The organism is Pseudomonas paraversuta, from assembly GCF_904067025.1.
Lineage (GTDB): Bacteria > Pseudomonadota > Gammaproteobacteria > Pseudomonadales > Pseudomonadaceae > Aquipseudomonas > Aquipseudomonas paraversuta.
In genome coordinates, this window is the sequence record NZ_CAJFDA010000001.1 from 3,256,929 (window position 1) to 3,485,097 (window position 228,169).

A 228,169-nucleotide genomic window follows, 5' to 3' on the forward strand; every position below is an offset into this window, starting at 1 on the left:
CCGAAGTGGCCAAGGTGATCAAGTATCAGCCCATCCCTGAAACCGCAGTCAGTGGCGCCAAACCCGCTACCGCGCCGGCGCCTGTCACTGCACCTGCTGCAGCGCCAGCACCGGTGGCCAGCGTCGATTTCGACAAGGTGCACGCTGTGATTCAGGAGCGCTGCGCGGTCTGTCATTCGGCCACACCCACCAGCCCGCTGTTCAGCGCGGCCCCCGGGGGCGTGATGCTCGACACCGCACAACAAATCCAGTTGATGGCACCGCGGATTCAGGCCCAGGCCGTCGCCAGCCAGATCATGCCGCTGGGCAACATCACCCAGATGACCCAACAGGAACGTGACCTTCTGGGCGCCTGGATCAACACCGGAGCCCGCACCAACTGACGCACACCTTCTGTGACCGCAGCCATGGCGCGGTCACAGAAACACACCACAAGCTCACAACAATAAAAATGAACGAGGTGTTGCATGTCCGAATTAACCGAACCACGCATACCCGCCATAACCGCTCCGCCTCCCCTGGCGCGGTTGCCGTTGTTGCAATTGATTCTGGTCGGCTTGCAGCATGTGCTGCTGATGTATGGCGGCGCCGTTGCCGTACCGCTGATTATCGGCCAGGCCGCGGGCCTTAGCCGCGAAGAGATCGCTTTCCTGATCAACGCCGACCTGCTGGTGGCCGGGATCGCAACCATCGTCCAGTCGATGGGCATCGGCCCCATGGGCATTCGCATGCCCGTGATGATGGGCGCCAGTTTCGCTGCAGTCGGCAGCATGGTGGCCATGGCCGGAATGCCGGGTATCGGCATGACCGGGATTTTCGGCGCAACCATTGCTGCCGGTTTTTTTGGGATGATCATCGCGCCCTTCATGTCCAGGGTGGTGCGCTTCTTCCCGCCGCTGGTGACCGGCACCGTGATCACCTCCATTGGCCTGTCACTGTTCCCCGTGGCAGTGAACTGGGCCGGTGGCGGCAGTGCCGCGGCACAGTTCGGCTCACCGATGTACCTGGCCATCGCCGCACTGGTGCTGGCCACCATCCTGCTGATCAACCGTTTCATGCGTGGCTTCTGGGTCAACATTTCGGTGCTGATCGGGATGGCCCTGGGTTATATATTGTCCGGCGCACTGGGCATGGTCGACCTCAACGGCATCGGTCTGGCGCCGTGGTTCCAGGTGGTCACCCCGCTGCACTTCGGCATGCCTGAATTCCATCTGGCACCGATCCTGTCCATGTGTCTGGTGGTGGTGATCATTTTTGTCGAGTCCACCGGGATGTTTCTGGCCCTGGGCAAAATTACCGGCCAGGAGGTAACCCCGCGCATGCTGCGCCGCGGCTTGCTGTGCGATGCCGGGGCTTCGTTCCTGGCCGGCTTCTTCAACACCTTTACCCACTCCTCCTTCGCCCAGAATATCGGTCTGGTGCAAATGACCGGCGTGCGTTGCCGCTCGGTAACCATCATGGCCGGGGTATTCCTGATTACCCTCAGCCTGCTGCCCAAGGCAGCCTATCTGGTGGCCTCGATTCCGCCAGCCGTACTGGGCGGCGCAGCCATCGCCATGTTCGGCATGGTGGCAGCCACGGGGATCAAGATCCTTCAGGAAGCGGACATTGCCGACCGACGCAATCAATTGCTGGTGGCGGTAAGTATCGGCATGGGCCTGATTCCGGTGGTACGGCCGGAGTTCTTCGCCCACCTGCCACTGTGGATGGGCCCCATCACCCACAGCGGCATTGCCATGGCCGCCGTCAGCGCGGTCAGCCTGAACCTGTTGTTCAATGTGCTGGGCGGCGCCGGTCGCGCCGCCATGAGCGGGCACGTGCATCAGCACTGATGCCCCATCTGCCTGTCTGTAGGAGCGAGCTTTTAACGCAGCAACGAAAAGCTCGCTCCTACAGTGCATCGGCGCATCGGTATTAAAAATAATAAAAAAGGGAATTACCCATGAACTGCAAACACTGGGGCATCACGCTCGCGGGTGGGTTTCTGGCTGCCGGTCAGGCCATGGCCGGTGATCTGTTTGTATGGCAAACCAACAGCCTGACGTATCTGTACGGCAAGAATTTCGCGATCAACCCTTCGATCCAGCAAACCCTCACCTTTGAACATGCCGATAAATGGAAATACGGCGACAACTTCCTGTTTGTCGACCGGATTTTCTACAACGGCAAAGCCGACCCCAACAAAGGTCCGCACACTTATTACGGCGAGTTCAGCCCGCGGCTTTCGTTCGGCAAGATATTCGAGCGGAAACTGGAGTTCGGTCCGGTCAAGGATGTATTGCTGGCCATGACTTACGAGTACGGCGAAGGCGACAGCGAGGCCTACCTGATCGGCCCGGGCTTTGACCTGGCGGTACCCGGGTTCAATTATTTCACCCTCAACTTCTATCGCCGTCACACCGAAGGGCCGCGTCCCGGCACCGGAACCTGGCAGATCACTCCGTCGTTTTCCTACACCCTGCCCTTGGGCCGCTCCAACCTGCTGATCGATGGCTACATGGACTGGGTGGTGGACAACGACCGCAACTCACGGGGCACTTACCACGCCAACCTGCACTTCAATCCGCAGATCAAGTACGACCTGGGCAAAGCCCTCAATCTGGGTGTAAAACAATTGTATGTCGGCATCGAATACAGTTACTGGAAGGACAAGTACGGCATCGATAGCAGCAGCCGTCTGGACACCAATCAGAACACTGCCAGCGCCCTGGTGAAAGTGCACTTCTAGATCAAGCCTCTGCGATGCCCTGTGATTGCCCGACATGCGCAATGACAGGGCACTTGAGTACCGGCCCCGGAGCCCGTATCCTGCGCGCCCGCTCACGGGTGAGCGTTGTTCAAAGCTGACTTCAAAGCCAACTTAATACAGTTAAACCAAGGGTTTACGGCCGCCTTAGCGCTCTATCCACTCAACTGTCAGACGACAGCCGAGGGATTTACGTTGGCCGCCAAACCGCCGTGGCCCGGCACTTGCTACAGGTATTAAAGTTGACCGAAAGGGCAAGTTTTAAACAGAGGAATCAAGGCGCCGGAACAGAGCGTTACGTTCTTATCAATGCAGAATTTTTAATTTTTGGAGCAACCGAATGAAGCGCATTCTGACCAGCCTGATGCTTGCGGGGAGCATGCTTGGCGGGGCACCGGCAGTTGCCGGCGACCTGCTGCAATGGCAAACCAACAGCCTGACTTACTTGTACGGCAAGGACTTCCAGGTCAACCCGAAAATTCAACAGACCCTGACCTTCGAGCACGCTGACAGCTGGAAGTACGGTGACAACTTTCTCTTCGTCGACCGTATTTTTTACAACGGTAAAAAAGATGGCAACGTAGGCCCGAACACTTACTACGGCGAGTTCACCCCGCGTTTGTCGATGGGCAAGATCTTCGACCAGAAGTTTGAGTTCGGTCCGATCAAAGACGTGCTGCTGGCCATGACTTACGAGTTCGGCGAAGGCGACACCGATGCCTACCTGATCGGTCCGGGTTTCGACCTGAACGTACCGGGCTTCGACTACTTCCAGCTGAACTTCTACCAGCGCTTCCCTGAAGGCAACCGTGCCGGCCGTGGCGTGTGGCAGATCACCCCGGTGTGGTCCTACACCCTGCCCCTGGGCAATTCCGATGTGCTGATCGACGGCTACATGGACTGGGTGGTCGACAACGACCAGAACTCGCGCGGCACCTACCACGCCAACCTGCACTTCAACCCGCAGATCAAATATGACCTGGGCAAGGCATTGAGCTGGGGCGCCAAGCAGCTGTACGTCGGTATTGAATACGACTACTGGAAAAACAAATACGGCATCGAAGACAGCGGCGCGTTCAAAACCAATCAGGACACTGCGAGCCTGCTGGTCAAGTACCACTTCTGATACCCGGGCCCCGGGCGCTTCACTGCGCCTGGGGCGCCAGCAGCAACCCGCGCAGCATCAGGTCCAGGCTGTCCAGAGACGCCGCCAGACGCTGTGGCGGGTTGTCGGCCCCGGCAATCCAGAACGACAGGTCCATCAAGCCACCCTGAATCAACCGTGCCAGGGCTTCGGGATCGGTGGCCTGAATCACCCGGGTGTCCATCAAGCCTTGCAGCATCGCCGCCATTGAAGCGCTGCAGTCCGACTGGCTGCTCTGCAGGTACTGCGACCCCAGCACCGACGGCGCATCGCGCAGCATGATCCGCTGCACCTCCACCTGCAGTGCCATTTCCAGAAACATCCGACAACGCCCTTTAAAACCGTCCCACGGGCTCGCCGCCCGCGCAAAGGCCTCTGCCAGCTGTACATCCAGCTCGGCATCGACTTGCTGCACCACGGCCTGCAACAACCCCTTCTTGTCGCCAAAATGGTGATACAGCGCACCCCGGGTCAGCCCCACCGAAGCAGTGAGTTCATCCATCGACGTCTGCGCATAACCGATCGAGCCAAACGCCTGACGCGCTGCATCGAGCAGCTTGCCACGGGTTTGTTCAATCATTTGTGACCGCACTTTGGGCGCCATGCCTGTCCCCCTAATTTCAGATACGTCGCGTATGTTAATTGACATACGCAGCGTATGCGTATATTTCTGCATACGCCGCGTATGTGACGCGGTCAGATGACTGCTCCGGAGCTTGTATGGCCAACCCTTATCGCGAGATTTTCAGCGCCCCCGGCACCAAGGCTTTCAGCGGTGCGGGCCTGCTCGCCCGCATGCCGATTTCCATGGTCGGGATCGGCATCATTACCATGCTGGCGCAACTGCGCGACTCCTACTGGCTGGCTGGTGCCGTGGCAGCAACCTTTGCCTTGTCCATGGCATTGCTGGCACCGCAGATCTCGCGCTGGGTCGATCAATACGGCCAGGGCCGCGTGCTGCCCGGCATTAGCGCCATCGGCGTGGGGGCGTTGCTGGCATTGCTGCTGTGCAGTCATTTCGCGGCGCCGGACTGGACTCTCTTCGTCTTCGCCGCGCTGGCCGGCTGCATTCCCAGCATGTCGGCGATGGTCCGCGCACGCTGGACCGAGTTGTTTCGCGGCTCGCCCAAACTGCATACCGCGTTCTCGTTCGAATCGGTACTCGATGAGGTGAGTTTTATTATTGGCCCGCCGATTTCCGTAGGGCTGAGCGTGGCGCTGTTTCCCCAGGCCGGCCCTCTGGCGGCCGCCATTTTCCTCGCGATCGGGGTCACTGCATTTGTACTGCAACGCAAAACCGAGCCACCCGTGCACCCGCGCAGCGCCGACAACAACGGCACCGTTCTGAGTCAGGGTGCAGTGATGATATTGCTCCTGGCATTGCTGGGGCTGGGGACGATTGTCGGCACCGTGGATGTGGTCAGTGTTGCCTTCGCCCAACAGCAAGGCCAACCCGCCGCCGCGAGTATTGTGCTGTCGGTGTACGCATTGGGATCGTGCATCGTCGGACTGGTGTTCGGCACGCTCAAGCTGAACATGCCGTTGCCCAAACTGTTCCTGCTGGGTGCGCTGGCCACCGCATTGACCATGGTGCCGCTGATGTGGGCCGACAGCATCGCCACCCTGGCCGGCGCCATGTTTGTCGCCGGGCTGTTCTTCGCCCCGACCCTGATTACCGCCATGGGCCTGGTGGAAAACATAGTGCCGCCGGCCAAGCTCACCGAAGGCCTGACCTGGATGATCACCGGCCTGGGCATGGGGGTTGCCCTGGGCGCCGTGCTTGGCGGCTGGGTCATTGATGCTTACGGTGCCCAGGCCGGGTTTGGCGTATCGCTGGCGGCGGGGAGCGTGATGCTGCTGGTTGCCGTACTGGGTTATCGCTTGTTGCAACGCAGCACCACGGTTCGTCCTAGCCTTTGATGGCGCGCCAGACCTTGCTCACGCCCGCCACCACGGCCAGCACCACCGCGCCGGCAACAATGCCGGCCACTGCATTGAGCAGGGTCGGGACTATGGCCGAGACCACACCCAGCCACTGGGCGCTGCTTGCAGCCAAGCCTTCGATCCAGTGATGGGCCGCAGGTACGCCGTGGGTGAGGATGCCGCCACCGACCATAAACATGGCCGCGGTGCCGATCACCGACAGGCTTTTCATCATGTACGGCGCGGTACTCAACAAACCGCGGCCGAAACTGCGCTGGAAACCTGACCACACACCATCACCGGTTTTCTGGCTCAGGTACAGGCCGGCGTCATCCAGTTTGACGATGCCGCCCACCAGGCCATAAACCCCCACCGTCATCACGATGGCGATACCGCTGAGCACGACGACCTGCTGCAGCAACGGCGATTCGGACACGATCCCCAGGGTGATGGCGATAATTTCGGCCGACAGAATGAAGTCGGTGCGTATGGCCCCCTTGACCTTGTCTTTCTCGAAAGCCACCAGATCGACTTCTGCATCGGCCACCGCCTGTTGCAACGCCTGGTGCTTGCCCTGATCTTCGGCCTTGCTGTGCATAAACGGATGGGCGAGTTTTTCAAAACCCTCAAAACACAGGTAAGCACCGCCCAGCATCAACAGCGGCGTCACGGCCCACGGCGCAAACGCACTGATGGCCAGCGCCGCGGGCACCAGAATCAGCTTGTTGCGAAACGAACCTTTGGCTACCGCCCACACCACCGGCAACTCCCGGTCAGCCCTTACGCCAGAGACCTGCTGCGCGTTGAGTGCAAGGTCATCCCCCAGTACCCCGGCGGTCTTTTTGGCGGCCACTTTGGTCATCAGCGCGACGTCATCAAGGACTGCGGCGATATCGTCGAGCAACACCAGTAAACTACTGCCTGCCATGGGCAAACTTCCCTTCCAGATTGAATGGTGCCAAGCATAGCGCGTGCCAGCCCTCAGGCTGCAATCTTGAGCAGCCCGCAAGCCCGGTGCTACCATGCCCGACCGCCCAACCAGGCAAGGAAATATCGGGTTTATGAGCAGTATCCGCGAGCGTAATAAAGAACTGATTTTGCGTGCCGCCAGCGAAGAGTTCGCTGACAAGGGTTTCGCCGCCAGCAAAACCAGCGACATCGCCGCCAAGGCAGGCTTGCCCAAGCCCAATGTCTACTACTACTTCAAATCCAAGGAGAACCTCTATCGCGAGGTCCTCGAAAGCATTATCGACCCTATTCTGCGCGCATCGACCCCGTTCAATGCCGACGGCGAACCCAATGCCGTACTGAGCAATTACATCCGTTCCAAAATCATGATTTCCCGCGACCTGCCCTTTGCGTCAAAAGTGTTCGCCAGCGAAATCATGCATGGCGCCCCGCACCTGAGCGAGCAGCAGGTGCAATTGTTGAACGTCCAGGCCAAACACAACATTGACTGCATCCAGACCTGGATCGACCGTGGCCAGATTGCGCCGATCGACCCCCATCACCTGATGTTCAGTATCTGGGCAGCGACCCAGACCTATGCCGACTTCGACTGGCAGATCTCGGCCATCACCGGCAAAGCCAAACTGCAAGACAGCGACTACGAAGCCGCGGCCCAGACCATCATCCGCCTGGTGCTCAAGGGATGTGCACCGGACTGACCATCCCCTGCCCCTGCCCCTGCCCCTGTAGGAGCGAGCTTGCCTCGCGAGCTTTTAAAACAGACGCGAGGCACAGGACTGCCCACCCCCTGCCCTCTGTAGGAACGAGCTGCCTCGCGAGCCTTTAAAACAGATCGCGAGACAAGCTCGCTCCTACAACAAGCGGCGAGCCAATAGCGGACTACACCGCCACCCCCGCATCCGCCCGCAAGCCCTGGGCTTCTATCGCACTGATGGCGCATTGCTCGTCAATATCCGAGGTATCGCCGCTGATACCCATGGCGCCTATCACCTGCCCCTGAGCATCGCGAATCAGTACCCCGCCCGGCGCAGGCACCACGTCACTCTGGCCCATGCCGTTCAGCGCGGCGAAAAACGCCGGGCGCTGCTGTGCATCCAGCGCCAGCAAACGCGAGCCCTTACCCAGTGCAATCGCGCCCCAAGCCTTGCCAATGGCAATGCTGGGCCGTAGCAGGCTGGCGCCATCTTCGCGCTGCAGCGCCAGCAAATGCCCGCCGCTGTCCAGCACCGCCACGGTCAATGGGGCGGCGCTTATCCGGCGCCCTGTGTTCAAGGCCTGTGCGGTCAGGTCTAAAGCGACTTTCAAGGTTAAAGCACTCATGGTTGCCGTCCTTATTTTGTTATTGGAAAGCCTTTCGCGCGCCTCTATGGGCGAACTCAATACAACCAATAGAACACAATAAATAATTTATTTGTATACAATTTTTAAATGAAAAACCCTAAATCACTAGGCCTTGTGCCCTATTACAAAGGGGATCGGCTATTACAAACTGATTCTACAAAACCCATTGACCTGCGCACCGGAGCATGAATACACTCGCCAAACAGCCACTTGTATACAATTATAAAACGTAAGAGGCACAAAACGATGAGCAAAATGAGAGCAATCGAAGCCGCCGTTCTGGTGATGCGTCGCGAAGGTGTCGATACCGCATTCGGTATCCCGGGCGCCGCGATCAACCCGCTGTACTCTGCCCTGCAAAAGGTCGGTGGCATCGATCACGTCCTTGCTCGCCACGTCGAAGGCGCCTCGCATATGGCCGAGGGTTATACCCGCACCAAAGCCGGCAACATCGGCGTGTGCATCGGCACCTCCGGCCCCGCCGGGACCGACATGGTGACCGGCCTGTACAGCGCCTCTGCCGACTCGATCCCGATTCTGTGCATCACCGGCCAGGCCCCGCGTGCGCGGATGCATAAAGAAGACTTCCAGGCCGTGGACATCACCAGCATCGTCAAGCCCGTGACCAAGTGGGCAACCACGGTCATGGAGCCGGGCCAGGTGCCTTATGCCTTCCAGAAGGCCTTTTACGAAATGCGCTCCGGGCGTCCCGGCCCGGTGCTGATCGACCTGCCGTTTGATGTGCAAATGGCAGAAATCGAATTCGATATCGACGCCTACGAACCGATGCCGCTGTCCAGGCCGACGGCGACCCGGATCCAGGCCGAGAAAGCCTTGCACCTGCTCAACCAGGCCGAGCGCCCGCTGCTGGTCAGTGGCGGTGGTGTGATCAACGCTGACGCCAGTGAACTGCTGGTGGAGTTTGCCGAGCTGACCGGGATCCCGGTCATTCCAACCCTGATGGGCTGGGGCACCATTGCCGACGATCACCCGCTGATGGTGGGCATGGTCGGCCTGCAAACCTCCCATCGCTACGGCAACGCCACCCTGCTCAAATCCGACCTGGTGCTGGGCATCGGCAACCGCTGGGCCAACCGCCACACCGGCTCGATCGATGTCTACACCGAAGGCCGCAAATTCATCCACGTCGACATTGAACCGACCCAGATTGGCCGGGTATTTACTCCCGACCTGGGCATCGTTTCCGACGCCGGCTCGGCGCTCAGGATGTTCCTTGAAGTAGCCCGGGAATGGAAAGCCGCCGGCATCCTGAAAAACCGCAGCGCCTGGCTACAAGACTGCCAGCAGCGCAAAGCCACCCTGCACCGCAAGACCCACTTCGACAACGTGCCGGTCAAACCGCAACGGGTGTACGAAGAGATGAACCAGGTGTTCGGCAAAGACACCTGCTACGTCAGCACCATCGGTTTGTCGCAGATTGCCGGTGCGCAATTCCTGCACGTGTACAAACCGCGCCACTGGATCAACTGCGGTCAGGCCGGCCCGCTGGGCTGGACCATTCCGGCAGCCCTGGGGGTGGTCAAGGCCGATCCGCAGCGCAATGTCGTGGCCCTGTCCGGCGACTACGACTTCCAGTTCATGATCGAAGAGCTGGCCGTCGGCGCACAGTTCAACTTGCCGTACATCCATGTGGTGGTGAACAACTCCTACCTGGGCTTGATTCGCCAGGCACAGCGCGGGTTTGAAATGGACTACTGCGTGCAGCTGTCTTTCGATAACCTCAATGCTCCGGAGCTCAACGGCTATGGCGTCGACCACGTAGCCGTCGCCCAGGGCCTGGGCTGCAAGGCACTGCGGGTCTTCGAACCGAACGACATCCAGCCGGCACTGCGCAAGGCTCAAGAGCTGATCAAGGAATTCCGCGTACCGGTGGTGGTGGAAATCATTCTGGAGCGTGTGACCAACATTTCGATGGGCACTGAAATCAACGCAGTCAATGAATTTGAAGACCTGGCGCTGGTAGGCAACGACGCGCCGACCGCCATTTCGATGCTTGACTGACTGACTGCGCCCCTCTCACTTCGGGGAGGGGCATCCCCTTTTCACAGGAGTTCACCATGCCGCGTTTTGCCGCCAACCTGTCCATGCTGTTCACCGAACAGGATTTCCTTGTCCGTTTTCAAGCGGCTGCCAATGCTGGTTTCCACGGCGTTGAATACCTGTTTCCTTACGACTACAGCTCCGCCGAGATCAAGGCCCAGCTCGACGCCAACAAACTGACCCAGGTGCTGTTCAACCTGCCGGCCGGTGACTGGGCCAAGGGCGAGCGCGGCATTGCCTGCCACCCGGACCGGGTTGAAGAATTTCGCGCGGGGGTCGATCTGGCCCTCGCCTATGCACAAGTCCTGGGCAACGACCAGATCAACTGCCTGGCCGGAATTCGCCCCCAGGGCGTGGCCGAGGCCGAGGTCGAAAAAACCCTGGTCAGCAACCTCAAGTACGCCGCCGACAAGCTGCAGGCGGCGGGGATCAGGCTGGTGATGGAATCGATCAACACCCTCGACATTCCGGGCTTCTACCTGAACAACACCAAGCAGGCACTGGCCATTCAGGACAAGGTCGGCAGTGCCAACCTGTTCCTGCAATACGACATCTACCACATGCAAATCATGGAAGGAGATCTGGCCCGCACGATGCAGGCGCACCTGCCGCAGATCAACCACATCCAACTGGCCGACAACCCGGGGCGCCACGAACCCGGCACCGGCGAGATCAATTATCGCTTCCTGTTCGAGCACCTTGACCGTATTGGCTATCAAGGCTGGGTCGGCTGCGAATACAAGCCGCTGACCAGCACCGAAGCCGGTCTTGCGTGGCTCAAAACCCACAACGCGGTTTAAGCGCGACTACGGGTCTTTTGTGGGAGCCGGCTTGCCAGCGACTGGATCACCCGGCGAAAACGGAAACACCGCATCGCTGGCAAGCCAGCTCCCACGGACCTGCATCAGCTGCAAATAAAAACAAGAGGATTTGTCATGGCTAAAATCGGATTTATCGGCACCGGCATCATGGGCTCACCCATGGCCAGCAACCTGCAAAAGGCCGGGCACAGCCTGTTCCTGTCCACCCACCACGGTGCAGCTCCTGCCGATCTGGTGGCCGCTGGCGCGGTCGCCCTGGCCAGCCCGCAAGAAGTCGCCCAGGAGGCCGAGTTCATCATCGTCATGGTCCCGGACACCCCCCAGGTCGAGGACGTGCTGTTCCGCGAGGACGGCATCGCTGCCGGCCTGAGCCCGAACAAAGTGGTGATCGACATGAGCTCGATCTCCCCCACTGCAACCAAAGCCTTCGCCGCAAAGATCAATGCCAAAGGCGCGCAATACCTGGACGCACCGGTCTCCGGTGGTGAAGTCGGGGCCAAGGCAGGCACCTTGAGCATCATGGTCGGCGGCGACGAAAAGACCTTCGCCCGCGCCCTGTCCCTGCTCCAGAGCATGGGCAAAAACATCACCCTGGTCGGCGGCAACGGCGACGGTCAGACCGCCAAAGTGGCGAACCAGATCATCGTCGCCCTGAACATTCAGGCGGTGGCTGAAGCCTTGGTGTTTGCCGCCAAAAACGGCGCTGACCCGGCCAAGGTTCGCGAGGCCCTGATGGGCGGTTTTGCCTCTTCGAAAATCCTCGAAGTGCATGGCGAGCGCATGATCAAAGGCACTTTCGATCCGGGCTTCCGCATCAGCCTGCACCAGAAAGACCTCAACCTGGCGCTGGCCGGTGCCCGCGAGCTGGGGATCAACCTGCCCAACACCGCCAACGCACAACAAGTGTTCAGCACCTGCGCCGCCCTGGGTGGCAGCAACTGGGATCACTCGGCACTGATCAAGGGCCTGGAGCACATGGCCAACTTCTCGATCCGCGACAAATAAACCTGACGCTGACGAGGCACGAAGACAGCGATGCGGGCCGCAGGACCGCGCTTGGCGGTTAGCAGTTAACCGCTAACCGCCAAGCGCTGACCACCAAGAGCTCGCAGCCTTCGTGCCTCGGCAGCGACTACCCCCTCCGCGTGCCACGGAACTCATCATGGGCTCAAACCAACTCAGTCCTGCATGCCCTGACTGGGCCACCGCTCTGTGCGCGGGGTTCAGTCAGATCTTCCTCCAGCGCCAGCCGCTGTGCGGGGTTTTGTGCTTGCTGGCAATTCTGGTCAGTGCCCCGGGCCTGCTCAGTGGCGCCTTGCTGGGAGGGATTGCCGGGCTCTTGACTGCGCAACGCCGTGACTATCCCAAGGCCGAACGCCAGGCAGGCCTCTATAGCTACAACGGCATTCTGTTGGGCATGTTGCTGAGCCACCAACTGCAATGGTCGGCCCTGTTGCCGCTGCTGATCATCGCCAGTGCCGGCCTGAGTACCATGCTGATTCACCAGTGGCTCAAACGCGCGGCAGACGGGCAAAGCCTTCTGGCCTATACCGCGCCCTTTGTCGGGCTGGGCTGGATCCTGCTGCACCTGCACAACCCGCCGGCCCAACCCCTGAATCACGACCTGCCACTCAATGGCCTGACCCTGGGTCTGGCCGTGCTCAAAGGCATTGGCCAGGTCATGTTGCTGCAACACCCCGTGGCCGGGTTGCTGATTGCGCTCGGGCTGTGGCTGAGCAGTTGGCGGGCCGCAGGCTGGGCATTGGCGGGATCGCTGGCAGGTCTTTTATTCAGTCTGTATCAACAGGACACCAGTGCCGCGCTCAGCGGGCTCGGCGGCTACAACCCGGTGCTGGCCGCCCTGGCCCTGAGCCAGCAGCGACGTCGACCCTGGCTGCCATTGATCGGTATCGTCGTGACCCTGATCCTGACCCCCGGATTCATTGCCCTGGGGCTGCCCCTTTTAACCGCTCCATTTATTCTCGCCTGCTGGCTGGTGCATTCCAGTGTGCGGGTACTCAGACCCGCCGCGGCGAAATCCGAAGAGCAATGCAGGTTGCGCATTGAGCGTTAATCCTTGAACCTTCTGTCATTTAAGGCTCGAGCAACCTACATGAATAACAAGGATTGGCGTCAACGCCTGTACGTCATGGTCTTTCAGGCTGACACGCCTGCCGGGCGGCGCTTTGACACCACGCTGTTACTGATCATTCTGTGCAGCCTGGTGGTGGTGGTGCTCGACAGCATCAACAGCATTCACCGCGACTACGCCGATCTGCTGGCTTACATCGAGTGGGGTTTCACCTTTGTCTTTGCCGTGGAGTACGGCCTGCGCCTGTATTGCTCACCCAGGCCCCTGCGCTATGCCTTCAGCTTTTACGGGCTGGTGGACCTGCTGGCGATCGTACCCGGCATTCTGGCGATTTATTACAGTGACGCGCAGTACCTGCTGATCATCCGCATCATCCGCATGCTGCGCATCTTTCGGGTGCTCAAGCTGGTGCCGTACCTCAGCCAGGCCAACTACCTGCTCTCGGCCCTGCGGGGCAGCAAACAGAAAATCATCGTTTTCCTGGTCGGTGTATCGACCCTGGTGACCGTGTTCGGCACCTTGATGTATGTGGTTGAAGGCCCGGAGAACGGCTTTACCAGCATTCCTGTGAGCATCTATTGGGCCATCGTGACCCTGACCACTGTGGGTTACGGTGACATCGTGCCGCAAACCGTCCTCGGGCGAGTCATCTCGGCCATGGTCATGATCACGGGCTACTCGATTATCGCCGTGCCAACCGGTATTTTTACCGCCGAACTGGCCAACGCCATGCGCGGCGAGCAACTGCAGCACGACTGCCCGGCGTGCAAGAAACAACGTCACGAACAGTCCGCCTCATTCTGTTCACGCTGCGGCAATGCTCTATATGCTAAAAATGCATAACCAAAGTGCTTTTTAATCTTTTAAGACCTATGCGGCAGCGACTATAGTCGCTGGCAATTTGCCCCTATTGCTCCCTATAACAAGGAATGCGCAGTGAAAAAACTTTTTAGTGCCTCAATCCTGGCCGCTGGCCTGGCCCTCGGCAGCATTGCCCATGCAGCCACCCCGCCGCCATTGCTAAACGTGTCCTACGATGTGATGCGCGATTTCTACAAGGACTACAATGCCGCGTTCCAGAAACACTGGGAAGCCGAGCATGGCACCAAGCTCAATGTGCAAATGTCCTTTGGCGGTTCGAGCAAACAGGCCCGATCAGTGATTGATGGCCTGCCGGCTGACGTGATCACCATGAACATGGCCACCGACATCAATGCCCTGGCTGATAATGGCCAGCTGGTTCCGCAAAATTGGGTGACCCGCCTGCCGGACAACAGCGCGCCTTTCACTTCGGCCACCGTGTTTATTGTGCGCAAAGGCAACCCCAAAGCCCTGAAAGACTGGCCGGATCTGCTCAAGGATGGCGTGCAAGTGATAGTGCCAAACCCGAAAACCTCGGGTAACGGCCGCTACACCTTCCTTTCGGCATGGGGCTATGTTCTGAAGAACGGCGGCGATGAAACCAAGGCCAAGGAGTTCGTCGGCAAACTGTTCAAGCAGGCTCCTGTACTGGACACCGGCGGCCGTGCAGCCACCACCACCTTTATGACCAACCAGATCGGCGACGTGCTGGTGACCTTCGAAAACGAAGCGGAAATGATCGCCCGCGAGTTCGGTCGCGACCAGTTCGAAGTGATCTACCCGAGCGTATCGGCCGAAGCCGAGCCGCCAGTGACCGTAGTCGACAAGGTGGTGGACAAAAAAGGCACCCGCGCAACGGCCGAAGAATATCTGAAGTACCTGTGGTCCCCTGAAGGTCAGGAAATCGCCGCCAAAAACTACCTGCGTCCACGGGACCAGGCAATCCTGGCCAAGTACAACGACCGCTTCTCGAAAGTCGATTTCCTGTCGGTTGAGAAAACCTTCGGCGACTGGCGCGACGTGCAGAAAAAGTACTTCAACGACGGTGGCGTGTTCGACCAGATCTACAACGGTCAATAACCCCCACCCACGAGCTGGTCTGTAGGAGCTAGCTTGTCTGTAGGAGCGAGCTTGTCTGTAGGAGCGAGCTTGCTCGCGAGCTTTTTCAACGCCACAACGAAGAGCTCGCTCCTGCAGGTTGGTTGGCAACCACCTCAAGGCTGTACAAAAACACAGTAAAAACAGTTGCCCTTCAGCCATTCTCTGCCATGCTGTGCACCTTCTGTGCGGCATGATGAATGAGTGGAGCTATGCGGCTGTTTCTGTGCGAAAAACCTTCCCAGGCCAAAGATATTGCGGCCGTGCTCGGTGCCAGCCGACGCGGTGATGGCTGCTGGGTGGGCCCCGCTGTCACCGTCACCTGGTGCATCGGTCACTTGCTCGAAACCGCCCCGCCCGATGCCTACGACGAGCGCTACAAGCGCTGGGTGCTGGCCGATCTGCCGATCATTCCCGAAAAGTGGAAAATGCGCGTCAAGCCCAAGACCGCCAGCCAGTTCAAGGCCGTCAAACGCCTGCTCGGCGAAGCCAGCGAACTGGTGATCGCCACCGACGCCGATCGCGAAGGTGAAATGATCGCCCGTGAACTGGTCGAGCACTGCCGCTATCGCGGGCCGATCCAGCGCCTGTGGCTGTCAGCCCTGGATGACGCGTCTATTCGCAAGGCCCTGGCCGCCCTCAAGCCGGGCAGCGAAACCTTTAACCTCTACCACTCGGCCCTGGGCCGCTCGCGGGCCGACTGGCTGATCGGGATGAACATGAGCCGCCTGTTCACCCTCCTCGGGCGCCAGTCCGGCTATCAGGGCGTACTGCCGGTGGGCCGGGTACAAACCCCCACCCTGCGACTGGTGGTCGACCGCGATCGCAGCATCAGCGACTTCGTACCCGTGGCTTACTGGGCCATCGACGTGCAGCTCAAACACGACGGGCAGTTGTTCACCGCTCAGTGGCGGGCCGATCCCGACACCTGCGACGAACAGGATCGCTGCCTCAATCAGGCCCATGCCCAGCAGGCGGCCGACGCCATCAACAGCGCCAGCAGTGCCCGGGTGAGCAAATTGCGCACCGAACGCATGCGGGAAGTCGCGCCACTGCCATTCGACCTCGGCACCCTGCAAGAAGTGTGTTCGAAAAAGCTCGGCCTCGGCGCCCAGGAAACCCTCGACATCGCCCAGGCGCTGTACGAAACCTACAAGGTGGTCACCTACCCACGCAGTGACTGCGGTTACCTGCCGCAAAGCCAGCACAGCGAAGCAGCATCGATTCTGGCCGCCCTGCAGCAAGCCGACCCGAGCCTGGCACCGCTGGCCGGACACCTCGACCCGCAACGCCGCTCCCGGGCCTGGAACGACGCCAAAGTCAGTGCTCACCACGGCATCATTCCTACGGCAGCGGCGAAAAACCTGGAACGCCTGACGGGCAAACACCGTGCGGTGTATACCCTGATTCGCGCACGCTATCTGGCGCAATTCCTGCCCAACCACGAATACGATCGCACCCAGGCCGACTTCGATTGCGCCGGCCAGGCCCTGCGCGCCGTGGGCAAACAAATTGTCGAAGCCGGCTGGAAACGCGCCCTGCCCGAGGCCCTGGCTCCGGCCAGGGGTCGCGAAGCTGCGGCCCCGCAACCATTGCCGATTTTGCGCGAGGGTCTGGACTGCGCCATTGCCAACGTCCACCTCAAAGACCTGTGGACCCAGCCACCCAAGCCTTTCACCGAAGGCGACCTGATCAAGGCAATGAAAAACGTCGCCAAACTGGTGCAGGACCCGCTGTTAAAACAAAAGCTCAAGGACACCACCGGCATCGGCACCGAGGCCACCCGCGCCGGGATCATTCAGGGGCTGCTGGATCGTGGCTACCTGATCAAAAACGGCAAGGCCCTGGCCGCCACTGCGCCGGCCTTCAGCCTGATCGATGCGGTGCCCCGCGCCATCGCCGACCCCGGCACCACTGCCATCTGGGAACAAGCGCTGGACATGGTGCAAAGCGGTGAAATGACCCTGGAGACCTTCGTCGCCAAACAGGCGGCGTGGATGAGCAAACACATCGCCCGCTGCAGTGGCATGACCATGACCATCAGCGGCCCGGCCAGCCCGGCCAGCCCGGCGGGCATGGCGCCGGCGTGGAAGAAAAAACGTAAGGCAGCGCCCGCCAGGGCAAAGCCAAAGCGGGCGGTGAAAGCTAAAAGCACTTGAGCCGGCGGCTGCCGGTCAAAGCGTCAGCGAGCCGTTGATGCAGGTCACTGCGGCACCGCCGACCCAGATATCGGCGCCGACTTTCTCAATCGATACCCGCCCTTCCCGGCCCATGGCCGTGCCCTGGCTGGCCACATAGCGCGACGGAGCAATACCCGCGCCAATCAACCATTGCGCCAGCCCGGCATTCAGGCTGCCGGTCACCGGATCTTCCGACATGCCGTCACCGGCAACGAAGGCACGGACTTCAAATTGCGCTTCAGTGCCGTCGCGCTCGGGGTTCCACGGGGCGACTACGCCGACCACCCGATTATGCAACTGTGAAAAGTCCGGCTTCAGCGCCAGCACCTGTTCGCGATCGCGCAGCAGCAACCCCAGCCAGCCGGGACCATTGTCGATCCAGCGGGCCTGCACCACCGCCCGGGTGTCGATCCCCAGGCCACGGCAGATGCGCTGCAGCAGGTCGTCATCCAGGGCTTCGTCGCGCAGCAGAGGCGGTGCAGTGAAAGCCAGCTGTCCATTCTGGCGACGAACCCGGATCAGGCCCACGGCGCATTCCTGGATGATTTCTTCACCCCGCGGCTTGCCACCTGCTTCCAGCCAGGCATGGCAACTGCCCAACGTCGGGTGCCCGGCAAAGGGCAGCTCCCTGAGGGTGGTGAAAATCCGCAGGCGGTAATCTGCTTCCGGGTTTTGCGGTTTGAGGACGAAAGTGGTTTCACTGAGGTTGGTCCAGCGCGCAAAGTCGGCCATTTGCTGATCGGTCAGACTGTCCGCGTTCAACACCACCGCCACCGGGTTGCCTTTGAGGGCAACCGTGCTGAAAACATCCACTTGTTTGAATTCAAATTGGCTCACTGCGACCTCCTGTTTTCGAATAAATCGCAGCCTACCATGGCCCCCCGCACTGTAGGAGCGGGCTTGCCCGCGAGCTTTTTGTTGCTGCGTTGAAAAAGCTCGCGAGCAAGCTCGCTCCTACAGGGTCAATGGCAAACCGGTATCATCGCTGCAGATTTAACTCAGGAGCACAGCATGACTGCACGTACCTTCCTCATCACTGGTGCCAGCAAAGGTATCGGTCGCGCCCTGGCAACCTGGCTGGCGCAAGCCGGGCATACCGTGGTGGGCATCGCCCGCAATGCCGATGACCCGAGCTTTCCCGGCACGCTGGTGGCGCTGGATCTGGCCGACCGCGAACGTAGCGCCCAGGTGCTAGGGGAACTCAGCGAACGCTTTGCGTTTGACGGGCTGGTGAATAACGTAGGGCTGGTTCGCCCTCAAGCACTGGGTGAAATCGATCTGGATGCGTTTGATGACGTAATGCGGGTCAACCTGCACTCGGCGCTGCAAGCCACCCAGGCTTTGCTGCCGGGGATGCAGTCACGGGGCTGGGGCCGGATTGTCAATATTTCCAGCCTGACGGTGCTGGGCATCGCTCAACGCACCGCCTATGCCGCGGCCAAAGCCGCACTGGTCAGCTTCACCCGTTCGTGGGCACTGGAGCTGGCGCAAAGCGGGATCACCGTGAACGCCGTGGCCCCGGGCCCTACCGAAACCGAACTGTTCCGTGCCAATAACCCGCCGGGTTCGGCAGGCGAAGCCCGCTATCTGGCCGGAGTGCCGATGGCACGTCTGGGACAACCCGAGGAAATTGCCTCGGCAATTGCCTTCCTGCTCTCGGAGAACAGCGGCTTCATCACCGGCCAGACCCTGTTTGTCGACGGCGGTGCCTCGGTAGGCAAGGCCGCGTTTTAATGCGCATGCGGGCAAGCGCACGGCACTTGCCCGCACCACGGAACGATTTACACCAGGTCGGTGCCGTCACGTCTGGCCTTGCGCATATCGCGGTACACGCTGACGCACAGGGTGATCATCACGCCCGCCGCTATCACCGGCCAGATCATTACATAAAGGGTTAACGCGTAGCTGGACATGGGGAATCTCCTTGTTCAATTGCAGGTTTATCCGAGGTTTCGGGCACAGGGTTGTAGTGGAAGGCCACCACACGCTCATTGATGCAGTCGAAATCAAAGTTTTCGTTGGACAGCAAACTCACCAGTACACAGACCACGGTACTGATGCCGTAGGCAGTGAGTGAACTGAGCAAAACCGGGTAGTCGCGCAAGAAGCCAAAGGCAAAGGGTGCAAGCACCAGAAACGCCAAGCCGCCCAAGGTGAATCCGACCTTGCGTCCGAAGAAACCAAAGGCCATCAAACCTATGACTACCCCGCCACCGACCGATGCAAAGAGTTCGAAGAACAGGGCCACCACTCCCTGCAGTTCCAGCAGTTCGAAGCGCGCCACCAGAAACATGACAAAACCGGCAATGGCCGCACTGGTGAAGGCGGCATTGGTGATGCGCCCCCAGTACAGGCTGGCGATTACCGGGAACACGATGGCTCCCCACAGTGCGCCGACAAAAATCAGCATGGTCAGGATGTCCAGCTTGAGACTGGCGAAAACCACCGCGAGCATCGTCGCCACCACCATGGTCATGCGCCCGACGAACAACATGGTTTTAGGATTGGGTTTGCCCTTGGCCATATTTTTGCCATAGACGTCGGTCATCACCAGTGCCGACAACGCCGACAGATCCGAATCGGCAGTGGACGACAGCGAGCCAATCACCATGATGAAAAACAGCCCGACCGCAAAAGGTGGCAAGTAGGTCGAGGCCATCTGCGGGATCAGGTTGTTAAGGTCGCCGTCCACCGGTTGCACACCGGCCAGCAATGCCAGAAAACCCAGCATGCCAAGGCCGATCACGATCGAGGCATAGCCGATGGTAGCCGTGACAAAGGTCGATTTCATCAGGTCTTCACGCACCGCGAACAGCCGCTGGGCGATGGTCTGATTACCAATGGCATACGCCAGCACCGCGACAAAATAGGGGGCGCCCTGTTCCAGAATCGCGGTTTTCGAGTAAAAACTCGCTTGTTCGGCAGAAATATTCGGCATGCCCCGGGCAAATAATTCCGGGCCGCCGAGCTGGAAGAAAATAATCGGAATAATCACCACGGCCGCGAAGATCATGGCGATCAACTGACCGAAATCCGTCAGCACCGAAGAGCGAAAACCCGACCAGATGGTGTAGCCCAGAATCCCGAAGCCTGCGATCAAGACCCCGTGGATAAAGCTCAAGGGCGAGAGTACCGCCACCAGCGCCCCGGCGGCGGTGAAGTTGACCATCAGGCTGATCATGCTCCCGACAATATTGGAGCCCGCCAGAATCATCTGGCTGGAGCGCCCGTGCCGGGCATGCATGATTTCCGCCAGGGTATGGGCCTTGGGTGCCAGCTCGCGAAAACGCCGGCCGAAGGGGTAGATAAACAGAATCATCAGCGCGCCCCAGAAGCCGTAATGCAGCGCCCCCGAAAGACCGAACTTGTAGCCTGAGCTGGCAGCGGCATAGAACGAGGCCGCCCAGATCCAGGTGGCGGTCATGCTGGCAGCCGCCATGCCGAAACCAATGGAATTATTGGAGACCATATAACCGTCGACGTTTTCGTCCTTGCGCCCGACGCGCAACGACACCAGAAAGGTCAGGCCATAGAAACAGAACAGAAGCAGCAACACGGTGGGGGTGGAAAGTTGAAACATTCCTTTCTCCTTTTTATGTGCGCCACAGTCGTCACAGTCGCAACGAAAGGCCGATAAAGGCAGGCGCAAAACAACCCGGGTTTCCTGACAGGCAGGCAGCGACGGACAGTGGTCCGCTGGGTTGTTTTCATGAAGGCTGACAAGGGACGGGACGCAAAGGGCGACCCAGGTCCAAAGGTAAAGCGTGCGCCAGCACGTTGAACCCTGTGCTTGCAGCAATGGCCGGCAAGAGCCGGAAGATGAGTCGGTATCCAAGGCACAAGGCCTGACACCGACAGCCGGGAATTATAACAGGCTTGGGGCGGGGATTGCCGGTTGCAGTCCCATAAACAAAAACGGCGACCCGAGGGCCGCCGTTACTACATCACTTGAACTGCCGGCTCAACCCCGGCGGAACACCGCTGGTGTCGGTCTCTTCCCACGGGCCATTGGGGCTGACTGCCCGGCTCCAGCCATTGTCCCAACGGTAGTAGGCACGCTGGCGATAGAAGATGTTGGTCTGGTCATCCAGCACATAGACCCCCATGCGCGCATCCCAATGGCTCGGGCCACCGGGTGGCGGCGCGAAGGTGGCCGAAGTCCGCGGCAGCGGCTTGGGCGGCTTGGGGATGGGCATGTCCGGCAACGGCTGACCCGAAGGCTGCGGCGCGGGTTGCGGAGCGGGCGTCGATGGCGCCGAGGGTTCATAGGGCTGATGAACCGCACAGGCACTGAGGCCTAAAACCAGACTGAGCACAGTGATGCGTACAAGGACGGCCATGGATAATTCTCTTGTCATTGATTGCCCTGCAGGAGCGAGCTTTTCGTTGCCGCTTTGAAAAAGCTCGCTCCTGGGGGTTCCCGGTTATTTGTCCGGACTGTCGATGGTCAGCTGTTGCAGCTGCGTGGTGCTGCTGGACAGCGGTTTGCCCCGCCCTATCCACTCGCCGGCTGTTGGCTGGCCGGCGCGGGAGATGCGTGCCATGAGTTGGACTTCAGGAAAGTTGGACAGTTTCAATTGCGGCATCATTGCGTCGACATCACCCAGTTCAACGGTGATCGGCAGGTCGGCCACGGTCACGCGCTTGACCGCCAGGGGTGCCGGCGGGCCTGAGACTGCACGGGCGAAGATGAAGACGCTGTCACCCGGCAGGACCTGGGCCTTGACTGCATCAGCCAGATCGACACTGACCTTGATCGAAGCCCGGGCCTTGGCCGCAGGGGCCTCTTCGACTTTGCCACCACTGGCCAGCAACTGCTGACGAGCACGTTCGATGCCGCCTTCCAGCGCTTCACGGGACTTGTCACCCTGGGGCAGTTCGTTGAGCAGACGCTGCCAATAGGTGATGGCTTCCTGATAACGCTTGCCTTCAAAGGCGGCGATACCCAGCAGACCGAGGCTGGTGACTTCTTTCGGATCGGCCTTCAGGGCTTCATCGGTCAGCGCCTGGGTCTTGTCGCTCCACTGTTTGTCATCGGCAAAGTACTGCGCCTGGGCCCACTGACCCAACAACTCCGGCTGACGGCCGGCCAGGGCCACGGTGCGCTCAAACACTTTGGCGGCGTCGGCCGGGCGGTTTTGCGCCATATAGGCACGCCCCAGGAAATACAGGCCTTCGGCCGAGTCCGGCTGCGCTGCCGCAGCACGCTCCAGGCGCGCGACCATCTCTTCAAGGGATTGCGGCGGTTGCGAGAATTCGCGGGTCAGCTCGACTTTATCGCTGGAGCCATAGTGCAGGTACAGGCCCAGACCCAATACCGGAACCATGATCGCTGCCAGCAGTGGCAAGGCTTTGCCCAGGCTGGAAACCCGCGCCGGGGCCACGCCTTCAGTGTCTGCCAGCAATTCCCGGGCGGCTTCGGCACGCCCGGCTTCCAGCTGCCCGGCGTTCAATACGCCCTCTTCAAGCTGCTGCTGCAATTCAGCCAGACGCTCCTGATACAACGCCACGTTGAGCGCGGTACGGTCTTCTTCACGCTGGGCACGACGCCCGCGCAGTACCGGAATCAATAAAAAACTGAGGGCAATGAGTAGCAGCAAGCCTGCTGCGAGCCAGAAATCAATCATCTTTGGTTTTATCCAGCAAAGTGTCGAGGCGCTGACGCTCTTCGACAGAAAGTGTGTCCGAGCCTGCAGCCTGCGGGGCTCGACGACGGCGACCGACAATCACCCCGATCAGCACCAGGCCACCGAGCAGCAAGGCGAACGGGCCAAACCAGAGCACTGCGGTCTTGCTGGTCAGGGCCGGCTTGTAGAGCACGAAATCGCCGTAGCGCGCGACCATGAAGTCGAGGATTTGCTGGTTGTCCTTGCCCTCGCCCAGCATGCGGTAGATCTCGCGCCGCAGGTCGGTGGCGATCGGTGCATTGGAGTCGGCAATGTCCTGATTCTGACACTTGGGGCAACGCAGTTCCTGGGTCAGCTCACGAAAACGCGCGCGTTCGGCATCATTGGCAAACTCATAGGTGTCGATGGCCCCCTGGGCCACGCCGCTCAGGGCCAGGCCCAGGGCTGCTGCCGCTAACCAGCGCTTCATGGCTTGGCCTCGTCAACCAGCGCCTGATAGCGGCTGGCCAGTTGTTCGCGCCAAACGGTTTCATCGATCACACCGACAAACTTGTGGCGAATGATGCCCTTGCTGTCGATCAGGAAGGTCTCGGGCGCACCGTACACCCCGAGGTTCAGGCCCAGGGAGCCGTCTGCATCGTTGATGTCCAGCTGGTAGGGATTGTGAAAGTCCTTGAGCCATTTTTTGGCGTCGGCATTCACGTCCTTATAGTTGACGCCGTAAATCACCACACCCTGCTCGGCCAGTTTGGTCAGCACCGGGTGCTCGACCCGGCACGAAATGCACCAGGTGGCCCACACGTTGACCAGCGCCGGCTTGCCCTTGAGGTCGGCCTCGGTCAGGGTCTTGTCACCCTCGACCGCTGGCAGGCTGAAGGCCGGGAACGGTTTGTCGATCATTGCCGAGGGCAATTCGGTGGGGTCCAGGTACAGGCCTCTGTAGAGAAACCACGCCATGCCCAGAAATACGGCCAGCGGAACCAGCATCAACCAGCGCTTCATACGGTGGCTCCTGTCATGCCCAATGCTTCACGCACGCGGCTTTTAACCTTGACCCGATAACGCCGGTCCATCGCTGCCAGCAAACCGCCAAAGCCTGTGAGCAGGCCGCCGAACCAGATCCAGCGCACGAACGGTTTGACATGCACCCGTACGGCCCAGGCACCGTTATCCAGCGGTTCACCCAGTGCTACATAGAGGTCACGGGTAAAGCCGGCATCGATCCCGGCTTCGGTCATCATCGAGTTCTGCACCGTGTACAAACGTTTTTCCGGGTGCAGCACGCTGACTTCCTTGCCGTTACGGATCACCCGTACCGTGCCTTTGTCCGATGTGAAGTTGGGGCCCTGGTAATGCTTGGCACCTTCAAAAATGAAGTGATAACCACCCAGTTCCATGGACTCGCCCGGCGCCAGACGCAAGTCGCGCTCGGCACTGTTCTGGCTCGACAACACCACGCCCAGCGCGCAGACCGCAATCCCCAGGTGGGCGATCTGCATGCCCCAGTAGCTGCGGGTCAGGCTGCGCATGCCTTTGATCAGGCCTTTGTGACGGGTTTTGTCGCCAATGTCGCGCACCCCGGCCAGCAACACCCAGGCCGCCAGCATAAAGGTGGTGATCACCGCCCAGTTGAAGTCGCCATAGGCTACGCCGGCAATCGCCGCCAGCGCCGCACTGCCCAGCAGCACCGGGGTCAGCATGCTCAGCAGCCATTTGACCGGAGTGTCTTTCCAGCGCACCAGCATGCCGACGGCCATTACCACCATCAGCAAGCCCATCAGTGGAATGAACATGGCGTTGAAATACGGCGGGCCGACCGACATCTTGGCGCCACTGATGGCATCCAGAATCAGCGGATACAAGGTGCCCAGCAGAATCATCGAAGCGGCCACCACCAGCACCAGGTTATTGCCCAGCAGCAAGGTTTCGCGGGACCACAGCTTGAAGCTGACGTGGCTCTTGACCACCGGTGCACGCAACGCAAACAGGGTCAGCGAACCGCCTACGACAAACAGCAGGAAAATCAGGATGAACACCCCGCGCTCGGGGTCGGAGGCAAAAGCGTGGACCGACGTCAGCACGCCGGAACGCACCAGGAAGGTCCCCAGCAGGCTCAACGAAAAGGCGGCAATCGCCAGCAACACGGTCCAGCTTTTGAACACTCCGCGTTTTTCGGTCACGGCCAGCGAGTGAATCAGCGCAGTGCCCACCAGCCATGGCATGAACGAGGCATTTTCTACCGGGTCCCAGAACCACCAGCCGCCCCAGCCAAGCTCGTAATACGCCCACCACGAACCCAGGGTGATACCGATACCGAGAAAGGCCCAGGCAACGATGGTCCACGGACGCGACCAGCGGGCCCAGGCAGCATCCAGCCGACCGCCGAGCAAGGCGGCAATGGCGAAGGCAAAGGCCACCGAGAAACCGACATAGCCCATGTACAGCATCGGCGGGTGAACGATAAGACCGATGTCCTGCAGCAGCGGGTTAAGGTCATTGCCGTTTGCAGGAATTTGCGGAAGCAGACGTACGAACGGATTCGAAGTCATGATCAGAAACAGCAGGAAGCCGATACTGATCATGCCCATGATCGCCAGCACCCGGGCCAGCATCACTTGCGGCAACTGGCGCGAGAAGATCGACACGGCGAAGGTCCAGCCCCCCAGAATCATCGCCCACAACAGCAGCGAACCTTCGTGGGCGCCCCACACGGCGCTGAACTTGTAGTACCAGGGCAGCGCGCTGTTGGAGTTGCTCGCCACGTACGCCACCGAGAAATCATCACTCATAAAGGCGTAGGTCAGGCAACCGAACGAAAACAGCAGGAAGGCAAACTGGCCCCAGGCGGCAGGTTGCGCCAGGCTCATCCACAACTTGTCGCCGCGCCAGGCACCCAGCAGCGGCACGATGGCCTGCACGATGGCAAAGCACAGGGCCAGAATCATGGCCAGCTGGCCCAATTCAGGAACAAACAGTCCAAACGTCATTACTTAACCCTCTTTAGCCGGTACAGGCGCGGACTGGCCACTTTCATTCAACGCTTTGGTCACTTCGGGCGGCATGTATTTTTCGTCGTGCTTGGCCAGCACTTCATCAGCCACCACCACACCCTGGGCGTTGAGCTTGCCCAGGGCGACGATGCCCTGCCCCTCACGGAACAGATCCGGGAGGATGCCGCGATAAGCGATGGTTACGGACTTGTTGAAATCGGTGACCACGAACTGCACGTCCAGCGAGTCGCCAGAGCGTTTCAGCGAACCGGCTTGCACCATGCCGCCGGCACGAATGCGGGTGTCCAGCGGGGCTTCGCCATTGGCGATCTGGGTCGGGGTGTAGAACAGGTTGATGTTCTGCTGCAGGGCACTCAAGGCCAGGGCAACGGCAATGCCTACCCCCACCAGAATTGCCAGGATGATGATCAAACGTTTTTTGCGCAGCGGATTCACTTCGAGTTCTCCCGGCGCAAACGACGCGCCTCTTGTTGCAGATAACGCCGGCGCGCCACAATCGGCAGCGCTACGTTCAACCCCAGCACTGCCAGGCAAATGCCATAGGCCGACCAGACATATACCGCGTGATGGCCCATGGCGATAAAGTCGCCGAAAGACGCAAAGCTCATCGTCCACCCTCCAGCGCTTTCAATACCAGGGCCTTGACCCAGCTACTGCGGGCCTCGCGTTTGAGTACTTCGAGGCGCATGCGCAACAACAGCACGGCGCCAAAGAAGCAATAAAAACCCAGCACCGTCAGCAGCAATGGCAACCACATTTCCATCGGCATGGCCGGTTTTTCGGTCAGGGTGAAGGTCGCGCCCTGGTGCAGGGTGTTCCACCACTCGACCGAGTATTTGATGATCGGGATATTGATCACGCCGACAATCGCCAATACCGCGCAGGCCTTGGCCGCGCTGTCGCGATTGGTGATGGCATTGCCCAGGGCAATGAGGCCGAAGTACAGAAACAGCAGGATCAGCATCGAGGTCAGGCGAGCATCCCACACCCACCACGAGCCCCACGTCGGCTTGCCCCAGATCGCACCGGTGAGCAGCGCCACGGCGGTCATCCAGGCACCGATGGGCGCTGCGCACTGCAAGGCCACGTCGGCGATTTTCATCTTCCAGACCAGGCCAACCACGCCGCACACCGCCAGCATCACATAACAGGACTGGGCCAGCATCGCCGCCGGCACATGGATATAAATGATCCGGAAGCTATTGCCCTGCTGGTAGTCGGGCGGCGCAAATGCCAGGCCCCAGACTACCCCGCAGGTAATCAGCAACGCTGCCGCAATGCTTAACCAGGGCAGCAGACGCCCGCTGATGGCATAGAACCATTTGGGCGAGCCGAGTTTGTGAAACCAAGTCCAGTTCATCACGCTGTTTCCATCACGGTGCTTTGCCACGCCCGAGGGTCGTTGACAAAGCCAGGGTCTTTACTGGCCCCATGGGGCCAGACCTCATTATTCGCCGACGCTGATTTTCAGGCCGGCGGCTATAGCAAAAGGTGTCAGGGTTACTGCCAGGGCGGTCAGGCTTGCAAGCCAAAGCAGATAACCCGTTGCAGGCATGCCTTGCAAGGCCGCCTGCAACGCGCCGCTGCCAAGAATCAGCACCGGGATATATAAAGGCAGAATCAGCAGGGCCAGCAGCAGGCCACCCCGTTTGAGGCCCACGGTCAGCGCCGCGCCAACAGCGCCGAGCAGGCTCAAGACCGGCGTACCCAGCAACAACGACAGCAGCAAGACCGGCAGGCAGGCCACCGGCAACCCCAGCATCAAGGCCAGCAGCGGCGACAGGATGACCAGGGCCAGACCGGAAAACGCCCAGTGTGCCAGCACTTTGGCCAATACCAGTAGAGGCAGGGGGTGCGACGAAAGGACCCACTGCTCCAGTGATCCGTCCTCGAAATCACTGCGGAAAAGCCCGTCCAGCGAGAGCAAAACCGATAACAGGGCAGCTACCCAGAGCAGCCCCGGAGACAAGGTTTGTAACAACTGAGTCTCGGGTCCGACAGCCAACGGGAACATGGCGATCACAATTGCGAAGAACACCAGAGGGTTGGCCAGTTCCGCCGGACGGCGAAACAGCAAACGCGCTTCACGTGCCACCAAGGTTGCGAACACACTCATACAGCCCAATGCCCCAGGTCGATATCGCGGTAACCGGCCGGCATCCGGGTCAGGTTGTGGTGAGTGGTCAGTACCACCATGCCACCGCGTTCGCAGTGACTCGCCAGGTGCTCTTCGAGCTGGGCCACACCCTGTTTATCAAGCGCGGTAAACGGCTCATCGAGAATCCACAACGGCGGGCTGTCCAGATGCAGCCGCGCCAGAGCCACACGCCGCTGCTGACCTGCGGACAAGGTGTGGCACGGTACATCTTCAAAACCCTTGAGCCCCACTGCAGCCAGCGCTGCCCAGATAGCGTCACGGGAGGCCGGGCGATGCAGGGCGCAGAGCCAGGCCAGGTTCTCTTCCGCGGTGAGCAAATCCTTGATACCGGCAGCATGGCCGATCCAGAGCAGATTACCGGCCAATTGCGTTCGCTGACTGCTCAACGGCAGGCCATTGAGCCGGACTTCACCCGCCGTCGGCTGCATCAGGCCCGCCAACAAACGCAACAGGCTGGTCTTGCCGCTGCCGTTGGGCCCGCTGATTTGTAACATGTCGCCGCTGGCGAGTCGCAATTCGAGATTCTCGAACAGCATCCGCCAGTCGCGCTCACAGGCGAGTGCTACGGCTTCTAAAAGAGGGCTGGTCACGTAATTGAGGCCTTCACGGTTCAAGTCGGCTGAGGCGCGGCCGTTAAAATGATGCAGGATAAATGCTTTGGCGACCTGTTTCAGAGAGCTGGGTCAAACAATAGCGATGTTTTCACCCGCTCTGAACGACGGGGCAGCATTATACATGCCATGCCCTACTCTAAATGAGCCAATTTCGACAGGCTGTTACGATGAAAGGCGACATGACAATTCCACCCGTCCTGCCCGCTGCGCCGACCGCCGTACGTCCTGGCATTACGGGCGGTGAAACGCTCAAATTGCTGCAGCCTCTCCCGGGCCTGATCGGCCCCGGCCAAAGTGCACAGGCACAAGTGTTATCACTTAAACAGGGGGATGCGGCCTTCCAGCTGCTGCTCCGATTGACCCTCGATAGCGGGCGCCAGACCAATGTGCAAGTCAGCAGCCTCCAACCCCTGCCCCTGGGCACCCTGCTCGCCGTGAGCCAGCCCGGCCCCGGCAGTCTGGCCATCAGCCTGCAGCAAGCCCTGAGCTTCGGCGTGGCCAGCCTCACCCGGCTTGACCCGCAACAATTGCCGGCGGGCAGCCTGCTGCAGGGCAAAGTGCTGACCACCCAGCTGCTGGCCCAGAGCGCTGGTCAGCCTGCGGTCTATCGCTCAATGGTCACACTGCTCAACAGCGCCCTGAACGGCAGCACCCTGACTGTGGACAGCCCCCAACCCTTGCGCGTGGGCAGCTTGCTGAGTGCACAGGTGCAGGATGCACAGACCCTGAATTTTGTCCCGCTGAGCGGTCGTCAGGATCAACTGGCGGTGGCGCAACAACTGGCCATGCAGCAAGGTCGCCAGGCTTCACTGGAAGGCCTGCTCAGCGCCCTGCAAAAACTCCCGGCCAGCAACAACATGCCCGACGCGTTGCGCGCCTCCATCGACAAGCTGTTGGCAGGCTTGCCTACGCCAGCAGAGTTGAGTAACCCCAAAACATTAGGAGCAGCCCTACTCAATAGCGGCGCTTTTCTGGAGGCCAGACTGCTGAACGGCCAAACCCAGGCCCTGGCTCCAGACATGAAAGCCACATTGCTGCGCCTGATTGCGCAGATCTTGCCGGGCGTACCTGCAAACTCCGCTTTCACCCCCGCCATGGCCGCCAGCAGCCAGGCCCAGGCCATGCCGACCTTTGTCCGCAATGCCCTGGGGATGCTCGGCCAGGTCAGCGCCAAACCCCAGCCTGGCGGCTTTCCGCTGCCCAAGCGTGGACTGCCCGGTGGCGAAGACGAAGACAGCCTGGAACATTTGCTGAAACTCGCAGCGGCGGCCATTTCGCGCCTGCAAAGCCATCAACTGTCCAGCCTGGAGCAAAGCGGACGAACCGCTGATGGCAACCTGCTGACCACCTGGCAACTGGAAATACCGATGCGCAACGCCCACGACGTAGTTGCGCTGCAGATCAAGTTTCAGCGTGAAGATCCGGGTGAGAAACAAGCCCAAGACACGGCCGAAAGCCGTGAAGTCAAAGATCAGCTGTGGCGGGTGGAACTGGCCTTCGACCTGAGCCCGCTGGGCCCCTTGCATGTACAGGCGCAATTGCTTCGCGGCAACCTGTCGGGCCAGCTCTGGGCGCAACGGGCCAGTACCGCAGAACTGATCGCCAGCCAGCTGGGCACGTTACGCCAGCGTCTCAACGATGCCGGGCTGAGCGTGACCGATCTCGATTGCCACCAGGGCATCCCGCCGCAAGGTGGCCACACCCCACTGGAACAACGCTGGGTCGACGAAACCGCATGAGCACAGAGCCCGAAACGCGTCAGGCGATTGCCCTCAAATACGACGGCAAACAAGCGCCCACCCTCACCGCCAAGGGTGACGATGAACTGGCCGAAGCCATTCTCAAACTGGCCCGCGAGTACGAAGTGCCAATTTATGAAAATGCCGAGCTGGTGAAATTACTGGCGCGCATGGAACTGGGGGACAGCATCCCGCAGGAGTTGTACCGCACCCTGGCGGAGATCATTGCCTTTGCCTGGCAGCTTAAAGGCAAATTCCCGGAGGGATTCGATCCCGATGCCGGGCCGGTGGAACGGGATATAACCCCGCCGAAATAAGCCAGATCACAAGGCACCTGTAGGAGCGAGCTTGTCTCGCGAGCTTTTCAACCAAACCCCAAGAGCTCGCGAGCAAGCTCGCTCCTACAGGGGTTGTGCTGTGCTGAAATGCGGCAGACAAGGCAGGTCGCAGACTTCACCGTCCAGGCCGGAAGGCACCCCATGCAGGAGGCTGCAATTGCACCTGTAGGAGCGAGCTTGTAGTGGTCCAGTTTTTTTGGACCATTGCGTAGGAGTATTAAGCCGCCATTTCCTCAAAAGTAACTGGCGGCAGGTTATTCGAGGCGGAGTGACAACGCCGGTGGTTGTAATGGGCAATAAAATCCATCACGTCCCGCTCTGCCTCGAAATGATTCTGGTAGCCGTTTTCCGGTGACCAATCGTGCTTCTGTGATCTGAAGTAGCGCTCAACGACGGCATTATCCCAGCAATTACCGCGTCGGCTCATACTCTGCACAATGTTCTTTTCAGCCAAATATTTTACGAAACGCTCAGCGGTGTACTGGCAGCCCTGGTCCGAGTGGAAAACCAGCTCAGAAGTAGGACGGCGTATGCCCACAGCCAGCTGCAACGCCTTAAGTGAAAGCTCCGTATCCGCCGTTCTCGAAAACGCCCAGCCTACAATCCTGCGCGAGAAAAGATCCATGACAACCGCCAAATACAGCCAGCTCCCACCGACCCTGATGTAAGTAATATCTCCTGCCCAAAAAGTGTTCGGGGCCGCGGGATTAAAGCGACGGGCCAGGATATTAGGTGCGATGTTGGAGGGCTTGGTCATTCGCCGATAGTGGGCGTAACGTGCGCGCCGCCTGACCAGCCCGAGGGTTTTCATCAGGCCACGCATTCGATGACGCCCCACTTTCATCCCCTGTTTCTTCAGCGCTTTGCTAAAACCCCTACTACCCAAAGCACCACGATGCTCTTTATGCAGTTGGCGAATTTTCTTCTCCAACTGACGCTCAACTCCGCGCGGTCGCTTGGGATGACGTTGCGCGTAATAGCTGCTGCGAGGGACACCGAAAAGACAGCACAGGTGTCGTACCGACATCGCGCCTTTGGTGCCCTCGATCATTTTATTCGGCTGAAAAGCACCTTTAGATGAGAGGGCAACTGCTTTTTTAAGACGTCATTCTCTGCCTCCAGCAGCGCTAATCTGGCCTGAAGCGAATCAATCAGATCTTGATCCTGCGGGCGGGTGGTTTGCGAGGCTCCTACATGCTCCTTGTGCCATCGGGAAACCCACCGCCGCAAAGCCGTCGGTCCCACGCCGGTTTGTTCGCACGCCTTTGGCACGGAGTAATTCATTTCCACGACCAAGCGAATGGCCTCGGCTTTTTCTTCGGCAGTTACGACCCGAAATCCCATGATGAATCCTTAAGTTGATACTCCTACATGATGGTCCATAAATATTGAGCCACAACAGCTTGCTCGCGAGCTTTTCAGCCAAACCGCAAAGAGCTCGCGAGACAAGCTCGCTCCTACAGGGGTTGTGCTGTGCAGAAATGCGGCAGATCGCAGACTTCACCGTCCAGGCCGGCAGGCACCCCATGCAGGAAGCTGCTACCGCATCTGTAGGAGCGAGCTTGCTCGCGAGCTTTTCAACCAAGCCGCAAAGAGCTCGCGAGACAAGCTCGCTCCTACAGGTTTGGCGGTTCAGCCTTTATGCATCTTGCTCATCAACTCGGCCTCGGCCTGGGTCAGGCCGCAGGACTGGGTCAGTTCGTCAACGCTGGCACCCATGCCCACCAGACGCGCTGCCTGGTTGAACGACAGGCTGGTGGGGTCGCGCTGTTCCAGCTGGGTCAGCTTCTCGGGCAGCGGCGCTACCACGGCGCGCAGTTCGTGCAGGTCTTCGCCCATCTGCACGCTGCCGTTCTGGTAGGTGTCCAGCCGCCGGGTCAGTTCCTTGAGGCGCCGGTCACGCAGTTCGTCCGCCCCCGCCTGCTGTGCGGCACTCACGCGCTGGCGGCGGATATAGGTCACCAGCACCCACAGTGTCGCCACCCAGAGCAGGCCCAGGACGATTACCGCCGCCTCAAGGATCAATCAGATGTTCTCCAGGTCCGACCACTCTTCTTCGGTCATCATCTTGTCCAGCTCAACCAGAATCAGCAGTTCGCCGTTCTTGTTGCACACACCCTGGATAAATTTTGCCGACTCGTCATTGCCCACATTGGGCGCCGTTTCGATTTCAGACTGACGCAGGTAAACCACTTCCGCCACGCTGTCGACCAGAATCCCCACCACTTGCTTGTCGGCTTCGATGATGACGATCCGCGAGTTGTCAGTAATCTCGGTACCCTGCAAGCCAAAACGCTGACGCGTGTCTATCACGGTCACCACATTGCCGCGCAGGTTAATGATGCCCAGCACGTAAGACGGCGCACCAGGAACCGGGGCGATTTCGGTATAACGCAGTACTTCCTGCACTTGCATGACGTTGATGCCGTAGGTCTCGTTGTCCAGCTTGAAGGTGACCCACTGCAGGATCGGATCTTCGCTGCTCTGTTGTGCCGCTGCCTTGCTCATACCCAAACCCCTGAAGAAATACCGTCGATGCGGTGTGTACTGTCTGACCGCGGCCAAAGGCCCGGTGGTTTATTTGTCGGTTGCCCCGGCGGCGGCACTGGCCATGTGCTTGACCGCGCCACTGCTGATCAACTCTGCCAGCTGCGCCACGTCCAGCAGCGCACACATGTGTTCAATCACAGTGCCCGCCAGCCACGGTCGCTGCCCGCGCCGGGTCCGCCATTTGATCTGTTCGGGGTCCAGGCGCAGTGAGCGGCTGACTTGATGCACGGCCAGCCCCCAGTCATAACCCTGGACCGAAATAACGTATTGCAGGCCCTCGCGAAAATCATCGCGATAGCGGTCGGGCATCACCCAGCGCGCGGTGTCCAGCACATTGAGGTTGCCACTGTGGCTCGGCAGAATGCCCAGGAACCACTCCGGCTGACCGAACAGGGGAGTCAATTCCCGCCCCTGCAGTGAATAAATCGAGCCCAGGCACACCAGCGGCACCGCCAGCGTCAGCCCGGCCACGTCAAACAGCAGACATTCGAAAGGCTCGTCGGCCCAGGCCGGGCGGCCGTCGGTCTGCGCCGGCAATGGAGCCGCCGCGGCGCGCGGCCGGTGCACCTGCACCAGAGGGTGGGCGAACGCTTCGGTGGCCACCCCCACGTCTGCCAGCTCCAGCGGCATGGCAACCGCCGGTTCTTCAGCCTGCACCTGCCCGTCAAGGGCAACTGCGGACAGCTCGTCCGGCTGTGGTTCAACCTGCTGCAACCCTTCTGTCGCATCGAACAGCAAGTCGTCGAGATAGGACTGCAAAGCCAATTGCGGGCCGTGGGAAAGCGCTGTCGCCTGTTTCATAAAGTGCCCCACTCAACTGCCTCGCGACTGAGGCCTTGAGACGTTATCGGCCGCACCCGGCGGCTACTTGAATGCACGCGCACCTCAGACCGCCTGCGGCGCGAGCTGGCGGGTCAATACATGCTTGAGCAAGGCGCGATAGGCGATCACCCCACGGCTTTTTTCATCGAACTGCGAGGGCGTCTGCCCTGCCCGGCTGGCATCACGCAAACGCGTGTCTACCGGGACAAAGCCCTGCCACAGGGTGTCGGGGTACACATCGCGCAAAACCCGCAAGGTGCTCATCGAGGCCTGGGTACGGCGGTCGAACAAGGTCGGCACGATGCAGAACGGCAGTTCCTGCTGGCGCGAGCGGTTGATCATGCGCAGGGTGTGAACCATGCGTTCCAGGCCCTTGAGGGCCAGATGCTCGGTTTGCACCGGGATGATCAACTGCTGGCTGGCCGCCAATGCATTGACCATCAGCACCCCCAGGATCGGCGGGCTGTCGATGATGGCGTAGTCATAATCCTGCCACAGCTGCGCCAGACTGCGGGCGATGACCAGACCCAGGCCGCTCTGCCCCGGCGCCTGACGCTCCAGGGTTGCCAGCGCAGTGGTGGCTGGCAACAAGGCAATGTTCGGATGGCTGGTGGACAGCAGTAATTGCGCAGCCAGGCCTTGCGGCACCTGGCCCTGGTGCAAAAACAAGTCGTAAACGCTGTGCTCGAGGGCGTCCGGGTCGTAACCGAAATAGCTGGTCATGGAACCGTGCGGGTCGAGGTCGACCACCACCACGCGCTTGCCCGCCTCAGCCAGCAAACCGGCCAGAGCGATGGATGTGGTGGTCTTACCGACTCCACCTTTTTGATTGGCTACTGCCCAGACTCTCATTTTGTTGTTCCTCCCGGCTGCGGACGTGCCGGCCGAGAATTGACATGCACTTATAGGAGCGGTGACGGGGAATTGACGGCATTCCCACGAACCGGCGGCTTTGTTGGAGGCGGTGCAGTTTGTGTGCCAGCCCGCTTCAGGGCGGCATCCGGTGTTGCGTGAGCGGTGCCCACGCCGGTCAGGCTGCGCCTTACTTCCAGATTGCGCGACACCACCAGTACCACCCGGCGATTGAGGGCGCGCCCCTCAGGCGTGGCGTTATTGGCCACCGGTTGAAACTCGCCGTAGCCCACCGACGCCATGCGCCCGGGGTTGACCCCCTGCATCGCCAGCATGCGCACGATGCTGGCCGAGCGTGCCGACGACAGCTCCCAGTTGGTCGGGTACTGCGCGGTACGTATCGGCAAATCGTCGGTAAAGCCCTCGACGTGAATCGGGTTGTCGAAGGGTTTGAGGATCGCCGCCACCTTGTCGATGATACTGAACGCCATATTGCTGGGCATGGCGTCGCCGCTGCCGAACAACAGGCTGGAATTGAGTTCGATTTCGACCCATAACTCGTTACCGCGCACCGTCAACTGTCTGGACGCGATCAAGTCACCGAAGGCGGTGGTGATGTCATCGGCAATGGTTTTAAGCGGATCATCAGGAGACTGCCCCAGACCGGCGTCGGTGTATTCGCTGTCTTTGATCAACGGCTCTGCCGGGGTAGTCGTCAGCGGGCGCTCATCGCCGACGGGGATTGGCTTGACGCTGCGCTCGCTGTCATTGAAAACCCCGACCAGGGCCTGGGAAATCACCTTGTACTTGCCTTCGTTGATCGACGAAATCGAGTACATGACCACAAAAAAGGCAAACAGCAGCGTAATGAAATCCGCGTAGGACACCAGCCAGCGTTCATGATTGACGTGCTCATCGGCGGAGCGGCGACGGCGACTCATAGTTAACCCACAAAGCCCTGGAGCTTGAGTTCGATGGAGCGCGGGTTTTCGCCTTCGGCAATCGACAGGATGCCTTCGAGCATCATCTCGCGGTACAGCGACTGGCGCAGGGCAATCGCCTTGAGTTTGCTGGCAATGGGCAACAGCAACAGGTTGGCACTGGCCACCCCGTAAATGGTCGCCACAAACGCCACGGCAATGCCGCTGCCCAGTTGCGCCGGGTCGGCCAGATTGCCCATCACGTGGATCAGGCCCATCACTGCACCGATGATGCCGATGGTCGGCGCATAGCCGCCCATGCTTTCAAAGACTTTGGCGGCCTCGATATCGCGACTTTCCCGGGTCATGTAATCGACCTCCAGCACACTGCGGATGGCTTCGGGCTCAGCGCCGTCCACCAGCAATTGCAGGCCTTTGCGCGAATAGCTGTCGGGCTCGGCATCGGCCACGCTTTCAAGGCCCAGCAGGCCCTCCTTGCGCGCGGTAAGGCTCCAGTTGACGACCTGGTCGATGCCGGCAGCCATATCGATGCGCGGCGGAAAGATAATCCAGACCAGGGTTTGCATCGCCCGCTTGAACGCACTCACGGGCGACTGCAGCAACGCCGCGCCCACTGTACCGCCCACCACAATCAAGGCCGCCGGGCCATTGACCAGGGCGCCCAGATGGCCCCCTTCCAGGTAGTTGCCGCCGATAATCGCGACAAAGGCCATGATGATGCCGATCAGACTGAGCACATCCATCAGTGACAGGCCTCCACCAGGTACCGGCCGACATCATCGAGGCTGTACACCGCATCCGCCAGGTTGGCTTTGACGATGGCCATGGGCATGCCGTAAATCACACAGCTGGCCTCGTCCTGGGCCCACACCGTACTGCCGCTCTGCTTGAGCAAACGTGCACCTTCACGGCCATCCGCGCCCATGCCGGTCAATACCACCGCCAAAACTTTGTCGCCGTAGGACTTGGCAGCTGAACCGAAGGTGATATCCACGCACGGTTTGTAGTTCAGACGTTCATCGCCTGGCAGGATTCTTACCGCGCCACGCCCGTCAATCATCATCTGCTTGCCGCCCGGAGCCAGCAACGCCAGGCCGGGGCGCAAGATATCGCCGTCTTCGGCTTCCTTGACGCTGATCCGGCACAGCTTGTCCAGACGCTCGGCAAAGGCTTTGGTAAAAGCCGCTGGCATATGCTGGACCAGTACGATCGGCGCCGGGAAATTACCCGGCAACTGGGTCAGGACCCGTTGCAAGGCCACCGGGCCGCCAGTTGAGGTGCCGATGGCCACCAGTTTGTAGGCTTTGCGCTTTGGCCCGGGGGACGTCGCTGGCGCGGCCGTACGACTGGCAATCGGCGTGGTGCGTGCCGGAGCCGGGATGGCTGCAGGCGGCGCAAAACCGCCCGCTGCCGGCCGGCTGACAACAGGCGCCGGTATGCCGGGGGCTGGTGCGCTGTAGCCGGACAAGCGACGGTTGCTGCGAGAGATGCTGTGCACCTTTTCGCACAGCAATTGTTTGACCTTGTCCGGATTACGCGAGATGTCTTCAAAGTTTTTCGGCAGGAAATCCACCGCCCCGGCGTCCAGCGCATCCAGGGTGACCCGGGCGCCTTCGTGGGTCAGCGAAGAGAACATCAGTACCGGAGTCGGACAGCGCTGCATGATATGGCGCACCGCCGTAATGCCATCCATCAACGGCATCTCGTAGTCCATGGTGATCACATCGGGCTTGAGCGCCAGCGTCTGATCAATCGCCTCCTTGCCGTTGGTGGCGGTACCGATCACTTGAATTGTTGGATCAGCCGACAGAATTTCCGAGACGCGGCGGCGGAAAAAACCGGAATCATCCACCACCAGGACCTTGACTACCATAAACACTCCGTTAGGCGGTATGAGGTGCAACCGCCGGTGCCACCAGAATCAAATACGCCGCGAAGCGTAGTGCTTGAGCATGCTCGGAACATCCAGGATCAGGGCAATACGGCCGTCACCGGTGATGGTGGCGCCCGACATGCCTGGCGTGCCCTGGAGCATTTTGCCCAACGGCTTGATCACCACTTCTTCCTGGCCCACCAGTTGATCGACCACAAAGCCGATGCGCTGGGTGCCCACCGAAAGAATCACCACATGCCCTTCGCGCTGCTCTTCATGGGCCGCCGAGGCCACCAGCCAGCGCTTGAGGTAGAACAATGGCAACGCCTTGTCCCGCACGATCACCACTTCCTGGCCGTCGACCACATTGGTGCGCGACAGGTCGAGGTGGAAAATTTCGTTGACGTTGACCAGCGGGAACGCAAACGCCTGATTGCCCAGCATCACCATCAGGGTCGGCATGATGGCCAGGGTCAGCGGCACCTTGATCACGATTTTCGAACCGCGACCCAGGGTCGACTCAATGCTCAGCGAGCCATTGAGCTGGGCGATCTTGGTTTTCACCACATCCATGCCCACGCCACGCCCGGACACATCGGAAATCTCGGTTTTGGTGGAGAAGCCCGGGGCAAAAATCAGGTTGTAGCAATCGTTTTCGCTCAGGCGATCGGCTGCATCCTTGTCCATCAGCCCTTTTTTCACTGCAATGGCGCGCAGCACATTGGCGTCCATGCCTTTGCCGTCATCGGAGATCGACAGCAGGATATGGTCGCCTTCCTGCTCGGCCGACAGAATTACCCTGCCGCAGCGCGGTTTACCGGCTGCTTCGCGCTCTTCGGGGGTTTCACACCCGTGGTCAACCGCGTTGCGCACCAAGTGCACCAGCGGATCGGCCAGTGCCTCGACCAGATTCTTGTCGAGGTCGGTTTCTTCGCCCACCAGCTCCAGGCTGATTTCTTTTTTCAACTGGCGCGCCAGATCGCGCACCAGACGCGGAAAACGGCCGAAGACTTTTTTGATCGGCTGCATCCGGGTCTTCATGACCGCGGTCTGCAGGTCGGCGGTCACCACGTCGAGGTTGGACAATGCCTTGGCCATCGCTTCGTCGTGGCTGTTGAGGCCCAGGCGCACCAGACGGTTACGCACCAGCACCAACTCGCCGACCATGTTCATGATGTCGTCCAGCCGCGCAGTATCAACCCGCACCGTGGTCTCGGCTTCAGAAGCCTGGGGCTTGTCGGCGCTGGCAGCCGGGGCCCGGGGGGCCACTGCACGGGCGGCCTCGGGCGCACTGGCTACCGGAGCTGGAGCCGGGGCCGCAACAACGGCTGCAACCGCAGGGCTCTGGACAGAAAACTGGCCCTTGCCGTGCAGCTCATCAAGCAGTGCTTCAAATTCGTGATCGCTGATGTGATCCGGGCTGACAGGCTCGCCAGCCTGGTCTGCCGGCACAACCGGGGCTGTGCCCAGCGCATCGGTATTGAATGAACCTTTGCCATGCAACTGATCAAGCAAGGCTTCGAATTCGTCGTCGGTGATTTCATTGCTCACCGCCTCTGTCATCACAGGTGCCGACTCTGGCGCCACGCTGGAGGCCGTGTCGGGGCGAAACTGCCCCTTGCCGTGCAACTGGTCGAGCAGCGACTCGAATTCGGCATCGCTGATTTCATCACTGCCTGCAGGCGCTGCAACTGCCTGCACGGGCTCGGCAGCAGCAGCCTTGACTGCATTCAGGGAGTCCAGCAGCAGTTCAAATTCGTCATCGGTGATATCGCTGCTGTCGCCGGCCACAGGTTCGGCGACCGCCACCGCAGCGGCGACTGTCGGCACCGAAGCTGGCTCGGCCAGACGTGCCAGCGCCGCCAGCAGCTGCGGGGTTGCCGGCGTAACCGGGCGGCGCTCGCGCACCTGGGTAAACATGGCGTTGACCGCGTCCAGGGCCTCAAGAACCACGTCCATCAATTCCGAGTCGACGCCACGCTCACCCTTGCGCAGGATGTCGAAAACGTTCTCGGCGATGTGGCAGCACTCCACCAGCTCGTGGAGCTGGAGGAAGCCGGCGCCCCCTTTTACAGTGTGAAAACCGCGAAAAATTGCATTGAGCAAGTCCGCATCATCCGGTCGGCTTTCAAGCTCGACCAGCTGTTCGGACAGCAGCTCTAGAATCTCGCCGGCTTCAACCAGGAAATCCTGAAGGATTTCTTCATCGGCGCCGAAGCTCATGTACGTGCTCCTTGAAGTAGGACCTTTCGACGCCGGGACGGGTAACCCTTACCGCGCGCCTACTCAGTACCTAGAAACCTAAACTGGAAAGCAAATCGTCTACATCATCCTGGCCGGACACGACATCATCACGTTTATCGGCATGAATCTGCGGACCTTCACCCTTAGTCAGGTTTTTTTGCGAATTATTTTCTGCGAGCAGTGCCGCACGGTCGTGTTCGATCCCGGCAAAGCGATCGACCTGACTGGCCATCAGCACCAGCTTGAGCAAATTGCTTTCCACATCGGTCACCAACTGGGTGACACGCTTGATCACCTGACCGGTGAGGTCCTGGTAATCCTGGGCGAGCAATATGTCAGTGAGGTTGGCGGACACCACATGGTTGTCGGCTTCGCTGCGCGTCAAAAAACTGTCAACCCGCCGCGCCAGTTCGCGAAACTCCTCGGCGCCTACTTCGCGCCGCATAAAGCGGCCCCAGTCTGCGCTCAGGGCTTTAGCCTCGCTGCCCAGGCCATTGACCAGCGGCGTGCTGTTTTCTACCAGATCCATGGTTCGATTCGCCGCAGCTTCCGTGAGCTTCACAACATAAGCCAAACGCTCGGCTGCATCGGTGATCTGCGACACTTCTTCAGCGCGCGGCATGTTCGGATCGATGTGAAAGTTGACAATCGAGCTGTGCAACTCACGGGTCAGCTTGCCGACTTCCTGGTACAGGCCGCGATCGCGAGTCTGGTTCAGTTCATGAATCAGTTGCACGGCGTCGCCAAACTTGCCTTTCTCAAGGCTGTCGACCAATTCGCGGGCATGTTTTTTCAGGGTCGACTCAAACTCGCCCTGTGTCGCTTCTTGATGCTCCATAGCGCCCCCCGGGAAACCGTTCAACCGATGCGATCAAAGATTTTTTCGATCTTGTCTTTGAGTGCAAGGGCCGTGAACGGCTTGACCACATAGCCGTTGACCCCGGCCTGGGCCGCCTCGATGATTTGTTCGCGCTTGGCTTCAGCGGTCACCATCAGCACGGGCAGGTGCTTGAGTTTTTCGTCGGCACGCACATGGCGCAACAACTCGATACCGGTCATGCCCGGCATGTTCCAGTCCGTCACCAGAAAGTCGATGTGCCCCTGGTTGAGGATCGGCAACGCCGTGGTGCCGTCGTCCGCCTCCACCGTGTTGGTGAACCCGAGGTCACGCAACAGATTTTTAATGATCCGTCGCATCGTTGAGAAATCATCAACGATGAGGATCTTCATGTTCTTGTCCAATTCGACCTCCAAGCAGTCTTAAACGCGTTCAGTCTCTGGACGCGCCATTCAATCAATTCGATTTCGCACACGCCATAAATCAACTGTGGGAGCGGGCCTGACGCGATGCAGGCAACGCCGGTTAACTGATCCACCGCGTCGCGCCCATCGCGGGCAAGCCCGCTCCCACAATGAATCAGCGATTGCCCGCTGTTTTCAGTTCGCCCGCCACTGCCCCAGGCGTGCCCGCAGTCGGGCGGCGCACTGGCTGTGCAGCTGGCTGACACGGGATTCGCTGACCCCCAGCACCTCGCCGATTTCCTTGAGGTTCAGTTCTTCGTCGTAATACAGCGCCAGGACCAGTCGCTCACGCTCCGGCAACAGGCTGATCGCGTCGGCCAGTGCTGTCTGGAAGCGTTCATCTTCCAGGTCCCGCGAGGGTTCCGGGTGAGCACTGGCACCATCCTCATGCAACCCTTCGTGCTCGCCGTCCTGCAACAGGTCGTCGAAACTGAACAGGCGGCTGCCCAGGGTGTCATTCAAAATGGCGTAATAATCATCAAGGCTTAACTGGAGTTCGGCCGCAACCTCGTGATCTTTAGCGTCACAACCGGTTTTTGCTTCAATTACCCGAATTGCGTCACTGACCATGCGGGTATTGCGGTGCACCGAGCGCGGTGCCCAGTCGCCCTTGCGCACTTCATCGAGCATCGCACCACGAATGCGGATACCGGCGTAGGTCTCGAAACTCGCGCCCTTGGTCGCGTCGTATTTGGTCGACACTTCGAGCAGGCCGATCATCCCGGCCTGGATCAGGTCGTCCACCTGCACGCTGGCGGGCAAACGCGCCAACAGGTGATAGGCGATACGCTTGACCAACGGTGCGTAGCGTTCGATCAGCTCATACTGGCTGTCACGCGACGCTTTGCTGTACATGCGATAGCCGCTGGCGGTCATCAGGGGCGCCCTCCGCCTGCCTGTTGCACCAGGCGCTCGACAAAGAACTCCAGATGCCCCCGGGGATTGGCCGGCAGCGGCCAGGTGTCAACTTTCTGGGCGATGGCCTTGAACGCCAGGGAGCACTTGGAACGCGGAAATGCCTCGTACACGGCGCGCTGTTTTTGCACCGCCTTGCGCACACTCTCGTCGTAGGGCACGGCGCCCACGTATTGCAGGGCGACATCCAGAAAACGGTCGGTAACCTTGGTCAGTTTGGCGAACAGATTGCGCCCTTCCTGCGGGCTCTGGGCCATGTTGGCCAGCACCCGGAACCGGTTCATCCCGAAATCGCGGTTCAGCAGCTTGATCAGCGCGTAGGCATCGGTGATCGAAGTCGGTTCGTCACACACCACCAGCAGGACTTCCTGGGCGGCGCGCACAAAACTCACCACTGAGTCGCCGATCCCGGCTGCGGTATCGATCACCAGCACGTCGAGGTTATCGCCCAGGTCACTGAAGGCCTGGATCAGACCGGCATGCTGGGCCGGGCTCAGGTTGACCATGCTCTGGGTGCCCGACGCCGCCGGTACGATCCTGATCCCGCCAGGGCCCTGGAGCAGTACGTCGCGCAGCTCGCAACGACCCTCGACCACATCGGCCAGGGTGTACTTGGGGGTCAGCCCGAGCAGCACATCGACGTTTGCCAGGCCCAGGTCGGCATCCATCAACATGACGCGTCTGCCCATTTCGGCAAGCGCGATAGACAAGTTGACTGACACGTTAGTTTTACCGACGCCACCCTTGCCGCCGGTCACTGCGATCACCTGTACGGGATGCATGCTGCCCATGATCATTTTTTACCTTGTCTTTCTTAGACGCGGCTACAAAGGTTGGCTGCACGTGCCCCACTGGCACAACACCTTGCAGACCATCGATGTAGGTACATTGCTACGTAACCTTGAGTACCTCAGCCGACCTGTTTGGGAGGGCTTTGATAGATATCAGCGAACATGTCGGCCATGGCCTCTTCACTGGGTTCTTCCTGCATTTGCACACTCACGGCCCGGCTCACCAACTGGTGACGACGGGGCAAGTGAAGATCATCGGGGATCCGCGGACCATCCGTGAGGTAAGCCACCGGCAGCCCGTGCTGGATCGCCAGGCTCAGCACCTCCCCCAGACTCGCGGTTTCATCCAGCTTGGTCAGAATGCAACCGGCCAGCCCGCATCGTTTGTAACTGAGGTAAGCCGCCGTCAACACCTGTTTCTGACTGGTGGTCGCCAGTACCAGATAGTTGCGAGCCTTGATCCCGCGCCCCGCAAGACTTTCAAGCTGCAGGCGCAGTGCCGGATCGCTGGCCTGCAGGCCGGCGGTATCAACCAGCACCACGCGCTTGCGTACCAGCGGCTCAAGGGTCTGGCCCAACGACTGGCCAGGCGCAACGTGGGTCACGGGTACATTGAGAATTCGGCCCAGGGTCTTCAGTTGTTCCTGGGCGCCGATACGAAAGCTGTCCATGCTCACCAGGGCAATATTTTGCGCGCCGTACTTGAGGACGTAACGCGCTGCCAGCTTGGCCAGGGTAGTGGTTTTGCCCATGCCCGCAGGCCCCACCATGGCAATCACACCGCCCTCTTCCAGCGGTTCAAGCTCCGGGGTCGCGATCATTCGCGCCAGGTGGGCCAGCAACATCCGCCACGCCTGACGCGGTTCTTCAATTCCAGCCACTTGCGCCAGCAGATCCCGCGACAGCGGCCCGGACAAGCCAATGCGCTGTAAACGGCGCCACAAATTGGCTTGTGCAGGCTTGGCAGCCTGCAACTGGTTCCAGGCCAGCGAGCCCAACTGCACTTCGAGCAGTTCGCGCAGCACATTGAGTTCCGAGCGCATGTTGTCAAAGGCGCGCTGGTCCATCGAGGGCGCGGCCACAGGAGCAGGACGCGCCGGTTCCTGCGGCGCCGGCTCGGTCAACGGCTCGGCGGCGGTCAGCGGCAGACCGGCAAACAACTGGCGGCTGACATCGGCATCGCCATCCCCGCGCAAACTCAGTTCGGCCCGGGCCGAAACAATGCTGGACTGGGTTTTGCGCAGCTCTTCTTCCAGTTCCATATTCGGTACCCGCGGTGCCAGCGCCGACAGTTTGTAGTCCAGGGCGGCAGTCAACTCCACCCCACCGGCGATCCGGCGGTTACCGATAATGGCGGCGTCGGCCCCCAATTCATCACGAATCAGCTTCATGGCCTGACGCATGTCGGCGGCGAAAAATCGCTTCACTTGCATAAATCAAACCCTCAGCCGTTAGGGCCTACTGTCGCAACAATCGTGACTTGCTTGTTATCAGGAATTTCCTGGTACGAGAGCACATGCAGGTTAGGCACCGCCAGGCGTCCAAACCGCGAAAGCATTGCACGTACCGGGCCTGCCACCAGCAAGATCACCGGGTTGCCTTGCATCTCCTGACGCTGGGCGGCGTCGATCAGCGAGCGCTGGAGTTTTTCCGCCATGCTTGGCTCCAGCAACACGCCCTCTTCCTGGCCTTGTCCGGCCTTTTGCAAACTATTGAGCAATATTTGTTCCAACCTTGGTTCCAAGGTGATCACAGGCAGCTCGGAGTCAACGCCTACAATGCTTTGCACGATTGCGCGGGACAGTCCGACCCGGACCGCAGCAACCAGCGCGGCAGTATCTTGACTCTTATGGGCATTGTTCGCGACGGCTTCGGCAATGCTTCGAATGTCGCGTACCGGTACCTGTTCTGCCAACAAGGCCTGCAACACCTTGAGCAACTGCGACAGGCTCAACACCCCCGGCACCAGCTCTTCGGCCAATTTTGGCGAGGCCTTGGCCAGCAGCTGCATCAACTGCTGCACTTCTTCATGACCGATCAGTTCATGGGAGTGCTTGTACAGAATCTGGTTCAAGTGGGTCGCAACTACAGTGCTGGCATCCACTACGGTATAGCCCAGCGATTGCGCCTGACTGCGCTGACTGATCTCGATCCACACGGCTTCCAGACCGAAGGCCGGATCTTTGGTGGTAATACCGTTAAGTGTGCCGAACACCTGCCCCGGGTTGATCGCCAGTTCGCGATCGGGGTAGATCTCGGCCTCGGCCAGAATCACCCCCATCAAGGTCAGGCGATAGGCGCTGGGGGCCAGATCGAGGTTGTCGCGGATATGCACGGTGGGCATCAGAAAGCCCAGGTCCTGGGACAGTTTTTTGCGCACGCCCTTGATCCGTGCCAGCAGCTGGCCGCCCTGATTGCGGTCCACCAGCGGGATCAGGCGATAGCCGACTTCCAGCCCGATCATGTCGATGGGCGTTACGTCATCCCAGCCCAGCTCTTTGCTCTCCTGGGCCCGGGCCGGCGATGGCAGCAACTCTTGCTGACGCTGCACCTCTTGCAGGGCCTGGACCTTGACCACATTCTGCTTTTTCCACATCAGATAGGCCACGCCACCCGCAACGGCGGCCAGACTCAGGAAGGAGAAGTGCGGCATGCCCGGCACGATCCCCATGACCGCCATCAAACCGGCCGACACCGCCAGCGCCTTGGGCGAGGCAAACATCTGGCGATTGATCTGCTTGCCCATGTCTTCGGAGCCGGACGCGCGGGTCACCATGATCGCGGCAGCGGTGGACAGCAACAGCGATGGCAGCTGCGCCACCAAACCGTCACCAATGGTGAGCAAGGCGTAGACCTTGCCGGCCTCGCCGAACGTCATGCCGTGCTGGAAAATACCGACGGCCATGCCACCGATCAGGTTGATGAACAGAATCAGCAAGCCGGCGATGGCGTCACCGCGCACGAACTTGCTGGCGCCGTCCATCGAGCCGTAGAACTCTGCCTCCTGGGCAACTTCCTGACGGCGCTGCTTGGCCTGGGGCTGATCGATAAGACCGGCATTGAGATCGGCGTCAATTGCCATTTGCTTGCCGGGCATGGCGTCGAGGGTGAAACGGGCGCTCACTTCGGAAATACGTCCGGCACCCTTGGTCACCACCACGAAGTTGATGATCATCAAAATCGCGAACACCACGATACCGACTACGTAGTTACCGCCGATCACCACTTCACCGAAGGCCTGAATCACCTTGCCGGCGGCCCCGTGGCCTTCCTGGCCGTGAAGCATGACCACCCGGGTCGAAGCCACGTTGAGCGCCAGACGCATTAACGTGGCGACCAGCAAAATGGTGGGGAACACGGCAAAATCCAGCGGCCGCAGGGCATAGACACAGACCAGCAACACCACAATCGACAGCGCGATATTGAAGGTGAAAAACACGTCCAGCAGAAAGGCCGGGATTGGCAGCATCATCATTGCCAGCATCACCAGCAATAACAACGGCACGCCCAACTGTCCATGCCCCAAACCGGCCAGACCGTTGCGTGCGGTGTTGATTAACTGAGAGCGATCCAATGACATTGCGACAAACCTTTAGCAAACTTTTGACGCCATATGCGCCGTAAAGCCTGCCTGTGCAAGAAGCCTTCCAACTTTGGCAAATGGCCATGTCTATATTTCAGAGCTGCCGGGCGGCAGCCATATATACATAACCCTGCAGGAGCGAGCTTGCCCGCGAGCTGTTTGTCTGCAGATTGAAAAGCTCGCTCCTACGGTCAAACGGGGCGCCGGTACTCAGTTCCAGCGCCACTCCCCAAGGTCGATCACCAGACACGCGCTGCTGCTGGAGCGGAACACCACATCCAGCTTGCGATTGGGCTCGTAGCGCTCAGATCCGCGACCACCGATCAAAATCGCACCACAGCGCCCATCGCCGATGTGCGGGCGCTCTTCCCACACCGGCACGCTGTCCAGCTGCAACTGGCGTATCAGCTTGTAGAGGATGAAACTGCGCACGCAGCGGCCATTGATGCCTTCGAAACTCAACGACTTGCGCAGAAAAGACATGATGGAGTCCCGCTCTTTGTAGCAGCGCTCCATGATCCCGGCGTAGTACTGCTCCCGGCCCAGGCCGTGGGGCACGGTGGGCAACGAGATCACCGCCAGCAAGTTCGAGCCCTCGGTACTGAAGCCGACAATATGCCGCCCCTGCAATTGTTCCAGCCAGAAAATGGCAAAGGTGCCGTCCAGAGCAGGGAATTTCGGAAACAACCCTTCGAGATCGACGTGAGCAATGTCACTCGAATCACTTAGCGCATAGGTTCTGATCGAACCTTCAGGAATAAGGGTTAACTCAATCGGCATAGCACTCTCCATTGCCTGCGCGCGAACTAAAAAGACATCGCATTCCAAGTTAAGCAGGTTTGGGGCAAGCCTCTACTGATCACGCCGTAAATCCGCCGGAATCGGCAAATCCTTGAGCGGATCCGGGCGCTTGCCCCGGCCCGCCTGATACTGGCGTATCTGGTACACATAGGCCAGAACCTGGGCCACGGCCAGATACAACCCGGCAGGAATCTCCTGATCCAGCTCCGTGGAGTGGTAGATCGAGCGCGCCAGGGCCGGAGACTCCAGCAGCAAAATATTATGCCTGGCACCAATCTCGCGAATCTTGAGTGCCAGAAAATCGCTGCCCTTGGCCAGCAGCATGGGCGCCGCGCCCTTCTCCGGATCGTATTTCAACGCCACGGCGTAGTGCGTCGGGTTGGTGATAATCACGTCGGCGTCGGGAATGGCACTCATCATGCGCCGCTGGCTCATTTCCCGTTGCAGTTGGCGAATCCGCTGTTTGACCTCGGGCCGACCTTCCTGATCCTTGTGCTCATCACGCACTTCCTGCTTGGTCATGAGCAGTTTTTTGTGGCTTTCCCACAGCTGCACCGGAACGTCCACCGCCGCAATCAGGATCAACCCGCAGGCCATCCACAGCGCACTCCAGGCAACCACTTGCACACTGTGGATTACCGCCAGTTCCAAAGGCTCATGGGCGATTCGCAGCAGGTCGTCGATGTCGGACTGCAACACCAGCAAGGCCACGATCAGGATGATGAAGAATTTGGCCAGCGCCTTCAGCAGTTCCACCAGCGCCTTGGCCGAGAACATGCGCTTGATCCCGGCAGCGGGGTTCATGCGGCTGAACTTGGGCGCCAGGCTGCCGGCAGCGAACAGCCAGCCCCCCAGGGCAATGGGCCCGACCAGGGCAGCAATCAGCAAGGTCACCAGAACCGGCTGCACGGCAATCAGCGCAACCTTGCCCGAGTGCAGCAAAAAAAGGCCCATGGAATCGGGATTGAGCAGGGTTTCGCGACTGATGCTGAAGTTGTAGCGCATCAGATCCATCATGTCCCGCGCCAGCGCGCCGCCAAAAATCAGCAGTCCGATAGAACCCGCCAGCATGATGGCCAGGGTATTCAGCTCTTTGGAGCGTGCGATCTCGCCCTTTTCCCTGGAGTCCTTTTTTCGCTTCTCCGTGGGGTCTTCTGTTTTATCGGCACCGCTCTCGCTTTCTGCCATGGCTATCGCGCCTGTGCCAGCTCACGTAAAAACTGCAAGGCCTCGGAGGCCAGCGGTTGATACTGATTGAGAATATCCGCCAGGCCGATCCACAGGATCACCATGCCCAGCACCAGAGTCAGCGGAAAACCGATCGAAAAGATATTGAGTTGCGGCGCCGCCCGGGTCATCACACCAAAGGCGATGTTGACCACCAGCAATGCAGTAATGGCCGGCAGCACCAGCAACAATGCGGCACCCAGCACCCAGCCCAGCTTGTTGGCGATTTCCCAGTAGTGATTGGTCAACAAGCCACCGCCCACCGGCAAGGTAGTGAAGCTCTCGGTGAGCACCTCGAAGACCACCAGATGGCCGTTCATGGACAGAAACAACAAAGTCACGAGCATGGTGAAGAACTGCCCGATGACCGCCACGTTGACCCCGTTGGCCGGGTCGACCATGGACGCGAAGCCCATGCCCATCTGGATCGCGACAATTTGCCCGGCCACCACGAACGCCTGGAAAAACAGTTGCAGCGAGAAGCCCAGCAATGCGCCGATGATGATTTGCTCGGCAATCAGCATCAGGCCACTGAGGTCCAGCGGGTTGACGGCCGGCAGCGGCGGCAGGCTGGGCAGGATTGCCAGGGTGATGGCCAGCGACAGAAACAGCTTGATGCGCTTGGGCACCAGGGTCGTGCCGATGATCGGCATGGTGGTCAGCAACGCGCCCACCCGGAACAGCGGCAGCATGAAGCTGGCGACCCAGGTGCTGATCTGCGCGTCCGTCAAAGCGAGCAGCGACATTTAGCCGATCAACTGCGGAATGCTGCCGTACAACTGCAGGATGTATTCCATAAAGGTCTGCACCAGCCAGGGCCCGGCAACGATCAGGGTGACCAGCATCACCAGCAACCGCGGAAGGAAGCTCAGGGTCTGCTCGTTGATCTGGGTAGCCGCCTGAAACATGGCCACCAACAGCCCGACCAGCAAACTGGGCACGACCAGCACCGCGACCATCACCGTGGTCAGCCACAGCGCGCTGCGAAACAGGTCAACCGCGACTTCTGGGGTCATTGCGCATTACTCCCGCTCATGGGGTCAAACTCCGCCGAAACTGCTGGCCAGGGTGCCGATAATCAACGCCCAGCCATCCACCAGCACGAACAGCATGATTTTGAACGGCAACGAAATGATCAGCGGTGAGAGCATCATCATGCCCATGGCCATCAGCACACTGGCCACCACCAGGTCGATGATCAAAAACGGGATGAAGATCATGAAGCCGATCTGGAATGCGGTTTTCAGCTCCGAGGTGACGAAGGCCGGCACCAGAATGGTCAGGGGCGCGGCATCCGGAGTGGCGATGTCGGTGCGCTTGGACAGGCGCATGAACAGTTCAAGGTCGCTGGTGCGGGTTTGCGCCAGCATGAAGTCCTTGAGCGGCACTTGCGCCTTGAGAATGGCGTCCTGGGCCGAGAGTTTTTCTGCCAGGTAAGGCTGCAAGGCGTCCTGGTTCACCTTGTCGAATACCGGCGCCATGATGAACATGGTGAGGAACAGCGCCATGCCGGTGAGAATCTGGTTCGACGGCGTTTGCTGCAGCCCCAGGGCCTGGCGCAGGATCGAAAACACAATGATGATCCGCGTGAAGCTGGTCATCAGCATGACGAACGCCGGAATAAAGCTCAGCGCGGTCATGATCAGCAAAATTTGCAGGCTGACCGAGTACTCTTGCTGGCCGTTGGCCCCGGTGCCCAGGGTGATCGCCGGAATCGACAGCGGATCGGCCCCGAACGCTACTGGTGCGAGCAACGTCAACAACAGCGCGACGACTAAACGCATTACGGCTTGTCCTTTTGCTGACCCAATACTTCCATCAATCGTTTGGCAAACTCGGGGGTCGCCGACTGCGTGGTACCCGGCACCTGCACCGGCTCCTTGAGCACGTGCAAGGGGGTGATACGCCCGGGCGTCAGGCCAAGCAGAATCTGCTCCTCGCCCACTTGCACCAGCACCAGCCGGTCGCGGGCACCCAGGGCACGTGAACTGATCAACTCAATCACCTGCCCCTGTCGCGACCCGGTTTGCTGTACCCGGCGCAGCAGCCAGGCCAGGGCAAAGATCAGCCCCAGCACCAGCAACAAACCCAGCACCAGCTGTGTCAGCTGCCCGCCGATGCCACTGCCGATCACAGGTGCAGCAACAGGGGTGGCGCTGGCCAGCGGCTCGGCCGCCAGCACGCTCAGGGGTAAAGCCAGTAAACCGCCGAGAAGCCGCTTCACTTAACGCAGCTTCTTGATGCGTTCGCTTGGACTGATCACGTCAGTCAGGCGGATGCCGAACTTTTCGTTGACCACCACCACTTCACCATGGGCAATCAGGGTGCCGTTGACCAGCACGTCCAGCGGCTCGCCGGCCAGACGATCAAGCTCGATGACCGAACCCTGATTGAGTTGCAACAGGTTGCGGATGTTGATGTCGGTGCTGCCCACTTCCATGGAGATGGAAACCGGAATATCCAGAATCACATCCAGGTTGGGGCCATCCAGGGTGACCGGTTCGTTATTGCGCGGCACGCTGCCGAACTCTTCCATTGGCAAGCGGCTGGAGGCCGGCTTGGTGGCTGCATCGGCCGCCAGCAAGGCGTCGATATCCGCCTGCCCGACGTCGCCGGTTTCTTCCAGGGCCGCAGCCCATTCATCAGCCAGGGCCTGGTCTGCAGCACTTGTATCGTGTTCGGTAGCCATCGGGGAGTCCTCGGCGAGCAGTCAATCATTAACACAGCAATTTGGGGTGGACCGACGCCTAGCGCCGTCCGATGGGCTCGATCACTTGCAAGGCCAGATTGCCTTTGTGCGAACCCAGTTTGACCTTGAACGCAGGCACGCCGTTGGCGCGCATCACCAGTTCGTCTTGTAGTTCGACGGGAATCACATCACCCGGCTGCATGTGCAAAATGTCACGCAGACGCAATTGCCGGCGGGCCACGGTGGCGCTCAGTGGCACGCTGACATCCAGCACGTCCTCGCGCAAAGCCTTGCTCCAGCGTTCGTCCTGATCGTCGAGGTCGGACTGAAAACCGGCATCGAGCATCTCGCGTACCGGCTCGATCATCGAGTACGGCATGGTGACGTGCAGGTCTCCGCCACCGCCATCGAGCTCGATGTGAAAGGTTGACACCACGATCGCTTCGCTGGGGCCGACGATATTGGCCATTGCCGGGTTCACTTCCGAGTTGATGTACTCGAAATTGACTTCCATGATCGCCTGCCAGGCCTCCTTCAAATCGATGAAGGCCTGCTCCAGCACCATGCGCACCACCCGCAGTTCGGTGGGGGTGAATTCACGGCCTTCGATCTTGGCGTGACGGCCGTCACCGCCGAAGAAGTTGTCCACCAGCTTGAACACCAGCTTGGCATCGAGGATAAACAGCGCAGTGCCGCGCAACGGCTTGATCTTGACCAGGTTGAGACTGGTGGGCACGTACAGCGAGTGCACGTATTCACCGAATTTCATGACCTGTACCCCGCCCACTGCGACGTCCGCAGAGCGGCGCAGCATGTTGAACATGCTGATGCGGGTGTAACGGGCGAAACGCTCGTTGATCATTTCCAGGGTCGGCATGCGGCCCCGGACAATCCGGTCCTGACTGGTCAGGTCGTAACTTTTGACACTGCCGGGTTCGGCAGCTGCTTCGGCCTGTACCAGGCCATCATCGACACCATGCAACAGCGCGTCGATTTCATCCTGGGACAGCAGGTCTTGCACGGCCATGTCGTGATCCTACTGCAATACAAAGTTAGTAAAGAGCACCTGATCGACAACCACTTTTCCGAGTTCTTTTTGCGCCACTTCCTGAACGCTGGCAGTAGCTTTCTGACGAAGTATTTCCTGCCCCACCGGCGTCGCCAGGTCATCGAAGGTTTGCCCGGAGAACAGCATCACCAGATTGTTGCGGATCACTGGCATATGCACCTTGAGGGCGTTGAGGTCATTCTGGTCGCGCGCCTGCAAGGTCATGCTCACTTGCATATAGCGCTGGCGGCCATTGGCGTTGAAATTGACCACGAAGGCCGGCGCCATGGGTTCATAAATCGCCGGGAGCTTGATGTTTGCGTCAACCACAGGTGCGGACTCGCTCCTGGGGCCGCTCAGGAAATACCAGGTGGCACCCACAGACAGGCCGATCGCCAGCAACACTGCCACTGCGACCAGGATGATCAGCTTCAATTTGCCTTTCTCGGCAGGGTCCTTCACTACGTCGCTCGTCGCCATGCCAATAATCCGTCGCTTTTCGGTTTTCACAGATGCTTGGGTAGGCAGAGCAAGTGTTATGCCAGAAGTGTCGGGATGTGGCAGAACACTGTAAGAGCACACCTGTGCAGGCGTGAGCCTGCTCGCCTGCACATTGAAAAAACCCGCGAGCAAGCTCGCGCCTAGAGGGGGGGCGAGGCTGTGGCTCAGGCGTAGTAATCCACCGCGCTGGAGCCGATAACCACGCTTGGCGCTACGCTGCCGGTGGTCGCGATTGCCGGCTCATCTTCGCCGGCACCTTCAAGCCGGTGACCACCAGAGGGGTTCTGCGCCTGCTGCTCCTGGCCCTGCCCCTGCCAGTTGCGCGACTGGTCCGAGACGTTGACGTCGACCTGCCCCATGCCCTGCTGGGCGAACATTTCACGCAAGCGGTGCATCTGGTTGTCCAGCGCCTCGCGCACCCCGGCGTGGGCACTGACGAAGTTGACCTGCGCGCTCTGGTCGGGGGCGATGTTGACCCGGATATCCAGCCGCCCCAACTCCGCCGGCTGCAACTGGATATCTGCCGATTTCAGGTTGGCGCTGGACAGGTACATCACACGATTGACCACCTCTTCGGTCCAGCCGCTCTGATGCATGGCCAAAGGCTGGTTGACCGGCAATGCATTGGCGGTTTTGGGTACCGCCGCCTGGGTGAGTGCAGCCAAGCGACTGGCGAAGTCATCCACCCGGGTATCGCTGGATGCGCTCTTCAGGTCTTTGAGACCATCATCGAGCAGCCCCTTGAATGCCTCCTCCCCCCCCTCGCCGGACGCTGAACCGTCGGCTTTCGGGTCGATCAGCATGGCAACCGCAGCGGTTTGCCCCTGAACAGTGGCCGGGGAATTCTCCAGTGCCGCATTTTTCCCCGGCGTCTGGCTACCGGCCGAGACATGCCCGCCCTGCTCCATGGCCAGGCGCACCGCAGGCATATCGTCCAGGGGATCGGCCTCAGGATCGAAACTGTCATCCTCCACCGGTAGCGGCTGCAGCTGTGCTTGCGCCGCAGCGGCCAGTTGCGCGGCTTGCACCTCGGGCTGCGCCGGCTCTACCGGCACTGCAGCTTCAGCCGCAGGCGGCGCTACCACTGCCTGCACCGGCACAGTCGCCTCGCCGCGTACCCCGTCAGCGGCATCTTGCTGACTTGCGCTGCCGGTGTCTTTGGTCTTGCCAGCAGGCAAGGTCTTGCCGCTATCGGCAACCGCCGGCGGTCTTTCAGACGCCTGGTCGCTGCCCTGATTACGCTTGGCGAGCGCTCCCGCAGAGGGTTCCCGCACATGACTCAAGGGCTTGGTTTCAGACGCTTTCGCATACACCCTGGAAAAGGGTTCAGCTCCGGATTTAGCGGGCTCGGTGCCAGACAGGGGAGTTTTGACCGCAGGCGTTTTGGACGCAGCAGTACCGGAGGTCTGAAGAAAGGGATTGGCGGCAAGGGGCATTAACAGGTCTCCACTGTACGGCTGGCATAGGTACAGGTGGATGAGTCAGAGCAAGGTTCGGGCCAGCTTTGGCCGAATCAGCCGGAGGCAAAGTTCGACGGATTGAAACGCTGGCGCTCGGCACGATAAAGACGACGCACCATCTGGTATTCATCGTCGATTTTGACGACCAGCTCCTTGATGCCGGCCAGCGGCTTCTTTTGCGCCCGTTCTTCAAGCAGGCCGCACAGATGCGCCAAACGAATGGCACCCATGTTGCTGCTACTGCCTTTGAAGCTGTGGGCGACCAGACTCAGGTCGTGGGCTTCGTGTGTGCTGCGCAGTTGATCCAGGCGCTCTTCGGAATCAGAAAGAAAGGTGTCGAGCAAATCCTCAAACCCGCCTTCCATTACGTCCCGCAACGCACTGACTACCTTTGGATCCATATGAATGTCGGACACTTGTTCACTCCTTGATCAAGAATGATCGGATTATGCCAGAGCCTCCCATGAAAACTCTACGGTCGCACTGCGACCATCGGCGGACCATTGCGCTGCAGGGCACAGTTGGCGTACCAAACTCACCCCACGCCCCGACAGACGGTTCAGGTCCAGCGGTCTGGACAGCACTGTTGCAACATCAAAACCCTCACCACTGTCGTCTACCTGCAGCAATAAGCGCCCGCCCCGTGGCACAGGTTCGACCTGCACCCGCACCCGCACAAACCCGCTTCGCAGCGCTGCCAGACGTTCATTACGCAACTGGTAATAGCGGGCAAACCCCCGGGCATCTCGCTTGAGCCGTGAATCAAGACCCAGAACGCCGTGCTCCAGAGCATTGCTGTAAAGCTCGGACAGTACCGCATGAATCACTGCACCCCGGGCCCGCAAGCCGTGAACCTCCATCAGCAGTTGCAACAGATAGGGCAGCGGATTGAACCGTTGCAGCGTGGCCCCGCGGAATTCAAAGCTGGCCGACCAGTCCAGCGGGCTGCACTGGTCACTGTCGGAATAAGGCATGACCGGCACATCCAGAGGCTGCGGCAACTGTGACGTGATCTGCACCATGCTCACATCATCACGGGAATGGCCCTGGAAATCGTGCAGGGCCTGTTCGACCTCGGCAATCAGCATGTGCGGCTGGCGATTGGCATCCAGTACCTGCTGCAAGCGCTCAACTCCGAACAGCTGCTCATCCGGGCCGCTGGTGTCGATCACACCATCGGTCAGTAAAAACAGTTGGTCACCGGGCAGCATTGGCCATACACGGGTGGAGTGATCGAAGGCTTCGGCACGCAATATGCCCAACGGCAGGTGCTGCGAGGTCAATGCCCTGCGCTGCCCCGTGGCCCGGGCTTGCAGATAGCCATCGGGCATGCCGCCGTTCCAGACTTCGACACTGCGCCGCTGGGCACTGACGCACAGCACCGTGGCGCAGCAAAACATGTCGACGGGCAGGATTCCCTGGAGCTTGGCGTTCATTTCCCGGAGCATTTCGGCCAGCCCGTAGCCTTTGGCCGTCATGCTGTAAAACACTTCTGCCAAAGGCATGGCACCAATCGCAGCCGGCAGGCCGTGCCCGGTAAAGTCGGCCAAAAGAAGATGGGTATCTCCGGTCGGGGTGTAGGCCGCCAGCAATAAATCACCATTGAACAAGGCATAGGGCGATTGCAGGTAACTGATATTCGGCGCACTCAGACAGCCCGCGTGTGCCACCCGGTCAAACACGGCCTTGGCCACCCGCTGCTCGTTGAGCAAGTAATCGTTATGCCGGGCGATCTGGTCGCGCTGTTGCAGCACGGTTTCCTGCAGACGCCGCATCCGGTCCATCACGGTGATTTTCGCCGCCAGCAGCATGGGGTTGTAAGGCTTGCTCAGCACGTCGTCGCCGCCAACCTCCAGACTGCGGGCCAGGGCATCGGCCTGATTCAGGGACGTGAGAAAAATGATCGGCACCAGCACCTCGCCCGCCAATGCTTTGATCTGGCGCGCGGCCTCGAATCCGTCCATCACTGGCATTACAGCATCCATCAGCACCAGCTGTGGACGCTCCCGGGCAAACAGCGCTATGGCTTCAGCACCATTGGCTGCCAGCAGCACGTTATGCCCCTGAAGCTGCACAATGCTCGACAACAGCAGGCGGTCAGTGCTGCTGTCCTCGGCAATCAACACGGTCAGGGTGGTGTTCACGTGATATCGAACAGTTTGTCGAAGTTGGAAATATTGAAAATCTTGAGCACATCCGGGTTGCTGTTGATCACCCTGATTTCTGCGTTGTCGCCGCCGGCATGGTCGCGCAGCAACAACAGCATGCCCAGTGCCGAACTGTCGACGTAGGTCGCTTCCTTCAGATCCACCACGCATTCGGTATCAGAGTCGAGCTTTTCGTAAGCCTCACGAAATTGCTGATGCTTGGCAAAGTCGAACCGGCCTTTGATCGCGATCGTCAGCTTGCGGCCATCTGCGGAGATTTCAGACGTCACTGCCATGGGGGAGCTCCCGTGTCGGGTTTCGGGTTGACCCGCAAACTATAGACGCTCTGAAACCCAGGGAGTGACGCCGCACAAACTCTGTAGGAGCGAGCCTGCTCGCTCCTACAGGAGAGGGGGGACTTCAGTAAGGATTGTTACGCGGTAAACGCTGGGACAGCTCGTCCATCAGTTTTTGCTCGCGCTTGTCTTCCAGCTGGCGGGCTTCTTCGGCGTAACGCTGGACCAGTTTGCGCAGCCCTTCCACCCGGGCATAGGCCTGTTGCCAGGTTTCGCGGGCCTTGTTGAGGTTGTTCTCATGCCAGACCAGGCTTTGGCGCTGCTGCCCGACGGCGGTTTCAAGCTGGTTGAGGAAGTATTGATAGTTGCGCAACCATTGCCCGGTGACGCCCTGGCTGCCGCGCTCAATCCATTGCGACTGGTATTCCCCGCGGAAGTTTTCCAGGTCGCCGAGTTTGCTGTTGGCCAGATTGACCTGGCCCTGGAAATGCCCCAGCCGCTGCGCTGCGGCCTTCTCGGTTTTTTCGGCCATGTCCACCACCGGCGCCAGACGCGCTGCCCTTCCATCACTGGCCATGGTCGATTAACCGCCCGCGGCCGGAGCGAAGATTGTCCCCAGATGACCAGCACTTTCACCCAGGCCGATATTGTCGTTCAGCCCCTGGCGCAGGTACGCCACCATCGCTGGCTGCAAGGCAATCGCGGTATCGGTTTCGCGATCGCCGCCGGGCACGTATGCCCCCACGCTGATCAAGTCCCGGGCCTGCTGGAAGCGCGACCACAACTGCTTGAACTGCTGGGCACGACGCATGTGTTCCGGGGTAACCACTGACGGCATCACCCGGCTGATGGACGCTTCAATGTCGATCGCCGGGTAATGACCCTCTTCGGCCAGACGCCGGGACAGCACAATGTGCCCGTCAAGCACGCCCCGCGCCGAGTCAGCGATGGGGTCCTGCTGGTCATCGCCTTCGGACAGCACGGTGTAAAACGCAGTGATCGAGCCGCCCCCGGCTTCGGCGTTACCGGCCCGCTCCACCAGCTTGGGCAATTTGGCAAATACCGACGGCGGATAGCCCTTGGTGGCCGGAGGCTCGCCAATGGCCAGGGCAATTTCACGCTGGGCCTGGGCAAATCGGGTGAGCGAGTCCATCAACAGCAACACGTTCTTGCCCTTGTCACGAAAGTATTCGGCAATACGCGTGCAGTACATGGCCGCGCGCAGACGCATCAGCGGCGCATCGTCAGCCGGGGATGCCACCACCACTGAACGCTTGAGGCCCTCCTCGCCGAGGATGTGCTCGATGAATTCCTTCACCTCGCGACCCCGTTCGCCGATCAGCCCGACCACGATGATGTCGGCCTCGGTAAAGCGGGTCATCATGCCCAGCAACACACTCTTGCCCACGCCGGTACCGGCAAACAGGCCCAGACGCTGTCCACGGCCGACCGTCAATAAACCGTTGATGCTGCGAATGCCCACGTCCAGCGGCACGCTGATGGGATCACGCTTGAGCGGGTTGATGGCCGGGCCATCCATCGGCACCCAGTCTTCGGCCTTCATCCCGCCCTTGCCGTCCAGCGGCCGCCCCGCACCATCGAGTACACGACCGAGCATGCTCATGCCCATTGGCAAGCGACCGTTATCGGCCAGGGGCACCACCCGGGCACCCGGGGCGATTCCGGCGACACTGCCAACGGGCATCAAAAAAATCTTGCTGCCCGAAAACCCCATCACCTCGGCTTCGACTTGCACCGGGTGAAAACTGTCATCGTTGATCACCAGACAGCGACTGCCCATGGCCGCGCGCAGGCCTTCGGCTTCCAGGGTCAGGCCGACCATGCGCAACAGGCGGCCTTCGACTACCGGCTGCGCGGGCAATGCGACCACCGGGGCATAGGCGCCCAGGCGCCTGGCGAAGCTGGTGCGCTTAAGGTGCATCGGGCTGGTCCAGATCGACGTCGATGTCCGGCGCGGCCGGGTGCAATGCCTGCTCGTGAAGCTGATCGAACAGCTGACTCATTGCCTGTTTGATCCGGGTTTCGATACTGGCATCGATACGGCTGTGTTCGGTTTCGATACGGCAGCCGCCCGCTTGCAGGCTGTCGTCTTCGACGATTTTCCAGCGTTCGTCGTGACGCTCGCGCAAGGCCTTGATCTGATCGAAGTCTTGGGGATTGATAAACAGGCGAATGTTATCGGCACCCATGGGCAACAGCTTCAGGCCCTCGCGCAATACCTGTTCGATCTGCCTGGAATCGGTTTTAAGTTCGCGCTGGATCACTTGGCGGGTCATGTGCTCGACCAGACCGACCATGGCTTTTTCCAGCTGCTGGTCCTGCTCGGCCAGCGGCGCCATCAGGCTGCTCATCAAGCGTTCAAGGCTGGCCACCCTGGCCGCCAGAGCGACCTCGGCTTCCTGGCGCACCTTGAGCTGAGTGCTGTGAAAGCCTTCCTTTTCACCCGTGGCAAAGCCTTCGTTGTAGGCTTCCTGGCGGATGCTTTCGAGCTCCTCAAGGGTCAGCGGCTGGACTTCATCCAGCGGCACCTCCTGCATCTCGACCGGCGGCTCCTCGACCACCTCGGGCTCAACCTCGAGCGGCTCGCGCCACGGGTCAAAGCTGGGCAGGCCCCATACGTCGAAGGCCCCCACATCCTTGGCGCGAATCACATCTCCGGGCGACTCACCATTGCTCACTTAGATCATCTCTTCGCCGCCCTTCCCGCCGAGAACGATTTCTCCGGCTTCGGCCATTCGGCGGGCGATGGTGAGGATTTCTTTCTGTGCGGTTTCGACATCGCTGACCCGTACCGGGCCTTTGGCTTCCAGGTCGTCGCGCAGCAATTCGGCGGCCCGCTTGGACATGTTCTTGAAGATTTTTTCCTGCACGTTCTCGTCGGAGCCCTTGAGAGCCAGTACCAGCACGTCCGAGGACACTTCGCGCAGCAGCGCCTGAATGCCACGGTCGTCGACATCCGCCAGGTTGTTGAAGACAAACATGAGGTCTTCGATCTGCCCGGAGAGGTCTTCGTCGATGTCGCGAATCGAGTCCATCAGTTGAGATTCCATCGAGCTGTCGAGGAAGTTCATGATGTCGGCCGCCCGCTTGATGCCACCCAAAGAGGTGCGCGCAGCGTTGGAGTTGCCGGAGAACTGCTTTTCGAGGATCTGGTTCAGCTCTTTAAGTGCCGCCGGCTGCACGGTGTTGAGCGAGGAAACGCGCAGGATGATGTCCAGCCGCGCCTTTTGATCAAAGTGGCCGAGCACTTCGCCCGCCTGATCGGGGTCGAGATAGGCCACCACAATAGCCTGAATCTGCGGGTGTTCGAAACGGATCACGTCCGCCACGGCACGGGGTTCCATCCACTTCAGGCTGTCGAGGCCGCTGGTGTTGCCACCCAGCAGGATGCGATCGATCAGGCCGTTGGCTTTGTCTTCGCCCAGGGCCGAGGTGAGCATTTTGCGAATGTAACTGTCGGAGCCGACCCCCAGGCTGGTCTGGTCACCGACGATCTCGACGAACTCGCTCATCACCTGTTCAACCTGCTCGCGGTGCACGTTGCGCATTTGCGCCATCGCCACACCCACCCGCTGGACTTCTTTGGGCCCCATATGGCGCAGTACCTGGGCCGCATCAGACTCGCCGAGGGACAGCAGTAAAATGGCTGCCTTGTCGACCCGGGTCAGCTTGGCGTTGGCAGCAGCTCGGTTATCACTCATCAGCGTTGATCCACTCTTTTACCACCTGAGCCACACGGCCCGGGTCTTCAGCCACCAGACTCTTGATGGCGTTCAACTGCGCGTCATAGCCTTCGCTCGGGCTCGGCAGCATGATGCTCTGCGGGCCCCCAAGGCTGACGCGATCGTTGGCCAGTTCGCCATCCAGGCTGCCCATCTCGGCATCACTGCCAATACCCGCCACCTGCTTGTTGCGGCCATGGCCGGTGATGTTGTTCAGCACCGGACGCAACACCCCGAACACCAGCACCAGAATGAACAGCACACCCAGCACTTGCTTGAGCACATCCCAGAACCAGGGCTGGGAATAGAACGGAATATCGGCAACCACTTCCGCGCGTTCGGTGGAGAACGGCACGTTGATCACGCTGACACTGTCGCCACGACTGGCATCAAAACCCACCGCGTCCTGCACCAGCCGGGTAAAACGTGCCAGTTGATCGCTGGTCCATGGCACCTGGGTAACTTCACCGTTGGCCGGGTTGATGTTGACCTTGTCGTCGATCACCACCGCCACGGACAGGCGATTGACCCGACCCTGCTGCTGCTTGGTGTGGCTGATGGAGCGGTCCAGTTCAAAGTTGCGGGTCGATTGCGAGCGCTTGTCTGCCGGGTACGGGGCCAACATCGGCTGGCCGGTCGCCGGGTCCATGATTTGTTGACCATTGGCATCCAGCAGCGGTTGGCCGGGCTGAATCATGCCCGCGCCTGCTGCACCGCCCTGGGCGGTTTGTTGCGGCGCCGACGCCGGGCTCGGGGGCTGATTGCTCAGTGCCCCGGGAACGCCCTGGGGGCCATTGCTGGCGGTGCGCTGCTCGCTGGTGGATTGCTCGCTGCGCAGGGCCGGCTGATCCGGGTTGAACTGCTCGGAGGTGGACTCGACTGCGCTGAAATCAACATCGGCAGACACTTCCGCCTTGTAGCGGTCATTGCCCAGCACCGGCTGCAGGATGTTGTGCACCCGCTGGGTCAGCATGCTTTCCATGCGTCGGCTGTAGTCGAACTGCTTGCCGGCCATGGTCAGCTCGGAGTTTTGCGCCTGATCGGACAACAGGTTGCCTTTCTGGTCGACAACCGTGATCTGCGACTTGTTCAGCTCCGGAACGCTGGTGGCCACCAGATTGATGATCGCCTGCACCTGGCCCGGCTCCAGCGAACGGCCGCCGTACAGCTCGACCAGCACCGAGGCGCTGGGCTTGCGCTCATCGCGCACGAACACCGAGCTCTTGGGGATCGCCAGGTGCACCCGGGCGCCCTTGACGTTGTTGAGGCTGGAAATGGTGCGCGCCAGTTCGCCTTCCAGGCCACGGCGATAGCGGGTGGCTTCCATGAACTGGCTAGTGCCCAGGCCCTGGTCTTTATCCAGGATTTCAAAGCCGATATTGCTGTCGGTAGGCGTGACGCCGGCGGCGGCAAGTTTTAGCCGGGCACGGGAGACGTCATCGGCCTTGACCAGCAAGGCGCCAGAGTTGGGCTCAACGGTGTAGGCAATGTCGGCGGCGGCCAGGGTTTCCATGACCTGCTTGGCATCCATACCGGCCAGGCTGCCGTACAGCGGCCGGTAATCGGGTTGTTGCGACCACAGCACCACGGCAAAGCCAATCGCCACGCTCGCAGCCAGACCGACCATAAGGCCGACCTGACGCAACATGGTCATTTCGGCCAAGTTGTCCAGAAAAGACAACCCGAACAGCGGCGCTTTGCCGCCGGCCGGGCCTGGATTGGCCGGAACGTTATCCGGGAGTGCATCAGCCATGACTTAATATCGTCCTTAAACCGGCATCTGCATGATGTCTTGGTACGCCTGAACCAGCTTGTTACGCACTTGGGTCAATGCCTGAAAGGAGACGCTGGCTTTTTGCGACGCAATCATCACGTCAGTCAGATCAACGCCGGTTTTGCCGATTTCGAACGCGTTCGACAACTGACTCGACGCCTGCTGCGTCTCACTGACCTTGTTGATCGCATTGCCGAGCATGTCGGAGAAGCTGCTGGCACCCGCTTCGGGAACGGCCTGCACAGCCGATTTCGGTTGGGCCATGGCGTCCATTTGCATGGCCCGCATGTCCAACATCAATCGATTAAATTCAATACCTTGGCTCATGGACGACTGCCTCCGACGACCCGCAATTTTTTGACACTTTCACAACGCATCCTGGGGTGTAGCAACAAGGGTGCCAGCTCTTTGTCGTTTTCGAAGAATTAACGTTACCAATCGTCGCAGGCAGAAACCCCGTTGTCGCTGAAGAGGTACGAGGCTGCGACAGGATGCGCAGCGGCCGCGAAGCCAGCACAACGCCATCGCAGCCTCGTCAGCGCCTACAGCCACGGCCCCGGTTACGTCGCGGCAAACAGGCAGGCCTCGACATCCATCCCGGCATCGCGCATTTGCGCCAGCTTGTAGCGCAATGTGCGCGGGCTGATGCCCAGGCGCTCGGCGGCCTCTTTGCGACGGCCGCGCTCGGCGCGCAAGGTCTCGATGATCATCTCGAACTCGCGGCGACGCAGATCATCACCCAGCGCTCCCGACGACTCGGCCGTATCAAGCGGCAAGGATTCGACCAAAACCGGCAATGGCGCGCACGCCACCGGACCTGCCAGGCAGAAGTCCGGCGCTTCAATCAAACCGCCCTGCTGCAGGATCAGCGCCCGCTGAATCGCGTTGTCCAGCTCCCGTACATTGCCCGGCCACGCATAGGTGGTCAGACAGGCTCTGGCCTGGGGCGAAAAGCGCACCGCGGTGTGCTTCATTTTGCTGATGTACTTGGCCAACAAGCGCTCGGCCAACGGCAGGATGTCCGCGGTGCGCTCGCGTAACGGGCGCCAGGCCAGAGGAAAGACCGAAAGCCGGTAGTACAGGTCCTCGCGAAAACGCCCCGCTGCCACCTCCCCCGCCAGATCACGGTTGGTGGTGGCGACTACGCGGATATCCAGCGCAATCGGCTTGCGCCCGCCGACCCGCTCGACTTCGCGCTCTTGCAGCACCCGCAACAATTTGGCCTGCAACCCCAAGGGCATTTCGCTGATTTCGTCGAGCAGCAAGGTGCCGCCGTCCGCCTGTTCGAACTTGCCCGCCTGCGCCGCAATGGCCCCGGTAAACGAGCCTTTTTCATGGCCGAACAAGGTGGCTTCGAGCATGTTGTCGGGGATTGCCGCGCAGTTGATTGCCACAAACGGCTGACTGCTGCGGTGCGAATGCTGGTGGATGTAGCGCGCGAGCACTTCTTTGCCGGTGCCCGACTCGCCCGAGATCAGCACCGTGGAGTCGCTGCGGGCCACTCGCGCCGCCAGATCGAGCAATTGCAGGCTGGCCGGCTCAACCGCCACCGGTCCCTGGCTATCTGCCGCCCCAAGGCTACCCAGCGCATGCCGGGCGACCAGATCCAGCAGCGCCCGGGGCTCAAACGGCTTCACCAGATAGTCCGCCGCACCCTGGCGCATGGCATCCACGGCGCGCTCGACGGCGCCATGGGCGGTCATCAGCAACACCGGCAATTGCGGCTGGCTGACACGCAACCGGCCAAGCAATTGGTGCCCGTCCATACCAGGCATATTGACGTCGCTGATCACCAGGCTGAATGACTCGCCAGCAACTGCCTCCAGCGCTTCTTCGGCCGATGCCACCGCGCGAAAACCGTGCCCGGCCAGCAACAGGGTGTCCGCTAGGGCTTCACGCAGAGCGCGATCGTCTTCGACCAGTAAAACCTTGATTGCCATCGCCATCAGTTTTCCTGCGCCTCGCCTGGAATCAGCGGCAAGCTGAGCAAGGCACAAGTGCCGCGCCCCGGCCGCGAGTGTAAAAGCAGCTGACCCTGATGGGCCCGGGCCACTGCATTGACCACCGCCAGGCCCAGCCCGGTACCGGTGGCCCTGGTGGTGAAAAACGGCTCGCCCAGACGCTCCAGCACCTTGGGCTCGATGCCGCTGCCGCTGTCACTGACGCACAGGCGCAAGGTGTTGTCACGGGCGTACAGATGAACCTTGAGCCGCACCTGAGGTGTACCGGCTTGCAGGGCATTTTCGATCAGGTTGAGCAATGCACCGACCAGGGTGTCGCGGTTACACAACACAAGACCGCCATAAGCGTCGCACTGCCAGCGCATCGACACGCCCTGAACATGGGTCTGGGCTGCGGCTTGCAGGGCCTGCATCAAGGCCTTGGGAGCAACTTTATCGGTCAGCGGCAGCTCGCCACGGGCAAACACCAGCATGTCGCGCACCTGGTGCTCCAGCTCATGCAGACGTTCCTTGAGACGCCCGGCAAAACGCTGCTGGGTTTCGACGGGAAGCACCTGTTCAGTCAGATGGCTGGCGTAGATCAGTGCCGCCGACAGCGGCGTGCGGATCTGATGGGCGAGCGAAGCGACCATGCGCCCCAACGAAGACAAACGCTCATGGCGGGCGAGTTGATCTTGCAGGCGCCGGGTTTCTGTCAGGTCGTTGAGCAATACCAGTTGCCCGGGCTCAGCATCCAGCGATCGGGTGGCAATCGACAGGCGCCGCCCGTCTTTGAGCGATACCTCGTGCCCGTCATCTTCACGGGGGGCAAAGCAGCGGGCGATCACGTGGCGCCACAGCTCGCCCTCCAGGGGCAAGCCAAGCAGCTCGCTGGCCGCAGGATTGGCCTCGCGCACAAGGCCGCGGTCATCAATCACGATGACCCCGCCCGGTAATAGATCGAGGAGGTTTTGCAGGCGGTTGGCCAGCCGTTCTTTCTCCGCAAGTTCCGCCATGCGTTGGGCGCTGACAAATGCCAGTTCGCCTTTAAGCTCGGTGACCCGGGCTTCGAGCAGACTGTAGGAATCGGTCAACTGGGTCGACATTTGATTGAACAGCGAGAACGCGTGCTCCAGTTGCGCCGGAGTAGACGGCGTAGCCCCCAGCGACATGGCTTGCCCTGCGAGATCAGGGCCAGAGGACTGTTGGGCTATGTGCGGCATGGGGCGTTCTCGCTTGGCTGACCGTCATAAAACGGTTCGTTGACCCAAGCGGTGCAATACCCGTGCCTAAAGAAGCGGCTTGAAACTGTACCGGCGCAAGCCCGCGGGTGATGGCGGCTTCCGGGCATCCTGGAGCAACAGGCTCGCGAGCTGGCTCGCTGCTACAGAGTCAAAAGCAGTAGCAGGCGTCAATCCTCCGCCGGCTCTTCCCCGTCGCGACGGCTCATGCCGTATTTGCGCATTTTCTCGACCAGGGTGGTACGGCGAATGCGCAGGCGCTCGGCGGCGCGGGCGACAATGCCATTGGCGTCATCCAGCGCTTGCTGGATCAACCCTTGCTCCAGACCACCGAGGTAGTCCTTGAGGTCCAGGCCTTCAGGGGGCAGCATCGCCGTGGCGCTGAAGTCCTGGGTGCTGTTGTTGATCGCCACCCGCTCTTCCATGTCGCTGAACAGGGTGTCGACCAGGTTCTCGTCTTCGTCGTCCACGTAGCGAAATTTCTTCGGCAGTTCGGCGACGCCAATCACCCCGTACGGATGCATGATCGCCATGCGCTCAACCATATTGGCCAGCTCGCGGACATTGCCCGGCCATGCATGACGGCAGAGCGACATGATGGCGCCGGAGTTGAAGCGGATGGAGCCGCGTTTTTCGTGCTCCATGCGCGAAATCAGCTCGTTCATCAGCAACGGGATATCTTCGACCCGCTCGCGCAGGGGCGCCATTTCGATCGGGAAGACGTTGAGGCGGTAGTACAGGTCTTCGCGAAAAGCGCCGACTTCAATCATGCTTTCGAGGTTTTTATGGGTGGCGGCGATGATCCGCACATCAGCGCTTTGGGTCTTGTTGCTGCCCACACGCTCAAAGGTTCTTTCCTGCAGGACGCGTAGCAGTTTGACCTGCATCGGCAACGGCATATCGCCGATTTCATCGAGGAAGAGCGTGCCGCCATTGGCCAGCTCAAAACGCCCGGCGCGGCTGGTGATTGCGCCGGTGAAGGCGCCCTTCTCATGGCCGAACAACTCGCTTTCAAGCAACTCTGCGGGAATCGCCCCGCAGTTAACCGGCACAAATGGCGCGTCGCGGCGTTTGGAGTGGTAATGCAGATTGCGTGCGACCACTTCCTTGCCGGTTCCGGACTCGCCGAGGATCAACACGCTGGCGTCGGTATCGGCCACTTGCTGCATCATTTGCCGCACATGCTGAATCGCCCGGCTGGTGCCCACCAGGCTGCGGAACAAGTTGGGTTCGCGATGACGGCCGCGCTCGCGGGCCTGGTCATACATCTCGCGATAGACCTGGGCACGGTGCAGGGAATCGAGGAGTTTGCTGTAGCTGGGGGGCATTTCGAGGCTGGATAAAACGCGGCGGCGCTGGTCTTCCGGCAGGTCGACCGCAGAAATTTCACCTAAAAGCATGATCGGCAGGAACTCATCCCACCCGGCCAGTGTCTTAAGCAAGCTGGAAACACCGCCAGCGATGCTGACAGTACCTACCAGCACGCAGAGCACTTCGCGACTGGACGACAAACAGCTGACAGCCTGCTCCCACTCAAGGCTGGAGCTGGCCAAATTTTCTTCACCCAGAAAATTCAGAATCACCGCTAAATCGCGGCGGCGGACGCTATCGTCATCGATCAGCAGAATTTTGGTTTCACGCCACATGCAATAGCAACTTCCCTAGTCAACTCAATGCCCCGAAACGCAGGGCATATTTAGTCGCCCCAACCTGTTGGATATCTAAGACGACTGAAAAAGAATACAGCACTAGTTAAGTCAAAAGACATACATAGTCAAATTTATGGCGCGCATGTGTCAATTAACCACATATTCCTTATGCCTTAACGGAACAGATGGTAAACCTTTGATGCGCTTTTTGCTTGATTGATCTGTGACATTTGCTCGACCAGCAGTTGGCGCTCGTCGGTGGCCGCCTCCAGCAGCATGCGATAGACCACCAGCAACCCTTCCAGATTCTCGCGCAACACCGCCTCATCCACAGGCGCCTCATCCAGCACACTCTCGACACACACCCGGCAGGCTGAATCCAGCTGGCCGATGGCATCCCAGTTGCGTTCAGCCAGGGCATCGATCAGTGCTTCACGGGTTTCTTGAATTCGTTGCAGTTGGCTCATGACGCACTCCTCGGGCCTTCAATTTTATTGTGGTGCAATCTCGTCCCAACCACTTTTGACCGTGATCAGCAGGCGGGCCACTTCGTCGATGATTTCGGGATCGTTCTGCGCATTGGCCTGGGTCAAACGGATGGTCATGTACTCGTACAGGCTGTCCTGGCGCTGGAAGGCGACCTTGTCTTCAGCCTTTGATTCATCCATGCCCTGGCGCAAACCAGTGATGATGTCGATAGCCTTGGTGATCAACACCACCTTCTGCGGGATATCACCACGGCTCATCGCGCCCTTGGCCTGGGCCATGCGATCCAGACCGCCTTCCATCAGCATTTGAATCAGGCGATGGGGGCTGGCCTCAGAGATCTGGGCGTGGGAATTGACCTTCTGATACTGACGAAGGGCGCGCATCGGGTTCATGTTGCTACCTCATTACGGTGACAGGCAAAAATGGCCAGGACTTGATCTTTATGTCGACTGTCACGGCTAAAACTTTAGTGATCCGGCTGCGGGAAATCAGCTGGATTTAGGATTATTCAGCGAGTTCAGAGTGGTCATGATGCTGGAGCTGCTGGCGTTGATCTGGGCGATAAGGGTGTCCATCGCGGTGTACTTGGACGTCAGGGAAGTCTTCATGCTCTCCATCCGTCGATCCAGATCCGCCTGCTGCGTTGTCAGATCCGTCAGCTTGGTATTCAAGTCAGTGACTCGACTCGCCAGCAGCCCGGTGGTACCGACATAGCTGTCTGTGGCCTTGGTCATACGCGCAACCAGACCGGTGTCACCGGTAAACACCTTGCTGATTTCCAGCGCACCATTGGGGGTTGCCACTGCGGCATCCCACTTCTTGTCATCCAGGGTCAGAAGCCCGGTTTTCTGATCGGTACTGATACCCATCTGGGACAGACTGCCCATGCTCGACGAACTGCTGTTCTGCAGCAGCTCGTTACGAATACCGTTAACCAGTTGCCGCATCGAGGCATCACCGGTAAGGGCGCCCGAGGTGGTGGTTGCGGCATCACCGGTGGCGGTGACTTTGGTTTGCGTGTTGATACTGGTCAGCAGCGCGTTGTAAGCACTGACAAAGGACTGGACCGAGGTTTTCAGGGTTGCCGTATTGGAGGCCACGGTAATGGTCGACGCCTTGGTATCAATCAACTCCAGCGTCACGCCGCTGATGGCCGAAGTGATCTTGTTGCTCGACGACTCCATGGCGATGCCATCAATGGTGTAAATGGCATTCTCTGGAGCTTTACCGGCGTCATAGCCGGTCGACAACTCTGAGTCACCACTGATGGTGATGTCAGTACCCTTGCCCGTGGTTTGCGAACCGATGACCAGGCGCGACCCGTTGGCATCGGTCAAAACGTTGGCACTGATGCCCTTGGATTGCAGCTGGGTGTTAATCGCTTCACGGGTTTGCTGCAGGGTAGCGCCAGCCGGGACCGATACATTGTAATCATTGCCGGACTGCGAAATGGTAAGGGTCGTGGGCTCGGTACCCGAGTTGACCACTGACGAGGTCCCCCCCTCAAATACCTTGCTGGTAACTTTCGAGGCGGTCGCCAGCTTGGTCACATCCAGCGCGTAGGTACCGCTGGAGGCCTTGTCATCAATGGTGACCTTGGAAATTTTTTCGTCTGACGAGGTAGCCGCCAGGCCGTTGAAGCTGGAGACACTATTGAGTTTGGCAATGGCTGCGCGATAGGTTTCAAGCGCGCCTTTTACCGTGCCCACAGCGGACAACTGAATCGTGGTGTCTTTTTGTTGCGCAGTAATCTGGGTTTGCTTGGGCGCTTTTTCAGCATCCACCAACGCTTTAACAATACCGATGGTATCGAAACCCGAACCAACACCCGTAATCGTAGAACTTGCCATCTGTATTCTCCTTATCCGGGCTGCCGCTTTATGGGCTTACGCTTTTTTGACGAGCAAGGCCGAGGAAGCAGACAGCATCACAATTCATGCCACCTTCAGGCTTTGCCCTGAAAAAGCAGGCTGTGGGGATCAGCCAGGTTTTGCGCCAGCTTGAGGGCCATCTCTGAAGGTAACTGGCGAATCACCTCTCCGCTGTCGGAGGCAATCACCTTGACCACCATCACGCCGGTGGTGTCATCAATCGAAAAGTCCAGCTTGCGCTGGTTCGACTGTGCGAATGCTTGTATGTCACTAACAGCCTTTTCCAGCTCTGCACGCTCAGGCGGCTTGCCTGTCACCGGGGTAGAAACCGCTCCTGCCTGAGTGGTTGCGACCGGTGCCGGCGCGGGGTTCGGCACCGCTGCAGGGCTCGGGTAAGCGGTGTTCAGCTTGATGCTCATGTCCATGCCATCACCTCAAAACTGAAAAAAACGAAAGGGCACGTAAACGCGCCCTTCCGTTGTCAACCGAGGGCTGAAATTACTGAAGCAGTTTCATCACAGCGGACGGCAGCTGGTTCGCCTGGGACAGGATCGCGGTAGCGGCCTGTTGCAGGGTTTGTTGCTTGGTCAGCTCTGCGGCTTCGGATGCGAAGTCGGTGTCCTGAACGCGACCACGGGCAGCAGTCGAGTTCTCGGAGATGCTTTGCAGGTTGGACACAGTGCTGTCGAAACGGTTTTGCACGGCACCCAGCTCGGAACGCTGAGTATCGATCTGCTGGATTGCGCCAGTCAGGGCCTGGATCGATTGTTGAGCGCCTTCGGCGGACAAAATGCTCAGGCTGGCTACGCTGGTTTCAACAGTGTTGGAACTTGTGGTTTTCGCAGTCAGACCCAGGGAGTCCAAGCCAGTACCGGCGCTACCGTCACCAACAGTGATGTCCTTGGTGGAGAACAGCTTCAGCGTGTTATCAGCATTTTTGCTGGCGGTTACGCCAGTGCTTGCACTGTTGATCGAAGAAACGATGGAGTCCATCGAGTCGCCTTTTTTGAACTTCACTTCAACGCCGTTCATGGTGACTGAAGTATCAGCTGTCAGCTTAGCCTCGGTCTTGCCTGCGGCCAGACCCAACTGCGCCAAAGCACCTTTACCTTCAGGCGTATCTGCCTGGTCGGTCAGGCTCACAGCCTTGCCGTCCTGGGAGGTCAACACCAAACGACCATCCTGAGCGCTTGCCGTAACACCCGTTTTACCGGCGGCAGTCGTCTGCGCGTTGATTGCCTCAATGACTCCGCCAGCGCCCTCAAGCTTCATGCCGGCAGTCAGAGAAATTTTCGTACCGTTAACGTTGATATCAGCGTCTTTGGCCAACCCGGTAACAGGTGTACCAGCAGTCGAAGTAGCAGCAGCAGTTTTGAAGTTACCGCCATCCGCAGCAACGCTACTGGCAACTGTGAAGGATGCAGTGGAGCTCAGTTCCAGCTTGCCCGCATTATCTTTTGCAGTAACGCCCGTGGTACCTGACGACAGGTTGATTTTATCGGCAGCCTTCGCTGCGGAATCTTCAGCAGCAGTAAGGGTTACGGTGCCAGTACCAGCGCCGCCAAAGGTAAGAACTTCGGTGGCAGCAGGCGCAGCATAGGCCGCAGCAGTGGCAAGTGTATTCGGGGTTGTTGTAGCGCTCAGATCAATCGCGCCACCAGTAACTTTGGCAGCCAGTTGCGTGATCCCACCAGTAGCATTCGCCTCACCGAAAGAACCTTTCAAACCGGTAGCACTGATATCGGTCATGCCGAACGAGATGGTCTGGTTGGCATCGGCACCGACCTGGAAGGACTGGTTCTGGAACGAACCGTCCAGCAGGTTGCGGCCACCGAAGGTGGTGGTCGACGAAATACGGGTCAGCTCACCGACTTTGGCGGTGAATTCTTGCTGCAGGGATGCACGGTCATCAGCGCTTTTATCACCGTTCGCGGACTGCAGGGCCAGTTCACGCAGACGTTGCAGAATGTTGGTCGATTCTTGCATCGCGCCTTCAGCTGTCTGGGCAATCGACGAGCCGTTGTTGGCGTTGGCGATGGCGACAGTCATGCCTTTAACCTGGGAGGTCAGACGGTTGGCGATCTGCATGCCGGCAGCGTCATCTTTGGCGCTGTTGATTTTCAGGCCGGAAGACAGACGGGTCATCGAGGTGCTCAACGAGTCGCCGGCTTTGTTCAGGTTCTTCTGAACGGTCTGGGACGTGACGTTAGTGTTTACTGATAAAGCCATGACGAAATCCTCATTGGATGAATACTGCGGCTTCCGGCCCTGGCAACCGCCGGGTGTGGCCTAGAGAACCTTCGTAATAGTTATCGTCGTGAATGCAGGTTGCTTGAGGGGTTTTTTAATTTTTTTTACTGGCAGGGGGCCAGCCCTTGTGTTTCAAGGGGTTACACAGACCCGGAGCTGATCTGTTTGCCGCTGGGAGCTGGCTTGCCAGCTCCTGCAGTGGGGACGCCACAACGCAAAACGCCCATGGCTTCTGGCCATGGGCGTTTTGTGGTTCAAGCCTCAGCTCAAGGGCGATAGATGATCGCCGAGCCCCATGACAGGCCTACGCCGAAGCCGCTCAGGGCCACGCGCTTCCAGTCAGGGGTGTCCATCACGTGCTTTTCCAGCAGCAACGGAATGCTCGAGGACACGGTGTTGCCGGTCTCGACCATGTCCTTGATGAACTTCTCCGGCTCGCCTTCGAAGCGCCGAGCGACCGCATCAACGATCGCCGCGCTGCCCTGGTGGATGCAGAAGGCGTCGATGTCCTGGGAGGTCAGTTGCGACTCGTCCATCAACTCGTGCAAGTGTGCAGGCACTTTAAGCAACGCGAAGTTGAATACCTGGCGGCCATTCATAAAGAACACGCCGTCGCTGACTTTCAAGTGCGGGGCACCCGAACCGTCGGTGCCGAACTTGGCCTTGCCCAGCTGCCAGGGTGCGTCTTCGCCCATCCAGGTGGCGGTAGCGGCGTCGCCGAAGAGCATGGTGGTGTTGCGGTCTTCGGGGTCGACGATTTTCGAATACGGGTCGGCGGTGATCAGCAGGCCGTTTTTCAGGCCCGTGGCTTCCATGAAGCCTTTCATCGCGTAGATGCCGTAGACATAGCCCGAGCACCCCAGGGAAATATCAAAGGCGGCCACGTGGGTCGGCAGGCCCAGTTTGTCCTGGACGATGGCAGCGGTGTGGGGCAAACCTTCTGCGTCACCGTTTTGGGTCACGACGATCAGCGCGTCGATGGATTCGCGCTTGAGCTGCGGATTGTTGGCAAACAGTGCGTTGACGGCCTCGACACACAGGTCCGAGGTTTCCTGGTCAGCATCTTTGCGCGGCAGAAACGCCGAGCCAATCTTGCCCAGAATGAAGTCTTCGTCCTTGGAGAACTTCGCGCCCTGGGCATAGTTGTCTACACCGTTTGCAGGCACGTAACTGGCGATGCTTTTAATGCCAATCATTGTGGCTTCCCAATACTAATAGCTGGAGATCACCCGCTCGAACAATCAAGGGGCGCTGACAATAAAAGGGCTTAGTCGCGCAAAAAGCGGCGAATATGGGTGCATGAAAATAGACAAAACAGCCTGGAAAAGGCCCGGCACCCGCCCGTACGTTTCACACGATACAGTGAAGATGCGCGTTATGACTCATAGGTCACTCGATTTGGTGCGGTTTTTTACAAAACGTTTCGGGTAAACCGAGGATCAAGTGGGAGTCGTCTTGCCGGCGATAGCATCACCCTGCCCCTTCAGACAGGCCGGTTTTGCCGGTATCGCTGGCACGCCAGCTCCCACAGGTGTGCTGCAAATTCTGCATTACAGCTGATTGAACAGGCTCAGCTGGGAGATCTTGACGAAGGCCAGTTGCGAGGCTTCAAGCATGGCTTTCTGGAATGCCAGGTCGATCGAAGCACCGGCCATGTCTGTGTTGCCAATGGCGGCAGTGGTGGAATCGTTGGCCAGGCCCATGCTGATGTTTTCGTCGGTCTGGATATCCACCGCCTTCAAGCGCGCACCAATCGAACCCCGGGCACTGTCGACCCCGGCACTGGCGTTTTTCAGATTGCCTATGGCCGAGTTGATGGCGTCTTTCTGGATCTGCTGGGCCGCCGGATCTTTGTCGCTGGGGATCACCAGCGCTTTACGCAGCTGGCTGATGGTGTCCAGCGCACTTTGACTCTGGTGGTTGTTGCTGTTGACCACAAACTGGTCGCCAGCCGCGCGCGCGCCGGTGAAATCGAAGGTAACCCCCATGGCGCTGAGCGTGTCGCCGGTCATGCTGCCGGTGGCAATCGACTTGCTGCTGGCAGTCACTGGCTGGGCGTAGATTTCGTATTCGGTGTCACTGGTGAATTTGATCACCGCACCATTGCCCGGAAAGCTGTCGCTGTAGGCCTTGGCATCCGCCACGCCAGTCCCGGTGATCTGTGCCGTCGAGGTATTGCTCGGGGTACGGGAGGTATTGAAGGTGTCGGGTTTGGCCTCGAGGGTGAAAGAGTGCCCCGCCACCGCCGCATCCTGATCGGCTGCCGGGATGTCCTTGAGATTCAGGTTAATGTCGAACGATACGCCGCGCAGGCTGATGCTGTGAGCACCCTCCTTGGTGGAATCGAAGACACCATTGCCTGGCACTTCAGAGGTCACGTCCTTGCCCTGGGCGTCAGTCAGCTTGTACTGAGTGCTGCTGGTGAATTCCAGGGTGTAGGGCTGACCCTCGGCAAAGCCTTTATTGAACACCGGGCTTGAGGTGATCAAACCGGCGGACAGCGAAACCTTGCCATTGTCCGGGATAACCGCACCGGTTGCGTCTACCACCGGCAGTGCAGTGACCTGTGTACGCCCGGTATTGACCGAGTTTTCCATAAAGCTTTTGGCCGTGTCGCTGCCGGCCAGGCTCAGGGTGTCCGAGACCTTGAGATTGAGCTGGGTATCGTCGCCCTGATAGCTGTAAGTGCCATCGTTGTTGCGGGTATAGGGCGGCGTATCGGTCTTGGAGCCCGAGAACATATAGTTGCCCGCGGCATCCTTGCTGTTGAGCAGGCTGAACACCTGGTCTTCGATACTCCCCAGTTCGCTGGCAATCGTCGCGCGATCGGCATCGCTTTTCCCGCTGCCAGCCCCCAGAGCCAGCTCACTGGCCTTTTGCAGGGCGGTGTTGATGCTGTCGAGGATGGTTTCCTGACTGCCCAGCGACGCCTTGATACCGTTCATGTTGGTGGTGTACTGACCCAACATGTCTTTTTGCTGCTGCAATTGCAGCAGGCGCGCGGCACCCACCGGATCATCGCCAGCGGTCTGAATGCGCACGCCGGAGTCGATCTGGCTCTGGGTCTTGATCACCGACGAGAAGTTGTTCTGGTAGGTGGCACTGGTCGACTCAAAAAACTGGGAAGTAGAGATACGCATCGTCGAGGACTCCTTTAAAGACTGTTGATCAGCGTGCTGAAGGTTTCTTGCGCCGCTTTAATGATCTGCGACGATGCGGTGTAGTACTGCTGAAACTTGACCAGGTTGGAGGCCTCTTCATCCAGGTTGACCTGGGACACCGAGCTGCGGGTCTGCGTGGCATACGCCAGCGCGGCGGTGTTGGCCGTGCCGTCGACGGCGGCCTGACTGGCCTGGCCACCGACTTTCGCCACCAACTGGCTGTAGGAAGAACCCATGCTGACGCCGCCGGTGCCGTCCTTGCCGACGCCGACCGTGGCTTTGGTTTGCAGGCCCAGCAACAGGTTGGCGTTGGTGTTGTCCGCCTTGCCGTCCTTGTTGAACTTGATGTCGAAGCTGTCGCCCTTGGCCGGCGACCCGCTGATGGTGGTGTCAAAGCCAATGGTTTTCGGCGTGCCGTCGGCGTTTGTGACCGGCAAGCCCGCAGCGTCCAGCACCGGCAGGTTGATCGTGACCTTGTTGTCCTGGCCCGGCACTAGGGTGCCTTTACCGATTTCCTCGCCTTTTTCGTTCAGCACGCGGTAGCCCTGGGCGCCGTTTGCAGCTTCGTCAAAAGCAATCCGTACCGGCATTGCGCCTTCAATCTGCGACTGCGCCAGGCCGAGGTCCGCACCCGCGTAAATATCCAGCGCCGAGGACAGGCTCGGCGTGCTCAAGGCCCCCGTACCGCTGTTGGAGCCGCCCTTGCCTGCCACCAAAGGGCCGGCGAACGCCAATTTACTGGCATCGCTCATCTGTACGCCGATGTTGCTGGCGCCGTTGCGGGTCGGGCTGACCTGGAATTGATCACCTTTGCTCAACGCACCACCGTTAAGGTCCATGGTGAAGCCGTCGATGACCGCAGCAGGCTTTTGATCCAGATTGAAGGCCCCCATGCTGGTGCCGTCCGAGCGTCTGACCGTGTAGTCCTTGTCGCTGGTGAACGTCACCTGATAGTCGTAGGCAGTCAATGCACCACTGTCGGTGATGCTGACGTTCAGGTTGCCCGAACCCGGGCTGTTACCGGTCGCGGCAAGGCTGCGCTGGCTGTTGGCCTGCGCGCTGTTGATGCTGTTGAACATCGACGAGCCAAACTCGCCATTGGCATCCAGGCCCTGCCCCAACTGCTTGTTGATCGCGTCGGCGACCACAATCGCAGTGCGCCCCAGATCGTTCATGGCTGGTGCCAGCACGTCATCGCGATAGCGCAACAGGCCGCCGATCTTGCCGCCGGAGATGACCGAGGTCACGTCGGAGCTGGACTGCGGGTAGTTGATCTGAATGCTGAACTGGCTTTTATCGACCTTGCCCGGCACCGCCGACAGGGTATTGGAGGTATTGCCCTGCACCAGCGCCTGCCCCGTCCCCAGGGTCACGTCATAGACGTTGTCGTGTTCCTGGACCGTTACTCCGACCAGTTCATTCAGGGTACGCACGGCCTCGTTGCGGGCATCCAGCAAGTTGTTCGGCGTATTGCCGGCGGTGGTGGCCTGGGCGATCTGCTTGTTCAGCGAGGCAATGGTGGCCGTGTGCTGGTTGACCATCGAGGTCAGGGTGTCCAGCTGGCTGTTGATGCCTTCGTTTTGCTGGTTGAGCTGGGTCGAGATCGAGTTGAAGCGGTTGCTCAAGGCTTGTGCATTGGTCAGCAGCAACTGGCGGGCGGACGCGTCGCCGGGGGCGCCGGCCGCCGTTTGCAAGGACGAGAAGAAGCTGTTGAGTACGGCCGAGACACCGGTACTTTTATCTGACAGCAGCTTGTCCACCGAACCTATCTGGTCGAGGTAAGCCTGGGCATCGCCGTTCAATGAAGTGGTGGTTTGCAACTGCGCATCGAGGTAGGAGTTGTACACCCGGCGTACGTCAGCCAGGGTGGTGCCGGTGCCGATAAACACCCCGCCCACTTGCTGCGAGCCGGCACTGCCCTGCACGATCTGCTGGCGCGAGTAGCCCGAGGTGTTGGCGTTGGCAATGTTATTGCCGACCGTGGCCAAAGCCCCCTGGCTGGCGTTCAGCCCCGACATCCCGATGTTGATCAAACTCGCCATGGTTCAAACCTTATAAATGCGTGAAAGAACCCGTCGAGACGTAGCTCTGGTAGGTCTTCATTTGCTTGGCAATCTGCGAAATCTTGCTCGCGTACTCAGGGTCGGTTGCATAACCGGCCTTCTGCAACTCGCGAACAAACTGCTCTGGTTTATCGGCTGCGTTCAGCACTTCTTTATAACGATTGTTGCTCTGCAACAGCGTGACCAAATCGTGGAAGCTGTCCTGATAGGAGTCATAGGAACGGAAGTCCGCCGTCTCCTTGACCATCTGCCCGCCCTTGAACTCGCTGGTAATTGCCCGAGCCTGCGGCCCCTGCCAACTGCCAGTGGCCTTGATGCCGAACAGGTTGTGACTGCTGCTGCCGTCCTGCTGGCGCATCACCGACTTGCCCCAGCCGGTTTCCAGTGCCGCTTGCGCCACCAGATACAGCGGATCGACACCGATACGGTCGGCGGCCTGCTGCGCCATCGGCAACATGGTGGCCACAAAAGCGTCCGGCGACTCGAATGCCTGTTTGGCCGGAGCCAATGGCGGTTGCGCCACGGCACGCCCGTAAATCTGCATCCGCCCTTGCACACCGCCGGCGCTGAGCATGGGGTGACGGCTGCCTTTGATCACCGCATCCAGCGACGGGCTGGTGCGCCCGGGCACCGTACCGGTATTGAGGGTTGAGCGGGCCGCATCGGCCGAAGGCACGATCCCGGCCAGCAAGCGATCGGTCAGCTTGCTCGGCAAGGCCAGACGGCGCTGATTGAGCATCGCCACATCGTTTTTATGGCCGCTTTCCACGGCGCTGGTGGCCACCCGCGAAGCCCACAGCGGACGCTGGCCGCTGGAGCGCACAAACGGGCTGTCGATCGCAGGGGCGACCGGGGCAGGTGTTTTCACCTCAGGGTTCAAGGCAACCGTTGCGGCCTCCCCCGGCACTGCGGACTTGTTCTTCGACATCTGGCGCATCAGCACATCGGCCAGACCGATACCGCCGCCCTGACGGGACAAGGTCACCGACAGTTGCTGGTCGTACATCTCCTGATACTGCTTGGCCGCCGGGGTGTTGAGCGGGTTGTCCTTGCCCAGCACTTCGTTCGCCGAGCGCATGGACTTGAGCATCTCGTTGAGGAACAGCGACTCGAATTCCTGCGCCACCTTGCGCATGTTGCTGTCGCTTTCGCGGTCGCCGACCTTCAGCTTGTTCAGACGATTGAGGTCGGTAAAGGCGCCCGAATCGCTGCCACTGACCGCACCGCTCTTACGCATATCCATGATGACGGCCTCAGATCACTATCAGATCGGCTTGCAGGGCGCCGGCCTGTTTCAACGCTTCGAGAATCGCCATCAAGTCCCCAGGCGCCGCGCCAACCTGATTCACCGCCCGGACAATTTCGTCCAGCGTGGTGCCCGGGCCAAATTTGAACATCGGCTTGGCTTCCTGCTGTGCATTGAGCCGCGAACGCGGCACGACAGCGGTCTGGCCGTTGGACAACGGGCCCGGCTGGCTGACGATCGGGTCTTCGGTGATGGTGACGGTCAGGCTGCCGTGGGTCACGGCCGCAGGCGAAACCTTGACGTTCTGGCCGATCACTATGGTGCCGGTGCGCGAGTTGATGATGACTTTGGCCACTGCCTGCCCCGGGTCGACTTCGAGGTTTTCCAGGATCGACAGGTAATCGACCCGCTGGCTCGGGTCCAGTGGCGCAGTGACACGCACCGAGCCGCCATCAATCGCCTGGGCGACACCGGGGCCGAGCAAGTCGTTGATCTTGTCGACCACGCGCTTGGCCGTGGTGAAGTCCGAACGATTGAGGTTCAGGGTCAGGCTGTTGCCCTGGTTGAAACCGCTCGGCACCGCACGCTCTACCGAAGCTCCGCCGGGAATGCGCCCGGCCGAAGGCACGTTGACGGTGATTTTCGAACCGTCGCGACCTTCGGCATCAAAACCGCCCACCACCAGATTGCCCTGGGCGACCGCATAGACATTGCCATCGATACCCTTGAGCGGTGTGAGCAACAGCGTGCCGCCGCGCAGGCTTTTGGAGTTGCCGATGGAGGAAACGGTGATATCGATCACCTGCCCCGGCTTGGCGAACGCCGGTAAATCGGCACTGATGGACACCGCGGCGACGTTTTTCAGCTGCACGTTACCCGAGCCAGGCGGCACCTTGATCCCGAACTGCGAGAGCATATTGTTGAACGTCTGCAGGGTGAACGGGGTTTGTGTGGTCTGGTCGCCCGTACCGTTAAGTCCGACCACCAGGCCATAACCAATCAATTGGTTGGAGCGCACGCCAGAAATGCTGGCGATGTCCTTCAACCGCTCGGCGTGAACGCCCAGGGCGGTCGACATCAGCAGTACGGCTGCCAGCAAGTGCTTGAGATGGGCGGTCATCACTAAATGGACTCTTTATTAGAAAGGAAACAGCGGGCTAAGGAAGAAGCGGTCAAACCAGCCCGGCTGACTGGCATCGGCAAACGAGCCGGTGCCCGAGTAGGTAATGCGCGCATCAGCCACCCGGGTCGAGGACACGGTGTTATCGGTGCTGATGTCATCGGCGCGGACCAGGCCGGCAATCCGTACCAGTTCGTCACCGGTGTTCAGCGTCATCCACTTCTCGCCACGTACCGCGATGATGCCGTTGGGCAATACATCGGCCACGGTCACGGTGATCGAACCGGTGAGGCTGTTGCCCTGCCCGGCCTTGCTGTCACCCTTGGTCGCGCGGCTGCCGCTGTAGCCGGCATCTAGGCTCAGATCGCCACCGCCCAGCGGGTTGTTGGTGGTCAGGCCGCCGCCAAACAACGAGGTCAGGCCGATGCTGGTATTGCTGTTTTTACCGATCGCCGAGTTGGCGTTTTTGCTCGCCTGAGTTTTCTCGTTCAGGGTGATGGTGATGATGTCACCAATGCGAAACGCCTTGCGGTCGCTGTACAGGTTCTGTTCAAAGCCAGCCTGGTAAATCGAGCCGTTATTGGCCGCTGCCGGCAGCGGTGTACGCGGCAGGACAGGTGCGTAATAGGGGTCGTTGGGCCGTGGTGGCGGGCTGACGCACCCCGCCAGAAAGGTGACGCCGGCCAAGGCCAGAACAGAACAAAAAGGTTTCATGACGGCTCCTGCGTACTTACAGATTTTGCGTGACAAACGACAGCATCTGGTCGGCGGTGGAAATCACTTTGGAGTTCATCTCGTAAGCGCGCTGGGTGGTGATCATGTTGACCATTTCTTCCACGGTGCTGACGTTCGAGGTTTCCAGGGTGCTTTGCATCGTGGTGCCAAAACCGTTGAGGCCCGGGGTACCGATCTGCGGTGCGCCGCTGGACGCGGTTTCCAGGAACAGGTTACCGCCCTGGGACTGCAAACCGGCCGGGTTGATGAAGTCGGCGGTCTGCACGTTACCTATCACTTGTGCGGCCGGGTTGCCGGCAATCGTTACTGACACGGTGCCATCCTGCCCGACCGTAAAAGTCTGGGCATCGGCCGGCACCACAATTGCCGGTTCCAGGGCAAAACCGCTGGCGGTGACGATCTGGCCGTTGGAATCCAGGTGAAAGGTACCGTCGCGGCTGTAGGCCGTGGTGCCGTCCGGCTGCATGATCTGGAAAAAGCCGCGGCCATTGATCGCCATGTCCAGCGGCTGGTCGGTGGTTTGCAAGCTGCCGGCCGAGAAGTTCTTTTGCGTGCCGACAATGCGCACCCCGGTGCCGACCTGCAGGCCCGACGGCAGTTCGCTGTCCTGGGTCGACTGGGCGCCGGGCTGGCGTTTGATCTGGTACAGCAAGTCCTGAAACTCGGCACGATCACGCTTGAAACCGGTGGTCGAGACGTTGGCCAGGTTGTTGGAAATGGTGGTCAGGTTGGTGTCTTGTGCAGCCAAACCTGTTTTTGCAACCCACAGTGCCGGAAGCATGGTGCTCTCCTCGCGCGCCGGTCAGGGCGACACGTTTAAGTAATAGGCCGAGTTAGCTCATCGCCAGGACGCGAGTCATGGCCTGGTCGTCTTCTTTGGCGGTGTTCATCATTTTGATATGCAGTTCGAACTGCTTGGACAGCGCCAGCACCGAGGTCATCTCGTCGACGGCATTGACGTTGCTCGCCTCCAGAAACCCCGAGACCACGCGCACGTTGGCGTCGGCCTGGGCCGGCTGGCCGTCGTTGGTGTGGATCATGCCGTCCAGCCCCTTGCTCATGGTTTTCAGGTCCGGCTGAACCAGCTTGATACGGTCCACTTGCGCCATCACCCGCGGGCCTTCGCCCATGGCGCGGATGGAGATGGTGCCGTCTTCACCGACTTCGATTTTTTGCTCGGGCGGCACGGCAATCGGCCCGCCGTTGCCCATCACCGGCATACCATTGCCAGCACGCAGAATGCCCAGGGCATCCACATTCATGCTCGCGGTACGCACATAGGCTTCACTGCCGTCGGGAGACTGCACGGCCATCCAGCCATCACCGGCCACGGCCACATCCAGATCGCGCCCGGTTTCAATCATGGCCCCGGGGGTGAAGTCAGTGGCCGGGCGCTCGGTCAAGGCAAAGGCACGTGCTGGAAAGCTGTCACCGAACACCGGCATCGAGCGGGCCTGTTCCAGGTCTCGCTGAAAGCCGTTGGTCGAGATGTTCGCCAGATTGTTGGCATGAGCCTTTTGCGCCAGTGCGTTCTGGCTGGCGCCGGTCATTGCCACATAAAGGTACTTGTCCACAGTCTTTCCTCTGTCTGACGGACGCTTGCCGCCCACCGCTGTACTGCAGAGCATCTAGCAATTTGCGCACCAACTTTTTTTTGACGGTGCCAATGGCCGCGCTGCGGGGCCTGAAGACGGGTCGGGGGAGGTGCAAGCACAGGTTGAAGACGTAAAAACGGCGCTATTGTGCCGGTAGCGGCAAGGCATGGCCTGTGCCGTCGGACGCGGCAATCAAGAGCTCGCGCCTGCAGGGAGAGTGAAATACACACTCACCCTGCGGCAGCCGGCTTGCCGGCGATTGGGCCTAGGCCGGCTTGATAATGTCGTGCTCACGCAGCTTGTTGGCGATGGTGGTGTGGGAAACCCCCAGGCGCTTGCCCAGCAACCTGCTGCTTGGATACTCGGAATACAGCTGCTCCAGCACGGACTTCTCGAAACGTCCGACAATCTGTTCCAGCCCGCCTTCCAGGGAAAACTCCCCCAACGGCTGGCGCACGCCGTAGTCCGGCAGGCGGATATGCTCGGCCTTGACCATGCCGCCATCGCACAACGAAACCGCCTGAAACAGCACGTTTTCCAGCTGCCGGACGTTACCCGGCCAGTGGTAGTGGCTCAACCGCGCCATGGCCGCAGGTGCCAGGCGCGGCAACGGGCAACCGATTTGCCGGCTGGCCTGATCCAGGAAATGCTCGACCAAAGGCTCCAGACCGTCCAGACAATCACGCAACGGGGGGATATGCAGCGACAACACATTGAGCCGGTGATAAAGGTCCTGGCGGAACTCGCCCCGGGCACACAGCTCGGACAAGTCGACCTGGGTGGCGCACATCACCCGCACATCGAGGTACACCTCTTCATCACTGCCGACACGCCGAAAGCAGCCATCCTGCAAGAAACGCAGTAATTTGACCTGCAGACGCGGGCTCATTTCCCCTACGCCATCGAGAAACAACGTACCGCCCGAGGTCAGTTCCAGCAGACCGAGCTTGCCTTCCGCCCGCGCGCCTTCAAAGGCCCCGGGGCCGTAACCGAACAATTCGGTTTCGGCCATCGATTCGGGCAGACCGGCACAGTTGAGTGCCATCAGCGGCGACTGTCCCCGCGGGCTGGCCAGGTGACAGGCACGGGCCAGCAGCTCCTTGCCGGTGCCGGTTTCACCTTCTATTAATAGAGGAGCGTCGAGGGGTGCCATGCGCCGGGCCTCGCGGACTACCGCAGCCATGACTTTCGAGCTTTGGAAGATGCTGTCGAAGCCACGCAGCTCCTGTTTGCGCACGTTGTAGATCTGCTCGCCCACCCGGTCCGCGCGATGCAGGGTCAGAACCGCCCCGGCCATGGCCTCGCTTTCATCATGCTCCAGTTGCAACGGGGCGATGTCGGCCAGAAACACGTCGCCCTTGATCTTGACCCGCAGGCCGTTGATCCGCGACTTGTTGGCGCGTACCAGTTCGGGCAAGTCAAAGTCTTCGGCATAGCGCGACAGGGCAATCCCCGGGACTTCATCCACCCGAACCCCGAGCAACTGCGCGGCGGCACGGTTGGCCGCCACAATGCAGCCCCCCATGTCGATGGACAGCACCGGAAACTCCAGGGCCCCGAGCAAGGCGTTGAGTTCCATGTGCCGGCGCTCGCTGGGCATCAAACCCACCCGCTTGACCCCAAAGACCCCGGCAATGGTCTCAAACTTCGGACGCAGGGCCTGGAACTGCAGATTGATCAAGTTCGGACAGTACAAATAGATCGCGTTGCCCTGATCGCCACCGACCTCCCCGCGCTTGACGTTAATGCCGTAGGCAACCAGCAGGTTAAGAATGTCGCGAAGGATGCCAATCCGGTTTTGGCAGTGGACTTTGATACGCATGGGGCAGGCTCGGGAAAAATAGCGTGGCTGGGACAATAAACAAGGGGGGGAGCCGATAACCCGGCTGCCACAGGTGCAGAAATTTGAAAATCGGGCATTTCAGCGTCACGATTATTTGACAGTTTAGCCGTCACACACTCAAGAGTGACGGCCCAACCATACAAGCGTAACGAAAACTTTACGAATAAGCCGCATCATCCCAGTAATACTGGCTCAAGGCTAGGGGCATGACGCACTCAATTGGGGTATCACTAAGGCATCGCAACAACCCGAATAATAAAAACGATTTCATTGCGGAGAGCCCCATGAAGCAAACGAAATACGTCGCCCGCGAGCCGGATGCCAACGGCTTTATCGACTACACACCCGAAGAACACGGGGTGTGGAATACCTTGATTACCCGCCAGCTGAAACTGCTGGAAGGCCGCGCCTGCCCCGAATACATGGAAGGCATCGAAAAACTCGGCCTGCCCCACGATCGCATCCCGCAATTAAGCGAAATCAATCAGGTATTGGGCGCCACCACTGGCTGGCAAGTTGCCCGCGTTCCCGCGCTGATTCCGTTCCAGACCTTCTTTGAATTGCTCGCCAACAAGCAATTCCCGGTAGCGACCTTTATTCGCACCCCGGAAGAGCTGGATTACCTGCAAGAACCCGATATTTTCCACGAGATTTTTGGTCACTGCCCGCTGCTGACCAACCCCTGGTTCGCCGAATTCACCCACACCTACGGCAAACTCGGCCTGCAGGCATCCAAGGAGCAGCGCGTGTATCTGGCCCGCCTGTACTGGATGACCATCGAGTTCGGGCTGGTCGACACCCCACAAGGCAAGCGCATTTACGGCGGCGGGATTCTCTCGTCACCCAAAGAAACGGTTTACAGCCTGTCGGCAGAGCCTGAACATCAGGCCTTCGACCCGCTGGAAGCCATGCGCACGCCGTATCGCATCGACATTCTGCAGCCGCTGTATTTTGTCCTGCCGGACTTGAAGCGGCTGTTTGATCTGGCCCACGAGGACATCATGGGCATGGTCGAAAAAGGCATGACCATGGGCCTGCACGCGCCCAAGTTCGCGCCCAAGCCGAAAGCGGCTTGACCGGTCTTTTTGAACATTTTTTTCCACAAGAAGAACAACTGACTTCAGGAATACACCATGAACACACTGAACCAAGCCCACTGCGAAGCCTGCCGCGCCGATGCTCCACAGGTCAGCGATGAAGAGTTGCCGATCCTGATCAAACAGATCCCGGACTGGAACATCGAAGTTCGCGACGGCGTCATGCAACTGGAAAAGGTTTTCCTGTTCAAAAACTTCAAGTTCGCCCTGGCCTTTACCAATGCCGTCGGCGAAATCTCCGAAGCTGAAGGCCATCACCCGGGCCTGCTCACCGAGTGGGGCAAAGTGACCGTGACCTGGTGGAGCCACTCGATCAAAGGCCTGCACCGCAACGACTTCATCATGGCCGCACGCACCGACGAAGTGGCGAAAACCGCTGAGGGTCGCAAGTAATGCACTTCGCAGCCATTGGACGGGTCCCTGGCGACCCGATTCTCGGGTTGATGGACGCTTACAACCAGGACCCCAACCCGAACAAGTTCGACCTGGGTGTGGGGGTCTATAAAGACGCCAATGGCCTGACGCCGATCTTGCAGTCGGTGAAGAAGGCGGAACAGCGCCTGGTGGATCAGCAGCAGACCAAAACCTATATCGGCGGCCACGGTGACAGCCGTTTTGGCCAATTGATCAGTGAGCTGGTGCTGGGTGCCGACTCCTCCTTGCTGGCAGCCAGCCGTGCCGGTGCAACCCAGACCCCGGGTGGCACCGGTGCCCTGCGCCTGAGCGCAGACTTTATCGCGCAGTGCCTGCCGGGCCGCGGAATCTGGCTGAGCGATCCGACCTGGCCGATTCACGAAACCATCTTCGCCGCCGCGGGCCTGAAAATCAGCCACTACCCCTATGTGGGCAGTGACAACACACTCGATGTTGGCGCCATGCTTGCCGCTCTTGAGCAGGCGCCCAAGGGCGACGTGGTGCTGCTGCACGCCTGCTGCCACAACCCGACCGGTTTTGACCTGTCCCGGGCTGACTGGCTGCAAGTGCTGGAGGTCGTGCGCCGCCGCGAACTGCTGCCACTGATCGACTTTGCCTATCAGGGCTTCGGCGACGGACTGGAAGAGGATGCATGGTCCACCCGCCTGTTCGCCCGGGAGCTGCCGGAAGTGCTGATCACCAGCTCCTGCTCGAAGAACTTCGGCCTGTATCGCGAACGGGTAGGTGCCTTGATCGTATGCGCCAACGACGCCGAAAAGCTGACTGACATCCGCAGCCAGCTGGCTTACCTGGCGCGTAATCTTTGGTCCAACCCGCCGGATCATGGCGCGGCCGTAGTCGCGACCATTCTCGGTGATTCCCAGCTCAAACAAGAGTGGGCCGGGGAAGTTGAGGCCATGCGCAGCCGTATCGCGCAGTTGCGCAGCGGGCTGGTTGAGGCGTTGACACCGTTCGGGCTGGCCGAGCACTTTGCCCATATCAACCAGCAACGCGGGATGTTCTCTTACACCGGCCTGACTGCCGGGCAAGTGCAGTTGCTGCGTGAAAAGCACAGCGTGTACATGGTCGGCTCCGGGCGGGCCAATATGGCCGGGGTCGATGGCACACGCCTGAGCCTGCTGGCCAAGGCCATCGCGCAGGTGTGTACCCGCTAGTCCCACCACAACCTGCAGGAGCAAGCTCGCTCCTGCAGGCTCTGGTTACGACAACGAAAACATGAAAAGTTCGACATAATCCCCGCCAGACCCAAGAAAAAGACAAATTGTCACACTCCCTCCTGTATCCTTAGCAAGCTACTTAAAACACACCTTGCGAGGAGCGCGACGATGCACGAAATCCCAAACCTCCCCTTCCCAAGCCTGCAAGAAGCTCAGCAGCCAATCCCGGAACACACCAGTGGCGAAAACCCCGCACTGGAAGAGGCCCCTGAAAGCCTCATGGCCGACAGCGAAGACTGACGGCTTCATCAGGCGGTGTGAAAAAGCATTGGTTTTTTCACAGCGCCTGACACAATCGCTTCACCCCCCTCCCAGGATTACAGCGTGACCGATACCTTCAGCGAAACCCAAGCCAGCGTTTTGATCGGCACCGCCGAGAAAATGATCGTCCTTTGGGAGCGCCTCACACCAGAGAAGCAAGCCACCTTGCTCAAACGTTTTGGCACCAAGGAAAACGCCCTGGCCGCCCTGATCGCGACACAACTGGTTGCGCCGCTATAATCAATCTGCACCCAACCGCACCCCGCAGGACCCCTACCCCATGCCTGAAACACAGCGTCCAATGGCGATCACGCTACAAGTGGTTTCCATCGTTCTGTTTACCTTTATCGGCTATATGAATATCGGCATTCCGCTGGCTGTATTGCCCGGATACGTACACAACCACCTGGGCTACGGCACAGTCATCGCCGGACTGGTGATCAGCGTGCAATATCTGGCCACGCTGCTGAGCCGTCCTTATGCCAGCCGCATCATCGATAATCGCGGCAGTAAACGCGCCGTCATGTATGGCCTGGCCGGCTGCGGCCTGAGCGGTGTATTGATGCTGGCGTCCACGTGGACGGCGGCCATGCCGGCCCTGAGCCTGACCTGCCTGCTGATCGGCCGGCTGGTGCTGGGCAGTGCTGAAAGCCTGGTCGGCTCAGGGGCCATCGGCTGGGGCATTGGCCGGGTCGGCGCACAAAACACGGCCAAGGTGATTTCCTGGAATGGCATCGCCAGTTATGGCGCCATTGCCATAGGTGCACCGCTGGGCGTGCTGATGGTCAGCCATTGGGGTATGTGGAGCATGGGCGCGAGCATTATTGCCCTGGCCATGGTTGGCCTGCTGCTGGCCTGGCCGAAACGCGCCGCGCCCATTGTCAGCGGCGTGCGCCTGCCGTTCCTGCATGTCCTGGGCCGGGTACTGCCCCACGGCGCAGGCCTGGCGCTGGGTTCGATAGGATTCGGCACCATCGCCACCTTTATCACCCTGTACTACGCCACCAACCAGTGGGACAACGCCGTACTGTGCCTGAGTCTGTTCGGGGCCAGCTTTATCGGCGCCCGACTGCTGTTCGGCAACCTGATCAACCGTATCGGCGGCTTTCGGGTGGCAATTGCCTGCTTGAGCGTCGAAACCCTGGGCCTATTGCTGCTGTGGCTGGCACCCAGCCCCGAGCTGGCACTGGCCGGCGCGGCACTCAGCGGTTTCGGCTTCTCGCTGGTATTCCCGGCACTGGGGGTTGAAGCCGTGAATCTGGTGCCAGCCTCCAGCCGCGGGGCGGCGGTGGGTGCTTACTCACTGTTTATTGACCTGTCACTGGGCATTACCGGGCCACTGGTCGGCGCTGTAGCCGCAGGCTTTGGCTTTGCCTCGATCTTTCTGTTCGCGGCAATGGCGGCGTTTGGCGGGCTGTTACTGAGTGTTTACTTGTACCGTCAGGCCAAGCGCTTAAGGCCTGCGTAAAAGTTGCAGCAGCTCACGAGATAGAAGTGACGGGGTCAGAAATCCACCTTGCCCCGCCCGGCCTTGATGCTGCCACGCTTGGTCTTGGACTCCAGCCGCCGCTTTTTCGAGCCTAAGGTCGGCTTGGTCGGGCGGCGTTTTTTCTCGACCTTGGTGGCGCTGATGATCAATTCTGCCAAGCGCTCCAGGGCATCCGCCCGGTTCTGTTCCTGAGTGCGATATTGCTGTGCCTTGAGGATCAGCACGCCATCGCTGGTAATGCGGCTGTCACGCAGCGCCAGCAGCCGTTCTTTATAAAACGGCGGCAAGGACGAGTTGGCTATGTCGAAGCGCAAGTGCATCGCGCTTGAGACTTTATTGACGTTCTGCCCGCCTGCGCCTTGAGCACGAATGGCTGTCAGCTCGATCTCGTTATCGGGAATATGAACGTTGTTGGAAATCACCAGCATCAAAAATGGGTCCGTCTTCAGGGCTTGCAGGATACCCCACAAACCAAAAACCCGGCGCAATGGCCGGGTTTGGGTTTATCGCTCAGCTTACTTGGCAGCCGGGCTGCAAGCTGCTGCCGATGCCTGCAGCGCGCGCTTGTTCTTGATCAGGTAACACAGCCACATGAAGGCTACCCACACCGGAATCGCATACACCGACACGCGAATGCCAGGGATCAGCAACATGATCACCAGAATGAACGCCACGAATGCCAGGCAGATGTAGTTGCCGTATGGATACCACAGCGCCTTGAACAGCGGCGTTTGCGCGGTATTGTCCATGTGCTGGCGGAACTTGAAGTGCGAGAAGCTGATCATCGCCCAGTTGATCACCAGCGTGGCCACTACCAGCGACATCAGCAGTTCCAGCGCATCGTGGGGCATCAGGTAGTTGAGCAGAACCGCAATTACCGTCACCGCTGCCGAAGCCAGAATCGAGTTGACCGGCACGCCGCGCTTGTCGATTTTTGACAGCACTTTAGGTGCATCACCCTGCTGCGCCATACCCAGCAACATCCGGCTGTTGCAGTAGGTGCCGCTGTTGTACACCGACAATGCAGCGGTCAGGACCACGAAGTTGAGGATGTGTGCAGCGGTGTTGCTGCCCAGCATCGAGAACACCTGCACGAACGGGCTGCTGCTGTAGCTGTCGCCACCGGCATTCAGGGTTTCCAGCAACGAATCCCACGGGGTCAGGGACAACAGAACCACCAGAGCACCGATGTAGAAAATCAGGATGCGGTAGATCACCTGATTGATCGCCTTGGGGATTACGGTACGCGGCTTGTCGGCTTCTGCTGCGGTAAAGCCGAGCATTTCCAGGCCGCCGAAGGAGAACATGATAAAGGCCATGGCCATTACCAGACCGGTGATGCCATGGGGGAAGAACCCGCCGTGCTCCCACAGGTTGTTCACCGATGCCTGGGGGCCACCGCTGCCGCTGACCAGCAAATAGCTGCCCAGGGCGATCATGCCGACAATGGCCACCACCTTGATGATTGCGAACCAGAACTCGGCCTCGCCAAATACTTTGACGTTGGTCAGGTTGATCGCGTTGATCAGGACAAAGAAGGCTGCTGCCGAAGCCCAGGTCGGGATCTCGGGCCACCAGTAGTGCACGTATTTACCGACAGCTGTCAGCTCCGACATGCCCACCAGGATATACAGCACCCAGCAGTTCCAGCCCGACATGAAGCCGGCAAAGCCGCCCCAGTATTTATGGGCAAAGTGGCTGAAAGAGCCGGCTACCGGTTCTTCGACGATCATTTCGCCCAGCTGGCGCATGATCATAAAGGCAATAAAGCCGCAGATCGCATAACCCAGAATCATTGACGGGCCGGCCGATTTCAGTACCCCGGCAGAACCGAGAAACAGGCCGGTACCAATCGCGCCACCAAGGGCAATCAGCTGGATATGACGATTTTTCAGGCCGCGTTTAAGCTCGCCCGAATGCGAGGTTTGTCCACTCATTGAAAGGGTCCCACACAAGGTTTGATGTGATTCAGTGCGTTGTAACTTGAGCACCAGAGGCAGTGATCGAAAGGTCTACAACACAAATCAAACCCCAGCGCAGACGCCAGGAATCCAAGGTTGTTTCACGAGTCATGCGTCACCTGTTTGTTTTTATCTGTGACGGAATCGAACCCGCAACGCTTGTGGCATTGCGGAGTTAACAAGGCGGGTTAGCCTCGAAGTTTTGGCCCATCGGCATATCGTCGATGTGGCGCAAAATGCGCGGGTACGCAATTGGGTCACAGTTAAAACGCGGCGCATTGTACACCCGCACGTAGGCAAGATCCCATCACACCGCTGTTGGCAACACTAAACAAGCCGGTTTTTTGCCGAAAATGCGGCGAACGGTGCTTTTTACGGAAAATTTTCGTTACACCAAGCCATTTTCAGAAGTAATTCGCCCATAAGCCATTGATTTCGTAGCATTCACTTTACGACCCGTAACGAAATCTTTCCATTTTAAAACCATTATCTGCAGGAGCATCCTGCCTCGCGATTGCAAAAATCAAAAGATTGCGAGACAAGCTCGCTGCTGCTGCATCCACGGTTAATTGCAGGCATAAAAAAACGCCAACCCCGAAGGATTGGCGTTTTTTGTACCGCGTTACAGGTTAACGCTTATTGCGGCTTGCGGCGACCGAAGCCCGGGCGCTGACCCGAACCTGCCGGTGCGCCACGGCGCTTGCCCGACGGTGCATCGTCGACCAGCTTGGGGCCCGAACGGGTTGGCTTGGGCGAACGCTTGTTCACTTCGCTCGGACGCTCTGCAACCGGCGCGCCGCGACCCGCAGGTACACGATCGGTACGACCGGCCGGCTTACGGGCCGGACGGGCTGCTTCATCACGGGCCGGACGCGCCGGGCGCTCGCCTTCGATGTGCGGCTGGCGTGCTGGACGCGGAGCCAGTGGCGCACCTTCGGCCGGACGCAGGGTACGGGCAACGCGATCGGTACGGGCCACAGGGCGCGACGATTTACGCTGCATACGCTCAAGCTTGTCTTTGCTCTTGGCGTTCATCTGCGGCATGGCAACCGGCGTGAGGCCGACTTCAGCACTGAGGATATCAACCTCGAACTGGCTCATTTCGCGCCAGCGACCCATCGGCAGGTCGGAGTTGAGGAACACCGGACCGAAACGCACGCGCTTCAGGCGGCTGACCACCAGCCCCTGGGATTCCCACAGACGACGCACTTCACGGTTACGACCTTCCATCACTACGCAGTGGTACCAATGGTTGAAGCCTTCGCCGCCCGGAGCCTGCTTGATGTCGGTGAAACGCGCCGGGCCGTCTTCCAGCACAACGCCGGCCTTGAGGCGCTCGATCATCTCGTCATCCACTTCGCCACGTACACGTACCGCGTATTCACGGTCCATCTCGTAGGAAGGGTGCATCAGGCGGTTAGCCAGCTCACCGTCGGTGGTGAACATCAGCAAGCCGGTGGTGTTGATGTCCAGTCGACCGATGTTGATCCAGCGGCCTTCTTTTGGACGCGGCAGTTTGTCAAACACGGTCGGACGGCCTTCAGGGTCGTCACGGGTGCAGATTTCGCCGTCGGGTTTGTTGTACATGATCACGCGGCGAACCGATTCGGCTGCCTCTTCACGCTTGATCACTTTGCCATCAATGGAAATGGCGTCATGCAGGTCTACGCGCAGACCCAGGGTTGCATCCTTGCCATTGACCTTGATCCGGCCCTGGCTGATCCAACTCTCTACGTCGCGACGCGAACCCACGCCAATACGGGCGAGAACTTTTTGCAGTTTTTCGCCTGCTGGGCCAATTTCCTGGCTGTCTTTAGGGTCTAGATCACTCATCTGGGCACCTCCCGGTGTGTCAACTCAGGCAATAGCTGAGGTGTTGAAAATGGGGCCTCTCAGCTCGAGCGAGCGTTTGAGGGTCGCGAATCATACGCTGATGTGGCGCATAACGCATCAAAGCCTAGTCATGAACTGCAAGACTTACTTCTTTTTCCGCCGACCGGTGGCGTCCAGGGCCAGCAATCGCAAGGCCGACTCGGCCAGCACGATGCGCTTGTCTTCCTTGTCGAGCTTCTTCCAGGCCCGGATTTCACGCTTGGTGCGACCGCAGCCGATACAGATATCGTCGTTGAACTTACAAATATCGATGCAGGGGTCTTTGGTTGAACTCATGCAAAGTCCTCGTGATTGGCCCTGCAAGAGCGAGCTTGCCTCGCGATCTTTTAAAAGCTCGAAAGATCGCGAGGCAAGTTCGCTCCTGCAGCGGGGGCGTCAGTCTTCCTGTTCGCGGCGTTCTTGTTCGATGGCTTCGGCCAAGGCCCGGGCCTCGAGCTCTTCCTCGCTCAGGGTTGACCGCGCTTCCAGTGCCGCCACGGCAGCGCGCAACCGTTCACGCGCCAACTCGGCGGCGCTAAGTCTTGGCTCTGGCTCTGGCTCTGGCTCTGGCTCTGGCTCTGGCTCTGGCTCCGGACTTGATTCAAGCACTTCAACTGCAACCAGAGCTTCTTCGACAGGAGCGCCATCGCGAAGCAGGTCATCAAAGTCGGTTTTAAGACCCTCCTCCATGGTGTCCAGTTCCACCAGCAAGGTACGGAAGCTGGTCTCATCCTTGGGCTCTTCGGGCTCGGCACTTTCATCGGCCAGGGCCTGCAGGTGGGCCGGCACCGGGGCGTCATCGAAGTCGAGGATCGGGTCCGGTTCCAGCTCGCGCAACTCGGCCAGGGGCGGCAAGTCGTCGAGGTTGCGCAGGTTAAAGTGATCGAGAAAGCCTTTGGTGGTGGCGAACATGGCAGGTTTACCCGGCACGTCCCGGTAGCCCACTACACGGATCCATTCACGCTCAAGCAAGGTTTTGACGATATGGCTGTTAACCGCCACGCCACGCACATCTTCGATTTCGCCGCGGGTGATCGGCTGACGATAGGCAATCAGCGCCATGGTTTCGAGCATGGCCCGCGAATAGCGCTGCGGACGCTCTTCCCACAGGCGCCCGACCCAGGGTGAAAACTTCTCGCGTATCTGCAGGCGGTAGCCCGACGCTACTTCCTTGAGTTCAAAAGCCCGTCCGTCGCAGGACTTGCGCAACAATTCCAGGGCTTTTTTGAACACGGGCGGCTCGGGACGCTCACCCTCTTCAAACAGTTCAAACAACCGCTCAAGGCTTTGCGGTTTTCCCGAGGCCAACAAAAAGGCCTCGAGCAAGGGCGCCAGCTCGCGGGGTTCAGTCAAATTCATGGTTTCAGCTCTTTATTCGGCTCTCGCCCGCACATGGATTGCCGCAAAGGGTTCATTCTGTACCAACTCGACCAGCGACTCTTTGACCAGTTCAAGAATGGCCATAAAGGTTACAACCACACCCAGACGGCCCTCTTCGGCGGTGAAGAGTTCGACAAACGGTACAAAGCCGCCGCCCTTGAGGCGTTCCAACACATCGCTCATCCGCTCCCGGGTCGACAGGGCTTCGCGGCTGACCTGGTGATTTTCAAACATGTCAGTACGGCGCAAGACTTCGGCCATCGACATCAGCAACTCTTCAAGCGCTACATCGGGCACCAGCTTGCGCGCCCGGGCTTCGGGCGCATCGAGCCTGGGCACAATCACATCGCGCCCTACCCGACTCAAGCCATCCAGCCCCTCAGCCGCCGCCTTGAACCGCTCGTACTGCTGCAAACGACGGATCAATTCGGCCCGGGGATCGCCCTCGTCCTCCTCGATCTCGGCCGAGCGCGGCAGGAGCATGCGCGACTTGATCTCGGCCAGCATGGCAGCCATGACCAGGTATTCGGCAGCCAGCTCCAGGCGCACGGCTTTCATCAGCTCGACATAGCCCATGTACTGACGGGTAATTTCCGCCACAGGGATATCGAGAATGTTGATGTTCTGCTTGCGGATCAGGTACAGCAGCAAGTCGAGAGGGCCTTCAAAGGCGTCGAGAAACACCTCCAGGGCATCCGGCGGAATGTACAGGTCCAGCGGCATTTCGATGACGGCCTGGCCATATACCATGGCAAACGGCAATTCCTGCTGGGCACCGGCCTGGGCATCAACGCCTTCTATGGTTTCGACGTCAGACATCAGGCCTCGACCATAAACGGCGTCGGATCGCCGCAACCCACGCGTACCACTTCAGGTTCGAGGTCGATCAGGCTGATCACGGTCGAGGCTTTATTGCCGCCGAATCCGCCATCGATGATCAGGTCGACCTGTTTCTCCAGGGCATCGCGAATTTCGTACGGATCTTCCATCGGCTCTTTTTCACCCGGCAGGATCAGGGTCACGCTCATTAGCGGCTCCCGCAGCTCCTCAAGCAGCGCCAGGGCAATCGGATGACTGGGCACCCGCACGCCAATAGTCCGGCGCTTGGGGTGCAGCAGCAGCCGCGGAACGTCACGGGTCGCGTTCAGAATAAAGGTGTAGGGCCCCGGTGTATGGGCCTTGAGCAGCCGAAACACACCGGTTTCAACCTTGGCAAACAAACCCAGTTGCGACAGATCGCAGCACATCAGGGTGAAGTTGTGTTTGTCGTCCAGATTACGCAGGCGCTTGATGCGCTCGATGGCGTGCTTGTCGCCCATCTGACAGCCCAGGGCATAGGATGAATCGGTGGGATAAATCACCACCCCGCCCTTTTTGATAATCTCGACGGCCTGTTTGATCAGCCGCGGTTGCGGGTTTTCCGGATGAATCTGGAAAAATTGGCTCACAGAGTTTCCCTGTTCAGACGTTGGCAGCGGGCTGGTCATATTTGAATCGACGCCAAAGTGGCGGCAAATCTTCGGGGATCGGGCGATATTCGCCGATCTCGGACCAACCTCCAGGGCCATGAAAATCACTGCCGGCACTGACCAGCAGACCGAACTCACGCGCCAGGATCGCCAGGCTGCCGACCTGCTCGGCCGGCTGATGCCCGTTGACCACTTCAATCGCGTGACCCCCGGCTTGAATATAGTCGCCAATCAGCCGGCGGCGCTTGCTGCGGGTGAAATCGTAATGCGAAGGATGCGCCAGGCTGACCCAGGCCCCGGCGGCGCGCAAGGTGGCGACCGTGTCTTCAAGGGTCGGCCAGTGCAGTTTGACGTCACCCAGCTTGCCGGCCCCCAGCCATTTGCGAAACGCCTCGGCGCGATCCTTGACGAAGCCGGCCTGAACCAGGAAATCGGCAAAGTGCGGGCGGGCCGGAGCATTGCCGCTGTCGCCCAGGGTCTGCTGTATAGCTCGCGCACCTTCAAGCGCTCCGGGCATGCCTTTGAGCTCAAGCTTGCGGCTGATCTCCTGCGCCCGAAGCCAGCGCCCATCGTGGAGCCTGGCTATGGCCTCAACCAGCGCCGGAGCATTGACATCGAAGCCGTAGCCCAGCACATGAATCGTCGCTCCACCCCAGGTGCACGACAATTCAACGCCATTGATCAACGTCATGTTCAACGCCAGCGCCGCTTCGCGGGCTTCGTCGAGGCCTTCAAGTGTATCGTGATCGGTCAGGGCCAGGACTCGCACACCTTTCTCGAACGCACGCGCAACCAGTACCGCCGGCGCCAGGGCGCCATCAGAAGCTGTGCTATGGCAATGCAAGTCAATTTCCACGGGAATTTAATAACCTCTAGCTGACGCTTTCGCTGTCATTGATGTTTGTTATTATGCCGCCACATCCTGCTTCTGGCTGCCACTGTGAAACAATTCATCGACTTCATCCCGCTGTTACTGTTTTTCATCGTCTATAAAATCGAACCTCGCATCGTCGAAATCGCCGGGCACAGCTTGTCTGTGGGCGGTATCTACAGCGCTACGGCAATGCTGATCATCAGTTCACTGGTGGTTTACGGCATTTTGTTCATCAAGCAGCGCAAGCTCGAAAAGAGCCAATGGCTGACCCTGATTGCCTGCCTGGTGTTCGGTAGCCTGACCCTGGCTTTCCACAGCGAAACCTTCCTCAAGTGGAAAGCGCCAGTCGTAAACTGGCTGTTTGCACTGGCATTTGCCGGTAGCCACTTTATCGGCGACAAACTGTTGATCAAACGCATCATGGGCCATGCACTGACCCTTCCCGATGCGGTGTGGACCCGCCTGAACCTGGCCTGGATCGTATTCTTCCTGTTCTGTGGCGCTGCCAACCTGTTCGTTGCCTTCACCTATCAAAGCATCTGGGTCGACTTCAAGGTGTTCGGCAGCCTGGGCATGACCGTGCTGTTCCTGATAGCCCAGGGTGTTTATCTGTCGCGTCACCTGCATGACACCGAACCTGCACCGACCAACTCAAAAACCGAGGACTGACATGCTCTACGCAATTATTGCTACCGACGTCGCCAACTCGCTCGATGCCCGCCTGGCTGCACGCCCGGCCCACCTTGAACGCCTGAATCAACTCAAGGATGCAGGCCGCATCGTGCTGGCAGGTCCGCACCCGGCCATCGACAACAATGACCCTGGCGCAGCCGGCTTCAGCGGCAGCCTGGTCGTGGCCCAGTTCGACTCCCTGAGCGCTGCCCAGGCCTGGGCCGACGCGGATCCTTACGTCGCAGCCGGCGTATATGCCAATGTGATCGTCAAGCCGTTCAAGCAAGTACTGCCGTAACCCCTACGGCACAGTGTGATTGCAGTATCTTTGCCAGTGACCGACCTGTACCCCGTAGGCACTGGCTAAATCGAGTAAGCCATGAGCGACCTGTTACTGATAGATGATGACCAGGAGCTGTGCGAGCTTCTGAGCAGCTGGTTGAGCCAGGAAGGCTTTCAGGTACGCGCTTGCCACGACGGTCAGAGTGCCCGCAAGGCGTTGAGCGAATCCAGCCCCGATGCCGTGGTGCTGGATGTGATGCTGCCTGACGGCAGCGGTCTGGAACTGCTCAAGCAACTACGCCAGGATCACCCCGAATTGCCGGTGCTGATGCTGTCAGCCCGCGGTGAACCCCTGGACCGTATTCTCGGGCTCGAACTAGGCGCCGATGACTATCTGGCCAAACCCTGCGACCCCCGCGAACTGACCGCCCGTCTGCGGGCTGTATTGCGCCGCAGCCACCCGACCGCGGTATCCAGCCAGATAGAACTGGGAGACCTGTGCTTCAGTCCGATGCGCGGCGTGGCCACTATCGACCAGCACGACATCACCCTGACCGTTTCCGAAAGCCGTCTGCTCGAGGCCTTGCTGCGCCAGCCGGGAGAGCCGCTGGACAAGCAGGAGCTGGCACAGATCGCCCTGGGCCGCAAATTGACCCTGTACGACCGCAGCCTGGACATGCATGTCAGTAACCTGCGCAGAAAGATTGGCCCCCACCCCGATGGCCGCCCGCGCATCGTCGCATTGCGCAGCCGGGGTTACTTCTATAGCGCCTGAAGCACCACGTTTCTCTGTGGGAGCCAGCTCCCACATAAGCCTGTTATGTAAATCCGCAGCAATACCCTCTTTACCCAAGCTTTACCCTCGCCTGACAGCGGTTGACCTTGATCTCCCTACACTGAGCACATCCGGATTCACCGGAACTGTCATGAAGGAGACACACCATGCGTAAGACTCTAATTGCTTTGATGTTTGCTGCTGCCCTGCCAACCGTCGCAATGGCCATGCCTGGTGGCGACGGCCCGATGGGTCCACGACACGGCGGTGAGCACGGTCGCGGCGACGCCCCTTACAGCCAACTGGACCTGAGCCGCGAACAGCGCCAGCAAATCGGCAAATTGATGGGCCAGCAAATGCATGATCGCAAGCAACTGGTCGAAAAATATCTGGAAAAACTGCCGGCTGCCGACCAGCAAGCCTTGAAAGACGAGATCAAGGCCAAGCAGGACAAGACCCAAAGCGAGATCCGGGCCGTGCTCAAGCCTGATCAGCAGAAGACCTTCGACGAGATGCAAAAGAAACGTGCCGAGCGTCAGGCAGAGTGGAAACAGTTCAAAGAGTGGAAAGCACAACAGGCTCCAAAAGCGCAATAATTCGCGCAACCCTCAAGCCCAACGACCCCTGGCCGTTGGGCTTTACGCGTTCTGATCAATTAACTGCGAGGAAATACCGTGCGATCACTGTTTTGGCGCATTCTCGCCAGCTTCTGGCTGGCGATTGCCCTGGTCGCAGGGCTGTCGCTCCTGCTGGGGCACATGCTCAATCAGGACGCCTGGATCCTCAGCCGGCATCCCGGTATCGCCAATCTGGCGCAGCAGTGGACTGAACGCTACGAAACCCAGGGCGCCGATGCCGCGCAAGAATTCCTCGAGAAGCGTAAACGCCGTTATCACATTGACGTACAGGTCCTTAACGAAAGTGGCGACCCTGTGGTACGCGGTACGTTTCCACGTCGGGCTGCCGCATGGGAGGCACGCCAGCATCCCGGTGAAGAGCAACTGCCGTGGCGCCGCCTGACCGTCGAGTACACCAGCCCGAAAACCGCTGAAACCTATTTGCTGATTTATCGCATCCCGCACCCGGAACTGGATGCCTGGCATCGCCAAAGCCTGATCTGGCCGCTCAGCGCGCTGGGAATTGCACTGGTGGTGCTGACCCTGTTCAGCTTGCTGGTCACCCTGTCGATCACCCGCCCGCTGAGTCGCCTGCGCGTAGCTGTACATGACCTGGGCCAAACCACCTACCAGCAAAACAGCCTGGCGCGACTGGCTTCACGGCGCGATGAGTTCGGGGTGCTGGCCACCGACTTCAACCGCATGGGCGCACGCCTGCAAAGCCTGATTGGCAGCCAGCGCCAATTGCTGCGTGATGTGTCCCATGAACTGCGCTCGCCACTGGCCCGGCTGCGTATCGCCCTGGCACTGGCAGAACGCGCCGGGCCCGAAGAGCGCGAGAAACTCTGGCCGCGCCTGACCCGCGAGTGCGACCGCCTGGAGTCATTGATCAGCGAAATTCTGGCCCTGGCACGGGTTGATGCCGACCAGGCCAGTGCCGAGCCCATTGAGCTCAACGGGCTGCTCCAGGCGGTACAAAAAGATGCCTCGCTGGCGGCTCCCGAGCAATCGGTACAACTCACGGCAGAACCTGGCTTGAGCCTTGGCGGGTGGCCGACAATGATCGAGCGCGCGGTGGATAATCTGCTGCGCAATGCGCAACGTTTCAGCCCGCCCGGACGCCCGATTGAATTAAAGGCCTGCCGTGAAGGCGAGCGCATCAGCATCAGCGTGCGGGATTACGGGCCCGGAGTGCCCGGGGAATATCTGGCGCAATTGGGCGAGCCGTTCTTCCGTGCGCCCGGCCAGACGGCGGCCGGACATGGCCTGGGACTGGCCATAGCCCGTCGCGCGGCAGAACGCCATGGCGGCAGACTGGTGCTGAACAATCATCCGGACGGAGGATTTGTTGCCACGCTGGAGTTGCCACTGGAGCCGAACGGCACTCTTTAGACCCGCGAATCAATAAACCCTTGAAGCGTGCTTGCTCGCGATTGCATCACCTTGGTGTCTCAGAAAAACCGAAGTGCCTGCAGCGCGAGACAAGCTCACTCCTGCAAGGAATTCACGCCGACCACTGCTGCACAAACTCAGCCGTATCCACCTTCGGCGCGGCACGCAGTTCATTCTGCGCAGTTCCCAGGTACAGAAACGCAACCACCTGCTCGCCCTCTGTCAGCCCCAGCCCTTTGGCCACTTGCGGTGCATATGACAGCTCACCCGTGCGCCATACCGCACCAATGCCCTGGGCGTAGGCCGCCAGTTCAATGGCGTGAGCCGCGCAACCTGCGGTGATCAACTGCTCGGCCCTGGGCACTTTGAAGTGGTCCTGCAGGCGGGCCACCACCACAACCACCAATGGCGCGCGCAACGGCATGGCCCGGGCTTTGTCCAATGCTGCCGGGGTCACCTCACCGCCCTGGGCCTGTACGGCTCCGGCGAGGATTTCACCCAGCCGATGACGCGCATCGCCTTCCACCGTCAAAAACCGGTAAGGGCGCAACTGGCCGTGGTCCGGCGCACGCAAAGCAGCCGCAAACAGTACTTCACGTTGCTCAGCCGTTGGCGCCGGATCGAGCAGGCGCGGGGCAGAAACACGGTTGAGCAAAGCGTCGAGAGCCTCCATTGGCCACCTCCTGAAGAAAATGTGCGGCTATTCTAACGGTATCTAGCCAAGGGCTGGCGGTTTACATACCCCGCCCCACAGGTAGAATGGCGCCCCTCTTTCATCCCGAGCTGACTTCATGGCGTTGCCGACCTTACGCATCATCGGTTTCATTATCGGCATCTTCCTGATTACGCTCGCGATCAGCATGGCCGTACCTATGCTGACACTGGTGATTTTTGACCACATGGGCGATCTGCCGTCCTTTCTGTGGGCCAGCCTGATCACCTTTCTGGCCGGATTGGCACTGGTCATTCCCGGACGCCCCGAGCAAGTACACCTGCGCCCCCGGGACATGTATCTGCTGACCGTCTCCAGCTGGGTAGTGGTGTGTGTATTTGCCGCCCTGCCGTTTTTGCTGACACAGCACATCAGCTACACCGACTCGTTTTTCGAAAGCATGTCCGGCATCACCGCTACCGGCTCAACGGTACTCAGCGGTCTGGACACCATGTCGCCCGGCATCTTGATGTGGCGCTCGATGCTGCACTGGCTCGGCGGTATCGGCTTTATCGGCATGGCGGTAGCGATTTTGCCGCTGTTGCGAATCGGCGGCATGCGCCTGTTCCAGACCGAGTCGTCAGACCGTTCCGAAAAAGTCATGCCGCGCTCGCATATGGTGGCCCGCCTGATTGTGGCCACTTATGTCGGCATCACCATTCTTGGCAGCCTGGCCTTCTGGTGGGCCGGAATGAGCGTGTTTGATGCGATCAACCATGCCATGTCGGCAATTTCCACCGGCGGCTTTTCAACCTCGGACAAGTCCCTGGCCAAGTGGTCACAGCCTGCGGTGCACTGGGTCGCTATCGTAGTCATGATCATGGGCAGCCTGCCCTTTACCCTGTACGTCGCCACCCTGCGCGGCCATCGCAAGGCGCTGATCAAGGATCAGCAGGTACAAGGCTTGCTCGGCCTGTTGCTGGTCACCTGGCTAGTGCTCAGCGCCTGGCTCTGGTGGACCACCAACATGCCGTGGGGGGACGCCTTTCGCCATGTGGCGCTGAACGTAACTTCGGTGGTGACGACGACAGGCTTTGCACTGGGCGACTACAGCTTGTGGGGCAATTTCTCGCTGATGCTGTTTTTCTACCTCGGTTTTATTGGTGGCTGCTCGGGCTCCACCGCAGGCGGGATCAAGATTTTCCGCTTTCAGGTTGCCTACATTCTGCTCAAGGCCAACCTCAACCAACTGATTCACCCGCGGGCAGTGATCAAGCAGAAGTACAATGGCCACCGCCTCGACGAAGAAATCGTGCGCTCGATCCTGACCTTTTCGTTCTTCTTTGCCATCACCATTTGCGTGATTGCCCTGGCCCTGTCGTTGTTGGGGCTGGACTGGATGACCGCCCTCACCGGCGCTGCCAGCACGGTGTCCGGTGTAGGCCCCGGGCTGGGCGAAACCATCGGGCCTTCCGGCAACTTCGCCAGCCTGCCGGACGCGGCCAAGTGGATCCTGTCACTGGGCATGTTGCTCGGGCGCCTGGAGATCATTACCGTGTTTGTACTGTGCATCCCGGCGTTCTGGCGGCACTAAAAGCTGAATCGGCATACCCTGCAGGAGCGAGCTGTTCTGATAAAGGCTCGCTCCTGCAGACCACTTACAGAGACCAGATCACCATGGGCCAGATCCTGTCACTGCGTAATTACCGCCAAGAGGTGATCGCCCATAGCCATGAGCACCCGCAGGTGGTGATCAGCCTCTCAGGCAAGCTCGATTTCGAGGTGGATGGCCGCGCCAGCAGACTGCATCGGCAACATCTGATGGTGGTTCCGGCAGGCGCCCATCACACCTGCGAAAGCGAACAAGGCAGCCAATGCCTGGTACTCGATGTACCCGGCGAAGAAGACTGGCTAGGCCAATCGCTGGGCCAGCACGCCGACGCCAGCCGCCGGTTGCTCGACAGCGCCGCACAGCTGTCTCTGGACCCCATGCAGCATCAATTGGTCAACTGGCTGGCCAGCAGTGCGGTCAGCGACCCGCTGATCTCCCGTCAGGGGGCAATCCTGTTGCTGGCCAGTTTAAACACGCTCGCCCCTGCCGCGCCGCCCCCCAAACGCCTGCCCCTGGCAGCTCTGGATGCCTACATCGACCAAAACGCCGCCTACCCGCTGCAGGTGGCTGATCTGGCACGTATCGCAGGGTTATCCAGCACGCGCCTGCACAGCCGCTTTATCAGTGAATGCGGGCAAACGCCGATGGATTACATTCGCCAACGCCGCCTGCACAGTGCCCTAAGCCTGCTGCGCCGTAGCATGCTGCCCATAGGGGAAGTCGCCTGCCGCGTCGGCTATACCTCGCAAAGCGCCTTTGCTGCCGCCATGCTCCGCGAGTTCGGGGCCTCGCCTTCGGCACTGCGGCGCGAGTCTGGCGACAACTGACGCGAGTCTGGCGACAGACGGGCCTGCCCCCCGCACCTTAGACTGCAGGCCTTGCCCGTATTGATTCAAGGACTGCAATGACTCCGCGTACTGCCCTGGGCGCCCTGCATATTGGCGCATTGATGTTCGGCCTGACCGGCGTGTTCGGCAAACTGGCCGCCGCATCGGCCTCGATTATCGTGTTCGGCCGGGCAGGTTTTGCAGTGCTTGCCCTCGCCTGCTTTGCCGGGCTGGCCAGACACACGGTGTGGTGCAAGCCGACATTGCGCGACGTGCGCGGTCTGCTGCTCAGCGGCTTGCTGCTGGCCGGGCACTGGGTGAGTTTTTTCATCTCGGTAAAGATTGCCGGGGTGGCCATTGCAACCCTGGGCTTTGCCAGCTTTCCGGCGTTTACCGTGATCCTTGAAGGGCTGATTTTTCGCGAACGGATCCGGCTCAACGAAATCATCCTGGTGATACTGGTCAGCGTCGGGCTGATCCTGGTCACCCCGACCTTTGATCTGGCCAGCCAGGCCACCGAAGGCTTGCTCTGGGCGATTGCCTCGGGCCTGCTGTTTTCGTTGCTGTCCCTCAATAACCGGGCCTGCTCGGGACGGCTGCCTGCGGTGCAGGCGGCGATGTGGCAGAACGCCGTGGTTGCCCTGTGCCTGCTACCCTTCGCCGCGCCTGGCCTGGGTCAAGTGCGGCCATTGGACTGGCTGTGGATCGGCCTGTTGGGGGTGTTCTGCACGGGCGTGGCCCATAGTTTGTTTGTCGCCAGCCTGGCGGTGATCAAAGCCCGCACCGCCGCCGTAGTCTTCGCCCTGGAGCCGGTGTACGGCATCACCCTGGCCTGGCTGTTGTTTCACGAGACGCCGACCTTGCCCATGCTGCTGGGCGGGGTGCTGATCATCGTCGCGATTGTCGTGTCGAGCCGCATGACCAGCGGACCTGCACCGGGCAAGCCCGTATTGGCGACCAACCCTCACTGAACCCGGTCGTTGTGCCCCAGATCACGTTGCGGATCAATTTGGTCGCGCACCCGTTGCTTGAGCACTTTAGCTTCGGGAAAGCCGCCATCCGCCTTGCGCTCCCAGATCTGCGCGCCATCGCAGGTAATACGAAACACCCCGCCGGTGCCCGGCTGCAACGCCACCTGCGCCAGGTCATCGGAAAATGTGCTGAGCAACTCCTGGGCCAGCCATGCCGCACGGAGTAACCACTGACACTGCGTGCAATAGGTGATAACAATTTCCGGTTTGCTGACTGCCATGTTTCTCGGGCTCCTGAAGTGAAAGGCGCCGCTATAATAGCCACCTTTGTCGCTTGCCCAGAGATTCATGATGCGCCGCCTGCTGATTTGCCTGCTTTTGTGTTTATCCCCGCTGGTACTGTTTGCCGCCGAAAATCCACATCCCAAGATCGGCCTGGTGCTTTCCGGTGGCGCGGCCCGTGGCCTGGCCCACGTCGGCGTGCTCAAGGCACTTGAAGAACAGGGCATTCACGTCGATGCCATCGCTGGCACCAGCATGGGCGCAGTGATCGGCGGCCTGTATGCCTCGGGCTACAAGATCGACGAACTGGAAAAGCTCGCACTGGGGATCGACTGGCAAGAAGCCCTGTCCGATGCTCCGGCCCGGGCAGACATCCCGTTCAGGCGCAAGCAGGATGACCGCGACTTCCTGGTCAAACAGAAACTCAGCTTTCGCGACGATGGCAGCCTTGGGCTGCCATTGGGAGTGATTCAGGGGCAAAACCTGTCGCTGCTGCTCGAAAGCCTGCTGGCCCACAGCAGCGACATCCGTGATTTCGACAAACTGCCGATCCCCTTCCGGGCTGTGGCTACCGACATCGTCAATGGCGAGAAAGTGGTATTTCGTAAAGGCCACTTGCCTCAGGTGATCCGCGCCAGCATGTCGATTCCGGCGGTGTTTGCCCCCGTAGAAATCAACGGTCAACTGCTGGTCGACGGCGGCATGGTCGACAACATCCCGGTGGACGTAGCCCGCGAAATGGGGGTGGACCTGGTCATTGTGGTGGATATCGGCACACCGTTGCGCGGGCGCAAACAGCTCAACACCGTGTTCGACATCCTCAACCAGTCCATCACATTGATGACCCGCAGCAACTCCGAGGTGCAGCTTGCGTCCCTGAAGCCGGAAGACATACTGATCCAGCCTGCGCTGGCCAGTTTTGGGGTCACCGATTTTGGTCGTTCGCAAGACATTATCAACGCTGGCTATCGCGCCACCCAGGCCCTCGAAAAACGCCTGATCAGCCTGCGCCAGCCCGGGGACAAGCAACTCGATGCCGCCCGCTCACCTGAGGAGCGCACCCCGGTAATCACCGCGGTCAAGATCGAGAATGATTCGAAAATAGACGACTCGGTGATCCGCTATTACATTCGCCAGCCGGTGGGTGAACCGCTGGACCTGGGCCGTCTGCATCGGGATATGGGCACGCTGTACGGGCTGGACTATTTCGAACAGGTGCAATACCGCGTGGTGCACAAAGGTCAGGACCGCACCCTGGTGATCAGCGCCCGGGGCAAGCGCAGCGGCACTGACTACCTGCGGCTGGGGCTCAACCTTTCAGACGATATGCGCGGCGACAGCGCGCTCAACATCGGTGCCAGCTATCGGGTCAACGGCATCAACCGGCTGGGTGCCGAGTGGCTGACGCGGGTACAAATCGGCGATCAGCAAGAGTTGTACAGCGAGTTCTATCAGCCACTGGATGCCGGCTCGCGGTATTTTGTTGCGCCCTATATCAACGCCCATTCGCAGAACGTGGAGTCGATCCTCGATAACGATCCAATCGCCGAATACCGCCTGGAACGCTATGGTTTTGGCTTGAATTTTGGGCGTCAGATCGGCAACAGCGGTGAAATCCGCCTTGGGGTTGGCGAGGCCTGGGGCGAAGCCAATGTGCGAATTGGCGAACGCGACTTGCCGAGCACCAGCTTCAATGAAGGCTTTTATGACCTGAAATACTCGTTCGATTCGCTGGATAACGTGTACTTCCCCCATGAGGGTGAGGACATCAGCCTGAGCGTGCGCCAATTTGAGCCGGGGATTGGCTCTGATGAGCGTTATCGCCAGTGGGAGTTTCATCTGGACAAGGCGTTGAGTTACGGGCCGAACACCTGGATTCTGGGCGGGCGCTACGGGCGCACGCTGGACAAGGCCAACGTGGTGACATCGAGCTTCTTGCTGGGTGGTGCACGACAATTGTCGGGCTTCAGGGAAGATGCGATTTCCGGGCAAAACGTCAGTTTGATGCGCGCGGTTTACTACCGCCGCCTCACTCCACGCTCGTACTTGCCGTTTGATTTCCCGCTGTATGCCGGCGCGTCACTGGAGCGCGGGCGGGCCTGGAACAACGACAATGAATTCGACAGCGGCTACATCAATGCCGCGAGCATTTTCATCGGCTTCGACACACCCCTGGGCCCGCTCAACTTCAGCTATGGCTTTAACGATGATGATCAAACAGCGCTGTACCTGAATCTGGGCCAGACGTTCTAAGGAGTACTAACCCTGCAGGAGCGAACTTGCTCGCGAGCCTCTAGAGCTCGCGAGCAAGCTCGCTCCTGCAGGGTTGTGATCAGTGTTTTTCGAGGTTATCCAGGATGCGCTGGTGAACGCGCATGCAGATGCGCTGCTCTTCTTCGTCTACGCCCACAAACAGTTCCTGGCGCAACGCAGTGGCAATGGCTTCGATCTGGGCGATCAATGGCCGGGCGGTATCGCTCAATACAATTTTCTTGGCGCGCCGGTCTTCGGCCACAGCATGACGCTGCACCAGCCCCTGGGCTTCAAGACTGTCAAGCAAGCGGGCCAGGGTCGGCCCTTCAACCCCGACACTCTGGGCCAGTTCGCGCTGGGTAGGCACATTTTCAAAACGTGCCAGGTGCAACAGCACCAGCCAACGTGCTTGCGACAAACCAAGGCCAGCAAGACGACGATCCAGCTCGGCACGCCAGCCACGGGACATTTGGGCCAACTGCATGCCAAAGCGGTGTTGATCGGTTAAAGGCATAAAAAACTCAATGGTTAGACTGAAAAAGAGTGAACCTAATTGTTAGCCAGCTAAGCATGGAGCTTGCACATAGGCAAGACCTATAAGTCAATCAATTCGTTACATATCAATAACCAGCACTACATTTCGAACTCGGCCTGCAGTGCCGCACGCACGCAATACAGCACGCCTTCAGGTACCCGGCCTTTGAACTGCTCGGCAATGCTGGCCACACTTGGCAGCTCGCCCTCACCATCCAGGAACGCGTCCTGCACTTCGCCCATCAGCTCCTCGGGCAAGTCCAAAGCCTGCTCAAGGGACAATTCCTGACGGCCGATTGCTTCAGCCAGCATCGTATAAACGTTCTTTTCAGAACATTGCAGCTGCCCGGAAATCTGCAATGGCGTCATGCCGGCGCGGGCCAGGCTGATCAGCTCGTGACGGATGTCGGCCACCACTTTCGGGGTTTCGGCCTGCCCGCCCAGAACCTCGAGGAAGGCCTCGCCGTAGCGCTCCAGCTTGCGTGCACCTACGCCGCTGACTGCTGCCATCTCGGACAACGAGGTGGGCTGGCTGCGCAACATTTCCAGCAGGGTCGAGTCGGGGAAGATGACGTAAGGCGGCACCCCGTGCTCTTCGGCCAGTTTGCGCCGCAAGGCCCGCAGGGCCTCCCACTGCTCGCGCTCTTCGCCACGCACCAGTTGGCTGGCCGGGCTGGCGGAACTACTCTTGACCGTGGTTTGCGGCTTGAGCTCGCGGCGCAGTTCCAAAGTCACTTCGCCACGCAACAACGGCCGGCAGCTGTCGCTTAATCGCAAACCGCCGTAGCCTTCGATATCAATATCGGCCAGACCACGGGCCACCAATTGCCGGAACAGTGTGCGCCACTCGCCTTCAGCACGGGCTTTGCCGACACCGAATACCGACAAATGCTGATGACCCATGCTGCGGATTTTTTCGTTTTCGCGGCCCAGCAACACATCGATCAAATGACCTGTGCCATAGCGCTGACCCGTGCGATAAATCGCCGACAGCGCCTGGCGCGCAGGCTCGGTGGCATCCCAGGTTTGCACGCCATCCACACAGTTGTCGCAGTGCCCACAGGGTTGCGGCATGTCTTCGTCGAAATAGGCGAGCAAGGTCTGCCGGCGGCAGCGGGTTTCTTCACACAAAGACAGCATGGCATCGAGCTTGTGATGCTCCAGACGCTTGTGCCGCTCATCTCCCTCGGAGTTTTGCAGCATTTGCTTGAGCATCACCACGTCTTGCAGGCCGTAGGCCATCCAGGCGTCGGCAGGCAAGCCATCGCGCCCGGCCCGGCCGGTTTCCTGGTAATACGCCTCAAGGGACTTGGGCAAATCCAGATGCGCGACAAAGCGCACGTTGGATTTGTCGATCCCCATACCGAACGCAATGGTCGCCACCATGATCAGCCCCTCCTCATTGAGAAAGCGCTTCTGGTTGGCCGCACGCGTCTCGCTGGGCAGGCCGGCGTGATACGGCAGTGCCGGGAAACCCTGATCACACAGGAACTGCGCCACTTCATCGACTTTTTTGCGCGACAGGCAATAGACGATGCCCGCATCGCTGCGGCGTTCGGAAAGGAAGGCCAGCAACTGCTTGCGCGGCTGCTCTTTAGGCACGATGCGGTAAAAAATGTTGGGGCGGTCGAAACTCGACAAAAACCGCTCGGCGTTCTGCAAGTGCAGACGGGTAACGATTTCTTCGCGGGTGCGCTTGTCCGCCGTGGCAGTCAGGGCAATCCGCGGCACATTGGGAAACACTTCGGCCAGTTGGCCCAGCTGCAGGTATTCGGGACGGAAGTCGTGGCCCCACTGGGACACGCAATGCGCTTCGTCGATGGCAAACAGGGCGATGTCCAGGCTCTGCAAAAACGCCATCATGCGCGGCTGTACCAGGCGTTCAGGTGCCAGGTAGAGCATTTTTATTTCACCGCGCTTGATCCGGTTCGCCAGGTCACGCTGTTGCTCGGCATTCAGCGTCGAGTTCAAGGCCGCTGCCGCCACCCCGAGCTCTTCAAGGGTTGCCACCTGATCGTCCATCAATGCGATCAATGGCGACACCACCACCGCCAGGCCATCGCGCAGGAGCGCCGGAACCTGGAAACACAAGGATTTGCCGCCGCCGGTAGGCATCAGCACCAAAGCGTCGCCACCACTGGCCACGCGCTCAATAATGTCACCCTGACGGCCACGGAAACTGTCGTAGCCGAAGATGTCCTTGAGTACGCGTTGAGCCTGTTCGAGCATAAAAACTCCAGAAATCGCCGAAACACCCCTGCACAAGCGGCATCCGGCGCGGCCTCAAGCTGATTCGACAGCTCGGGCGCAGGGCGCGGGATCCGCTGCATTCACTGCAGGGCATCACAAAACGCGGCAGTATACCCGAGCACTCCCCCCCGCAGGGCGCTGTGATTGCACTACCGATCACCGGGAAGTGAGGCCAAATGTGCCCTGCGACTGGCCTGTACGCTCAAGAAAGCCTAGAATTCGTTATTGTTTATTTTCTAGGTAGTCCTTCAATGTCCTTCGCTGAGCAACTAACCCGCCTGCAAGTCTTCCTCGACGCCGACGAGCTGCATGACGAGGCGCTGGACTACGTGGCCACCCACGGTTTTCTGACAGCCCTTTCCATCTGCTCCGAAGCAGTACCTGAGCGCGAATGGATTGACGCCATCTTCTCTGAAGAAGCGCCGCACTACAAAGACGACGCCCAGCGTGCCGAGATCGAAGCCACCCTGATTCAACTCAAGGCCCACATCGCGCGCCAGCTGGCTTCCGACGAAGAATTCGAACTGCCTTGCGATCTGGATCTGGGCGACGAGCCTGATGATTCCGACCTGCGCGGCTGGTGCATCGGCTTTATGGAAGGCGTGTTTACCCGTGAAGCGGCCTGGTTCGAAACCGCCGAAGAAGAAGTCAGCGAAATGCTGCTGCCAATCATGGTGGGTTCCGGCCTGTTCGATGATCAGCCGGAGTTTGCAGACATCGCCCAGGATGCCAACCTGATGGACGACATGATCGTGCAGATTCCCGAAGCGCTGACTGCTTTGTACCTGCTGTGCAATGCACCAGACGAAAAACCGGCGATCCTCAAGCCTCGCCACCACTGATTCAGTGATTCAGCCCCCTGTCGGCAACCGTTCGCGGTTGCTGCGCTACGCACTGTTTGCCATCGGCTGGCTGAGCGTAGCGCTGGGGGTTATCGGTATCTTCCTGCCGGTATTACCCACCACCCCCTTCCTGCTGTTGGCTGCTGCCTGTTTCGCCCGCAGTTCGCCGCGCTTTTATCAATGGCTGGTCGAGCACCCACGGCTCGGGCCATGGATCCGCGACTATCTTGATGGCAACGGCATCCCACTCAAGGGCAAGGTCTACGCCATTGGCCTGATGTGGCTGAGTATTGGCTTGTCCTGCTATCTGGTGCCTTTACCCTGGGCCCGGGGCTTTATGCTGACCAGTGCCGTGCTGGTGAGCATTTACATCCTGCGCCAGAAAACCCTCGAAAAACCCTGATGCACATCCAACACCTGTAGGAGCGAGCTATTGCCGTTTTGACAGAACAGATCGCGCCTACGGTTTTTATACGGTTTTATCGCCATGGTTACGCTGATAGGTGTCCGCGCCCATCGCCTCGATCTGGCCCTCAATCAGCGCTTCAAACGGGCGCAATAAAGGCGCAAACGAGGTCGGCGCCTCCAGGATCTCCAGCGCCTGCACTATCGCTTCCAGGGTCGACAACGCCCCCGGCCCGGGAGCCTTGCGCAATCGGTAGCGCGATACCGCGCCTTCAGGCAGCGTGACCCTGGGCAGTTGCGCCAGCAACGGGTTCAGATGCAGCAGCTTGCGCGCCTTGCGCCACGTACCGTCCGGAACCACCAGCAGCCATGGCAGGCTTGCATCAGACGGCCTGGCAGTGCCGATCAGTTGCGCATCTTCTCCCGGGAACAACAACCGCGCCTGATATCCCGGAGGATTGAGCAAAGTGGCCAGATCCTCAAAGACCTCCCCTACCCGCAGCTCAGCGTTAAGCAGACCAAGATCCGCCAAGCGCGCCGTATTGAGCGCATGGCCGACCTCGCTCGGATGCTGTAACAGCAGCACCCGGGTACGGCTGTCCAGCTGCGGGATCAAGGCGCACAGGCAATGGGTTTGCGGGCGCAAGCAGCGAGGGCATTGGGCTCGGGACATGACAATAAAATCTCGTTCAGGGTTGATTAAGCTGCGCTTTGAGCAGGTCGCGGAATGTTTGAATCAACGGCTCGCGGCTGCGACCACGGCGCACGATCATCGAAAACGGAGCCTGATAACCAAAGGTCGCCGGCAACAACACACGCAAATCCCCCTTCTCCACCCAGGGCTCGGCGTAGTGTTCCGGCAAATAGCCGATATAGGCGCCCGACAACACCAGAATCAGCTGCGCTTCCATGCTGTCGACTGTCGCCGCGCTGTGCTTGAAGCCGTGGCGCGCCAACTCGGCCTGACTCCAGTAACCGCGACCGACCATGCGTTGCTGAGTAATGACCGGCTCAGGAATACGTCGCTCAGCGAACAAAGGATGCCGCGTGCTGCAATACAGCCAGTGCTGCTCGCGATACAACGGCTGATAGACCAGACCGCTCATGCGCGTCGAGAACGCCCCGATGGCCAGATCCAGGCGGTTGTCCTGTACCCCGAGCTGTAATTCATACGGGCTCATCACTGACAGGTGCAGGTGCACCGCCGGGTGCTCCTGGCTGTAGTCGCCAATGGCCTGGGCAAAAGGCAGCGCTTTATCGCTGACCGTGGAGTCGATCACCCCCAGATTCAGGGTGCCGCGCAACTCACCCTTGAGCGCTGCGGCATATTGCTCAAACCCCTCCAGCTCGCCCAGCAGGCGCAATGTTTCCTGATGGAACAACTCGCCCTTGCTGGTGAGGCTGAACCCGCCGCGGCCGCGATGACACAGCACCAGCCCCAGATTGGATTCGAGCTGGCTCATGTAGGTACTGATGGCCGAGGTAGACAGGTTGAGTGCCTGCTGGGCATTGGCAAACCCCTGGTGTCTGACCACGCTGGTAAAGATTCGCAATAGTTTTAGATCAGGTAAAGCGTTGGCCATGAAAAACTCACATGATTAGGCGGAACAAAAATCGCACTCAACCTGCAACAACCGGCTTGCCGGCGACAGCATTACCTCACACCTCTAAAAACCGGTTGTCTGCATCGCCGGCAAGCCGGCTCCCACATCAGTCCCCCATGTTTGACGAAGCAAATTCTACCCCGAGCCCCGGCATTAGTTTAGAAAAACATGAACTAAGTATTTGCCCATAGGGATTCTTCCCGCCTGCCTCCTTTCGCAGAATCCCTCGCCATACCCATAACAAACAACGAGGCCTCTGCCGTGGACAAAATTCTTCATCAACCATTGGGCGGCAACGACATGCCGCGCTTTGGCGGCATAGCCACCATGTTGCGCCTGCCCCACCTGCAATCGGCCAAAGGCCTGGACGTCGCATTTATCGGCGTCCCCCTGGACATCGGTACCTCGCTGCGCCCCGGCACCCGTTTCGGACCTCGCGAAATCCGTGCCGAATCGGTGATGATCCGCCCTTACAACATGGCCACCGGCGCCGCACCGTTCGACTCGCTATCGGTGGCCGATATCGGTGACGTGGCAATCAACACCTTCAATCTGCTGGATTCGGTGCGCATCATCGAAGAAGCCTACGACGAGATTCTTGAACACGACGTCATCCCGCTGACCATGGGCGGAGATCACACCATCACCCTGCCCATTCTGCGGGCGATTCATAAAAAGCACGGCAAGGTCGGACTGGTCCACATCGATGCCCACGCCGATGTTAACGACCACATGTTCGGCGAGAAAATCGCCCACGGCACCACCTTCCGCCGCGCCGTGGAAGAAGGCCTGCTGGACTGTGACCGTGTGGTGCAGATCGGTCTGCGCGCCCAGGGTTACACCGCAGAAGACTTCAACTGGTGCCGCACCCAGGGCTTTCGTGTGGTACAGGCCGAAGAGTGCTGGCACAAATCCCTGGCACCACTGATGGCCGAAGTCCGCGAAAAAGTCGGCAACGGTCCGGTGTACCTGAGCTTTGACATCGACGGTATCGATCCTGCCTGGGCACCCGGCACCGGCACCCCGGAAATCGGCGGCCTGACCACCATTCAGGCGATGGAGATCATTCGTGGTTGCCAGGGTCTCGACCTGGTGGGCGGAGATCTGGTAGAAGTCTCGCCGCCTTACGATACAACCGGTAACACCTCATTGCTGGGGGCTAACCTGCTCTACGAAATGCTCTGCGTAATGCCCGGCGTCGTGCACCGCTGAGGGTTGACCATGAGCCAACGCGATGAGGTTTTGCGTGCCGCAGCCGACCTGGTTTCGGCTTTTGCGCGCAATGATCGCGAAGCCTATTTCGGCGCGTTCAGCGCCGATGCCAGCTTCGTTTTTTATACCCTGGCCCAACCACTTCTGAGTCGCGATGCCTATCAGGCGTTGTGGGACAGCTGGCGCCTGGAGGAAGGATTCGAGGTGCTTTCATGCATCTCGAGCAATGCCTTTGTCAGCCTGCAAGGTGACGTGGCGGTCTTTGTGCATGACGTGGCCACCGAGCTGCGCATGCAAGGGGAGCAATTTTTTAGCCAGGAACGCGAGACCATTGTCTTCAAGAGGCAAGGATCCCGCACACAAGAACAACAAGGCCTGTGGCTGGCCTGTCACGAACATTTATCCGCTATGCCGGAAGGGCTGCCGCCCCCTTAGCCAATGTGACCGGAGCTGATCATGAATAATAAAAACAAGCAAAATAATGTGCGTCAAATAGAAACCCACGGCGTCGAGCAGATTCCGGACCATGAACGCAGCGCCAGACCCGGCGATTTGTTTCGCCTGATCTTCGGCGGCGCCAACACCTTTGCCACCGCCGTACTGGGCAGTTTTCCCGTACTGTTCGGCTTGTCGTTTCAGGCCGGGGCCTGGGCGATTGTGCTCGGCGTGTTGCTGGGCTCGCTGATTCTGGCCCCCATGGGCTTGTTCGGCCCGCTCAATGGCACCAGCAACGCCGTGTCTTCCGGTGCGCATTTCGGTGTGCACGGGCGGATTGTCGGCTCGTTCCTGTCGCTGCTGACCGCCATCGCCTTCTTCTCATTGTCAGTCTGGAGCTCCGGCGATGCGTTGATCGGCGGCGCCAAGCGCATGATCGGGGTTCCGGAAACCGACCTCAGCCTGGGCCTGGCCTACGGCGTGTTCGCGATTCTGGTGCTGACGGTTTGCATCTACGGCTTCCGCTTCATGTTGTGGGTCAACCGCATTGCAGTGTGGGCCGCCAGCCTGTTGTTCCTGCTGGGGATCTTCGCTTTTGCCCCGGCATTCGACAGCCAGTTCGCCGGCAGCGTCGCACTCGGTCAGACCGGGTTCTGGGCGGCCTTTATCGGCGCTGCGCTGGTGGCAATGAGCAATCCGATTTCCTTTGGCGCATTCCTCGGCGACTGGTCGCGCTACATCCCCCGCGCCACCCCCAAACGCCGGATCATGCTGGCGGTGATTGCCGCTCAGATTGCAACCCTGATCCCGTTTCTGTTCGGCCTGGCCACTGCAACCATAGTGGCGAGCAAAGCACCGGACTATATCGCGGCCAACAACTATGTCGGCGGCCTGCTGGCCGTTTCCCCGAGCTGGTTTTTCCTGCCGGTGTGCCTGATTGCGCTGATCGGCGGCATGTCCACCGGGACTACTTCGCTGTATGGCACCGGCCTGGACCTGTCCAGCGTGTTCCCACGCGTGTTGTCACGGGTAAAGGCGACATTGCTGATAGGGGTCATGTCGATCGCCTTCATCTTTATCGGACGTTTCGCGGCAAATCTGGTGCAAAGCGTCTCGACCTTCGCCGTCCTCATCATCACCTGTACCACCCCGTGGATGGTGATCATGATCATTGGCCTGATCAAACGTCGCGGTTTCTATTGCCCGGATGACTTGCAAGTGTTCACCCGTGGCGAAAGCGGCGGCCGCTACTGGTTCACCCGCGGCTGGAACTGGCGCGGTCTGGGTGCCTGGATTCCCAGTGCGCTGGTGGGCTTGTGCTTCGTCAACCTGCCGGGCCAGTTCGTGGGGCCGCTGGGCAATCTTGCCGAAGGCATTGATATCAGCCTGCCGGTCACCCTGGGACTTGCGTCGCTGGTGTATCTGGCCCTGCTCAGCCTGTTCCCGGAGCCGGCTTCAGTGTTCGGCCCCCTCGACCCACGCAGCAAGCCCAAGACCGCAGCCGTTAACACCGCATTACCTCAAACCGCCTGACCGCCCCATAAAAAAAATAATTGGAGACTCGCCATCATGGCTTTAGATCTACTGGTCGTCCTGATCTACGCAGCAGCAATGCTGGTGCTGGGTTACTACGGCATGCGCAAGGCAAAAACCCACGAAGATTACCTGGTGGCCGGCCGTAACCTGGGCCCGACCCTGTATATGGGCACCATGGCTGCAACCGTACTCGGCGGTGCCTCCACCGTCGGCACCGTGCGCCTGGGCTATGTACACGGCATTTCCGGTTTCTGGCTGTGCGCCGCACTGGGCTGCGGGATCATCGCGCTCAACCTGTTCCTGGCCAAGCCGCTGCTCAAGCTGAAAATCTTCACCGTGACCCAGGTGCTGGAAAAGCGTTACAACCCCATGGCCCGCCAGGCCAGCGCAGTGATCATGCTGGCCTACGCGCTCATGATTGGTGTGACCTCGATTCTGGCCATAGGCACCGTTCTTGAAGTGCTGTTCGACCTGCCGTTCTGGATTTCAGTGCTGCTGGGCGGTGGCGTGGTGGTGGTGTACTCCACCATTGGCGGCATGTGGTCGTTGACCCTGACCGATATCGTGCAATTTGTGATCAAGACCGTCGGCCTGATGTTCGTCCTGCTACCGATCTGCCTGTACCGTGTCGGCGGCTGGGATGAACTGGTGAGCAAATTGCCTGCCTCGAACTTCAGCTTTACCAGCATCGGCTGGGACACGATCATCACTTACTTCATGATTTACTTTTTCGGCATCCTGATCGGCCAGGACATCTGGCAACGGGTTTTTACCGCCAAAACCGCCAAGGTGGCCAAGTATGCCGGTACGTTCGCGGGCTTCTATTGCATCCTTTACGGCCTGACTTGCGCCCTGATCGGCATGGCCGCCCATGTACTGATCCCGGACCTGGACAACGTCAACAACGCTTTCGCGGCCATCGTTAAGGTTTCGCTGCCGGACGGCATTCGCGGACTGGTGATTGCAGCGGCACTGGCGGCCATGATGTCGACCGCCAGCGCGGGCCTGCTGGCCGCCTCGACCGTACTGACCGAGGACCTGCTGCCCAAGCTGCGCGGTGGCAAGCAATCGAGCCTCAACATCAATCGTCTGTTCACTCTGTTGACCGGGTTTGCGGTGCTGGCCATCGCCCTGGTGGTAAACGATGTGATCAGCGCCCTGACCCTTGCCTACAACCTGCTGGTTGGCGGCATGCTGGTGCCATTGATCGGGGCAATTTTCTGGAAACGCGCCACCACTGCCGGGGCAATCTCCAGCATGAGCCTGGGTTTTGTCACCGCACTGGTGTTTATGTTCAAGGATGGTCTGGAAGCCAACACGCCAATTTACTACAGTCTGGCTGTAGCCCTGGTCAGCTTTGTGCTGGTAAGCCTGCTGGATAGACGCCCTGCCACATTGGCCAGCGCTATCTGATTGAGGTTTTATTGAAGGGGGTACGCGGGTCGTACCCCTTTTTTCGCAACAGCACCCTGGCCGCCTTGCAGCCAAGGATCAGTACAACGCATGAACGCCTGCGCAAACGCGTAATCGCAGCCTTAGCGACGACGCTGTGGCCGGCGACGCGGATCCTCGACAGGGATCGGTACGGGTTGCAGTGGCGGCTCGATCAGACCCAGCGCAACACCGACGTCATGAAGCCATGTTTGCAGTTTGTCTTTCATATATCCCCCTTGGGGTCACTCTGGCGACTGGAATTCTGTTGTCGCTTCATACAGATAATAGTCCTAACTCCTACAAGATGCTTGCTTAAGACCCATGAACTTTAGGCTAATCGAGCACATTTCTGATTTAAGCCGACCCCTTTAACTTCGTCGAAATAACATCGTTCGGCGGCCTCTGTGCCTGTTGCAGCGCGATCCACGCATTCAGGTTGGCGCCGGTCATGCCTTTTCGCCACATCAACCATGTTGTGGTACTGGCAAAAGGTTGTTTCAAGGGGTGTACGCCGACATTTTCATGCCCCGGCAAGCTGGCCAGCATCGATGCCGGCATCAAGGCCACTCCCGAGCCCGCCACTACGCACGCCAACATCCCCTGATAGGATTCGATTTCCATCACTCGCCCCATGGCCGCACGGTCGCTTGCGTACCAGGCCTCAAGCCGGGCCCGATAAGAACAACCCTGGCGAAAGGTAAAGACTTCGCGCCCCTGTACATCCCGGGCCCGGGTAACAGGCGGATGATCCAGATCGCTGATCAACACCAGACTCTCATCGCAAAATTCGATACCGTCCAGCCCGGCCAGCTCCAGCGGGCCGTCCACCAGCGCTGCATCCAGGCGCCCGGTCAATAACCCTTCCAGCAATTCGCCACTGGGAGCCGACTGCACGTGCAGGTTCACTGCCGGGTAGGTACGGTGATAATGCGCCAGCATGCGCGGCAAATGAGTTGCCGCCGTGCTGTACATCGTCCCCAGGGTAAATTTGCCGCAGGGCACCCCGCCCTGTACCGCACTCAAGGCTTCATCGTGCAAGGCAAACAGGCGCGCAGCGTAATCGAGCAGCACCTTGCCCGCCGGGGACAACTGCAGGCGCTGGCGCTCGCGCATAAACAATTCGACCCCCATCTGCTCTTCCAGTTGCTTGAGTCGCGTCGACAGATTGGAGGGCACACGGTGCAGACGCTCAGCCGCACGGGTGATGGAACCTTCTTCGGCCACGGCCTGAAAAATCCGTAATTGACTGAACTCCACGCCATTCTCCAAAACAGAACAAGTAGGTCACTATTATTCATTTTTAAGGAAAGTCAATCTCCTCTAGCCTGACGGTCAATGCCTTCTCTTGAGGAAACAGCTGCATGTCGCCCTTCATTCGCCTGCTCGCCAGCTTTATCGCGCTCATCATGGCCATGGGTATTGGCCGCTTTTCTCTGACCCCACAACTGCCGCACCTGATCAGCGAGGGCCAGATTGACCTGACCGGCGCCGGCCTGATCGCGGCCGCCAACTATCTGGGGTATTTGCTCGGGGCACTGGACGCCATCCGCGCCAAACGTCCGGACCAGGTGCAAGGCCGCCTGCATGCCGGGCTATGGCTGTGCGTAGTGCTGACCCTGATTTCAGTCCTGGCCCAGGGCTTCTGGCCGCATCTGCTGTTGCGCTTCGGCACAGGGATTGCCAGCGCCTGGGTCATGGTGATGATCACATCCCTCAGCCAGCACCTGGCCGTGACCGCCATTCGCCCACGCCTGGGGGCACTGGTCTTTGCTGGCCCCGGGGTGGGCGTCCTGCTCACAGGCTTGCTGGCTCTGGTTGCAAATCTTTGGGGACAAAATTCGGCCACGCTCTGGCTGATTTACGCCGCTGCGGCACTGATCATGGTGCTGGCGATCCTGCCGATACTGCCGCAACCGGCCACCCTGCCGGCTGCAACGCACATCTCGCAGCCAGACACCCGCCAGCCCGGGATTGGCCGCCTGGGAGCGATTTATGGGCTGTATGGCCTGGGCTATATCATCCCGGCGACATTCCTGTCACAGATGGCCAGTGCCCAATTTCACGGGCAATGGCAAGCAGACTTGTTCTGGCCCGCCTTCGGATTGTGCGCAGCCATTGGTGTCGTGCTGATCAGTTTGCGCCGCCCCACACCCGGTACCACGGGCTACTGGTTGATGGGCGGGCTATGGATACAAGCACTGGGGGTGCTGGCGTGCCTGCTGCCGAGCAGTACCGGCCTGGCGCTGGGGGTAATCCTGTGCGGGACGCCGTTTTTAGCCTGCATGCCGCTGGTCATGCAACGCTCCAGGGAGCTCGCCCCTCACGCAACGCAGCGTAATGCAGCCTTGCTGACGGCCTGCTTTGCCGTGGGACAACTAGCCGGGCCATTGCTGGCCGCGCTCAGCAGCCATTTCAGTGGAACCCTGCACCCGGCGCTACTCATCGCTGCCAGCGGACTGATGCTGGCCGCAATGCTGGCCTGGCGCTCGGTCAGTGTCCCAGCAGTGCCCGCAGCCTGCGACGCATCCACTGCTCCGCGCTGACAAAGGTGATGCCGAGCAGCACCAGCACTGCGCCCACCACGAAATTGAAGCTCAAGGGCTCGCCCAGAATCAGCACCCCGAACGTGACTCCGAACAAGGGCGTCATAAACGAGAACACAGCCAGATTGGAGGCCATGTAGCGCTTGAGCAGCCAGAACCACACCAGGTAGCTGAAGAACGACACCACCAGCCCCTGGAACAGAACGCTGGCCACCGCCACGCCGGTAAGGCTGACATGGCTGATCTGTCCGCTGGCGGCGGCAATCACCAGCAGCCCCACAAAGCCGACAATCAGCTGGTAGAACAGGGTCAGCGTGACCGGCGCCTCGGATAACCGGGAGCCACGCACCACTACCGTGGTCGCGCCCCAGGCCATGCCCGCCAAAATGCCGTAGGCGTCGCCCAGCAACATGTTGCGATCCATGTCGGCAAATGAAATCCCGCCGGCAAAGGAAAAAGCGATGCCCAGAAACGCGAGGAAAATACCCAGCCACTGCAGCGGCCGCAAACGCTCGCTTGGCAATAACCAGTTAATTCCCAGCGCAGTGAAGATGGGCGCGGTATAGAGAAACACCGACATATGTGCGGCGCTGGTCAGTTGCAGGCCTTCGGCAATAAAGAAGAACTCGAGCCCGAACAGGCTGCCTGCCAGTAATCCGCCGCGCCAGGTGGATGGAACCTGGTCCCACCCGCCCTTCCAGCAGATCAGCAGGCCCACCAGCAGCGCCGCAATGCCGGAACGTGCCGCGGCCTGCATCACGGGCGCGATGTCAGGTGCTGCCGTTTTGATCACGACCTGTTGTACACCCCAGATTAGGCACAGGCCCAACATGACTTGCAGTGCGAAAGCATCCGTTGCTCGCCGCGTAACACTCATAGCACCACCTGAAAAAACCACGCCCGGGAAAGATCAAAAAACTCATTGTTCAGGTTTTACCGACCAGGCTCAGGTCGCCAGCTTGCGGGCCACCCAATAACCCGACAGCGAAGCAAGACAGGTCAGTAACCCGCCCCATGCCATGTCCATCAAGGCCAGTTGCGCAGACCAGCCCTGCAGGGTCGCCCAGTTGCTCATGTCATAGGTGCCATAAGCCACCAGGCCGAAGAAGGCACCGCTCAGCGCGGCCCTGAGCGCACTGCCCCGGCCCAGGGCCGGCAGCACGACAAAGAACACCAGGCCCGCCACGTACAGCAGGTAGAACGCAACAGCAGGCCCCCACTTCGGCTGCGCCAGCATCAGCGGGCCCAAAAGCTCCTTATAGGTAGAGCTCATGAGCACGCCCAGCCAAAGGCCGTCGAGCACCAGAAAAGCCAATAACGCACCGGCATACGCCCATACAACTCTCCTCATGTCGCGGCCCCTTGTGCTGGATCAGATCAGTTCGATGCGGTCCGGGTGAATCGCAATTTTGCCTTCCTTGTACAACGCGCCAATGGCTTTTTTGAAGTTGCCCTTGCTGACGCCAAACAGGTTGCTGATCGCTTCCGGTGCACTCTTGTCGCTGACCGGCAACACACCGTTGTTATCGCGCAACTTGCTGAGGATCTTCGAGTTAAGGCTGCTGGCAGCTTCTTGCCCGACCGGCTGCAGGCTCAGGCTGATCTTGCCGTCAGCCCGAATTTCCTTGATGTAGCCTTTTTCTTGCTTGCCGGCCCGCATGAACTTGAAGATTTCGTTCTTGTGGATCAAGCCCCAGTGCTTGTTGTTGATCACGGCTTTGAAGCCCATGTCCGTGGCTTCGGCCACCAACAGATCAACTTCCTGCCCCACCTGATAGTTCGGCGGGGTTTTGTCCAGGTAGCGGTCCAGACGCGCAGTGGCAGTGATACGGCGCGTGTGCTTGTCGAGGTAGACGTGTACCACGACGTATTCGCCAGCGGTCATCTGGCGTTTTTCTTCGGAATACGGCAACAGCAAATCTTTCGGCAGACCCCAATCGAGGAAAACACCGATGCTGTTAACTTCAACCACTTTAAGACTGGCAAACTCGCCAACCTGAACTTTTGGTTTTTCCGTGGTGGCAATTAACTTGTCAGCACTGTCCAAATAAACAAAGACGTTGAGCCAGTCTTCGTCTTCACTTGGAATATCTTTGGGAATATAACGGTTGGGCAACAGGATTTCGCCGTCCGCCCCGCCGTCCAGATACAAACCAAAGTTGGTGTGTTTAACCACTTGCAAACTGTTGTAGCGACCGATTAAAGCCATGTTCAATACCCTCATTACGTGGGCGGCATTCTACCCGAGTTTAGGTGTGCGAATTGGAGCGCCGCGGCCCGGCAGGCAAAAAATCTGTGACAGGCATGATTTATCAGGTTTTTTTTCCTCTGCGGGGGTGCCACTCGTCAGCCTGTAGGCGGCTGCCCCGCGCGCGCCCTGCGCCCCGCTCAGTTTCTAAAACCCTGATGTAGTGAATTAAAACAGCGAGTTAGGGAACTATTAGAGCTTCAATCAGATTGATCAATACCACCGCTTATTATTTTAGGAAGATATTTAACAAGCAATTGTCAAGCATTTCAGGTACTATCGCTGGCCAAGTTATTTTCTACAGGTCAATAGCCGCCATGCGTGTAAAAGCATCCGCCAGCAAAGCAAAGCCAGCTCCCGCTGTTGAAACCAGTGATTCAATCAATGCGCAAATTGAAGCATTCTTGAAATCCGGCGGCGAGATTCAGCAAATCAACAAAGGCGTCAGCGGCCAGACTTTTGGCCCGTCCAAGCAAATCACGCTCGGCAAAAAGTAATACCCCTCGCGTCATCTGGTCCTCAGGCGCTTTGCCTTCCAAAGCGCTAGGACTATCGAAACAACCCCCGCTGCAGCCGCCTGATCCAGAACCCCCAGCAAAAATAGACGAACGGCAATCAATCGCCGGCATTCATCCGTATCCTCTAAAGCCTCTAGATCAAGCCTTCCAGCCATCAGGGAGTGAACCATGCTGACACAGGCGTTACTGCTGGCCGGCACATTACTGGTCAGCACCATGGCCAATGCACAGGTATTTTCCCGGGAGCTGGGCGACTTTGACCTCAAGCTGGCCACCCAGCCAAGTCGCACCATGGCCCAGGGCCTGGTCAAGCCCACCAGCTCCGGCTCGACCTTCCATGGCGGCCTGGACCTGAGCCATGACAGCGGCTGGTATGCAGGGCAATGGGCACCGACCATGGGCATCAAGCCTGGCAGCAACCTCGAAGTTGATTCCTACCTGGGCTACAAACATCCTTTCGACCAGACCCTGAGCTACGAGCTGGGGATGATTCACTACAGCTACCCCAAACTCAACGAGCTCGACAGCCAGCAGATTTTTGCCGGCCTCACGATTCTGGGCACCCGTTTTGGCGCAGCGTTCAGTAACGATCCGGACCGCAAGGACAGCACCCTGTTTGCCGACCTCGGCGTCAACCAGCCTTTTGGCATCGGCATCAGCTTGAAATACACCACCCACCAACTGGGCACACCGGTATCCATTGCCGATGGCAGCAGTATCCACGCCTTCAATGACTGGTCAGTGAAGTTCTCGCGCCCCTGGATGGGCATCGACCTGAACCTGATCTATAGCGACTCTAGTCTCGATGGCGGCGAATGCTCGGCATACTCCGGGCAAAACAGCCAGTGCGACGGGTTGCTGACGTTCAAGGCCGAACGGACATTTTACTGATACTGGCTGGCACAACGCCGAATCAAGCAATTTGAACCTTGGCTGCCACGCCATCAAAGGTGTCCGGATCCAGCGCATCTTCTTGCTCGTCCAGTACCTGCAGCGGATGGCTGTTGCCCGGGATACTGCTGTCGATCAGGCTTAGCAGGCTGGCGCCTCGCGGGGTCAGGATGAAGTTCTCGCCATTGCCACCCTCATCTTCCGGACGCGTTTCGATAAAGCCGCGCTTTAGCAGCAAGGCTTCATAATCGGCAGCTTGCATCTTCAGATCATCCAGATTGCCAATCGGTTGCCCGGCGGCAGCTTGAGCAGCCGCGAGTTGTTCGGCATAGGCACGCGGCGCAAAATTTTCACCGGCGCTATTTTGCACTTCATGCAGCAGACGTTCGATCAGTGGCCAGTTGTAGGTAGTCATCAGCTTTTCGCTCCGTACGGTTCGATGAAATGAGCCCTCATCTGTAGTGACCGGCGCAGCGAGTGGACGTTCAGCTTTATGGCCGACCGGTGACCGGGCACTGACGAAACAGCATAAAGATGCCATCGCGAGCAAACCTTGCACCTGCCAGCACAAAAAAACCCGGCCTGGGCCGGGTTTTTTTGAGGTTACGCCTGGGCTTTATTCAGCGGCCGGGGCTTCTGGCTTGCGACGCTTGAGCGGTGCCATACCGTCCTTGCTGACCAGCGACAGGGCGTCGGTCTTGGGGCGGTTAGCGATTTTACGCTTGGTCGGCGCCTTGGCTCCGGTCTTCTTCTTGACGCCTTTGGCGTCGGTCTTTTTCTTCTTCACGCCAACGGCTTTGCCCGAGGCCTTGACGTTTTTCGGTCCGCCGTAGGTGCCTTTGACTTCCTTGATGGTGCGGCGCTCGAAGCTTTGCTTCAGGTAACGCTCAACGCTGGACATCAGGTTCCAGTCGCCGTGGCAGATCAGCGAGATCGCCAGACCATCATTGCCCGCACGGCCGGTACGGCCAATACGGTGGACGTATTCGTCGCCGCTGCGTGGCATGTCGAAGTTGATCACCATGTCCAGGCCGTCAACGTCCAGACCACGGGCCGCCACATCGGTGGCCACCAGAATCTTGACCCCGCCCTGCTTCAGGCGATCGATCGCCAGCTTGCGATCCTTCTGGTCTTTCTCACCGTGCAAGACGAACGCCTTGTAATCCTGAGCCACCAGGCGACCGTAGATACGGTCAGCCATGGCACGGGTATTGGTGAAGATAATGGCTTTTTGGTAAGTCTCGTTGGCCAGCAGCCAGTTAACGATTTGTTCTTTGTGCTGGTTGTGATCAGCGGTAATGACTTGCTGACGCGTAGTGGCGTTCAGCTGGCTGACCTGGTTGAGCTGCAAATGCTCGGCATTGTTCAGAACCTTGCCAATCATCTCGCGCAGACCGGAACCACCGGTGGTGGCCGAGAACAGCATGGTTTGCTGACGGTTCGGGCACTCATCCACCAGACGCTGAACGTCTTCGGAGAAGCCCATGTCGAGCATGCGGTCGGCTTCGTCGAGTACCAGCACTTCAACTTCTTTCAAGTCGAGGTTGCCGGCATTCAATTGCTCGAGCAGGCGACCCGGAGTACCGATCAGGATGTCCGGCACCTTGCGCAGCATGGCAGCCTGCACCTTGAAGTCTTCACCACCGGTTATCAGACCGGACTTGATGAACGTGAACTGGGAAAAGCGCTCAACTTCTTTCAGCGTTTGCTGTGCCAGCTCGCGGGTCGGCAGCAAAATCAGCGCTTTGATGCTCACGCGGATTTTCGCTGGACCAATCAGGCGATTAAGGATCGGCAGAACGAAAGCAGCGGTTTTGCCACTCCCGGTTTGAGCTGTAACCCGCAGGTCACGCCCTTCGAGCGCGAGCGGGATAGCCGCTGCTTGCACAGGCGTAGGCTCGACAAATTTAAGCTCGGCCACAGCTTTAAGCAGGCGTTCGTGCAGGGCGAAATCGGAAAACACGGGTGCTACCTCGAAGAAATACAAAAAATCAGCGGCATAGATTAACCGTTTCGAGCGCCAAGGCCGAGTTTCTTTGTACAAACGGCATGAAACAAATGATTTTTTAGGGTCTTTAGTCCAACGAGAGCCCTTAAATCGCTCTGAAGTGCTCTAATCCCAGGGATATTTCTTCTTGGGGTAACGCTTTAACTTATGGAAACTCAAACACTCTGGACCCAAATTCAGGATCTTTACGCCAACCTGGACCAACATCCCTGGGTATCGACCATCCTCGGCCTGATCGTGCTGGTTAGTATCGCCCTGCTGGCCGGGCACGTTGCACGCATCATTATTCTGCGCATCACCAAGATCCTTGGCCGCCAGCCTGCCCTGCACTGGATCAGCGACCTGCGCCAGCACAAGGTGTTCCACCGCGTGGCGCAACTGACGCCCTCGCTGATGGTGCAGTTCGGCCGCAACCTGATACCGGAGATGAGCGAAACCGGTCGCCACTTCCTCGGCAACCTGGCGCTGGCCATCACCATCTTTGTGCTGACCCGTGTCATCAGCGCGCTGCTGGATGCCCTGCTCGATATCTATTCGCGTACCAACTACGCCAAGACCCGCCCGATCAAGGGCTACATCCAGCTGACTAAAATGCTGCTGTATGTGTTTTCCGCCATCATCATTGTCGCAACCCTGATCGACCGTTCGCCGATGCTGCTGCTTTCGGGCCTGGGCGCGATGTCTGCGGTCATCTTGCTGGTCTACAAGGACACCCTGTTGTCTTTCGTGGCCAGTGTGCAATTGACCAGCAACGACTTGCTGCGGGTCGGTGACTGGATCGAAATGCCCCAGGTCGGCGCCGATGGCGACGTGATCGACATCACCCTGCACACCGTCAAAGTGCAGAACTTCGACAAGACTATCGTCTCGATTCCAACCTGGCGCCTGATGTCCGAGTCGTTCAAGAACTGGCGCGGCATGCAGCAGTCCGGCGGACGCCGAATCAAGCGAAGTCTGTTTATCGATGCCGGCAATATCGGTTTTCTGACTGACGAACAGGAACAACGTCTGGAGCAGGTACGCCTGCTGAGCGACTACCTGCATCGCAAGCAGGCCGAACTCAAAAGCTGGAACGAAGCACAGGGCAATGTGGCCGCTCTGTCAGCCAACCGTCGACGCATGACCAATATCGGGACCTTCCGCGCCTATGCGCTGGCTTATCTCAAAAGCCATCCCGAAATCCAGCCAAACATGACCTGCATGGTGCGTCAGTTGCAGCCCACGGCCCAGGGCGTACCGCTGGAGGTGTACTGCTTTACCCGCACGACGGTGTGGAGCGACTATGAACAAATCCAGGGCGATATCTTTGACTATCTGCTGTCAGTCATGCCCGAATTCGGCCTGAGCATCTATCAGCAACCGAGCGGCAATGATCTGCGCAACGGGCTGATGCCCGCCCTGACCAAAGAAGCCTGATCAACCGGCGCGACTCCAGGAGTCGCGCTTCCCTGAAAAAGAATGAATAGTGTCTCGGTCATTAACACTGACGTCTTCAAGTGCACAACGCTAAACCGGCATAATCCAGGTGCACGCGGCCAGGCTTAAGTGACACAAGGAACAAAACAGGTGAAACAAACAGACGCTGAATCAGCGCAACGCGGGATGGAGCCTGCTTGCTTGTATGATCCAGAGTTGATGCAACTCACCAGGGACGAAAAAACCGTACAGTTAGGCAGTAACGAAAGCGACTTTTTGCTCGCACTGATAGATGGCATATCAGATAAGGAATTACTTATCAGCCGGGTGTGGGGCGAGCGCGGTCTCGTGGTCTCGGATGGCAGTTATTACAAGACCCTGCATACATTACGGACGCACTTCTCGGCCATCGGATTGCCCCGCCACGCCATAAAAACCCTGCCCAGAAGAGGGGTGCTTCTGCTGTGCTCTGTCACCCTGAGCAGTCAACGCGAACCCCATGACGACAGTGTGCAGATCGAACCCGTTACTGAAAACACCCCCGTTCAACACCCCGCGCAATCAAGCGCACCGACTTTACTGAAGGCGCCCGAGCCCTCAAACGCTCAGACTCTTGTGATCCCGGCACCCGTTCCACAACCCCGTAACTTCTTCAGAATCATTGCGGGCTATGCCGTCGTGCTTGGCGGGCTGTTGATGCCAGTGGTTTATGCCTGGCTAGTGCTCAGCGGCCCTCCGGAACTTGAAGGCTGGAAAGCCATCTGGAGCGAGAACGGCCATACGCTGTATGTCGAGTCCAGCGAGACAATATCCAGAGATGACATTGCAGAACACATGAAACCTTTTGACCCCGGCCTGCTGTTTTCAGGCACCAGTTATTACATCAGAAAGCCATTGTCACAGTTGGTGATCAGTTGCGAAAAGCCTGAAAGTAAAGGAGAGGCCATATGCACCAATTACCAGAACGTTGGCAAAAAACCCTAGTCGGTGCAGGCCTGTTATCCCTGCTGGGTTTTGGCTGCCTGAGTGCGCGCCATGCCTGGATTATTTACAAGGACATTCCCAGAGCGCCGTGTTACGCCTCTGTTTATTTCAACAACGTGGAGTACAGCACTGGCAGATGGTCCGGCGCAGGCGATATCACCATTTCGCCCAAGGAAGATGCCATCTATGTGTACTACAAAATCAAAAGCCCGGATGACATCACCTACATTTACAACCGGAAATTTGAAGTTTCGACTAAAAAACTCGACACCTCGAGATTCCTCTTTGAAACCACCAATGTGGTGACTTTCGATAACGACACGGCTGGCAAGAACACACCCTTCATGTCCAGGGGAATGCATGGCGGCCTGATGACGTTCAATTATTTTTCCGATAACGAGTACTACTACAACATTAACAATTTTCTGACCGGCGTATGCCATGTACCCCGGTAGGTGCCATGCAAGTGTCGGCCGCAAAACACCCGGGCCAGGTCTGCGGGTGTTTTGCCAGTCCTTTGAGGTAGAGCGGTTACCCGCCAAGGTGGGATGAACAAGATAGAGACAAACGCACAACCGGGTACACACCGACGACCACACTATTGTTAATTGCAAAAAACCCGGCATTTCCCGCGCTCAAAGCGGCCGCACCAAACCCGTCAAACTTCAGTCGCCCTCGATTGAACCATTGTGTTTTCTGACTGGAAATCGACCCGCATTATGGTTGCGTAAGGTTAATTAAGACTGCGCACAAGCCCCCCCTTCCCCCCTGCGCTACCGTGCTTCCCTTAAGTCAGCCCCATGAGCTTATCGAATGACACGCCCGCACTTACACCGGTTGCTCCGGCACTGCCAGAGCCTGTGCCTGTTTTGCACAGCCACGTGCCAGAGACATTTTCAGCCCGCCGCTACTCGCCCAGCCACAGACCCGGACGCTGATAAATGAACGCCCCCTGCAACACCCCCTACTCATTGCCACAGCCGTCCAATACAGCACCCGCCCCATAACATGGAGATATATTCCGTGGCCCGCCCTATACGCTGGATAAAACCCACCTGCAAAAGAACACGTCACTTACCCGTCTGGAAGCGTTCATTAGCACTGACAGCGGACGGCACTCTATTTATGGCTGCGGCCATGGGAGGTTCGGAAAAAGAAGTCAGCTTTGCATCATTACACGAGAAAGTACCGAGCCTTATTTGTTTTGATCATGTGTATGTGCCTGCTGACTGGCTGCAACAGAGCTTTGGCGCAGCTAACCCCTGGTGCGATTCATTGATTAAAGCCGCACACCCTCATGTCTTGGATCAGGAGGGTTAATGCGGCTTGTAACATCATTGGGATTTAAATTGCGGATCGCCGGTGAGTTTGAATAAGAGCCCGATACCTTGCGGCCATATACCGTAACCGGTATCACCATTGATATGCCCCGCCTTTTGCAACCATACAAGTTCGCTGCCCCAGGCATCGCTGAAGGCACTTGCCCGGGCGCTGGAGACATAGGGGTCGTCCGTGCTGGCAACGGTAATCGAGGGGAAAGGCAGGCGATTGAGCGGCATGGGGGTAAAACCCGAGGTGCCCGGCGGGTAACTGTCGGCTTCGGTATCGCTGGGCGCTACCAGTAACGCGCCGCGCACACGTTCCGCCGCTTGCGGGTGCTGCTGTGCCCAGCGCGCAATCAGCGTACAGGCCAGGCTATGGCCCACCAGGACTACAGGGCGCTGGCTGCCTGCGACTTTCTCTTGCAGGCGCTGCACCCAATCCGTGCAGGTCGGGGTTTCCCAGTCCTGCTGTTTAACCCGGTGCAGCCCGCTGTAACGCTGCTCCCACTGCGATTGCCAATGCTCTGCCCCTGAATTGAACAGGCCCGGCAAGATCAACACCCTGACTGTCATCTCTGGTCTCCATTAGGTGGATGGGTTGCCGAAAACCTTAGACCGTCGCAGCCCTGCGGTCTAGCCGGCTGAGCCAGACGGCAAACAGAATCACCAGCCCCCCCAGCAACAGCCGGCCCAGAGGCTCGTGCTGGTTCCAGATCAGCAGGTTGAGCAATAAACCCACCGGCACATGCAAGTTGTTCATCACCGCCAGGGTGCCACCGGTGACCAGACAGGCCCCCTTGTTCCACCAGTACATGCCCAGGGCCGTGGAGACCAGCCCCAGGAACACCAGCACGGCCCATTGCAAAGGCGCGTCGGGTAAAAAGTCGGCTTTGCCGAATGCCAGGAAGGCCGGCAATACCACCGCCAAAGCGCCGAGGTAAAAGAAACCGAAACGCCGGTAATGCGGCAGCTCGCTCGGATAACGCGCCACCAGACGCCTGTACAGCACCTGACCGGCGGCATAGGTGAAGTTGGCCAGTTGTAACAACAGGAAGCCTTTAAAGAAGTCCCCGCTGATGCTGTCAAAGCGAATCACGGCCGCCCCCGATACAGCCACCAGCGCCGCCACCAGTGCCCATGGGTTGAAGCGCCGGTTAAGGGCATCTTCGATCAGGGTCACGTGCAACGGCGTGAGGATGGTGAACAACAGGACTTCGGGCACCGTGAGCACGCGAAAGCTCAGGTACAGACAGACGTAGGTAATGCCGAATTGCAAGGCGCCGATCAGCAGCATGCCGCGCATGAAACCGGGTTCCACCTGGCGCCAGCGGGTCAGCGGAATAAACACCAGCCCGGCCAGTACCACGCGCACCAGTACTGCAAAGTAGCTGTCGACGTGTCCAGCCAGATACTCACCGATCAAGCTGAAGGAAAACGCCTGAATCAGCGTCACAATTAACAGATAACCCATGAATGTCTCGCCCGGAATGTCGTGATTGCCTGACAGCAGATACGGCCGCCGGCTTGTTTCGCAGGGCGCGACATTAGCGGTTTTGCGCCGCTGGCGAAATGCCTGTCAAAAAAAACCCGGTCCAGCGTTAAAGCTGACCGGGTGTGAGCACTCAGGAGAGAAGTGCAAAGGGAGGTTCGATGCGCGAACCGCATGCTTGAAGGAGCAATGAAACGATTTAGCCAGCCGCCGATTATCTGTCGATTAACAGCCTATGCGACTTCAGAAACCCGGGCCTTGGCCTGGTTCAAACCTTTTTCCTGAAAATCACCGCCCAGGTTCATCCCTTCGGCATGGATAAAGGTCAGGTCATGAATGCCGATAAATGCCATCACCTGACGCAGGTAGGGTTCCTGATGGTCCGCCGGGCTGCCGGCATAGATCCCGCCACGCGCCGTCAGCACGTAGGCTTTCTTGCCGGTCAGCAGCCCCTGGGGCCCGGTGTCTGTGTATTTGAAAGTGGTGCCGGCCCGCAGAACATGGTCAAGCCAGGCTTTGAGAGTGCTGGGAATCGCAAAGTTGTACATCGGCGCCGCCATCAACAGCACATCAGCCGCCAGCAGCTCATCGGTGAGCTCGTTGGAGCGCTGCAGAGAGGCTTTCTCGGCTGCAGAACGTTGTTCTTCGGGCTTCATCCAGCCACCCAGCAGGTCAGCGTCCAGGTGCGGTACCGGGTTCAACGCCAGGTCGCGAACGGTGATCTGATCATCAGGATGGAGCGATTGCCATTGACTGATGAACTGCCGGGTCAGCTGGCGGGAAAATGAATCCTGCTGACGGGCACTGCTTTCAATGATCAGAACTCGTGACATGCTGGCTAGACTCCATCGGTAAATGCTGTAAGACGATGGAGCGAAGATTAGAGTGCATAGGTTCGATGAAAAAGCGCAAAAAATTGCTACAACCTATCTATAATCCTGTTTATATAGCGAAAACCTGTAGCCATTGCTGCAGCTCGCAATAACACAGACTCCGGCAAAGGAATTCATCGTGAAGGCGCCCCGTGTAACCCTTGATCAATGGCGCACCCTGCAAGCGGTGGTCGACCACGGCGGCTTCGCTCAAGCCGCCGAAGTTCTGCATCGCTCGCAATCATCGGTCAGCTACACCGTAGCCCGCATGCAGGATCAACTCGGCGTGCCGTTGTTACGGATCGACGGGCGCAAGGCAGTACTCACCGAAGCCGGTGGCGTATTGCTGCGCCGTTCTAGGCAACTGGTCAAACAGGCCAGCCAGCTCGAAGACCTGGCCCACCACATGGAGCAAGGCTGGGAAGCCGAAGTGCGGCTAGTGGTCGATGCGGCCTACCCCAATGCACGGCTGGTACGCGCCCTGACCGCGTTCATGCCGCAAAGCCGCGGTTGCCGTGTGCGCTTGCGCGAAGAAGTGCTGTCGGGCGTTGAAGAAGTGTTGCTGGAAGGCGTGGCTGACCTGGCCATCAGCAGCTTCAACATCCCCGGCTATCTGGGCGCCGAGCTCAGTGCCGTGGAGTTTGTTGCCGTAGCTCACCCTGATCACCCGCTGCATCGCCTGCAGCGCGAGCTGCATTTCCAGGACCTCGAAAGCCAGCTGCAGGTGGTGATCCGCGACTCGGGACGCCAGCAACCGCGCGACATGGGCTGGCTGGGAGCGGAACAGCGCTGGACCGTCGGCAGCCTGGCCACCGCTGCAGCCTTTGTGGGCAGCGGCCTGGGATTTGCCTGGTTGCCGCGACACATGATTGAACGCGAGCTCAAGGAAGGCGTGCTCAAACAGTTGCCTCTGGATCAGGGCGGCAGCCGTCACCCGCTGTTCTTCCTGTACTCCAACAAAGACAAACCCCTGGGCCCGGCCACACAAATACTTGTCGAACTATTGCGCACCTTCGATACCGCGCCCCTGGACGCGCCTTTTGCTGCCCCTCTGCAAGGCTGATCAAGCTTGCTCGGGCATGACAACGGTGGGCAGGAACAATGATCGCGAATATCCTGTCCAAGGTCGGCGGCCAGTCTGAACTCACTGGCGCCGTCATCACCCTATTCCATCGCGCGTGAGTTACCTCGCGCAGTTGCTCTCACTGTCCAGGATCCTGAACCCATGCTGAAAAAAATCGCCCTCGCCGCCGGTGCCCTGCTGTTCGCTGCCAACCTGATGGCGGCCACCACCGCACCGACCAAAGCGCCCCATGTTGTGCTGGACACCAGTTTCGGCCAGATCGAAATTGAACTGGACCCGGTCAAGGCTCCGATCAGCAGCAAAAACTTTCTGGAGTACGTCGACAGCGGCTTCTACAACAACACCATTTTCCACCGTGTGATTCCTGGCTTTATGGTGCAAGGCGGCGGCTTTACCGAACAAATGACCCAAAAGCCGACCCGCGACCCGATCAGGAACGAAGCCAGCAACGGCCTGCACAACGTGCGCGGCACCCTGTCGATGGCCCGTACGTCCAACCCGAACTCCGCCACCAGCCAGTTCTTTATCAACGTGGCTGACAACGCGTTTCTGGATCCGGGCCGTGACGCCGGTTATGCGGTATTCGCCAAGGTGGTGAATGGCATGGACGTGGTTGACCAGATCGTCAACTCGCAGACCACCACCAAGCAAGGCATGCAGAATGTCCCGATCGATCCCGTATTGATCAAGTCCGCCAAGCGCGTTGACTGAGGCAATGGTTCACACAAGGACTTTGACCGAACACTGAACCAGCAAGAGCGAGCTTTCGGGTCAATTTCTGGAAGCTCGCTCCTGCAGGAGGGTGCGGGGTCATACCACTAAAGGAGAGCCCGCACTGCGGGCGTCAGTGCCAATGCTTTATCGCTATTTTGAAAAGCTGATCGATATTTTCCGCGAAGCACCCACGCCCGCTCCTCCCAGTACCGTCTGGGCGTTTTATTACTACTACCTGCGCCAGGTGTGGCCGATCTTTGCCGCCCTGCTGGTGGTCGGGCTGATTGCCGCCTTGATCGAGGTCTCACTGTTCAGCTACCTGAGCACACTGATTGACCTGACCCAGGGCACACCCAACACCGACTTCTTCAAGATCCACAGCAACGAACTGATCTGGATGGCAGTCGTCGCACTGATCATCCGCCCGATTTTCTTCGGCCTGCATGACCTGCTGGTGCACCAGACCCTGAGCCCGAGCATGACCAGCATGATCCGCTGGCAAAACCACAGCTACGTGCTCAAACAAAGCCTCAACTTCTTTCAAAACGACTTCGCCGGCCGGATCGCCCAGCGCATCATGCAAACCGGCAACTCGCTGCGTGACTCGGCGGTGCAGGCGGTCGATGCCCTGTGGCATGTATTGATCTATGCCATCAGCTCGCTGGTGCTGTTTGCCGAAGCTGACTGGCGTCTGATGATCCCGCTGCTGACCTGGATCGCCTGCTATATCGGCGCCCTGTACTACTTCGTGCCCCGGGTCAAAGAACGCTCGGTGGTGTCCTCCGATGCCCGCTCCAAACTGATGGGCCGGATCGTTGACGGCTATACCAATATCACCACCCTCAAACTCTTTGCCCATACCAACTTCGAGCAGCAATACGCCCGCGAAGCAATCATCGAGCAGACCGAAAAAACCCAGCTGGCGAGCCGCGTAGTGACCAGCATGGATGTCACCATCACCACCCTCAACGGCCTGTTGATCGTCACCACCAGCGGTCTGGCATTGTGGCTGTGGAGCCAGTCGCTGATCAGCGTGGGGGCCATTGCCCTGGCCACAGGCCTGGTGATTCGCATCGTCAACATGTCCGGCTGGATCATGTGGGTAGTCAACGGCATCTTTGAAAACATCGGTATGGTCCAGGACGGCTTGCAGACCATTGCCCAGCCTGTGGCCGTGACTGATCGCGAACAGGCTCCGCGCCTGAATGTAGAGCGCGGCGAAGTGCGCTTTGAGCACGTGGACTTCCACTACGGCAAACGCAGCGGCATCATCAGCGACCTCAATCTGGTGATCAAACCCGGCGAGAAAATCGGCTTGATCGGTCCTTCCGGCGCGGGCAAGTCAACGCTGGTCAACCTGCTGTTGCGCCTGTACGACTTGCAAGGCGGAAAAATCCTGATCGACGGTCAGAATATCGCCCAAGTGACCCAGGAAAGCCTGCGCGAACAAATAGGCATGATTACCCAGGACACCTCGCTGCTGCATCGTTCGATCCGCGACAATCTGCTGTACGGCAAACCGGATGCCACCGATGAAGAGCTCTGGGAGGCCGTACGCAAGGCCCGCGCCGACGAGTTCATCCCGAACCTGTCGGATGCCCAGGGCCGTAGCGGCTTCGACGCCCACGTGGGCGAGCGCGGGGTCAAGCTCTCGGGGGGCCAGCGCCAGCGCATCGCCATTGCCCGGGTACTGCTCAAGAACGCGCCAATCCTGATCATGGACGAGGCCACCTCGGCGCTGGACTCCGAAGTTGAAGCCGCCATTCAGGAAAGCCTCGAAACCCTGATGCAAGGCAAAACCGTGATTGCCATCGCTCACCGGCTGTCCACCATCGCCCGCATGGACCGCCTGGTGGTCCTGGAAAAAGGCCATATTGCAGAGTCCGGAACCCATGCCGAACTGCTCGCCCATGGCGGTTTGTATGCGCGCCTGTGGCAGCACCAGACAGGCGGTTTTGTCGGTCTGGACTGAGTTAAAAAAGCAGCTCTGCAACGCCATTGATAGACAGCGCCAGCGCCCGGTTTTTAAGGGCTCTGGGGTTTTTCAGGGCGTTTGCCAATCCTTGGCGCCCTGGTGTATTTCAATAATCTCGGGGCGGATGTGCGAAATGCTGATGACGGCGATGTTGATCATCCCGGCGAGGATCAGGCTTGCCGGTAAGGCAGAGCCGACCTCGCCTCTTCGGCATACGCCAGCACCCCCACTCGCTCACGCGCCAGAAAATCACTCACTGCCGCTTTCAATCCCTGATGGCGCAAGTAATGCCAGGAGTGAGTGATGACCGGCTCAAAGCCGCGTATCAGCTTGTGCTCACCCTGGGCACCGGCGTCAAAGCGCTGAATACCGCCTGCGATGGCGTAGTCCATGCCCTGATAGAAACAGGTCTCGAAGTGCAATCGGTCGAACTCGCCCAGGCACCCCCAGTAGCGACCATACAGGCTGTCGCCGCCCACCAGGCTGAAGGCCATTGCCACCGGGCTTGAGCCCTGTCTGGCCAGCACCACACGAATGGACTCGGGCATGCGCTCGGCCAACAGGCTGAAAAATTCACGGGTCAGATACGGGGTTTGTCGACGCACGGCGTAGGTGTTGGCGTAGCAGGCATACACGAAATCCCATTGCGCCTCGCTCACCTGCTGACCTTCGAGCCATTCAAACTCGAATCCCTGCCCCGCCACTTGCTCGCGCTCTTTGCGCATTTGCTTGCGTTTGCGCGAGCTCAAACCATCGAGAAAGTCCTGAAAGTCACGGTACCCGCGATTTTGCCAATGAAACTGGCAGCCCAGCCGCTGCAGCCAGCCGGGCTGCTGTGACAAGGCCGTATCGGCCAGCGCATCGGTGAAATTGATATGGGCGCTGGAGAGCCCTTCTATCTCCAGGTAACCGGGCAAAGCAGCCAGCAGTTCAAGCCCGTCGGCGCTACTGGCCGCCAGCAATCGCGGGCCGCTGACCGGGCTGAACGGCACCGCCGTCAGCAGCTTGGGGTAGTACTCGATACCCGCCCGCTCGCAGGCATTGGCCCATTCATGATCGAACACGTATTCGCCGTAGGAGTGCCATTTGCGATAACTGGGAAGCGCTGCCAGCAACTGACCATTTTCATAATGCAGCAGGTGCTCGGGCTGCCAGCCGGAATGGGGGCCCAGGCTGGCACTGTCTTCCAGTGCACTCAGAAAAGCATGGCGCAGGAACGGTTGCGCCACTGGCACCAATGCATCCCATTCGTGGGCCGAGATGGCGGACAGGCTGTCCAGGCGGTGTAACGGCATTGGTTGTCCCCGGAGTGCGACGTAGAGCGGCGATGGTAGCACCTGATGCCCGGTGGGAGCTGTTGGCTGGCGAAACCGCTGTCACAGATTCGATATCACTTTGCCACTTTTCTGTCATGTCCAGCCGCGATACTGGCGCCGCTTCTTAGAACGCAGGGTTATGAGCGGTTTGTTTGCAACAGGCTCAAGCCTCATTAACGCGAGCCCATCAAGGGCCGATTTTTCCTGAGATGGCCAGGGCCATCTCAACACTGGGAGTTTCATATGCGTCTTGTATCTACACGGGTTGCGGCGGGACTGTGTGGCGGACTGGTACTGGCCATGAGCGTCCCGGCCAGTGCCGGAGTCGATGCCAAACTGCTCGAAATGCTTAAAGCCAACGGCTCCATTTCACCGGCCCAATATGCCGAGCTGCAAACCGAACTCACCAGCGAAAAACAGGCCCAACAAGAAGCAGCCGCCAATCAGGTGAAAAAATCGGACCTCAGCGCCTTTGAACAAAAAGTGGCCTGGGCGGCCAAGACCGAATTCAAGGGCGACGTCAGGGTTCGCCAGGAAACGGTCAAGATCGATGGTGAGTCCGATGGTAAAAACAAGGATCGCCAACGAATTCGTGCTCGTCTGGGCGCCTACACCGAAATCAACCCGCAAGTGAATACCGGTATCCGTATCGCCACCGGCGGAGGCGACGATGCCCGCTCCACCAACCAGGATCTGGACAACTACTTCGACAAGAAACAACTGTGGCTCGATCAGGCCTACATCGATTATCACCCGACAGCCGTCAAGGACCTGCACCTGATTGGCGGCAAAATGCCCCAGCCGTGGGTCAGCATGGGTGACGTGATCTGGGATAGCGATATCAACCCGGAAGGTCTGGCCGCCACTTACAAGCACAACCTGGGTAACAGCGGCGTCGAGATGTTCGGTAGCGCCGGCTACTACACCCTCAAAGACAACGTCGACGGCGAAGGCGTGCAGTTTCGCAACGACTTGAGCCTGTATGCCGGTCAGCTGGGCGCCCGTTTCGCACCCACCGACAGCCTGAAAGTGACCCTGGGCGGCAGTGTTTACAGTTACAACAATGACAAGGACAGCGCCTGCCCTACTACCGGCACCAAGACCACGCCATGTGCGCTGGCAGTCAACGGCAACAGCACCGACGAGTTCCGCCTGTACGAAGGCTTCGGCCAGGTCGATATCGCCAACCTGCCGGTGCCGCTGTCGCTGTACGGTCAATACGTACATAACGCAGCCACCGACAGCGATCAGGACAATGCCTGGCTGGTGGGTTTCAAAAGCAAGCTGAACGCCTTCAGCCTGGACTACAACTACCGCGATATTCAGCGTAACGCGGTGGTGGGGGCATTCACTGACTCTGACTTTGCCAACGGCACTACCGGTTCACGGGGGCACAAGATCAAACTGGGCTACGAGATCGACAAGAACTTTGGTCTGGGCGTGACGTACTTCCTGACCAAGGCTGACTACGCAACCTCCACGCAGAAGGATGCCAATGCCAACACGCTGCAACTGGACGTAGAAGCCAAGTTCTAAGAGCAACCTGTTGAGCGCAGGTCGCGTCGATCCCCTCTTATCCGTCGACGATGCCTGCGCCCAACGCTTTATTGCCCGCCTGACTGCTCGCGCATCATCCGCTTGACCGTCATCTCAAGATCGACCGGTGGTGGTTCCGGCAATGTTTTAAGCGCGGCTCCCATCAACCGCATTTGCCGGGTAAAACGCCTGCAATTGGGGCAAAACAGCACATGATGGCGCATCTGCAGGCGCTGACGAAATGTCAGCTGACCATCCAGGTAGTCGCTCGATCGGGCAACATATTGTTTGCAGGTCAACATTCCCCGGTTTCCTCGAAATGCTCCACGGTGGCGAAAACTTTAAGTCGGGCACGATGCACCAGCACCCTGGCATTGGAGAGCGATATCTGCAAAAGATTACAAATCTCCTCCAGCTCAAGCCCCTGACGATCGCGCAGCACCAGCACACTGCTTTGCAACTGCGGCAGACTGAGCAGCGTTTGCTCCAGGCATTCGCGCAACTCATGCTCTGTGAGCAGGGCTTCGGGGGTGTCCTGATGCCAGGCCAGGGGCGCCAGCAGCCAGTGCCCGTCAGAAGAGAACCGATCATCGTCGATCGTACCGTGGGGCGAAGGTAAATCGTCGAGCAGCACTTCCCGACGATTTTGCTTGTAGCGGTTTTTGGCAGCGTTGGCGGTGATGGTCAGCAGCCAGGTTTTAAGGCTTGAACGGGATTCAAAGCTGACAAGATTGCGTACCACCGCCAGCCAGGCATCCTGAACCGCTTCGTCGGCATGCCGATTGCCCACAATGGCATAAGCCACGGCACGCATGGCCCCCTGATAGGTGCTGACCAGCTCCCGAAAGGCCTGCTGTTCACCGGCCAGCAGACGTTTGAGCAACTCAGTGTCGTCAGCAGCCATTGAGACCTCGTCTGTTGTGAATCTGCAGGAGCCAGCTTGCTCGCGAGCGCTTTAAAAGCTCGCGAGCAACCTCGCTCCTGCAGGATCCGGGATCAGCGTTTACGCAGAATTATGCTGCCAATCGAATAGCCCGCACCGAACGAACTGAGCACCGCCAGCGAACCGCCTGGCAGATCGTCCTGATACTTGTGAAAGGCGATTACCGAGCCTGCCGAACTGGTATTGGCGTAGGTGTCGAGAATCACCGGTGCTTCTTCGACCGCGGCTTCGCGACCCAGCAGACGTTTGACGATCAGGTGGTTCATGCTCAGGTTGGCCTGGTGCAGCCAGAAGCGCTTCACATCGGCCACGTCGAGCTGGTTCTCTTGCAGATGCTGGGCAATCAGCTCGGCCACCATCGGGCACACATCGCGGAATACCTTGCGGCCTTCCTGGACGAACAGCTTGTCGGGGCTGTCTGGCGATTCGTCAGAAGCACGATTGAGGAAACCGAAGTTGTTGCGGATGTTGTTGGAGAAGGTGGTCAGAAGTTTGCTGCCGACGATATCGAACTGGTGCCGGGAAGTGGCCAGATCGGCACGCTCGACCAACACCGCAGTCGCCGCATCACCAAAGATGAAGTGACTGTCGCGGTCGCGGAAGTTCAGATGGCCGGTGCACACTTCGGGGCTGATCAACAGCACCGCGCGGGCCTGCCCCAGCTGGACGCTGTTGCTGGCGGTCTGAATGCCGAAGGTCGCCGAAGAACAGGCCACGTTCATGTCAAAGCCAAAACCTTGAATGCCCAGCGCCTGTTGCACTTCAATGGCAATGGCCGGGTACGGGCGCTGCAGGTTGGAGCAGGCAACGATGACCCCGTCGATGTCGGCAGCGGTTTTGCCCGCTCGCTCAAGCGCCTGCTTCGCGGCGCCAACGGCCATTTCACAGAGCACCGACATTTCATCGTTGGAGCGTACAGGCAACCGTGGACGCATGCGCTGCGGGTCAAGGATGCCGTCCTTATCCATCACAAAACGGCTTTTGATGCCTGAGGCCTTTTCGATAAAGGCGGCACTGGACTCGGCCAGAGGCTCGATTTCTCCGGCCTCGATGGCGGCGCTGTTATCCGCATTGAACTGCTGCACATAGGCATTGAAAGACTGCACCAGCTCTTCGTTGGAGATGCTGTTGGCCGGGGTGTACAGGCCGGTGCCGCTAATGACGACGTTATGCACGGTCGTTCCTCTTATTCTGTTCAAACAGAAGATATTGAATTCATTTCAGGCAGTGATAGCAGCGAAGTTTGCCATAAACGCCAACATTTGGCGTTACTTCACGATCGTCCATCTGTGCAGGAGCGCGCTTTCAAGCCGCCAGACAGCTCGCGAGCACGCTCGCTCCTGCAGGGTATTCAGGCGTCCACCTGGCTCCATTGTTTGCTCAGGCGTTTGTCCGAAATCGGCACTTTGGTCCCCAACTGCTGGCCGAACAGCGACACGCGATATTCCTCCAGCCACCAGCGATACAGCTCCAGCTGCGGGTCGCGCTTGCCTTCCTGGGCATGCTTGGTGGCCCGGGCCTGGTACTGCGCCCACAAACCGCTCAGCTCGCCACTCCAGACCCGGTCTTTCTGGACCTGGCCGGGGAGTTTCTCCAGGCGCATTTCAATGGCCTTGAGGTAGCGCGGCAGTTCCTTGAGCCAGACTGCCGGGGTTTCCCGGACAAAACCCGGATACACCAGATTGCCGAGCTGCTGCTTGATGTCATTCAGGGCAACCGCTTGAGCCAGATCGATCTTGCCCTTGAAGCGCTTTTGCAGCCCGTGCCACAGCTTGAGAATATCCAGCGTCAGCCTGGCCAGCTTTTCGGCGTGCTCGGTCCAGGCCCCGCGCTTGCGCTCGGCAAGTGCAGCCAGGCCCGCACCATCGCGCGGCAGCACGGCTTCGCCTTCAAGGATGCAGCTGTCGAGGCTGGCCAGCAGAATGTCTTCCACCAGACTCTCGACCCTGCCCAGCTCGCGGTACAACAGGCCCAGTTCGGTCAGCCCCGGCAGCTTGGCGCGCAAGAATTTGGCCGGCTCGGCCAGTTGCTGCATCAACAACCGCTGGAGCGCCCGACGATGCTGATACTCAGCCTCGGCCGGGGTCGAGAAACGTCCTTCCTTGACGCTGTTGCCCTCTTCTACCAATGCCGGATAAACCGTCATCGACAACCCGGCAATCTTCTGCTGGGTTTTTTCAGCCACCGGGGCAAACACCTTGGCCTCTACCGGCTGCTGGTTTTTCGCTGTTTGCGGCACCGCCAACGCGGCCTGACTGGCCTGGGCAAAGCGTGCTGTCAGCTCGGCCAGATCGCGGCCTTCGCCGAGAAACTTGCCCTCGCCATCAACAATTTCGAGATTCATTTTCAGGTGGTTTTCCACCTGCTGCGCAGCTTCGGCCCAGGCTTCGTCACTCACCCGCGCCCCGGTCATGCGCAACAGCTCGCGACCCAGTGCCTGGGGCAACGACCCTTCGCCGTAGGCCATACGCTGCAAGGCGGCCTTGACGAAGTCCGGCACCGGCACAAAGTTTTTCCGTAGTGCCTTGGGCAGGCAGCGCACCAGAGCAATGCACTTGGCCTCGATCATGCCCGGCACCAGCCATTCCAGACGCTCGGGCGGCAACACCGAAAGCAGCGGCGCAGGTACTTTGAGGGTCACCCCGTCCCGGGGATGGTTGGGCTCGAAGTGATAACTCAGCTCCAGGGTCAAATCCCCCAGATGCAGGGTGTCCGGGAAATGCTGGGCGGTGATTTCAGTGGCTTCACGGGCCAGCACGTCTTCTTCACGCATGATCAACAGCTGCGGATCTTTCTGGCTGTTGATGCGATACCAGCTGTCGAAGGTGGCAGTCTGATGAATTTCAGCAGGCAGGCGCGCGTCGTAGAACCCGTACAGGGTTTCTTCGTCGGCCAGAATATCGCGGCGCCGGGCCTTGGCCTCCAGCTCGTCAAGTTGTTCCAGCAGTTGGGCATTGGCCGTCAGGCACTTGGCCCGCGACTGGATTTCGCCCCGCACCAGACCTTCGCGGATAAACAGCTCGCGGGACATCACAGGGTCAATCGGCCCGTAATGCACGGCACGCCGACCGACCACGATCAGGCCGAACAAGGTGATCTGCTCAAAGGCCACCACTTGTCCGCGCTTCTTCTCCCAGTGCGGCTCAAAGTAGTTCTTTTTGATCAGGTGCCCGGCCAGCGGCTCGATCCAGTCCGGCTCGATCTTGGCCACCATTCGCGCATAGAGCTTGGTGGTCTCCACCAGTTCGGCGGTCATCAGCCATTGCGGGCGTTTTTTACCCAGGCCGGAAGAAGGATGAATCCAGAACCGGCGCTGACGTGCGCCGAGGTAATCCCCCTCTTCAGTCTTTTGCCCGATCTGGCTGAGCAAGCCGGACAACACCGCCTTGTGCAGCTTGGGGTAGTCGGCCGGTTCTTTATTGACCGTCAACTGCATGTCGCGGCAGATCAGACTCAATTGGCGGTGTGAATCGCGCCATTCGCGCAGCCGCAGGTAATTGAGGAAGTTCTTGCGACACCAGCTGCGCAACGGACTGGCGGTCAAGGCCTGGCGCTGCTCTTCAAAGCCGCGCCAGACATTGATCAGCCCGGCGAAATCGGAGTCCACGTCTTTCCATTGGGCGTGGGCCTGATCCGCCGCTTGCTGGCGCTCGGGCGGACGCTCACGGGGGTCCTGTACCGACATCGCACTGGCCACAATCAACACTTCCTGCAAACTGCCGAGCCTGGCTGCTTCCAGCAGCATGCGACCCATGCGCGGGTCCACCGGCAAGCGCGCCAGTTGACGCCCCAGCGGCGTGAGCTGGTTCTCGCGGTTTACTGCCGACAGTTCTTGCAACAGGTTGAAACCGTCAGTGATGGCCTTGCCATCCGGCGGTTCGATAAACGGGAACGCAGTAATCTCGCCCAGACGCAGATGCAACATCTGCAAGATGACGGCGGCAAGGTTGGTGCGCAGAATTTCCGGATCAGTAAATTCCGGGCGCCCGTTGAAGTCTTCTTCGGCGTACAAACGCACACAGATACCCGGCTCAACCCGACCGCAACGGCCTTTACGCTGATTGGCGCTGGCCTGGGAAATCGCTTCGATGGGCAGGCGCTGAACCTTGGCCCGATAGCTATAGCGGCTGATACGGGCGGTGCCGCTGTCGATCACATAGCGAATGCCCGGCACCGTCAGCGAGGTTTCAGCCACGTTGGTTGCCAGCACCACGCGGCGCCCCGGGTGCGACTGGAAAATGCGCTGCTGCTCGGCAGGTGACAATCGCGCATACAGAGGCAGAATTTCGGTGTGCTTGAGTTGCGCCTTGCGCAGCATCTCGGCGGCGTCGCGAATTTCCCGCTCACCGGGCAAGAACACCAGCACGTCGCCGGGGCTTTTGCGTTCACTGCGCTCAAAGGCGGCAATTTCATCAAGGGTGGCAATGATCGCCTGGTCGACGCTCAAATCTTCCTCGACACTGTTGCCCTCTTCATCCTGCTCCGAGGTCAGCGGTCGATACCAGGTCTCGACCGGGAAGGTACGGCCCGACACCTCGACAATCGGCGCATCGTTGAAGTGCTTGGAGAAGCGCTCCAGATCGATGGTGGCCGAAGTGATGATAACTTTCAGGTCCGGACGACGAGGCAGCAGGATTTTCAGGTAGCCCAGCAAAAAATCGATGTTCAGGCTGCGTTCGTGGGCTTCGTCGACGATGATCGTGTCGTAGCGTTCCAGATAACGGTCGTGCTGGGTTTCGGCCAGCAGGATACCGTCAGTCATCAGTTTGACCAGGGTGTTGGAATCGCTTTGATCCTCAAACCGCACCTGGTACCCCACCAGCGCGCCCAACGGCGTGGCCAGTTCTTCGGCCACCCGGCTGGCTACGCTGCGCGCCGCAATTCGACGGGGCTGGGTATGGCCGATCAAACCGTGTTGACCGCGACCGATTTCCAGACAGATTTTCGGCAACTGGGTGGTTTTACCCGAGCCGGTTTCACCGGCCAGAATCAGCACCTGATGCTTGAGCAACGCGGCCTTGATCTCATCGCGCTTGGCGGCGATCGGCAGGTTTTCGTCATAACGAATCAGCGGCACACTGGCCGCCCGCGCTTTCACCTGCGCGCACGACGCCTGCACCCGCTCGGCCCACGCGGCCAATTTGGCCACGTCGTCAGGCTTTTTGCGCAGCTCATGCAATTGCCGACGCAGTTTATGGCGGTCGGCAATCATGGCTTGATCAAGGTTTTTCAACAGTTGGTCGATAGCAGGCGATTCGTCAGTCATCAGGCGCGCAAAAGTCTTCGTAAATGCAGGGGGCGGATTGTCGCAGATTTGGCCCCACCCCGTGAACGGGATCTACAGCTGGATATGGCATCCATGCCAAAGGCGCCGTTACTCGGAGGCGGGCAGCTGCCGGCCGGTGGCCTGAGGTTTTCCCGCCACCGCCACCGCCAGTTCCAGAACAGCCAGGGCCACCAGCCCCCAGATAAACCAGGTCTTGCCGGCAGTCACCAGTAGCCAGCCCCCCCGGCCTCGAGCGTTGTCCGTGCACAGGGATATTGCGCCCGGGCAGCCATTGCCTTGCGCGCTGTATCCCCTAAACTGCCCGGCTCAAACCTTGTAAGGAATCACCGTGAGACTTGTCGATATTGCACGGATGCTGTCACTGGCAGGCATTTGGGGCGCCAGCTTTCTGTTTATGCGGATTATTGCGCCGGTGATCGGGACCATTCCTACCGCGTTTTTTCGAGTATCCATAGCCGCTACCGGCCTGGTGGTGATTCTGGCGCTGATGCGCGTGAGCTGGAATTTCGGCGGAAAGCTCAAGGTGATTTTGATACTGGGGGTAATCAACTCGGGCATTCCGGCCACGTTGTATTCGGTGGCGGCCCAGGTATTGCCTGCTGGTTATTCATCAATATTCAACGCGACCACACCGCTGATGGGCGTGCTGATTGGCGGGTTGTTCTTTAGCGAAAAACTCACTGCGACCAAAATGGCCGGTGTGTTTTTAGGCTTGTTCGGTGTCGGCATCCTGACGCGTGCCGGGCCAGTGGCATTTGATATGGATCTGCTGATGGGCGCCCTCGCCTGTCTGCTGGCCACCACCTGTTATGGCTTTGCCGGTTTCCTGGCGCGCCGCTGGCTGGATCAGCAAGGCGGGCTAGACCCCCGTCTTTCGGCACTGGGCAGCATGCTCGGGGCCACGCTGTTTCTGTTGCCACTGTTTGCCCTGAGCGCCATCAACCAGCCGCCGGCCAGTTGGGGCGGAGCAAGCGTGTGGCTTTCCCTTTTGGGCCTTGGACTGGTCTGTACGGCGTTTGCCTACATTCTGTACTTCCGCTTACTGACCAGCATTGGTCCGGTCAAATCCATGACCGTGACCTTTATGATTCCGCCATTTGGCGTGCTGTGGGGCGCGTTGTTTCTGGATGAGCCGCTGTCAATGGCACATATCTACGGCGGGTTGCTGATCGCTGTAGCGGTATGGCTGGTGCTCAAGCCTGCTGCAGTGGCAAAAGCTGTAAACCCGTGAGTCCACGGATCTGCAGGAGCGAGCTGTATCGCGGGACAAGTACAGCTCGCTCCTGCAGGTCAGGGTGTCAGGCCGTTTTACGGAACACGAACACCAGCCCGATGATGATCAGCGCCATGCCCAGCAAGCTCAAAGCCGCCAGTTTGTTGCCGAAAATCAGATAGTCCATCACCGCGGTCACCGCCGGCACCAGATAAAACAGGCTGGTGACGTTGACCAGATTGCCTTTGGCGATCATCCGGTACAGCAGCAAGGTCGCCAGTACTGAAACCACCAGCCCCATCCACAACACCGGCACCACAAACCCGGCACTGTGTTCGAAGTGAAATGGCTGAAACGGTACAAACACCGCACATACCAGCAACCCTGCAAGGTATTGCAGCGGCAGCGTACCCAGCGGGTTTTGGGTAATGCGCTTTTGCATCAAGGTGCCCGCCGTCATGCTGGCCAGTGCCAGCAAGGCATACAGCATGCCGGTCCAGGACAAACCTGCCAGACCGATGCCCTGGTAGACCACCAGGATCAAACCGCCCAGCCCCAGCAGCAACCCCAGAGACCGACTGAAGGAATGCCGCCGCTCCATGATCACGGCGGTCAGGATCGGTTGCACCCCCATCACGGTGGCCATCACCCCCGGGGTTACTTTCAGATCCAGCGCCAGCAGGTAAAAAATCTGATAGGCGCCTAACAGCACTACACCGGTGGCCAGCGCATAGCTGATCCCCTTGACGCCACGGGGCAGTTGAAACTTCATCAACGGGATTATCAGCACCAGCGCCAGCAAGGCGATGGCAAAACGGATCAACAAAAAGGCAAAGGGCGATGCATGGGCCAGCCCCCACTTGGAGAAGATGGCACCACTGCTCCACAGCAGAACGAACAGGCTCGTGGAAACAGCCGCCAGCGCGGACTCTTTAGAAATCGAAAACATGGGTAACACCTGTCATCAGGCAAAAAAGCCAACTCAGCCAAAGCTGAAGTTCAGAGGTTTTTCAGGCGGGTACGGGCAGCTGAAAGATCAGTTCAGCCCGCGACAACAACACCTGGTGGCGACGCCACAGTGCGGCTGACAGGAGGGGGATAGTGACTGATCTGCGCAGGCTGCTGGTTTGCGCACGGCACCACGCCAGCAGAGACTGCTGAAACGACAACGCTGTGGGAGAGGCAAACCGGCATGGGCTGATCTTTTTTGGAGAGAAGATGCGGAGCGCTTGGGCTCATCGAGCGCTGACTATAACCAGCGCCCGATACAAATTGCAATGCTTTAACCGAACAACCAGCGCCACAACAACAGCAGCACGATCACGGCCAATATTGGACGGGCCACGCGGTAAAGTTTGGGGTTACGGCGCTTCCATTGTTTGACCACACCACTGAAACGGTCGCTGAACGTCTTGCTCCAGGCATAGGCCTTGTTGATGCCGCCTACGCGCTCGTCATCGGTGTTCTGTGGAGCGGTGGCTTTGCCCAGCTGAGCACTGACCCAGCGGTTGATGCGCGTCATCAGGGGGCTGGTGAGCGGCCGTTCGATGTCACAAAAGAGGATGACGCGGGTGATGTCGGTTTCATTCTTGACCCAGTGCACGTAGGTCTCGTCGAACATCACGTCCTCGCCGTCGCGCCAGGAATACTCTTCGCCATCAACGAAAATCCGGCAAGCATCCGAGTTGGGTGTCGACAGGCCCAGGTGATAACGCAACGAACCTGCGAACGGGTCACGGTGCGGGTTGAGGTGGCTGCCCCCCGGCAACAGCGCAAACATCGCGCCTTTGACATTGGGGATGCTGTTGACCAGCTCGACGGTCTTGGGGCACAGCAGTTCGGCTGATGGCAGCGCTTTGTCGTACCACTTGAGGTAAAAACGCTTCCAGCCTTTTTTGAAGAACGACCCAAAACCGGCATCGTTGTTCTTTTCGGCGGCGCGGATATAGCCCTCATCGAACAGGTGCATGGCTTCTTCGCGAATCACTTGCCAGTTGTCTTTAAGAACATCCAGCTCGGGAAACTTGCTGCGGTCCAGGTAGGGCCGGGACGGGACGCCGGAGAACAGATACATCAAGGCGTTATAGGGCGCAAAGAACGCGGAGTGGTTGACGAACTGGCGCAACACCGGCAGGCGCGCCTTGCCGCGCAAATGCACGTAAAGGATGCTGCCGACAAACAGCAGTATCAACCCTGCCTTGATGGCGAAGGATAAGGTCATGCAACAACTCCTCGAAAATAGGCAACCTGCCCCGGTCTGTCATGCAACGTGGCAGCCGGCCATGATAAACACTCCCGGCCCCGGGCAAAACCCGCCTGATCCAACATTCAGCGTTAAGGAAGACGTAATAACGAGTCAATAGTGCATAAGTCGCAGCTCTGAGCGCTTGATTTGGGTCAGTTGCATCCGCCTGGCGGGGGCCGGCTTGCCTGCGACAGCACCACGATGCCTGAATCGCTGGCAAGCCTGCACCCTGGGAAACGGGCTTACTGCTGTAATTCCTGCTCGCTGAACATATCGCTGAACAGGTAGCTCGACAGGTAGCGCTCACCCGAGTCGGGGAGGATCACAACGATAGTCTTGCCCTGCATTTCCGGGGTTTCAGCCAAACGTACTGCCACAGCCATTGCCGCGCCGCATGAGATCCCGCACAAGATGCCTTCTTCGTGCATCAGACGCAGGGCCATGGCCTTGGATTCGTCATCACTGACCAGTTCGACTTTATCGAGAATCGACAAATCGAGATTTTTCGGTACAAAACCGGCACCGATGCCCTGGATCTTGTGGGGCGACGGTTTGATCTCTTCACCGGCCAGCGCCTGGGTGATGACCGGCGAGGTGATGGGTTCTACCGCAACCGACAGAATCGGCTTGCCCTGGGTGTGTTTGATATAGCGGGAAATTCCGGTGATGGTGCCACCGGTTCCCACTCCAGCCACCAGCACGTCAATGCCGCCGTCAGTATCGTTCCAGATTTCCGGCCCGGTGGTTTTCTCATGGATTGCCGGGTTGGCCGGGTTTTCGAACTGCTGGGGCATGAAGTACTGCTCAGGATCGCTGTTGCAGATCTGCGCAGCCTTGTCGATGGCCCCTTTCATGCCCTTGGTCGGCTCGGTCAGTACCAGTTCGGCGCCCAGCGCCTTGAGCACCTTGCGCCGCTCGATACTCATGGAGGACGGCATGGTCAGCATCAATTTGTAACCGCGGGCAGCCGCGACAAAGGCCAGACCGATACCGGTATTGCCCGACGTCGGTTCAATGATGGTCATGCCGGGTTTGAGCACACCACGGCTTTCGGCGTCCCAGATCATATTGGCGCCGATCCGGCACTTCACCGAATAGCCCGGGTTACGGCCCTCGATCTTGGCCAGAATAGTCACGCCACGGGGCGCAATACTGTTGATTTGTACCAGAGGCGTGTTACCGATGGAGTGCGCGTTATCTACAAAAATGCGGCTCATGGCGGGGTCCTTATTCACCTTTTGGGAAGGCCTCAAGGGTAGGCCTCGTGTTCCCGGGCGTCCAGTCATGGCGTGACGCGCCATTCAGAGACTGAATGGCGCGTCTGCGTTCACCTCGGACGGGCGTCGCGTTATAGTCGGACATACTTTTTTGTTCTCCCGCCCTGCCCCTTGCAGGGCCCGGGTCCTGGTTTGAGGAATTGCAGATGAAGTTTGAAGGCACCCGCGCCTACGTGGCCACCGATGACCTGAAACTGGCGGTCAACGCGGCCATCACCCTGGAGCGCCCGCTGCTGGTCAAAGGTGAACCCGGCACCGGCAAGACCATGCTCGCCGAGCAACTGGCCGAATCTTTCGGCTGCAAGCTGATCACCTGGCACATCAAGTCCACCACCAAGGCCCATCAGGGCCTGTACGAGTATGACGCGGTCAGCCGTCTGCGTGATTCGCAGCTGGGGGTCGATAAAGTCCACGATGTGCGCAATTACCTGAAAAAGGGCAAGTTGTGGGAAGCCTTCGAAGCTGAAGAGCGGGTCATTTTGCTGATCGACGAAATCGACAAGGCCGACATCGAGTTCCCGAACGACCTGCTGCAAGAACTCGACAAGATGGAGTTCTACGTTTACGAGACCGACGAAACCATCAAGGCCAAAGTGCGCCCGATCATCATCATTACCTCCAACAACGAAAAAGAACTGCCGGATGCCTTCCTGCGCCGTTGCTTCTTCCACTACATCAGCTTCCCGGACCGCAGCACCCTGCAAAAGATCGTCGACGTACACTTCCCCGACATCAAGAAAGAACTGGTCAGTGAAGCGCTGGACGTGTTTTTCGACGTACGCAAAGTGCCCGGCCTGAAGAAAAAGCCTTCGACCTCCGAGCTGGTGGACTGGCTGAAACTGCTGATGGCCGACAATATTGGCGAGGCCGTGCTGCGCGAGCGCGATCCGACCAAAGCCATCCCGCCACTGGCCGGCGCTCTGGTGAAGAACGAACAGGACGTGCAATTGCTGGAGCGTCTGGCGTTCATGAGCCGTCGCGCTAATCGCTGATTTTTCCAGAAGGCGATAAGCATGCTGCTTAATCTGTTCAATGAAATGCGGGCGGCCAAGGTGCCGGTTTCTGTGCGCGAGTTGCTGGACTTGATCAACGCGCTGAAGCACCACGTGACCTTCGCCGACATGGACGAATTTTATTATTTGGCGCGCACCATCCTGGTCAAGGACGAGCGTCATTTCGACAAGTTCGATCGCGCATTCGGCGCCTACTTCAATGGCCTGCAGAACCTCAACGAGCACCTTGAGGCCCTGATTCCCGAAGACTGGTTGCGCAAGGAATTCGAGCGCTCGCTGAGCGACGAAGACCGGGCGCAGTTGCAATCGCTGGGGGGCCTGGACAAGCTGATTGAAGCGTTCAAACAGCGTCTTGAAGAGCAAAAGGAACGCCATGCCGGTGGCAACAAATGGATCGGCACCGGTGGCACCAGCCCGTTCGGCTCTGGGGGCTATCACCCTGAAGGCATCCGGGTGGGCGACGCCGGCGCGCGCCAGGGCTAGGCCGCCAAGGTCTGGGAGCAGCGCGAGTACAAGAACCTCGACGATCAGGTCGAACTGGGCACGCGCAATATCAAGGTGGCTCTGCGGCGCCTGCGCAAGTTTGCCCGCCAGGGTGCGGCAGAAGAGCTGGATATCGATGGCACCATCGACCACACCGCCCGCGATGCCGGCCTGCTGAACATTCAGATGCGCCCTGAACGGCGCAACAACATCAAACTGCTGTTGCTGTTTGATATTGGCGGCTCGATGGATTCACACGTGAAGATCTGCGAGGAGTTGTTCTCGGCCTGTAAAACCGAGTTCAAGCATCTGGAGTACTTCTACTTCCATAACTTCATTTATGAGTCGGTATGGAAGAACAACCAGCGTCGTCAGGTCGAACGTATTTCCACCCAGGATCTGCTGAACAAATACGGCGCCGACTACAAGGTGATCTTTATTGGCGACGCGGCCATGGGCCCCTATGAAATCACCCACGCGGGGGGCAGTGTCGAACACTGGAATGAAGAGCCGGGTTACAAGTGGATGCAACGCTTCATGGAGAAATACAAAAAGCTGATCTGGATTAATCCTTACCCGAAAGACACGTGGAACTACACCGCTTCGACCGGGATCGTACGCGACCTTATCGAAGACCGGATGTACCCCTTGACGCCGGACGGTCTGGAACAAGGGATGCGGTTTCTGGCCAAGTAATGATGCCCCCTGCAGGAGCGAACACCCTCGCTCCTGCAGGCTGGGTTGTTATTCGGCAAACCGCTGCATGAACGCCACCTGCTGGCGCTGCGCCGCATCCTGGGTGGTCGGACGCATGTACACCACTTCCCCCGGCAAACACTGGGCCAGACGTGCCAGCGCCAGCGGGGTCAAGGCGCCGAGACGCGGGTAGCCGCCAATGGTCTGACGGTCATTGAGCAATACAATCGGCTGGCCATCCGGCGGGACCTGAATCGCCCCCTGCGGGATACCTTCGGAAATCATCGGCGCGCCCTGATAGACCAGTGCCGGCCCCAGCAGGCGGATGCCCATGCGGTCGGCGCGACTGTCGAGGGTCCATGGATTATTGAAGGCGTCAAAGGTGCTTTGACCGCTGAAAGCACCCATTTGGGCACCCAGCACCACATCCAGCAACGGCTTGGGACTGAACTCGGGCAGGTACCGGGACGGCAGTTCACGCAACGGCTGCGCAGCCCCGCCATAACTCAGCTCATCGCCTGCCGCCAGCGCCCGGCCAAAGCCATCGGGGCCGCCGAGCTGCTCACGAACCACAGTGGAGCAACTGCCCAGCACTTGAGGGGCGCCAAAACCTGCCGGTGCGGCCAGATAGGTGCGGGCACCGCTCATCGGCTGAGTGAAGGTCAGGGTCTGGCCTTTTCTCAGAGAGAAACTGCGCCAGGGCTTCAAGGCTTGTCCGTCTACCGTTGCTGCCAGATCTGCGCCGGCCAGAGCCAGCGTGCAATCGTCCCGGGCGATAACAGATAAGCCGCCGAGGGTGATTTCGATGACCGCCGCGTCTGGCGAGTTGCCCAGCAGCCAGTTGGCCCAGGCCATGGACATCCAGTCCGCAGCCCCGCCCTGGGTCACGCCCAGGTGCCGTACGCCGAAACGACCGGCGTCCTGCAGCAGGCAAAACGGATTACTGGCCTGAATCAGTAAACGGCTCATGCCAAGACCTCCTGGGGCGTGTCATCACCGCCTAGACGGATAAACTCAGCACGGCTGACAGGGGCGAATTGCACCCTGTCGCCTGGCTGCATGAGGCTGTAACCCTCGCGCTCGCGATCAAACAATGCGCTCGGGGTACGGCCGATAAGGTTCCAGCCGCCGGGCGACTGCGCGGGATAGGCCGCGGTCTGGCGCTCGGCAATCCCCACGCTGCCGGTGGCGACACGTTTGCGCGGGGTGGCCAGACGCGGTGCGGCCAGGGCTTCTTCGACCAACCCCATAAAGGCAAAACCCGGGGCAAAGCCCAGGGCGAAGACCTGATATTGATGCTCACTGTGACGACGGATGACTTCGCTCACCGACCAGCCGGTGCGCTTGGCCAGCAAGGCAAGTTCCGGCCCCACACTCAGGTCGTACCACACTGGCAGTACGTGACACTGGCCAAGGTTTTGGGTTTCCGGGCGCAGGTCAGTCAAAGCCTGGGCGATTCGCTCCCGGGCCTGGGCCGGCGTCAGTGCCAGGCCGTCGTAGTGCACCATCAAGGTGGTGTAGGACGGCACCAGATCGGTCAGATACTCGGCGAAGCAAATGCGCAGGCGCTCGCTGGCAGCCAGCATCCACGGCATGTTGGTTTCTGCAATTTCATCGAACAGACGCAGCATCAGGCAGTCGATGGCCACCACTTCAATGCGCGGCTTCATCCCTGCGCCTGCTGGCTCAGGGCCTGGCGAATCCGTTGCACGGCGGCGACCGAGCCGGCGTTGTCGCCATGCACGCACAGCGTGTTGGCGTGCAGGTGCAAGGCACTGCCGTCATTGGCCACCAGAGGCTGGCCAGCCGCAATGGTCAGGGCCTGTTGCACGATAATCTCGGCGTCGTGATGCACCGCCCCCGGCAGTTGCCGCGAAACCAGGCGCCCGGCGCTGTCGTAAGCGCGGTCGGCAAAGGCCTCGAACCACAGAGTCACGCCGAACTCATCACCAATGGCTTGCGCCGCGCTGTTGTCGCGGGTGGCCATCAGCATCAGCGGCAAGCCCGGGTCGTAAGCGGCCACGGCCTGCACCACCGCCCGCAACTGTGCGGGGCTGGCCATCATGTCGTTGTACATGGCGCCGTGGGGTTTGACGTAGCTGACTCGCGTGCCCTGGGCGCGGCAGATGCCGTCCAGAGCGCCGATCTGATAGTGCAGCAGGTCTTGCAGCTCTTGTGCCGAGTAGGCCATGGAGCGTCGACCAAAGCCGGCGAGGTCTTGATACGCGGGGTGGGCGCCGATTTTCACATCATGGGCCAACGCCAGACCTACGGTTTTGCGCATGATGCCCGGGTCGCCTGCGTGAAAACCGCAGGCAATGTTGGCGCAATCAATAAACGGCATGACCTCGGCATCCAGGCCCATGGTCCAGCTGCCAAAACTCTCACCAATATCGCAATTCAATAACAGGCGGCTCACGGCGATGCTCCTGTGGTCTTTTTATAGTTTAGGTGCAGGCATTTTTGGACAGCAGCACGCCGTTCGTCCAACTAATAAAAGCCGGACTCAGGGATAAGAAAAAGTTGATTGCTTAAATTTTTGCCGGGCCAACCGCTGTTCTGCAGGCGCAGGTCAGGATTAGCTGTTGCGTGCTCGGCGGGCAATTCGCTCGCGCTGGCGTTTACCGCCCAGGACGACCCAGTCCACCAGGCGCAGGAAGCCTTCGATGATGAAGGAAAACAACAGGGCTCCGGCCATCGCCCAGCCAATGGCGGTCGGGGACAGCAGCACCTGATAGCTGTAGGTGTCGATGGTTTCCTGACGAATTGCCGGATCGGCCGCGTAGGCCACTTGCAGTGCACGCATGTACCACGGCCCCTGCATGGCCTGGAACTGATCGTCGAGCAGACGCTGGCGGCTGAGCAATGTGCCCAGGCTGTTGGCATCGCTGCGAAATACCGGGTCGTCACTGGCCCGGTAATGCGCAACCAGCGCTTGCAGATCGCCTTTGAAAAACTGGTTGGCGGTGTTCTGGAAACCCGCCAGCCCGGTTTGCGCTTCGATCAGGTGAGCTTCGACGCGGTTGGCGTAATCATTGATAAACCCCGGCACTTGCACGCCGATCAACAGGCCCAACGTAAACAACACCAACCGCAGATAGCTCAGAAACATGCAGGCGCATCCTTATTCGGTTGTGCCCTGGCTGACGCATTCACCGCGTCGCCACAAGCTCCATTGACCCGGTTCGTAACGCGTCCAGGTTTCGTTTTCTGTCAGCGGTTCGGTGGCAATCACGGTGACTACATCGTTCGGGGTTGTTTCTGACTGAAAATCCACAATCACGTCGACATCTTTCAAACGTGCCGGGCCAAAGGGCGCACGACGCGTGATCTGTGCCAGCTTGGTCGAGCAGTAGCAGAACAGCCAGTCACCGTCGCTGAGCAGGCAGTTGAACACCCCTTTGCTGCGAAATTCGGCGCAAGCGGCGACCAGCACCGGCAGGATAGTTTCGACGTCGACCGGTTCGGGGAAGGCCTGGCGAACCCGGTTCAGCACATCGCAGAACGCGGCTTCACTGTCGGTATCACCGATCGGACGGTAAAAGCTGGTACTCGGGGAGAAGTCGGCCAGCTGGCCGTTGTGCGCGAAGCACCAGTTACGGCCCCAGAGTTCACGGACAAACGGGTGGGTATTGGACAGGCAGACTTTGCCGACGTTGGCCTGACGGATATGGCCAATGACCACTTCGCTTTTGATCGGGTAGCGCTGCACCAGCAACGCGACCTCGGAGTCGCAGCTGGCAGCCGGGTCCTGAAACAGACGCAGGCCACGGCCTTCATAGAAGGCAATGCCCCAGCCATCGCGATGCGGGCCGGTACGCCCGCCACGCTGCATCAGGCCGGTAAAGCTGAACACAATATCGGTCGGGACGTTGGCGCTCATGCCCAATAATTCACACACGCTCGCACTCTCGCATTCAAGCTCAACGGAAAAGGATTACAACCGCGGCTCAACCCGCGACGGGCCCGCAGCACGGGGTGCTGCCGGGCGGACAAAACGGTCATCGCCAGCAGGGCCGAAAGGCTGGTCGTCTTCAGGGTCGCTGTGGTGCGCCTGCTGGTTGGCGGCGGCTTGCGCCTGACGCGCCTTGCGGGCACGCTCAATGGGCCAGCGAATCAGCACAAAAACCGCATACAGGCACAGTGCAAAGATGGCGTACATCAACAGGTCCGACACCGCGCGCCAGGCGTTATTGCCCACCTTGAACGCAAGGTCCAGGGCAGTGATGGCCACTGCAGGAGCAAATTTTTCTTTTACCGGGTCGATAATGGTCGGGCTCAACAGCAACACCGCCATTAACACGCGTAAAGGCTCACGCAACCAGCGCCACATAAAGCGGGTCAGGCGCCACCATACGAGCAGGCAGCCCAAAGCGGCAAAGGCATAAAGGCCCCAGGCGATCAGATAGTCGTTCTCGGTCATGGTATCCATGGTCGGCAGGCAATGAGGCGCTATGATAACGGCTTTTAGGCAATGCGGCTGCACCGCCGTCAGCGTCACTTCTTTTCATGCAGGTTTCAGAGAACGCTCAATGACCGAATCAGCCTACGCAAACAGCGCCCCTGTCGCACATAAGGTCCAGGGCTCAGACCCCTATTCGTGGTTACAAAATCGCGACAGCGAAGAAGTTTTAGACTACCTGAAAGCCGAAAACGCCTATCAGGAAGCGCAGCTGGCCGACCAGGCGCAACTGCGTGAGGCACTGTTTCAAGAGATCAAGGGCCGGATTCGCGAGACTGATCTGTCACTCCCCTCCCCCTGGGGTCCGTATCTGTATTACACGCGCACCATCGCCGGCGACGAGTACGCCCGTCACTACCGCTGCCCGCGCCCGGCTGACGGCAGCCAGCAGGTAGACGAAAACGCCGAACAGTTACTGCTGGACCCGAACGCCCTCGCCGATGGCGGCTTTATTTCCCTGGGCGCCTTCAGCATCAGCCCCGATCAACAGCGTCTGGCCTACAGCCTGGATACCAGCGGCGAAGAAACCTACCGCCTGTTCGTCAAGGAGCTGAGCAGCGGCGCAGTCAGCGAGCTGCCGTTCACCGACTGCGATGGCAGCATGACCTGGGCCAACGACAGCCAGACCCTGTTTTTCGCAGAACTGGACGAGACCCATCGTCCGCACAAACTGTGGCGCCATACCTTGGGCGAAACCGCTGCACATGAAGTGTTTCATGAGCCGGACGGGCGTTTTTTCCTGCATTGCTATCGTTCGAGCTCCGAGCGCCAGCTGATCCTGCTGCTTAACAGCAAAACCACCAGCGAAAGCTGGGTGCTGGATGCCGATCACCCGCAACAGGCTTTCAACTGCCTGGCACCCCGGATCGAAGGCCACGACTACAGCGTTGACCATGGGCTGTACCAAGGGCAATGGGCCTGGTTTGTGCGTACCAACCAGGACGGGATCAACTTTGCCCTGTATTACGCGTTTGGCGATGTACCAACGCGCAACGAATGGCAATTGCTGATCGCCCATGACGACAGTGTGATGCTGGAAGGCTTGAGCCTGAACGCCCATGCTTTGTGCCTGAGCCTGCGCGAAGGCGGTCTGCCGATCATCGAAGTCCGTCCCGATGGCTTGCCGGCCTATCGCGTGCAATTACCGGACGCGGCCTACGGCCTGTATGTGCAAGACAGCCTGGAATTTGACAGTCAGCATATGCGCCTGCGCTATGAGTCACTGAATCGCCCGGCACAAGTGCGCCAGCTCACCCTGGCCACCGGCGAGCAAAGCGTTCTCAAGGAAACCCCGGTTCTGGGACCGTTCAATGCCGATGACTATGTAAGCCAGCGCTTGTGGGCCACGGCACCGGACGGTACGCAAGTGCCGATCAGCCTGGTGGTCAAACGTAGTGCGCTGGGCAAACCTGTGCCGCTTTATCTATATGGCTATGGCGCCTATGGCGAAAGTCTCGACCCATGGTTTTCCCATGCCCGCCTGAGCTTGCTCGAGCGCGGGGTCGCTTTTGCCATTGCCCACGTGCGCGGCGGCGGGGAACTGGGCGAAGCCTGGTATCGCGCCGGCAAACAGGAATACAAGCACAACACCTTCAGCGACTTTATCGCCTGTGCCGAACACCTGATCGACAAAGGCCTGACCCGCTCGGACCAGTTGGTGATCAGCGGCGGCAGCGCTGGCGGTCTGCTGATTGGCGCAGTGCTCAACCAGCGACCGGAACTGTTCAAGGCAGCCATAGCCGAAGTCCCGTTTGTCGATGTTCTCAACACCATGCTCGACCCTGAACTGCCGTTGACTGTCACTGAGTACGACGAATGGGGAAACCCGCAGGACCCCGAGGTGTATGCCCGCATCAAGGCCTATGCGCCCTATGAAAACGTCGCACCGCAGGCGTACCCGGCGATGCTGGTGATTGCCGGCTACAACGACAGCCGTGTGCAGTACTGGGAAGCGGCCAAATGGGTGGCCAAGCTGCGCGCCACCAGGACCGACGACAATCTGCTGCTGCTCAAGACCGAGCTGGATGCCGGCCATGGCGGCATGAGCGGGCGCTATCAAGGCCTGCGCGACGTGGCACTGGAGTACGCGTTTGTGTTCAAGGTGCTGGGGATTTAACAGACACAGTGAGCGCTGGTTTGCCAGTGCTCACAGGCAATCTGTGATCAGTCGGCCGGGGCTTTGGATTTCGGGTCTTTAGGCTCCAGCCCCGGCAGCGGCTGGTCTTTGGGCGGCGGCTGCGGCAGCTCGATCGGAGGCAGTGCAATCAGGCTGCCACTCCCGCTGACAGGCTTGGGCACGGCACGTGGCGTGATTTGCGGATAGGGCGTTGGCGTAGCAGTACCCGGTGAACCCGGTGTAGGCGTCACTGGCGCACTCGGAACGATGGTCGGTTCAACTGCATGGGCCGCACTTATCGAGAGCGCGCTCCACACAATGACCGTTAGAATAGTGCGTTTCATCAATCACTCCGTTGCCAGACCGGCTTGTCTGCCTTCAGGCTACTCGTAACCAGTTGTTTTTGTCCCCTTCTATGAGACTTCCATGAAACGTTTTGTTCTGCTCGACACCACCCCGATCCCTGAAAACGGCGGTGCCTTGTGCCTGTTCGAGTACGGCGAAGACTTCGTGATCAAAATTCAGGGCGGTGACGGCGGCCAGTTGATGAACACCCGCATGCACGGCTCCGAAGATGCACTGGCCGAAATCCCTTGCCGTAAAGTCGCCGGGCGCCCGCAATCGCGGGTGTTGATCGGTGGCCTGGGCATGGGTTTCACCCTGGCCTCGGCCCTCAAGCATTTGGGCAAGACCGCCGAAGTGGTGGTGGCCGAGCTGGTGCCTGGCGTCGTGGAATGGAACCGCGGCCCCCTGGGCGAGAAATCGGGCAACCCGCTGCAGGACCCGCGCACCGTTATCCGCATGGAAGACGTGGCCAAGGTGCTGCAAGCCGAGCCCAACGGCTTTGATGCGATCATGCTCGACGTCGACAACGGCCCCGAAGGCCTGACCCAAAAAGCCAACAGCTGGCTGTACTCGGCGGGTGGCTTGAGTGCCTGCGCCAAGGCCCTGCGGCCAAAAGGCGTGCTGGCGGTATGGTCAGCCAGTGCTGACAAACAGTTCTCGGACAAGCTGCGCAAAGCCGGCTTCAAAGCCGAAGAAGTCCAGGTATTCGCCCATGGCAACAAGGGCACCCGGCACACGATCTGGATTGCTGAAAAAATCAAAGGCTGATCAACAGCTAAACTTCACGACATAACCGTCATTCGTCCTAAAAGGTGAACCCATGAGTTCGGCCAACCCACCGTCCCACACTGCCAAGCTGGATCGCATCCTGGCCGATGCCCAGCGTGACCGCGAAATGGGCTATCGCGACAAAGCCCTGAAAATGTATCCCCACGTGTGTGGCCGCTGCGCCCGTGAGTTTGCCGGCAAGCGCCTGAGCGAACTGACTGTCCACCACCGCGATCACAACCACGACAACAACCCGCAAGACGGTTCCAACTGGGAGCTGTTGTGCCTGTACTGCCACGACAACGAACACTCGCGTTACACCGATCAACAGTACTTTTCGGAAAGCTCCACCAGCAGCCCGAAAATCGCCAAGGCGACCCACAACCCGTTTGCCGCGCTGGCCGGGCTGATGAAAAAAGACGAGTAGTGCCTGTGCGGGAGCTGGCTTGCCAGCGATGGCTGCGCCCCGGGATGACAGTCAAAACCGAGGGCTTGCAGCACTGGCAAGCCGGCTCCCGCAACAGACCACGTGCCCCCCGATCCACAGACAATGCCGGTATACTCGCGTCTTTTTTCTGAAGGGCAACGGCACGTGGCAAACAAACGGTACAGCTGCATTGGTTTGTATAACCCCAAATCACCGGAAAACGTCGGCTCGGTGATGCGTGCGGCTGGTTGCTACAACGTGGCGTCGGTGTTCTACACCGGAAAACGCTATGAACGCGCCCGCGACTTCGTCACCGACACCAAGAAAATCCATCAGGACATCCCCCTGATCGGTATCGACGACCTGAAAAAGATCATCCCGCTGGGCTGCATTCCCGTCGCTGTCGAAATGGTAGAGGGCGCCCGCTCCTTGCCGGAGTACACCCACCCGGACCGGGCGATCTATATTTTCGGCCCGGAAGACGGGTCGCTGGGTAAAGACGTGCTGGAGTGGTGCGAAGACGTTATTTACATCCCGACCACTGGCTGCATGAACCTTGCAGCCACGGTCAATGTGGTGCTTTACGACCGTTTGGCCAAGGGCAATAACACCCGCTCCGGGCCAAAGTTCGGCTAAGTCAGACCTTGCCCTTGTTCTGCTGGCTGGCACTCCAGTCCAGCAGCAGGCTGTAGGCGATAGCCAGCAAGGTAGGACCGATAAACAGACCGATAAAGCCGAATGCTATCAACCCGCCAAACACCCCGAGCAGGACGATCACCAGCGGCAGGTTGCCGCCCCGGCTGATCAGGTACGGCTTGAGTACGTTATCGACACCACTGATAACCAGCGTGCCCCAGATCCCGAGGAAAATCGCCATCCCGTAGTCACCCTTCCAGGCCAGCCAGGCGGTGGCCGGGATCCAGATCAGCGGTGGCCCCATGGGAATCAGACTGAGCAGAAAGGTTGCCAGGCCCAGCACCAGCGCACCCGGAACCCCGGCGATCAAAAAGCCTATGAGCGCCAGCAGCGCCTGAGCGGCCGCGGTGCCAATCACACCGTTGACTACACGCTGGACCGTGCCCGCCACCAATTCCTGGTAGTAGTCGGCACGGTCGCCGATCAGTCGTTCCAGCAGACGATGCACGAAGCTTGCCAGGCGCGGGCCGTCACGATAGAAAAAGAACACGAACACAATGCTCAATGTCAGTTCCAGGATGCCGCCGCCAATCTGCGCGCTGCGGGCCAATAGCCAGTTACCCACCTGCCCCAGATACGGTTTTACCGCCATGAGCATGGCTGCGCCCTGCTCATCGATGGTGTTCCAGAGCCCCACCAGGCGTTCGCCGACCAGCGGAATGCCGGCGAGCCAGGTCGGGGCCTCCGGCAAGCCTTCGAGCTGAACATCCTTGATCAAGGTGGTAGCGTCGCGCACATGGTCTGCCAGGTTGAACCCCAGCCATACCAGCGGCACTGCCACCAGCAGCATCCAGCCCAGGGTCAGGATGCCCGCAGCCAGCGACTCACGGCCCTTGAGCGCCCGTGTCAGCAGGCGCATCAGGGGCCAGCTGGCAAACGCCAGCACCGCGCCCCAGAACAAGGCCGACCAGAAAGGAGCCATCACCCACAGACTGGCACCGAACAACACCAGAAGCAGAATCTGCACCAGCAGGCGATCGTTATTGAGCATGTGTGTTCCGCAGAGAATTGAGATGAAAAGAGGGACGGCGATTACCTGGAGTGTAACCGCCGCTTACAAATTGTTAACGCAGTAATTCCACATGCAGCCCCTGGGTCTGGCTGTCGCCAAGCTCAATGCGCGCCGCCCGCACCCCGCTCTTGATCAGGGCATCACGCCAGGCCGCGGCCTGGTTTCCGGTCAAACTGACCCGGGAGGTAGTATCGAGATTCAATGCCCGGGATATCAACGTAAGCCACGGTGCATCGGGCTCACCGGTGAGGGTGGGCAAATCCAGCCTGCCGGTGCTTTTGAGCTGGCGCTGCAAGGTGGCCGAAGTGGGCAACAACTCGCCCAGATCGGCACTCGATTCAAGCTGCTCGACATGCAGGTAGGCTTTGCGCGACCCGCGATTGATGCTGTACAGCGCCACAAGCTGGTTCTGATCCGGAGCCGCACGGCGCAGCAACAGATAGGACTGTTGCTCGTCGGAGCCTACCAGCTTGGAGTTGCCAAATACTTCATTGGCCCAAAGGCTGCTTTCACCACAATCGCGCGCCTGACACCAGAACAGCAACTCGGCGCCCTTGGCCTGCAAGGCTTCACGGGCAGCAGTGAAGGCTTCATTGGCCGAGTGTTCAGCGGGCAGCTCATAGGTGATGGCGGTCGTCTGCCCACGGGCATTGACCTGGCCTTCAAATCGGAGACGGCCACTGATTTTGCGGATCGAACCCAGCGGATAGATGCGCTCGATATCAGGTTGCACGGTGTAATCGACAATTTGCGCATCTGCCAGCCTTGGCACATCTTGCAAATCATGACTGCCGGGCACATCGGCAGCCCACAGTAGCGGGCTCAGGCAGCTCAGGCCCACAGCCAGGAACAAACGATTGGGTAGCTTCATCGGCGTACTTCGCACAGACGCAGGGTGTGGTTCAGCATCCTCACGATAGAGACCGGATGGCCTTTCGGGGTCGCAGCGGTGTAGAGATCTATCATGGTTGTCTCCCTTTCATCCCGCCAAGCCTCGGCAGTTGACCGCCGCAAGTCAAGGAACGGAGAAGAACCGATTGAAACAGTCTGCAACAAGGACTGCCCCCGACTCGTCATTCAGGTGCAAATGATGGCCACCGGGTAACCGTTCCAGGTTGAAAGGTAGTTGATCCAGCAGCCCGGCATGACTGGCCAGCATGCCCTGTTCTGCCACCACCAGGGTCCCAGGACAATTCACCCGCCGGATGAAGGACATGGCCTGTTCATCGGTCAGACGCAATGGCGACGGCAAGGTCAGGCGACTGTCGCTACGCCAGCTATAACCACCGGGGACGGGCATCAGACCGCGCTGAGCGAGTAGTTCTGCCGCCTCGCGGCTAACCGCCACCATGCCCTTCATCCGCGCCTCAATGGCTCGTTCGAGCGTCGGATGCACCGACTTGCGCTTGTGCTGCAGATCAAGCTGCGCTTGCAGGGCCTGGCCCATGCGCTCAGCCGTACCCTCTACCGGGCCGTTGCGCAACATGATCCCGTCAATCAAGGCCAGGTGCGTGACGCGCTCGGGAAACGAACCCGCAATCACCACCGAAACTATCGCCCCCAACGAGTGCCCCAACAGGGCGAACCGTTCCCAACCCAGCTGCTCGGCCACGCACAGCACATCAAAGGCGTAATCGGCCAAGCTATAGCCCGCCCCGCGCGGGCGGTGATCTGAATGACCATGGCCGGCAAAGTCCAGTGCCGCGATGCGCAAGCCCGGCAGTTTTGGCGCCAGCCGGGCGAAGCTGTTGGCGTTGTCCAGCCAGCCGTGCAGGGCAATTACCGGCAGACCGTCCGGCGGGCCAGACATGTGCGCAGCCAGTTCAATATGCGGCAGGCTCAGACGTACTTCTTCAACCACAGGACTCATGGGACATGCTCTTCAAAGACTTGAGGTTAAGGGCGATGCGACGCCGTTGCGGCCATGAGCCGGACACTACGAAACTGCAACAGTCCCGGGCTCCCAGCGGGCAAAAATCTGTTTGAGCAGTACAGCGGTGTCTTGGGGCTGCTCCAGCGGGAACATGTGCCCGCCCGGTACGCTCAGTGACTCACCGTTGGGCATGCGCGCCACGGCCTTGGCATGATGGCTCATGACTACCCGGCTGTCGCGCCCACGCACGACCGTCAGCGGCACTTGCAACTGAAAGGCGCGCCCGGGGCTGGTGTGGGGGACGCCCCGGTAAATATTAATCTCGGTCGCCGGGTCGAAGCTCAGGCGCAAGCGATCGTCGACGGCCTGCAAACCGTGCTCCAGGTACGCTTCGAAACAGTCAGGATCAAAACTGCGAAACAGCGACTTGCCCGCAAAGTAGGCACGGGCGGTCTCGCGATCGGCGAACTCTTCACGCCGCCCCAAAGTACGTCCAGCCGGAGTCAGGCGATCAATCAAGCCAAAACGCTTGGCGGCGCGAATCACCCACCGGTCGGTAAGCGTCAGCACCGGCGAATCAAGCATGACCACGCCTTTGTATAAATGCGGACAACGGATTGCCGCATGCAGGTGCAACATCCCGCCCAAAGAGTGGCCAACGCCCAGTACCGGTCCGGCTTGCTGCTGCAGGTGGAAGATCAGCTCATCGACCAGGTTGTGCCAGTTGTCATCCACCGGAAAACGCGGGTCATGCCCGTGCTGTGGCAGGCATGCCACGTTGAAGTCCGGGGTCAGAGCATCGAACAACTTGCCATAGGTAGCAGAAGGGAAGCCGTTGGCATGGGCGAAAAAAATCTGCCTAGACATACAAGGCGTCCATAAGTAGAGAGTCCAGCTTATTGTCTGCAGGAAAAATACTCATATCAATGACCGTATGCGCCATGAGTGACGCCACTACGGCCATTATCTGAGCATTTGATCAGCGCACGGGCGGCGCTTCACCCAAGGGCACTACCGCGATGGTCAGGCGGGAAATGCAGCTGAACTTGCCGCTGTCGTCCGTCAGGCGGATATCCCACACATGGGTGGTACGGCCCATATGAACCGGGCGAGCCACCGCAGTCACACGCCCGCTGCGTACACCACGCAAGTGGTTGGCGTTGACCTCAAGACCGACGCAATAAAACTTTGAGGTGTCGACACACAAGAAACTGGCCATTGACCCCACCGTCTCGGCCAGCACTACCGAGGCGCCACCATGCAACAAGCCGAAAGGTTGATGGGTACGGTGATCCACCGCCATGCTGGCCGTGATCGACTCATCGTCGAAGGCGTCGAACGTAATGTCCAGCACGTCGCAAATAGTGTTTTTGCGCAGAGAGTTGAGCTTTGCAAGGTCCGGCGTGGTGGTCCACGAGATCATGGTTCATTCCTTGGGTCAGAGAGCATGGCTGGCCGGCTTGCCACAGCGCAGCCCCATGCAGGTTTTTTGTTTTGTACTCAGGGATGCCACAGGTTGCACAACGTCATGCTGCCCGCCAGCGGCCACTCACCCTCAAGTTCCGCCAGGCTGGCCGTATGCATTGGCTGCGGCTGGCGCATATGGCCATGCATTAACAGGCTGATCAGGTCACCCACAAAAGGCTGATGGGTAACCAGCAGCACATTGCCGCTATCGGGAAGCTGGCTCAGGGCCTGCCGTGGATCACTATCGGGAGTCAGCCACGGCACGCTGATGAGTTGCGGGGCGAAACCCAGGGCATTGCGTACCAGCTCAGCGGTTTGCTGAGCCCGAACGTACGGGCTTGCCAAAATGCTGTCCAGTGGCTGATCAAGCAACCGGGCAGCACTGTGCAAAACCTGTTCACGCCCTTTTACGGTCAGCTCGCGCTCGGCATCACGTCTTGCGTGGGGCTGGGCCTCACCATGGCGCAAGATCCAGATTTTCATGGCTTGGTCTCTGCGCCGCCAGTGGGCGCCACGTACGGAACCTCGCCTTCTGGCGCACGCGGGGCGGGCCAATCGGCAAACGGCCAGGGCTTTTGCTCGGTGTGAAAGCTGCCGAAGCGCCCGATTTGTGCGAGGTAAAGGCTCAGGCTATCGCCAAAGTTCATCAGCCCGGCGTTAGGTGCACCGTAAACCAGACGGTAAATCAGTTGCACCAGCACCAGCGCGCCAAGCACCAGTTGCGCGACCTGCCAGACCAGAAGAAAGACCAGCATCCAGAACACGCGCAACACAATGGACTCGTACTTGGGTGCATTTTTTGTATCGTTCATATGCTGCTCCTGTCGGGCTCAGTTGAAACCACTGGTGGAGATAAAGTCGACATCGGTTTTAGGCTCGGCGCGCATCAGCAGCTCAATTACCTGATTGAGGGTGCGGCCCTCAAACAGGATTGCATGCAAGCCTGCGACCAATGGCATATAAACATTCAACTCCTGCGCCTTGACCTTGAGCACCTTGAGCGTATTCACGCCTTCTGCCACTTCGCCCAGGCGGGTAACGGCCTCTTCCAGACTCAAACCCTGGCCCAGGGCAAACCCGACCTGATAGTTGCGGCTTTTGGGCGATGAGCAAGTGACGATCAAATCACCTACCCCGGCCAGTCCGAGAAAAGTCATGGGGTTGGCGCCCTGACTGACTGCAAAACGGGTCATTTCTGCCAGGGCACGGGTAATCAGCATGCTCTTGGTGTTTTCACCCATTTCCAGTGCCACGGCCATGCCGGCAATGATTGCGTACACGTTTTTCAACGCCCCGCCCAACTCCACGCCGAACCGGTCAGCACTGGCATAGACCCGAAATGTGCGGCCGTGCAAAGCCGCTTGTACCCGAGCGCAGAGCTCTTCGTCGGCACTGGCGACCACTGTGGCCGTCAATGCATGTTCGGCAACTTCACGGGCCAGATTGGGGCCGGACAGCACGCCGATTCTGGCTTGCGGAGCGATTTCCTCAAGAATCTCGCTCATCAGCTTGAAACTGTGAGCTTCAATGCCTTTGGTCAGGCTGACCAGCATTTTGCCGCTCAGGCGTTCGGCATGCTCTGCCAACACATTGCGCAAGGCGCTGGAGGGCAATGCCACAAAGCACAGTTCACAGGCTTCAAGCGTTGCCTGCAGGTCGGTGACCGGCTCAACCAGGGGGTGAATCTTGATGCCTTTAAGGTAGCGAGGGTTCTCGCGATTCAGGCGAATCGCCTCGGCTTGCTCCGGATCCCGCATCCACTGGCGCACTGGATGACCGTTTTCTGCCAGCAAGTTGGCCACGGCGGTGCCAAAACTCCCGCCTCCCAAGACCGCAATAGCGTGCTGTTCAGTCATATGCAATCCCGTCATCTATATAGCAGTGGCAATACCGGCATTATACGGAGCACATCCCTCAAGGCGAGACCTTGAACGATTGATTGCATGGAAAAGAGTCGGCGGCGACTGGAAAAGCGAAACAGCTCAGTTACCATGCCGCCTTGCGGTTCACACTCCAAGGCAACATTGCTGCGCACAAGAATGGCGACCTCAAGTCAGGGATGGCAGTACACATGGGCTATACCTCCAGTACCAAGGGCAAGACTGATGGAGCACCGCCCCCATGAGCGTTCGCAGTCGCTGGAACATACATACCCGCACGCAAATGATGAGCCTGGGCCCAGCGTTGCTCCTGACGTTGCTGTTAATCAGTCTTTTTACCTTTATTCGCATCCAGGACTTGCGCCAGGAGCTGAATCACACCGGCCAGTTGATTGCCAACCAGCTGGCGCCCGCCTCGGAGTACGGGATTTTATCCGGCAATACCGAGATGCTGAACAGCCAGGCAAAGGTCTCGCTGAACACGCCACATGTGCAATTTGTACAAGTGCAGGACCCTGCCAACAACATGCTGTTTCATGCCGAGCAACCGGCTTCCGGTGCGGAACGGGAATCACATGCCGAGATATTCCAGGCACCGGTTCGCATGCAGGGAAACGGCTCCGGTGATTACCTGGTCACCCACGACCTCCAGGCAACGCTGCCGAGGGAAGGCTATCCGGGCCGGGTACTGGTCGGTATTTCCAATGAGGCATTCGACAAGCGCCAGCAAGAAATCCTGCTCAAGGCATTGATCCTGGCGCTGTTTGCACTGGGTTTTACCTACCTGCTGGCCCGTCGCCTTGCAACCAACCTGTCCAGACCCATCATCGATATGAGCAATGCCGTCAAAGCCATTCAGCAAGGCGATTACAAAATGCATTTGCCTGTGGTCGACGACAGCGAACTGGGCAGTCTGGCCCGGCATATCAATAACCTTGCCGATGGCCTTGAAAAAGCCAGTCGCGAGCAGGAAGCAACCATCGCGCAACTGATTCAGACACGTGAAGAGGCTGAACGGGCCAACCGCGCAAAAACAGATTTCCTGGCGATGATGAGCCACGAGCTACGCACCCCGATGAATGGCGTACTGGGGATGCTGCAATTACTGGAAACCACTGAGATGACGCCCGAGCAGATCGAGTATGCGGCTCTGGCCTCGGAGTCTACCGAGCACTTGCTCAAGGTGATCAACGACATCCTCGACTTCTCGAGAATTGAGCGCTCGATTCTTGACCTCGAACGCATCCCCTTCAATCTGGCCGAACTGGTCAGCAACTGCGCCCAGGCTTTTCAGCACAATGCCGGACAGCGCGGGTTGCTGTTGCAGCTGTCGATCCCTGATGGCTTGCAGGACTTGCACGTACTCGGCGATCCGACCCGCATCCGGCAGATTCTGGTCAACTTGATTGGCAACGCCTTGAAGTTTACCGAGTATGGGCAAGTCAGCATCGAGCCGCTCTGGCAGCCCCTGGACCATGAACTTATCTGGTTCACCTGCACCGTACGCGACAGCGGTATCGGGATCAGCAGCGACAAGCTGGACTCGATGTTTAATGCCTTCCAGCAAGCCGACAGCTCGATTTCACGTCGTTATGGCGGCACCGGACTGGGGTTGCCCATTGCCCGCACGCTGGCTGAACGCATGGGCGGCACGCTGCATGCCAAGAGCGAAGAATCCCTCGGCTCGGTATTTACCCTGGAGATCCCGCTGGAACTGCACCATCCCGTTCCCCAGCAGCACCAACCGGAGTTGGCGACTGAACCGATGCGTACCAAGGGCCGAAAAATCCTGCTGGTGGAAGATAACCGGGTCAATCAGACGGTCATTGAGGCCGTGTTGAGGAACCTGGGGTATGAGGTGAGCGTAGTCAGTGACGGTGCACAGGCGATTCACCATGCCAACACCGAGAACTACGCGGCCATTTTGATGGACTGCCGGCTACCGATCATTGACGGCTATGAAGCTACCCGGCAAATCCGCCAGTTATCAGGCTGCACCACGGTGCCCATCATTGCCCTGACAGCCAACGCCCTGCAGGGGGACAGGGAAAATTGTCTGCAAGCGGGAATGAACGATTACCTCGCCAAACCATTCAAACGCACTGACCTGGAGCAAATTCTGCAGCGCTGGGTGCAGTAACCTGTAATCAGGGGCTGTTCCGGTTTCCCGGGGACGGCGCTGCCCGCAGCCCCTGCGCAGTGACCAAAGCACTCTGGCCGCGGCAACATCCCGGCCCGACGAAACCTGAACAGGGCTTGTAGAACCACCTGCGACTGGCGTTAAAGGCAAAAGTGCGGCAGTCTTAGACACCCGAATGGGCCCCTGAACCGGCCTGATTTAAATTTTCAGTGCACAAGTGTACATTCTTGCCCTTTGCGCTGTGACTTTCACTACAACGCAATAGTCTATGTGTAGGCTGGCGAACTGGAACGCGAACGTTCCGGTTGGTCGGGAAGATTTGCCCCACCCTGCCGCATGGGATTATTGAGGAGCTCGCATGACCAAACAAAACGCCTTTACTCGGGAAGATTTGCTGCGCTGTAGCCGCGGCGAGCTATTCGGCCCAGGTAACGCGCAACTGCCCGCCCCGAACATGCTGATGGTGGATCGCATCACCCATATCAGCGAAGAGGGTGGCAAGTACGGCAAAGGTGAATTGGTCGCCGAGCTGGATATCACCCCTGACCTGTGGTTCTTTGCCTGTCACTTCGAAGGTGATCCGGTGATGCCGGGCTGCCTGGGCCTCGACGCCATGTGGCAGCTGGTTGGCTTTTTCCTGGGCTGGCAAGGCTTGCCGGGCCGCGGCCGTGCCCTGGGTTCGGGCGAAGTGAAGTTCTTCGGTCAGGTATTGCCGACCGCCAAGAAGATCACTTACAACATTCAGATCAAACGTGTCCTTCGCGGCAAGCTGAACCTGGCAATTGCCGATGGTTCCGTCAGCGTCGACGGTCGCGAGATTTACACCGCCGAAGGCCTTCGGGTCGGCGTTTTTACTTCCACTGAAAACTTCTAAGGGTTATCCGCATGCGCCGCGTCGTTATCACTGGTCTGGGCATCGTTTCGTGCTTGGGCAATGACAAAGAGACCGTCTCCGCTAACCTGCGTGCAAGTCGCCCTGGCATCCGATTCAACCCGGAATATGCCGAAATGGGTCTGCGTAGCCAGGTTTCCGGCTCCATCGACCTGCCTCTTGAAGAGCTGATCGATCGCAAGATCTATCGCTTCGTCGGCCACGCGGCGGCTTACGCCTACCTGGCCATGAAAGACGCCATCACCGATTCCGGTCTGACCGAGGAGCAAGTCTCCAACCCGCGTACCGGCCTGATCGCCGGCTCCGGCGGCGCGTCGACCTTGAACCAGATGGAAGCGCTGGACATCCTGCGCGAAAAAGGCGTCAAGCGTGTAGGTCCTTACCGCGTTACGCGGACCATGGGCAGCACCGTTTCCGCCTGCCTGGCGACCCCGTTCAAGATCAAGGGCGTGAACTACTCGATCTCCTCTGCCTGCGCCACCAGTGCCCACTGCATCGGTACCGCAGTAGAGCAGATCCAGCTGGGCAAGCAGGACATCGTATTTGCTGGCGGCGGTGAAGAAGAACATTGGAGCCAGTCGTTCCTGTTCGACGCCATGGGCGCCTTGTCCACTCAATACAACGACACGCCAGAGAAAGCATCTCGCGCCTACGACAAGAACCGTGACGGTTTTGTCATTGCAGGCGGCGGCGGCATGGTTGTGGTTGAAGAGCTGGAACACGCCCTGGCCCGTGGCGCCAAGATCTACGCCGAAATCGTCGGCTACGGCGCGACCTCCGACGGCTATGACATGGTTGCCCCAAGCGGCGAAGGCGCCATCCGCTGCATGCAGATGGCAATGGCTACCGTTGACGGCCCAATCGACTACCTCAACACCCATGGCACCTCTACTCCGGTAGGCGACGCCAAGGAAATGGAAGGTGTTCGTGCGGTGTTCGGCGACAAGGCTCCAGCCATCAGCTCCACCAAAAGCCTGTCGGGTCACTCCCTGGGCGCCGCAGGCGTTCACGAAGCGATCTACTGCCTGCTGATGATGGAAGGCAACTTCATTGCCGGCTCTGCCAACATCGAAGAGCTGGACCCGGTTGTCGCCGACATGCCGATCCTGACCAAGACCCGCGAAGACGTCACGCTGAACAACGTGATGAGCAACAGCTTCGGCTTCGGTGGCACTAACGCCACTCTGGTTCTGAAGCGCTGGACTGGCAAATAAGCCTTCCGCTCGCGAAATGAAAAATGCCCCGACCGGTTCGGGGCATTTTTTTGTCCGGAATAATCTGGCGAAAGTTGCTCCGGCGACACTGACTTACAAGCAAACGCCAGCAGTCCCTAGCGCTTTTTCGGCAACACCGACAGGAAATTATCCCTGGCCACCTTGCGCGCAACGCTTTCAGGCAAGGCATCCAGAAACGGATCAAAACTGCGTAACTCTTGCCCCACTTTGTCGAAACGCCCCACCACATCGGATCCCAGCATAAAACGCTCCGGGAAGCGTTCTACAATCGCGACCCACTCAGGCCTGGCCTTGCCCTGCTCATCCAGCAGATACGGCGTGAGCATGCTCCAGGACAGGTCCACGTAGAGATTGCGATGCTGGGCCAGAAGTCGTGTCAGTTCGGGTAACAGAAAGGGCATCCGGGTCTGGTGCCTATGGATTTCGACGCTGCTGCCTGCATGGGCCCAGATAAACCGGGTATCCGGGAACTGCGCCAGCGGCTCTTCAATTTCGGCCAGATACAGCGGGTTCCTTTCCCGTTTCGAAGTGATGTTGGAGTGCAACAGAACTGGCAGATCCTGCTCCCCTGCCAATTTGTAGACCTTGGACATGGCCTCGTTATTGGCCCGCGGTGTGTCCCCGGAGATGAGCGCCGTCAGGTCGTCATGGCGGGTGAAAACCTCGCCAATGCCTTGCCACAAACCGGGGTTGAGGTCGAGCATGCGCTGAATGTGCTCGGCAGAATTTTTGTCATTGGGATTAAAACCGGACAGGAACGGATGAAAGTGCTCACGCTGTGCTGCTGTCAGCTTGTTGACGGCTGCAGCCACCCACACATCGGTCGCGCTATACCAATAGGCATCAGCGTCATCGCCAGCGTAGTAACGCGGGCGCTTGGGTTCGTCTTCATGCCATTTTTTGGCCACGGGGATTCCGGAAATCATCACGTGGTCGATTCGATTGCTGGCCATTTCCTGAAGCAATGCGTCCATTCCGGCGGTTTCCTGGAAGAAATCGACGTAATGTAAATGTGCATCGCTGTAGGCATAGTCGCGGGCCTGCACCCACATGCTGGTCGTCGCAAGGGCCCAGGCCACAACGTAGTGTCTTATTCGCAACCTGAATCTCCTCTCTGTTGACTCCAATAGACCCGCCAGCCTGTTCAAGGGTTCAGCCTGTGATCAAAGTGAACGCATAACGCCCGGCATGTTCTATAAAGATCAGGACCTTTATCACTGCCAATCTGAGGTTTGCCATGACTGTTACCGTTAATACCGAGTCCCACGAAGGCTTTCGTCACAGCATTAAAATCGACGATCACGAAGTGTTCACCGATTTGCCCAAAGCAATGGGCGGCGAAAGTTCAGCGCCCTCGCCCCATGATTATTTCGATGCCGCCCTCGGTGCCTGCAAGGCGCTGACGCTCAAGCTCTATGCGCAAAAGAAAGATATTCCGCTGACTGGCGTCACGGTCGAGATCAAACACGACGCCAGCGAAGAGCAGCTCGGCAAATACGCACTGCACGTCAAACTGACGCTCAAGGGCGTACTCACCGACGCCCAGCGCCAGGAGCTGCACCGGGTGGCCGACAAGTGCCCGATCCACAAGCTGATGACCACTGCAGACGTCACCATCGAGACTCACTTGTCTGAAGGTGCTTTCAGCCAGTAACGTCTCGGGAGTACGGGGGCACATGACAGCGTTGGGTTATGCTCAACGCTTCTCCATTGCCGGGACCGCACCATGCATGAACTGACCGTGATTCGCCCCCGCGCCGAGGATGTCGAAGGGCAACCCATCCTGCGCCCCCTGCCGTCAGCGAAATGTCGCAGTGTCGGCCCTTTCGTGTTCTTCGATCACATGCTGCGTACCGACTATCCGCCCGGCCACGGGATGGATATCAGGCAGCATCCGCACATTGGTCTGTCTACCCTGACCTATCTGTTCGAAGGACAGTTGCAGCACAAGGACAGCCTGGGCTCTGACCAGCAGGTAGGCCCCGGTGAAGTCAGCTGGATGACCGCCGGCGCAGCCATTGCCCACATCGAACGCACGCCTGCCCCGCTGCTCGCCCGGGGATCAACCCTGCATGGCCTGCAAGTGTGGCTGGCATCCCCCAAAACCCGGGAGCAAGGTCCGGGGCACTACAGCCATCACCTGGCGGACAGCTTGCCAGTCAGCGATAGCCTCGGGGTAAGGATTCGCATGCTGGCAGGTACCGGGTTCTGTCTGGCCTCACCGGTGCCCGTGCTGTCACCGACCCTGTATGCCGAAATACATATGCAAACAGCCACCACGCTGCTTATCCCGGCAGAACACCAGGAGCGCGCGCTGTATGTGCTGGAAGGGCAAGCGCAGCTACAAGGCCAGGCCATTGAGCCACGCAGCCTGGTGCTGTTGCCCGCCGCAGAGGAACTGACCTTGTGCGCCGACAGCGACTGCCACGCAGTGTTGATAGGTGGCGCGCCGCTGGATGGCCCTCGGCGCATGAACTGGAATTTTGTTGCCAGTGATCCAGTGCTTATCGAGCAGGCCCGAGCGCGCTGGGCTGCCGGAGACTGGCCGACCGTTGCCGGAGAAAGCGGTCGTATCGAATTGCCCTGAACAGCCGCCGTGCCCTTACAACACCATTGCTGCAACCCAGCCAAACGCCAGCAATGGCAGGTTGTAATGCAGGAAGGTGGGCACCACGGTGTCCCAGATATGGTGATGCTGGCCGTCCACGTTCAAACCGGAAGTCGGACCCAGGGTTGAGTCCGAAGCCGGCGAACCGGCATCACCCAGGGCTCCGGCGGTACCGACGATGCAAACGATGGCCATCGGACTGAAACCCAGCTGCACACACAACGGCACAAAAATCGCCGCCAGAATCGGTACTGTCGAAAACGACGAGCCAATGCCCATGGTCACCAGCAACCCGACCAGCAACATCAGCAATGCCCCGACACCCTTACTGTGGTTGATCATGCCTGCAGACGCCTCAACCAGGGATTTCACTTCGCCGGTGGCTTTCATCACCTCGGCAAAACCCGATGCGGCAATCAGGATGAAGCCAATCATGGCCATCATTTTCATGCCTTCGGTGAACAGGTCATCGGTCTCACGCCAGCGCACAATCCCCGACGCCGAGAAAATCAGAAAGCCTGCCAGCGCTCCGATGATCATGGAGCCCAGCCACAGCTGAATGATAAACGCGGCAGCGATAGCAACTCCGGCCACCAGCAGGGTTCGCGGGTTGTAGCTGATAGCCACTTGCTCGACCTGCTCAATCTTGGCCAAATCATATTCACGCTTTTTGCGGTAACTGATGAATACAGCCACCAATAACCCGAACAACATGCCTAGCGCCGGGATCGCCATTGCGTGGGTGACATTGACCTGGCTGACATCCACCCCGCTCTTGCTGACGTTGGCGAGCAAAATCTGGTTGAGAAAGATGTTGCCGAAGCCCACCGGTAAAAATATGTATGGCGTAATCAAGCCAAAGGTCATGACACAGGCGATCAGGCGCCGGTCAATTTTCAACTTGGTGAGCACGTACAACAGGGGCGGAACCAGCAAGGGAATGAAGGCGATATGAATCGGCAGGATGTTCTGCGAAGAGATTGCGACCACCAGCAACAAACCGATCAGTAGCCACTTGAGGCGATTGCCGCCGACAGCCTGTTGTCTATTGACCATGATCAGGGCCTTGTCGGCCAGTGCATGGGCCAGGCCGGACTTGGCGATCGCCACCGCGAAGGCACCCAGCATTGCATAGGACAAGGCGACCTGCGCGCCGCCACCCAAGCCGCTGTTGAACGCATCGAGCGTTGCTTCGATGCCCAGCCCGCCCACAAGGCCGCCGACGACGGCACCCGTGATCAGGGCGATCACCACATGCACACGGGACAGACTGAGCACCAACATGATGCCGACCGCGGCAATTACTGCATTCATCATTACAACCTCTTAGCGCGCACTACGATAAAACACCGTAAAGCGGAAAATTTCGGGCAAAAGGCTGCTGTTCCAGTCGCCGGTCTGAAAGGGAGTGCTTATTTGGGGGCGCACACTTTGCAGCAGCATTGACGCCTTGTCAAAGCACACGCCAAAGGCCTGCGGGGATCATCGCCTGAACGGGGATACCCTTAATTCTGACAGGGTTTAATCTTTTTAAAATTTGAAAACGTAACCTCTAAATACAGATTTCCCCATAAAGAAAACTATCGGCTGGCCGCTAACAGACAAAGCCTCTATTCAGGATGTCTCCATGTCGCTCAGACAGCTTTCCATCCAATGGAAAATCACCCTCCTCGCCGGACTCTGCCTGCTGGGTATCGTCGCTCTTCTGGTGGGACTTTCCCTCTACCGCATGGATTACACGGCCGATCTGGTGGAGGCCTCAAGCACGCAGATGCTCAATGAGTCCGCACAGGCCCGTATTGAGGCCCAGGGCGAAGCTCAGGCGTTGGCCATCAGTCGCCAATTTATGGACGCCTATCAATACGGCAACGGGTTTGCACGACAAGTCCTGTTTTTACGTGAGCAATCGGAAAAGCGCTTTCTGGATGCTTTCGATCTGCGTGAAGATCTGACCCGACAGGTGAAAGCGGCCCTGCAGGCCAATCCCGACTTGCTTGGTTTGTCCCTGGTGTTTGAAGCCAATGCGCTGGACGGCAAGGACCAGCTGTTCGACCATCAATCAGAGCTGGGCAGCAACGACAAGGGTCGTTTTGCCCTTTACTGGTCGCAACCGACGCCGGGCAAGCTGACGTCGATGGCACTGCCTGAAACCGACATGACCGATACCAGTACCGGGCCCAGCGGCCAGGCGAATAATTCATGGTTTACCTGCCCGCGTACGACGCTCCAGCCGTGCATTATCGAACCTTACTTTTACGCGATCGATGGGCAAAACGTTTTATTGACCAGCATCGTTTTTCCGCTGATGGTCAAGGGCAAGGTCATCGCCTCGCTCTCGGTTGATATCAACCTCAACAGCCTGCAAACCATGAGCCAGCTTGCCAGCCAGAAGCTTTACGACGGGCAGACCAGCGTCAGCATTGTCAGCTCGGCAGGCATATTGGCCGGCTTTAGCAGCGACGCGAGCAAGCTTGGCCAACGTCTGGATAAGATTGACGCCGACGATGGTGCCCGGTTGAGTCAACTGATGGCCAGCGGCGGTGAGCCCCAGAGCATTCATGGTCACCAGCGGTTGAAAATCCTGACCCCGTTCCTGCCGATCCCGGGCAGCAAGCCGTGGGGGGTGTTACTCGATGTGCCGGAAAAGGTACTGGTCGGGCCGGCCCAGGCGCTGCAAGCAGAACTGGACGAGCGCAATAAGGCAGGCACCCTGATTGAGCTGTGCCTGGGCTCTCTGGCAGCAATCATCGGCCTGCTGCTGGTATGGCTGATGGCCCGCAGTGTGACGCGACCGATTCTGGGGGTAGCGCGCATGCTTGAGGACATTGCCAGCGGCGAAGGCGATCTGACCCGACGCCTGGCCTACGACAAGCAGGACGAACTGGGCCAGCTGGCAGGCTGGTTCAACCGCTTCCTCGACAAGCTGCAGCCGATCATCGCCGAGGTGAAACATTCGGTTCAGGATGCCCGCAATACGGCCGATCAATCGGCGGCCATTGCCACCCAGACCAGTGCCGGCATGGAGCAGCAGTACCGCCAGGTCGATCAGGCTGCCACTGCCTCCCATGAAATGAGCGCTACGGCGCAAGATGTCGCACGCAGTGCGGCGCAGGCTGCTCAGGCAGCGCGCGATGCCGACCAGGCGACACGCCAGGGGCTGACCATCATTGACCGTACAACGTCCAGCATCGACCACCTGGCTGCCGACATGAGCGTAGCCATGACCCAGGTCGAAGGGTTGGCGGCCAATAGCGAAAAAATCGGTTCTGTACTGGAAGTGATTCGCGCGATTGCCGAGCAGACTAATTTACTCGCCCTCAATGCTGCGATCGAGGCGGCCCGAGCAGGCGAAGCCGGGCGCGGTTTTGCCGTGGTGGCTGACGAAGTGCGCAATTTGGCGCGACGAACCCAGGAGTCGGTGGAAGAAACCCGACAGGTGATTGAACAACTGCAAATCGGCACCAAGGATGTAGTGACGTCCATGGGCAACAGCCATCGCCAGGCCCAGGGCAGTGTCGAGCAGGTCGGTCAGGCAGTAACGGCATTGCAGCAAATCGGTGATGCCGTGAGCGTGATTACCGACATGAACTTGCAGATTGCCAGTGCCGCCGAAGAGCAGAGTGCAGTGGCTGAAGAGATCAACAGCAATGTGGCCACCATCCGCGATGTCACGGAATCATTGTCCGGACAGGCCAATGAGTCGGCACGGGTCAGCCAGTCGCTGAACTCACTGGCCAACCAGCAGCAAAAGTTGATGGATCAGTTCCGCGTCTGACCTGAAGTGGCATGATTGACGGCGGCCCCGGGGCCGCCGTCATTTTCAGCTCCTGCGGGCGGGTAGCCTGATCATCACCGACAAGCCGCCCAGCGCCCCCGTTTCAAGCTGCATTTCCCCACCCCAGACATCCACGATATCTCGCACAATGCCCAGGCCCAATCCATGGCCACTGGTTTGCTCGTCCAGCCGTGTTCCACGGCTGATGACCTGGTCGCGCTCTGTCTCGGGTATGCCCGGCCCATCGTCCTGGACTTCAATCTCATACCCGCCCGCGGTCTGGCGGATGTTCAGTTCTACTTGCGAATCCGCCCATTTGCAGGCGTTGTCCAATAGATTGCCGAGCAATTCGAGCATGTCTTCACGGTCCCAAGGCATGTGCAGTCCTGGACTGGTGTTTAGCCTTAACTCCAAATGCCCGCCGTGAATCATGCCAAGGGTCGCCATCAACCCCGGCATTTCGGCGTCGACATCGAATTGAGCGCCCGGCAAGGCATCGCCTGCCAGACGGGCACGATTAAGCTCCCGACTCATACGTTGCTGGATCTGTTCTAACTGATCGTGCAGGGTTTTCTGTATCTGGGGATAAGCATCCAGCCGGCTGTCCTTGGCCAGGCTGATTAATACTGCCAACGGAGTTTTTAACGCGTGTCCCAGGTTGCCCAAGGCATTACGTGAACGCTTCAGATTGTCTTCAGTGTGGGCCAACAGGTGGTTTATCTGAGTGACTAAAGGCTCAAGCTCAAGGGGCACCTGGGCGTCGAGTTTCGAACGTTGTCCGGCCTGTAACTGTGCGATCTGCTTGCGGGCCGTTTCAAGGGGACGCAAAGCCCGATTAACCGTGAGCCGTTGCAACAGCAAAATAACGATCAGGGCGAACACGCCAATGGCCAACCCTATGCGCTGAACCTGCATGAAGCTTTCGCGTATGGGTGTGTAGTCCTGGGCCACACTGATGGAAACCGCGTGGCCAAAACGCTGATAGTCACTGCGCAAGACCAGCAACATCTGCCCTTCGGGCCCCTCTTGCAACTTGCTGTCTAGGCCCGGATGACTGGGTCGCGGCAATTGAGCATCCCAGAGTGAGCGCGAGCGCCAATGGATGTCACCAAACTGGATGCTGAAGTAATGCCCGGAGAAAGGTCGATGGTAAGCCGGGGATAATCTGCGCTCATCCAGCTGCAAACCCTGGGGGCCCCGGCTCAAGGCAAGCAACAGGTTCTCGCTCTCGTTCTGTAGCCCCGACTCCAGATAGCGCTGAAGACCATTTTCAAATAGCCAGAGACTGACCTGACCGACCACCAGACCGGCAATCAACAGGACACTGATCAGACCCAGGCTCAAACGCCGCTGAATGGACTTCACTGGATGCCGGTACCAAAGATGTAGCCCTGCCCGCGACGAGTTTCGATCACTGTACGGCCCAGTTTTCGGCGCAGATGGTTCACATGAACCTCCAGCACATTGGAGTCGCGCTCGGTCTCGCCATCATAGAGGTGCTCAGCCAGGTGGCTTTTGGACAGAATCTGTTGAGGATGCAGCATGAAGTATCGCAAAAGACGAAACTCGGCGGCGGTGAGCTGTATTTCAGCCCCCTCATTGATGACACATTGGCGCGACTCATCGAGTTGCAGCCCCGCGGATTTCAATAGCGGTTGATTCGACTGGCCATGGGATCGCCGTAATAACGCCTGCACCCGCAGTTGCAGCTCTTCTGGATGAAAAGGCTTGGTTACATAATCATCGGCACCGGCCTTCAGGCCATCAATGCGCTCCGACCAGGAACTGCGGGCGGTCAAAATCAGTACCGGTGTTGTCAGCCCTGTGGCACGCCATTGTTTAAGCACATCCAGACCTGGTAGCCCAGGTAGACCCAGATCGAGAATGATCAGGTCATATGGCTCGCTCTGCCCCTGATGCAAGGCATCACGACCGTCGGCCAGCCAATCGACCGCATAACCCTGGCGAGTCAAGGAGGCCATCAGTTCATCGGCCAAAGGAACGTGATCTTCAACCAGCAACAAACGCATTAATCATCGACCTTATCTTTGAGCAATTGGCCATTACTGGCATTGAGCTTGATCTCTCGCACGACGCCACTTGGCGTTAACAATTCGACCTCATAAATATAAATGCCGTCATCCTCTTCCAGCTCTACCTCCAGCAGCTTTGCCCCTGGATGGCGCTGGAGAGCGCTTTGCAGGAGCTGCTCCAGAGGCAGTATTTCACCTTGCTCACGTAAACGTAATGCTTCGTCCTGCCCCAAGTCCCGCGCCAGGGTCAAAGAACAAAACGCACCAAGCATCAACGCTACAACCGTGCCCACTCGCACATGTACTCTCATCGCTAGCCTCAACGGCCTCTCCGGTGTATGTGTGTTTTCCCGCTACAAATGCGTAAACCATAGCGTTGCAGGCTTAACTGAAGCTGAATTGCTCACTCCGCTGGATAGGTGGCAGAGCGCTATACTCGCTCATGTCGAGTTAACTGTTAAACTGGCGACCTGCATTCATCGCCCAGGCGATAGCCACCTTTTCAAGAGCTATAAACACTGTGGAAATTTTCAAAGAGTTTACCTTCGAATCTGCGCACCGCCTGCCTTTCGTTCCGCAAGGGCATAAATGCGGTCGTTTACATGGCCACTCGTTCAAGGTTGCAATTCACTTGAGCGGTGACATTGACCCCGCAACAGGCTGGATTCGCGATTTCTCGGAAATCAAGGCTATTTTCAAGCCGCTTTATGAGCAACTTGATCATAACTATTTGAATGATATTCCCGGGCTGGAAAACCCGACCAGTGAAGTATTAGCCAAATGGATCTGGCAACAGCTGAAACCTTTGCTTCCTGAACTGTCAGCGATTCGAATCCATGAAACCTGCACCAGTGGCTGTATTTATTACGGTGACTAAAAAGTTCGCATAAAAAAACCACCTTTATTGGTGGTTTTTTATATTTGAAATTTGGCGGACTGCACTGACCCGGGAAAAATTCCTGTAGCACTGTCGAAACAGGCTTTTCTCGGCACAAAAACAAACCCCCTGTCTGCGTGAGCAGACAGGGGGTTTGGAATTTAATCTTGACGATGACCTACTCTCACATGGGGAAACCCCACACTACCATCGGCGATGCATCGTTTCACTTCTGAGTTCGGGATGGGATCAGGTGGTTCCAATGCTCTATGGTCGTCAAGAAATTCGGTAGCCAGCGCGTTTACCTTACGGTTAACGTTCCAGCGAATGGGTATGTAATAGATTTGTGTGTTGTGCAAACTTTCGGTTTGTATCGTCTTCACACACCGCAACTTGTCTGTTCTTGTCACCAAGAACGCAAATTGCTTGGGTGTTATATGGTCAAGCCTCACGGGCAATTAGTATTGGTTAGCTCAACGCCTCACAGCGCTTACACACCCAACCTATCAACGTCGTAGTCTTCGACGGCCCTTTAGGGAACTCAAGGTTCCAGTGAGATCTCATCTTGAGGCAAGTTTCCCGCTTAGATGCTTTCAGCGGTTATCTTTCCCGAACATAGCTACCCGGCAATGCCACTGGCGTGACAACCGGAACACCAGAGGTTCGTCCACTCCGGTCCTCTCGTACTAGGAGCAGCCCCTCTCAAATCTCAAACGTCCACGGCAGATAGGGACCGAACTGTCTCACGACGTTCTAAACCCAGCTCGCGTACCACTTTAAATGGCGAACAGCCATACCCTTGGGACCGGCTTCAGCCCCAGGATGTGATGAGCCGACATCGAGGTGCCAAACACCGCCGTCGATATGAACTCTTGGGCGGTATCAGCCTGTTATCCCCGGAGTACCTTTTATCCGTTGAGCGATGGCCCTTCCATACAGAACCACCGGATCACTAAGACCTACTTTCGTACCTGCTCGACGTGTCTGTCTCGCAGTCAAGCGCGCTTTTGCCTTTATACTCTACGACCGATTTCCGACCGGTCTGAGCGCACCTTCGTACTCCTCCGTTACTCTTTAGGAGGAGACCGCCCCAGTCAAACTACCCACCATACACTGTCCTCGATCCGGATAACGGACCTGAGTTAGAACCTCAAAGTTGCCAGGGTGGTATTTCAAGGTTGGCTCCATGCAGACTGGCGTCCACACTTCAAAGCCTCCCACCTATCCTACACAAGCAAATTCAAAGTCCAGTGCAAAGCTATAGTAAAGGTTCACGGGGTCTTTCCGTCTAGCCGCGGATACACTGCATCTTCACAGCGATTTCAATTTCACTGAGTCTCGGGTGGAGACAGCGCCGCCATCGTTACGCCATTCGTGCAGGTCGGAACTTACCCGACAAGGAATTTCGCTACCTTAGGACCGTTATAGTTACGGCCGCCGTTTACCGGGGCTTCGATCAAGAGCTTCGCGTTAGCTAACCCCATCAATTAACCTTCCGGCACCGGGCAGGCGTCACACCCTATACGTCCACTTTCGTGTTTGCAGAGTGCTGTGTTTTTAATAAACAGTCGCAGCGGCCTGGTATCTTCGACCGGCGTGGGCTTACGCAGTAAATGCTTCACCCTCACCGGCGCACCTTCTCCCGAAGTTACGGTGCCATTTTGCCTAGTTCCTTCACCCGAGTTCTCTCAAGCGCCTTGGTATTCTCTACCCAACCACCTGTGTCGGTTTGGGGTACGGTTCCTGGTTACCTGAAGCTTAGAAGCTTTTCTTGGAAGCATGGCATCAACCACTTCGTTAACTAAAAGTTAACTCGTCATCAGCTCTCGGCCTTAGAATCCCGGATTTACCTAAGATTCCAGCCTACCACCTTAAACTTGGACAACCAACGCCAAGCTGGCCTAGCCTTCTCCGTCCCTCCATCGCAATAACCAGAAGTACAGGAATATTAACCTGTTTTCCATCGACTACGCTTTTCAGCCTCGCCTTAGGGACCGACTAACCCTGCGTCGATTAACGTTGCGCAGGAAACCTTGGTCTTTCGGCGTGGGTGTTTTTCACACCCATTATCGTTACTCATGTCAGCATTCGCACTTCTGATACCTCCAGCAAGCTTCTCAACTCACCTTCACAGGCTTACAGAACGCTCCTCTACCGCATCATCCTAAGATGATACCCGTAGCTTCGGTGTATGGTTTGAGCCCCGTTAAATCTTCCGCGCAGGCCGACTCGACTAGTGAGCTATTACGCTTTCTTTAAAGGGTGGCTGCTTCTAAGCCAACCTCCTAGCTGTCTAAGCCTTCCCACATCGTTTCCCACTTAACCATAACTTTGGGACCTTAGCTGACGGTCTGGGTTGTTTCCCTTTTCACGACGGACGTTAGCACCCGCCGTGTGTCTCCCATGCTCGGCACTTGTAGGTATTCGGAGTTTGCATCGGTTTGGTAAGTCGGGATGACCCCCTAGCCGAAACAGTGCTCTACCCCCTACAGTGATACATGAGGCGCTACCTAAATAGCTTTCGAGGAGAACCAGCTATCTCCGAGCTTGATTAGCCTTTCACTCCGATCCACAGGTCATCCGCTAACTTTTCAACGGTAGTCGGTTCGGTCCTCCAGTTAGTGTTACCCAACCTTCAACCTGCCCATGGATAGATCGCCCGGTTTCGGGTCTATTCCCAGCGACTAGACGCCCTATTAAGACTCGCTTTCGCTACGCCTCCCCTATTCGGTTAAGCTTGCCACTGAAAATAAGTCGCTGACCCATTATACAAAAGGTACGCAGTCACCCAACAAAGTGGGCTCCCACTGCTTGTACGCATACGGTTTCAGGATCTATTTCACTCCCCTCTCCGGGGTTCTTTTCGCCTTTCCCTCACGGTACTAGTTCACTATCGGTCAGTCAGTAGTATTTAGCCTTGGAGGATGGTCCCCCCATATTCAGACAAAGTTTCTCGTGCTCCGTCCTACTCGATTTCACTGCAAAGATGTTTTCGCGTACAGGGCTATCACCCACTATGGCCGCACTTTCCAGAGCGTTCCGCTAACATCAATACAGCTTAAGGGCTGGTCCCCGTTCGCTCGCCACTACTAAGGGAATCTCGGTTGATTTCTTTTCCTCAGGGTACTTAGATGTTTCAGTTCCCCTGGTTCGCTTCTTAAGCCTATGTATTCAGCTTAAGATACCTAACTTATGTTAGGTGGGTTCCCCCATTCAGACATCTCCGGATCAAAGTCTGTTTGCCGACTCCCCGAAGCTTTTCGCAGGCTACCACGTCTTTCATCGCCTCTGACTGCCAAGGCATCCACCGTATGCGCTTCTTCACTTGACCATATAACCCCAAGCAATCTGGTTATACTATGAAGACGACATTCGCCGAAAATTCGCATGTTCAATTAAGAACGTTCACAAATTTTACCTTAGCCTGAATAAACACCAGTGAAAGTGTTATCCAGTCTAACTTTCTATTACATACCCAAATTTTTAAAGAACGATCTAATCAAAAGATCAGAAATCAACATTCACCACCATCTGATGGAATGTTCATTTCTAAGCTTTACGATAGAGAAGCCACGATTTAACGTTGCTTCTACCGTCTTCTTCAATGAATCAAGCAATTCGTGTGGGAACTTATGGAGCAGCTGATGTCGTCGATTAAGGAGGTGATCCAGCCGCAGGTTCCCCTACGGCTACCTTGTTACGACTTCACCCCAGTCATGAATCACACCGTGGTAACCGTCCTCCCGAGGGTTAGACTAGCTACTTCTGGTGCAACCCACTCCCATGGTGTGACGGGCGGTGTGTACAAGGCCCGGGAACGTATTCACCGTGACATTCTGATTCACGATTACTAGCGATTCCGACTTCACGCAGTCGAGTTGCAGACTGCGATCCGGACTACGATCGGTTTTATGGGATTAGCTCCACCTCGCGGCTTGGCAACCCTTTGTACCGACCATTGTAGCACGTGTGTAGCCCAGGCCGTAAGGGCCATGATGACTTGACGTCATCCCCACCTTCCTCCGGTTTGTCACCGGCAGTCTCCTTAGAGTGCCCACCATTACGTGCTGGTAACTAAGGACAAGGGTTGCGCTCGTTACGGGACTTAACCCAACATCTCACGACACGAGCTGACGACAGCCATGCAGCACCTGTCTCAATGTTCCCGAAGGCACCAATCTATCTCTAGAAAGTTCATTGGATGTCAAGGCCTGGTAAGGTTCTTCGCGTTGCTTCGAATTAAACCACATGCTCCACCGCTTGTGCGGGCCCCCGTCAATTCATTTGAGTTTTAACCTTGCGGCCGTACTCCCCAGGCGGTCAACTTAATGCGTTAGCTGCGCCACTAAGAGTTCAAGACTCCCAACGGCTAGTTGACATCGTTTACGGCGTGGACTACCAGGGTATCTAATCCTGTTTGCTCCCCACGCTTTCGCACCTCAGTGTCAGTATCAGTCCAGGTAGTCGCCTTCGCCACTGGTGTTCCTTCCTATATCTACGCATTTCACCGCTACACAGGAAATTCCACTACCCTCTACCATACTCTAGCTTGCCAGTTTTGGATGCAGTTCCCAGGTTGAGCCCGGGGATTTCACATTCAACTTAACAAACCACCTACGCGCGCTTTACGCCCAGTAATTCCGATTAACGCTTGCACCCTCTGTATTACCGCGGCTGCTGGCACAGAGTTAGCCGGTGCTTATTCTGTCGGTAACGTCAAAACACTAACGTATTAGGTTAATGCCCTTCCTCCCAACTTAAAGTGCTTTACAATCCGAAGACCTTCTTCACACACGCGGCATGGCTGGATCAGGCTTTCGCCCATTGTCCAATATTCCCCACTGCTGCCTCCCGTAGGAGTCTGGACCGTGTCTCAGTTCCAGTGTGACTGATCATCCTCTCAGACCAGTTACGGATCGTAGCCTTGGTGAGCCATTACCTCACCAACTAGCTAATCCGACCTAGGCTCATCTGATAGCGCAAGGCCCGAAGGTCCCCTGCTTTCTCCCGTAGGACGTATGCGGTATTAGCGTCCGTTTCCGAACGTTATCCCCCACTACCAGGCAGATTCCTAGGTATTACTCACCCGTCCGCCGCTCTCAAGAGGTGCAAGCACCTCTCTACCGCTCGACTTGCATGTGTTAGGCCTGCCGCCAGCGTTCAATCTGAGCCATGATCAAACTCTTCAGTTCAAACATCTTTGGGTTTTTAAGAAACCCTAAACTTGGCTCAGCAATCGTTGGTTACATCTTTGATTTCTCGCGGAGTAACTTGTGATGCTGATAATCTTGTTGACTATCAGTCTGACTCCACAAGCACCCACACGAATTGCTTGATTCAGTTGTTAAAGAGCGGTTGGTTAAGCTTTCGCTCAACCGAGGCGCGCATTCTACAGCAGCCTCTGTTGCTGTCAAGTGGTTATTTTCAGATGTTTTCAAAGTTTCCTTTGTAACATCAACCACTTGCGCTTTCGATCTCTCGTTAGCGGGAGGCGAATTCTACAGCGTTACACGCTGCTGTCAACACCTCATTTCCTGCTTCGATGACTTGAAGCTGACACTGCCGAAGAACCATCCAACTCATTGAAACTCAAGGAGTTTTCCGTTTCGACTGCGCCGGAAGTGGGCGAATTATAGGCCGTTGGAATTCTGAGTCAAGCATTCGTTGCGACTATTTAACAAAGCACCTTAATAGACAATGAAAAGCCCTCATTTGCGCACTATATTGCACATCGAGCCTTATTTGAGCATGATGCGCTGCTTCTGACACCTATAGCCCGGGCCCACCACGTAATGACCAAGCTCACCCAAAGCCTTGCATCGACACTATTCCCCGTCGGCTTGCTGCTTATTGCCATGGCCTCGATACAATCGGGTGCTTCGCTGGCTAAAAGCATGTTCCCCATAATAGGCGCCCAAGGCACTACAACCCTGCGATTGCTGTTCGCCAGCATTATCATGCTGTTGATCCTGCGCCCCTGGAGAGCCAAGCTCACCGCCAGATCCTTAAAAACCGTGATCGTTTACGGGATAGCGCTGGGGGGCATGAACTTCCTCTTCTATATGTCACTGCGTACGGTTCCACTGGGGATTGCGGTGGCGCTCGAGTTCACAGGACCACTGGCTGTCGCTATTTATTCCTCGCGCAGGCCCATCGACTTTGCCTGGATTGGTCTGGCGATCATCGGACTTCTACTGCTTATCCCCACCGGCGAAAGCACTCAGGGCCTCGACCCCGTCGGCACCGGCTATGCACTGGGCGCCGGAGTCTGCTGGGCGCTGTACATTCTATACGGGCAAAAGGCCGGCGCTGACAACGGTGTGCAAACAGCAGCTTTAGGCGTAATGATCGCGGCGCTGTTCATTGCCCCCATCGGGATTGTCCATGCCGGTGCCGCCTTGCTGACCCCAAGCTTGATCCCCATCGCCATTGGCGTCGCAATATTGTCCACCGCCCTCCCCTACACTCTTGAGATGATTGCTTTGACACGCATGCCCACGCGTACATTTGGCACTCTTATGAGTATTGAACCCGCCTTCGGTGCACTGTCAGGCCTGTTGTTTCTGAATGAGGTCCTGTCCTTTAGCCAATGGATGGCAATCTCTTGCATTATCATGGCTTCGATCGGAGCCACCTTGACGATGCGCAACCACTCGAAACCGGTATTGACTGACAATTAGTCGTCTATTTGACAGAAGTCTGGTAATTGACTCTCATTTAAGGGATGTTTGTTCGTTATGAATGTTGCTTGGCGCGGATAAGGACTTCCTCAAACGCCAACGATAGAGGATTGATCCACACCCGCACTCCGTGAACCCGACGCAAACGCTTAAGGACAGGAATGAAACGAATTTTGGCCGTTTTAGCCGTGCTTGCTGTTGCCGGCTGCGCCGCAACCTCCCAGCCAGCTGTAAAACATGGCAAACGAGGCCTGCATATCAACTGCTCCGGCTTATCCTCTTCGTGGGACAAGTGCTACGCCCAAGCCGTCAAATCTTGCGGGGACAAGGGCTACAGAGTGATTGCCAAATCTGGAGATACCGCACAGGAGCCAGGGGATTATCCTTTCGGCTTGAATCCTGCCGGATACACCAGCCGAAGCATGATTGTGCTCTGCAAGTGACAGCCTTGAACATTCTGAAGCGCAGCTGAGCAAGCTGGCCGCGCTTCAGAACTGCCTCAGGCAACTTTCGAAAGAGGCACCGTTCGCGCCAGCAGCCACTCCAGCGCAGCCCCTTCAAGCAGCGGGCTCAAGCGTTCACGCACCTGTGCATGATAAGCATCGAACCACTCCAGCTCTTCACGGGTGAGCAGGCCGGGTTCCAGGCAACGGCTATCGATCGGACACAGGGTCAATGTTTCAAACTTGAGAAACGAACCGAACTCCGAGGCGCCCGCCTCGCGATTCAATACCAGGTTTTCAATGCGCACACCCCAGCGCCCCGGACGATATGTCCCGGGTTCAATGGAGGTAATCATTCCCGGCTGCATTGCTGTATGGGGTGCCGGCGCGGCCTGATAGGCAATGACCTGAGGACCCTCATGCACATTCAGGAAGTAGCCCACGCCATGCCCGGTTCCGTGTCCGTAATCCACGCTTTCAGCCCAAATCGGAGCTCTGGCAATCGAGTCCAGCAAGGGCGACAAGATACCTTTTGGAAACTGGGCCCTGGACAAGGCAATCACGCCTTTAAGGACACGGGTGCAATCGCGCTTTTGCTCCGCGCTCAAGGTGCCAATCGGTACCATCCGGGTAATGTCAGTGGTTCCGCCCAGGTATTGACCGCCAGAATCTATTAACAGCAGGCCATCCCCTTCAATCACGGCATGTTCTTGCTCAGTCGCGTGATAGTGCGGCATTGCGCCATTGGCATTAAAGGCAGCGATAGTGTTGAAGCTCAGCGACACGTACCCCGGGCGACGCGCACGGGCAGCGGTCAACTGCTCATCAATGGTCAATTCGGTGATGCGCTCACGCCCCAGAGCAGTTTCCAGCCAGGCAAAAAACTCACAAAGAGCAGCACCATCCTGCTCCATGGCCTGACGGATATGAAACGCGTCGTCCAGACTCTTCTGCGACTTGGCCAGGGTAGTCGGGTTCAGCCCTTCCACCAGCGTCACGTCAGGGTGCAGATGGCTGAGCAAGCCGCAGGTCACCCGCGCCGGATCCACCAGTAGCCGGGTCGATGCTGACAATGCTGCCAGCGCGTCATTGATTTCAACGTACTCGCGCAGCTCAATACCATCACGCCCAAGTGTCTCTTGCAGGGCGGGACTGACCTTGTTCAGGTCCACAAACAAGGTGGCTTGCGCCGAGTCGATCAATGCAAACGAAACAAATACCGGGTTGAAAGAAACATCCGAGCCACGCAGGTTAAACAACCATGCAATGTCATCGAGGGTTGCTATGAAATGCGCATCGGCCTTGCGCTGCACCAGTGAGTTACGCAACTGTGCCAGTTTGTCCACGCGACTGACTGTTGCTTGTGGCGGTAGATGCTCATACACCGCCTGGACCGGCAGCGCAGGACGATCCTCCCAGACCAGCCCCAGCAGATCGATATCTGTGCGTAAAACGGCACCGCGCTCTTTGAGTTTGCTTTCCAGTGTTCGTGCAGAGGCCAGTGCCAGCACCGCCCCATCAACCGCTACCACAGCACCTTCAGGTGCCTGCTCGGCCAGCCACTCCAGTGGCCCCGGTTGACCTGGCATCAGCTTGACCAGTTCGATGGTACTACCGGCAAGCTCTTTGGCCGCCTGCTCCCAGTAACGGCTGTCAGCCCAAAGACCGGCAAAGGTCGGGGTCACAATCAAAGTGCCGACTGAACCGTGAAAACCCGACAACCATTGCCGGCCCTGCCAATAGGCGGGCAAGTATTCTGAAAGATGGGGGTCGGCCGAGGGTACCAACAGTGCCTGTATTCCGTTCTGGCTCATCAAGGCTCTGGCGCGCGCCAAACGCTGCACTACCAATCCCGGATTCAACGACTGAGTACTCATTCCGCCTCCTGCTAGTCACTACTAATATTATTCCCTCCGGATAATGAATCAGCGGCTAAGACTGGGCAACCGCCCAGAAAGGTGCAGGCGCGGTAACGGCTGCTTTAATCGCATTTACTGCAACATCAATATCCTGCTCGCGGGTAAAGCGCCCGAGACTCAATCGAATGGTTCGACCGGCTTTTTCAGCATCATGGCCCAGCGCGAGCAACACATGGGACGGGGTTTTACTGGCCGAGTTACATGCCGAAGTAGCCGAATACGCCAGCACAGCGCTCAATGCCGAACTGTTGAAATGCCCTTCGCTGAAGGTCAGGCTCAAGGTATGGGGAATTCGTTGCGTTGGACAGCCATTGCATTGCACCCCCGGCACATCGGCCAACTGCTCCAGCAACCGCTGACGCAGAGCGCCGATATGCGCCAGCTCCTGGGCAAATGATTCGCTGACCAGGGCAAAAGCAGCCCCCATGCCGGCTATCTGGTGAGTGGCCAGGGTTCCGGAGCGCAGCCCCGACTCATGACCGCCACCATGGATCTGGGCCTGCAAACGATCCTGTGCCCGTGGCCCCACATACAGGGCGCCAATCCCCTTGGGCCCGTAAACCTTGTGCCCCGAAAACGACATCAGATCCACGGCCCACGCCTCCAGGTCGATGGCTACCTTGCCAGCGCCCTGGGCGGCATCAACATGAAACAACGCACCGTGTTCGCGAACCCGTAAACCAATACCCGGGATGTCATTCACTGTCCCGAGCTCATTGTTCACCAGCATCAGCGACACCAGCAGAGTGTCCTCTCGCAACGCATCGCTGACTTGCTGCGCGCTCACAAGCCCATGGCTGTCGGGCGCCAGATACGTCACATCAAATCCTGACTCCTCGAGGAACCTGGCCGTGTCCAGCACCGCCTTGTGTTCAATCTGACTGGTGATGATGTGCCCGCGCGCCTTGCCGCTGGCCAGTGCCACACCCTTCAACGCAAGGTTATTGGACTCGGTAGCACCCGAGGTCCAGATAATGTGCTCGGCCCTGGCATTGATCAGCTGTGCAACCTGTTCGCGAGCCAGCTCCACCGAGCCTCGGGCCTGCTGACCGAAAACATGTGAGCCCGAGGCCGGGTTGCCAAAGTTTCCTTCAAAGCCAAGACAATCGACCATCACCTGAATGACACGAGCGTCCACGGGTGTGGTGGCAGCGTAATCGAAATAAAGAGGTCTTTTGTTCATTGTGCAAACCTACTGAGCGTTCCGGAATCAGGCAGTGCTTGATATCAGAAGAGTGAAGCCACCTTGAAAACGTGGCCATTAGAAATACCCGATTAACCTGGGTGACAAAAGAAGCCGCTTCAACAAATGTCGTAGGAGCCTTCCAAAATTCACGAGATCAAAAAACCATAGCCCTATAAAGCGCTAAAAGTACCTGTCTGCGCAAGTCTGATATGCCATAAGGATATATAAATATGGAATTACGTTAGTTTACGGAATAACAAAAGCTCTTTATAAAGCAGCCTTCGGCTTTCCTTTTGTGGGTATAGCCCTCCCCCGATAAAAGGAGCTGTACATGCAGCTTTTAACACTGCCTGCCACTCCGGCACTCGCGACCTCCATACGGGCCACAGCCCAGGTTTTTGCAGACCCTGCCTCCAAGGCGTTGCTCGCGCATCTACAACAAATAGCCCCCAGTGATGCCAGTGTGTTGATCATCGGAGAAACCGGCACCGGCAAAGAGATTGTCGCCCGCCATATTCACCAGCTCAGCCACCGCCATCAACAACCGTTTGTGGCGGTAAACTGCGGAGCCTTCTCCGAATCTCTGGTCGAAGCCGAGCTGTTCGGCCATGAGAAAGGGGCATTCACCGGTGCACTCGGGGCTAAGGCCGGCTGGTTTGAAGAGGCTAACGGCGGCACGTTGTTTCTGGACGAAATCGGCGATTTACCATTGCCCATTCAAGTGAAACTGTTACGTGTGCTGCAAGAGCAAGAGGTGGTGCGGCTTGGGTCGCGCAAAAGCACGCCGATCAATGTTCGCGTGCTGGCGGCAACCAATGTGAATCTGGAGCAGGCTATCGATGCCGGTCACTTTCGCGAAGATCTGTATTACCGGCTGAACGTGGTCAGCCTTGTTCTGCAGCCCTTGCGCGAGCGCCAGGGCGACATCCTGCCGCTGGCAAGGCATTTCCTTCAAACCTATCGGCAACGACTGCAACACGGCCCTACAGCATTAAGTACATGCGCTGAACAGGTGCTTATGGATCACCCCTGGCAGGGCAATATTCGCGAGCTTGAAAACGTCGTGCACCACAGCTTGCTCCTGTGCAGCAATCAGACCATCACCGCCCGGGACTTGCGCCTGTCGCAGTCACGCAGCAAACGCCTGGAGCCTGCTGCGCCACAACCATCCACCACCACTGACCACTTGTTACAGCGTGCATTTCAAAAGCTGTTCGAAGAAGAACCTGGCGCCCTGCACGAAACCGTAGAGGACAGCCTGTTGCGCGCGGCTTACGAGTTCTGCCATCACAACCAGGTACATACTGCCAAACTGCTGGGCTTGAGCCGCAATGTCACCCGTACTCGTCTGATCAAACTCGGGGCTCTGGCCGTAAACACACGAAGGCTTGATGCACAAACGGCGTTGTGAGTGGACACCTCGGCAGCAACCCGGCATTGCTGCCGGGCTTTCCCTCAAGCCGGGGTTAATTCCTCGAGCCGGCGCGCTTCCAGCTCTCTTACCAGAGGCAGCACCCGACGTCCGAAATACTCCACCTCTTCCTGAAAATGCAGAAACCCCGCCAGCACCAGATCCACGCCCAAGGCCTTGAGCGCCACGATCCGCTGTGCGATCTGCAGCGGTGTGCCAATCAAATTGGTTTTAAAACCATCGTTGTACTGCACCAGATCCTCAAAGGTTGACTTGGCCCAGTTACCTTCCCCCTCAACTGAAGACTTGCCCGCCTGTTTCGCTGCGTCACCAAAGGCATGGACCGCCTCAACGTCGGCATTTTCGATGATTTCCTGCAACACCGCCCGCGCCTCTTGCTCCGTGTCACGGGCAATGACAAAAGCATTCACCCCGACCTTCACCGAGCGCTGGTTGGCAGCCGCCTTGACACGAATGTCGTCGATCTGTGCCTTGATCCCTTCCGGGGTGTTGCCATTGGTGAAGTACCAGTCCGATACGCTGGCTGCCATATCCCGCGCAGCACGCGAACTGCCACCCTGAAATATTTCCGGATGCGGCAAACCCAGCGGCTTGGGCTTGAGGGTGTAATTGTTGACCCGGTAGAAATCCCCTTTGAAGGTGAAGTTATCCTGGGTCCAGATCCCCTTGAGGACACGAATGAACTCCTCCGAGCGGCGGTAGCGCTCGTCATGCTCCAGCCAGTGCTCACCGATGGCATTGAATTCACCCTTGAACCAGCCACTGACAATATTGACCGCAATCCGGCCCTCCGTCAGCTGATCAATGGTGGCCAGTTGCTTGGCTGCCAGCGCAGGCTTCCAGGGCCCCGGCAGGATCGCAGCGATGACTTTCAAGTGGGTGGTAGCAGCCAATAGCGCGTGGCTGAACGCTACCGACTCGTGCTGGAATTCTGCGCCGTAACCCGCAGTGAAACGGATCTGGGTCAGGGCATATTCAAAACCTGCCGCCTCCGCCAGGCGCGCCAGCTTGCGGTTGTAATCGATCCCCCAATCGGTACGTTGCTCAATCTTGCTGACCACCAGACCACCGCTGACGTTAGGCACCCAGTAGGCAAATTTTATGGCTTGCTGACTCATTGGCATGATCTCGGCGTTAGGAAATGTCCTAACCACAGAGCAGCATCTATGCCAACAGGTCTAAACCGCTCTTACCGCCACAGGAAACCGGCGCGAGCTGTCTGTCTGGCGCTTATTTGTTGAATGACTGTTGGCCCGACAACACTTTTCGAGCGCAAAAGGTCTATCGCCGCTGTCGACCGTTATCGGTAAGATGACGCCCTTCCCGCGCTTGTGCGCCGTACGCCCCGCCGAATTAAGTCGATCCCATGCCTTTTGAACTCAGCGTAGATTTGACCACCCTCGCCATTCTGGCCGCAGTGGCCTTTGTGGCCGGCTTTATCGATGCCATTGCCGGTGGCGGTGGCCTGCTCACCACCCCGGCCTTGCTCACTGCCGGCTTGCCCCCGCACCTGGTGCTGGGCACTAACAAACTCAGTTCGACGTTCGGCTCGGCCACTGCCAGCTTTACGTTCTATCGACGCAAACTATTCCATCCCAGAGAGTGGAAGCTGGCTATTTTCGGGACTTTGGCAGGCGCACTGATCGGTGCCATCGTGGCCCATTACATGCCCGCCGAGTGGCTGAACAAGATGCTGCCGGTGATTGTTTTTGGCTGTGGCCTGTATCTGTTGTTCGGTGGCACACCCAAAACCCCGATCGACAACGATGCACCGATCAAAAAGAAATGGCAGCTGCCACAAGGCCTGGGTCTGGGCTTCTATGACGGCGTAGCCGGCCCCGGAACAGGCGCCTTCTGGACCGTCAGCAGCATGCTGATGTATCCCATCGACCTGGTGAAGGCCAGCGGCGTGGCCCGCAGCATGAACTTCGTCAGCAACATTGCGGCGCTGTCGGTATTTGTTTTTTCGGGGCATGTGGACTGGGTGATCGGCCTGACCATGGGCTTTGCCGTAATGGTCGGTGCTTTCTTTGGCGCCCGCAGCGCGATCAGCGGCGGGGCCAAATTCATTCGCCCGGTGTTTATCACCGTGGTCCTGGGACTGACTGTACGCCTAGCCTGGCAACACTGGTTCGGCCAGGCCTAAGCGCCGCGCCACATACAGGTCGATGAGATAGCGCGCAATCGAGCGCGATGCTGGCAGCGGCGGTAAATGATGCACATTGAACCACTGTGCATCTTCTATCTCGTCCGCTTGGGGTACGATATCGCCCCCTGCATATTCCGCATGAAAACCCAGCATCATCGAATGCGGAAATGGCCAGCACTGACTGCCCATGTACTGGATATTCGTAACCTCCAGCTGCACTTCTTCACGCACCTCGCGAATCAGGCAATCTTCCGCCGACTCCCCCGGCTCGGCGAATCCCGCCAGCGTGCTATATACCCCCGGCACAAAGCGCGGCGAACGCGCCAGCAGCACCTCATCGCCCCGGGTAATCAATACAATCATGCTCGGCGAAATACGCGGATAACTGCGCAGGTTACAGGGCGCGCAGTACATCGCACGTTCCCCGGGTACCTGCGTCATGGCCCGCCCGCAACTGCCACAGAAACGATGCTCTGTGGCCCAGGTGCCTATTTGCGCGGCGTAGCCCAGGACCTTGTAAAGGGTGTGATCGCCCTCCAGCATAAAAGCCCGCAAGCCCTGCCAGCGGCAGCCTTCAACCTGCGCCGGACGCTCCAGCTCCAGCAGATATACCGGCTCGCCGTCCAGATGCCCGATACCATGCTCGGCCAGCAGCGGCAGGTCCTGACGCTTGAGCCATTCACGGGGGAACAGCGGGCCATTATCGTCAAGCAGAAATCCGTCGGGGCCGCGCACCACAGCCAGGCCGCCAGGTAGGTCTGCATCCAGTACTGCCGTGGTCCAACGCGGTGTCATGAAACGATCCTTGGTCAGGTTAAAAAGTGTCAGTCGAGAAATTCAGGCTTTTGCTTGGTCATATGTGCGGTCATCGCCAACCGCAAGTCGCTTGACTGGAGCATGGCCGCGTTCCATGTCGCGACATACTCCAGACCGTCATCTACACGGTGATCACGCATATAACCGATCATCTGCTTGGTCCCGCCAATGGCAATCGGCGACTTGCCGGAGATCTCTTGCGCGATCGCCATAACGCCTTCGAGCAACGCCTGATGATCACTGTAGACCCGATTGACCAGGCCGATCGTACGCGCCTCGTCAGCGAGCACCATGCGCCCGGTGTAGGCCATTTCACGCAGCATGCCATCGCCGATGATGCGGGGCAGACGTTGCAGTGTGCCGACATCGGCAGCCATGCCCATGTCGATTTCCTTGATCGAGAACTGCGCATCTGCTGCTGCATAGCGCATGTCGCAGGCGGCGATCAGGTCAATGGCACCCCCCAGGCAATAACCCTGAATGGCTGCCAGAACTGGCTTGCGGCACCCATCGACTGCATTGAACGAGGCCTGCATCTGCAGAATTTTACGCCGCAGTAAACGCGCGTTACGCCCTACATCCTTGCCCAGTTCATTGGCCACAGAGGCCAGCAACATCAGATCAATACCGGCCGAAAAGTGCTTGCCCGCCCCACTGAGTACCACTACGCGGACGGCATCGGTTTCATCGATCCATTGAAAGATTTCGACGATTTCGCTCCAGAACGCCGCATTCATCGCATTGACCTTCTCAGGTCGATTGATCTGCACGTGGGCGATGCTGCCCTGTAACTCAACCTTGAAAGCCTGGTAGTCGGACATAAGCTCAATCCTTTGTGGGGCGCAGTGCCGGTCAATAAGTCGCGGACTATAACAAGCACTGCGGGCCTCAGGCAGGCCGTTATTACGCCAAAAACCGGGCTACAGAATAAAACGCTCGATCGCCTGGGCGACACCGTCTTCAAGGTTGCTGCCCGTCACGTACATCGCCTGCTTGCGTATTTCTTCCGGGGCCTGGCCCATGGCAATCGAAATCCCTGCCCGATGAAACATCGCCGGATCATTGCCGCCATCGCCGATGGCCGCCGTGCGCACCAGCGGCACATCCAGAAACTCGGCCAGAGCCACCAGCGCATCGCCTTTGTTGGCTTTGAGTGCGGTGATATCCAGATAACGGGCCTGTGAGCGACTGGCGACCGCGAGCCCGCTCAACACCGGTTGCAAGCGCTGTTCAAGGTCCAGCAATAACGGCGCATCGCTGCAGGTGGCTACGATCTTGTGCACCTTGTGCAGATAAGGCTCATAGCTTTGAACCACCTTCGGCGCATACCCGAGGCCGTGCTGCTCGTGAGCGACCATTTCGCCGGACGGATCACGTACCAGCCAGTCTTCATCGACAAACAGCCAGACCTCAACCGGGTGTTCCGCCAACAGGGCCAGGGTCTTTAGCACCCCTTCATAGTGCACATGATGGGACTGCAGGTATTCGCCCTGGGCGTTGACCAGCAGCCCGCCATTAAACCCGGCGACCGGCAATTCAATGCCCAGTTGCTGGCTGATCTCGCGCATGGCTCTGGGCGGTCTGCCGGAGGCCAGCGTGAAATGAACACCCGCCGCCTGCAGCTTTTTCACTGCAGCCAGGTTGCGAGGACTGAGGCTGTGGTCAGGCGACAGCAGGGTGCCATCCATGTCACTCAGCACCAGCTCAATGGACTCTTGCTTCACGTCACTCATCCTATGTTCAGCCAAGCGCGACCATCGCGTGCCAGCAGTTGTTTTGCTGCTTCGGGACCATCCTGTCCAGCCGGATAGGACTGCACGTCCGTGTGTTCACGCCATGCATCGAGAAATGGCTGCACACCGCGCCAGCCGTTTTCAATATTGTCAGCGCGCTGAAACAAGGTCTGATCGCCCGTCAGGCAGTCGTAGATCAATGTCTCGTAGCCGGTGGAAGGCTGCATTTCGAAGAAGTCTTTGTACGCAAATCCAAGGGCGATATTAGCCATTTTCAGCCCCGGCCCCGGTCGCTTCGCCTGAAGGTCAAACCACATGCCTTCGTTGGGCTGAATCTGGATCCGCAAATAGTTTGGCTGCAGCCGGTCTACTTCGGTGTCACGGAACTGCGCATAAGGCGCGGGTTTGAAGCAAATTGCGATTTCAGTATCACGGGCACTCATGCGCTTGCCGGTACGCAGATAAAATGGCACGCCGACCCAGCGCCAGTTATCGATCATGACCTTGAGCGCGACAAAGGTTTCAGTGTTGCTGTCAGGGGCCACGTTGTTCTCTTCGCGATACCCCACGACCGGTTTGCCACCGGACTCACCCTGGGTGTATTGCCCGCGCACCGAGTTTTTCAGCGCTTCTTCCTTCGACCAGGGGCGGATTGCTCCAATCACCTTGGCCTTTTCACCCCGCACCGCATCGGCGCCAAAAGCTGCGGGGGGCTCCATTGCCACCATCGCCAGCAGTTGAAACAAATGATTGGGCAGCATGTCGCGCAGTGCGCCGGTGTGCTCGTAAAAACTGCCACGTGTCTCGACCCCGACGGTTTCTGCCGCGGTGATCTGTACATGGTCGATGTAATGATTGTTCCAGAAGGATTCGAAAAGCCCGTTGGAGAATCGGCTGACCAGAATGTTCTGGACTGTTTCCTTGCCCAGGTAATGGTCAATCCGGTAGATCTGCTTCTCGCTCATGACGGTCAGCAGACAGGCATTCAATGCCTGCGCCGTTTCAACGTCTGAGCCAAAAGGTTTTTCAATAACTACCCGGCGAAAAGCTTCCGGGGTTTCTTTTAGCAACCCGCCAGCACCCAGCCGCTGCACCACTTCGCTGAAAAAGCGGGGGGCAGTGGCCAGGTAGAACACCGCGTTGCCGGTGCCACTGGCGATGATCTTCTGTTCCAGCGCGGCATAGGTGCTGTCATCCAGAAAATCGCCCTGCACGTAACTGATGTTCTTCGCCAGCGAAGCCCACAATTGGGCATTCAAGCCCTGGCCCTCAGGATGATCCACTTTGCTGGCGGCTTCATTGCGAATGAAGTCCTCCAGCTTTTTGGCAAAGCCCTCATCACTGATTGCATTGTGGTCGACGCCCACAATATGCAAACCATCGTCCAGCAAACCATCGCGACTCAAGTTGTACAGCGCCGGCATCAGCAAGCGCTTGACCAGATCACCGTGAGCCCCAAACAGGAACAGCGTGGTAGGCGGTGCCGGTTTGGTGTTGGATTTGCTGGACTGATCGGTCATTTCTTAGGTGTCTCCACATGGCCGCCGAAACCAAAGCGCATGGCCGACAACAATTTGTCGCCATACAGGCTTTGCTGGCGTGAGCTATAGCGGGCAAACAAGGCGTTCGACAATACCGGTACCGGGGTCGACTGCTCCATGGCCGCTTCGATGGTCCAGCGGCCTTCACCGCTGTCCGCCACGGCGCCCGAGTAGCCGTCAAGCGGCGCGTCGGTGGCCAGGGCATCGGCGGTCAGATCCAGCAACCAGGACGACACGACACTGCCACGACGCCACACTTCGGCGATATCACCCAGGTTCAGGTCAAAACGCTGATCTTCCGGCAGATTCTCACCGCCCTTCATCTTCATCAGGTTGAAGCCTTCGGCGTATGCCTGCATCAGGCCGTACTCAATACCGTTGTGCACCATCTTGACGAAGTGCCCGGCACCCGCAGGGCCTGCATGGATATAACCACGCTCTGCGCGATCATCTTCAGAAACACGGTCTTTGGTGCGCGCAATATCGCCCATACCCGGTGCAAGTGCGGCGAACAGCGGGTCCAGATGTTTAACGACTTCAGTGTCGCCGCCAATCATCATGCAGTAACCGCGCTCCAGGCCCCAGACGCCGCCCGAAGTTCCGACGTCAACGTACTGCAGGCCTTTTTCGGCCAGCGCCCGGGAACGACGGATGTCATCTTTATAAAAGGTGTTGCCGCCGTCGATGATGATGTCACCGGCGTCGAGCAGTTGGCTCAGGGTCTCGATGGTGTCTTCGGTCGGCGCACCGGACGGCAGCATCACCCAGACAGCACGGGGCTTGGCAAGGCCAGCTACCAGCGCCGGCAAGTCGGTGACGCCTGTGGCGCCTTCCTGCTCGAGGGCACTGACAAAGTCGGTATTGCGGTCAAAAACCACGGTTGTATGCCCATTGAGCATCAGACGCCGCGCGATATTCCCGCCCATACGGCCCAATCCAATAATTCCCAACTGCATGTACTGTTGCTCCCAACGACAAATAAATAGGTGTACAGCACCTTAGTGCAGCATTGCTTAAGGTGCCCGGCTGAGGATTAGTCCTAGCGCATGCTGCATAGTTTCGCACAAGCAGCCACCCAGATTCGCGATTCAATACACTCAGAAGACGAACGAGCACGCCAAGACCGCAAAAAAATTAAAAGTTCACATCATTCAAGAAAGAAATCACAATCGCTCCCGACAGTGATCCAGTCCTGCAACGGGCAATTTGGATACTCGATTTAAAGTTGCCAGAGGCGAAGCGAACCATGACCACCGTATTGTCCGCACAACCTGCCCAGACCCTCTATGTCACCGTTCGCCGTGACGAGCTGCGTCAACTCAAGGACGAGTGCGTGCAGTTGCGCCAGGAGCTCGCACAATTGCGCCAGCAATTACAAATCGCCCAGGCCGGCCAGCTTTTTAATGGCGGCGCCGAGCACACCCGCCACAGCGACTGATCACGCCGATACAAGCGGCGAGCCAAAGCCTGCCGCCATCTGTGACAAAGTTTTCACATCCCGTTAGCAATACTGAAACACTTTGTGGCTGCTCAATATTGAGGCGGCCCTCACTTGTTGTGCCGGGCTAAACGGCATCTACGATTCAAGTTGTTATCAGCTGGAGCGCTGTATGGGGATGTTCAAACGCAGTAACACATCTGCGAAAGGTTTCGACTGGGCCGGACTCGGCTGGCTATTTCTGTTCTTCTGGTACTTCTCCGGCATTACCCAACTGCTGATCCAACTGACGGGTACCTCCGGGTTTTCGGGCTTTCGTCAGGCCTTCATAATGAGTTCCATCTGGCTCGCGCCGATGCTCATGTTTCCCAAGCACACCCGTGTAATGGCAGCCGTCATTGGCGTCTTGCTGTGGGCGTGCTCCATGGCCAGCCTCGGCTACTTCTTCATCTATCAGCAAGAATTCTCGCAAAGCGTCATCTTCATCATGTTCGAGTCGAACATCTCTGAAGCCGGCGAATACATGACCCAGTACTTCGCCTGGTGGATGGTACTGGCGTTCCTTGCCCATACCGCCTTCGCCGTATTCCTCTGGACCCGCTTGCGCCCGGTATACATGCCCCGCGTACAAGCCTGGACAGTAGCAATCGCTTTGCTTCTGGCAGTTGTCGGTTACCCGATCATCAAGCAAACGATCAAGCACGACACCCTGGCCGCTGCCATGGAAAGCTTTGAAAGCCGGGTAGAGCCCGCAGTGCCATGGCAGATGGCGGTGGCGTATCGCCGTTACCTGGAACAACTGGACAACATGCAGGGCATGCTCGCCAGTGCCAGCAAAATTCCGCCCCTGACCAACCTCAAGGACAATGAAGCCGGCAAGCCCACCACGCTGGTGCTGGTCATTGGCGAGTCCACCAACCGCCAGCGCATGAGCCTCTATGGCTACCCGCGCGAGACCACGCCCAACCTCGACAAATTGCGCGACCAGCTGGCGATTTTCGACAACGTCGTGACGCCGCGTCCTTACACCATCGAAGCACTGCAGCAAGTCCTGACCTTTGCTGACGAAGAAAACCCTGACCTGTACCTCAGCACCCCATCGCTGGTCAGCGTGATGAAGCAAGCCGGATACAAAACCTTCTGGGTGACCAACCAGCAGACCATGACCAAGCGCAACACCATGCTCACCACGTTCTCCGAGCAGGCAGACCAGCAGGTCTATCTCAATAACAACAGGAACCAGAACGCGCGCCAGTATGACGGTGACGTGCTCGAACCCTTCAACAAGATCCTGGCCGACAGTGCACCACGCAAGCTGATCGTGATTCATCTGCTCGGCACGCACATGAGCTATCAGTACCGTTATCCGCCGACCTTCGACAAGTTCACCGATCGCACCGGCGTCCCTGCCGGCCTGACCGATGATCAGGTGCCGACTTACAACAGCTACGACAATGCCGTTTTGTATAACGACTTTGTGGTGTCGAGCCTGATCAAGGATTTTGCCAAGACCGACCCCAACGGCTTCCTGCTGTATCTGTCCGATCACGGTGAAGACGTGTTCGATTCGGTTGGCCACAGCACGCTGGGCCGCAACGAAGCCAAACCCACAGCGCCGATGTACACCATTCCGTTCATGGCCTGGGCTTCGCCAAAATGGCGTGAGAGCCATGCATGGAACTTCGCCAGCGACCTTGGCCGTCCTTACAGCAGTTCACAGTTCATCCATACCTGGGCAGACCTGGCCGGTTTGAGCGCTGACGAACTGGACGACAAGAAGAGCCTGGTGAGCGATCAATTTGTCGCCCGACCTCAATTGATCGGAGATCCGTACTCGCGCCCGCAAAAAGCCTTGATCGACTTCAGTCTGATCAAACCCAAGGCCCCTGCCGCGAGCGATGTGGCCAAACAGTAAAAACGCAACGGGGAGCCAATGGCTCCCCGTTCAGTTTCAGTTGATCCCCGCCCTGCCAAACAGCGCCGTGCCTCTACAGATATTTGTTCCAGAACAGCATCTGACCGTGGGCCGGGTTGAGCTGGCCCTCGCTAAATCCGAACTTCCTGTAGGAACCTTGAGCGACCGGGTTGCCCTCAAGCACCTCGAGAGTGATCTTGCAGCAATCACGTTCACGGGCAATCTCCTCGACCTTGAGCAGCATCTGCTGGCTCAGGCCCAGACCGCGGAATGTATCGACCACTGACACGTCGTGCACGTTGACCAGAGGCTTGCCGGCAAAGGTCGAGAAGCCTTCAAAACAGTTGACCAGCCCCGCCGCCTCGCCATTGACAAACGCCAGCACGCTGAACGCATGGGGACGCTTGGCCAGCTCTGCAGGCAACTGCTCCAGCACCTGGGGCGACAACGCCTCACCGCCGCCCATAGGGTCTTTGGCATAGTGATTCAATACGTCTCTCAAAGCCTGGGCGTGAACCGGGTTTGTATAGTTTGCTTGCACTACCACGACATCCGACATTGCTTGGATTCCTTGACGACTGGGTTCTTGGTGTCCGATTTTGATGACACCCGACCTTAGCGTGCCTGAAGCGCCACAGACAAGTGCCCGCGTCATGTGTGGCCAGAGGGATCCAGGGTTTGCATCAGCGCCTCGACTTGCGGCACAAGGCAGTCGGCGTCCAGGTAAATCAGTACATGGCGAAACTGTTGATTGTCCTTGCGATACGCCTCGACATCCACAGCCGCAACATCTGCCATCTTGTGGCTGAGCAGCAGTAAATCGAAATCATGGACCTGAGCGTCATACAGGCTCACTAACGCCTGCAGGTCATACAAGGGGGCAATTCGGAAATACCCCGCAGCATTAAGCGACTTTTCTATTTTTAAAGCCTGAGCCCAATCGGCATCGGCAATCAGTATTCGCAATGACTTGGTGGGCATGATGTCTGAACCATCGTCAAACGCATTCTGTTAGACCGGTACACGCCAGCTTTACCACTGGCACCAAAGCGCAAATGGGTGCACTCCGGGACATTTCAAGACACCGTTTGTCACGTCATTGATTCCTCAGCCGAGCCTCGGGCCATCTCCCCCCGGAGCGCCAGGCGGCACTCCGTGTCATGTTCGAGACTGCCTGCTACGCCCTCACTGCCAGCCGAACTTGCGGATGTAGAAACCTTTCACTGCCTGGGTCAGCGCCATGTAGGCCAGCAGAATCATTGGCAAGAACACAAAGTACAGCGGCGGCAACGCCTGCAATTTGAAGTAGCCAGCCAACGGCCCCATTGGCAGGAAGATACCTACCAGCATGATCACACCTGTCATGACCATCAGCGGCATCGCTGCACGGCTTTGCAGAAATGGAATTTTCGGCGTCCGGATCATGTGCACGATCAGCGTTTGAGTCAGCAGCCCGACCACGAACCAGCCCGACTGGAAAAGTGTCTGGTGCTCAGGTGAGTTGGCTTTGAACACGTACCACATCAAACCGAACGTGAGGATGTCGAAAATCGAGCTGATCGGTCCAAAGAACAGCATGAAACGCCCTACCTCGGCGGGTTGCCAGCGCTGGGGCTTTTTAAGCATTTCTTCATCGACGTTATCGAACGGGATAGCAATTTGTGACACGTCGTACAGCAGGTTCTGGACCAGCAGGTGCATCGGCAACATAGGCAAAAACGGGATAAACGCACTGGCGACCAACACCGAGAACACGTTGCCGAAGTTCGAGCTGGCGGTCATTTTTATGTATTTGAGCATGTTGGCGAAGGTCCGGCGCCCTTCCAGTACACCCTCCTCCAGCACCATCAGGCTTTTTTCCAGAAGAATGATGTCCGCTGCTTCCTTGGCGATATCCACCGCACTGTCCACGGAAATTCCGATGTCCGCGGTACGCAGCGCAGGTGCGTCGTTGATCCCGTCCCCCATAAAGCCAACCACATGGCCATTGGCTTTGAGCAAGCGCACGATGCGCTCTTTGTGAGTGGGGGTGAGCCTGGCAAACACGTTGCTGGTTTCGACGGCCACCGCCAGTTCAGCGTCGGTCATGCGTTCGATGTCGCTACCCATCAACAGCCCTTGCTGCTCCAGGCCCACTTCACGGCAAATCTTCGCAGTGACCAGTTCGTTATCGCCAGTCAGAACTTTTACCGCGACCCCGTGTTCGGCTAACGCCTTGAGTGCTGGCGCAGTACTCTCCTTTGGCGGGTCAAGGAAAGCGACATAACCAATCAGCGTCAGGTCCTGCTCGTCTGCCAGGCTGTAAGTGTCACGACCCTTCTCAGTCATTGGCCGTGCAGCAACCGCCACCACCCGCAAACCCTCTTCGTTAAATGCCGCGGTCACCTGGCGAATACGCGCCAGCAACTCATCGCTCAGGGCTTCTTCCCGTTCGCCATGGCGTACGGTTTTGCAAACGGCCAGCACTTCTTCGACAGCGCCTTTGCAGATCAGCAGATGAGGCTGATCCTGCTCGGCCACCACAACCGACATCCGCCGCCGTGTGAAGTCGAAAGGAATTTCATCGACCTTGTTAAAGGCTGTGCCCACATTCAACTCGCGGTGCACCTCGACATGCTCCAGCACCGCCACGTCCAGCAGGTTTTTCAGTCCGGTCTGGTAGTAGCTGTTGAGATAGGCCATTTCCAGAACGTCATCCGACTCTTGCCCCCAGACATCGACGTGGCGTGCGAGAAAGATTTTGTCCTGGGTCAAGGTGCCGGTTTTATCGGTACACAGTACATCCATCGCGCCAAAGTTCTGGATCGCGTCCAGCCGTTTGACGATGACTTTTTTACGTGACAGAAACACTGCGCCTTTGGCCAGGGTTGAGGTCACGATCATCGGCAGCATTTCCGGGGTCAGGCCCACTGCCACCGACAAGGCAAACAGCAAGGCTTCGGTCCAGTCACCCTTGGTAAAGCCATTGATGAACAGCACCAGCGGCGCCATTACAAACATGAAGCGGATCAGCAACCAGCTGACTTTGTTGACCCCGGTCTGAAACGACGTCGGCCCCCGATCCGTCGCGCCAACCCGCTGTGCCAGCGCGCCGAAGTAAGTGTTGTTGCCGGTGGTCAGTACCACTGCCGTGGCCGCGCCGGATACCACGTTGGTGCCCATGAACAGAATATTGTCCAGTTCCAGCGGGTTACTGGTCTGGCTGTCGGACTGCCGCGCAAACTTCTCCACCGGCATTGATTCACCGGTCATTGCCGCCTGGCTGACAAACAGGTCTTTGGCGCTAAGCACCCTGCAATCTGCCGGAATCATGTCGCCCGCGGACAACACAATCAAATCCCCCGGGACCAATTGCTTGATCGGCAACTCAATGCGTTGCGCACCTCTGATTTGCTGAGTTACGCCGGAGAACTTGCCAAACATCGGGGTGGTGTCAGCATTGAAATCACGCCGCATGACCGTGGCGGTGTTACTCACCATCGCCTTGAGTGCGTCCGCTGCTTTGTTGGACTTGGCTTCTTGCCAGAAACGCAGCAACGTCGACAACACCACCATGGTGCCAATCACCACCGCAGCCTGAATGTCATCTGTGGCCAGAGAGACCGCGGCAAGCAAAGTCAGCAACAAGTTGAACGGGTTCTTGTAGCAATGCCACAAGTGCACCCAGCGGCTGAGTGGCTGCTCGTGTTCAACCTCGTTCAGCCCATGTTGCTGGCGCAGCGCCTCGGCCTCGGCCTCGCTGAGGCCATCGGTATGGGTGCCCAGACTGTCGATCAATACCGCGCTGTCGCGGTTGGCCGCAGCCACCAGGGTTTGTGCCAGCGTCGGCGGGACTTCCCGGCTGACCGTGGTGTTGGTCAAACTATCAAGCAAGGCCAAACGCCGGAAATGCCGGCCGATATGGCGAGTGCGCAAAAAACCGGCGAAGAATTCTTTGAGGGTGAGTTTCATCGTGCTACTCCTGCGCCGTCTGCCTCACCCTTTGAGAGTGACTACGCAGACGGCCTTGATCTGGAACCGTCGTTCATGGTTTGAATCCGGGTGCTCGCGCTTAATCAAACAATCGAACACAGCCCGGCAACCTGGGCCGATGTTGGCGCCGGTGCACCGGGATAAAAAAGTTGCCCATAACGATTCCCCTGACGGTCTACGAAGCCAGGCAGCAGGCACGGCAAGAGCGCGCGCGAGTACCAAAAGGCACACGCGCGCAGCGTGTCGCGACCATGCCGCCAAGGGCATTGATCACACAGGTTTCAGTATCGATGAGAGGGCTTCCGGGGACGGGTCGTGGATGACCCGATAAAGGTGCCGTTTCTCGCTAGTCAGCAAGACAACGGCAGGGGAATCTGCGCGCTAGCTTGCCGAGAATATGCCGGTGTTCATAACCGGCCGACTACTGTGACTCGAGCTGCTACCCACTGAAAACCTGCGCTATTAATGAAAACGCCGGCAGCTTACGCCCGGCGTTTTAGAGAGTAAACCGCAGGAAGGCTGCCGTTTTATGAATCAGATGGATCTTCAGGCAGGGTTCAGTTTCATCCGGAGAATGTCATATGAGGCGGTATTGCGGCGCGCATAAAGGGCCGAAATTCAGGGGCTTTCCCATTGCCTGAGACGAACCCGGCAATGCTTCATTGCGTTGACAATATGTTTCTCCACCATGCTTCGCGACACACCGAGGCGCTCGGCAATTTCAGGATGCGACAAGCCTTCAAGCTTGCGCAGCAAAAAGCAGTCGCGGCACGCCGCAGGCAGCTCGGCCAGCGCCCGCTGGAGCAGGTCCAGACGCTGATTGCGGTCCATCAACACCTGCGGCGAAGGGCTGAAAAAACGCTCCTCAGAGTCCAGTACCTCCAGCGGCTCAACCTGGCGCAAGGCGTTGCGCCGATGACCATCGATCACCAGGTTGAGTGCCGTGCGATACAAAAATGCACGGGGCTGCTCAATGGGTGCATCACTGGTGCGCTCAAGCACTCGTACGTAAGCATCATGCGCGACATCTTCGGCCGCCTGAGCATTGCCCAATCGGGCACTCAAAAACGTGACCAGTTCACGATAGTAGTTTTCCAACATGACTCCTGGCCGCAACGTCAGCGGCAACATTCCATGAGCGCAGAAACAGTCCGAATCGATAGCGGCGCGATGATGGCACTTCTGAAGATGCAATTTATAGCAATTCTCATCTAGATTTAAGATGCATGCCCTTGAATCGCACAGAAACATTAAGTAACACCTATAAAAACAAACAGTTAAATCCGCGCCCAACACCTTCGTCTACTCAACAGCTCCCCGTGTCTGTCGGTTCGCCGAGGCTGTTGGCTTTTGCCCTTAACAGCTGCAAAAACCTGATCACGGACCGATTTCCATTGGCCGGAACCCTGCATGAAACGCCCTGGACAGACCCGCCGCGCACTTCTCATCGCCCTGTGTTGCTTGCTGGCTGGCGCCCTGGCTGCGTGGTCATTTCTGCCCCTGGGTGGCGAAGCCTATGACACCGTGCCTGTTACCCGCGGCGACATTGAAAGCAGCGTGACCGCCCTGGGCACCCTGCAGCCCCGGCAATATGTCGATGTGGGTGCGCAGGCCTCCGGGCAAATCAACAAAATCCATGTCGAAGTCGGTGCTGAAGTCAAAGAGGGCCAGTTGCTGGTCGAAATCGACCCCGCGACACAAAGTGCCAAACTCGAGGCCAGTCGCTTTGCGATTGAAAATCTGCAGGCCCAGTTGCAAGAGCAACGCGCCTTGCACGATCTGGCCAAACAGAAATATCAGCGCCAGCTGCACCTCGCCAAAGGCGGTGCCACCCGAGAAGAAGACGTACAAAGTGCAGACGCAGAAGTGCGTACTACCCGGGCCCGAACCGAGATGTTCCAGGCGCAAATCCGTCAGGCCCGGGCCAGTTTGCGCAGTGACCAGGCAGAACTCGGCTACACCCGTATCTACGCCCCCATCTCCGGCACCGTGGTAGCGCTGGATGCGCGCGAAGGCCAGACCCTGAATGCCCAACAGCAGACACCCTTGATTCTGCGCATAGCCAAACTCTCCCCCATGACCGTCTGGGCTGAAGTCTCGGAAGCGGATATCGGCTACGTCAAACCGGGCATGCCCGCATATTTCACCACCCTGAGTGGTGGCACCAGGCGCTGGAACAGCAGAGTGCGGCAGATTTTGCCCGTACCGCCCAAACCGCTTAATGAAGCCAGCCAGGGGGGCGGCAGCCCGGCCAGCGCAGGCAAAAGCGGAAGTGCCCGGGTGGTGCTGTACACCGTATTGCTCGATGTCGACAACACCGATCAAGTGCTGATGCCCGAAATGACCACCCAGGTATTCTTCGTCTCCGGCCAGGCCCAAGACGTATTGCTGGCCCCCATCATTGCGTTACAGGCCAGCACTGAAGGCGACCGACAAACCGCCCGTATCGTGGCCAAAAACGGCAAGTTGCAATTGCGCGAGATCCGCACCGGGATTAGTGACCGCTTGCGGGTGGAAATTCTCGATGGCCTGAATGAAGGCGATCGCCTGCTCATCGGCCCGGCCACCGGCAACGGAGGCTAGATGTCCACTCCCTTGATCGAGCTGCAAGAGATCCGCAAGGTCTACGGGGGTGACGGCACGCCCGAGGTTCAGGTACTCAAAGGGATCAGCCTGGCGATCCATGCCGGAGAGTTTGTCGCGATTGTCGGGGCCTCTGGCTCAGGCAAATCGACCCTGATGAACATTCTCGGCTGCCTCGACCGCCCGACCTGCGGCCGCTATTTGTTCGCCGGTGAAGACGTGGCCTGTCTGGACAGTGACGAACTGGCCTGGTTGCGCCGTGAAGCCTTCGGCTTTGTGTTTCAGGGTTACCACCTGATCCCCTCGGCTTCGGCCCAGGAAAACGTCGAAATGCCGGCCATCTATGCCGGCATGCCCGCCGCCGAACGCCACGCCCGCGCCGCCGCCCTGCTCGATCGTCTGGGGCTGGCCGAACGCACCGGCAATCGCCCGCACCAACTCTCTGGCGGCCAGCAACAGCGGGTATCGATTGCCCGGGCCCTGATGAACGGCGGACACATCATCCTCGCCGACGAGCCCACCGGCGCTCTGGACAGTCACAGCGGCGCCGAAGTCATGACGCTGCTGGATGAGCTGGCCAGCCAGGGTCACGTGGTGATCCTGATTACCCACGACCGCGAAGTCGCAGCCCGGGCCAACCGCATCATCGAAGTGCGCGACGGCGAGGTGGTCAGCGACAGCGCCAACGCTCAACCCTGTGGGCACACCGAGAATCCCGACGCCTTGCAGGCCGTCGATTTGCGTAAACGCCTGAATGAAGGCAGCGAAGCCCGCGGGGCCTGGAAAGGCGAACTGGTGGACGCGGTACAGGCCGCCTGGCGGGTGATGTGGATCAACCGCTTTCGCACCGCCCTGACGCTGCTGGGTATCGTCATCGGCGTGGCGTCGGTGGTGGTTATGCTGGCCGTTGGCGAAGGCAGCAAACGTCAGGTCATGGCGCAAATGGGCGCGTTCGGCTCCAACATCATCTACCTCAGCGGCATGTCGCCCAGGCCCCGTGCGCCCCCCGGCATCGTCACCCTCAACGATGTAGCGGCACTTTCGACCTTGCCTCAAGTGCACATGATCATGCCCGTCAACGGTGCCGAAATCGGCGTGCGCCATGGCAACCTTGATCACACGATGTATACCGGCGGCAATGGCGTCGCCTTTTCCGCGATTTTCAGCTGGCCGGTGGTGCAAGGCAGCTTCTTCACCCAGGCGGATGAAGACGCCGCCGCCGCGGTCGCAGTGATCGGCAAGAAGGTCCGTGACAAGGTCCTCAAGGACGTGCCCGACCCCATTGGCCAGTACATCCTGCTGGAAAACGTACCGTTCCGCGTGGTTGGCGTTCTGGCTGAAAAAGGCGCCAGCTCTGGCGACTCCGACAGTGACACGCGCATCGTGGTGCCCTACTCCGCTGCCAGCGTGCGCCTGTTCGGCACGCACAATCCGGAATACGTGGTGATCGCTGCCACCGATGCGAGCAAGGTCAAACAGACTGAAACCGCCATCGAGCAACTGATGCTCAAACTGCACCACGGCACGCGGGATTTCGAGATCACCAACAATGCAGCGATGATCCAGGCCGAAGCCAGAACCCGTAATACGCTGTCGCTGATGCTGGGTTCGATTGCCGCCATCTCACTGCTGGTTGGCGGTATCGGGGTGATGAATATCATGCTGATGACCGTCCGTGAGCGAACCCGCGAAATTGGTATCCGCATGGCCACCGGCGCCCGTCAACGCGACATTCTGCGCCAGTTCCTGACCGAGGCCCTGATGCTCTCGGTGGTCGGTGGCCTGGCAGGTATAACCCTGGCTTTCATGGTCGGCGGGATACTGCTGATGTGCGATGTAGCTGTGGCGTTCTCACCGTTTGCGGTCCTCGGTGCCTTTGCTTGTGCACTGGTGACAGGCGTTATCTTCGGCTTCATGCCGGCCCGCAAGGCTGCCCGGCTCGACCCGGTCACGGCCCTTACCAGTGAATGATTCGATGAAGCTGCCCTTGAGCCTGCTGACCGCATGCCTGCTGCTGAGTGCGTGCAACCAGACCCGCCTCCACAACGAGCCTGCGCCGATCCCCCCTGCCAACTGGCAAGGCGCCCATACGCTGAGCAGTTCAGCGGGCAATCAGCAGTGGTGGACGCATTTTTCCAGCCCCGAACTGGACCGTCTGATTGCCCAGGCCCGGGCTGGCAGCTACGACCTTGCAGCCGCCGTCGCACGCGTGCAGCAGGCCCGGGCCAGTGCCGTGATCGCGGGGGCCCCGCTACTGCCCGAAGTGTCATTCGGCGCCAGCGCCAATCGCCAGAAGCTCTTGCACGGCAAGGGCTATAACCAGCTTGATGGCAACGATGACAAGCAGGCCGTGGACTATTTTGATGCCAAGCTGAGCGCCAGTTATGAAGTGGACTTTTGGGGCGGCAAATCCGCAGCACGGGACAGCGCCGTGCAGGCACTCAAGGCCAGTGAGTTTGATCAGGCCACGGTCGAGCTGACCTTGCTCAGCAGCGTGGCCAACAGTTATGTGCAAACCCTGGCCTTCAACGAACAACTGCGCATTGCCAGGCTCAACCTGGCCAATGCGCAGAACGTCATGCAGGTTGTGCAAACCCGCTATGACGCCGGCTCGGCCACGGCCGTGGAACTGGCCCAGCAAAAGAGCCTGGTGGCCGGCCAGCAACGGCAATTGCCACTGGTTGAGCAACAGGCCCAAGAGGCGCGAATTACCCTGGCCGTGCTGCTTGGGCAACCGGTGCAAAGCCTTGTTCTGGGCAACACTGCGTTCGGCCAGTTGCAATGGCCATCGATTGGCAGCGGCTTGCCCAGCGCACTGCTGACCCGGCGCCCCGACATCGCCAGTGCCGAAGCCAGGCTCGCCGCAGCAGCGGCCGACATCACAGTGGCCCGTGCAGCCATGCTGCCCGGCCTGACCCTCAGCGCGAGCCTGGGATCGGGCTCAGACCGTTTCAGCGAGCTCCTGCGCAGTCCGCTCTACAGCCTCGCCGCCGGGCTGGCAGCCCCGATCTTCAATAACGGCCGCCTCAGCGCCGAGCGCGACAAAGCCACGGCGCACCAGCAAGAGCTGCTGCAAATCTATAGGGGGAGCATCATCAACGCCTTCGCCGACGTCGAAAAAGCCCTCAACAGCGCCAGCGGCCTGGACCGACAACGGCAATGGCAAGACGAAGAACTGAAACAGGCGCAGCAGGCATTCGATATTGCCGAACAACGCTATAAAGCCGGGGTCGAGATGTTGCTGACGGTCCTGGAGACCCAGCGCACGCTGTATCAGGCACAAGACCGGAACGTTCAATTGCGCGTGGCCCGGTTGCAGGCCAGCATCGCGCTGTACAAGGCATTGGGCGGCGGCTGGCAGGTTCAGTCTCCTCCTGATGTACCTCCCCTGTAGGAGCGAGCTCGCTCCTGCAAGAGTTACGGTAAGCCACTGGATGGAACTCTGAATGACGGGGGCAATCAGTGATTCATGCCCTGCGGTTAAATGTGCTTTGCCCGACTTGCGGTTTTTCCGGCTGGGAAAGGCGAGGATACTCAGCCTGATTCTTACGACCCCCAAGGAGTTATCCATGACAGTTCCAGCATTCGGCGTCGGCACTTTCCGCCTCAAAGGCCAAGTGGTGATTGATTCAGTCAAAAATGCTCTTGAGTTGGGCTATCGGGCCATCGACACCGCCCAGATCTATGAGAACGAAGCCGAGGTCGGCCAGGCCATCGCCGAGAGCGGCGTACCCCGCGATCAACTGTTCATTACCAGCAAGATATGGGTCAGCAACTTCGCCCACGACAAACTGATTGCCAGCCTCAAGGACAGTTTGAAAAAGCTGCGCACCGACCACCTGGACCTGACCCTGATTCACTGGCCTTCGCCGAACAATGAAGTCCCGGTCGCAGAGTTCATGGGCGCGCTGCTTGAAGCCAAAAAACTGGGCCTGACCAAAGAAATCGGGGTTTCCAACTTCACTATCGACCTGCTGAAAGACGCCATTGCCGCCGTCGGTGCCGAAAACATCGCCACCAACCAGATCGAACTGCATCCGTATTTGCAGAACCGCAAACTGGTTGAGTTCGCACAGAGCAAAGGCATCCATATCACGTCTTACATGACCCTGGCCTACGGCGAGGTGCTGAAAGATCCGGTGATCAAGGCCATTGCCGATCGCCATGGGGCGACCAGCGCCCAGGTGACCCTGGCGTGGGCCATGCAACTGGGCTACTCGGTGATTCCGTCATCCACCAAGCCTGCCAATCTTGAGAGCAATTTCAAGGCCCGCACCCTGACCCTGAGCGAAGAAGACATGGCGCAGATTGCAGCGCTGGATCGCGGCCATCGCCTGACCAACCCGCAAAGCGTTGCGCCGAAGTGGGATTGACCGCTGCACTGTGACAGGCAGGAACGAGCTTGCTTCATGCTCCCCGCAGACGATCCGGCTGAAACCATCGCGAGGCAAGCTCGCCCCTGCCGTCGTTATTTCTGATTCGTCCCGAACCTCTGTAGCTGCATCTCCTGCAGCCGGCTCAGGGTGCGGCGAAAGGCAAACTCCAGATAACCTTGGGTGTACAGCTGATTCATTGGCACTTGCGCCTCAATGCACACCGGTACTTTGCGGTCGTAGCACTCGTCTACCAGTGCGATGAAACGTCGTACGCTGTCGTCGAATCTGGACAGCTGCGGCAATTCGCGATCTCCGGCCTCGACCTTTACCGGGCCATCTTCGGTCCCCCGGGCAATCTTGCCCTCCCGTTGCTCGGCACTCAGGCAAGGCACATCACTGAGCAGTATCACTTTGAAGCGGTCACAGATATCCATGAACTCACCGGCGGCCAACGGCTGCTCGCACAGCTCATGAAAGTTGCACCACAGCACAGTGTCGCTGGCTTGCACCACCCGCACAGAGCGATGTCCGACGCTAATCGGCAGGTCAGAGGCAGCCTGCCCCCGGGTCAGTTCTGCAAACACTGGCGGCATGACTCTCGGCTGCCCCGGACCGGTCACCCAATAGCGTTGTTTGGCGATGCCGGGATGCAAGCGATGATCCTCGGTGCCGTCGACCGAGACGATGTCCATATGCTTGAGAATTGCGCTAATCGCAGGGGCAAAGCGTTCTTTGTTGTGCCCCTGGCTATACAGCTGCTCCGGCGGTTGATTGGAGGTACAGACCAGTACCACCCCTTCATCAAACATCACCTGAAACAAACGCCCGAGAATTATGGCGTCACCGATGTCATTGACGAACAGCTCGTCAAAACACAGAACCTTGAGCTCTTTGCCCAACTCCTTGGCCAGAACGTTAAGCGGGTCGGTGGTACCGGTCAGTTGAAACAGCCGCTGATGCACCCATTGCATAAAGTGATGGAAATGCTGGCGCCGCGCCGGGACTTGCAGGCTCTGGTAAAACTGATCCATCAACCAGGTTTTCCCCCTGCCCACCGGCCCCCACAGATACACGCCCCTGACCTCCCGGGAGCCTTGCTGCAGAGCCTCGTGGCAACGTTGCAGCACCTGTACCGCCTGCCATTGGGCCGGATCATGGACAAAACCTTGCTGCTCGACGGCCTGTTGCCAGGCACTGAGGGGGGACTCAACATTCATTGCGATGACGGGCTCCGGAATCAGATCCGCCAGTATGCCAGCAAGGCCATGACTTTCGGCACTTGAAATTGTCCAGGGCATCACCACATTGTTACCCGAGCGGTAACAGAGCATTTTGCCATCAGGCCTTTTTACTTTGATGGATTGGCGTATCATTTAATGGGTGTAATGAACTGTAATTGAAACAACAGGACACTTCGTACGACGCTTATCGATTCTTTAACTCGCGCCGTAACTTCTTTCCGCCTGCATGGCAAATGAAGTGAGTCAGTTTGATAACTTTAGAGGCCACTCCCATGAAAACTTTAATTGCGTTATTCCTTGCCGGCTTTGCCAGCCTGGCCGTTGCAAGTGGAAGTACAACGCAGCCACCCTCGTCGGTCGAGCACTACAGCTACGGGTCGAAACTGGACATTGCGAAAGTGATCAGTCTGTCCAGCATCCCCGATGTATGCGAGGTTGTTCCGGCGCAAATGATCTATGAAGACTCCCATGGTCAGCGTCACACCCTTGAATACCAGGTGATGGGCGACGGTTGCAGCAACCGCTAGACACACGCAGTTTCCGCACGGACGCAACCCCCGGGCCCCCTCTTTCGAGGGGGCTTTTTATTGGGCGGGCAAAACACCCGATTATTACTGATCCGGAAAGACTGCATGGCAAAGGTTTGACTTTAATCAATACGGCAGACGCGTATTCTATGTTCATCCCTCAGCACAACATTGAAACAGGGCACGGTACTTCGTATTACGTCGCACGTCTGACGGCGTAATAACTTCTCCCGCCGACACGGCAATTGAAGTCAGTGATACGTGATTGTTTTAAGGTCTCAACAATGAAAAGTTTGATTGTTCTTGCACTGATTGGTTTTTCAACACTGGCGGGCGCTGATGAACTTCAAGTCGCGCAACAACCGGCTGTAGAACATTACACCTATGCCACCAACCTCGATATTGCGAAAGTTATCAGTGTGTCGCCTCTGGATGACGTCTGCGAAGTCGTTCCGGCGCAAATGACCTACGAAGACCATCAGGGTCAGCGTCATATTCTCGAGTACCGCGCAATGGGTAACGGCTGCAGTAACGGTTAATACAGGCGCGACTGCAGGACGAGGTCGATAACAATCGGGGGTTCTGGTTGTCATCGCCCTGGCAGGGTCAGAATTTGATGAGCGAGGCCGTGCATGACCTGGGATCGAGGCGAATGTCGCAACGTAGCGGCATGGGTCTGGTGAGCAGCGAAGAATGCGACTTTGTCAGTGGCAAGTTTGCCTGCGACTTGCGGGAGATAACCCGGGAGCAATGGCTGGCACGGCAAAACCGCATCTCAAACAAAGCCCGACCCTGCACTGGCAGGGTCGGGCTCGAAGCGCTTGGCCAGCGGTTCGTGAAAGACGTCAGAATCAGTCTTTTTTCTCGGAAATCACTTTGCCGCTATGGTCAAAAGTGGTTTCGACCTCGACTTCCACGCCGTCAATTTTCTTCAGGCCTTCAGCTTTCCAGATGCCTGCAGCCGGGTCTTGCAGCTCGATTTTCTTGATCACGGTGTAACCATTTTTGCCCTGAAGCACTTGAACTGCTTCTTCGGAGAAGGCCCAGTTCGGACCCGGAGTAGCAGCCATCGCAGCGCCGGAGCTCAACAGGACAGCGGCAGTGATCGCAGCAGCAAAGGTTTTCTTCAACATTGTCTTAACTCCATTAATTGATGTTGCGTCTGGTACTCAATGTGACTGGAACAACCGTAGCAGATATAAAACAGCCCATGGAGCTAAATGGCATGCTTTTGATCTGGCTCAGGTTCTCGTTAACTCCGGCACAGGGTTAGAATGCTCGGCCTCAAGGAGAACCAATGAGCGATACGCGCCACGCACCAGCCCAATACGATGCCATCACCGAAGCTGCTGCTCAGTGGTGCATGCGTTTGCACGAGCCCGATTGCACAAACCAGGAGCGTGAAGCATTCGCTGTGTGGCTGCACGCAGACCCTCTCCACGCCATCGAGTACGAAGCCATGCTCGATATCTGGGATATCAGCGAACATTTGCCCCGCCCGGCGCAAATCACTGCGGGCCCTGAAAAACAGCGTCGCAGTACCTGGCAACGCCTGAGCATTGCTGCCGCAATCCCCCTGATCGCGGTTCCACTGGCCGCTTATGGCGGCTGGCAGTTGGGCTGGGTGCCCAGCGCCTATCAGCGCCTTGAAGCAGGTAACAGCGTAAAAACCGTGACCCTGGCCGATGGCAGCCAGGCAGAACTTAATCTCGGTACGCAACTGACCTTCAGCAACTACAAGGACCAGCGCCGGGTTTCCCTGAAAAATGGTGAAGCCTTTTTCAAGGTAAGCCACGATGCCTCGCACCCCTTTGTGGTGCAGGCGGCCGAAGGGCGGATCCGGGTCACCGGTACCCAGTTCAATGTGTGGATGTATGAAGACCAGGTGCGGGTGACACTGGTGGAAGGCTCGGTGCTGGTGACCAGCAACAAGAATCTGAAGAGTGACGGCTTGCGCCTCGAACCGGGGATGCAGGCACGCTATAAAGCCGGCGACTACGCACCGCAGATCAGCCAGACTTACACCAACGCACCGGAGCTTGCATGGCGCGACGGCAAGCTGGTGCTGGACAACCTGCCGCTGGCCGACGCCTTGCCCCTGATCAATCGCTATCTCGGCACACCTCTGGTGCTGGCCGACAACGCCACCGGAAAATTGCGCATTGGTGGCGTCTTCAATACCCGGGACATCAATCAGTTGGTGAATTCCCTGCCCAAGGTGTTGCCGGTGTACCTGAGCCTGGGCCAGGACGGCAAACCGCTGATCAGCTCTTTGCCCCGCGGCTAACCCCGGGGCAATCAAATACCCCCATCCCTGGTAAGCCCGCGCCTGCAAGACCGGCGTCAGCGCGCCCCGTATTCACACCCGCTAACCGGATCCACCCTGCCCCCTGCAAACTCACATTCAAGGGCGTCCCTCGGCAGGGCTGTCTGTTGAACTTTGCAGTCCGGCAGGTGCCAGTACAGAAAACGAAGCACATTAAAAAAAATTAATAATCGGTTAAAACACCCGCCCGTAAAGGGCCCTTGGGTGAATGCGACGATTTCACGACAAATTTTCTACATTCCGCTGTTCATGATTTACACCGCTCATTCGTCTAATTAACCGAGAGCATTTTTTATTTTCCTGATCAGGCTCTGAAAAGGAGTTTTTTGCATGCGAGACCAGCAAATGCCAACGGACGGCCAACAGCATCGCGAATCCACATTCCAGCCTGACCCCGAGTTGCTGGAAGCGCTTGCGCCGTTGCAAGGCAATGAACGGATCCGCCACTTACTTAAATGCTTCGGGCTGCGTACCAGCCTGGTACGGCTCAAGGTCATCGATGCGTTGCTGACAACAGCCGGAAGTGATCGCCGGCTGGGGGTGCGCGGCATGCACAGTCACTTGCTGGCACTGGATATTCCACTGTCGTTTCTGAGTGTACGAGAGGTGCTCAAGCGTCTGTGCAGCGAGGGTGTGGTGGTACTGAACCAGGACAAAAGCTACAGCCTGCATCCACAGGCTGAAGCCGTATTGACTGGCAAAATCGAGGCTTAGATCTTGGTCTTGCGGCGCATCACGCCGTTGATCACTACCACCACCACTGCCACGCCGATGGCAATGTACTGGAACATTTTCTCGGATATCATGCCGGCGTTCTGCATGTACGAAAGGCCGAACATGATCCCCAGAACCACCAGTGAAATCAGAATCGAGTATTTCAAGCGCTGTGAAGAGGTCATTACCTGTTCCTGAAAGTAAGGCTAAAAATGTAAGCCGGAAATTTAACAAATATGCCGGGTTTGCGGAGATGATTTGAAACAACCGTGGTCTCATCTTACAGCCGGGGACGCTTTTTAGCTCCCTGGCGATAACCTTGAGGATTTACCCATGTTGCGTCGAATCACCCGGCTGGTTCCGCTGTTGCTCATCCTGGCCATGAGCGGTTGTGTGTTTTTCCCAGGTCACGGATGGCATCACGATCACCGTTACTACGATGGCGGCCCTGGTTATTACCACCGCTAATGCTTGACCCCCGAGCCTGCCCCGCAGGCTCGGGTCAGTGTCGAAAGCCGCTACCGGGCCGCGCGCACAAATCCACCAGCCAGTCGACAAACACCCGTACCCGTGAAGACAGCTGGCGATGTGACGGATACAACGCCGTCAACGCCAGACGCGGCGGTAAACAGTCGCTCAGTACCTCTTGCAAACGCCCTTCGCGCACCAGTTGAGCCACGTGATAATGCGGCGCCTGAACCAGACCGTATCCCGCCGTGCACGCTGCCAGATACCCTTCTGCGCTGTTGACCGAAATTTTCCTGGGCAGGTCGATCATGCGCACCTGCTCACCGTCCTGAAACTCCAGCCCGTAGCGCTTGCCCGACACACTGGAGAAATACTCCACCATCTGGTGCCCGCTCAAATCCTCGAGGGTTTGCGGTACACCGCGGGCTTGCAGATAGTCGGGGCTGGCGCAGGTTACCTGATCCATCATCACCAGCGGGCGCGCCACCAGCGAGTCATCCATCGTCAGCCCGCCGCGGATCACGCAATCCACACCCTCACGAATCAGGTCTACCGGACGATCGCTGAGGCCGATTTCCAGCTCGATCAACGGGTAGCTGCGGGTGAACTCAGGCAACGCCGGGAACACCACCAGACGCCCCACGGCCGCTGGCATATCGACCCGCAACTTGCCTTTTGGCTGGCTGCTGTTGAATAGCCCTTCGGCTTCTTCCAGATCGGCCAGCAAACTGACGCAGCGCTGGTAATAGGCCGCGCCATCCAGGGTGGGACTGACCTGACGGGTGGTGCGATGTAACAACTGCACCCCCAAATGCGTTTCCAGTTGCTTGATCAGCACCGTGACCGAGGCGCGGGGCATTTGCAGGCTGTCTGCGGCCTTGGCAAAGCCACCCAGCTCGACGATCCGGGTGAAGACCAGCATGGCGTTGAATCGGTCCATGGTCTTTCCACTGTTTAGATTTTACGAACAGTCATAATGCTTTTACCCGGTTTATCTTGCCAGTGTCGGGGTTAACAATAGTCCCTCCACTACTCAGGAGCACCCCGCATGCACACTCGCCAACTTGGTAAAGACGGGCCGCAGGTCAGCGCTATTGGCCTGGGCTGCATGGGCATGACCGATTTCTACACCACCGGCAGCGACACCCGCGAAGCCGTGGCCACCTTGCACCGCGCACTGGAACTGGGGATCAACCTGCTCGACAGCGCCGACATGTACGGCCCGCACACCAATGAAGAACTGATCGGCCAGGCAATTCGCGGCAAACGCGATCAGGTTTTTCTGGCCAGCAAATTCGGGATTGTGCGAGACCCGGCCAACCCTGCGGCCCGAGGCGTGAATGGACGCCCCGAGTACATACGCCAGTCCATTGAAGGCAGCCTCAAGCGTCTGGGCGTCGAAACCCTGGATCTTTACTACCAGCACCGCATGGACCCGAGTGTTGCGATTGAGGAAACCGTCGGTGCCATGGCTGATCTGGTAAAGGCCGGCAAGGTCCGCTATCTGGGCCTGAGTGAAGCCTCGGTCGCGACCCTGGAGCGCGCCCACAAAGTGCATCCGATCAGTGCCCTGCAGAGTGAGTATTCACTGTGGAGCCGTGACCCCGAGGACAACGGTTGCCTGGCGGCATGCCAGCGTCTGGGCATTGCATTTGTGCCCTACAGCCCGCTGGGCCGGGGATTTTTGACCGGAGCCCTGAAGTCCCCGGACGACTTTGCTGCCGACGATTACCGTCGTCTCAGCCCGCGTTTCCAGGGAGACAACTTTGCCAAAAACCTGCTGCTGGTCGAGCAAGTGCAAGCCCTGGCCGCAGCCAAGGGCGTGACTGCCGGGCAATTGGCCCTGGCCTGGGTACTGGCCCAGGGTGATTACCTGATCCCGATTCCGGGTACCAAACAGCGTAAATACCTGGAACAGAACGTCGCCGCACTGGAAGTCAAACTGAGCCCCAGCGAACTGGCGGCACTTGAAGCGATCTTCCCGGCCAGCGCCGTGGCGGGACAGCGGTATGCAGAAGAGTCGATGAAGCAGCTCAATCGCTGAGTCCTCGACTCCTCAGGACATAACCCGCACCTGGCGCCCCTTGAAAACGCTGCAGGAGCTGGCTTGCCAGCTCCCACAAACAAGCCAGAGCCTCAGAAATCCCGTTTGTAGAAGATATCCAGCGAACTGGCGACGCCGCTGGCAACCTCCACATACACCCGTTTGCTGAGCTTGTAGCGCAAGGCAATGGTGCTGGCGGGTTCAAATACGCCAACCCCGTAGCGCACACTCAATCGTTCGTTGATCTTGCCACTGGCCACCACTGCGGTGTCATTGCCACTGCCTTCGGTATCGAGCTCAAAATCCTTGATCCCCAAATGATTGGCCAGATCCGTGGTAATTCCCGAACTGCCCATCAGCCCTAAGCCCAAAGCTGCCTGAGCGAGCAAGTTGTCATCTTCGCCAGTACCTGTCAGCGGACGCCCCAGAACCAGGTACGACAAGGCCTGCTCCTGACTCATGGCCGGCTCCGAGAAGATTTGCGTGGTGGGCTGCTCCGCGCTGCCCGTCAAGCGAATCCCGGCGATGACGTCGTCAGTCTGGCGAACCGCTTCAATGTCCAGATACGGCTGATCGATAGGGCCTGCAAACAGCAGACGCGCCCGGCGAATGGTCAGCCTCTGGCCATAAGCACGGTAGCGACCATTGTTCAGACGCAACTCACCCCGGGTGTCCATGTTGTTGCCAATATGCACCTGGCCCGCCAGATCGGCATTCAGGCCAAAGCCCGAAAACGTCAGCAGCTCTTGCCCAACCACCACGTTGATGTCCATGTCGACCACCATGGGGGGCGCCTCATCCGACACCTGTTGCCCGACAATCACAGTGTCATCCGAAATCTTGACCGTCGAAGGCGGCAATTCGCGAACCACGATTTCACCTTTGGGTACGTTTACCGTGCCCGCAATCATCAGGGTGTTATTGGCGTTAAGCGAAATTTTCAGGTCCGGCGCAACCTCTAGCTTGGCGTATGGCTCAACCGTGACCGGAAGATGATTGCCCTTGACCAATACATTGACCGCCGTGGCCTTGCCCCAGGCCACATCGCCGCTGATGCTGCCCTGCCCCTGCTTGCCGCTGGTCCAGCCACCATTGAGCTGCGCGGTTTCGCCGTTGATATTGGCCGTCAGTTGCAGGTTCTCGAAGTTGGTCGGCAGTTGCGGGCCCGACACCTCACCACCGGTCAGGGCCACATTGCCGTTGATGTGCGGCGCCAGCAAACCGCCCGCGATCGTGCCCGAGCCATTCAACTGCCCCGTGAGCTTTTCAACCATGGGTACAAAGGGACGAACGACCGAAACATCCAGCCCGCTCAGGCGGAACTCACCGGTAATCGGCTTGTTTTTCGGCAATGGATTGATCCGTGCGCTGAGCATCAATTGCCCCAGCTTGCCACCGTCAAAATCGAACCGCGTGTCGACCCGGTCAGGGGTCAGGTTGCTGGTCAATTTGAACGTCTGATACGGGAAGTTCAGCCACTGGCCCTTATCTTTGATACGCAAAGTGCCACCGCTGGCATCCACCACAACCTGGCCCTTCGGCCCGCTGGCAGGCAAGTCCAGCAACAGGTCTGCGTTGAGCTGACCCTGCCACTGGAAATCCTTGGGCAACCACTGCGCCAGACTGTCGAGGGGGAACTGCTTGAGGTGCAACCGCAGTTGCGGGTCCGGCACCAGACGCTGATCTTCACTGCACAGGCTGGCAGGACCGGAGATCCAGCATTGCGCCCCCAGGTTGACCCGGCCATCGGCCAGACGCTCGAGACGCGCCGGTTTTTGCAGCTGCCAATCCTGGCCCCCAGCCTTGATGTCACCACTGACCAGTCGTCCACGCCAGTTGTCTTTGTCCAGGCCACCGTCCAGTGCCATACCCAGCTGCAGAGTTGGCCCTTGCAAAGCCAGTTTCAGCTGTTGACGCTTGATATCGCCGCTGCCGTTAGCGGTCAGTACACCGAACTGAGTATCACCGGCCTGAATTCCGCTGCCTTTGAGGTCGATCCGGCCTCGCTGATTGCCATCGAGACTGGCGTTCAGGGTCAGGTTTTGCAGGTGGTTGTCAGCAAAAGCCAATTGCTGGCCATTCAACACAACCTTGCCTTGCGGCGCCTTGAGCGTACCGGCAACGTCGACCTGCCCTTTAAGTTGCCCGCGCAGTTCAGGCCATAGCTGACCCAGGCGCGGCAAATTGAGGTCCAGTTGTGCCTTGATCTGTTGCTGCAAACTGGCGGTGCCGTTAATCCGGTTATCCCCCAGACGAATGTCCAGCGCACTGACGGTCCAGGCCTCGCCTTCACCCGCGGCTTTGGCCTGAAGCATGGCGGGCAAGCCACGCAGACGGCCTTTGAGGTCAAGATTGGCATCCAGCTTGAGGCGCTCGTTCTTGAACTCGCCGGCGCTACGCAAGGGCCCCGCCAGCGTGCCAGGCAATTCGGCAACCCAGTACGCGGGGTTGATGGCGCTCAAGTCCAGCGCGGTGTCCCAGGCAACCCCGTCGGCAAACTGGACATTCACGTGGCCCTCGGCTTTGCCCTGCCCGGCAACCAGCTTGAGCTCCGGCAGGAAGATTTTGCCCAGATCGCCACTGAACGGGCTGCTGAGGCTGAACTTGCCTGCAGGCCCGTCGAGGTCGGCCTTGAAGTTGCCCAGGTAATTGCCGTCGCGGTAGGAGACTTCGCCGCTAAAGGTACGAAGATCCACATCAGGTTTGGCGATGACCGGGTAAAGGTTATGCCAGGGGAATTCCAGCCAGTCGATCTTGGCCTCGGCGCTCAATCCCTGATGCCAGTCCACCTGCCCCGAGAGCTTCAAGTGTTGCTGGGGGCCGGAGGTCAATTGCAGTGCCGCGATCTGTGCGCCCCTGGCATCCACTCGCCCTTTGAGCAGCAGATTTACCGGCGTATTTTCAGCCGGCAAGGTGGCGCTGCCGTTCAGCTCGTAACCGTCCTTCAAATCACCTTTGGCGCTGAGCACCAGCTGTTCGACTTGCAAGGTGTCCGGCAGGTCGAAGCCGGGGTTGAACTGCTCCGATGTGATCTTCAACTGCGCCGGCAGGTTGTCGGCCAAGGGTTGAAGCTCGCCCGCGATATGAGCATTGAGATAACCGCTGGTATCCGCTGTCAGGTTCAGCGTGGTGCGCACATTGCCATCGACCTTCAGCGCCAGTGCCAATAGTTTGCCATCCGGCGCAGGCAGGCTGATGTTGCCTTGCAGGGCAAGCGGCCAGTCGCCATTGGGCTGCAACAGCCCGGACATCTCTACATTCAGGTCTTCACGTTCGACATGCACCGAGTCGATCCGCAGTCCCTTGGCGGTCCATTGCGCCGCCATCTGCATGCCCTTGAGCTGCTCGATACCGTTGAACAGTACATTGCCGACTTTCACGTCCCCGACTTCGATCGCCAGCGGCAATTTGAGATCAGGCAAGCTGACCGGGCCGCTGCTGCTGTCGTCACCCGGCGGAAATTGCAGGCTGACCCGGTCGGCCTGCAACTGGTCGATACACAGCGTCATGCGGGTCAGGCAGCCCGGCGACCAGGCAAAAATCGGCCGATTGACTTCGACACGGCTGCTGCCTTGTTCCCACAATAAGTAATCGGCACTCCACTGGCCGCCCAGGCGCCCGGCAAAGTTTTCCACCTGCAAACCGGGCACTTGCCCCAACACCCAGCGGCTGCCCGCCTGGGTGCCAAGAACCACCCCCAGCCCGACAACCACCAGCAGCACCAACGCCAACAGCACAAGGCCAACTATTTTCAAACCACGAATCACAGCTCAGGCCCCATCGAAAAGTGCAAACGAACCCCGCCATCGTCATCCAGCGCATGGGCCAGATCGAGACGTATAGGGCCTACCGGCGAAATCCAGCGAATACCGACACCAACACCGGTTTTCAAGCTCGGGAAGTCCAGGGTGTTGAACGCATTGCCCTGATCGACAAAGGCCGCCCAGCGCCATTTTTCAGCGAACTGATACTGATATTCGAGGCTCCCTGCCAGCATGTAGCGCCCGCCGATGCGATCACCGTCCGAGTTTTTTGGCGACAGGCTCTGGTAGTCATAGCCACGCACGCTTTGATCGCCACCGGCAAAGAACCGCAAGGACGGCGGAATCGACTTGTAGCCGTTGGTGGCGCTGCCACCGAACTGGACACGGCCCAAAAAGCGGTGCTTGTCCCACAGGGTGGTCAGGGCCTTGAACTTGATATCGCCGTGCAGCAGGTTGGTATCCGACATCAGGCCTTCTTTTGCCACCTGCACATCGGTGTTGATGCTGTAACCGTGGCTCGGGTCGATGCGGTTATCACTGCGCAGGACCGAATAACTCACCCCCGGCATCAGTAAGGTACTCAGACCCGAGTCATCGCCCAGACGGTATTCTTCGCGCTGCCACTTGAGCGAAACAATCCGCGTCCAGCCGTTATCCAGCTTGCTGTGCCACTCGGGCCCCACCGTCAGCAGCTTGCTCAAGGTATCGGTATTGGCAATTTCTTCGTACTGATAGCCCGCAGCCAGGCGCAGCTTGTCCGTCAGGGGCGGGTCCAGCGGAATGTCATACCAGGCGCCGACGTTTTGCTTGGGCTGGGAAATCTCGGACTCAAAGCCATAGCTGTCGCCCCGCGGGTTGTCCCAGTGCCGGGTCCAGCTGGCTTTGCCCCGGGGGCCGGTGTCGGTCGAATAACCAAGACCCAGGGTCATGGTGCGCGGTTTGCGCGTTTGCAGATCCACGTCGACCGGAATCACCTGCCCCACAGCGGTACTTGGCGCGGCATCTACGCGCACAATCTCAAAATAGCCGCTGCTTTGCAGGTTTTGGTTGAGCTCGGCGATCAGCTCCGAGTCATAAGGGGTGTCGGGTTTAAAGGGCACCATGCGTTGCAGCAGGGTTTGATCAAAGGGCGCATCACCGGCAAAGCTGACTTTGCCGAGCACATAGCGCGGCCCGCTTTCGTAGACCAGATTGATATCGGCAAACCCGCCTTTAGGATCGACCAGCAGTTCGTGCTTGATGAATTTACCGTTGAAAAAACCGTAGCGCAGGGCACGGTTCAGAATCATCCGTTTGGCTTGTTCGTAGTTGCCCTGATTGAGCACCGCGCCGGGTTTGAGATCATCACTGGCGGGGATTTGAAAGGCCTTGAGCGAGGCAGCCGGGCCTTCGACACGCACGTTGACGTTGCGCAGATGCACCGGCTCACCGGGATCGATACTCAACTCCAGACGCGGCGGATCACCGGGTTTGACCTCGACATCAATGGTGGGTTGGTAGTAACCCAGGGCCTGGGAGGCTTTCAGGGCTTGCTCCTGGGCGCCACGCTTGAAGCGCAACAAAGCCGCCTCGTCGCGATCGCCGAGGCTGCCGATATAGCCTTCCACATTGGCCTTGAGGGCATTGTTTGCCGGCTTGACCTTGACCACCAACTCGCTTTGGGCAAATGCCGCGAAGCTGCTGATCAGCAGGACAAGACCACTGGTAAATCTTCCTGGAAACTTCATAGGCGCGGATGCTATCACGGGCAGGAGTGCGCATAGAGCGCACCAACGCGCAGAAGTTCGGTTTTAAGCCATGTCTGTATGTAACACCTGCGGATTGGCGTGAAAAAACACGCGCTCAACCACCGGGCCGATCGCCACTTCACCGATCTCCACATACCCCTGACGTTTGTAGAAATCCTGATAATGCGGGTTGCCCGTATCGAGCACCACGCCTTCGGAATGCTCGTCCTCGGCACACCAGTTGTGCACGGCCTCAAGCAACTGTTCGCCATAGTGCAAGCCTTGAAGTTCAGGATGGATGCCCAGCAGTGGCAACATGTGTACCGCGTCGCCGGGCACGCAGGCCAGGACCGCCTGATGATAGTCAAGATAGCGCCGCGTGCAGCGCAACCCCGTGCTCAGCAACATGCGCAACTGCCACGCCCAGCTTTCCGTAATGCCCAGCCGCCGTTGTGGCGGGGCAATCAGGGCAATGCCCACCAGCCGGTCATTGACCAGCAATCCCAGCGCGGGCAGATCCTGCAGGAAATGCTGCTTTACCAACTCACGAACCGTGGCCCGAACCCGTTGCTCATAGCCCCGGCGCTGCGCCTCAAACAAGTAGCGAAACGTCGGTTCATGCCTGTATGCCTGATAAAGCAGAGAACGCGCTTCCCTGGAATAGCCGCTGTCGAGCATTTGAATCTGGCTGGCGGCGTTCGACGTTTGCGTCATGACGGTCAATCTCCCTGGCGGATGGCGGCACTTCTAGTGAGTACGAGCCCCCGAGGACCACAACAGTTCAATCGTGGCCACGTGCTTCCTACGTTAGCAGCGCATTTGCCGCACTGCACGCAGGCCGCTAACATCGCAGTTTTGCTCAGGACTGCCCGCCCATGAAAATCGTTTCTTTCAACATCAACGGTCTGCGCGCCCGGCCGCATCAGCTGGCAGCGCTGATTGAAAAACACCAACCCGACGTGATCGGCCTGCAAGAAACAAAAGTCCATGACGATCAGTTCCCCCTGGCCGATATCGAAGCACTGGGCTATCACGTGCACTTTCATGGGCAGAAAGGCCATTACGGGGTCGCCCTGCTCTCGCGCCAGGCACCGCTTGAATTGCACAAAGGCTTCGCCGGCGATGAAGAAGATGCCCAGCGGCGCTTTATCTGGGGCACGTTCGCTGACGAAAACGGCCAGCCGGTAACCATCATGAATGGTTATTTCCCACAGGGAGAAAACCGCGATCACCCGACCAAATTCCCTGCCAAGCAACGCTTTTACAGCGACCTGCAACAACTGCTCGAGAGCCAGTTCAGCAACGAGCAGCCATTGATCGTGATGGGCGACATCAATATTTCCCCGCAAGACTGTGATATCGGCATCGGCCCGGACAACGCCAAGCGCTGGCTGAAAACCGGCAAGTGCAGCTTTTTGCCCGAAGAGCGCGAGTGGATGGAACGCCTCAAGGGCTGGGGGCTGGTGGACAGCTTTCGCTACCTGTACCCGGATGTGACTGATCGCTTCAGCTGGTTCGACTATCGCAGCCGTGGTTTCGAAGACGAGCCCAAGCGCGGCCTGCGCATCGACGTCATCCTGGCCTCCCGGGGGCTGGTGCCCCGGATCAAGGCTGCAGGTGTCGACTACGACCTGCGCGCCATGGAAAAGCCTTCGGACCATGCGCCGATCTGGCTGGAATTGAGCTGAACGGGTGCAGCAGCAAGCTCGCCCCTGCAGGGTTATGTGATGAAAATTACAGAACCTGCGGGAGCGGGCTCTGGACCTGTGTCATCGGGCTGAAACACATCTGACTTAAATTGCTGGCATTTCCCTGGGGAAGGTGCCCGTCGATGCTGCGCTTAATGTTGCTATGCCTGTTATGGGCGATAGCCAGTCCGGCCCATGCCGCCGATTTGCGAATTCAGGGTTCAAACACCATTGGTGCCAATCTCGGACCGGCACTGGTGACGGCCATGCTGATACAACAAGGTCTGCACGACGTCCACAACGTCCCTGCATCCCCTCCCAACGAGCACAGCATTGTCGGCACCAATGCGCTGGGGCAACAGGTCCGGGTGGATGTAGCAGCCCACGGCTCCGGCACCGGTTTCACTGCATTAAAGGCAGGGCAAGCGGATTTAGTGGCCTCCTCGCGCCCGATCAAGGATCGGGAACTGGTGGAACTCGAAGCCCTTGGCGACCTGAAAAGCCCCGACGCCGAGCAAGTCATCGCCATCGACGGACTGGCCATTATCCTTCACCCGGGCAACCCGATTTCTCAATTGAATACCGAGCAACTGGCACAGATATTCAGCGGCCAGATCAGTACATGGGACGCTCTGGGCGGTATCCCGGGCCCGATTCATTTATATGCCCGAGATAACCAGTCCGGCACTTGGGAGACCTTTAAAGAGTTGGTGCTGAGCCGTACCGAACATCCGTTAAGCAAGACGGCGCAGCGCTTCGAGTCCAGCGAGCAGCTGTCAGATGTCGTCAGCCATGATCCCCAAGGCATAGGTTTTATCGGTCTGCCTTACATCCGTGGCGCCAAAACCCTGGCCATCGTGGACGGGTCGTCCCAACCGATGCTGCCGCTCAACAGTTTGATTGCCAGCGAAGATTACCCGCTGTCGCGACGCCTGTTCTTTTACCTGCCACCGACCAGCAGCAACCCCTGGGCCCGAGCACTGATTAGCTTCACCCAAAGTGCCCAGGGCCAGGCCATCGTTGCGCAAAACGGTTTTGTCGCCCAAAGGGTCCAGGCCAGCAGCGTGCTTCCCGGCGCGCATATGCCCCGGGACTACCAGACGTTGACCACACAGGCGCAGCGTTTGTCAGTCAATTTCCGTTTTGAGGAAGGCAGTGCATCACTGGACAACAAGGCACGTCAGGACTTGCTGCGGGTGGTCGACTATTTAAAGGCCAATGGCAAGTTGGACCGGCAGGTGACACTGGTGGGTTTTGGCGATGCCAAAGACGACCCCGAACGCGCGCAACTGCTGTCCAAACTCAGAGCCATGGCGGTACGCCGCGAGCTGGTTAAAAGCGCTGTAGTGCTGCGCGAGATCCGGGGTTACGGCGCGCAGATGCCAGTGGCGGCCAACACCGAAGATGAAGGCCGCCTGAAGAATCGCCGGGTTGAAGTGTGGGTTTATTGAACCGGCAGCTGGCTTGCCAGCGATGGCATACCAGCTCCCGCAATAGACAAGCCTCAGGGCTGCAGGGCAGCGTACTTGTCCAGTTCAAACTTGCCCACCGCAGCCCGGTGTACTTCATCCGGCCCGTCGGCCAGACGCAGGGTGCGTTGCATCGCGTACATGTAGGCCAGCGGGAAGTCTGCCGAAACCCCGGCGCCACCATGGAGCTGAATGGCCCGGTCAATCACCTTCAGTGCGACGTTGGGGGCAATGACCTTGATCTGCGCTATCTCGCTTTTCGCAACTTTATTGCCCGCCACGTCCATCATGTAGGCCGCCTTCAGAGTCAGCAGCCGGGCCATATCAATCTCCATGCGCGAGTCGGCAATCTTGTCGATATTGCCCCCCAGCCGCGCCAGCGGTTTGCCAAAGGCCGTGCGCGCCAGCGAGCGCTTGCACATCAGCTCCAGTGCCCGCTCGGCCATACCAATTGAGCGCATGCAGTGGTGAATGCGCCCCGGGCCAAGGCGGCCTTGGGCAATCTCAAAACCGCGTCCTTCGCCCAGCAAGACGTTTTCGTACGGCACCCTTACATTATCGAACAAGACTTCGGCATGACCGTGGGGTGCATCGTCGTAGCCGAACACCGGCAATGGCCGTACGATTTTCACCCCCGGCGTGTCGACGGGCACCAGGATCATCGAATGTTGTTGATGGCGCGGGTTCCCGGGATTGCTCAGCCCCATGAAAATCAAGATTTTGCAACGCGGGTCACAGGCTCCCGAGGTCCACCATTTGCGGCCATTGATCAGCCACTCATCGCCGTCCCTTACAGCACGGGCTTCCATATTGGTGGCATCGGACGAAGCAACCTCGGGCTCGGTCATGGCAAACGCCGAACGGATCTCGCCACGCAGCAGCGGTTCAAGCCATTGCTGCTTTTGCTGCGCACTGGCGTAGCGCACCAATACTTCCATGTTGCCGGTATCCGGCGCCGAGCAGTTGAAGGGCTCCGGACCGAGCATCGAACGGCCCATGATTTCAGCCAGCGGTGCGTACTCCAGATTCGTCAGCCCGGCGCCCAGGTCCGATTCAGGCAAAAACAGGTTCCACAGCCCTTCAGCCCTGGCCTTGCGTTTCAACTCTTCCATCACAGCAGTTGGCTGCCAGCGATCACCTTCAGCCACTTGCCGGTCGAAAATCGCTTCCGCCGGATACACATGAGCGTCCATAAACGCTGTCACGCGCTCG

General features: G+C 58.7%; 219 protein-coding genes, 3 rRNA genes and 2 pseudogenes (2 of these 224 only partly in view). 81 read left to right on the plus strand and 143 right to left on the minus strand.

What is annotated here, in order from left to right; translation table 11 throughout:
* From JQ848_RS14705 to JQ848_RS14720, 4 genes are all read left to right on the plus strand, one after another.
* Positions 1-383 carry the 3' end of a urate hydroxylase PuuD gene (locus JQ848_RS14705; RefSeq protein ID WP_010656415.1) on the plus strand. The gene continues 907 nt to the left of window position 1, outside the view, so 383 of the gene's 1,290 nt are visible here — the last part of the coding sequence; its start codon lies beyond the left edge, outside the window; the stop codon is at positions 381-383.
* 84 nt (positions 384-467) lie between these two features.
* Positions 468-1,832 carry a nucleobase:cation symporter-2 family protein gene (locus tag JQ848_RS14710; protein WP_003441961.1) on the plus strand — a complete coding sequence of 455 codons (1,365 nt, stop codon included), beginning with the start codon at positions 468-470 and terminating at the stop codon, positions 1,830-1,832.
* A gap of 110 nt (positions 1,833-1,942) precedes the next feature.
* Positions 1,943-2,728: an outer membrane protein OmpK gene (locus JQ848_RS14715; protein ID WP_202210892.1), complete on the plus strand. Its 786-nt coding sequence runs from the start codon at positions 1,943-1,945 to the stop codon at positions 2,726-2,728.
* 358 nt (positions 2,729-3,086) lie between these two features.
* Positions 3,087-3,872: an outer membrane protein OmpK gene (locus JQ848_RS14720; RefSeq protein WP_003441958.1), complete on the plus strand. Its 786-nt coding sequence runs from the start codon at positions 3,087-3,089 to the stop codon at positions 3,870-3,872.
* A gap of 19 nt (positions 3,873-3,891) precedes the next feature.
* Here JQ848_RS14720 and JQ848_RS14725 read toward each other — a convergent pair whose 3' ends face one another.
* The gene (locus tag JQ848_RS14725; RefSeq protein ID WP_003441956.1) at positions 3,892-4,494 is read right to left on the minus strand and encodes a TetR/AcrR family transcriptional regulator; all 603 of its coding nucleotides are present in this window, start codon (positions 4,492-4,494) and stop codon (positions 3,892-3,894) included.
* 116 nt (positions 4,495-4,610) lie between these two features.
* On the opposite strand from JQ848_RS14725, the gene JQ848_RS14730 reads away from it, so the two are divergent.
* On the plus strand, positions 4,611-5,810 hold the full coding sequence (locus JQ848_RS14730) for an MFS transporter (protein ID WP_003441954.1): 1,200 nt from the start codon (positions 4,611-4,613) through the stop codon (positions 5,808-5,810).
* Here the strand turns inward: JQ848_RS14730 and JQ848_RS14735 are convergent.
* Positions 5,800-6,741 carry a DUF808 domain-containing protein gene (locus tag JQ848_RS14735; protein ID WP_202210893.1) on the minus strand — a complete coding sequence of 314 codons (942 nt, stop codon included), beginning with the start codon at positions 6,739-6,741 and terminating at the stop codon, positions 5,800-5,802. The genes JQ848_RS14730 and JQ848_RS14735 overlap by 11 nt on opposite strands.
* A gap of 133 nt (positions 6,742-6,874) precedes the next feature.
* Between JQ848_RS14735 and JQ848_RS14740 the strand changes: the two genes are divergently transcribed.
* A complete protein-coding gene (locus JQ848_RS14740; RefSeq protein WP_003441950.1) occupies positions 6,875-7,480 on the plus strand; it encodes a TetR/AcrR family transcriptional regulator in 606 nt (201 codons plus the stop codon).
* A 181-nt stretch (positions 7,481-7,661) separates the two neighbouring features.
* Here the strand turns inward: JQ848_RS14740 and JQ848_RS14745 are convergent, their stop codons facing one another.
* A complete protein-coding gene (locus tag JQ848_RS14745; protein WP_003441948.1) occupies positions 7,662-8,102 on the minus strand; it encodes a GlcG/HbpS family heme-binding protein in 441 nt (146 codons plus the stop codon).
* 267 nt (positions 8,103-8,369) lie between these two features.
* Between JQ848_RS14745 and gcl the strand changes: the two genes are divergently transcribed.
* The 7 genes from gcl to JQ848_RS14780 all read left to right on the plus strand — a co-directional run bounded on the left by gcl (position 8,370) and on the right by JQ848_RS14780 (position 17,215).
* The gene (gcl, locus tag JQ848_RS14750) at positions 8,370-10,145 is read left to right on the plus strand and encodes a glyoxylate carboligase (protein ID WP_010656420.1); all 1,776 of its coding nucleotides are present in this window, start codon (positions 8,370-8,372) and stop codon (positions 10,143-10,145) included.
* A 56-nt stretch (positions 10,146-10,201) separates the two neighbouring features.
* Positions 10,202-10,984: a hydroxypyruvate isomerase gene (hyi, locus tag JQ848_RS14755; protein ID WP_003441941.1), complete on the plus strand. Its 783-nt coding sequence runs from the start codon at positions 10,202-10,204 to the stop codon at positions 10,982-10,984.
* Positions 10,985-11,119: 135 nt separating this feature from the next.
* A complete protein-coding gene (locus JQ848_RS14760) occupies positions 11,120-12,010 on the plus strand; it encodes a 2-hydroxy-3-oxopropionate reductase (RefSeq protein WP_003441938.1) in 891 nt (296 codons plus the stop codon).
* Positions 12,011-12,167: 157 nt separating this feature from the next.
* Positions 12,168-13,079, plus strand: a complete 912-nt coding sequence (locus JQ848_RS14765) for an urea transporter (RefSeq protein WP_010656421.1) — start codon at positions 12,168-12,170, stop codon at positions 13,077-13,079.
* A 39-nt stretch (positions 13,080-13,118) separates the two neighbouring features.
* A complete protein-coding gene (locus JQ848_RS14770; protein WP_003441923.1) occupies positions 13,119-13,940 on the plus strand; it encodes an ion transporter in 822 nt (273 codons plus the stop codon).
* Between the two features lie 93 nt (positions 13,941-14,033).
* Positions 14,034-15,038: a sulfate ABC transporter substrate-binding protein gene (locus tag JQ848_RS14775; protein WP_202210894.1), complete on the plus strand. Its 1,005-nt coding sequence runs from the start codon at positions 14,034-14,036 to the stop codon at positions 15,036-15,038.
* A 230-nt stretch (positions 15,039-15,268) separates the two neighbouring features.
* Positions 15,269-17,215: a DNA topoisomerase III gene (locus JQ848_RS14780; RefSeq protein WP_202210895.1), complete on the plus strand. Its 1,947-nt coding sequence runs from the start codon at positions 15,269-15,271 to the stop codon at positions 17,213-17,215.
* 15 nt (positions 17,216-17,230) lie between these two features.
* Here JQ848_RS14780 and JQ848_RS14785 read toward each other — a convergent pair whose 3' ends face one another.
* Positions 17,231-18,073 (minus strand): PhzF family phenazine biosynthesis protein, encoded by an 843-nt coding sequence (locus tag JQ848_RS14785; protein ID WP_202210896.1) that lies wholly within the window; start codon positions 18,071-18,073, stop codon positions 17,231-17,233.
* 174 nt (positions 18,074-18,247) lie between these two features.
* On the opposite strand from JQ848_RS14785, the gene JQ848_RS14790 reads away from it, so the two are divergent.
* Entirely contained in the window at positions 18,248-18,970 is a 723-nt protein-coding gene (locus tag JQ848_RS14790) for an SDR family oxidoreductase (protein WP_202210897.1), read from the plus strand.
* Positions 18,971-19,017: 47 nt separating this feature from the next.
* Here the strand turns inward: JQ848_RS14790 and JQ848_RS22680 are convergent, their stop codons facing one another.
* The 12 genes from JQ848_RS22680 to ccmA form a co-directional block, all read right to left on the minus strand.
* Positions 19,018-19,149 carry a putative transporter small subunit gene (locus tag JQ848_RS22680; RefSeq protein ID WP_003441916.1) on the minus strand — a complete coding sequence of 44 codons (132 nt, stop codon included), beginning with the start codon at positions 19,147-19,149 and terminating at the stop codon, positions 19,018-19,020.
* On the minus strand, positions 19,131-20,816 hold the full coding sequence (locus tag JQ848_RS14795) for a sodium:solute symporter family protein (RefSeq protein WP_003441915.1): 1,686 nt from the start codon (positions 20,814-20,816) through the stop codon (positions 19,131-19,133). Before JQ848_RS14795 ends, JQ848_RS22680 begins: the two co-directional genes overlap by 19 nt.
* Positions 20,817-21,180: 364 nt before the next feature.
* Complete coding sequence (locus JQ848_RS14800) at positions 21,181-21,576, minus strand: hypothetical protein (RefSeq protein ID WP_003441914.1); 396 nt, start codon at positions 21,574-21,576, stop codon at positions 21,181-21,183.
* Between the two features lie 84 nt (positions 21,577-21,660).
* On the minus strand, positions 21,661-22,863 hold the full coding sequence (gene ccmI, locus JQ848_RS14805) for a c-type cytochrome biogenesis protein CcmI (protein WP_003441913.1): 1,203 nt from the start codon (positions 22,861-22,863) through the stop codon (positions 21,661-21,663).
* A complete protein-coding gene (locus tag JQ848_RS14810) occupies positions 22,856-23,332 on the minus strand; it encodes a cytochrome c-type biogenesis protein (protein WP_003441910.1) in 477 nt (158 codons plus the stop codon). Before JQ848_RS14810 ends, ccmI begins: the two co-directional genes overlap by 8 nt.
* Positions 23,329-23,865 (minus strand): DsbE family thiol:disulfide interchange protein, encoded by a 537-nt coding sequence (locus JQ848_RS14815; protein ID WP_003441908.1) that lies wholly within the window; start codon positions 23,863-23,865, stop codon positions 23,329-23,331. The genes JQ848_RS14810 and JQ848_RS14815 overlap by 4 nt, the downstream gene beginning before the upstream one ends.
* On the minus strand, positions 23,862-25,850 hold the full coding sequence (locus JQ848_RS14820) for a heme lyase CcmF/NrfE family subunit (protein ID WP_003441907.1): 1,989 nt from the start codon (positions 25,848-25,850) through the stop codon (positions 23,862-23,864). Before JQ848_RS14820 ends, JQ848_RS14815 begins: the two co-directional genes overlap by 4 nt.
* A gap of 3 nt (positions 25,851-25,853) precedes the next feature.
* On the minus strand, positions 25,854-26,309 hold the full coding sequence (gene ccmE, locus JQ848_RS14825) for a cytochrome c maturation protein CcmE (protein ID WP_003441905.1): 456 nt from the start codon (positions 26,307-26,309) through the stop codon (positions 25,854-25,856).
* Entirely contained in the window at positions 26,306-26,482 is a 177-nt protein-coding gene (ccmD, locus tag JQ848_RS14830) for a heme exporter protein CcmD (RefSeq protein ID WP_003441903.1), read from the minus strand. The genes ccmE and ccmD overlap by 4 nt, the downstream gene beginning before the upstream one ends.
* Positions 26,479-27,237, minus strand: a complete 759-nt coding sequence (locus tag JQ848_RS14835) for a heme ABC transporter permease (protein ID WP_177412974.1) — start codon at positions 27,235-27,237, stop codon at positions 26,479-26,481. Before JQ848_RS14835 ends, ccmD begins: the two co-directional genes overlap by 4 nt.
* A gap of 84 nt (positions 27,238-27,321) precedes the next feature.
* Positions 27,322-27,990 carry a heme exporter protein CcmB gene (gene ccmB, locus JQ848_RS14840; RefSeq protein WP_003441898.1) on the minus strand — a complete coding sequence of 223 codons (669 nt, stop codon included), beginning with the start codon at positions 27,988-27,990 and terminating at the stop codon, positions 27,322-27,324.
* Positions 27,987-28,622 carry a cytochrome c biogenesis heme-transporting ATPase CcmA gene (ccmA, locus tag JQ848_RS14845; RefSeq protein ID WP_003441897.1) on the minus strand — a complete coding sequence of 212 codons (636 nt, stop codon included), beginning with the start codon at positions 28,620-28,622 and terminating at the stop codon, positions 27,987-27,989. Before ccmA ends, ccmB begins: the two co-directional genes overlap by 4 nt.
* 191 nt (positions 28,623-28,813) lie before the next feature.
* Here ccmA and fliK point away from each other — a divergent pair, with 191 nt between their 5' ends.
* Positions 28,814-30,385, plus strand: coding sequence for a flagellar hook-length control protein FliK (fliK, locus tag JQ848_RS14850; protein ID WP_202210898.1), 1,572 nt, complete (start codon positions 28,814-28,816; stop codon positions 30,383-30,385).
* Complete coding sequence (locus JQ848_RS14855) at positions 30,382-30,702, plus strand: EscU/YscU/HrcU family type III secretion system export apparatus switch protein (protein ID WP_003441895.1); 321 nt, start codon at positions 30,382-30,384, stop codon at positions 30,700-30,702. The genes fliK and JQ848_RS14855 overlap by 4 nt, the downstream gene beginning before the upstream one ends.
* A gap of 238 nt (positions 30,703-30,940) precedes the next feature.
* On the opposite strand, the gene JQ848_RS14860 is transcribed toward JQ848_RS14855, so the two are convergent.
* The 52 genes from JQ848_RS14860 to JQ848_RS15115 all read right to left on the minus strand — a co-directional run bounded on the left by JQ848_RS14860 (position 30,941) and on the right by JQ848_RS15115 (position 83,464).
* Positions 30,941-31,774 carry an IS3 family transposase gene (locus tag JQ848_RS14860; protein WP_202210380.1) on the minus strand — a complete coding sequence of 278 codons (834 nt, stop codon included), beginning with the start codon at positions 31,772-31,774 and terminating at the stop codon, positions 30,941-30,943.
* Positions 31,771-32,067, minus strand: a complete 297-nt coding sequence (locus JQ848_RS14865; protein ID WP_010656393.1) for a transposase — start codon at positions 32,065-32,067, stop codon at positions 31,771-31,773. The genes JQ848_RS14860 and JQ848_RS14865 overlap by 4 nt, the downstream gene beginning before the upstream one ends.
* Positions 32,068-32,355: 288 nt before the next feature.
* On the minus strand, positions 32,356-32,748 hold the full coding sequence (locus JQ848_RS14870; protein ID WP_003441894.1) for a DUF2802 domain-containing protein: 393 nt from the start codon (positions 32,746-32,748) through the stop codon (positions 32,356-32,358).
* Complete coding sequence (locus JQ848_RS14875) at positions 32,749-33,231, minus strand: chemotaxis protein CheW (RefSeq protein WP_010656429.1); 483 nt, start codon at positions 33,229-33,231, stop codon at positions 32,749-32,751.
* 69 nt (positions 33,232-33,300) lie between these two features.
* Positions 33,301-34,074, minus strand: a complete 774-nt coding sequence (locus tag JQ848_RS14880) for a CheW domain-containing protein (protein WP_010656430.1) — start codon at positions 34,072-34,074, stop codon at positions 33,301-33,303.
* Between the two features lie 84 nt (positions 34,075-34,158).
* Complete coding sequence (locus JQ848_RS14885) at positions 34,159-34,947, minus strand: ParA family protein (RefSeq protein ID WP_003441891.1); 789 nt, start codon at positions 34,945-34,947, stop codon at positions 34,159-34,161.
* 50 nt (positions 34,948-34,997) lie between these two features.
* A complete protein-coding gene (gene motD, locus JQ848_RS14890; RefSeq protein ID WP_202210899.1) occupies positions 34,998-35,888 on the minus strand; it encodes a flagellar motor protein MotD in 891 nt (296 codons plus the stop codon).
* A 2-nt stretch (positions 35,889-35,890) separates the two neighbouring features.
* Positions 35,891-36,631: a flagellar motor protein gene (locus tag JQ848_RS14895; RefSeq protein WP_010656431.1), complete on the minus strand. Its 741-nt coding sequence runs from the start codon at positions 36,629-36,631 to the stop codon at positions 35,891-35,893.
* The gene (locus tag JQ848_RS14900) at positions 36,631-37,761 is read right to left on the minus strand and encodes a protein-glutamate methylesterase/protein-glutamine glutaminase (protein ID WP_010656432.1); all 1,131 of its coding nucleotides are present in this window, start codon (positions 37,759-37,761) and stop codon (positions 36,631-36,633) included. Before JQ848_RS14900 ends, JQ848_RS14895 begins: the two co-directional genes overlap by 1 nt.
* Positions 37,762-37,809: 48 nt before the next feature.
* Positions 37,810-39,984, minus strand: coding sequence for a chemotaxis protein CheA (locus JQ848_RS14905; RefSeq protein WP_202210900.1), 2,175 nt, complete (start codon positions 39,982-39,984; stop codon positions 37,810-37,812).
* 70 nt (positions 39,985-40,054) lie between these two features.
* A complete protein-coding gene (locus JQ848_RS14910; RefSeq protein ID WP_003441885.1) occupies positions 40,055-40,843 on the minus strand; it encodes a protein phosphatase CheZ in 789 nt (262 codons plus the stop codon).
* Between the two features lie 20 nt (positions 40,844-40,863).
* Entirely contained in the window at positions 40,864-41,235 is a 372-nt protein-coding gene (locus tag JQ848_RS14915; protein ID WP_165439717.1) for a chemotaxis response regulator CheY, read from the minus strand.
* 207 nt (positions 41,236-41,442) lie between these two features.
* Positions 41,443-42,186 (minus strand): RNA polymerase sigma factor FliA, encoded by a 744-nt coding sequence (gene fliA / locus JQ848_RS14920; protein ID WP_232286857.1) that lies wholly within the window; start codon positions 42,184-42,186, stop codon positions 41,443-41,445.
* Positions 42,183-43,013: a flagellar synthesis regulator FleN gene (gene fleN, locus JQ848_RS14925; protein ID WP_003441882.1), complete on the minus strand. Its 831-nt coding sequence runs from the start codon at positions 43,011-43,013 to the stop codon at positions 42,183-42,185. The genes fliA and fleN overlap by 4 nt, the downstream gene beginning before the upstream one ends.
* 119 nt (positions 43,014-43,132) lie before the next feature.
* Entirely contained in the window at positions 43,133-44,446 is a 1,314-nt protein-coding gene (gene flhF / locus JQ848_RS14930; RefSeq protein WP_003441881.1) for a flagellar biosynthesis protein FlhF, read from the minus strand.
* Positions 44,447-44,457: 11 nt separating this feature from the next.
* Positions 44,458-46,587, minus strand: coding sequence for a flagellar biosynthesis protein FlhA (gene flhA / locus JQ848_RS14935; protein WP_003441880.1), 2,130 nt, complete (start codon positions 46,585-46,587; stop codon positions 44,458-44,460).
* Between the two features lie 219 nt (positions 46,588-46,806).
* On the minus strand, positions 46,807-47,376 hold the full coding sequence (locus tag JQ848_RS14940) for a hypothetical protein (RefSeq protein ID WP_202210901.1): 570 nt from the start codon (positions 47,374-47,376) through the stop codon (positions 46,807-46,809).
* A gap of 72 nt (positions 47,377-47,448) precedes the next feature.
* Entirely contained in the window at positions 47,449-48,585 is a 1,137-nt protein-coding gene (gene flhB, locus JQ848_RS14945; RefSeq protein WP_202210902.1) for a flagellar biosynthesis protein FlhB, read from the minus strand.
* A 2-nt stretch (positions 48,586-48,587) separates the two neighbouring features.
* Positions 48,588-49,370: a flagellar biosynthetic protein FliR gene (fliR, locus tag JQ848_RS14950; protein WP_003441877.1), complete on the minus strand. Its 783-nt coding sequence runs from the start codon at positions 49,368-49,370 to the stop codon at positions 48,588-48,590.
* Positions 49,371-49,640, minus strand: coding sequence for a flagellar biosynthesis protein FliQ (fliQ, locus tag JQ848_RS14955; protein ID WP_003441876.1), 270 nt, complete (start codon positions 49,638-49,640; stop codon positions 49,371-49,373). It abuts the gene before it with no gap.
* A 24-nt stretch (positions 49,641-49,664) separates the two neighbouring features.
* A complete protein-coding gene (gene fliP, locus JQ848_RS14960) occupies positions 49,665-50,408 on the minus strand; it encodes a flagellar type III secretion system pore protein FliP (protein ID WP_003441875.1) in 744 nt (247 codons plus the stop codon).
* Positions 50,408-50,848, minus strand: a complete 441-nt coding sequence (fliO, locus tag JQ848_RS14965; protein ID WP_003441874.1) for a flagellar biosynthetic protein FliO — start codon at positions 50,846-50,848, stop codon at positions 50,408-50,410. The genes fliP and fliO overlap by 1 nt, the downstream gene beginning before the upstream one ends.
* Positions 50,849-51,313 carry a flagellar motor switch protein FliN gene (fliN, locus tag JQ848_RS14970; RefSeq protein WP_003441873.1) on the minus strand — a complete coding sequence of 155 codons (465 nt, stop codon included), beginning with the start codon at positions 51,311-51,313 and terminating at the stop codon, positions 50,849-50,851.
* A gap of 58 nt (positions 51,314-51,371) precedes the next feature.
* Entirely contained in the window at positions 51,372-52,340 is a 969-nt protein-coding gene (fliM, locus tag JQ848_RS14975) for a flagellar motor switch protein FliM (RefSeq protein ID WP_003441872.1), read from the minus strand.
* A gap of 9 nt (positions 52,341-52,349) precedes the next feature.
* Positions 52,350-52,841 carry a flagellar basal body-associated protein FliL gene (gene fliL, locus JQ848_RS14980; RefSeq protein ID WP_161718828.1) on the minus strand — a complete coding sequence of 164 codons (492 nt, stop codon included), beginning with the start codon at positions 52,839-52,841 and terminating at the stop codon, positions 52,350-52,352.
* Between the two features lie 185 nt (positions 52,842-53,026).
* Positions 53,027-54,298, minus strand: coding sequence for a flagellar hook-length control protein FliK (locus tag JQ848_RS14985; RefSeq protein ID WP_202210903.1), 1,272 nt, complete (start codon positions 54,296-54,298; stop codon positions 53,027-53,029).
* Positions 54,299-54,375: 77 nt separating this feature from the next.
* Positions 54,376-54,738 (minus strand): Hpt domain-containing protein, encoded by a 363-nt coding sequence (locus JQ848_RS14990; protein ID WP_003441860.1) that lies wholly within the window; start codon positions 54,736-54,738, stop codon positions 54,376-54,378.
* 30 nt (positions 54,739-54,768) lie between these two features.
* Positions 54,769-56,466, minus strand: a complete 1,698-nt coding sequence (locus tag JQ848_RS14995; protein ID WP_202210904.1) for an ATP-binding SpoIIE family protein phosphatase — start codon at positions 56,464-56,466, stop codon at positions 54,769-54,771.
* The gene (locus JQ848_RS15000) at positions 56,463-56,765 is read right to left on the minus strand and encodes an STAS domain-containing protein (RefSeq protein ID WP_003441855.1); all 303 of its coding nucleotides are present in this window, start codon (positions 56,763-56,765) and stop codon (positions 56,463-56,465) included. The genes JQ848_RS14995 and JQ848_RS15000 overlap by 4 nt, the downstream gene beginning before the upstream one ends.
* A gap of 124 nt (positions 56,766-56,889) precedes the next feature.
* The gene (gene fliJ / locus JQ848_RS15005) at positions 56,890-57,342 is read right to left on the minus strand and encodes a flagellar export protein FliJ (protein ID WP_003441852.1); all 453 of its coding nucleotides are present in this window, start codon (positions 57,340-57,342) and stop codon (positions 56,890-56,892) included.
* 6 nt (positions 57,343-57,348) lie between these two features.
* A complete protein-coding gene (fliI, locus tag JQ848_RS15010; RefSeq protein ID WP_202210905.1) occupies positions 57,349-58,707 on the minus strand; it encodes a flagellar protein export ATPase FliI in 1,359 nt (452 codons plus the stop codon).
* A complete protein-coding gene (fliH, locus tag JQ848_RS15015) occupies positions 58,697-59,464 on the minus strand; it encodes a flagellar assembly protein FliH (protein WP_010656437.1) in 768 nt (255 codons plus the stop codon). Before fliH ends, fliI begins: the two co-directional genes overlap by 11 nt.
* Positions 59,465-60,487 (minus strand): flagellar motor switch protein FliG, encoded by a 1,023-nt coding sequence (gene fliG, locus JQ848_RS15020; RefSeq protein WP_003441844.1) that lies wholly within the window; start codon positions 60,485-60,487, stop codon positions 59,465-59,467.
* Positions 60,480-62,261, minus strand: a complete 1,782-nt coding sequence (gene fliF, locus JQ848_RS15025) for a flagellar basal-body MS-ring/collar protein FliF (RefSeq protein WP_003441841.1) — start codon at positions 62,259-62,261, stop codon at positions 60,480-60,482. Before fliF ends, fliG begins: the two co-directional genes overlap by 8 nt.
* 15 nt (positions 62,262-62,276) lie before the next feature.
* Positions 62,277-62,609, minus strand: coding sequence for a flagellar hook-basal body complex protein FliE (fliE, locus tag JQ848_RS15030; protein ID WP_003441837.1), 333 nt, complete (start codon positions 62,607-62,609; stop codon positions 62,277-62,279).
* A 233-nt stretch (positions 62,610-62,842) separates the two neighbouring features.
* Entirely contained in the window at positions 62,843-64,222 is a 1,380-nt protein-coding gene (locus tag JQ848_RS15035; RefSeq protein ID WP_003441834.1) for a sigma-54-dependent transcriptional regulator, read from the minus strand.
* Between the two features lie 5 nt (positions 64,223-64,227).
* Entirely contained in the window at positions 64,228-65,394 is a 1,167-nt protein-coding gene (locus JQ848_RS15040; protein WP_003441830.1) for a sensor histidine kinase, read from the minus strand.
* Between the two features lie 239 nt (positions 65,395-65,633).
* The gene (locus JQ848_RS15045; protein ID WP_003441828.1) at positions 65,634-67,109 is read right to left on the minus strand and encodes a sigma-54 dependent transcriptional regulator; all 1,476 of its coding nucleotides are present in this window, start codon (positions 67,107-67,109) and stop codon (positions 65,634-65,636) included.
* A 176-nt stretch (positions 67,110-67,285) separates the two neighbouring features.
* A complete protein-coding gene (locus JQ848_RS15050) occupies positions 67,286-67,579 on the minus strand; it encodes a hypothetical protein (RefSeq protein ID WP_003441825.1) in 294 nt (97 codons plus the stop codon).
* Positions 67,580-67,603: 24 nt separating this feature from the next.
* Positions 67,604-67,993, minus strand: a complete 390-nt coding sequence (fliS, locus tag JQ848_RS15055) for a flagellar export chaperone FliS (protein ID WP_010656441.1) — start codon at positions 67,991-67,993, stop codon at positions 67,604-67,606.
* Positions 67,994-68,089: 96 nt separating this feature from the next.
* Positions 68,090-69,451, minus strand: coding sequence for a flagellar filament capping protein FliD (fliD, locus tag JQ848_RS15060; protein WP_003441819.1), 1,362 nt, complete (start codon positions 69,449-69,451; stop codon positions 68,090-68,092).
* Positions 69,452-69,546: 95 nt separating this feature from the next.
* Positions 69,547-69,897, minus strand: a complete 351-nt coding sequence (locus JQ848_RS15065) for a flagellar protein FlaG (protein WP_003441816.1) — start codon at positions 69,895-69,897, stop codon at positions 69,547-69,549.
* A gap of 73 nt (positions 69,898-69,970) precedes the next feature.
* Positions 69,971-71,701: a flagellin N-terminal helical domain-containing protein gene (locus tag JQ848_RS15070; RefSeq protein WP_003441813.1), complete on the minus strand. Its 1,731-nt coding sequence runs from the start codon at positions 71,699-71,701 to the stop codon at positions 69,971-69,973.
* 287 nt (positions 71,702-71,988) lie between these two features.
* Positions 71,989-72,918, minus strand: coding sequence for a ketoacyl-ACP synthase III (locus JQ848_RS15075; RefSeq protein WP_003441810.1), 930 nt, complete (start codon positions 72,916-72,918; stop codon positions 71,989-71,991).
* Positions 72,919-73,272: 354 nt separating this feature from the next.
* Positions 73,273-74,862, minus strand: a complete 1,590-nt coding sequence (locus tag JQ848_RS15080) for a flagellar hook-associated protein 3 (protein WP_161718822.1) — start codon at positions 74,860-74,862, stop codon at positions 73,273-73,275.
* Between the two features lie 14 nt (positions 74,863-74,876).
* Entirely contained in the window at positions 74,877-76,925 is a 2,049-nt protein-coding gene (flgK, locus tag JQ848_RS15085; RefSeq protein WP_202210906.1) for a flagellar hook-associated protein FlgK, read from the minus strand.
* A 10-nt stretch (positions 76,926-76,935) separates the two neighbouring features.
* Entirely contained in the window at positions 76,936-78,189 is a 1,254-nt protein-coding gene (flgJ, locus tag JQ848_RS15090) for a flagellar assembly peptidoglycan hydrolase FlgJ (RefSeq protein ID WP_003441801.1), read from the minus strand.
* Between the two features lie 10 nt (positions 78,190-78,199).
* Entirely contained in the window at positions 78,200-79,312 is a 1,113-nt protein-coding gene (locus tag JQ848_RS15095; protein ID WP_010656445.1) for a flagellar basal body P-ring protein FlgI, read from the minus strand.
* 18 nt (positions 79,313-79,330) lie between these two features.
* Complete coding sequence (flgH, locus tag JQ848_RS15100) at positions 79,331-80,026, minus strand: flagellar basal body L-ring protein FlgH (RefSeq protein ID WP_003441795.1); 696 nt, start codon at positions 80,024-80,026, stop codon at positions 79,331-79,333.
* A gap of 16 nt (positions 80,027-80,042) precedes the next feature.
* Complete coding sequence (flgG, locus tag JQ848_RS15105) at positions 80,043-80,828, minus strand: flagellar basal-body rod protein FlgG (RefSeq protein ID WP_003441792.1); 786 nt, start codon at positions 80,826-80,828, stop codon at positions 80,043-80,045.
* Between the two features lie 52 nt (positions 80,829-80,880).
* Positions 80,881-81,621, minus strand: a complete 741-nt coding sequence (locus JQ848_RS15110) for a flagellar basal body rod protein FlgF (protein ID WP_003441790.1) — start codon at positions 81,619-81,621, stop codon at positions 80,881-80,883.
* Between the two features lie 286 nt (positions 81,622-81,907).
* On the minus strand, positions 81,908-83,464 hold the full coding sequence (locus JQ848_RS15115) for a sigma-54-dependent phenylalanine hydroxylase transcriptional regulator PhhR (RefSeq protein ID WP_003441784.1): 1,557 nt from the start codon (positions 83,462-83,464) through the stop codon (positions 81,908-81,910).
* Positions 83,465-83,769: 305 nt separating this feature from the next.
* Between JQ848_RS15115 and phhA the strand changes: the two genes are divergently transcribed.
* From phhA to JQ848_RS15140, 6 genes are all read left to right on the plus strand, one after another.
* Entirely contained in the window at positions 83,770-84,561 is a 792-nt protein-coding gene (gene phhA, locus JQ848_RS15120; protein WP_127196229.1) for a phenylalanine 4-monooxygenase, read from the plus strand.
* A gap of 57 nt (positions 84,562-84,618) precedes the next feature.
* Positions 84,619-84,975 (plus strand): 4a-hydroxytetrahydrobiopterin dehydratase, encoded by a 357-nt coding sequence (locus JQ848_RS15125; protein WP_003441779.1) that lies wholly within the window; start codon positions 84,619-84,621, stop codon positions 84,973-84,975.
* Entirely contained in the window at positions 84,975-86,171 is a 1,197-nt protein-coding gene (locus tag JQ848_RS15130) for an amino acid aminotransferase (RefSeq protein WP_003441778.1), read from the plus strand. Before JQ848_RS15125 ends, JQ848_RS15130 begins: the two co-directional genes overlap by 1 nt.
* Before the next feature lie 171 nt (positions 86,172-86,342).
* A complete protein-coding gene (locus tag JQ848_RS22840; RefSeq protein ID WP_255401987.1) occupies positions 86,343-86,474 on the plus strand; it encodes a hypothetical protein in 132 nt (43 codons plus the stop codon).
* A gap of 84 nt (positions 86,475-86,558) precedes the next feature.
* Positions 86,559-86,735, plus strand: coding sequence for a hypothetical protein (locus tag JQ848_RS15135; RefSeq protein WP_003441776.1), 177 nt, complete (start codon positions 86,559-86,561; stop codon positions 86,733-86,735).
* 40 nt (positions 86,736-86,775) lie between these two features.
* Positions 86,776-87,963, plus strand: a complete 1,188-nt coding sequence (locus JQ848_RS15140; RefSeq protein ID WP_202210907.1) for an MFS transporter — start codon at positions 86,776-86,778, stop codon at positions 87,961-87,963.
* Between the two features lie 35 nt (positions 87,964-87,998).
* Here JQ848_RS15140 and arfB read toward each other — a convergent pair whose 3' ends face one another.
* The 8 genes from arfB to JQ848_RS15180 all read right to left on the minus strand — a co-directional run bounded on the left by arfB (position 87,999) and on the right by JQ848_RS15180 (position 95,522).
* Entirely contained in the window at positions 87,999-88,412 is a 414-nt protein-coding gene (gene arfB / locus JQ848_RS15145) for an alternative ribosome rescue aminoacyl-tRNA hydrolase ArfB (protein WP_003441766.1), read from the minus strand.
* An 87-nt stretch (positions 88,413-88,499) separates the two neighbouring features.
* Positions 88,500-89,921: an amino acid permease gene (locus JQ848_RS15150; protein ID WP_003441764.1), complete on the minus strand. Its 1,422-nt coding sequence runs from the start codon at positions 89,919-89,921 to the stop codon at positions 88,500-88,502.
* Positions 89,922-90,581: 660 nt separating this feature from the next.
* The gene (gene rluB, locus JQ848_RS15155; protein ID WP_003441763.1) at positions 90,582-91,778 is read right to left on the minus strand and encodes a 23S rRNA pseudouridine(2605) synthase RluB; all 1,197 of its coding nucleotides are present in this window, start codon (positions 91,776-91,778) and stop codon (positions 90,582-90,584) included.
* 144 nt (positions 91,779-91,922) lie between these two features.
* Positions 91,923-92,114, minus strand: a complete 192-nt coding sequence (locus tag JQ848_RS15160) for a DUF1289 domain-containing protein (RefSeq protein ID WP_003441761.1) — start codon at positions 92,112-92,114, stop codon at positions 91,923-91,925.
* A gap of 99 nt (positions 92,115-92,213) precedes the next feature.
* Positions 92,214-93,176, minus strand: coding sequence for an SMC-Scp complex subunit ScpB (scpB, locus tag JQ848_RS15165; RefSeq protein WP_202210908.1), 963 nt, complete (start codon positions 93,174-93,176; stop codon positions 92,214-92,216).
* A 12-nt stretch (positions 93,177-93,188) separates the two neighbouring features.
* On the minus strand, positions 93,189-93,887 hold the full coding sequence (locus JQ848_RS15170; RefSeq protein WP_202211304.1) for a segregation and condensation protein A: 699 nt from the start codon (positions 93,885-93,887) through the stop codon (positions 93,189-93,191).
* Between the two features lie 128 nt (positions 93,888-94,015).
* Entirely contained in the window at positions 94,016-94,645 is a 630-nt protein-coding gene (locus tag JQ848_RS15175; protein ID WP_003441755.1) for an L-threonylcarbamoyladenylate synthase, read from the minus strand.
* A gap of 13 nt (positions 94,646-94,658) precedes the next feature.
* Positions 94,659-95,522: a PHP domain-containing protein gene (locus JQ848_RS15180; protein ID WP_003441754.1), complete on the minus strand. Its 864-nt coding sequence runs from the start codon at positions 95,520-95,522 to the stop codon at positions 94,659-94,661.
* An 84-nt stretch (positions 95,523-95,606) separates the two neighbouring features.
* Here JQ848_RS15180 and JQ848_RS15185 point away from each other — a divergent pair, with 84 nt between their 5' ends.
* The 5 genes from JQ848_RS15185 to JQ848_RS15205 all read left to right on the plus strand — a co-directional run bounded on the left by JQ848_RS15185 (position 95,607) and on the right by JQ848_RS15205 (position 99,278).
* A complete protein-coding gene (locus JQ848_RS15185; protein WP_003441752.1) occupies positions 95,607-96,209 on the plus strand; it encodes a septation protein A in 603 nt (200 codons plus the stop codon).
* Between the two features lies 1 nt (position 96,210).
* Positions 96,211-96,510: a YciI family protein gene (locus JQ848_RS15190; protein ID WP_003441750.1), complete on the plus strand. Its 300-nt coding sequence runs from the start codon at positions 96,211-96,213 to the stop codon at positions 96,508-96,510.
* An 81-nt stretch (positions 96,511-96,591) separates the two neighbouring features.
* Positions 96,592-97,269 carry a response regulator transcription factor gene (locus tag JQ848_RS15195; protein ID WP_003441747.1) on the plus strand — a complete coding sequence of 226 codons (678 nt, stop codon included), beginning with the start codon at positions 96,592-96,594 and terminating at the stop codon, positions 97,267-97,269.
* A gap of 167 nt (positions 97,270-97,436) precedes the next feature.
* Positions 97,437-97,865 carry a Spy/CpxP family protein refolding chaperone gene (locus tag JQ848_RS15200; RefSeq protein ID WP_003441736.1) on the plus strand — a complete coding sequence of 143 codons (429 nt, stop codon included), beginning with the start codon at positions 97,437-97,439 and terminating at the stop codon, positions 97,863-97,865.
* Between the two features lie 78 nt (positions 97,866-97,943).
* Positions 97,944-99,278: a sensor histidine kinase gene (locus JQ848_RS15205; RefSeq protein ID WP_003441735.1), complete on the plus strand. Its 1,335-nt coding sequence runs from the start codon at positions 97,944-97,946 to the stop codon at positions 99,276-99,278.
* Between the two features lie 112 nt (positions 99,279-99,390).
* Here the strand turns inward: JQ848_RS15205 and JQ848_RS15210 are convergent, their stop codons facing one another.
* Entirely contained in the window at positions 99,391-99,951 is a 561-nt protein-coding gene (locus tag JQ848_RS15210; RefSeq protein WP_202210909.1) for a nitroreductase family protein, read from the minus strand.
* Positions 99,952-100,069: 118 nt separating this feature from the next.
* Here JQ848_RS15210 and JQ848_RS15215 point away from each other — a divergent pair, with 118 nt between their 5' ends.
* The 3 genes from JQ848_RS15215 to JQ848_RS15225 all read left to right on the plus strand — a co-directional run bounded on the left by JQ848_RS15215 (position 100,070) and on the right by JQ848_RS15225 (position 103,340).
* Positions 100,070-101,524, plus strand: coding sequence for a TrkH family potassium uptake protein (locus tag JQ848_RS15215; RefSeq protein ID WP_003441731.1), 1,455 nt, complete (start codon positions 100,070-100,072; stop codon positions 101,522-101,524).
* 83 nt (positions 101,525-101,607) lie between these two features.
* Entirely contained in the window at positions 101,608-102,369 is a 762-nt protein-coding gene (locus JQ848_RS15220) for a helix-turn-helix transcriptional regulator (RefSeq protein WP_003441729.1), read from the plus strand.
* 77 nt (positions 102,370-102,446) lie between these two features.
* Complete coding sequence (locus JQ848_RS15225; RefSeq protein ID WP_202210910.1) at positions 102,447-103,340, plus strand: DMT family transporter; 894 nt, start codon at positions 102,447-102,449, stop codon at positions 103,338-103,340.
* Here the strand turns inward: JQ848_RS15225 and JQ848_RS15230 are convergent.
* Entirely contained in the window at positions 103,334-103,621 is a 288-nt protein-coding gene (locus JQ848_RS15230) for an Rdx family protein (protein WP_202210911.1), read from the minus strand. The genes JQ848_RS15225 and JQ848_RS15230 overlap by 7 nt on opposite strands.
* Positions 103,622-103,691: 70 nt before the next feature.
* Between JQ848_RS15230 and JQ848_RS15235 the strand changes: the two genes are divergently transcribed.
* The gene (locus JQ848_RS15235; RefSeq protein WP_202211306.1) at positions 103,692-105,875 is read left to right on the plus strand and encodes a patatin-like phospholipase family protein; all 2,184 of its coding nucleotides are present in this window, start codon (positions 103,692-103,694) and stop codon (positions 105,873-105,875) included.
* Positions 105,876-105,954: 79 nt separating this feature from the next.
* Here JQ848_RS15235 and JQ848_RS15240 read toward each other — a convergent pair whose 3' ends face one another.
* Positions 105,955-106,389 (minus strand): MarR family transcriptional regulator, encoded by a 435-nt coding sequence (locus JQ848_RS15240; RefSeq protein WP_003441722.1) that lies wholly within the window; start codon positions 106,387-106,389, stop codon positions 105,955-105,957.
* 119 nt (positions 106,390-106,508) lie between these two features.
* Positions 106,509-108,638, minus strand: a complete 2,130-nt coding sequence (gene recQ / locus JQ848_RS15245) for a DNA helicase RecQ (protein WP_003441720.1) — start codon at positions 108,636-108,638, stop codon at positions 106,509-106,511.
* Positions 108,639-108,910: 272 nt separating this feature from the next.
* Here recQ and JQ848_RS15250 point away from each other — a divergent pair, with 272 nt between their 5' ends.
* Complete coding sequence (locus JQ848_RS15250; protein ID WP_003441718.1) at positions 108,911-109,501, plus strand: UPF0149 family protein; 591 nt, start codon at positions 108,911-108,913, stop codon at positions 109,499-109,501.
* A 37-nt stretch (positions 109,502-109,538) separates the two neighbouring features.
* A complete protein-coding gene (locus tag JQ848_RS15255) occupies positions 109,539-109,904 on the plus strand; it encodes a YbaN family protein (RefSeq protein ID WP_048361057.1) in 366 nt (121 codons plus the stop codon).
* 66 nt (positions 109,905-109,970) lie between these two features.
* Here the strand turns inward: JQ848_RS15255 and JQ848_RS15260 are convergent, their stop codons facing one another.
* Both JQ848_RS15260 and JQ848_RS15265 read right to left on the minus strand, forming a co-directional pair.
* On the minus strand, positions 109,971-110,579 hold the full coding sequence (locus tag JQ848_RS15260; RefSeq protein WP_010656457.1) for a tRNA-uridine aminocarboxypropyltransferase: 609 nt from the start codon (positions 110,577-110,579) through the stop codon (positions 109,971-109,973).
* Positions 110,580-110,595: 16 nt separating this feature from the next.
* Positions 110,596-111,489 carry a LysR family transcriptional regulator gene (locus JQ848_RS15265; protein WP_003441713.1) on the minus strand — a complete coding sequence of 298 codons (894 nt, stop codon included), beginning with the start codon at positions 111,487-111,489 and terminating at the stop codon, positions 110,596-110,598.
* A 282-nt stretch (positions 111,490-111,771) separates the two neighbouring features.
* Here JQ848_RS15265 and speB point away from each other — a divergent pair, with 282 nt between their 5' ends.
* Genes speB through JQ848_RS15285 form a run of 4 tightly spaced genes read left to right on the plus strand, consistent with a single transcriptional unit; the run spans position 111,772 to position 116,106 of the window.
* Complete coding sequence (speB, locus tag JQ848_RS15270; RefSeq protein WP_003441711.1) at positions 111,772-112,722, plus strand: agmatinase; 951 nt, start codon at positions 111,772-111,774, stop codon at positions 112,720-112,722.
* Between the two features lie 9 nt (positions 112,723-112,731).
* Positions 112,732-113,157: a YybH family protein gene (locus tag JQ848_RS15275; protein WP_003441709.1), complete on the plus strand. Its 426-nt coding sequence runs from the start codon at positions 112,732-112,734 to the stop codon at positions 113,155-113,157.
* A 21-nt stretch (positions 113,158-113,178) separates the two neighbouring features.
* A complete protein-coding gene (locus JQ848_RS15280) occupies positions 113,179-114,690 on the plus strand; it encodes a purine-cytosine permease family protein (RefSeq protein WP_010656458.1) in 1,512 nt (503 codons plus the stop codon).
* A gap of 36 nt (positions 114,691-114,726) precedes the next feature.
* Entirely contained in the window at positions 114,727-116,106 is a 1,380-nt protein-coding gene (locus JQ848_RS15285; protein ID WP_003441705.1) for a sodium:solute symporter family protein, read from the plus strand.
* A 122-nt stretch (positions 116,107-116,228) separates the two neighbouring features.
* Here JQ848_RS15285 and JQ848_RS22845 read toward each other — a convergent pair whose 3' ends face one another.
* Both JQ848_RS22845 and ptrR read right to left on the minus strand, forming a co-directional pair.
* Positions 116,229-116,354 carry a PA1414 family protein gene (locus JQ848_RS22845; RefSeq protein WP_003441703.1) on the minus strand — a complete coding sequence of 42 codons (126 nt, stop codon included), beginning with the start codon at positions 116,352-116,354 and terminating at the stop codon, positions 116,229-116,231.
* Between the two features lie 127 nt (positions 116,355-116,481).
* Positions 116,482-117,384 (minus strand): putrescine utilization regulator PtrR, encoded by a 903-nt coding sequence (gene ptrR / locus JQ848_RS15290; RefSeq protein ID WP_202210912.1) that lies wholly within the window; start codon positions 117,382-117,384, stop codon positions 116,482-116,484.
* A gap of 104 nt (positions 117,385-117,488) precedes the next feature.
* On the opposite strand from ptrR, the gene JQ848_RS15295 reads away from it, so the two are divergent.
* A complete protein-coding gene (locus tag JQ848_RS15295) occupies positions 117,489-118,670 on the plus strand; it encodes an MFS transporter (RefSeq protein WP_202210913.1) in 1,182 nt (393 codons plus the stop codon).
* Here the strand turns inward: JQ848_RS15295 and JQ848_RS15300 are convergent.
* The 3 genes from JQ848_RS15300 to JQ848_RS15310 form a co-directional block, all read right to left on the minus strand.
* Positions 118,618-119,547, minus strand: a complete 930-nt coding sequence (locus tag JQ848_RS15300; RefSeq protein WP_003441696.1) for a DMT family transporter — start codon at positions 119,545-119,547, stop codon at positions 118,618-118,620. The genes JQ848_RS15295 and JQ848_RS15300 overlap by 53 nt on opposite strands.
* A gap of 69 nt (positions 119,548-119,616) precedes the next feature.
* Positions 119,617-120,021, minus strand: coding sequence for a DUF2177 family protein (locus tag JQ848_RS15305; RefSeq protein WP_003441694.1), 405 nt, complete (start codon positions 120,019-120,021; stop codon positions 119,617-119,619).
* A gap of 21 nt (positions 120,022-120,042) precedes the next feature.
* Positions 120,043-120,879, minus strand: a complete 837-nt coding sequence (locus tag JQ848_RS15310; RefSeq protein ID WP_003441692.1) for a CvfB family protein — start codon at positions 120,877-120,879, stop codon at positions 120,043-120,045.
* A gap of 356 nt (positions 120,880-121,235) precedes the next feature.
* On the opposite strand from JQ848_RS15310, the gene JQ848_RS15315 reads away from it, so the two are divergent.
* Together JQ848_RS15315 and JQ848_RS15320 are read left to right on the plus strand one after the other, a co-directional pair.
* On the plus strand, positions 121,236-121,415 hold the full coding sequence (locus JQ848_RS15315; RefSeq protein WP_003441690.1) for a hypothetical protein: 180 nt from the start codon (positions 121,236-121,238) through the stop codon (positions 121,413-121,415).
* Positions 121,416-121,604: 189 nt separating this feature from the next.
* Positions 121,605-122,327, plus strand: coding sequence for a TorF family putative porin (locus tag JQ848_RS15320; RefSeq protein WP_003441688.1), 723 nt, complete (start codon positions 121,605-121,607; stop codon positions 122,325-122,327).
* 22 nt (positions 122,328-122,349) lie between these two features.
* Here the strand turns inward: JQ848_RS15320 and JQ848_RS15325 are convergent, their stop codons facing one another.
* A complete protein-coding gene (locus JQ848_RS15325; protein WP_003441686.1) occupies positions 122,350-122,742 on the minus strand; it encodes a hypothetical protein in 393 nt (130 codons plus the stop codon).
* Between the two features lie 201 nt (positions 122,743-122,943).
* A complete protein-coding gene (locus JQ848_RS15330) occupies positions 122,944-124,290 on the minus strand; it encodes a DEAD/DEAH box helicase (protein ID WP_003441684.1) in 1,347 nt (448 codons plus the stop codon).
* 192 nt (positions 124,291-124,482) lie between these two features.
* Here JQ848_RS15330 and JQ848_RS15335 point away from each other — a divergent pair, with 192 nt between their 5' ends.
* From JQ848_RS15335 to JQ848_RS15350, 4 genes are all read left to right on the plus strand, one after another.
* Positions 124,483-125,751 carry a mechanosensitive ion channel family protein gene (locus JQ848_RS15335; RefSeq protein ID WP_003441683.1) on the plus strand — a complete coding sequence of 423 codons (1,269 nt, stop codon included), beginning with the start codon at positions 124,483-124,485 and terminating at the stop codon, positions 125,749-125,751.
* A 150-nt stretch (positions 125,752-125,901) separates the two neighbouring features.
* Positions 125,902-126,735 carry a winged helix-turn-helix domain-containing protein gene (locus JQ848_RS15340; RefSeq protein ID WP_127196222.1) on the plus strand — a complete coding sequence of 278 codons (834 nt, stop codon included), beginning with the start codon at positions 125,902-125,904 and terminating at the stop codon, positions 126,733-126,735.
* Complete coding sequence (locus tag JQ848_RS15345) at positions 126,699-127,190, plus strand: hypothetical protein (protein WP_202210914.1); 492 nt, start codon at positions 126,699-126,701, stop codon at positions 127,188-127,190. The genes JQ848_RS15340 and JQ848_RS15345 overlap by 37 nt, the downstream gene beginning before the upstream one ends.
* Before the next feature lie 568 nt (positions 127,191-127,758).
* Positions 127,759-128,055: a hypothetical protein gene (locus JQ848_RS15350; protein ID WP_127196221.1), complete on the plus strand. Its 297-nt coding sequence runs from the start codon at positions 127,759-127,761 to the stop codon at positions 128,053-128,055.
* 14 nt (positions 128,056-128,069) lie between these two features.
* Here the strand turns inward: JQ848_RS15350 and JQ848_RS15355 are convergent, their stop codons facing one another.
* The 3 genes from JQ848_RS15355 to JQ848_RS15365 all read right to left on the minus strand — a co-directional run bounded on the left by JQ848_RS15355 (position 128,070) and on the right by JQ848_RS15365 (position 130,379).
* The gene (locus JQ848_RS15355; protein WP_003441677.1) at positions 128,070-128,630 is read right to left on the minus strand and encodes an RBBP9/YdeN family alpha/beta hydrolase; all 561 of its coding nucleotides are present in this window, start codon (positions 128,628-128,630) and stop codon (positions 128,070-128,072) included.
* 37 nt (positions 128,631-128,667) lie between these two features.
* Positions 128,668-129,528 (minus strand): carboxylate/amino acid/amine transporter, encoded by an 861-nt coding sequence (locus JQ848_RS15360; protein WP_003441675.1) that lies wholly within the window; start codon positions 129,526-129,528, stop codon positions 128,668-128,670.
* A 251-nt stretch (positions 129,529-129,779) separates the two neighbouring features.
* Positions 129,780-130,379 carry an FMN-dependent NADH-azoreductase gene (locus tag JQ848_RS15365; protein ID WP_010656463.1) on the minus strand — a complete coding sequence of 200 codons (600 nt, stop codon included), beginning with the start codon at positions 130,377-130,379 and terminating at the stop codon, positions 129,780-129,782.
* 178 nt (positions 130,380-130,557) lie between these two features.
* Here JQ848_RS15365 and JQ848_RS15370 point away from each other — a divergent pair, with 178 nt between their 5' ends.
* The 3 genes from JQ848_RS15370 to JQ848_RS15380 all read left to right on the plus strand — a co-directional run bounded on the left by JQ848_RS15370 (position 130,558) and on the right by JQ848_RS15380 (position 134,188).
* Positions 130,558-131,481: a LysR family transcriptional regulator gene (locus tag JQ848_RS15370; protein ID WP_003441671.1), complete on the plus strand. Its 924-nt coding sequence runs from the start codon at positions 130,558-130,560 to the stop codon at positions 131,479-131,481.
* A gap of 162 nt (positions 131,482-131,643) precedes the next feature.
* The gene (locus tag JQ848_RS15375; protein ID WP_003441669.1) at positions 131,644-132,213 is read left to right on the plus strand and encodes a peptidylprolyl isomerase; all 570 of its coding nucleotides are present in this window, start codon (positions 131,644-131,646) and stop codon (positions 132,211-132,213) included.
* Between the two features lie 142 nt (positions 132,214-132,355).
* A complete protein-coding gene (locus tag JQ848_RS15380; protein WP_003441666.1) occupies positions 132,356-134,188 on the plus strand; it encodes an ABC transporter ATP-binding protein in 1,833 nt (610 codons plus the stop codon).
* A 173-nt stretch (positions 134,189-134,361) separates the two neighbouring features.
* Here JQ848_RS15380 and JQ848_RS15385 read toward each other — a convergent pair whose 3' ends face one another.
* Positions 134,362-135,486 (minus strand): GNAT family N-acetyltransferase, encoded by a 1,125-nt coding sequence (locus tag JQ848_RS15385; protein WP_161718792.1) that lies wholly within the window; start codon positions 135,484-135,486, stop codon positions 134,362-134,364.
* A gap of 264 nt (positions 135,487-135,750) precedes the next feature.
* On the opposite strand from JQ848_RS15385, the gene JQ848_RS15390 reads away from it, so the two are divergent.
* The gene (locus tag JQ848_RS15390; protein WP_029612602.1) at positions 135,751-137,043 is read left to right on the plus strand and encodes a putative porin; all 1,293 of its coding nucleotides are present in this window, start codon (positions 135,751-135,753) and stop codon (positions 137,041-137,043) included.
* Positions 137,044-137,111: 68 nt separating this feature from the next.
* Here the strand turns inward: JQ848_RS15390 and JQ848_RS15395 are convergent, their stop codons facing one another.
* The 4 genes from JQ848_RS15395 to hrpA form a co-directional block, all read right to left on the minus strand.
* A complete protein-coding gene (locus JQ848_RS15395) occupies positions 137,112-137,345 on the minus strand; it encodes an anti-sigma factor family protein (RefSeq protein ID WP_010656465.1) in 234 nt (77 codons plus the stop codon).
* Entirely contained in the window at positions 137,339-137,947 is a 609-nt protein-coding gene (locus JQ848_RS15400) for an RNA polymerase sigma factor (protein WP_003441656.1), read from the minus strand. The genes JQ848_RS15395 and JQ848_RS15400 overlap by 7 nt, the downstream gene beginning before the upstream one ends.
* Before the next feature lie 92 nt (positions 137,948-138,039).
* Positions 138,040-139,161 carry a beta-ketoacyl-ACP synthase III gene (locus tag JQ848_RS15405; protein WP_127196217.1) on the minus strand — a complete coding sequence of 374 codons (1,122 nt, stop codon included), beginning with the start codon at positions 139,159-139,161 and terminating at the stop codon, positions 138,040-138,042.
* Between the two features lie 176 nt (positions 139,162-139,337).
* On the minus strand, positions 139,338-143,252 hold the full coding sequence (hrpA, locus tag JQ848_RS15410) for an ATP-dependent RNA helicase HrpA (protein ID WP_003441652.1): 3,915 nt from the start codon (positions 143,250-143,252) through the stop codon (positions 139,338-139,340).
* A gap of 349 nt (positions 143,253-143,601) precedes the next feature.
* Between hrpA and JQ848_RS15415 the strand changes: the two genes are divergently transcribed.
* Positions 143,602-144,504 (plus strand): DMT family transporter, encoded by a 903-nt coding sequence (locus tag JQ848_RS15415; RefSeq protein WP_003441650.1) that lies wholly within the window; start codon positions 143,602-143,604, stop codon positions 144,502-144,504.
* A 67-nt stretch (positions 144,505-144,571) separates the two neighbouring features.
* Here JQ848_RS15415 and JQ848_RS15420 read toward each other — a convergent pair whose 3' ends face one another.
* The 3 genes from JQ848_RS15420 to cysK form a co-directional block, all read right to left on the minus strand.
* Entirely contained in the window at positions 144,572-145,435 is an 864-nt protein-coding gene (locus JQ848_RS15420) for a DMT family transporter (RefSeq protein ID WP_003441648.1), read from the minus strand.
* A 333-nt stretch (positions 145,436-145,768) separates the two neighbouring features.
* Positions 145,769-146,707, minus strand: coding sequence for an aspartyl/asparaginyl beta-hydroxylase domain-containing protein (locus JQ848_RS15425; RefSeq protein ID WP_003441646.1), 939 nt, complete (start codon positions 146,705-146,707; stop codon positions 145,769-145,771).
* Positions 146,708-146,973: 266 nt separating this feature from the next.
* Positions 146,974-147,948, minus strand: a complete 975-nt coding sequence (gene cysK, locus JQ848_RS15430) for a cysteine synthase A (protein WP_010656467.1) — start codon at positions 147,946-147,948, stop codon at positions 146,974-146,976.
* A 206-nt stretch (positions 147,949-148,154) separates the two neighbouring features.
* On the opposite strand from cysK, the gene JQ848_RS15435 reads away from it, so the two are divergent.
* Together JQ848_RS15435 and JQ848_RS15440 are read left to right on the plus strand one after the other, a co-directional pair.
* The gene (locus JQ848_RS15435) at positions 148,155-149,000 is read left to right on the plus strand and encodes an AAA family ATPase (RefSeq protein ID WP_003441642.1); all 846 of its coding nucleotides are present in this window, start codon (positions 148,155-148,157) and stop codon (positions 148,998-149,000) included.
* A 21-nt stretch (positions 149,001-149,021) separates the two neighbouring features.
* Positions 149,022-150,200: pseudogene (locus JQ848_RS15440) on the plus strand (vWA domain-containing protein).
* 48 nt (positions 150,201-150,248) lie between these two features.
* Here the strand turns inward: JQ848_RS15440 and JQ848_RS15445 are convergent.
* From JQ848_RS15445 to JQ848_RS15470, 6 genes are all read right to left on the minus strand, one after another.
* On the minus strand, positions 150,249-151,169 hold the full coding sequence (locus JQ848_RS15445) for a 5-oxoprolinase subunit C family protein (protein ID WP_161718786.1): 921 nt from the start codon (positions 151,167-151,169) through the stop codon (positions 150,249-150,251).
* Positions 151,166-151,870, minus strand: a complete 705-nt coding sequence (locus JQ848_RS15450; RefSeq protein WP_010656468.1) for a 5-oxoprolinase subunit B family protein — start codon at positions 151,868-151,870, stop codon at positions 151,166-151,168. The genes JQ848_RS15445 and JQ848_RS15450 overlap by 4 nt, the downstream gene beginning before the upstream one ends.
* The gene (locus JQ848_RS15455) at positions 151,867-152,619 is read right to left on the minus strand and encodes a 5-oxoprolinase subunit PxpA (protein ID WP_003441635.1); all 753 of its coding nucleotides are present in this window, start codon (positions 152,617-152,619) and stop codon (positions 151,867-151,869) included. Before JQ848_RS15455 ends, JQ848_RS15450 begins: the two co-directional genes overlap by 4 nt.
* A gap of 159 nt (positions 152,620-152,778) precedes the next feature.
* A complete protein-coding gene (locus tag JQ848_RS15460; protein ID WP_160628133.1) occupies positions 152,779-153,312 on the minus strand; it encodes a DUF2937 family protein in 534 nt (177 codons plus the stop codon).
* Positions 153,313-153,324: 12 nt separating this feature from the next.
* Complete coding sequence (locus JQ848_RS15465) at positions 153,325-154,101, minus strand: class II glutamine amidotransferase (protein WP_003441631.1); 777 nt, start codon at positions 154,099-154,101, stop codon at positions 153,325-153,327.
* 36 nt (positions 154,102-154,137) lie between these two features.
* Positions 154,138-154,632 (minus strand): hypothetical protein, encoded by a 495-nt coding sequence (locus JQ848_RS15470; RefSeq protein ID WP_029612604.1) that lies wholly within the window; start codon positions 154,630-154,632, stop codon positions 154,138-154,140.
* 100 nt (positions 154,633-154,732) lie between these two features.
* On the opposite strand from JQ848_RS15470, the gene JQ848_RS15475 reads away from it, so the two are divergent.
* Positions 154,733-156,778, plus strand: a complete 2,046-nt coding sequence (locus JQ848_RS15475) for a S9 family peptidase (protein ID WP_202210915.1) — start codon at positions 154,733-154,735, stop codon at positions 156,776-156,778.
* Between the two features lie 47 nt (positions 156,779-156,825).
* On the opposite strand, the gene JQ848_RS15480 is transcribed toward JQ848_RS15475, so the two are convergent.
* Positions 156,826-157,122 (minus strand): hypothetical protein, encoded by a 297-nt coding sequence (locus JQ848_RS15480; protein ID WP_202210916.1) that lies wholly within the window; start codon positions 157,120-157,122, stop codon positions 156,826-156,828.
* 82 nt (positions 157,123-157,204) lie between these two features.
* On the opposite strand from JQ848_RS15480, the gene JQ848_RS15485 reads away from it, so the two are divergent.
* The 3 genes from JQ848_RS15485 (at position 157,205) to JQ848_RS15495 (ending at position 158,954) form a co-directional block, all read left to right on the plus strand.
* Positions 157,205-157,891: a spermidine synthase gene (locus JQ848_RS15485; protein WP_010656469.1), complete on the plus strand. Its 687-nt coding sequence runs from the start codon at positions 157,205-157,207 to the stop codon at positions 157,889-157,891.
* A 52-nt stretch (positions 157,892-157,943) separates the two neighbouring features.
* The gene (locus tag JQ848_RS15490) at positions 157,944-158,318 is read left to right on the plus strand and encodes a YajD family HNH nuclease (protein ID WP_003441620.1); all 375 of its coding nucleotides are present in this window, start codon (positions 157,944-157,946) and stop codon (positions 158,316-158,318) included.
* A 165-nt stretch (positions 158,319-158,483) separates the two neighbouring features.
* Complete coding sequence (locus JQ848_RS15495) at positions 158,484-158,954, plus strand: RNA methyltransferase (RefSeq protein ID WP_003441617.1); 471 nt, start codon at positions 158,484-158,486, stop codon at positions 158,952-158,954.
* Position 158,955: 1 nt separating this feature from the next.
* Here the strand turns inward: JQ848_RS15495 and JQ848_RS15500 are convergent, their stop codons facing one another.
* From JQ848_RS15500 to JQ848_RS15535, 8 genes are all read right to left on the minus strand, one after another.
* Positions 158,956-160,005: an AI-2E family transporter gene (locus tag JQ848_RS15500; protein ID WP_003441615.1), complete on the minus strand. Its 1,050-nt coding sequence runs from the start codon at positions 160,003-160,005 to the stop codon at positions 158,956-158,958.
* Between the two features lie 73 nt (positions 160,006-160,078).
* Positions 160,079-160,897, minus strand: coding sequence for a DUF4892 domain-containing protein (locus tag JQ848_RS15505; protein ID WP_003441613.1), 819 nt, complete (start codon positions 160,895-160,897; stop codon positions 160,079-160,081).
* A 144-nt stretch (positions 160,898-161,041) separates the two neighbouring features.
* Complete coding sequence (locus tag JQ848_RS15510) at positions 161,042-161,896, minus strand: alpha/beta hydrolase (RefSeq protein WP_160628137.1); 855 nt, start codon at positions 161,894-161,896, stop codon at positions 161,042-161,044.
* Positions 161,897-161,962: 66 nt separating this feature from the next.
* A complete protein-coding gene (locus tag JQ848_RS15515; protein WP_202210917.1) occupies positions 161,963-162,766 on the minus strand; it encodes an alpha/beta fold hydrolase in 804 nt (267 codons plus the stop codon).
* A 112-nt stretch (positions 162,767-162,878) separates the two neighbouring features.
* Positions 162,879-163,322 (minus strand): hotdog fold thioesterase, encoded by a 444-nt coding sequence (locus tag JQ848_RS15520; protein WP_003441605.1) that lies wholly within the window; start codon positions 163,320-163,322, stop codon positions 162,879-162,881.
* Between the two features lie 77 nt (positions 163,323-163,399).
* Positions 163,400-163,849 (minus strand): phosphohistidine phosphatase SixA, encoded by a 450-nt coding sequence (gene sixA / locus JQ848_RS15525; protein ID WP_010656471.1) that lies wholly within the window; start codon positions 163,847-163,849, stop codon positions 163,400-163,402.
* Positions 163,846-164,178, minus strand: a complete 333-nt coding sequence (locus JQ848_RS15530; protein WP_202210918.1) for a DUF4389 domain-containing protein — start codon at positions 164,176-164,178, stop codon at positions 163,846-163,848. The genes sixA and JQ848_RS15530 overlap by 4 nt, the downstream gene beginning before the upstream one ends.
* Positions 164,179-164,196: 18 nt before the next feature.
* Positions 164,197-165,222, minus strand: a complete 1,026-nt coding sequence (locus JQ848_RS15535; protein ID WP_003441594.1) for an NAD(P)H-dependent glycerol-3-phosphate dehydrogenase — start codon at positions 165,220-165,222, stop codon at positions 164,197-164,199.
* Between the two features lie 265 nt (positions 165,223-165,487).
* On the opposite strand from JQ848_RS15535, the gene JQ848_RS15540 reads away from it, so the two are divergent.
* From JQ848_RS15540 to fabB, 3 genes are all read left to right on the plus strand, one after another.
* The gene (locus JQ848_RS15540; protein WP_202210919.1) at positions 165,488-167,386 is read left to right on the plus strand and encodes a response regulator; all 1,899 of its coding nucleotides are present in this window, start codon (positions 165,488-165,490) and stop codon (positions 167,384-167,386) included.
* 358 nt (positions 167,387-167,744) lie between these two features.
* Positions 167,745-168,260, plus strand: a complete 516-nt coding sequence (gene fabA / locus JQ848_RS15545) for a 3-hydroxyacyl-[acyl-carrier-protein] dehydratase FabA (protein WP_003441588.1) — start codon at positions 167,745-167,747, stop codon at positions 168,258-168,260.
* An 11-nt stretch (positions 168,261-168,271) separates the two neighbouring features.
* Positions 168,272-169,492: a beta-ketoacyl-ACP synthase I gene (gene fabB / locus JQ848_RS15550; protein WP_003441586.1), complete on the plus strand. Its 1,221-nt coding sequence runs from the start codon at positions 168,272-168,274 to the stop codon at positions 169,490-169,492.
* Between the two features lie 116 nt (positions 169,493-169,608).
* Here the strand turns inward: fabB and JQ848_RS15555 are convergent, their stop codons facing one another.
* Positions 169,609-170,565, minus strand: coding sequence for an amidohydrolase family protein (locus tag JQ848_RS15555; RefSeq protein ID WP_202211308.1), 957 nt, complete (start codon positions 170,563-170,565; stop codon positions 169,609-169,611).
* A gap of 185 nt (positions 170,566-170,750) precedes the next feature.
* Between JQ848_RS15555 and JQ848_RS15560 the strand changes: the two genes are divergently transcribed.
* Both JQ848_RS15560 and JQ848_RS15565 read left to right on the plus strand, forming a co-directional pair.
* Entirely contained in the window at positions 170,751-171,167 is a 417-nt protein-coding gene (locus JQ848_RS15560) for an OsmC family protein (protein WP_003441577.1), read from the plus strand.
* Positions 171,168-171,239: 72 nt separating this feature from the next.
* Complete coding sequence (locus tag JQ848_RS15565; protein WP_161718780.1) at positions 171,240-172,100, plus strand: pirin family protein; 861 nt, start codon at positions 171,240-171,242, stop codon at positions 172,098-172,100.
* A 15-nt stretch (positions 172,101-172,115) separates the two neighbouring features.
* Here JQ848_RS15565 and JQ848_RS15570 read toward each other — a convergent pair whose 3' ends face one another.
* Entirely contained in the window at positions 172,116-173,435 is a 1,320-nt protein-coding gene (locus tag JQ848_RS15570; protein WP_003441573.1) for a Na+/H+ antiporter family protein, read from the minus strand.
* A gap of 1,456 nt (positions 173,436-174,891) precedes the next feature.
* Between JQ848_RS15570 and JQ848_RS22990 the strand changes: the two are divergent.
* Together JQ848_RS22990 and JQ848_RS22995 are read left to right on the plus strand one after the other, a co-directional pair.
* A pseudogene (locus tag JQ848_RS22990) lies at positions 174,892-175,038 on the plus strand (HAMP domain-containing protein); the annotation flags it as partial.
* Between the two features lie 102 nt (positions 175,039-175,140).
* Entirely contained in the window at positions 175,141-175,896 is a 756-nt protein-coding gene (locus JQ848_RS22995; protein ID WP_369826391.1) for a methyl-accepting chemotaxis protein, read from the plus strand.
* A gap of 45 nt (positions 175,897-175,941) precedes the next feature.
* Here JQ848_RS22995 and JQ848_RS15580 read toward each other — a convergent pair whose 3' ends face one another.
* From JQ848_RS15580 to JQ848_RS15590, 3 genes are read right to left on the minus strand one after another with little or no spacing between them, the layout of a single operon-like run.
* The gene (locus JQ848_RS15580; protein ID WP_202210921.1) at positions 175,942-177,261 is read right to left on the minus strand and encodes an ATP-binding protein; all 1,320 of its coding nucleotides are present in this window, start codon (positions 177,259-177,261) and stop codon (positions 175,942-175,944) included.
* The gene (locus tag JQ848_RS15585) at positions 177,258-177,926 is read right to left on the minus strand and encodes a response regulator transcription factor (RefSeq protein WP_003441568.1); all 669 of its coding nucleotides are present in this window, start codon (positions 177,924-177,926) and stop codon (positions 177,258-177,260) included. Before JQ848_RS15585 ends, JQ848_RS15580 begins: the two co-directional genes overlap by 4 nt.
* Positions 177,926-178,240: a PepSY domain-containing protein gene (locus tag JQ848_RS15590; protein WP_003441566.1), complete on the minus strand. Its 315-nt coding sequence runs from the start codon at positions 178,238-178,240 to the stop codon at positions 177,926-177,928. The genes JQ848_RS15585 and JQ848_RS15590 overlap by 1 nt, the downstream gene beginning before the upstream one ends.
* A gap of 209 nt (positions 178,241-178,449) precedes the next feature.
* Here JQ848_RS15590 and queD point away from each other — a divergent pair, with 209 nt between their 5' ends.
* Positions 178,450-178,806 carry a 6-carboxytetrahydropterin synthase QueD gene (gene queD, locus JQ848_RS15595; protein ID WP_003441563.1) on the plus strand — a complete coding sequence of 119 codons (357 nt, stop codon included), beginning with the start codon at positions 178,450-178,452 and terminating at the stop codon, positions 178,804-178,806.
* 165 nt (positions 178,807-178,971) lie between these two features.
* Here queD and rrf read toward each other — a convergent pair.
* From rrf to JQ848_RS15610, 3 genes are all read right to left on the minus strand, one after another.
* Positions 178,972-179,087 (minus strand): 5S ribosomal RNA (gene rrf / locus JQ848_RS15600).
* Positions 179,088-179,243: 156 nt separating this feature from the next.
* Positions 179,244-182,137, minus strand: a 23S ribosomal RNA gene (locus JQ848_RS15605).
* A 324-nt stretch (positions 182,138-182,461) separates the two neighbouring features.
* A 16S ribosomal RNA gene (locus JQ848_RS15610) occupies positions 182,462-183,998 on the minus strand.
* The 16S, 23S and 5S rRNA genes sit together here, the layout of an rRNA operon.
* Positions 183,999-184,598: 600 nt before the next feature.
* On the opposite strand from JQ848_RS15610, the gene rhtA reads away from it, so the two are divergent.
* Together rhtA and JQ848_RS15620 are read left to right on the plus strand one after the other, a co-directional pair.
* On the plus strand, positions 184,599-185,486 hold the full coding sequence (gene rhtA / locus JQ848_RS15615) for a threonine/homoserine exporter RhtA (protein ID WP_202210922.1): 888 nt from the start codon (positions 184,599-184,601) through the stop codon (positions 185,484-185,486).
* A 161-nt stretch (positions 185,487-185,647) separates the two neighbouring features.
* Positions 185,648-185,929: a hypothetical protein gene (locus tag JQ848_RS15620; RefSeq protein ID WP_081481296.1), complete on the plus strand. Its 282-nt coding sequence runs from the start codon at positions 185,648-185,650 to the stop codon at positions 185,927-185,929.
* Between the two features lie 56 nt (positions 185,930-185,985).
* On the opposite strand, the gene JQ848_RS15625 is transcribed toward JQ848_RS15620, so the two are convergent.
* Positions 185,986-187,806, minus strand: coding sequence for an aminopeptidase P family protein (locus tag JQ848_RS15625; protein ID WP_202210923.1), 1,821 nt, complete (start codon positions 187,804-187,806; stop codon positions 185,986-185,988).
* A gap of 55 nt (positions 187,807-187,861) precedes the next feature.
* Entirely contained in the window at positions 187,862-189,031 is a 1,170-nt protein-coding gene (locus JQ848_RS15630) for a cysteine desulfurase family protein (RefSeq protein ID WP_202210924.1), read from the minus strand.
* 334 nt (positions 189,032-189,365) lie between these two features.
* Between JQ848_RS15630 and JQ848_RS15635 the strand changes: the two genes are divergently transcribed.
* A complete protein-coding gene (locus JQ848_RS15635) occupies positions 189,366-190,445 on the plus strand; it encodes a sigma-54 interaction domain-containing protein (protein ID WP_202210925.1) in 1,080 nt (359 codons plus the stop codon).
* 44 nt (positions 190,446-190,489) lie between these two features.
* On the opposite strand, the gene sfnG is transcribed toward JQ848_RS15635, so the two are convergent.
* Positions 190,490-191,590: a dimethylsulfone monooxygenase SfnG gene (gene sfnG / locus JQ848_RS15640; protein ID WP_165439792.1), complete on the minus strand. Its 1,101-nt coding sequence runs from the start codon at positions 191,588-191,590 to the stop codon at positions 190,490-190,492.
* Between the two features lie 242 nt (positions 191,591-191,832).
* On the opposite strand from sfnG, the gene JQ848_RS15645 reads away from it, so the two are divergent.
* Positions 191,833-192,612 (plus strand): TSUP family transporter, encoded by a 780-nt coding sequence (locus JQ848_RS15645; protein ID WP_003441533.1) that lies wholly within the window; start codon positions 191,833-191,835, stop codon positions 192,610-192,612.
* On the opposite strand, the gene nudC is transcribed toward JQ848_RS15645, so the two are convergent.
* From nudC to gnd, 5 genes are all read right to left on the minus strand, one after another.
* Complete coding sequence (gene nudC / locus JQ848_RS15650; RefSeq protein ID WP_003441530.1) at positions 192,580-193,410, minus strand: NAD(+) diphosphatase; 831 nt, start codon at positions 193,408-193,410, stop codon at positions 192,580-192,582. The genes JQ848_RS15645 and nudC overlap by 33 nt on opposite strands.
* Before the next feature lie 29 nt (positions 193,411-193,439).
* Complete coding sequence (locus tag JQ848_RS15655) at positions 193,440-194,252, minus strand: crotonase/enoyl-CoA hydratase family protein (protein ID WP_003441526.1); 813 nt, start codon at positions 194,250-194,252, stop codon at positions 193,440-193,442.
* Between the two features lie 99 nt (positions 194,253-194,351).
* Entirely contained in the window at positions 194,352-195,164 is an 813-nt protein-coding gene (locus tag JQ848_RS15660; RefSeq protein WP_029612340.1) for a Cof-type HAD-IIB family hydrolase, read from the minus strand.
* Complete coding sequence (zwf, locus tag JQ848_RS15665) at positions 195,161-196,684, minus strand: glucose-6-phosphate dehydrogenase (RefSeq protein ID WP_003441519.1); 1,524 nt, start codon at positions 196,682-196,684, stop codon at positions 195,161-195,163. Before zwf ends, JQ848_RS15660 begins: the two co-directional genes overlap by 4 nt.
* Positions 196,681-197,661: a phosphogluconate dehydrogenase (NAD(+)-dependent, decarboxylating) gene (gnd, locus tag JQ848_RS15670; RefSeq protein WP_003441516.1), complete on the minus strand. Its 981-nt coding sequence runs from the start codon at positions 197,659-197,661 to the stop codon at positions 196,681-196,683. The genes zwf and gnd overlap by 4 nt, the downstream gene beginning before the upstream one ends.
* Positions 197,662-197,951: 290 nt before the next feature.
* Here gnd and JQ848_RS15675 point away from each other — a divergent pair, with 290 nt between their 5' ends.
* Both JQ848_RS15675 and JQ848_RS15680 read left to right on the plus strand, forming a co-directional pair.
* Positions 197,952-198,143, plus strand: a complete 192-nt coding sequence (locus JQ848_RS15675; RefSeq protein WP_127196548.1) for a DUF6026 family protein — start codon at positions 197,952-197,954, stop codon at positions 198,141-198,143.
* A 172-nt stretch (positions 198,144-198,315) separates the two neighbouring features.
* The gene (locus JQ848_RS15680) at positions 198,316-200,058 is read left to right on the plus strand and encodes a phosphoethanolamine transferase CptA (protein WP_160628202.1); all 1,743 of its coding nucleotides are present in this window, start codon (positions 198,316-198,318) and stop codon (positions 200,056-200,058) included.
* Positions 200,059-200,131: 73 nt separating this feature from the next.
* Here JQ848_RS15680 and JQ848_RS15685 read toward each other — a convergent pair whose 3' ends face one another.
* The 4 genes from JQ848_RS15685 to JQ848_RS15700 all read right to left on the minus strand — a co-directional run bounded on the left by JQ848_RS15685 (position 200,132) and on the right by JQ848_RS15700 (position 205,128).
* Positions 200,132-200,617: a GNAT family N-acetyltransferase gene (locus JQ848_RS15685; RefSeq protein ID WP_003441508.1), complete on the minus strand. Its 486-nt coding sequence runs from the start codon at positions 200,615-200,617 to the stop codon at positions 200,132-200,134.
* 92 nt (positions 200,618-200,709) lie between these two features.
* Positions 200,710-201,039 carry an ANTAR domain-containing protein gene (locus JQ848_RS15690; protein WP_202210926.1) on the minus strand — a complete coding sequence of 110 codons (330 nt, stop codon included), beginning with the start codon at positions 201,037-201,039 and terminating at the stop codon, positions 200,710-200,712.
* A gap of 204 nt (positions 201,040-201,243) precedes the next feature.
* Positions 201,244-204,009, minus strand: a complete 2,766-nt coding sequence (mgtA, locus tag JQ848_RS15695) for a magnesium-translocating P-type ATPase (RefSeq protein ID WP_202210927.1) — start codon at positions 204,007-204,009, stop codon at positions 201,244-201,246.
* A gap of 639 nt (positions 204,010-204,648) precedes the next feature.
* Positions 204,649-205,128, minus strand: coding sequence for a sigma-70 family RNA polymerase sigma factor (locus JQ848_RS15700; protein ID WP_010655807.1), 480 nt, complete (start codon positions 205,126-205,128; stop codon positions 204,649-204,651).
* 312 nt (positions 205,129-205,440) lie between these two features.
* On the opposite strand from JQ848_RS15700, the gene JQ848_RS15705 reads away from it, so the two are divergent.
* The 4 genes from JQ848_RS15705 (at position 205,441) to dkgB (ending at position 210,986) form a co-directional block, all read left to right on the plus strand.
* A complete protein-coding gene (locus JQ848_RS15705; protein WP_202210928.1) occupies positions 205,441-206,613 on the plus strand; it encodes an efflux RND transporter periplasmic adaptor subunit in 1,173 nt (390 codons plus the stop codon).
* Positions 206,614-208,584 carry a MacB family efflux pump subunit gene (locus tag JQ848_RS15710; protein ID WP_127196553.1) on the plus strand — a complete coding sequence of 657 codons (1,971 nt, stop codon included), beginning with the start codon at positions 206,614-206,616 and terminating at the stop codon, positions 208,582-208,584.
* Positions 208,585-208,588: 4 nt separating this feature from the next.
* Positions 208,589-210,007, plus strand: a complete 1,419-nt coding sequence (locus JQ848_RS15715) for an efflux transporter outer membrane subunit (RefSeq protein ID WP_160628208.1) — start codon at positions 208,589-208,591, stop codon at positions 210,005-210,007.
* Positions 210,008-210,182: 175 nt separating this feature from the next.
* Positions 210,183-210,986 (plus strand): 2,5-didehydrogluconate reductase DkgB, encoded by an 804-nt coding sequence (dkgB, locus tag JQ848_RS15720; protein WP_161719534.1) that lies wholly within the window; start codon positions 210,183-210,185, stop codon positions 210,984-210,986.
* A 95-nt stretch (positions 210,987-211,081) separates the two neighbouring features.
* On the opposite strand, the gene zapE is transcribed toward dkgB, so the two are convergent.
* The gene (zapE, locus tag JQ848_RS15725; RefSeq protein WP_037001462.1) at positions 211,082-212,206 is read right to left on the minus strand and encodes a cell division protein ZapE; all 1,125 of its coding nucleotides are present in this window, start codon (positions 212,204-212,206) and stop codon (positions 211,082-211,084) included.
* Between the two features lie 296 nt (positions 212,207-212,502).
* Here zapE and JQ848_RS15730 point away from each other — a divergent pair, with 296 nt between their 5' ends.
* Together JQ848_RS15730 and JQ848_RS15735 are read left to right on the plus strand one after the other, a co-directional pair.
* The gene (locus JQ848_RS15730) at positions 212,503-212,757 is read left to right on the plus strand and encodes a DUF2790 domain-containing protein (RefSeq protein ID WP_003441480.1); all 255 of its coding nucleotides are present in this window, start codon (positions 212,503-212,505) and stop codon (positions 212,755-212,757) included.
* A 284-nt stretch (positions 212,758-213,041) separates the two neighbouring features.
* Complete coding sequence (locus JQ848_RS15735; RefSeq protein WP_003441477.1) at positions 213,042-213,296, plus strand: DUF2790 domain-containing protein; 255 nt, start codon at positions 213,042-213,044, stop codon at positions 213,294-213,296.
* A 312-nt stretch (positions 213,297-213,608) separates the two neighbouring features.
* Here JQ848_RS15735 and JQ848_RS15740 read toward each other — a convergent pair whose 3' ends face one another.
* Entirely contained in the window at positions 213,609-213,890 is a 282-nt protein-coding gene (locus tag JQ848_RS15740; protein ID WP_003441471.1) for a PepSY domain-containing protein, read from the minus strand.
* 164 nt (positions 213,891-214,054) lie between these two features.
* On the opposite strand from JQ848_RS15740, the gene JQ848_RS15745 reads away from it, so the two are divergent.
* Positions 214,055-215,044: a FecR family protein gene (locus tag JQ848_RS15745; RefSeq protein WP_202210929.1), complete on the plus strand. Its 990-nt coding sequence runs from the start codon at positions 214,055-214,057 to the stop codon at positions 215,042-215,044.
* 369 nt (positions 215,045-215,413) lie between these two features.
* Positions 215,414-215,797 carry a fe2+ zn2+ uptake regulation protein gene (locus tag JQ848_RS15750; RefSeq protein ID WP_127196558.1) on the plus strand — a complete coding sequence of 128 codons (384 nt, stop codon included), beginning with the start codon at positions 215,414-215,416 and terminating at the stop codon, positions 215,795-215,797.
* On the opposite strand, the gene JQ848_RS15755 is transcribed toward JQ848_RS15750, so the two are convergent.
* Complete coding sequence (locus JQ848_RS15755; RefSeq protein ID WP_003441459.1) at positions 215,794-215,982, minus strand: hypothetical protein; 189 nt, start codon at positions 215,980-215,982, stop codon at positions 215,794-215,796. The genes JQ848_RS15750 and JQ848_RS15755 overlap by 4 nt on opposite strands.
* Positions 215,983-216,130: 148 nt before the next feature.
* Between JQ848_RS15755 and JQ848_RS22850 the strand changes: the two genes are divergently transcribed.
* Positions 216,131-216,265: a hypothetical protein gene (locus tag JQ848_RS22850; protein WP_003441457.1), complete on the plus strand. Its 135-nt coding sequence runs from the start codon at positions 216,131-216,133 to the stop codon at positions 216,263-216,265.
* A gap of 34 nt (positions 216,266-216,299) precedes the next feature.
* Here JQ848_RS22850 and JQ848_RS15760 read toward each other — a convergent pair whose 3' ends face one another.
* Entirely contained in the window at positions 216,300-217,205 is a 906-nt protein-coding gene (locus JQ848_RS15760; RefSeq protein WP_161719528.1) for a LysR family transcriptional regulator, read from the minus strand.
* Positions 217,206-217,313: 108 nt separating this feature from the next.
* On the opposite strand from JQ848_RS15760, the gene JQ848_RS15765 reads away from it, so the two are divergent.
* A complete protein-coding gene (locus tag JQ848_RS15765) occupies positions 217,314-218,309 on the plus strand; it encodes an aldo/keto reductase (protein ID WP_202210930.1) in 996 nt (331 codons plus the stop codon).
* 92 nt (positions 218,310-218,401) lie between these two features.
* Here the strand turns inward: JQ848_RS15765 and JQ848_RS15770 are convergent, their stop codons facing one another.
* The 3 genes from JQ848_RS15770 to JQ848_RS15780 all read right to left on the minus strand — a co-directional run bounded on the left by JQ848_RS15770 (position 218,402) and on the right by JQ848_RS15780 (position 224,514).
* Positions 218,402-222,076 (minus strand): translocation/assembly module TamB domain-containing protein, encoded by a 3,675-nt coding sequence (locus tag JQ848_RS15770; protein ID WP_003441428.1) that lies wholly within the window; start codon positions 222,074-222,076, stop codon positions 218,402-218,404.
* Entirely contained in the window at positions 222,073-223,800 is a 1,728-nt protein-coding gene (locus tag JQ848_RS15775; protein WP_003441426.1) for an autotransporter assembly complex protein TamA, read from the minus strand. The genes JQ848_RS15770 and JQ848_RS15775 overlap by 4 nt, the downstream gene beginning before the upstream one ends.
* Positions 223,801-223,863: 63 nt before the next feature.
* Positions 223,864-224,514, minus strand: a complete 651-nt coding sequence (locus tag JQ848_RS15780) for a GNAT family N-acetyltransferase (protein WP_003441424.1) — start codon at positions 224,512-224,514, stop codon at positions 223,864-223,866.
* Between the two features lie 161 nt (positions 224,515-224,675).
* Here JQ848_RS15780 and xthA point away from each other — a divergent pair, with 161 nt between their 5' ends.
* A complete protein-coding gene (xthA, locus tag JQ848_RS15785; protein ID WP_003441423.1) occupies positions 224,676-225,488 on the plus strand; it encodes an exodeoxyribonuclease III in 813 nt (270 codons plus the stop codon).
* A 143-nt stretch (positions 225,489-225,631) separates the two neighbouring features.
* Positions 225,632-226,939, plus strand: coding sequence for a substrate-binding domain-containing protein (locus tag JQ848_RS15790; RefSeq protein WP_003441422.1), 1,308 nt, complete (start codon positions 225,632-225,634; stop codon positions 226,937-226,939).
* Between the two features lie 53 nt (positions 226,940-226,992).
* On the opposite strand, the gene JQ848_RS15795 is transcribed toward JQ848_RS15790, so the two are convergent.
* Positions 226,993-228,169: the 3' portion of an acyl-CoA dehydrogenase gene (locus JQ848_RS15795; RefSeq protein WP_003441421.1), read on the minus strand. 38 nt of this gene lie beyond the right edge of the window; only the last 1,177 of its 1,215 coding nucleotides appear in the window; its start codon lies off the right edge, out of view; its stop codon occupies positions 226,993-226,995.

What these genes read in the sequence shown, in the direction of transcription:
- JQ848_RS15360 (WP_003441675.1), bottom strand. Translation starts at nt 129,528, where the DNA reads ATGGGTTATCTGTTAATTGTGACGCTGATTCAGGCGTTTTCCTTCAGC.
- fliM (WP_003441872.1), bottom strand. Translation starts at nt 52,340, where the DNA reads ATGGCCGTGCAAGACCTGCTGTCCCAGGATGAAATCGACGCGCTGTTG.
- JQ848_RS14795 (WP_003441915.1), bottom strand. Translation starts at nt 20,816, where the DNA reads ATGTTTCAACTTTCCACCCCCACCGTGTTGCTGCTTCTGTTCTGTTTC.
- JQ848_RS15750 (WP_127196558.1), top strand. Translation starts at nt 215,414, where the DNA reads ATGCGAGACCAGCAAATGCCAACGGACGGCCAACAGCATCGCGAATCC.
- xthA (WP_003441423.1), top strand. Translation starts at nt 224,676, where the DNA reads ATGAAAATCGTTTCTTTCAACATCAACGGTCTGCGCGCCCGGCCGCAT.
- JQ848_RS15260 (WP_010656457.1), bottom strand. Translation starts at nt 110,579, where the DNA reads ATGTCCCGAGCCCAATGCCCTCGCTGCTTGCGCCCGCAAACCCATTGC.
- JQ848_RS15250 (WP_003441718.1), top strand. Translation starts at nt 108,911, where the DNA reads ATGTCCTTCGCTGAGCAACTAACCCGCCTGCAAGTCTTCCTCGACGCC.
- JQ848_RS14915 (WP_165439717.1), bottom strand. Translation starts at nt 41,235, where the DNA reads ATGAAGATCCTCATCGTTGATGATTTCTCAACGATGCGACGGATCATT.
- JQ848_RS15780 (WP_003441424.1), bottom strand. Translation starts at nt 224,514, where the DNA reads ATGACGCAAACGTCGAACGCCGCCAGCCAGATTCAAATGCTCGACAGC.
- JQ848_RS15325 (WP_003441686.1), bottom strand. Translation starts at nt 122,742, where the DNA reads ATGACTACCTACAACTGGCCACTGATCGAACGTCTGCTGCATGAAGTG.
- JQ848_RS15435 (WP_003441642.1), top strand. Translation starts at nt 148,155, where the DNA reads ATGAAGTTTGAAGGCACCCGCGCCTACGTGGCCACCGATGACCTGAAA.
- JQ848_RS15385 (WP_161718792.1), bottom strand. Translation starts at nt 135,486, where the DNA reads ATGCCGTTACACCGCCTGGACAGCCTGTCCGCCATCTCGGCCCACGAA.
- JQ848_RS15660 (WP_029612340.1), bottom strand. Translation starts at nt 195,164, where the DNA reads ATGAGTGACGTGAAGCAAGAGTCCATTGAGCTGGTGCTGAGTGACATG.
- JQ848_RS14860 (WP_202210380.1), bottom strand. Translation starts at nt 31,774, where the DNA reads ATGATCGAGGGCACCAAAGGCGCGATGTCGGTACGACACCTGTGCTGT.
- rluB (WP_003441763.1), bottom strand. Translation starts at nt 91,778, where the DNA reads ATGAGTGATCTAGACCCTAAAGACAGCCAGGAAATTGGCCCAGCAGGC.
- JQ848_RS22995 (WP_369826391.1), top strand. Translation starts at nt 175,141, where the DNA reads ATGGAGCAGCAGTACCGCCAGGTCGATCAGGCTGCCACTGCCTCCCAT.
- JQ848_RS15150 (WP_003441764.1), bottom strand. Translation starts at nt 89,921, where the DNA reads ATGAGTGGACAAACCTCGCATTCGGGCGAGCTTAAACGCGGCCTGAAA.
- JQ848_RS15555 (WP_202211308.1), bottom strand. Translation starts at nt 170,565, where the DNA reads ATGTGGGTGCAGGCCCGCGACTATGCCTACAGCGATGCACATTTACAT.
- rhtA (WP_202210922.1), top strand. Translation starts at nt 184,599, where the DNA reads ATGACCAAGCTCACCCAAAGCCTTGCATCGACACTATTCCCCGTCGGC.
- JQ848_RS14715 (WP_202210892.1), top strand. Translation starts at nt 1,943, where the DNA reads ATGAACTGCAAACACTGGGGCATCACGCTCGCGGGTGGGTTTCTGGCT.
- JQ848_RS15470 (WP_029612604.1), bottom strand. Translation starts at nt 154,632, where the DNA reads ATGGATACCATGACCGAGAACGACTATCTGATCGCCTGGGGCCTTTAT.
- JQ848_RS15080 (WP_161718822.1), bottom strand. Translation starts at nt 74,862, where the DNA reads ATGCGTATCTCTACTTCCCAGTTTTTTGAGTCGACCAGTGCCACCTAC.
- JQ848_RS15590 (WP_003441566.1), bottom strand. Translation starts at nt 178,240, where the DNA reads ATGAGAGTACATGTGCGAGTGGGCACGGTTGTAGCGTTGATGCTTGGT.
- JQ848_RS22840 (WP_255401987.1), top strand. Translation starts at nt 86,343, where the DNA reads ATGCACGAAATCCCAAACCTCCCCTTCCCAAGCCTGCAAGAAGCTCAG.
- fliJ (WP_003441852.1), bottom strand. Translation starts at nt 57,342, where the DNA reads ATGGCCAGTGATGGAAGGGCAGCGCGTCTGGCGCCGGTGGTGGACATG.
- gnd (WP_003441516.1), bottom strand. Translation starts at nt 197,661, where the DNA reads ATGCAGTTGGGAATTATTGGATTGGGCCGTATGGGCGGGAATATCGCG.
- JQ848_RS22850 (WP_003441457.1), top strand. Translation starts at nt 216,131, where the DNA reads ATGTTGCGTCGAATCACCCGGCTGGTTCCGCTGTTGCTCATCCTGGCC.
- flgJ (WP_003441801.1), bottom strand. Translation starts at nt 78,189, where the DNA reads ATGGATATGCGTAAGAGCGGTGCGGTCAGTGGCAGCGATTCGGGCGCC.
- JQ848_RS15220 (WP_003441729.1), top strand. Translation starts at nt 101,608, where the DNA reads ATGGGCCAGATCCTGTCACTGCGTAATTACCGCCAAGAGGTGATCGCC.
- JQ848_RS14710 (WP_003441961.1), top strand. Translation starts at nt 468, where the DNA reads ATGTCCGAATTAACCGAACCACGCATACCCGCCATAACCGCTCCGCCT.
- fleN (WP_003441882.1), bottom strand. Translation starts at nt 43,013, where the DNA reads ATGGGCAGCATGCATCCCGTACAGGTGATCGCAGTGACCGGCGGCAAG.
- JQ848_RS15460 (WP_160628133.1), bottom strand. Translation starts at nt 153,312, where the DNA reads ATGTTTCTGAGCTATCTGCGGTTGGTGTTGTTTACGTTGGGCCTGTTG.
- JQ848_RS15425 (WP_003441646.1), bottom strand. Translation starts at nt 146,707, where the DNA reads ATGACCTTATCCTTCGCCATCAAGGCAGGGTTGATACTGCTGTTTGTC.
- sfnG (WP_165439792.1), bottom strand. Translation starts at nt 191,590, where the DNA reads ATGCCAATGAGTCAGCAAGCCATAAAATTTGCCTACTGGGTGCCTAAC.
- JQ848_RS15280 (WP_010656458.1), top strand. Translation starts at nt 113,179, where the DNA reads ATGAATAATAAAAACAAGCAAAATAATGTGCGTCAAATAGAAACCCAC.
- JQ848_RS15395 (WP_010656465.1), bottom strand. Translation starts at nt 137,345, where the DNA reads ATGTTGACCTGCAAACAATATGTTGCCCGATCGAGCGACTACCTGGAT.
- JQ848_RS15400 (WP_003441656.1), bottom strand. Translation starts at nt 137,947, where the DNA reads ATGGCTGCTGACGACACTGAGTTGCTCAAACGTCTGCTGGCCGGTGAA.
- JQ848_RS15710 (WP_127196553.1), top strand. Translation starts at nt 206,614, where the DNA reads ATGTCCACTCCCTTGATCGAGCTGCAAGAGATCCGCAAGGTCTACGGG.
- hrpA (WP_003441652.1), bottom strand. Translation starts at nt 143,252, where the DNA reads ATGACTGACGAATCGCCTGCTATCGACCAACTGTTGAAAAACCTTGAT.
- JQ848_RS14745 (WP_003441948.1), bottom strand. Translation starts at nt 8,102, where the DNA reads ATGAGTGCTTTAACCTTGAAAGTCGCTTTAGACCTGACCGCACAGGCC.
- JQ848_RS15215 (WP_003441731.1), top strand. Translation starts at nt 100,070, where the DNA reads ATGGCGTTGCCGACCTTACGCATCATCGGTTTCATTATCGGCATCTTC.
- gcl (WP_010656420.1), top strand. Translation starts at nt 8,370, where the DNA reads ATGAGCAAAATGAGAGCAATCGAAGCCGCCGTTCTGGTGATGCGTCGC.
- JQ848_RS15445 (WP_161718786.1), bottom strand. Translation starts at nt 151,169, where the DNA reads ATGAGCCGTTTACTGATTCAGGCCAGTAATCCGTTTTGCCTGCTGCAG.
- JQ848_RS14885 (WP_003441891.1), bottom strand. Translation starts at nt 34,947, where the DNA reads ATGAGAGTCTGGGCAGTAGCCAATCAAAAAGGTGGAGTCGGTAAGACC.
- JQ848_RS15635 (WP_202210925.1), top strand. Translation starts at nt 189,366, where the DNA reads ATGCAGCTTTTAACACTGCCTGCCACTCCGGCACTCGCGACCTCCATA.
- JQ848_RS15050 (WP_003441825.1), bottom strand. Translation starts at nt 67,579, where the DNA reads ATGAGCCAACTGCAACGAATTCAAGAAACCCGTGAAGCACTGATCGAT.
- JQ848_RS14820 (WP_003441907.1), bottom strand. Translation starts at nt 25,850, where the DNA reads ATGACGTTTGGACTGTTTGTTCCTGAATTGGGCCAGCTGGCCATGATT.
- JQ848_RS15295 (WP_202210913.1), top strand. Translation starts at nt 117,489, where the DNA reads ATGTCGCCCTTCATTCGCCTGCTCGCCAGCTTTATCGCGCTCATCATG.
- JQ848_RS22680 (WP_003441916.1), bottom strand. Translation starts at nt 19,149, where the DNA reads ATGTCCAGCTACGCGTTAACCCTTTATGTAATGATCTGGCCGGTGATA.
- JQ848_RS15775 (WP_003441426.1), bottom strand. Translation starts at nt 223,800, where the DNA reads ATGAAGTTTCCAGGAAGATTTACCAGTGGTCTTGTCCTGCTGATCAGC.
- JQ848_RS15505 (WP_003441613.1), bottom strand. Translation starts at nt 160,897, where the DNA reads ATGAAGCTACCCAATCGTTTGTTCCTGGCTGTGGGCCTGAGCTGCCTG.
- JQ848_RS15265 (WP_003441713.1), bottom strand. Translation starts at nt 111,489, where the DNA reads ATGGCCAACGCTTTACCTGATCTAAAACTATTGCGAATCTTTACCAGC.
- ccmB (WP_003441898.1), bottom strand. Translation starts at nt 27,990, where the DNA reads ATGAGTGTGTTCGCAACCTTGGTGGCACGTGAAGCGCGTTTGCTGTTT.
- JQ848_RS14780 (WP_202210895.1), top strand. Translation starts at nt 15,269, where the DNA reads ATGCGGCTGTTTCTGTGCGAAAAACCTTCCCAGGCCAAAGATATTGCG.
- JQ848_RS15380 (WP_003441666.1), top strand. Translation starts at nt 132,356, where the DNA reads ATGCTTTATCGCTATTTTGAAAAGCTGATCGATATTTTCCGCGAAGCA.
- JQ848_RS15285 (WP_003441705.1), top strand. Translation starts at nt 114,727, where the DNA reads ATGGCTTTAGATCTACTGGTCGTCCTGATCTACGCAGCAGCAATGCTG.
- JQ848_RS15355 (WP_003441677.1), bottom strand. Translation starts at nt 128,630, where the DNA reads ATGACAGTCAGGGTGTTGATCTTGCCGGGCCTGTTCAATTCAGGGGCA.
- JQ848_RS14880 (WP_010656430.1), bottom strand. Translation starts at nt 34,074, where the DNA reads ATGAAACAGGCGACAGCGCTTTCCCACGGCCCGCAATTGGCTTTGCAG.
- JQ848_RS15240 (WP_003441722.1), bottom strand. Translation starts at nt 106,389, where the DNA reads ATGCCTTTAACCGATCAACACCGCTTTGGCATGCAGTTGGCCCAAATG.
- JQ848_RS15035 (WP_003441834.1), bottom strand. Translation starts at nt 64,222, where the DNA reads ATGGCAATCAAGGTTTTACTGGTCGAAGACGATCGCGCTCTGCGTGAA.
- JQ848_RS14760 (WP_003441938.1), top strand. Translation starts at nt 11,120, where the DNA reads ATGGCTAAAATCGGATTTATCGGCACCGGCATCATGGGCTCACCCATG.
- JQ848_RS15320 (WP_003441688.1), top strand. Translation starts at nt 121,605, where the DNA reads ATGCTGACACAGGCGTTACTGCTGGCCGGCACATTACTGGTCAGCACC.
- JQ848_RS14800 (WP_003441914.1), bottom strand. Translation starts at nt 21,576, where the DNA reads ATGGCCGTCCTTGTACGCATCACTGTGCTCAGTCTGGTTTTAGGCCTC.
- JQ848_RS22845 (WP_003441703.1), bottom strand. Translation starts at nt 116,354, where the DNA reads ATGAAAGACAAACTGCAAACATGGCTTCATGACGTCGGTGTTGCGCTG.
- JQ848_RS14790 (WP_202210897.1), top strand. Translation starts at nt 18,248, where the DNA reads ATGACTGCACGTACCTTCCTCATCACTGGTGCCAGCAAAGGTATCGGT.
- JQ848_RS15480 (WP_202210916.1), bottom strand. Translation starts at nt 157,122, where the DNA reads ATGAAACGCACTATTCTAACGGTCATTGTGTGGAGCGCGCTCTCGATA.
- JQ848_RS15365 (WP_010656463.1), bottom strand. Translation starts at nt 130,379, where the DNA reads ATGTCACGAGTTCTGATCATTGAAAGCAGTGCCCGTCAGCAGGATTCA.
- dkgB (WP_161719534.1), top strand. Translation starts at nt 210,183, where the DNA reads ATGACAGTTCCAGCATTCGGCGTCGGCACTTTCCGCCTCAAAGGCCAA.
- motD (WP_202210899.1), bottom strand. Translation starts at nt 35,888, where the DNA reads ATGAGTCGCCGTCGCCGCTCCGCCGATGAGCACGTCAATCATGAACGC.
- JQ848_RS15040 (WP_003441830.1), bottom strand. Translation starts at nt 65,394, where the DNA reads ATGTCGCTGGGGGCTACGCCGTCTACTCCGGCGCAACTGGAGCACGCG.
- JQ848_RS15095 (WP_010656445.1), bottom strand. Translation starts at nt 79,312, where the DNA reads ATGACCGCCCATCTCAAGCACTTGCTGGCAGCCGTACTGCTGATGTCG.
- JQ848_RS15305 (WP_003441694.1), bottom strand. Translation starts at nt 120,021, where the DNA reads ATGAGGAGAGTTGTATGGGCGTATGCCGGTGCGTTATTGGCTTTTCTG.
- flgG (WP_003441792.1), bottom strand. Translation starts at nt 80,828, where the DNA reads ATGCTTCCGGCACTGTGGGTTGCAAAAACAGGTTTGGCTGCACAAGAC.
- JQ848_RS15065 (WP_003441816.1), bottom strand. Translation starts at nt 69,897, where the DNA reads ATGGACATGAGCATCAAGCTGAACACCGCTTACCCGAGCCCTGCAGCG.
- fliL (WP_161718828.1), bottom strand. Translation starts at nt 52,841, where the DNA reads ATGGCGACGAGCGACGTAGTGAAGGACCCTGCCGAGAAAGGCAAATTG.
- fliP (WP_003441875.1), bottom strand. Translation starts at nt 50,408, where the DNA reads ATGCGTTTAGTCGTCGCGCTGTTGTTGACGTTGCTCGCACCAGTAGCG.
- sixA (WP_010656471.1), bottom strand. Translation starts at nt 163,849, where the DNA reads ATGAAAATCTGGATCTTGCGCCATGGTGAGGCCCAGCCCCACGCAAGA.
- JQ848_RS14900 (WP_010656432.1), bottom strand. Translation starts at nt 37,761, where the DNA reads ATGGTAGTCAAGGTCCTGGTGGTGGATGATTCCGGTTTTTTCCGCCGC.
- JQ848_RS15190 (WP_003441750.1), top strand. Translation starts at nt 96,211, where the DNA reads ATGCTCTACGCAATTATTGCTACCGACGTCGCCAACTCGCTCGATGCC.
- JQ848_RS15310 (WP_003441692.1), bottom strand. Translation starts at nt 120,879, where the DNA reads ATGGCTTTAATCGGTCGCTACAACAGTTTGCAAGTGGTTAAACACACC.
- JQ848_RS15690 (WP_202210926.1), bottom strand. Translation starts at nt 201,039, where the DNA reads ATGCCCACCAAGTCATTGCGAATACTGATTGCCGATGCCGATTGGGCT.
- JQ848_RS15685 (WP_003441508.1), bottom strand. Translation starts at nt 200,617, where the DNA reads ATGTCGGATGTCGTGGTAGTGCAAGCAAACTATACAAACCCGGTTCAC.
- fliN (WP_003441873.1), bottom strand. Translation starts at nt 51,313, where the DNA reads ATGGCTACCGAACACGATACAAGTGCTGCAGACCAGGCCCTGGCTGAT.
- zapE (WP_037001462.1), bottom strand. Translation starts at nt 212,206, where the DNA reads ATGAATGTTGAGTCCCCCCTCAGTGCCTGGCAACAGGCCGTCGAGCAG.
- JQ848_RS14985 (WP_202210903.1), bottom strand. Translation starts at nt 54,298, where the DNA reads ATGCCCCTTGCCGCCAATCCCTTTCTTCAGACCTCCGGTACTGCTGCG.
- JQ848_RS14765 (WP_010656421.1), top strand. Translation starts at nt 12,168, where the DNA reads ATGGGCTCAAACCAACTCAGTCCTGCATGCCCTGACTGGGCCACCGCT.
- JQ848_RS15225 (WP_202210910.1), top strand. Translation starts at nt 102,447, where the DNA reads ATGACTCCGCGTACTGCCCTGGGCGCCCTGCATATTGGCGCATTGATG.
- JQ848_RS15130 (WP_003441778.1), top strand. Translation starts at nt 84,975, where the DNA reads ATGCACTTCGCAGCCATTGGACGGGTCCCTGGCGACCCGATTCTCGGG.
- JQ848_RS14740 (WP_003441950.1), top strand. Translation starts at nt 6,875, where the DNA reads ATGAGCAGTATCCGCGAGCGTAATAAAGAACTGATTTTGCGTGCCGCC.
- flgH (WP_003441795.1), bottom strand. Translation starts at nt 80,026, where the DNA reads ATGAAACCTTTTTGTTCTGTTCTGGCCTTGGCCGGCGTCACCTTTCTG.
- JQ848_RS15000 (WP_003441855.1), bottom strand. Translation starts at nt 56,765, where the DNA reads ATGGCAGTGACGTCTGAAATCTCCGCAGATGGCCGCAAGCTGACGATC.
- JQ848_RS14895 (WP_010656431.1), bottom strand. Translation starts at nt 36,631, where the DNA reads ATGGATGTGCTCAGTCTGATCGGCATCATCATGGCCTTTGTCGCGATT.
- JQ848_RS15125 (WP_003441779.1), top strand. Translation starts at nt 84,619, where the DNA reads ATGAACACACTGAACCAAGCCCACTGCGAAGCCTGCCGCGCCGATGCT.
- JQ848_RS15740 (WP_003441471.1), bottom strand. Translation starts at nt 213,890, where the DNA reads ATGTTGAAGAAAACCTTTGCTGCTGCGATCACTGCCGCTGTCCTGTTG.
- JQ848_RS15535 (WP_003441594.1), bottom strand. Translation starts at nt 165,222, where the DNA reads ATGACTGAACAGCACGCTATTGCGGTCTTGGGAGGCGGGAGTTTTGGC.
- JQ848_RS14770 (WP_003441923.1), top strand. Translation starts at nt 13,119, where the DNA reads ATGAATAACAAGGATTGGCGTCAACGCCTGTACGTCATGGTCTTTCAG.
- JQ848_RS15755 (WP_003441459.1), bottom strand. Translation starts at nt 215,982, where the DNA reads ATGACCTCTTCACAGCGCTTGAAATACTCGATTCTGATTTCACTGGTG.
- JQ848_RS15140 (WP_202210907.1), top strand. Translation starts at nt 86,776, where the DNA reads ATGCCTGAAACACAGCGTCCAATGGCGATCACGCTACAAGTGGTTTCC.
- arfB (WP_003441766.1), bottom strand. Translation starts at nt 88,412, where the DNA reads ATGCTGGTGATTTCCAACAACGTTCATATTCCCGATAACGAGATCGAG.
- JQ848_RS15075 (WP_003441810.1), bottom strand. Translation starts at nt 72,918, where the DNA reads ATGATTGGCATTAAAAGCATCGCCAGTTACGTGCCTGCAAACGGTGTA.
- JQ848_RS15375 (WP_003441669.1), top strand. Translation starts at nt 131,644, where the DNA reads ATGCTGAAAAAAATCGCCCTCGCCGCCGGTGCCCTGCTGTTCGCTGCC.
- phhA (WP_127196229.1), top strand. Translation starts at nt 83,770, where the DNA reads ATGAAGCAAACGAAATACGTCGCCCGCGAGCCGGATGCCAACGGCTTT.
- fliS (WP_010656441.1), bottom strand. Translation starts at nt 67,993, where the DNA reads ATGAACCCGATGCGCGCCCTTCGTCAGTATCAGAAGGTCAATTCCCAC.
- JQ848_RS15115 (WP_003441784.1), bottom strand. Translation starts at nt 83,464, where the DNA reads ATGCGTATCAAAGTCCACTGCCAAAACCGGATTGGCATCCTTCGCGAC.
- JQ848_RS15560 (WP_003441577.1), top strand. Translation starts at nt 170,751, where the DNA reads ATGACTGTTACCGTTAATACCGAGTCCCACGAAGGCTTTCGTCACAGC.
- JQ848_RS15450 (WP_010656468.1), bottom strand. Translation starts at nt 151,870, where the DNA reads ATGAAGCCGCGCATTGAAGTGGTGGCCATCGACTGCCTGATGCTGCGT.
- JQ848_RS15195 (WP_003441747.1), top strand. Translation starts at nt 96,592, where the DNA reads ATGAGCGACCTGTTACTGATAGATGATGACCAGGAGCTGTGCGAGCTT.
- fliF (WP_003441841.1), bottom strand. Translation starts at nt 62,261, where the DNA reads ATGGCTGATGCACTCCCGGATAACGTTCCGGCCAATCCAGGCCCGGCC.
- JQ848_RS15210 (WP_202210909.1), bottom strand. Translation starts at nt 99,951, where the DNA reads ATGGAGGCTCTCGACGCTTTGCTCAACCGTGTTTCTGCCCCGCGCCTG.
- recQ (WP_003441720.1), bottom strand. Translation starts at nt 108,638, where the DNA reads ATGCTCGAACAGGCTCAACGCGTACTCAAGGACATCTTCGGCTACGAC.
- JQ848_RS15630 (WP_202210924.1), bottom strand. Translation starts at nt 189,031, where the DNA reads ATGAACAAAAGACCTCTTTATTTCGATTACGCTGCCACCACACCCGTG.
- JQ848_RS15345 (WP_202210914.1), top strand. Translation starts at nt 126,699, where the DNA reads ATGCACCAATTACCAGAACGTTGGCAAAAAACCCTAGTCGGTGCAGGC.
- JQ848_RS14730 (WP_003441954.1), top strand. Translation starts at nt 4,611, where the DNA reads ATGGCCAACCCTTATCGCGAGATTTTCAGCGCCCCCGGCACCAAGGCT.
- nudC (WP_003441530.1), bottom strand. Translation starts at nt 193,410, where the DNA reads ATGACACCGCGTTGGACCACGGCAGTACTGGATGCAGACCTACCTGGC.
- fabA (WP_003441588.1), top strand. Translation starts at nt 167,745, where the DNA reads ATGACCAAACAAAACGCCTTTACTCGGGAAGATTTGCTGCGCTGTAGC.
- mgtA (WP_202210927.1), bottom strand. Translation starts at nt 204,009, where the DNA reads ATGAAACTCACCCTCAAAGAATTCTTCGCCGGTTTTTTGCGCACTCGC.
- flhB (WP_202210902.1), bottom strand. Translation starts at nt 48,585, where the DNA reads ATGGCAGAAAGCGAGAGCGGTGCCGATAAAACAGAAGACCCCACGGAG.
- JQ848_RS14865 (WP_010656393.1), bottom strand. Translation starts at nt 32,067, where the DNA reads ATGGGATTTCGGGTCGTAACTGCCGAAGAAAAAGCCGAGGCCATTCGC.
- JQ848_RS14910 (WP_003441885.1), bottom strand. Translation starts at nt 40,843, where the DNA reads ATGGAGCATCAAGAAGCGACACAGGGCGAGTTTGAGTCGACCCTGAAA.
- JQ848_RS14855 (WP_003441895.1), top strand. Translation starts at nt 30,382, where the DNA reads ATGAGCACAGAGCCCGAAACGCGTCAGGCGATTGCCCTCAAATACGAC.
- JQ848_RS15315 (WP_003441690.1), top strand. Translation starts at nt 121,236, where the DNA reads ATGCGTGTAAAAGCATCCGCCAGCAAAGCAAAGCCAGCTCCCGCTGTT.
- JQ848_RS15230 (WP_202210911.1), bottom strand. Translation starts at nt 103,621, where the DNA reads ATGGCAGTCAGCAAACCGGAAATTGTTATCACCTATTGCACGCAGTGT.
- JQ848_RS15045 (WP_003441828.1), bottom strand. Translation starts at nt 67,109, where the DNA reads ATGTGGCGTGAAACCAAAATTCTGCTGATCGATGACGATAGCGTCCGC.
- JQ848_RS15335 (WP_003441683.1), top strand. Translation starts at nt 124,483, where the DNA reads ATGGAAACTCAAACACTCTGGACCCAAATTCAGGATCTTTACGCCAAC.
- JQ848_RS15530 (WP_202210918.1), bottom strand. Translation starts at nt 164,178, where the DNA reads ATGAACGATACAAAAAATGCACCCAAGTACGAGTCCATTGTGTTGCGC.
- JQ848_RS15655 (WP_003441526.1), bottom strand. Translation starts at nt 194,252, where the DNA reads ATGTCCGACTACCAGGCTTTCAAGGTTGAGTTACAGGGCAGCATCGCC.
- cysK (WP_010656467.1), bottom strand. Translation starts at nt 147,948, where the DNA reads ATGAGCCGCATTTTTGTAGATAACGCGCACTCCATCGGTAACACGCCT.
- JQ848_RS15765 (WP_202210930.1), top strand. Translation starts at nt 217,314, where the DNA reads ATGCACACTCGCCAACTTGGTAAAGACGGGCCGCAGGTCAGCGCTATT.
- JQ848_RS15200 (WP_003441736.1), top strand. Translation starts at nt 97,437, where the DNA reads ATGCGTAAGACTCTAATTGCTTTGATGTTTGCTGCTGCCCTGCCAACC.
- scpB (WP_202210908.1), bottom strand. Translation starts at nt 93,176, where the DNA reads ATGAATTTGACTGAACCCCGCGAGCTGGCGCCCTTGCTCGAGGCCTTT.
- JQ848_RS15735 (WP_003441477.1), top strand. Translation starts at nt 213,042, where the DNA reads ATGAAAAGTTTGATTGTTCTTGCACTGATTGGTTTTTCAACACTGGCG.
- JQ848_RS15565 (WP_161718780.1), top strand. Translation starts at nt 171,240, where the DNA reads ATGCATGAACTGACCGTGATTCGCCCCCGCGCCGAGGATGTCGAAGGG.
- JQ848_RS15390 (WP_029612602.1), top strand. Translation starts at nt 135,751, where the DNA reads ATGCGTCTTGTATCTACACGGGTTGCGGCGGGACTGTGTGGCGGACTG.
- fliE (WP_003441837.1), bottom strand. Translation starts at nt 62,609, where the DNA reads ATGAGCCAAGGTATTGAATTTAATCGATTGATGTTGGACATGCGGGCC.
- JQ848_RS15790 (WP_003441422.1), top strand. Translation starts at nt 225,632, where the DNA reads ATGCTGCGCTTAATGTTGCTATGCCTGTTATGGGCGATAGCCAGTCCG.
- fliK (WP_202210898.1), top strand. Translation starts at nt 28,814, where the DNA reads ATGAAAGGCGACATGACAATTCCACCCGTCCTGCCCGCTGCGCCGACC.
- JQ848_RS15510 (WP_160628137.1), bottom strand. Translation starts at nt 161,896, where the DNA reads ATGAGTCCTGTGGTTGAAGAAGTACGTCTGAGCCTGCCGCATATTGAA.
- JQ848_RS15625 (WP_202210923.1), bottom strand. Translation starts at nt 187,806, where the DNA reads ATGAGTACTCAGTCGTTGAATCCGGGATTGGTAGTGCAGCGTTTGGCG.
- JQ848_RS15515 (WP_202210917.1), bottom strand. Translation starts at nt 162,766, where the DNA reads ATGTCTAGGCAGATTTTTTTCGCCCATGCCAACGGCTTCCCTTCTGCT.
- flgK (WP_202210906.1), bottom strand. Translation starts at nt 76,925, where the DNA reads ATGGCGAGTTTGATCAACATCGGGATGTCGGGGCTGAACGCCAGCCAG.
- JQ848_RS15485 (WP_010656469.1), top strand. Translation starts at nt 157,205, where the DNA reads ATGAAACGTTTTGTTCTGCTCGACACCACCCCGATCCCTGAAAACGGC.
- JQ848_RS15490 (WP_003441620.1), top strand. Translation starts at nt 157,944, where the DNA reads ATGAGTTCGGCCAACCCACCGTCCCACACTGCCAAGCTGGATCGCATC.
- JQ848_RS15570 (WP_003441573.1), bottom strand. Translation starts at nt 173,435, where the DNA reads ATGAATGCAGTAATTGCCGCGGTCGGCATCATGTTGGTGCTCAGTCTG.
- JQ848_RS15475 (WP_202210915.1), top strand. Translation starts at nt 154,733, where the DNA reads ATGACCGAATCAGCCTACGCAAACAGCGCCCCTGTCGCACATAAGGTC.
- JQ848_RS15705 (WP_202210928.1), top strand. Translation starts at nt 205,441, where the DNA reads ATGAAACGCCCTGGACAGACCCGCCGCGCACTTCTCATCGCCCTGTGT.
- JQ848_RS15540 (WP_202210919.1), top strand. Translation starts at nt 165,488, where the DNA reads ATGAGCGTTCGCAGTCGCTGGAACATACATACCCGCACGCAAATGATG.
- JQ848_RS14720 (WP_003441958.1), top strand. Translation starts at nt 3,087, where the DNA reads ATGAAGCGCATTCTGACCAGCCTGATGCTTGCGGGGAGCATGCTTGGC.
- fliQ (WP_003441876.1), bottom strand. Translation starts at nt 49,640, where the DNA reads ATGACCCCAGAAGTCGCGGTTGACCTGTTTCGCAGCGCGCTGTGGCTG.
- JQ848_RS15680 (WP_160628202.1), top strand. Translation starts at nt 198,316, where the DNA reads ATGGGGATGTTCAAACGCAGTAACACATCTGCGAAAGGTTTCGACTGG.
- ccmI (WP_003441913.1), bottom strand. Translation starts at nt 22,863, where the DNA reads ATGATTGATTTCTGGCTCGCAGCAGGCTTGCTGCTACTCATTGCCCTC.
- fliG (WP_003441844.1), bottom strand. Translation starts at nt 60,487, where the DNA reads ATGAGTGATAACCGAGCTGCTGCCAACGCCAAGCTGACCCGGGTCGAC.
- JQ848_RS15235 (WP_202211306.1), top strand. Translation starts at nt 103,692, where the DNA reads ATGCGCCGCCTGCTGATTTGCCTGCTTTTGTGTTTATCCCCGCTGGTA.
- JQ848_RS15585 (WP_003441568.1), bottom strand. Translation starts at nt 177,926, where the DNA reads ATGCGTTTGTTGCTGGTTGAAGATCACGTTCCTTTGGCCGATGAACTG.
- JQ848_RS14810 (WP_003441910.1), bottom strand. Translation starts at nt 23,332, where the DNA reads ATGAAGCGCTGGTTAGCGGCAGCAGCCCTGGGCCTGGCCCTGAGCGGC.
- flhF (WP_003441881.1), bottom strand. Translation starts at nt 44,446, where the DNA reads ATGCAAGTGAAGCGATTTTTCGCCGCCGACATGCGTCAGGCCATGAAG.
- JQ848_RS15275 (WP_003441709.1), top strand. Translation starts at nt 112,732, where the DNA reads ATGAGCCAACGCGATGAGGTTTTGCGTGCCGCAGCCGACCTGGTTTCG.
- fabB (WP_003441586.1), top strand. Translation starts at nt 168,272, where the DNA reads ATGCGCCGCGTCGTTATCACTGGTCTGGGCATCGTTTCGTGCTTGGGC.
- JQ848_RS15500 (WP_003441615.1), bottom strand. Translation starts at nt 160,005, where the DNA reads ATGCTCAATAACGATCGCCTGCTGGTGCAGATTCTGCTTCTGGTGTTG.
- JQ848_RS14725 (WP_003441956.1), bottom strand. Translation starts at nt 4,494, where the DNA reads ATGGCGCCCAAAGTGCGGTCACAAATGATTGAACAAACCCGTGGCAAG.
- JQ848_RS15645 (WP_003441533.1), top strand. Translation starts at nt 191,833, where the DNA reads ATGCCTTTTGAACTCAGCGTAGATTTGACCACCCTCGCCATTCTGGCC.
- JQ848_RS15715 (WP_160628208.1), top strand. Translation starts at nt 208,589, where the DNA reads ATGAAGCTGCCCTTGAGCCTGCTGACCGCATGCCTGCTGCTGAGTGCG.
- fliI (WP_202210905.1), bottom strand. Translation starts at nt 58,707, where the DNA reads ATGCACCTTAAGCGCACCAGCTTCGCCAGGCGCCTGGGCGCCTATGCC.
- JQ848_RS15420 (WP_003441648.1), bottom strand. Translation starts at nt 145,435, where the DNA reads ATGTTTTCGATTTCTAAAGAGTCCGCGCTGGCGGCTGTTTCCACGAGC.
- ccmD (WP_003441903.1), bottom strand. Translation starts at nt 26,482, where the DNA reads ATGAGCTTTGCGTCTTTCGGCGACTTTATCGCCATGGGCCATCACGCG.
- JQ848_RS14735 (WP_202210893.1), bottom strand. Translation starts at nt 6,741, where the DNA reads ATGGCAGGCAGTAGTTTACTGGTGTTGCTCGACGATATCGCCGCAGTC.
- JQ848_RS14905 (WP_202210900.1), bottom strand. Translation starts at nt 39,984, where the DNA reads ATGAGCTTCGGCGCCGATGAAGAAATCCTTCAGGATTTCCTGGTTGAA.
- JQ848_RS14875 (WP_010656429.1), bottom strand. Translation starts at nt 33,231, where the DNA reads ATGAGCAAGGCAGCGGCACAACAGAGCAGCGAAGATCCGATCCTGCAG.
- JQ848_RS15620 (WP_081481296.1), top strand. Translation starts at nt 185,648, where the DNA reads ATGAAACGAATTTTGGCCGTTTTAGCCGTGCTTGCTGTTGCCGGCTGC.
- zwf (WP_003441519.1), bottom strand. Translation starts at nt 196,684, where the DNA reads ATGACCGATCAGTCCAGCAAATCCAACACCAAACCGGCACCGCCTACC.
- JQ848_RS15760 (WP_161719528.1), bottom strand. Translation starts at nt 217,205, where the DNA reads ATGGACCGATTCAACGCCATGCTGGTCTTCACCCGGATCGTCGAGCTG.
- fliD (WP_003441819.1), bottom strand. Translation starts at nt 69,451, where the DNA reads ATGGCAAGTTCTACGATTACGGGTGTTGGTTCGGGTTTCGATACCATC.
- hyi (WP_003441941.1), top strand. Translation starts at nt 10,202, where the DNA reads ATGCCGCGTTTTGCCGCCAACCTGTCCATGCTGTTCACCGAACAGGAT.
- JQ848_RS14940 (WP_202210901.1), bottom strand. Translation starts at nt 47,376, where the DNA reads ATGCCGATTGAGTTAACCCTTATTCCTGAAGGTTCGATCAGAACCTAT.
- JQ848_RS15675 (WP_127196548.1), top strand. Translation starts at nt 197,952, where the DNA reads ATGACCACCGTATTGTCCGCACAACCTGCCCAGACCCTCTATGTCACC.
- JQ848_RS14815 (WP_003441908.1), bottom strand. Translation starts at nt 23,865, where the DNA reads ATGAAGCGCTGGTTGATGCTGGTTCCGCTGGCCGTATTTCTGGGCATG.
- JQ848_RS15520 (WP_003441605.1), bottom strand. Translation starts at nt 163,322, where the DNA reads ATGATCTCGTGGACCACCACGCCGGACCTTGCAAAGCTCAACTCTCTG.
- JQ848_RS15300 (WP_003441696.1), bottom strand. Translation starts at nt 119,547, where the DNA reads ATGAGTGTTACGCGGCGAGCAACGGATGCTTTCGCACTGCAAGTCATG.
- JQ848_RS15745 (WP_202210929.1), top strand. Translation starts at nt 214,055, where the DNA reads ATGAGCGATACGCGCCACGCACCAGCCCAATACGATGCCATCACCGAA.
- fliR (WP_003441877.1), bottom strand. Translation starts at nt 49,370, where the DNA reads ATGTCGCTGCTCGCTTTGACGGACGCGCAGATCAGCACCTGGGTCGCC.
- JQ848_RS15730 (WP_003441480.1), top strand. Translation starts at nt 212,503, where the DNA reads ATGAAAACTTTAATTGCGTTATTCCTTGCCGGCTTTGCCAGCCTGGCC.
- JQ848_RS15070 (WP_003441813.1), bottom strand. Translation starts at nt 71,701, where the DNA reads ATGGCTTTATCAGTAAACACTAACGTCACGTCCCAGACCGTTCAGAAG.
- JQ848_RS15160 (WP_003441761.1), bottom strand. Translation starts at nt 92,114, where the DNA reads ATGAGTTCAACCAAAGACCCCTGCATCGATATTTGTAAGTTCAACGAC.